Origin of the sequence: Pseudoalteromonas maricaloris (assembly GCF_024746855.1) — a bacterium.
In the GTDB taxonomy this organism is placed as follows: Bacteria; Pseudomonadota; Gammaproteobacteria; order Enterobacterales; family Alteromonadaceae; genus Pseudoalteromonas; species Pseudoalteromonas maricaloris.
On the sequence record NZ_CP024626.1, the window covers coordinates 346,028 to 576,713 of the forward strand.

202 protein-coding genes and 1 pseudogene (1 of these 203 only partly in view) are annotated in these 230,686 nt (G+C 42.6%); 117 read left to right on the top strand and 86 right to left on the bottom strand.

Annotation, left to right across the window (positions count from 1 at the left end):
- The first annotated feature begins 349 nt into the window (after positions 1–349).
- Together CTT31_RS19330 and CTT31_RS19335 are read left to right on the top strand one after the other, a co-directional pair.
- Positions 350–724, top strand: a complete 375-nt coding sequence (locus CTT31_RS19330; protein ID WP_010379229.1) for a hypothetical protein — start codon at positions 350–352, stop codon at positions 722–724.
- Positions 725–779: 55 nt separating this feature from the next.
- Positions 780–2,141, top strand: coding sequence for a leucyl aminopeptidase family protein (locus tag CTT31_RS19335; RefSeq protein ID WP_260492820.1), 1,362 nt, complete (start codon positions 780–782; stop codon positions 2,139–2,141).
- Positions 2,142–2,404: 263 nt separating this feature from the next.
- On the opposite strand, the gene CTT31_RS19340 is transcribed toward CTT31_RS19335, so the two are convergent.
- Together CTT31_RS19340 and CTT31_RS19345 are read right to left on the bottom strand one after the other, a co-directional pair.
- Positions 2,405–3,877, bottom strand: a complete 1,473-nt coding sequence (locus tag CTT31_RS19340) for an aminoacyl-histidine dipeptidase (protein WP_211857302.1) — start codon at positions 3,875–3,877, stop codon at positions 2,405–2,407.
- Positions 3,878–3,974: 97 nt separating this feature from the next.
- Positions 3,975–5,045, bottom strand: coding sequence for a ketoacyl-ACP synthase III (locus CTT31_RS19345; protein WP_211857300.1), 1,071 nt, complete (start codon positions 5,043–5,045; stop codon positions 3,975–3,977).
- Positions 5,046–5,225: 180 nt separating this feature from the next.
- Here CTT31_RS19345 and CTT31_RS19350 point away from each other — a divergent pair, with 180 nt between their 5' ends.
- From CTT31_RS19350 to CTT31_RS19375, 6 genes are all read left to right on the top strand, one after another.
- Positions 5,226–6,467, top strand: a complete 1,242-nt coding sequence (locus CTT31_RS19350) for an ATP-binding protein (protein ID WP_211857299.1) — start codon at positions 5,226–5,228, stop codon at positions 6,465–6,467.
- Positions 6,448–6,963, top strand: a complete 516-nt coding sequence (locus CTT31_RS19355; protein WP_211857298.1) for a response regulator transcription factor — start codon at positions 6,448–6,450, stop codon at positions 6,961–6,963. The genes CTT31_RS19350 and CTT31_RS19355 overlap by 20 nt, the downstream gene beginning before the upstream one ends.
- A gap of 51 nt (positions 6,964–7,014) precedes the next feature.
- On the top strand, positions 7,015–7,425 hold the full coding sequence (locus CTT31_RS19360; RefSeq protein ID WP_045987898.1) for a DUF1761 domain-containing protein: 411 nt from the start codon (positions 7,015–7,017) through the stop codon (positions 7,423–7,425).
- Between the two features lie 6 nt (positions 7,426–7,431).
- On the top strand, positions 7,432–7,683 hold the full coding sequence (locus tag CTT31_RS19365) for a hypothetical protein (protein WP_010379245.1): 252 nt from the start codon (positions 7,432–7,434) through the stop codon (positions 7,681–7,683).
- A gap of 171 nt (positions 7,684–7,854) precedes the next feature.
- Positions 7,855–8,115: a CBU_0592 family membrane protein gene (locus CTT31_RS19370; RefSeq protein WP_010379248.1), complete on the top strand. Its 261-nt coding sequence runs from the start codon at positions 7,855–7,857 to the stop codon at positions 8,113–8,115.
- 136 nt (positions 8,116–8,251) lie between these two features.
- Positions 8,252–10,267, top strand: a complete 2,016-nt coding sequence (locus tag CTT31_RS19375; protein ID WP_260492821.1) for a TonB-dependent receptor plug domain-containing protein — start codon at positions 8,252–8,254, stop codon at positions 10,265–10,267.
- Positions 10,268–10,313: 46 nt separating this feature from the next.
- On the opposite strand, the gene CTT31_RS19380 is transcribed toward CTT31_RS19375, so the two are convergent.
- Complete coding sequence (locus CTT31_RS19380; protein WP_130127318.1) at positions 10,314–10,979, bottom strand: hypothetical protein; 666 nt, start codon at positions 10,977–10,979, stop codon at positions 10,314–10,316.
- A 145-nt stretch (positions 10,980–11,124) separates the two neighbouring features.
- Between CTT31_RS19380 and CTT31_RS19385 the strand changes: the two genes are divergently transcribed.
- A complete protein-coding gene (locus CTT31_RS19385) occupies positions 11,125–11,895 on the top strand; it encodes a kinase (protein WP_260492822.1) in 771 nt (256 codons plus the stop codon).
- Positions 11,896–11,930: 35 nt separating this feature from the next.
- Here CTT31_RS19385 and CTT31_RS19390 read toward each other — a convergent pair whose 3' ends face one another.
- From CTT31_RS19390 to CTT31_RS19430, 9 genes and pseudogenes are all read right to left on the bottom strand, one after another.
- Positions 11,931–12,779, bottom strand: coding sequence for a Tim44 domain-containing protein (locus CTT31_RS19390; protein ID WP_039494867.1), 849 nt, complete (start codon positions 12,777–12,779; stop codon positions 11,931–11,933).
- Positions 12,780–12,923: 144 nt separating this feature from the next.
- Positions 12,924–13,643: a DUF3379 domain-containing protein gene (locus CTT31_RS19395; RefSeq protein ID WP_260492823.1), complete on the bottom strand. Its 720-nt coding sequence runs from the start codon at positions 13,641–13,643 to the stop codon at positions 12,924–12,926.
- A complete protein-coding gene (locus CTT31_RS19400) occupies positions 13,643–14,158 on the bottom strand; it encodes a sigma-70 family RNA polymerase sigma factor (protein WP_010605216.1) in 516 nt (171 codons plus the stop codon). Before CTT31_RS19400 ends, CTT31_RS19395 begins: the two co-directional genes overlap by 1 nt.
- 156 nt (positions 14,159–14,314) lie before the next feature.
- Positions 14,315–15,946, bottom strand: coding sequence for a BatD family protein (locus tag CTT31_RS19405; protein ID WP_211857295.1), 1,632 nt, complete (start codon positions 15,944–15,946; stop codon positions 14,315–14,317).
- Positions 15,940–17,895 (bottom strand): vWA domain-containing protein, encoded by a 1,956-nt coding sequence (locus CTT31_RS19410; RefSeq protein ID WP_260492959.1) that lies wholly within the window; start codon positions 17,893–17,895, stop codon positions 15,940–15,942. The genes CTT31_RS19405 and CTT31_RS19410 overlap by 7 nt, the downstream gene beginning before the upstream one ends.
- Positions 17,896–17,903: 8 nt before the next feature.
- Positions 17,904–18,887: a vWA domain-containing protein gene (locus CTT31_RS19415; protein ID WP_211857293.1), complete on the bottom strand. Its 984-nt coding sequence runs from the start codon at positions 18,885–18,887 to the stop codon at positions 17,904–17,906.
- Positions 18,880–19,311 (bottom strand): DUF4381 domain-containing protein, encoded by a 432-nt coding sequence (locus CTT31_RS19420; RefSeq protein ID WP_211857291.1) that lies wholly within the window; start codon positions 19,309–19,311, stop codon positions 18,880–18,882. The genes CTT31_RS19415 and CTT31_RS19420 overlap by 8 nt, the downstream gene beginning before the upstream one ends.
- A pseudogene (locus CTT31_RS19425) lies at positions 19,312–20,264 on the bottom strand (DUF58 domain-containing protein).
- Positions 20,265–20,268: 4 nt separating this feature from the next.
- Positions 20,269–21,225 (bottom strand): AAA family ATPase, encoded by a 957-nt coding sequence (locus tag CTT31_RS19430; protein WP_010377722.1) that lies wholly within the window; start codon positions 21,223–21,225, stop codon positions 20,269–20,271.
- Between the two features lie 268 nt (positions 21,226–21,493).
- Between CTT31_RS19430 and fadI the strand changes: the two genes are divergently transcribed.
- Complete coding sequence (gene fadI, locus CTT31_RS19435) at positions 21,494–22,804, top strand: acetyl-CoA C-acyltransferase FadI (protein WP_010605222.1); 1,311 nt, start codon at positions 21,494–21,496, stop codon at positions 22,802–22,804.
- Complete coding sequence (gene fadJ / locus CTT31_RS19440; RefSeq protein ID WP_211857290.1) at positions 22,804–24,906, top strand: fatty acid oxidation complex subunit alpha FadJ; 2,103 nt, start codon at positions 22,804–22,806, stop codon at positions 24,904–24,906. Before fadI ends, fadJ begins: the two co-directional genes overlap by 1 nt.
- On the opposite strand, the gene CTT31_RS23585 is transcribed toward fadJ, so the two are convergent.
- The gene (locus CTT31_RS23585) at positions 24,865–25,074 is read right to left on the bottom strand and encodes a hypothetical protein (RefSeq protein WP_312026974.1); all 210 of its coding nucleotides are present in this window, start codon (positions 25,072–25,074) and stop codon (positions 24,865–24,867) included. The genes fadJ and CTT31_RS23585 overlap by 42 nt on opposite strands.
- 307 nt (positions 25,075–25,381) lie before the next feature.
- Between CTT31_RS23585 and CTT31_RS19445 the strand changes: the two genes are divergently transcribed.
- From CTT31_RS19445 to CTT31_RS19460, 4 genes are all read left to right on the top strand, one after another.
- Complete coding sequence (locus tag CTT31_RS19445) at positions 25,382–26,914, top strand: sensor domain-containing diguanylate cyclase (protein ID WP_211857289.1); 1,533 nt, start codon at positions 25,382–25,384, stop codon at positions 26,912–26,914.
- Positions 26,915–26,990: 76 nt separating this feature from the next.
- Positions 26,991–27,557 (top strand): elongation factor P hydroxylase, encoded by a 567-nt coding sequence (locus CTT31_RS19450; RefSeq protein WP_260492824.1) that lies wholly within the window; start codon positions 26,991–26,993, stop codon positions 27,555–27,557.
- Positions 27,547–28,668 (top strand): ATP-NAD kinase family protein, encoded by a 1,122-nt coding sequence (locus CTT31_RS19455; RefSeq protein WP_193522475.1) that lies wholly within the window; start codon positions 27,547–27,549, stop codon positions 28,666–28,668. Before CTT31_RS19450 ends, CTT31_RS19455 begins: the two co-directional genes overlap by 11 nt.
- 13 nt (positions 28,669–28,681) lie before the next feature.
- Entirely contained in the window at positions 28,682–28,957 is a 276-nt protein-coding gene (locus tag CTT31_RS19460; protein WP_010377735.1) for a YfcL family protein, read from the top strand.
- A gap of 68 nt (positions 28,958–29,025) precedes the next feature.
- On the opposite strand, the gene CTT31_RS19465 is transcribed toward CTT31_RS19460, so the two are convergent.
- Together CTT31_RS19465 and CTT31_RS19470 are read right to left on the bottom strand one after the other, a co-directional pair.
- Complete coding sequence (locus tag CTT31_RS19465; RefSeq protein ID WP_211857287.1) at positions 29,026–30,258, bottom strand: NRAMP family divalent metal transporter; 1,233 nt, start codon at positions 30,256–30,258, stop codon at positions 29,026–29,028.
- Between the two features lie 124 nt (positions 30,259–30,382).
- Positions 30,383–31,237, bottom strand: a complete 855-nt coding sequence (locus CTT31_RS19470) for an HDOD domain-containing protein (protein ID WP_211857286.1) — start codon at positions 31,235–31,237, stop codon at positions 30,383–30,385.
- A 186-nt stretch (positions 31,238–31,423) separates the two neighbouring features.
- Between CTT31_RS19470 and CTT31_RS19475 the strand changes: the two genes are divergently transcribed.
- On the top strand, positions 31,424–32,980 hold the full coding sequence (locus CTT31_RS19475) for an AbgT family transporter (RefSeq protein WP_039494890.1): 1,557 nt from the start codon (positions 31,424–31,426) through the stop codon (positions 32,978–32,980).
- A gap of 129 nt (positions 32,981–33,109) precedes the next feature.
- Here the strand turns inward: CTT31_RS19475 and CTT31_RS19480 are convergent, their stop codons facing one another.
- Positions 33,110–33,820 carry a DUF4336 domain-containing protein gene (locus tag CTT31_RS19480; protein ID WP_193522477.1) on the bottom strand — a complete coding sequence of 237 codons (711 nt, stop codon included), beginning with the start codon at positions 33,818–33,820 and terminating at the stop codon, positions 33,110–33,112.
- Positions 33,821–33,940: 120 nt separating this feature from the next.
- On the bottom strand, positions 33,941–34,552 hold the full coding sequence (locus CTT31_RS19485) for a TetR/AcrR family transcriptional regulator (RefSeq protein ID WP_260492825.1): 612 nt from the start codon (positions 34,550–34,552) through the stop codon (positions 33,941–33,943).
- A gap of 197 nt (positions 34,553–34,749) precedes the next feature.
- Here CTT31_RS19485 and CTT31_RS19490 point away from each other — a divergent pair, with 197 nt between their 5' ends.
- Positions 34,750–35,784, top strand: coding sequence for an MBL fold metallo-hydrolase (locus tag CTT31_RS19490; protein ID WP_130127326.1), 1,035 nt, complete (start codon positions 34,750–34,752; stop codon positions 35,782–35,784).
- A gap of 68 nt (positions 35,785–35,852) precedes the next feature.
- Here the strand turns inward: CTT31_RS19490 and CTT31_RS19495 are convergent, their stop codons facing one another.
- Complete coding sequence (locus CTT31_RS19495) at positions 35,853–36,482, bottom strand: LysE family translocator (protein ID WP_260492826.1); 630 nt, start codon at positions 36,480–36,482, stop codon at positions 35,853–35,855.
- A 116-nt stretch (positions 36,483–36,598) separates the two neighbouring features.
- Here CTT31_RS19495 and CTT31_RS19500 point away from each other — a divergent pair, with 116 nt between their 5' ends.
- Positions 36,599–37,516 (top strand): LysR family transcriptional regulator, encoded by a 918-nt coding sequence (locus CTT31_RS19500; RefSeq protein ID WP_260492827.1) that lies wholly within the window; start codon positions 36,599–36,601, stop codon positions 37,514–37,516.
- 33 nt (positions 37,517–37,549) lie between these two features.
- Here CTT31_RS19500 and CTT31_RS19505 read toward each other — a convergent pair whose 3' ends face one another.
- On the bottom strand, positions 37,550–38,158 hold the full coding sequence (locus CTT31_RS19505; RefSeq protein ID WP_039494902.1) for an outer membrane beta-barrel protein: 609 nt from the start codon (positions 38,156–38,158) through the stop codon (positions 37,550–37,552).
- 55 nt (positions 38,159–38,213) lie between these two features.
- Here CTT31_RS19505 and CTT31_RS19510 point away from each other — a divergent pair, with 55 nt between their 5' ends.
- The 8 genes from CTT31_RS19510 (at position 38,214) to CTT31_RS19545 (ending at position 47,711) form a co-directional block, all read left to right on the top strand.
- Positions 38,214–38,693: a hypothetical protein gene (locus tag CTT31_RS19510; protein ID WP_260492828.1), complete on the top strand. Its 480-nt coding sequence runs from the start codon at positions 38,214–38,216 to the stop codon at positions 38,691–38,693.
- Between the two features lie 124 nt (positions 38,694–38,817).
- Positions 38,818–39,291, top strand: coding sequence for a DUF411 domain-containing protein (locus tag CTT31_RS19515; RefSeq protein WP_260492829.1), 474 nt, complete (start codon positions 38,818–38,820; stop codon positions 39,289–39,291).
- Positions 39,291–40,613, top strand: a complete 1,323-nt coding sequence (locus CTT31_RS19520; protein ID WP_260492830.1) for a TolC family protein — start codon at positions 39,291–39,293, stop codon at positions 40,611–40,613. Before CTT31_RS19515 ends, CTT31_RS19520 begins: the two co-directional genes overlap by 1 nt.
- The gene (locus tag CTT31_RS19525; protein ID WP_211857275.1) at positions 40,606–42,333 is read left to right on the top strand and encodes an efflux RND transporter periplasmic adaptor subunit; all 1,728 of its coding nucleotides are present in this window, start codon (positions 40,606–40,608) and stop codon (positions 42,331–42,333) included. The genes CTT31_RS19520 and CTT31_RS19525 overlap by 8 nt, the downstream gene beginning before the upstream one ends.
- A 12-nt stretch (positions 42,334–42,345) precedes the next feature.
- Positions 42,346–45,459 carry an efflux RND transporter permease subunit gene (locus CTT31_RS19530; protein WP_260492831.1) on the top strand — a complete coding sequence of 1,038 codons (3,114 nt, stop codon included), beginning with the start codon at positions 42,346–42,348 and terminating at the stop codon, positions 45,457–45,459.
- A gap of 198 nt (positions 45,460–45,657) precedes the next feature.
- Positions 45,658–46,320: a hypothetical protein gene (locus tag CTT31_RS19535; protein WP_211857271.1), complete on the top strand. Its 663-nt coding sequence runs from the start codon at positions 45,658–45,660 to the stop codon at positions 46,318–46,320.
- Positions 46,321–46,380: 60 nt separating this feature from the next.
- On the top strand, positions 46,381–46,974 hold the full coding sequence (locus CTT31_RS19540) for a sulfotransferase family 2 domain-containing protein (protein WP_211857269.1): 594 nt from the start codon (positions 46,381–46,383) through the stop codon (positions 46,972–46,974).
- A 128-nt stretch (positions 46,975–47,102) separates the two neighbouring features.
- Positions 47,103–47,711 (top strand): GNAT family N-acetyltransferase, encoded by a 609-nt coding sequence (locus CTT31_RS19545; RefSeq protein ID WP_039494918.1) that lies wholly within the window; start codon positions 47,103–47,105, stop codon positions 47,709–47,711.
- Between the two features lie 81 nt (positions 47,712–47,792).
- Here the strand turns inward: CTT31_RS19545 and CTT31_RS19550 are convergent, their stop codons facing one another.
- Positions 47,793–48,695: a phytanoyl-CoA dioxygenase family protein gene (locus CTT31_RS19550; protein ID WP_260492832.1), complete on the bottom strand. Its 903-nt coding sequence runs from the start codon at positions 48,693–48,695 to the stop codon at positions 47,793–47,795.
- Positions 48,696–48,958: 263 nt separating this feature from the next.
- On the opposite strand from CTT31_RS19550, the gene CTT31_RS19555 reads away from it, so the two are divergent.
- Positions 48,959–51,139 carry an OsmC domain/YcaO domain-containing protein gene (locus tag CTT31_RS19555; protein WP_260492833.1) on the top strand — a complete coding sequence of 727 codons (2,181 nt, stop codon included), beginning with the start codon at positions 48,959–48,961 and terminating at the stop codon, positions 51,137–51,139.
- Between the two features lie 33 nt (positions 51,140–51,172).
- Here CTT31_RS19555 and CTT31_RS19560 read toward each other — a convergent pair whose 3' ends face one another.
- From CTT31_RS19560 to CTT31_RS19575, 4 genes are read right to left on the bottom strand one after another with little or no spacing between them, the layout of a single operon-like run.
- Positions 51,173–52,177 carry a hypothetical protein gene (locus CTT31_RS19560; protein WP_260492834.1) on the bottom strand — a complete coding sequence of 335 codons (1,005 nt, stop codon included), beginning with the start codon at positions 52,175–52,177 and terminating at the stop codon, positions 51,173–51,175.
- Between the two features lie 4 nt (positions 52,178–52,181).
- The gene (locus CTT31_RS19565) at positions 52,182–52,754 is read right to left on the bottom strand and encodes a hypothetical protein (RefSeq protein WP_010377775.1); all 573 of its coding nucleotides are present in this window, start codon (positions 52,752–52,754) and stop codon (positions 52,182–52,184) included.
- A 1-nt stretch (position 52,755) separates the two neighbouring features.
- Entirely contained in the window at positions 52,756–54,084 is a 1,329-nt protein-coding gene (locus CTT31_RS19570) for a hypothetical protein (protein ID WP_260492835.1), read from the bottom strand.
- Between the two features lie 10 nt (positions 54,085–54,094).
- Complete coding sequence (locus CTT31_RS19575) at positions 54,095–58,036, bottom strand: TOMM system kinase/cyclase fusion protein (RefSeq protein ID WP_260492836.1); 3,942 nt, start codon at positions 58,034–58,036, stop codon at positions 54,095–54,097.
- Between the two features lie 261 nt (positions 58,037–58,297).
- Between CTT31_RS19575 and CTT31_RS19580 the strand changes: the two genes are divergently transcribed.
- The 6 genes from CTT31_RS19580 to CTT31_RS19605 all read left to right on the top strand — a co-directional run bounded on the left by CTT31_RS19580 (position 58,298) and on the right by CTT31_RS19605 (position 62,440).
- A complete protein-coding gene (locus CTT31_RS19580; RefSeq protein WP_211857255.1) occupies positions 58,298–58,906 on the top strand; it encodes a hypothetical protein in 609 nt (202 codons plus the stop codon).
- 191 nt (positions 58,907–59,097) lie between these two features.
- Positions 59,098–59,397: a DUF6916 family protein gene (locus CTT31_RS19585; RefSeq protein WP_211857253.1), complete on the top strand. Its 300-nt coding sequence runs from the start codon at positions 59,098–59,100 to the stop codon at positions 59,395–59,397.
- A gap of 12 nt (positions 59,398–59,409) precedes the next feature.
- Positions 59,410–59,958, top strand: coding sequence for a phage tail protein (locus CTT31_RS19590; RefSeq protein WP_211857251.1), 549 nt, complete (start codon positions 59,410–59,412; stop codon positions 59,956–59,958).
- Positions 59,959–59,971: 13 nt separating this feature from the next.
- Positions 59,972–60,490 (top strand): phage tail protein, encoded by a 519-nt coding sequence (locus CTT31_RS19595; protein ID WP_211857250.1) that lies wholly within the window; start codon positions 59,972–59,974, stop codon positions 60,488–60,490.
- 11 nt (positions 60,491–60,501) lie between these two features.
- Positions 60,502–61,032 (top strand): phage tail protein, encoded by a 531-nt coding sequence (locus CTT31_RS19600; protein ID WP_211857249.1) that lies wholly within the window; start codon positions 60,502–60,504, stop codon positions 61,030–61,032.
- A 115-nt stretch (positions 61,033–61,147) separates the two neighbouring features.
- On the top strand, positions 61,148–62,440 hold the full coding sequence (locus tag CTT31_RS19605) for a S8/S53 family peptidase (RefSeq protein WP_211857248.1): 1,293 nt from the start codon (positions 61,148–61,150) through the stop codon (positions 62,438–62,440).
- On the opposite strand, the gene CTT31_RS19610 is transcribed toward CTT31_RS19605, so the two are convergent.
- Positions 62,400–62,954 (bottom strand): aspartyl/asparaginyl beta-hydroxylase domain-containing protein, encoded by a 555-nt coding sequence (locus CTT31_RS19610; protein WP_211857247.1) that lies wholly within the window; start codon positions 62,952–62,954, stop codon positions 62,400–62,402. The genes CTT31_RS19605 and CTT31_RS19610 overlap by 41 nt on opposite strands.
- 50 nt (positions 62,955–63,004) lie before the next feature.
- Between CTT31_RS19610 and CTT31_RS19615 the strand changes: the two genes are divergently transcribed.
- Together CTT31_RS19615 and CTT31_RS19620 are read left to right on the top strand one after the other, a co-directional pair.
- Positions 63,005–63,763: a sulfotransferase domain-containing protein gene (locus CTT31_RS19615; protein ID WP_260492837.1), complete on the top strand. Its 759-nt coding sequence runs from the start codon at positions 63,005–63,007 to the stop codon at positions 63,761–63,763.
- 10 nt (positions 63,764–63,773) lie between these two features.
- Positions 63,774–64,289: a GNAT family N-acetyltransferase gene (locus CTT31_RS19620; RefSeq protein ID WP_211857245.1), complete on the top strand. Its 516-nt coding sequence runs from the start codon at positions 63,774–63,776 to the stop codon at positions 64,287–64,289.
- An 8-nt stretch (positions 64,290–64,297) separates the two neighbouring features.
- On the opposite strand, the gene CTT31_RS19625 is transcribed toward CTT31_RS19620, so the two are convergent.
- Entirely contained in the window at positions 64,298–65,590 is a 1,293-nt protein-coding gene (locus tag CTT31_RS19625) for a sulfotransferase (RefSeq protein WP_211857244.1), read from the bottom strand.
- 165 nt (positions 65,591–65,755) lie between these two features.
- On the opposite strand from CTT31_RS19625, the gene CTT31_RS19630 reads away from it, so the two are divergent.
- On the top strand, positions 65,756–66,823 hold the full coding sequence (locus tag CTT31_RS19630; protein WP_211857242.1) for a TIGR03032 family protein: 1,068 nt from the start codon (positions 65,756–65,758) through the stop codon (positions 66,821–66,823).
- Positions 66,824–67,062: 239 nt separating this feature from the next.
- Positions 67,063–78,855 carry an Ig-like domain-containing protein gene (locus tag CTT31_RS19635; RefSeq protein WP_260492838.1) on the top strand — a complete coding sequence of 3,931 codons (11,793 nt, stop codon included), beginning with the start codon at positions 67,063–67,065 and terminating at the stop codon, positions 78,853–78,855.
- Positions 78,856–79,156: 301 nt separating this feature from the next.
- On the opposite strand, the gene CTT31_RS19640 is transcribed toward CTT31_RS19635, so the two are convergent.
- The 7 genes from CTT31_RS19640 to CTT31_RS19670 form a co-directional block, all read right to left on the bottom strand.
- Positions 79,157–79,912, bottom strand: coding sequence for a hypothetical protein (locus tag CTT31_RS19640; RefSeq protein WP_260492839.1), 756 nt, complete (start codon positions 79,910–79,912; stop codon positions 79,157–79,159).
- A 198-nt stretch (positions 79,913–80,110) separates the two neighbouring features.
- Positions 80,111–81,190, bottom strand: a complete 1,080-nt coding sequence (locus tag CTT31_RS19645) for an alkaline phosphatase D family protein (RefSeq protein ID WP_260492840.1) — start codon at positions 81,188–81,190, stop codon at positions 80,111–80,113.
- Positions 81,187–82,314, bottom strand: a complete 1,128-nt coding sequence (locus CTT31_RS19650; RefSeq protein ID WP_260492841.1) for an alkaline phosphatase family protein — start codon at positions 82,312–82,314, stop codon at positions 81,187–81,189. Before CTT31_RS19650 ends, CTT31_RS19645 begins: the two co-directional genes overlap by 4 nt.
- 76 nt (positions 82,315–82,390) lie before the next feature.
- Positions 82,391–84,727 (bottom strand): TonB-dependent receptor, encoded by a 2,337-nt coding sequence (locus CTT31_RS19655; protein ID WP_260492842.1) that lies wholly within the window; start codon positions 84,725–84,727, stop codon positions 82,391–82,393.
- A gap of 245 nt (positions 84,728–84,972) precedes the next feature.
- Positions 84,973–85,326: a gamma-glutamylcyclotransferase family protein gene (locus CTT31_RS19660; protein WP_370649657.1), complete on the bottom strand. Its 354-nt coding sequence runs from the start codon at positions 85,324–85,326 to the stop codon at positions 84,973–84,975.
- A 59-nt stretch (positions 85,327–85,385) separates the two neighbouring features.
- Positions 85,386–87,536: a DUF6351 family protein gene (locus CTT31_RS19665; RefSeq protein ID WP_260492844.1), complete on the bottom strand. Its 2,151-nt coding sequence runs from the start codon at positions 87,534–87,536 to the stop codon at positions 85,386–85,388.
- 115 nt (positions 87,537–87,651) lie between these two features.
- A complete protein-coding gene (locus CTT31_RS19670) occupies positions 87,652–88,401 on the bottom strand; it encodes a substrate-binding periplasmic protein (RefSeq protein WP_260492845.1) in 750 nt (249 codons plus the stop codon).
- A 524-nt stretch (positions 88,402–88,925) separates the two neighbouring features.
- Here CTT31_RS19670 and CTT31_RS19675 point away from each other — a divergent pair.
- The 4 genes from CTT31_RS19675 (at position 88,926) to CTT31_RS19690 (ending at position 91,829) form a co-directional block, all read left to right on the top strand.
- Entirely contained in the window at positions 88,926–89,177 is a 252-nt protein-coding gene (locus CTT31_RS19675) for a hypothetical protein (protein ID WP_232288027.1), read from the top strand.
- On the top strand, positions 89,174–89,494 hold the full coding sequence (locus CTT31_RS19680) for a hypothetical protein (protein WP_010377819.1): 321 nt from the start codon (positions 89,174–89,176) through the stop codon (positions 89,492–89,494). Before CTT31_RS19675 ends, CTT31_RS19680 begins: the two co-directional genes overlap by 4 nt.
- Positions 89,491–91,104, top strand: coding sequence for a PepSY-associated TM helix domain-containing protein (locus CTT31_RS19685; protein WP_260492846.1), 1,614 nt, complete (start codon positions 89,491–89,493; stop codon positions 91,102–91,104). The genes CTT31_RS19680 and CTT31_RS19685 overlap by 4 nt, the downstream gene beginning before the upstream one ends.
- A gap of 104 nt (positions 91,105–91,208) precedes the next feature.
- Positions 91,209–91,829 carry a LysE family translocator gene (locus CTT31_RS19690; protein ID WP_039494952.1) on the top strand — a complete coding sequence of 207 codons (621 nt, stop codon included), beginning with the start codon at positions 91,209–91,211 and terminating at the stop codon, positions 91,827–91,829.
- On the opposite strand, the gene CTT31_RS19695 is transcribed toward CTT31_RS19690, so the two are convergent.
- Positions 91,791–92,717, bottom strand: coding sequence for a LysR family transcriptional regulator (locus tag CTT31_RS19695; protein WP_260492847.1), 927 nt, complete (start codon positions 92,715–92,717; stop codon positions 91,791–91,793). The two genes, CTT31_RS19690 and CTT31_RS19695, sit on opposite strands and share 39 nt — an antisense overlap.
- A 107-nt stretch (positions 92,718–92,824) precedes the next feature.
- Here CTT31_RS19695 and CTT31_RS19700 point away from each other — a divergent pair, with 107 nt between their 5' ends.
- Positions 92,825–93,631, top strand: coding sequence for an aminotransferase class IV (locus tag CTT31_RS19700; RefSeq protein WP_260492848.1), 807 nt, complete (start codon positions 92,825–92,827; stop codon positions 93,629–93,631).
- Here the strand turns inward: CTT31_RS19700 and CTT31_RS19705 are convergent, their stop codons facing one another.
- Complete coding sequence (locus CTT31_RS19705; RefSeq protein ID WP_039494960.1) at positions 93,632–94,240, bottom strand: hypothetical protein; 609 nt, start codon at positions 94,238–94,240, stop codon at positions 93,632–93,634.
- A 330-nt stretch (positions 94,241–94,570) separates the two neighbouring features.
- On the opposite strand from CTT31_RS19705, the gene CTT31_RS19710 reads away from it, so the two are divergent.
- Complete coding sequence (locus tag CTT31_RS19710; protein ID WP_260492849.1) at positions 94,571–95,269, top strand: hypothetical protein; 699 nt, start codon at positions 94,571–94,573, stop codon at positions 95,267–95,269.
- 203 nt (positions 95,270–95,472) lie between these two features.
- On the opposite strand, the gene CTT31_RS19715 is transcribed toward CTT31_RS19710, so the two are convergent.
- Positions 95,473–96,444, bottom strand: coding sequence for an integron integrase (locus CTT31_RS19715; protein ID WP_260492850.1), 972 nt, complete (start codon positions 96,442–96,444; stop codon positions 95,473–95,475).
- 253 nt (positions 96,445–96,697) lie between these two features.
- On the opposite strand from CTT31_RS19715, the gene CTT31_RS19720 reads away from it, so the two are divergent.
- The 8 genes from CTT31_RS19720 to CTT31_RS19755 all read left to right on the top strand — a co-directional run bounded on the left by CTT31_RS19720 (position 96,698) and on the right by CTT31_RS19755 (position 103,744).
- Entirely contained in the window at positions 96,698–97,288 is a 591-nt protein-coding gene (locus tag CTT31_RS19720) for a hypothetical protein (protein WP_260492851.1), read from the top strand.
- Positions 97,275–98,351, top strand: coding sequence for a DUF262 domain-containing protein (locus tag CTT31_RS19725; protein ID WP_260492852.1), 1,077 nt, complete (start codon positions 97,275–97,277; stop codon positions 98,349–98,351). Before CTT31_RS19720 ends, CTT31_RS19725 begins: the two co-directional genes overlap by 14 nt.
- 116 nt (positions 98,352–98,467) lie before the next feature.
- On the top strand, positions 98,468–98,749 hold the full coding sequence (locus CTT31_RS19730; protein ID WP_260492853.1) for a DUF7710 domain-containing protein: 282 nt from the start codon (positions 98,468–98,470) through the stop codon (positions 98,747–98,749).
- A gap of 590 nt (positions 98,750–99,339) precedes the next feature.
- On the top strand, positions 99,340–100,878 hold the full coding sequence (locus CTT31_RS19735; protein ID WP_260492854.1) for a transposase: 1,539 nt from the start codon (positions 99,340–99,342) through the stop codon (positions 100,876–100,878).
- A 199-nt stretch (positions 100,879–101,077) separates the two neighbouring features.
- The gene (locus tag CTT31_RS19740) at positions 101,078–101,560 is read left to right on the top strand and encodes a hypothetical protein (RefSeq protein ID WP_211857212.1); all 483 of its coding nucleotides are present in this window, start codon (positions 101,078–101,080) and stop codon (positions 101,558–101,560) included.
- A gap of 536 nt (positions 101,561–102,096) precedes the next feature.
- Complete coding sequence (locus tag CTT31_RS19745) at positions 102,097–102,486, top strand: glycosyltransferase family protein (protein WP_260492855.1); 390 nt, start codon at positions 102,097–102,099, stop codon at positions 102,484–102,486.
- 132 nt (positions 102,487–102,618) lie between these two features.
- The gene (locus CTT31_RS19750) at positions 102,619–103,242 is read left to right on the top strand and encodes a hypothetical protein (protein ID WP_260492856.1); all 624 of its coding nucleotides are present in this window, start codon (positions 102,619–102,621) and stop codon (positions 103,240–103,242) included.
- A 79-nt stretch (positions 103,243–103,321) separates the two neighbouring features.
- Complete coding sequence (locus CTT31_RS19755; protein ID WP_260492857.1) at positions 103,322–103,744, top strand: DUF4145 domain-containing protein; 423 nt, start codon at positions 103,322–103,324, stop codon at positions 103,742–103,744.
- Positions 103,745–104,087: 343 nt separating this feature from the next.
- Here the strand turns inward: CTT31_RS19755 and CTT31_RS19760 are convergent, their stop codons facing one another.
- Positions 104,088–105,059: a transposase gene (locus CTT31_RS19760; protein WP_260492858.1), complete on the bottom strand. Its 972-nt coding sequence runs from the start codon at positions 105,057–105,059 to the stop codon at positions 104,088–104,090.
- A 215-nt stretch (positions 105,060–105,274) separates the two neighbouring features.
- Here CTT31_RS19760 and CTT31_RS19765 point away from each other — a divergent pair, with 215 nt between their 5' ends.
- The 7 genes from CTT31_RS19765 to CTT31_RS19795 all read left to right on the top strand — a co-directional run bounded on the left by CTT31_RS19765 (position 105,275) and on the right by CTT31_RS19795 (position 111,764).
- Positions 105,275–106,027, top strand: a complete 753-nt coding sequence (locus CTT31_RS19765) for a hypothetical protein (RefSeq protein WP_260492859.1) — start codon at positions 105,275–105,277, stop codon at positions 106,025–106,027.
- A 469-nt stretch (positions 106,028–106,496) separates the two neighbouring features.
- Complete coding sequence (locus CTT31_RS19770) at positions 106,497–107,531, top strand: sensor histidine kinase (protein ID WP_260492860.1); 1,035 nt, start codon at positions 106,497–106,499, stop codon at positions 107,529–107,531.
- A complete protein-coding gene (locus CTT31_RS19775) occupies positions 107,531–108,232 on the top strand; it encodes a response regulator (protein ID WP_260492861.1) in 702 nt (233 codons plus the stop codon). The genes CTT31_RS19770 and CTT31_RS19775 overlap by 1 nt, the downstream gene beginning before the upstream one ends.
- A 20-nt stretch (positions 108,233–108,252) precedes the next feature.
- Complete coding sequence (locus tag CTT31_RS19780) at positions 108,253–108,909, top strand: potassium channel family protein (protein WP_039494977.1); 657 nt, start codon at positions 108,253–108,255, stop codon at positions 108,907–108,909.
- Positions 108,909–110,279: a TrkH family potassium uptake protein gene (locus CTT31_RS19785; RefSeq protein ID WP_260492862.1), complete on the top strand. Its 1,371-nt coding sequence runs from the start codon at positions 108,909–108,911 to the stop codon at positions 110,277–110,279. Before CTT31_RS19780 ends, CTT31_RS19785 begins: the two co-directional genes overlap by 1 nt.
- A gap of 19 nt (positions 110,280–110,298) precedes the next feature.
- Positions 110,299–111,330 carry a S66 family peptidase gene (locus CTT31_RS19790; RefSeq protein WP_260492863.1) on the top strand — a complete coding sequence of 344 codons (1,032 nt, stop codon included), beginning with the start codon at positions 110,299–110,301 and terminating at the stop codon, positions 111,328–111,330.
- On the top strand, positions 111,327–111,764 hold the full coding sequence (locus CTT31_RS19795) for a GNAT family N-acetyltransferase (protein WP_260492864.1): 438 nt from the start codon (positions 111,327–111,329) through the stop codon (positions 111,762–111,764). Before CTT31_RS19790 ends, CTT31_RS19795 begins: the two co-directional genes overlap by 4 nt.
- A 16-nt stretch (positions 111,765–111,780) precedes the next feature.
- On the opposite strand, the gene CTT31_RS19800 is transcribed toward CTT31_RS19795, so the two are convergent.
- Complete coding sequence (locus CTT31_RS19800) at positions 111,781–112,725, bottom strand: bile acid:sodium symporter family protein (protein WP_211857199.1); 945 nt, start codon at positions 112,723–112,725, stop codon at positions 111,781–111,783.
- Positions 112,726–112,982: 257 nt separating this feature from the next.
- On the opposite strand from CTT31_RS19800, the gene CTT31_RS19805 reads away from it, so the two are divergent.
- Positions 112,983–113,345: a DUF6176 family protein gene (locus tag CTT31_RS19805; protein ID WP_260492865.1), complete on the top strand. Its 363-nt coding sequence runs from the start codon at positions 112,983–112,985 to the stop codon at positions 113,343–113,345.
- An 11-nt stretch (positions 113,346–113,356) separates the two neighbouring features.
- On the opposite strand, the gene CTT31_RS19810 is transcribed toward CTT31_RS19805, so the two are convergent.
- Complete coding sequence (locus CTT31_RS19810; RefSeq protein WP_211857196.1) at positions 113,357–114,202, bottom strand: EamA family transporter; 846 nt, start codon at positions 114,200–114,202, stop codon at positions 113,357–113,359.
- Positions 114,203–114,861: 659 nt separating this feature from the next.
- Between CTT31_RS19810 and CTT31_RS19815 the strand changes: the two genes are divergently transcribed.
- Entirely contained in the window at positions 114,862–115,230 is a 369-nt protein-coding gene (locus CTT31_RS19815; protein ID WP_260492866.1) for a hypothetical protein, read from the top strand.
- 48 nt (positions 115,231–115,278) lie between these two features.
- The gene (locus CTT31_RS19820; RefSeq protein ID WP_010605294.1) at positions 115,279–115,650 is read left to right on the top strand and encodes a hypothetical protein; all 372 of its coding nucleotides are present in this window, start codon (positions 115,279–115,281) and stop codon (positions 115,648–115,650) included.
- A 51-nt stretch (positions 115,651–115,701) separates the two neighbouring features.
- Here CTT31_RS19820 and CTT31_RS19825 read toward each other — a convergent pair whose 3' ends face one another.
- The 3 genes from CTT31_RS19825 to CTT31_RS19835 form a co-directional block, all read right to left on the bottom strand.
- Entirely contained in the window at positions 115,702–116,673 is a 972-nt protein-coding gene (locus tag CTT31_RS19825; protein ID WP_260492867.1) for a carbohydrate kinase family protein, read from the bottom strand.
- 16 nt (positions 116,674–116,689) lie between these two features.
- Positions 116,690–119,080 carry a TonB-dependent receptor domain-containing protein gene (locus CTT31_RS19830; protein ID WP_260492960.1) on the bottom strand — a complete coding sequence of 797 codons (2,391 nt, stop codon included), beginning with the start codon at positions 119,078–119,080 and terminating at the stop codon, positions 116,690–116,692.
- Positions 119,081–119,263: 183 nt separating this feature from the next.
- A complete protein-coding gene (locus CTT31_RS19835; protein ID WP_211857190.1) occupies positions 119,264–120,490 on the bottom strand; it encodes an MFS transporter in 1,227 nt (408 codons plus the stop codon).
- Between the two features lie 186 nt (positions 120,491–120,676).
- Here CTT31_RS19835 and gtfA point away from each other — a divergent pair, with 186 nt between their 5' ends.
- The 4 genes from gtfA to arsJ all read left to right on the top strand — a co-directional run bounded on the left by gtfA (position 120,677) and on the right by arsJ (position 125,334).
- Complete coding sequence (gene gtfA / locus CTT31_RS19840; protein ID WP_260492868.1) at positions 120,677–122,146, top strand: sucrose phosphorylase; 1,470 nt, start codon at positions 120,677–120,679, stop codon at positions 122,144–122,146.
- Between the two features lie 185 nt (positions 122,147–122,331).
- Complete coding sequence (locus CTT31_RS19845) at positions 122,332–123,090, top strand: metalloregulator ArsR/SmtB family transcription factor (protein ID WP_039494999.1); 759 nt, start codon at positions 122,332–122,334, stop codon at positions 123,088–123,090.
- A 21-nt stretch (positions 123,091–123,111) separates the two neighbouring features.
- Positions 123,112–124,122, top strand: a complete 1,011-nt coding sequence (locus CTT31_RS19850) for an ArsJ-associated glyceraldehyde-3-phosphate dehydrogenase (protein WP_039495001.1) — start codon at positions 123,112–123,114, stop codon at positions 124,120–124,122.
- A gap of 6 nt (positions 124,123–124,128) precedes the next feature.
- The gene (gene arsJ / locus CTT31_RS19855) at positions 124,129–125,334 is read left to right on the top strand and encodes an organoarsenical effux MFS transporter ArsJ (RefSeq protein ID WP_239981343.1); all 1,206 of its coding nucleotides are present in this window, start codon (positions 124,129–124,131) and stop codon (positions 125,332–125,334) included.
- Positions 125,335–125,348: 14 nt separating this feature from the next.
- Here the strand turns inward: arsJ and CTT31_RS19860 are convergent, their stop codons facing one another.
- Complete coding sequence (locus CTT31_RS19860; RefSeq protein ID WP_260492869.1) at positions 125,349–126,380, bottom strand: LacI family DNA-binding transcriptional regulator; 1,032 nt, start codon at positions 126,378–126,380, stop codon at positions 125,349–125,351.
- A gap of 170 nt (positions 126,381–126,550) precedes the next feature.
- Here CTT31_RS19860 and CTT31_RS19865 point away from each other — a divergent pair, with 170 nt between their 5' ends.
- The 7 genes from CTT31_RS19865 (at position 126,551) to CTT31_RS19895 (ending at position 134,018) form a co-directional block, all read left to right on the top strand.
- A complete protein-coding gene (locus tag CTT31_RS19865; RefSeq protein ID WP_039495007.1) occupies positions 126,551–126,778 on the top strand; it encodes a FeoA family protein in 228 nt (75 codons plus the stop codon).
- Between the two features lie 18 nt (positions 126,779–126,796).
- The gene (gene feoB, locus CTT31_RS19870; protein ID WP_039495009.1) at positions 126,797–128,881 is read left to right on the top strand and encodes a ferrous iron transport protein B; all 2,085 of its coding nucleotides are present in this window, start codon (positions 126,797–126,799) and stop codon (positions 128,879–128,881) included.
- A 267-nt stretch (positions 128,882–129,148) separates the two neighbouring features.
- Positions 129,149–129,577 (top strand): GNAT family N-acetyltransferase, encoded by a 429-nt coding sequence (locus CTT31_RS19875; protein WP_039495011.1) that lies wholly within the window; start codon positions 129,149–129,151, stop codon positions 129,575–129,577.
- A 105-nt stretch (positions 129,578–129,682) separates the two neighbouring features.
- Entirely contained in the window at positions 129,683–131,536 is a 1,854-nt protein-coding gene (locus CTT31_RS19880) for a monovalent cation:proton antiporter-2 (CPA2) family protein (RefSeq protein ID WP_260492870.1), read from the top strand.
- A 25-nt stretch (positions 131,537–131,561) separates the two neighbouring features.
- Positions 131,562–132,461 (top strand): LysR family transcriptional regulator, encoded by a 900-nt coding sequence (locus CTT31_RS19885; protein ID WP_260492871.1) that lies wholly within the window; start codon positions 131,562–131,564, stop codon positions 132,459–132,461.
- A gap of 83 nt (positions 132,462–132,544) precedes the next feature.
- Positions 132,545–133,234, top strand: coding sequence for a pirin family protein (locus CTT31_RS19890; protein ID WP_260492872.1), 690 nt, complete (start codon positions 132,545–132,547; stop codon positions 133,232–133,234).
- A 46-nt stretch (positions 133,235–133,280) separates the two neighbouring features.
- Positions 133,281–134,018: a sulfite exporter TauE/SafE family protein gene (locus CTT31_RS19895; protein WP_260492873.1), complete on the top strand. Its 738-nt coding sequence runs from the start codon at positions 133,281–133,283 to the stop codon at positions 134,016–134,018.
- A gap of 61 nt (positions 134,019–134,079) precedes the next feature.
- Here the strand turns inward: CTT31_RS19895 and CTT31_RS19900 are convergent, their stop codons facing one another.
- Complete coding sequence (locus CTT31_RS19900; RefSeq protein WP_138580573.1) at positions 134,080–134,514, bottom strand: hemerythrin domain-containing protein; 435 nt, start codon at positions 134,512–134,514, stop codon at positions 134,080–134,082.
- A 16-nt stretch (positions 134,515–134,530) separates the two neighbouring features.
- The gene (locus CTT31_RS19905) at positions 134,531–135,058 is read right to left on the bottom strand and encodes a hypothetical protein (RefSeq protein WP_260492874.1); all 528 of its coding nucleotides are present in this window, start codon (positions 135,056–135,058) and stop codon (positions 134,531–134,533) included.
- A gap of 537 nt (positions 135,059–135,595) precedes the next feature.
- On the opposite strand from CTT31_RS19905, the gene CTT31_RS19910 reads away from it, so the two are divergent.
- The 8 genes from CTT31_RS19910 (at position 135,596) to CTT31_RS19945 (ending at position 147,663) form a co-directional block, all read left to right on the top strand.
- Entirely contained in the window at positions 135,596–137,779 is a 2,184-nt protein-coding gene (locus tag CTT31_RS19910; protein ID WP_260492875.1) for a M4 family metallopeptidase, read from the top strand.
- A 140-nt stretch (positions 137,780–137,919) separates the two neighbouring features.
- A complete protein-coding gene (locus CTT31_RS19915) occupies positions 137,920–139,749 on the top strand; it encodes a M28 family metallopeptidase (RefSeq protein WP_260492876.1) in 1,830 nt (609 codons plus the stop codon).
- 140 nt (positions 139,750–139,889) lie between these two features.
- A complete protein-coding gene (locus tag CTT31_RS19920; protein ID WP_260492877.1) occupies positions 139,890–141,611 on the top strand; it encodes a sensor histidine kinase in 1,722 nt (573 codons plus the stop codon).
- On the top strand, positions 141,604–142,962 hold the full coding sequence (locus CTT31_RS19925) for a sigma-54-dependent transcriptional regulator (RefSeq protein ID WP_211857164.1): 1,359 nt from the start codon (positions 141,604–141,606) through the stop codon (positions 142,960–142,962). Before CTT31_RS19920 ends, CTT31_RS19925 begins: the two co-directional genes overlap by 8 nt.
- 161 nt (positions 142,963–143,123) lie before the next feature.
- Complete coding sequence (locus CTT31_RS19930; RefSeq protein WP_174169303.1) at positions 143,124–144,074, top strand: porin; 951 nt, start codon at positions 143,124–143,126, stop codon at positions 144,072–144,074.
- A 12-nt stretch (positions 144,075–144,086) separates the two neighbouring features.
- Complete coding sequence (locus CTT31_RS19935) at positions 144,087–145,535, top strand: SLC13 family permease (RefSeq protein ID WP_010605318.1); 1,449 nt, start codon at positions 144,087–144,089, stop codon at positions 145,533–145,535.
- A gap of 144 nt (positions 145,536–145,679) precedes the next feature.
- Positions 145,680–147,083 carry a coniferyl aldehyde dehydrogenase gene (locus tag CTT31_RS19940; protein WP_260492878.1) on the top strand — a complete coding sequence of 468 codons (1,404 nt, stop codon included), beginning with the start codon at positions 145,680–145,682 and terminating at the stop codon, positions 147,081–147,083.
- 205 nt (positions 147,084–147,288) lie between these two features.
- Positions 147,289–147,663, top strand: a complete 375-nt coding sequence (locus CTT31_RS19945) for a VOC family protein (RefSeq protein ID WP_260492879.1) — start codon at positions 147,289–147,291, stop codon at positions 147,661–147,663.
- Between the two features lie 178 nt (positions 147,664–147,841).
- Here the strand turns inward: CTT31_RS19945 and CTT31_RS19950 are convergent, their stop codons facing one another.
- Both CTT31_RS19950 and CTT31_RS19955 read right to left on the bottom strand, forming a co-directional pair.
- On the bottom strand, positions 147,842–148,009 hold the full coding sequence (locus tag CTT31_RS19950) for a DUF2986 domain-containing protein (RefSeq protein WP_084204271.1): 168 nt from the start codon (positions 148,007–148,009) through the stop codon (positions 147,842–147,844).
- Between the two features lie 199 nt (positions 148,010–148,208).
- Complete coding sequence (locus CTT31_RS19955) at positions 148,209–148,934, bottom strand: tetratricopeptide repeat protein (protein ID WP_045989895.1); 726 nt, start codon at positions 148,932–148,934, stop codon at positions 148,209–148,211.
- A 140-nt stretch (positions 148,935–149,074) separates the two neighbouring features.
- Between CTT31_RS19955 and CTT31_RS19960 the strand changes: the two genes are divergently transcribed.
- Entirely contained in the window at positions 149,075–149,860 is a 786-nt protein-coding gene (locus tag CTT31_RS19960; protein ID WP_260492880.1) for a DUF6279 family lipoprotein, read from the top strand.
- 6 nt (positions 149,861–149,866) lie between these two features.
- Here the strand turns inward: CTT31_RS19960 and CTT31_RS19965 are convergent, their stop codons facing one another.
- From CTT31_RS19965 to CTT31_RS19975, 3 genes are read right to left on the bottom strand one after another with little or no spacing between them, the layout of a single operon-like run.
- Positions 149,867–150,508 carry a flavin reductase family protein gene (locus CTT31_RS19965; RefSeq protein WP_039495043.1) on the bottom strand — a complete coding sequence of 214 codons (642 nt, stop codon included), beginning with the start codon at positions 150,506–150,508 and terminating at the stop codon, positions 149,867–149,869.
- A gap of 7 nt (positions 150,509–150,515) precedes the next feature.
- Entirely contained in the window at positions 150,516–151,241 is a 726-nt protein-coding gene (locus CTT31_RS19970) for an SDR family NAD(P)-dependent oxidoreductase (RefSeq protein WP_211857157.1), read from the bottom strand.
- Positions 151,234–151,623 carry a thiol-disulfide oxidoreductase DCC family protein gene (locus tag CTT31_RS19975; RefSeq protein ID WP_211857155.1) on the bottom strand — a complete coding sequence of 130 codons (390 nt, stop codon included), beginning with the start codon at positions 151,621–151,623 and terminating at the stop codon, positions 151,234–151,236. The genes CTT31_RS19970 and CTT31_RS19975 overlap by 8 nt, the downstream gene beginning before the upstream one ends.
- A 125-nt stretch (positions 151,624–151,748) precedes the next feature.
- On the opposite strand from CTT31_RS19975, the gene ppc reads away from it, so the two are divergent.
- From ppc to cdd, 3 genes are all read left to right on the top strand, one after another.
- Complete coding sequence (ppc, locus tag CTT31_RS19980; protein ID WP_260492881.1) at positions 151,749–154,382, top strand: phosphoenolpyruvate carboxylase; 2,634 nt, start codon at positions 151,749–151,751, stop codon at positions 154,380–154,382.
- Between the two features lie 266 nt (positions 154,383–154,648).
- A complete protein-coding gene (locus CTT31_RS19985) occupies positions 154,649–154,966 on the top strand; it encodes a hypothetical protein (protein WP_223193523.1) in 318 nt (105 codons plus the stop codon).
- A 43-nt stretch (positions 154,967–155,009) separates the two neighbouring features.
- Positions 155,010–155,876, top strand: a complete 867-nt coding sequence (cdd, locus tag CTT31_RS19990; protein ID WP_211857153.1) for a cytidine deaminase — start codon at positions 155,010–155,012, stop codon at positions 155,874–155,876.
- 26 nt (positions 155,877–155,902) lie between these two features.
- On the opposite strand, the gene udp is transcribed toward cdd, so the two are convergent.
- Positions 155,903–156,661, bottom strand: a complete 759-nt coding sequence (gene udp, locus CTT31_RS19995) for a uridine phosphorylase (protein WP_039495050.1) — start codon at positions 156,659–156,661, stop codon at positions 155,903–155,905.
- 390 nt (positions 156,662–157,051) lie between these two features.
- Between udp and CTT31_RS20000 the strand changes: the two genes are divergently transcribed.
- The 3 genes from CTT31_RS20000 to CTT31_RS20010 all read left to right on the top strand — a co-directional run bounded on the left by CTT31_RS20000 (position 157,052) and on the right by CTT31_RS20010 (position 160,117).
- Positions 157,052–157,831: a DUF2189 domain-containing protein gene (locus CTT31_RS20000; protein ID WP_069019308.1), complete on the top strand. Its 780-nt coding sequence runs from the start codon at positions 157,052–157,054 to the stop codon at positions 157,829–157,831.
- Between the two features lie 296 nt (positions 157,832–158,127).
- Positions 158,128–159,240 (top strand): arginase family protein, encoded by a 1,113-nt coding sequence (locus CTT31_RS20005; protein WP_045990324.1) that lies wholly within the window; start codon positions 158,128–158,130, stop codon positions 159,238–159,240.
- A 166-nt stretch (positions 159,241–159,406) separates the two neighbouring features.
- Entirely contained in the window at positions 159,407–160,117 is a 711-nt protein-coding gene (locus tag CTT31_RS20010; protein ID WP_211857151.1) for a transporter substrate-binding domain-containing protein, read from the top strand.
- Between the two features lie 16 nt (positions 160,118–160,133).
- On the opposite strand, the gene CTT31_RS20015 is transcribed toward CTT31_RS20010, so the two are convergent.
- Positions 160,134–160,376 (bottom strand): VF530 family protein, encoded by a 243-nt coding sequence (locus CTT31_RS20015; RefSeq protein ID WP_017216709.1) that lies wholly within the window; start codon positions 160,374–160,376, stop codon positions 160,134–160,136.
- A 32-nt stretch (positions 160,377–160,408) separates the two neighbouring features.
- The gene (locus CTT31_RS20020) at positions 160,409–160,690 is read right to left on the bottom strand and encodes a DUF1496 domain-containing protein (RefSeq protein ID WP_211857149.1); all 282 of its coding nucleotides are present in this window, start codon (positions 160,688–160,690) and stop codon (positions 160,409–160,411) included.
- Positions 160,691–160,750: 60 nt separating this feature from the next.
- Here CTT31_RS20020 and CTT31_RS20025 point away from each other — a divergent pair, with 60 nt between their 5' ends.
- The gene (locus CTT31_RS20025; RefSeq protein WP_010373121.1) at positions 160,751–160,981 is read left to right on the top strand and encodes a TIGR02647 family protein; all 231 of its coding nucleotides are present in this window, start codon (positions 160,751–160,753) and stop codon (positions 160,979–160,981) included.
- Positions 160,982–161,055: 74 nt separating this feature from the next.
- On the opposite strand, the gene maiA is transcribed toward CTT31_RS20025, so the two are convergent.
- Together maiA and hmgA are read right to left on the bottom strand one after the other, a co-directional pair.
- Positions 161,056–161,682, bottom strand: a complete 627-nt coding sequence (gene maiA, locus CTT31_RS20030) for a maleylacetoacetate isomerase (RefSeq protein ID WP_211857458.1) — start codon at positions 161,680–161,682, stop codon at positions 161,056–161,058.
- Between the two features lie 8 nt (positions 161,683–161,690).
- The gene (hmgA, locus tag CTT31_RS20035; RefSeq protein ID WP_010373117.1) at positions 161,691–162,986 is read right to left on the bottom strand and encodes a homogentisate 1,2-dioxygenase; all 1,296 of its coding nucleotides are present in this window, start codon (positions 162,984–162,986) and stop codon (positions 161,691–161,693) included.
- Positions 162,987–163,098: 112 nt separating this feature from the next.
- Between hmgA and CTT31_RS20040 the strand changes: the two genes are divergently transcribed.
- Positions 163,099–163,584: a MarR family winged helix-turn-helix transcriptional regulator gene (locus CTT31_RS20040; protein WP_211857147.1), complete on the top strand. Its 486-nt coding sequence runs from the start codon at positions 163,099–163,101 to the stop codon at positions 163,582–163,584.
- Positions 163,585–164,185: 601 nt separating this feature from the next.
- Here the strand turns inward: CTT31_RS20040 and CTT31_RS20045 are convergent.
- Both CTT31_RS20045 and CTT31_RS20050 read right to left on the bottom strand, forming a co-directional pair.
- A complete protein-coding gene (locus CTT31_RS20045; protein WP_045990331.1) occupies positions 164,186–167,350 on the bottom strand; it encodes a TonB-dependent receptor in 3,165 nt (1,054 codons plus the stop codon).
- A gap of 34 nt (positions 167,351–167,384) precedes the next feature.
- Positions 167,385–168,245, bottom strand: coding sequence for a S1/P1 nuclease (locus CTT31_RS20050; RefSeq protein WP_039495059.1), 861 nt, complete (start codon positions 168,243–168,245; stop codon positions 167,385–167,387).
- A gap of 378 nt (positions 168,246–168,623) precedes the next feature.
- On the opposite strand from CTT31_RS20050, the gene CTT31_RS20055 reads away from it, so the two are divergent.
- Positions 168,624–169,361, top strand: coding sequence for a PhnD/SsuA/transferrin family substrate-binding protein (locus CTT31_RS20055; protein WP_239359039.1), 738 nt, complete (start codon positions 168,624–168,626; stop codon positions 169,359–169,361).
- Positions 169,351–170,277: a hypothetical protein gene (locus tag CTT31_RS20060; RefSeq protein WP_045990333.1), complete on the top strand. Its 927-nt coding sequence runs from the start codon at positions 169,351–169,353 to the stop codon at positions 170,275–170,277. Before CTT31_RS20055 ends, CTT31_RS20060 begins: the two co-directional genes overlap by 11 nt.
- Positions 170,278–170,328: 51 nt before the next feature.
- Here the strand turns inward: CTT31_RS20060 and ushA are convergent, their stop codons facing one another.
- The 3 genes from ushA to CTT31_RS20075 all read right to left on the bottom strand — a co-directional run bounded on the left by ushA (position 170,329) and on the right by CTT31_RS20075 (position 172,698).
- Positions 170,329–171,918, bottom strand: a complete 1,590-nt coding sequence (gene ushA / locus CTT31_RS20065; protein ID WP_211857145.1) for a bifunctional UDP-sugar hydrolase/5'-nucleotidase UshA — start codon at positions 171,916–171,918, stop codon at positions 170,329–170,331.
- 63 nt (positions 171,919–171,981) lie between these two features.
- Entirely contained in the window at positions 171,982–172,173 is a 192-nt protein-coding gene (locus tag CTT31_RS20070) for a hypothetical protein (RefSeq protein WP_039495063.1), read from the bottom strand.
- A 102-nt stretch (positions 172,174–172,275) separates the two neighbouring features.
- A complete protein-coding gene (locus CTT31_RS20075; protein WP_069019300.1) occupies positions 172,276–172,698 on the bottom strand; it encodes an MAPEG family protein in 423 nt (140 codons plus the stop codon).
- A 117-nt stretch (positions 172,699–172,815) separates the two neighbouring features.
- Here CTT31_RS20075 and CTT31_RS20080 point away from each other — a divergent pair, with 117 nt between their 5' ends.
- Entirely contained in the window at positions 172,816–175,701 is a 2,886-nt protein-coding gene (locus CTT31_RS20080) for an insulinase family protein (protein ID WP_260492882.1), read from the top strand.
- A 365-nt stretch (positions 175,702–176,066) separates the two neighbouring features.
- The gene (locus CTT31_RS20085; protein WP_260492883.1) at positions 176,067–176,576 is read left to right on the top strand and encodes a GNAT family N-acetyltransferase; all 510 of its coding nucleotides are present in this window, start codon (positions 176,067–176,069) and stop codon (positions 176,574–176,576) included.
- Here the strand turns inward: CTT31_RS20085 and CTT31_RS20090 are convergent.
- Genes CTT31_RS20090 through CTT31_RS20105 form a run of 4 tightly spaced genes read right to left on the bottom strand, consistent with a single transcriptional unit; the run spans position 176,571 to position 180,850 of the window.
- Entirely contained in the window at positions 176,571–177,149 is a 579-nt protein-coding gene (locus CTT31_RS20090; protein ID WP_260492884.1) for a PqiC family protein, read from the bottom strand. The genes CTT31_RS20085 and CTT31_RS20090 overlap by 6 nt on opposite strands.
- Positions 177,150–178,805: an intermembrane transport protein PqiB gene (gene pqiB / locus CTT31_RS20095; RefSeq protein WP_039495072.1), complete on the bottom strand. Its 1,656-nt coding sequence runs from the start codon at positions 178,803–178,805 to the stop codon at positions 177,150–177,152.
- Positions 178,802–179,995: a PqiA/YebS family transporter subunit gene (locus CTT31_RS20100; protein ID WP_039495075.1), complete on the bottom strand. Its 1,194-nt coding sequence runs from the start codon at positions 179,993–179,995 to the stop codon at positions 178,802–178,804. The genes pqiB and CTT31_RS20100 overlap by 4 nt, the downstream gene beginning before the upstream one ends.
- A 60-nt stretch (positions 179,996–180,055) precedes the next feature.
- Entirely contained in the window at positions 180,056–180,850 is a 795-nt protein-coding gene (locus CTT31_RS20105; protein ID WP_260492885.1) for a thioesterase family protein, read from the bottom strand.
- Between the two features lie 262 nt (positions 180,851–181,112).
- Between CTT31_RS20105 and dnaK the strand changes: the two genes are divergently transcribed.
- From dnaK to CTT31_RS20135, 6 genes are all read left to right on the top strand, one after another.
- Positions 181,113–183,035: a molecular chaperone DnaK gene (dnaK, locus tag CTT31_RS20110; RefSeq protein ID WP_102058005.1), complete on the top strand. Its 1,923-nt coding sequence runs from the start codon at positions 181,113–181,115 to the stop codon at positions 183,033–183,035.
- Positions 183,036–183,188: 153 nt separating this feature from the next.
- Positions 183,189–184,325 (top strand): molecular chaperone DnaJ, encoded by a 1,137-nt coding sequence (dnaJ, locus tag CTT31_RS20115; RefSeq protein ID WP_138580617.1) that lies wholly within the window; start codon positions 183,189–183,191, stop codon positions 184,323–184,325.
- 138 nt (positions 184,326–184,463) lie between these two features.
- Entirely contained in the window at positions 184,464–184,922 is a 459-nt protein-coding gene (gene ybaK / locus CTT31_RS20120; RefSeq protein WP_260492886.1) for a Cys-tRNA(Pro) deacylase, read from the top strand.
- Between the two features lie 278 nt (positions 184,923–185,200).
- Complete coding sequence (locus CTT31_RS20125) at positions 185,201–187,456, top strand: acyl-CoA dehydrogenase (RefSeq protein ID WP_260492887.1); 2,256 nt, start codon at positions 185,201–185,203, stop codon at positions 187,454–187,456.
- Positions 187,457–187,903: 447 nt separating this feature from the next.
- A complete protein-coding gene (locus CTT31_RS20130) occupies positions 187,904–188,842 on the top strand; it encodes an aminoglycoside phosphotransferase family protein (RefSeq protein ID WP_260492888.1) in 939 nt (312 codons plus the stop codon).
- A gap of 3 nt (positions 188,843–188,845) precedes the next feature.
- On the top strand, positions 188,846–189,676 hold the full coding sequence (locus tag CTT31_RS20135) for an EamA family transporter (protein WP_260492889.1): 831 nt from the start codon (positions 188,846–188,848) through the stop codon (positions 189,674–189,676).
- 26 nt (positions 189,677–189,702) lie between these two features.
- Here the strand turns inward: CTT31_RS20135 and CTT31_RS20140 are convergent, their stop codons facing one another.
- Together CTT31_RS20140 and CTT31_RS20145 are read right to left on the bottom strand one after the other, a co-directional pair.
- A complete protein-coding gene (locus CTT31_RS20140) occupies positions 189,703–191,346 on the bottom strand; it encodes a S8 family serine peptidase (RefSeq protein WP_260492890.1) in 1,644 nt (547 codons plus the stop codon).
- A gap of 142 nt (positions 191,347–191,488) precedes the next feature.
- A complete protein-coding gene (locus CTT31_RS20145) occupies positions 191,489–192,550 on the bottom strand; it encodes an ABC transporter substrate-binding protein (protein WP_260492891.1) in 1,062 nt (353 codons plus the stop codon).
- Positions 192,551–192,740: 190 nt separating this feature from the next.
- Between CTT31_RS20145 and CTT31_RS20150 the strand changes: the two genes are divergently transcribed.
- From CTT31_RS20150 to CTT31_RS20165, 4 genes are all read left to right on the top strand, one after another.
- Entirely contained in the window at positions 192,741–193,133 is a 393-nt protein-coding gene (locus CTT31_RS20150) for a cytochrome b562 (protein ID WP_211857128.1), read from the top strand.
- Between the two features lie 282 nt (positions 193,134–193,415).
- Entirely contained in the window at positions 193,416–194,864 is a 1,449-nt protein-coding gene (locus tag CTT31_RS20155; protein WP_211857126.1) for a basic secretory protein-like protein, read from the top strand.
- 195 nt (positions 194,865–195,059) lie between these two features.
- On the top strand, positions 195,060–197,888 hold the full coding sequence (locus CTT31_RS20160) for a TonB-dependent receptor domain-containing protein (RefSeq protein WP_211857124.1): 2,829 nt from the start codon (positions 195,060–195,062) through the stop codon (positions 197,886–197,888).
- A gap of 17 nt (positions 197,889–197,905) precedes the next feature.
- Entirely contained in the window at positions 197,906–199,981 is a 2,076-nt protein-coding gene (locus CTT31_RS20165) for a basic secretory protein-like protein (RefSeq protein ID WP_260492892.1), read from the top strand.
- Positions 199,982–200,035: 54 nt separating this feature from the next.
- Here CTT31_RS20165 and ykgO read toward each other — a convergent pair whose 3' ends face one another.
- Complete coding sequence (ykgO, locus tag CTT31_RS20170; protein WP_010373066.1) at positions 200,036–200,176, bottom strand: type B 50S ribosomal protein L36; 141 nt, start codon at positions 200,174–200,176, stop codon at positions 200,036–200,038.
- 5 nt (positions 200,177–200,181) lie between these two features.
- Positions 200,182–200,439: a type B 50S ribosomal protein L31 gene (locus CTT31_RS20175; RefSeq protein WP_010373063.1), complete on the bottom strand. Its 258-nt coding sequence runs from the start codon at positions 200,437–200,439 to the stop codon at positions 200,182–200,184.
- Positions 200,440–200,896: 457 nt separating this feature from the next.
- Between CTT31_RS20175 and CTT31_RS20180 the strand changes: the two genes are divergently transcribed.
- A complete protein-coding gene (locus tag CTT31_RS20180) occupies positions 200,897–201,151 on the top strand; it encodes a hypothetical protein (RefSeq protein ID WP_010373062.1) in 255 nt (84 codons plus the stop codon).
- Positions 201,152–201,197: 46 nt separating this feature from the next.
- On the opposite strand, the gene CTT31_RS20185 is transcribed toward CTT31_RS20180, so the two are convergent.
- Positions 201,198–201,851, bottom strand: coding sequence for a DUF6058 family natural product biosynthesis protein (locus CTT31_RS20185; RefSeq protein ID WP_260492893.1), 654 nt, complete (start codon positions 201,849–201,851; stop codon positions 201,198–201,200).
- Between the two features lie 174 nt (positions 201,852–202,025).
- Between CTT31_RS20185 and CTT31_RS20190 the strand changes: the two genes are divergently transcribed.
- From CTT31_RS20190 to CTT31_RS20215, 6 genes are all read left to right on the top strand, one after another.
- On the top strand, positions 202,026–202,940 hold the full coding sequence (locus CTT31_RS20190) for a dihydrodipicolinate synthase family protein (protein ID WP_211857120.1): 915 nt from the start codon (positions 202,026–202,028) through the stop codon (positions 202,938–202,940).
- A 57-nt stretch (positions 202,941–202,997) separates the two neighbouring features.
- Positions 202,998–204,281: a DEAD/DEAH box helicase gene (locus tag CTT31_RS20195; protein ID WP_017216738.1), complete on the top strand. Its 1,284-nt coding sequence runs from the start codon at positions 202,998–203,000 to the stop codon at positions 204,279–204,281.
- Between the two features lie 244 nt (positions 204,282–204,525).
- Entirely contained in the window at positions 204,526–205,422 is an 897-nt protein-coding gene (locus CTT31_RS20200; protein WP_211857119.1) for a helix-turn-helix domain-containing protein, read from the top strand.
- A 131-nt stretch (positions 205,423–205,553) separates the two neighbouring features.
- Positions 205,554–207,341 carry a TPR end-of-group domain-containing protein gene (locus CTT31_RS20205; RefSeq protein WP_260492894.1) on the top strand — a complete coding sequence of 596 codons (1,788 nt, stop codon included), beginning with the start codon at positions 205,554–205,556 and terminating at the stop codon, positions 207,339–207,341.
- 57 nt (positions 207,342–207,398) lie between these two features.
- Positions 207,399–207,755: a hypothetical protein gene (locus CTT31_RS20210; RefSeq protein ID WP_211857118.1), complete on the top strand. Its 357-nt coding sequence runs from the start codon at positions 207,399–207,401 to the stop codon at positions 207,753–207,755.
- A gap of 117 nt (positions 207,756–207,872) precedes the next feature.
- Entirely contained in the window at positions 207,873–209,069 is a 1,197-nt protein-coding gene (locus tag CTT31_RS20215; protein WP_260492895.1) for an alpha/beta hydrolase-fold protein, read from the top strand.
- A 68-nt stretch (positions 209,070–209,137) separates the two neighbouring features.
- On the opposite strand, the gene CTT31_RS20220 is transcribed toward CTT31_RS20215, so the two are convergent.
- From CTT31_RS20220 to zapE, 4 genes are all read right to left on the bottom strand, one after another.
- The gene (locus CTT31_RS20220; protein ID WP_222244963.1) at positions 209,138–209,569 is read right to left on the bottom strand and encodes a nuclear transport factor 2 family protein; all 432 of its coding nucleotides are present in this window, start codon (positions 209,567–209,569) and stop codon (positions 209,138–209,140) included.
- An 11-nt stretch (positions 209,570–209,580) separates the two neighbouring features.
- Positions 209,581–209,952 (bottom strand): hypothetical protein, encoded by a 372-nt coding sequence (locus CTT31_RS20225; protein WP_260492896.1) that lies wholly within the window; start codon positions 209,950–209,952, stop codon positions 209,581–209,583.
- 133 nt (positions 209,953–210,085) lie between these two features.
- On the bottom strand, positions 210,086–210,544 hold the full coding sequence (locus CTT31_RS20230) for a nuclear transport factor 2-like protein (protein ID WP_130165467.1): 459 nt from the start codon (positions 210,542–210,544) through the stop codon (positions 210,086–210,088).
- Between the two features lie 77 nt (positions 210,545–210,621).
- Positions 210,622–211,704: a cell division protein ZapE gene (gene zapE / locus CTT31_RS20235; protein WP_260492897.1), complete on the bottom strand. Its 1,083-nt coding sequence runs from the start codon at positions 211,702–211,704 to the stop codon at positions 210,622–210,624.
- 53 nt (positions 211,705–211,757) lie between these two features.
- Here zapE and CTT31_RS20240 point away from each other — a divergent pair, with 53 nt between their 5' ends.
- The 3 genes from CTT31_RS20240 to CTT31_RS20250 all read left to right on the top strand — a co-directional run bounded on the left by CTT31_RS20240 (position 211,758) and on the right by CTT31_RS20250 (position 213,506).
- The gene (locus CTT31_RS20240; protein WP_222244960.1) at positions 211,758–212,357 is read left to right on the top strand and encodes a Crp/Fnr family transcriptional regulator; all 600 of its coding nucleotides are present in this window, start codon (positions 211,758–211,760) and stop codon (positions 212,355–212,357) included.
- A gap of 61 nt (positions 212,358–212,418) precedes the next feature.
- Positions 212,419–213,054 (top strand): nitroreductase family protein, encoded by a 636-nt coding sequence (locus tag CTT31_RS20245; RefSeq protein ID WP_260492898.1) that lies wholly within the window; start codon positions 212,419–212,421, stop codon positions 213,052–213,054.
- Between the two features lie 2 nt (positions 213,055–213,056).
- Entirely contained in the window at positions 213,057–213,506 is a 450-nt protein-coding gene (locus tag CTT31_RS20250) for a DMT family transporter (RefSeq protein ID WP_017216748.1), read from the top strand.
- Here the strand turns inward: CTT31_RS20250 and CTT31_RS20255 are convergent.
- The 6 genes from CTT31_RS20255 to CTT31_RS20280 form a co-directional block, all read right to left on the bottom strand.
- Positions 213,503–214,120, bottom strand: a complete 618-nt coding sequence (locus CTT31_RS20255; protein ID WP_211857105.1) for a glutathione S-transferase family protein — start codon at positions 214,118–214,120, stop codon at positions 213,503–213,505. The two genes, CTT31_RS20250 and CTT31_RS20255, sit on opposite strands and share 4 nt — an antisense overlap.
- A gap of 222 nt (positions 214,121–214,342) precedes the next feature.
- A complete protein-coding gene (locus CTT31_RS20260; protein WP_260492899.1) occupies positions 214,343–215,947 on the bottom strand; it encodes an AbgT family transporter in 1,605 nt (534 codons plus the stop codon).
- Between the two features lie 124 nt (positions 215,948–216,071).
- Entirely contained in the window at positions 216,072–217,550 is a 1,479-nt protein-coding gene (locus CTT31_RS20265) for an FAD-binding domain-containing protein (RefSeq protein WP_260492900.1), read from the bottom strand.
- Entirely contained in the window at positions 217,543–217,872 is a 330-nt protein-coding gene (locus CTT31_RS20270) for a hypothetical protein (protein ID WP_211857100.1), read from the bottom strand. Before CTT31_RS20270 ends, CTT31_RS20265 begins: the two co-directional genes overlap by 8 nt.
- Complete coding sequence (locus tag CTT31_RS20275; protein WP_010373027.1) at positions 217,865–218,128, bottom strand: DUF3081 family protein; 264 nt, start codon at positions 218,126–218,128, stop codon at positions 217,865–217,867. The genes CTT31_RS20270 and CTT31_RS20275 overlap by 8 nt, the downstream gene beginning before the upstream one ends.
- Before the next feature lie 44 nt (positions 218,129–218,172).
- The gene (locus CTT31_RS20280; protein ID WP_226899315.1) at positions 218,173–218,712 is read right to left on the bottom strand and encodes an isochorismatase family protein; all 540 of its coding nucleotides are present in this window, start codon (positions 218,710–218,712) and stop codon (positions 218,173–218,175) included.
- A 103-nt stretch (positions 218,713–218,815) separates the two neighbouring features.
- Between CTT31_RS20280 and CTT31_RS20285 the strand changes: the two genes are divergently transcribed.
- The gene (locus CTT31_RS20285; protein WP_211857098.1) at positions 218,816–219,769 is read left to right on the top strand and encodes a ribonuclease Z; all 954 of its coding nucleotides are present in this window, start codon (positions 218,816–218,818) and stop codon (positions 219,767–219,769) included.
- On the opposite strand, the gene CTT31_RS20290 is transcribed toward CTT31_RS20285, so the two are convergent.
- Positions 219,766–221,079 (bottom strand): DUF2252 family protein, encoded by a 1,314-nt coding sequence (locus tag CTT31_RS20290; protein WP_211857096.1) that lies wholly within the window; start codon positions 221,077–221,079, stop codon positions 219,766–219,768. The genes CTT31_RS20285 and CTT31_RS20290 overlap by 4 nt on opposite strands.
- A 3-nt stretch (positions 221,080–221,082) precedes the next feature.
- Complete coding sequence (locus tag CTT31_RS20295) at positions 221,083–221,913, bottom strand: polyphosphate kinase 2 family protein (protein ID WP_211857094.1); 831 nt, start codon at positions 221,911–221,913, stop codon at positions 221,083–221,085.
- A 370-nt stretch (positions 221,914–222,283) separates the two neighbouring features.
- On the opposite strand from CTT31_RS20295, the gene CTT31_RS20300 reads away from it, so the two are divergent.
- Entirely contained in the window at positions 222,284–225,172 is a 2,889-nt protein-coding gene (locus CTT31_RS20300) for a hypothetical protein (RefSeq protein ID WP_260492901.1), read from the top strand.
- Between the two features lie 24 nt (positions 225,173–225,196).
- Here the strand turns inward: CTT31_RS20300 and CTT31_RS20305 are convergent, their stop codons facing one another.
- Both CTT31_RS20305 and CTT31_RS20310 read right to left on the bottom strand, forming a co-directional pair.
- Positions 225,197–226,138, bottom strand: coding sequence for a formylglycine-generating enzyme family protein (locus CTT31_RS20305; protein WP_211857090.1), 942 nt, complete (start codon positions 226,136–226,138; stop codon positions 225,197–225,199).
- Positions 226,139–226,283: 145 nt separating this feature from the next.
- On the bottom strand, positions 226,284–227,171 hold the full coding sequence (locus CTT31_RS20310) for a formylglycine-generating enzyme family protein (RefSeq protein WP_260492902.1): 888 nt from the start codon (positions 227,169–227,171) through the stop codon (positions 226,284–226,286).
- A gap of 228 nt (positions 227,172–227,399) precedes the next feature.
- Here CTT31_RS20310 and CTT31_RS20315 point away from each other — a divergent pair, with 228 nt between their 5' ends.
- Positions 227,400–227,942, top strand: coding sequence for a cysteine hydrolase family protein (locus CTT31_RS20315; RefSeq protein WP_260492903.1), 543 nt, complete (start codon positions 227,400–227,402; stop codon positions 227,940–227,942).
- 161 nt (positions 227,943–228,103) lie between these two features.
- Here CTT31_RS20315 and CTT31_RS20320 read toward each other — a convergent pair whose 3' ends face one another.
- The gene (locus CTT31_RS20320; protein ID WP_260492904.1) at positions 228,104–228,463 is read right to left on the bottom strand and encodes a hypothetical protein; all 360 of its coding nucleotides are present in this window, start codon (positions 228,461–228,463) and stop codon (positions 228,104–228,106) included.
- Positions 228,464–228,689: 226 nt separating this feature from the next.
- Here CTT31_RS20320 and CTT31_RS20325 point away from each other — a divergent pair, with 226 nt between their 5' ends.
- Positions 228,690–229,580, top strand: a complete 891-nt coding sequence (locus CTT31_RS20325) for a hypothetical protein (RefSeq protein ID WP_095729357.1) — start codon at positions 228,690–228,692, stop codon at positions 229,578–229,580.
- Positions 229,581–229,659: 79 nt separating this feature from the next.
- On the opposite strand, the gene CTT31_RS20330 is transcribed toward CTT31_RS20325, so the two are convergent.
- Together CTT31_RS20330 and astA are read right to left on the bottom strand one after the other, a co-directional pair.
- Complete coding sequence (locus CTT31_RS20330; protein ID WP_010373001.1) at positions 229,660–230,463, bottom strand: DUF1338 domain-containing protein; 804 nt, start codon at positions 230,461–230,463, stop codon at positions 229,660–229,662.
- A 76-nt stretch (positions 230,464–230,539) separates the two neighbouring features.
- Positions 230,540–230,686, bottom strand: the 3' end of a protein-coding gene (astA, locus tag CTT31_RS20335) for an arginine N-succinyltransferase (RefSeq protein ID WP_039495145.1). 879 nt of this gene lie beyond the right edge of the window; the window shows 147 of its 1,026 coding nt (coding positions 880–1,026); the start codon falls outside the window, past its right edge; the stop codon is at positions 230,540–230,542.

Genomic DNA, 230,686 nt, shown 5'->3' on the forward strand with positions numbered 1-230,686 from the left:
AATCCGCATGGTAAGTTATTGTTGAAAATGAACTTTTGAGTACTTTAGCTGCTTTTCTAGATAAACACCCAGCAGCTTAAAATTTGTTGTTACAAAATTTGGCGAGTTTACTGAAATTTCATTATTCAGTTTTTGTAGATTAATTGAACAGTGCTGAACGCTAGTCTTTGTGTGAGTGATTATTGTACAGTTTTGTGTGGTAATTGAGGTTGATTTTGTTCTAGTTCGTTGTTTTGCACACTTTACGTATAACTTTACTCGCTAGAATAGGTAATTTGTACCAATGGCTAATAGCTAAAGTGCTAAAAATTTTGATAGACTCTGGACAACACTATCTTTGAGTTTATTAATGAAACTGATCAAAGTTGTCCATAAAGCACCGATGCGCGTTGCTCGGATCAGTAAACGCAGACAGCAAATAAGATTGCGCAGAGCAATGATTGCGCTCAAATGCGCACTAGAACAAGAGAAACAAGAAACGAAAGAAATGCTTGAGATATACAAGCGATATACTTTGGGGCGAGCGCATAAGGCTGAACTAAAAACAGCAAACGCCCAACTTGTAGATATTCTCAAAGGGTTAGGACTGGGTGTGTTTGCAGTTTTACCTTTTGCCCCCATTACCATTCCGATAATCGTAAAGGTTGGTCAATTAGTGGGCGTGGATGTTTTGCCTAGTTCATTCAATTTGAAAAAAAAGCCAACAAAAACCAAGGAACAGTGAATTTTCTTTTTAGCCTTGGTAATCTAAGTACGAACATAATAAATTTGAGGCCTACATGAACAACCTACTCGTTCACTCTGCTATGGGTACACCCATTTCTATCTTCTCCGCTGCAGAATTAGCGTCATGGCAAGCGCAGCAGTCAAGTACGACACAGCTTTTCGTAAAAACCGCACAACTTCAGTCGCAAAAAACCATTCTTATTCCGAATGCTGATTCTGGAGAAGTGGAGCGAGTTATTGTTATTGCTGAAGACAATGATTTTTGGCTATTGGGCGATCTTGCAAAGCAGTTACCAAAAGGCACTTACTTTATTGATATCGCTTCTGAGCAAGTTGAGAGTCACGCTATTGCGTTTTTACTGGGGGCGTATCAATTTTCTGCTTATAAAGAATTGCCTGCGATTGTCGCAAAGCTTGCTATCGAAGATGCCAATATACATGCCAAAGTAAAAGCGGCTGTCGAGTCTATTTATCTTGCAAGAGATCTTGTAAACACACCAGCTGCCGATATGATGCCTCAGCACATGGCTGAAGTAATGGAAGAACTCGCAGAGCAATATGGCGCATCATTTGAGCAAATCATTGGTGATGAGTTGTTAGAGCAAAACTACCCAACGATCCACATGGTCGGCCGTGCGAGTGACAATGCTCCGCGTTTGCTTGATTTACGTTGGGGTGATGAAGACCACGCAAAACTCACTTTAGTTGGGAAAGGCGTATGTTTTGATTCTGGTGGTCTGGACTTAAAACCTGCGTCTGGGATGCGTAATATGAAAAAAGACATGGGTGGAGCGGCTCATGTTATCGCGTTGGCCAATATGATTATGGCGGCAAAACTGCCTGTTAGATTACGCGTACTTATCCCTGCAGTAGAAAATGCGGTGTCTCGCAACGCCTTTAGGCCAGGTGATGTGATCAAAACACGTAAAGGTATTACGGTTGAAATTGATAATACCGATGCCGAAGGACGCTTGGTTTTATGTGACGCATTGGCTGAAGCGCAAACAGAAGCGCCAGAGCTATTGATCGATTTTGCAACCTTGACAGGTGCGTGTCGCATCGCCCTTGGCACTGAACTGCCTGGTTTTTATTCTACAGATCAAGCGATTGCTTCTGAGCTAATGGAAATTGGTCTGGGTAATGCGGATCCTATTTGGCAACTGCCTTTGTTTGATCAGTATAAGGCGCTATTCAAGAGCGATATCGCAGACATTGCTAACTGTGGTTCGACGCCGTTTGGTGGCTCAATAACAGCAGCATTGTATCTAAAAGAATTTGTTGAGCCAGCCACGACACCTTGGCTACATTTTGACGTGATGGCATGGAACGTAAGAGCATTACCGGGTAGACCTGTTGGTGGTGAAGCATTGGGTCTTAGAACTATGTTTAGTTATCTTGAGAAAAAGTTTAGCTAATAGTAGAGATTTGAAATCTACAAAAAGCCCAGCTATGTCAGCTGGGCTTTTTGTTTACTTAAAACAACATGATTTCAGGGTAATTATACCAATTTACTTAGTTAAGTGGTCTATTTTTAAGCAAGAAAACCTTGCCGATAGCCCGGCAAAAATTTTGCTATTTAGTTGTTCTAAATGATAAATTTTTAACACAGCTAGCGTCAGATTTAATCCCTCAAATTGAGCAAGTATTAAGTCAAATTGGTATTGGTTTTGGATTAATTTTACTGCTTTTCAGGAATGTTCTCTAAGATCCCTTTCATTTGCTGCCAATATAGACCAACGCTTGAAATTTCTACTTTTTCCTCAGGAGAGTGAGGAAATTTGATGGTTGGACCAAAAGAAATCATATCCATGTTCGGGTAAGGCTCTTTGAACAAACCACATTCAAGGCCAGCATGAATAACCATTATATGCGGTTTTTCACCGTAGATTGATTCATACATATCACGGAAAATAGCTAATACTTCTGAGCTTGGATCAGGCTTCCAGCCTGGGTAAGCACCACTAAATTCAATATCAGCTTGCGTCAGCTCAGCCAGTGAACGCAACATACCCTCGACATCACTGCGACCAGAATCAATTAATGAACGGATCAAACATAGGACTTCTAGACTGTTATCTGTAGTAGAAATTACGCCCATATTAAGTGAGGTTTCAACAACACCTGGAATATCGTCGCTCATACGTATAACACCATTAGGGCAAGCATTGAGAAGCGCTAATACTTTGCTTTCGGAAGCTTGGCTCATTGGCAATGAGTTACTCGTTGAAGTGCTGAGCGCAAATGTGATCCCGGTTTCTATGGCACATAATTCTTGCTTAATGATGGTTTCATAAGCTTCAATCAGCGCTTGGAACTCGCTTATTTTCGCTTCATCAAAACTAATGACTGCGTATGCTTCGCGCGGAATTGCATTGCGTAGGGAGCCGCCTCTGACTTCGATAAGTCTTAGATCAAAGTCTGCGATATGGTGCTTTAAGAATCTTGCAAGCAATTTATTGGCGTTGGCACGGCCGGTGTGAATGTCGACACCCGAGTGTCCGCCGCGTAAGCCTTTTAGAGACAACTCAAAGATTTGATGGTGTTTAGGTAACACTTCTCGCGCGAGTTGTAGAGTTAAGGATGCATCTACACCACCTGCGCAGCCCATGTAGATCTCGCCTTCTTGCTCGGAATCGGTGTTGAGCAGGATTTCACCGTCTAACCAGCCAGATTGCAAACCAAACGCGCCACTCATACCTGCTTCTTCATCAACGGTTAGCAACACCTCAAGTGGACCGTGCTTGATATCGTCAGCGTCTAATACGGCTAAACATGAGGCCATGCCGATACCATTGTCTGCACCTAACGTCGTGCCAGTTGCAGTTACCCAGCCATTATCAACATACGGCTTGATTGGATCGGTAACGAAATCGTGAGCTGTATCATCATTTTTTTGTGGCACCATATCAATGTGCGCTTGCAATACAACAGGCTTACGATTTTCCATGCCGCTCGTCGCAGGCTTTTTGATGAATACATTACCTGTTTCATCACGACGTACGTCTAAATTTTTGCTTTTAGCCCAGTCAACAATAAAGCTTGCTAGCGCTTCTTCGTGTTTTGAAGGGTGGGGAATAGCACAAATTTGGTCAAAAAACTTCCAAATTGTTTGTGGTTCTAATTGACTGATCTCGGTATGCGCTTTGAGCACAGTAAACTCCTTGGATGAGAGATAATAATATTGCAATATTACCACCCACCCAAGGGCAAGATCGAGCAATTAACCCTAACTCGGGAGAATAGGTTAGTTATTGAGCTTGACTTGCGACCACTGCTGGTGCAATCAATTCAAGGCCTGTTTTATCGCAATCAGGTAAACGTGCATCCGACAACGCAATTGGGGTCGTTCTTTCTCCCCATTTCAAATAGCTGGCAGCCCAGGTTAATCCTGCGCCAAATGCCGCCGACATAATATTAGCGTGTGGCTTAATAAGACCATTTTCGACAGCTTCACACAGTGCTATTGCAATCGTTGCAGCTGAGGTATTACCATACTTGTCGATATTAACCATGACTTTATCATCTGCAATTTCCAAGCGATTTTGGATAGCTTGAATGATACGAAGATTAGCTTGATGCGGGATAAGCACATCTATATCGTCTAATGAAAGTTGTGCTTGGTTGAGTACATCATCACATGCTTCACTCATACCTTTTACAGCCCGCTTGAAGATTTCACGTCCCTCAAAAGAGAGATCAGAAGGTCCGGTGCCTGCACAGCGATCCATATCCGTACCATAGTTTGGAATGTGTAATATACTTCTATCTGTGCTATCACAGCCAGTTTTGGTGCCTAATAGTCCGGTTGTTTCGTCACTTGCTTCAAGCACGACAGCACCTGCACCATCGCCAAATAATACTGCGCTGTCACGCTTTGCCCAGTTTACATACCAAGTCATACGCTCAGCTGCAACAACGACTGCTCTTTTAATCATACCGGCTTGGATCTGTGCGGTAGCGTTTTGTAGTGCATACAAAAAGCCCGAACAGGCCGCATTGGTATCACATGCTGCAGCACCAACAGCGCCAATATTTTTTTGTACTAAAGAAGCTGTATTTGCCACCATAGTTGACGGTGTACAGGTGGCAAGTAGCACAAGATCGATATCTTTACCTTCAAGCCCTGCACATGCCAAAGCGTGTTGACTGGCCACCGTTGCAAGCTCAGCAGTGCTAACATGGCTAACGCGTCTGGATTTGATACCTGTTCTCGTACTTATCCATTCATCATTGGTGTCAACGATAGTGCTAATTTCATCATTACTGATGCTAGCTGGTGGAATACACTTTCCCCAGCCCGTGATTTTTGCATAAACCATAGTGTCTCTTAATCTAATCCGACCAGTTGGCCAATTTTTTATTTATACCAAATCCTTCACGGTATTGCCATAAAAGCGTCGCAGAGGTTCGTATTAGCGCGATATAACTGACCTCGATCACACCTATTTTTGTTAGATTAGGTATAATTCTTTTATCTTAGCTTAGCTTCTTACATTTTCATGAAAATTGCGTTTTCTCCCAACTCTGCATTGGGCCAACTGTTGCTGTTGCGGTCAGTGGCAATCGTTATCCAAATTGTGATGCTAGCGATAGCGGCTGTCGTTTTTGGTAAACAATTTGATTTTGTTTCTGTGGCTGCGGTGGTGGCCGCGGAGTCGGTATTTCAGCTATTAAGTATTTACGCCTACCGTAACACAAAAGAAGCAGCGCCCATTGGCATGACAATGCAATTGTTGGCGGATATTTTGTTTCTTACTATTTTGTTGGATCTGACCGGCGGAGCAACCAATGCGTTCGTGTCTTTGTTGGTACTGCCAACGGTTATTGCAGCAGTAACGATCCCAACTATCAATATGCTGATGGTGTCGGCTGGGGCGATTGGTGCTTATCTCTATCTTTATATAAAAATGTCTCATGAACATGTCCACCATATGGACATGAGCACTCACTTGCTCGGGATGTTAGTTAACTTTACTTTCACTATCATAGTCGTTGTTACTGTGGTGAGCATATTGGTAAAGCAAAATCGAAAAAAAGAGCGAGCAATTGCAATGTTACGAGAGCAGCAGCTACAGCAAGAGCAATTAATCGCATTAGGTAGTGCAGCGGCACAAGCGACCCATCAACTCGCCACGCCAATCGCACATCTGGCGCTATTACACGAAGAGCTAGAGGAGTCGTATCCAAAAGAGGCATGTGTTCAAGAAATGTCAGAACCTCTTGGAAAATGTAAGGAGCAGCTTAATGTCTTTAGAGAATTTACTGAGTATTTAAAGTCAGCGTCTAAACAAATGATAACTGTAGAGCATCTTGCTGAGCAGTTAAAAGAGTTAACGAATTTACAATATCCACAGCAGCATTTTCGATTCGATATCACGAATATTCAGGGGGCACTGTGCGATGATCCTATGTTGATCCCTTCGATTTTAAACCTGATTAGCAACGGTGTGCGAGCAAATGAGCAAGCAAAACAGACTGACATCGACCTGATATTTACCTCAGCGCCGGCTGAACATGTGATCACCATACTCGATAGAGGTGAGGGGATTGCAGAAGAAAGGCTAGCGCAGCTGGGGCACAATGTTGTGAATAGTGAATCAGGACTTGGCATGGCAGTACTGCTGAGTCATGCGACAATTGAACGGCTTGGCGGACATTTACTCATTGAACGCGATGTTAGCTATGGGACAAAATGTACGATTAAACTACCAAGGGGGAGTGATGAAGTTACTGCTTGTTGAAGATGACGTGCCTTATGCACAGACATTAATACGGCGCTTAGAAAAACAAGGTTTTAGTGTTGAACATGTTACTTCCATTGAAGATATGCAGGTGGCTTGTAAACAAGAGGTTTTCGGCTACATATTATTGGATATGAAACTTGGCGAGGCTAACTCAATAAACTTCATAACACAAATCAAGCAACTCAATGCAAATGCTCGAATTGTATTACTAACAGGTTATGCCAGCATTGCGACTGCGGTTGAGGCGATAAAGTTGGGCGCTGACGATTACTTAACTAAACCTGCAAATACCAGCTTGATAGTCCAAACACTGTTGGGTGAGAAAATTCAAGAAGTTGTAGAAGAAGTCATGTCTCCAGAGCGACTAGAATGGGAACATATTCAGCAAGTTCTAAAGGCAAACGAAGGAAATATTTCTGAAACTGCGCGACAACTTAATATGCATAGAAGAACACTGCAGCGGAAATTACAAAAGAAACCTGTTTATAAGTAGGTTTTCACTTATACTCATTATTAAATAAAATAAAATATGCTGAGTTAGTCGATGATACTCTCATTTGAAGCATTAAACCTTTGGGCAATTATTCTCGCCGCTTTGTCTTCCTTTATGTTAGGTGGTATTTGGTATTCTCCAATGCTGTTTCAAAAGGCATGGATGGAGGGGTGTGGACTGACAGAGCTTGACTTACAAACGAGCGATCCCAAGATGACTTTTGGCGTCGCATTTTTGTTGTCTTTGTTATCTGCTGTGTTTATGGCAGTAATGCTTGATCTATCGCTCTCTTTGCTAGCGGCTACCGGAGTTGGGCTTGGTGTGGGAGTTTTTTTCGTCGCCTGTTCACTAGGAATAAGCTATATATTTGAGCAGCGCCCGATGAAACTGTTTTTAGTCAACGGTGGCTATCATGTGTTACAGTTTACGCTCATTGCATTTGTACTCAGGATTATGAGTTAATTCGGTATGGCAAAACCCAATAAAAAAGGTCCTGTTAGAACTGTCGATATTTATTGTGCTGGATGCCGCCAGCAGCTATTTAAGTATCGTAAGGGAGGCAAGGGCAGCCTAGTTAAATGTTTTAAAGAACGGATCACCCAAGATTTTACCACCAACCAAATAAACTGCCCTCATTGTGAGCAAGAGTTTGCCCGCGATACATTAGTGAGAGGTGCGCCAGCACTGAAAATAATTGGTGGCAAGGTCACCTTCAAGTAGTCATTACTTAAATTTTCATTGCTCACTTTTTGTTGTTATCAGACAAATGTCCTGTCTTGAATTTTCCAATTTGTTACTATCTCGCCGTTTGGCTTTGCTGTTTCAACGAATGAAAATGACCCTTCCCATGGAACTGGGCCAGCCTATTGGGTCTTGCTAAATGGAAAAAACATGATCGATTTAATGTTCGATATCATCGGTATGACAGGCACTTTCTTGGTTGTTGGTGCATTCTTTATGCTACAACTGGAAAAGGCATCTCCCGATAGTTTAACGTATAACTTAATGAATTTAAGTGGTGCGATCCTACTACTGATTAGTCTTTGTTATAACTTTAACCTTGCAAGCTTTGTAATTGAGCTATTTTGGATCGCAGCGTCTTTAATTGGTTTATTTAAATATTTCAAAGCGAGAAAGTTGGCATCGGCTTAGAGTCTAAAAGAAAAGGCTAATCAAAAACTTGCGTAGTGGCTAGGAGCAAGTATTATTAAGTTAATCATATGCTGCTACGTAGGTTAGAGTAATCTAACACTACGAGTGAAGTGTGGGAACATAGAGCTCGTATAATATGAAAAACTTAAGCGCTTTAATTAAAGTCACACCATTATTACTTCCTTTTGCGGTAGTCGCTGAACCAGAAGCTACGGACTCCGACCTTTATCAGCTTTCGTTTGAAGAGCTGTTGAACGTAAATGTCTCTATCGCAACCAAAACCGACGAAACGAGAGCATCGGTTCCCTCTAGTATTACTGTTTTTAATTCAGAACAAATAAATAGCCTAGGTGTCGACAATGTTTATGATTTAATGAACTTTGTACCTGGTTTTCAATCTACTCGAGGCGATTGGGTCGGGGCTGTGCCAAAAGAGCATACTCGCGGTGTGTACTTGGATACTGGACATGTGTTAGTGATGATTGACGGCCAAAGGCTCAATGAGTCCTCATTTGGTAAAGCATCAGTCTACACACCTTACATTCCGATTGAGATTATCAATAAAGTTGAATTTATCCGAGGTCCCGGTTCCGCCCTGTATGGTAGTAACGCCTTTCTTGGCGTGATGAATATTATTACCAAAAAGCGTAATAATCAGCTTTCTGTTGGTTATGGTGAACACGGCAGTGCGCAAGCAGCGTTGAATCTTTCAAGGCAAGTGTCGGACGAAACACGGCTCTATGCCAATTTAGCATTTAATAAACGCTCAGGGGATAGCTATTTTGGAGGTGCTGTAAAAGACCCGTTAGAATCACTTTTTGTTGTATTTGGAGGTAGCCATCAAGCGTTAACATGGCAAGTAAGGTTTAACCGTACTCAACTTGATGAGTTTTTAAATCTTTCCCGTTATTCCCCTGAAAACGAGCATAAAAGTGAGAACTATGCAGCAACATTTGAGTATCATTGGCAAGCTACTGAGCAACTAGAGTTAACGCATAAGTTAAGCTTTATTGAGCATAATATAGAAAGTGCAGGACTCATCGTTACTGCAGCAGAAATTGGTATCACGCAAGGAGGGGACTTCTTAGTTGGTCCAGCTTGGCAATCCAGAGACTTAACTTATAACTTAGATGGTGGTTATAAACAAAACGACCGGTTACAGTGGAATTTTGGCGTTGAGCTATCAAAAGAAGAACAAAGTAAAGCAGGCGTTAGAACCTCATATTACGATCAAAGTGCCGGTGATATTATCATCTATAACCACACTTATTTAGGTGGTATTCAAACCATATCTGATTACGCCCCTTTTTATCCGTTGCGACAAGACTTTGATTCATATGCTGGATACGTTCAAGCAAAGTATCGGTTTAGCGAGCAACTGAGTATGTTCGCGGGTGCACGATATGACGAAGTGAAAGATATAGATGATAAGTTATCGCCTAGACTAGCGTTCGTTTATGGTTACGATGAGGCAAACACTTTTAAGTTGCAATATGGGGAGTCTTTTCGCACCCCTGTGAGCAACGAACTTAACTCAAATGATGATGTTACATCAGGTAATTCGGAGTTAACTTCAGAATATGTAAAAACCACAGAGCTTGTTTGGCACTATCAAGATGAGTCTAAACAGTTTGATGTAGTGTTATTTGATAATAAGCTTGAAGACTTCATTAATCTAGTACCAATAGATGATGAACAAGCGGAGTTTACATTTGATAACGTCTTTGAGACGAGCATGCAGGGTATTGAAGTTAATGCTAATTTTAATCTGAGTGGCACAACTTGGATACAAGGCGCATACACCCAGTTATTTGACGAGCCATTAAATGGCAGTTTTAAAAAGTTTGCTGCACTTGCCTTTACTCATAAAAGAGAGGCGGTAGAAGTAACTTTAAATGCAATTTGGCGAGACACAACATTTATACCTGCTCCCCCTGAGTCAATTGTCGATGATTTCGAGCAGTCAAGTTACTACCTCATCGGCGGCACCGTTTCTTTCAATTTGGATAATCACGCTAAAATTCAACTGAAAGCTGAAAATCTTTTTGATAAAAAATACACCGTATTTGATCCAAGATTGATTGACGGTCATGTGCCACAACAGGGCAGAAATATCATGATTCTGTTTGAATATCGCTTTGGATTAAAATGATAATTAAAACCACCATTTATGAACTAATGGTGGTTTTTTTGCTTTCTTAGAAAGGATCAGGACATTTTCCTTTGCAAGGGTAGCCATTCCATCTGAGGATGATATTTCGCGATGTTGAGGATGAATAACCATCGTTATCACGAACTTTAGCCATTACATTGAAAGAGTCTCCATCTTGTCCAACAAGTTCAGTGGATGAACCACTCTGTTTTACGCCATTAACCCAAAGCTCCTGAGAACCAATCGAACCATCTTTATCTCTGGCAACGATATACACATGTCTATTAGCACTACCAGCTATTGCGCTATGCCAAATTTCGACCGACGGTTTATAGTCACACACAGTTTCATAAACGGCTTCCGAATGAGAAAAAGGAACATTATGTGCTGTACAAGATACTAAGTGAGTTTCTCGTAAGCGTGCGCCAGTAACTCCGGTAACCCACTGTTCTACTAATTCTTGTAGCTGAGCGCTATTTGAAGTTTGTAATGGTATATACTTGCGAATTGTAACAAAGTTATCATCCACGACATGACAACTTCCAATTCCAGAGGGACATGTGCTGTAGGCATATTCACCTACGCACGAAGCTTCACCTTCATAAAAGTTTTTAGTACCTGTTTGCTCGCTTCTGCAGTTAACCGGTTCATACTCTACGGCATTTGAGAAGCATGAAACACACATTAGAATTGAATAGATTATTACTTTCATACGTTTTCCTTGTTGTTTTTATATTACATACAAAAGATATATTTTTATTTATTAATTGTAAATGTTTGGTGTTTTGATTTTTTGGTTTTATAAAGAGGTGATCGAAATGGCTTTGGCTTATAAGTTAAAGAATAGGATAGACAAAATGTTTTCAACTGGAGACTTCTCATACCCTCTACTAGTAGGAGTTTCTGGCGTTCAGGGCTCTGGTAAATCAACACTAAGCTATTCTCTTTGTAAACAACTTAGGGAAGTTGGCATTGCCTGTAAGTGTGTGTCTCTTGATGATTTTTATTTAGACCCAGAAGAGCGGGCAGTGCTTGCTTCAAAGTTTCATCCGCTGTTTCAACAAAGAGGCTTGCCTGGTACTCATGATCTGCAACTATTACAAGGTGTTATAGACAGGTTTAAACGCGGCGAAGCATTAACTTTACCTGTATTTGATAAATCAATTGATAGGAAGTTGCCAAAATCAAAATGGCGAGAAGTTGAGGCGGGTTTACAGGTACTTATTATCGAGGGGTGGTGTATGGGAGTGGAGCCGCAGCCTAGCTATGAGTTAGCATCTCCCGTTAATCAATTTGAGCAAGAGTTTGATAAAGACGGTTCGTTTCGCTTACAAGTGAACCACATTTTATGTGAAGAGTATCAAGCTATTTTTTCACAATTAGATAGTCTCATTTATTTAAATGGAATGAGCTTCGACAGAGTATATCAGTGGCGCCTGCAACAAGAGCATATGCTCAAAGCATCGACTGGAAAGGGAATGAGTGATGAGCAAGTTAGACAATTCATTCAGCCATTTCAACGCCTTTCGGTATGGGGGATGCAAAGCTTACCAAACATCGCAGATATTGAAGTGTGTTTGGGTGAGGATAGAGCTGTGCTGCAAATAAACACTCAACTTGGTGAATAAACAAGTTGAGTGTAATTTTTACTAAAGTTGATGAATTAGGCCGCTAGCTCTTCAACACCAACGATTAACCAGGGTGCATCCCCCGTCGTTTTACGCTCTAAGTGCCATATTTCGTGGATAGGTTCTTCTTGCATGTCGCCGAGGTCACGATATTTGCCACTAAACTTAATGCTAACTTCCCAAACGTCAGGGCGTGTATCTGCACGGACTAACTCAGCATCAACAAACATCACTTCAGTATTAACGTCGCCTTGCTGCTCTCGCTCACGTTTGAACTCTTCAACCAACTCTGGACTCAAGTATTCAGAAACCGTCGAAAAGTCGTTGTTATTCCAAGCGGTTTGAATGGTTTGATAATGCTGCCTTGCGCCTTGTAAAAAGCCGTTGATATCAAAATCTCTAGGCAGATTCATAGGCACGCTACTTGCGCCAAAACCACCGCCAATTGGTCCTTGGTTTTGAAATTGTTGTGGTGGTGGCGTATTGTTGTAGCCACCCATGTGCGGCGCACCGGCATAACTTGGCTGCTGTTTTTTTGCAAGCATGCCTTTAACCAATTTGAAGATTAAAAAGGCAGCAGCGGCAAGCAAAATCATTTCAAGGAATTGAAATCCTTCAAAATCATCGCCAAGCATTGCGGCAATTAGACCACCGGCTAGTAATCCGCCAAGTACACCGGCCATAATGCCTTTTTTACTCGACTTAGGTGTCGTAGTCGATTTTGCATTTAATGCTTGTGTATCAGTTTGCTGCTTTTGTTGGGTTGTTTGTGTTTGCTGGGTTTTTCCTGAGCTCTTACTACCAAACTTCTTTCTTGCTTCAGCATTAAAACTAGCTGTAAATAAAAAAGAAACAAGGGAAAGTAACACAATGAAATGTTTCATAAAGTTCCTATATACCAAAATAACTGCCGCCATTGTAAAGAACTAACATGGCTATTTAAATAGGTATGTACCTCAATTAAATTTGTATTTTGAGAGGTTTAGTAAGGATATTGAGACACCGCCCCAAAGAGTGGGGCGGTGGCGTTATAACCAGCGCAGTGAGCTTGTCACTTCTGATTGGAAGGTTTCAATCGGCGTACCTCGGTTTGCCACCAGTATGGTGTTGGCTTTGCCATCATGAGCAATTAAGCCTTCAAAGCGGTTATCACCAAAACTATCTTTGCCGTCAATCGTACTTTGTTGACCAGCTGGCACGACAAAAACCGTGAGTGGACCAAACTCGGATTGCATAACCAAGTGAAGGCTTTTTTGGCCTTTAAAATTACAAAATGTCGCGTAAACCACTTTACCCGGCAAGTTGTCGAACTTACCCCCAAACATCGCGAGCTTCTCGTTCACGGTTTGCAGTGACACTGTTTCTTGCTTTTGCAGTGCATTCTCTTCGTAATACACATGAGCAAGCGCATGTTCACCGGTATCGACAGGGTGTCCAAAACCACCAAAGTAAAAGACCACGGCGGCAAAAAATACACTGGCGGCAATTGCAAATGGTGCAGTAGCGCGTCTAAACCAAGACATTTTCACTACTTTGTGTTCTTCCGTTTCAAGCTCCTTTTGCTTTGCAATTATCTTATCAGCCAACCCCTCAGGCACATCAATATCGAGTGATTTTCCCAAGAAATCGTCGAAAGCTTGCATTTCTTCGACCAGTGCTTGCAACTCAGGTTGCTGTTCGGCCTGTTTCTTGACCTCTTCATCATGAGGATCAGCAACGAGGCGGCGTCGAAATTCGAGTTCATCCATCAGTTTGATGCCCCCTTTATTGGTTCATATTCAGTCGTTAAAGCGTCTTTTAGCTGGTTGCGAGCACGGTATAACCTTGTCATCACCGTGTTTTTATTCAGCTCAAGTATATCGGCGATTTCATCCCCAGAGCATCCCATCACCACTTGCAGTAGCAGTGGTTCACGATATTCTGGTGCTAAGTTGGCTATTTGTCGTTGCACAACGGTTTGCTCCATTGCATCATCCAAAGCCGAACTGGTATCGTCGACCAGCGTATCTTGTTCAACCTCCGCATAGTCAAATTGCTTGCGCTCAAAACGACGTGCATTCTCTCGTCTTAAAATAGTTAATAACCAAGGCTTTGCTGCATTTTCATCTTGTAATGAATCGAGTGCGCGCCAAGCCCGCAAAAAAGTTTCTTGTACTAAGTCTTCTGCTATTGTCGGATCGCCAGACAACCAATAAGCGAACTTATATAGCTCTTTATGGTACATCCGAACCAGTGACTCGTAGTGATGTTGTTTACTGGCCATATCTATGAGACCTATCTTTTTGCAGGTTTATTTCAACAAAAACGTATTTTATTTTAGTTGATTTTGGGAATGTATCTCACACCAAGCATAATGGATCTGTTAATTATTTACTAACAAATCTAGTTCGTCTTGCAATAAAAAAGCGCCCTGAGGCGCTTATTGATATAGATTGCCTAAATTCTGGCTTTTATTTGTGTGAACCGTGCTTTTTACACTGGTTTTAATTTCATCATATAGTTGAGACAAGTCTACTTTTGCGCTATTGCCTCCATACAGCGAGCTTTGTAGCGTTTGTACCTGTGCGCGCAATGAGCTGGGTTGAAGTGCTAGCCATTGTGTCATGGTGATATTTTGTTGTTTGGTGTAGCGCAGTAGCGCTTGATAAAAGCCCGCTGGGTTATCTTGCTTAACCGCTTCTTCAAACGAAATAAAAAGTGCTGGATTTTCATCAGTGACCGTATTTACTAGTGGGTTTGAGGCCGGTTTTGCCCTTAGGCGCCATATTAGTAATGTTATTAGCCATAATACGTATCCGAAAGCGGCGAGTCCCCACATCCACAGCGGGATAACTTGCTCTGTGATCACGTTGGTTTGCGTAGCCGTTGATGGATTTACGCTTGGACTTGAAAGCGGCTGCGTGATTGGAGCAGCCTGTGGTAAGGCAGGCTGATTTGGATCATGAATTACGCTGACAGACTTACTTGGTAATGTCGCAAACTCTCCACGTTTAGTGATGGTGTTAAACCAAGGTAGTTTTACTTCGGGCAGAGTAAAATCACCGGCAAGTTGCGGTAGGTAAGCAAAAGAAATGGTTAACTGTGAGATGACTTTTCCATCTCGGGTAATTTGCTTACGCTCTGACGCGTCTGGATAAATTCTAAAGCCATTAACGTCTTCGAGCTGAATGTCAGGAAGCTGCTCTTTAGTAACACCCACTGCAGTGAGTGTTAGTGTTCGCGTGATGGGCGTCCCAACCATAAACTCGGTATCTTTGGGCTGCCATTCTTCAGAAAAATTCAAATATTCACTGGGTAGCCAGTTATCAGCAGCGTTAGCAGGGATTGGAGATACTGAAAAGTCAATGGTATTGCCAACCGCAGAAGTCGCCATTCTACGATAGCCATCTCTGATCTGGCCGTTGAAGATCGGCGGCTCTATGCTGAAATCACCACTTTTTTGTGGTTGGATCATATATTCGCGAGTGAGCACCATGTAGCGTCGGCCGTCAATAACTTCGTATTCTTCACTGGCTTTGCCCAATTGTGTGAAATTAGCGCCATCTGATATTGGGGCACTCAGTTGACCATCTAGTAGTTCTTTTCCTACATAGAGCTTAACGGTATAAAGCGCAGCCTGTTGAACATAGAGATTTTTTGTCTTGAGTTCGGTTTTTACGAATATATCTTCACTTTGCTGCTCATCATCACGAGCGACAACTTTTATTTCGATCGGCTGGGTCGTTTCACCATCTACCTCTAACGCAGGAATGGTGTAAGTACCCGGAGTGCGAGCAACGAGCTGCATTTGCCAGGTAGTGGAGCTTGAAACACTACCATTAATGATACTGGTTCTAGAACTGGTATTCACCGGGCTGGTGATAAAGTCGTTACTAAGCACAGAAACATCAGGAATGGTGCCTTTGACTTTGCCCTCAGCGATAATCGACAACGTGAAATATTCACCTGCGAGCACTGGGTTTTTGTCTACGCTGGCTGTGAGATTTTCCAAAGCCAACGAGGCGTGGCTTAATATCAACAAAGACAGAAAAAATAGAATGCGTTTTACCATGATTTTTCAGCTCCTCTTGGTAGACGTCTTTGTTTGCGTTGTTGTGCTTCTAGTTGCATTTTATTTCTCAATAATATGGCCGGATCATCAGGTACTTTTCTAAGCAGTTGATTAAGCTGTTGCGCTTTCTCAATTTCTTCAGGGGTAAGTGGCCGACTATCTTGCATCATTGCAGCCTGTGCCTTTTCTTCATCCTGCGGTGATTGCTTGGGATCGGGCGTAGGTGCGGCTTGTGCTTGCTGTTGTTTTTGCTCTTGAGTTTGTTCGTCAGCTGCTTGCCGGTCTTGGCGGGCAGCATCTAGCTCTGGCTCGTTGTTGTTTTGTTCTGACTCACTTCCTGCTTGTGAATTCTGTTGGTCTTGCTGACTTTGTTGGTCCTGCTGACCTTGTTGGTCCTGCTGACCTTGTTGGTCCTGCTGACCTTGTTGCTCTTGCTGACCTTGTTGGTCTTGCTGACCTTGTTGGTCTTGCTGACCTTGTTGGTCTTGCTGACCTTGTTGGTCTTGCTGACTTTGTTGGTCTTGCTGACTTTGTTGGTCTTGCTGACTTTGTTGGTCTTGCTGACCTTGTTGGTCCTGCTGATTTTGCTGCTCTTGCTGATCCTTTAACGCTTCGACTAACGCTTTATTATCCTTCGCTTGCGTAAAATCAGGAGCTAGGGATAAGGCTTTTTCGTAGGCAGAAATTGCGTCGTCTAATTTACCAAGCCGTGCTAGCGCATTGCCCAAATTGTATTGGCCTTCTACTGAGCTTGTTTGTTCGAGTGTTTTTACCGCTCCTTCGTAATCTCCAGCTTTATATAGGGCTGCACCTTTTAGTACCGGATTATCGGCAAGAGCAGCTTCATCGAACGCTTCATTTTGGTAGGCCTGCAGCGCGTTTTGGTCGCTATTTTTAAACCACTGTGTCCATTCATTCGCCAGCGCTTTTTGCTGCGGCAACATCGAAAAAACAACCAAAGCACTGAGCATAACTGCGTGATTTCGAACCAATAGCAGTGCAAGTGGGATAAGTACAATCAGCAGATATATTCCCGCATCTACTCGCCACTTAGCACTTTCTTGGTCGCGTTTAAGCACCGATGTATTTGCACCCAAATTAGGTTTAAATGTTTCTATGTCACTGCTGTCAGCGGTATAGCTGGCAAATTTTCCACCTTTTACTCTAGCGAGTTTTTCAAGTCGAGTCGGGAATAACTTTGGCACGACTATCTGACCATATTGGTCTTTTAAAAAGCCGCCTTCAGGTAATTTGATTGGTGCGCCTTGCGCCGTACCTAAGGCATAGATACTTAACTTAAATGGGCTGTCAGAAAGAAGCTTTTGTACATCTTCAGCGTCTTCTTGTTCAAGTCCATCGGTTACCAAAATAATGTCACCATAGGTTGCACTTGCACCTGTTAACAAGCTAACGGCTTCTTCGATGCCTGCATATACGTTAGAGCCTTTTGAGGGCATGATCTCTGGACGAAGGCTCGGGATCAAATTCTCAAGAGTGGTGACGTCCGTTGTGAGTGGTGACACGGTAAAAGCATCGCCTGCATAGGCAACTAAACCCGTTTCGCCTTCTTTAAAGAGCTTGAGCATGTCTAAAGTCTTAAATCTCGCTTGCGTTAAGCGGTTTGGCGCGAGATCGGTCGAGTACATAGAATAAGACATATCCAGCACTAACACTCTAGGTGCCTGAGTTTTAAAAACCGGTACTTCTTGTTTTTCGATACTTGGTCCTGCAACCGCAATAATGGCCAACAAAAAAAACACAATACCAAGCCAAGAGTTACTTTGTTTTTGGTGCTTTTGACCATCGGCTCCCATCACCACCTTCATCAGGTGCGGTGCGATAAGTTGCGCTGATTTTTGATTGGACTTTTTAGACCATTGCAATGCACTGTATATCACCCAAGGAATAAGGAGCCAAAGTAGATGTGGGCGAATAAATTCAAATTCCATCATATTATTTACCCTCTTAATTTTGTTCTTAGTACGAGACTTAGCTGAACCACAAAAAGCAAGCCGAGTATCGCGAGGAGAGGAATATAAAACAGTGAAATCTTAGGACGGAAAGTCTGTGTTTCATCACTTATCGGCTCTAGCTCATCGAGCATAGCGTAGATCTGTTGTAGGCCTTCCACGTCTTTTGCGCGAAAATATTGCCCACCAGTTTCTTTGGCGATATGTTGCAACGTTTTCTCGTCGATACTACTACCAGCCATAGAATTAAAACCAAATAAACCAAAACCGCGTCTACCATCAGAGCCAACACCAACAGTATAAATCTTTATGCCCTCTTCTCGGGCTAAGATCAGTGCTTCTTCTGGTTGAAGGTTGCCCGCGGTGTTTTGACCATCGGTCAGCAAAATCAAGATTTTGTTACTTTGTTCACGTTTACCAAAACGCTTTACCGACAAACCAATAGCATCGCCAATCGCTGTGGCGCGTCCAACTAAACCAATTTGTGCCTCACTAAGCATTTGGCTAACCGTCGCTAAATCTCGGGTGAGTGGCGTTTGCAAAAACGCGGTGTCACCAAAAAGAATAAGTCCCAGACGATCTCCTTGGCGCGCTTCGATAAAGTCGCTAACAACGGCTTTGACGACAGACAATCTGTCCACTAAGCGACCTTGGTATTCCATATCTTGCTCTGTCATTGAGGCCGACAAGTCAACGGCAAGCATAATATCGCGTCCCTCGTTTGGTACAACGATTGGGTCGTCAAGCCAAGTCGGGTTTGCCGCTGCGGTTACCAGTAGTAGCCAGATGAGTGTTTCTACTAGGCTTACTTTTGCGCGCTTATTGAGTTGATTTGTGCTCGCGAGTTGTAACTTTGCGGCACTTGGCATACGAATATTGATGTTGGTCTGCGCGATACTCGGTTTAAACTTCGCAATTAGCCAAGGCAGAGGTAACAATAAAAAGGCAAGGGGCCAACTAAACTCAAACATCGAGACGCTCCTTCACTTTGAAGGTATTAATCGCACGACATAGTTTATCGCTGAGTGCGGGGTCTTGAGTCGGAGCATATAACGAGTCGAGCTCTTGCTGAGTGAGTTCAACGCGTGTGAGTCTTGCTTGTAGCGTTAACCATGCTTGGCCCGATCTACTTGCAGCGGTATCACCGTAATAGTGTTTTACTAAACGTTTGAGTATGGTGTGTAATGCTTGGGCATTACCCTGCGAATGACTCAGTTTTACGGCTTCCTTTTTTGCCTTTAAAAATTGCTGGCGACGATACAATAGCCAACATATAGCCCCAAATATTGTGAGTAGAACACAAATGGCTCCCCACATTGGATAAGAAAGTGGCCACCAGCTCACGCTTTGAGGGATGACCACATCATTAAGCTGGTCGAGTGGATTGACTTGCATTTAACCCCTCATGATTTGTAATTCGATTGGTAATGACGCGTCGTACTTTTGTAACGACATACCAGAGCGCTTAAGTAGCGCTAATCTTCGATTGAAAAAGTCAGACGCATTTTGCGAGAATTTGTCTCTAAATTGCTTGTCCATCAAGGGCAATGTCCAGTTTTGTTCACCAGCTGAGACCTCAATCGCTTGACTGTATTCAGGCAGGTGATGCTCAAAAGGATCGCTTACCATACAACCAATTACTTCGTTATGGCGGGTGGCACGCTCTAGCAATTTAAAGCTTTCATCATTCAACTCCGTAAAGTCCGAAATGAGATAAATCAGGCTGCCGGGTTTGGCTAGATGCACAAGCCGTTTTAAATTCTCATTGAAACGATCCCCCGAGGGGGAGTCTCTTTTTGAATTAATGCTTGTTCGTGTAGGGCACAAAACTGATGAGCTAGCGCAAGCACTCCACGGTCGCGAGCAATCGGTTTTAGCTCGTGGTGATTGCTGTCATTAAATACCACACCACCAACACGGTCGCCGCGTTGGCATGCAGCCCAAGACACCAAAATGCCTAAGTGCGCCGCAAGCACCGACTTAAGTAACAGCTTTGAACCAAATAGCATGCTTGAGGAAAAGTCACAAAATACAAAAACGGGGCGTTCTTTCTCTTCTTGAAAGAGTTTCGTGTGTGCTTCACCGGTACGCGCGGTAACTCGCCAGTCAATCGCACGAATATCATCACCATATTGGTATTGTCTGACTTCAGCGAACTCCATCCCCCGACCTTTATGCGGTGCAAGGTATTGTCCTGATTGAGCACTTTTCACTTTTCCTCTTGGTTTGAGCGAAAGTAAATGCGCTTTGGACTTATAAAAAAGTAGCTCTTTCAGGCCGAGTTCGACACCATTACTGTGGCTTTCATTAAACCAGCTGGCTGAATTAAACTGCTTGATGTCGTTCATAGTATTATGGAACAGCAACCAATTCTAAAATCTTACTGATCACCTGATCTTTGGTGATCCCATCCGCCTGTGCCTCATAACTCAGCACGATACGGTGGCGTAGCACGTTATGTACCACAGCTTGAATATCTTCTGGGGTGACAAAGTCTCTGCCTTGTAGCCACGCATGAGCACGAGAACATTTATCAAGCGCAATTGTAGCTCGAGGGCTCGCACCATAATCAATCCAGCTTGCAAGCGTTGCATCAAAGCGTTGTGGCTGTCTGGTCGCAATAATTAATTGTACAAGATATTGCTCCAGAGGCTCAGCAAGGTGCATGCTTAGTACGGTTTTACGGGCCTCAAATAGGGTTGCTTGACTAATAGGTGTGAAGGTTGCTTGATACTCCTCCAGCGCCTCGCCACGAGTGAGGCGCAAAATATCGACCTCGGTTTCTGCATCCGGATAATCGATATTCAGATGGAGTAAAAAGCGGTCAAGCTGCGCTTCAGGTAGCGGGTATGTACCTTCTTGTTCAAGCGGGTTTTGCGTTGCCATTACCATAAATAGCTCAGGTAACGGATACGTTGTTTTGCCAACGGTTATTTGGCGTTCGGCCATTGCTTCTAGTAGTGCTGATTGCACTTTGGCTGGCGCTCGGTTGATTTCGTCAGCCAAAATCAAATGATGAAAAAGCGGGCCTTTCTCAAATACAAATTCATTGGTTTGTTGGCGATAGATATCTGTACCAGTTACATCAGAAGGCAATAAGTCAGGGGTAAATTGGACGCGTTGGAAGCTCCCTTCAATGCCTTTAGCCAGCGCATTTACTGCACGGGTCTTAGCTAGACCTGGGGGGCCTTCAACCAATAAATGACCATCTGCTAAAAGCGCGATAAGCAAGGATTCGGTCAGTGCACTTTGTCCTAAAATTTGGGTATCTAAATATTCTTTTAGTTGAGAAAACTCGTTTACTGCCATGAGACTGCCTTTTAAGCCGACAAAAATAAAAATAGTTATATGGACGCGGAATGAATAATCAAGTTGATTAGACCCATAATTTTAGAAAAGTTCATAAATTTTAAATAACAATTTCAAATACTTTGAGATTGCTTGAAAAAGCATCTAAAGTTGGTTTTCACGGTTTAAAAAGCAGCCATTTCGTGCTTTGCTATTGGCAACTTCGATTTGGTTGTTTAGAATCGGAGGAAATTAACAGGTCAGACCTGTCAGCGGGAGAGCAAAATTCATGTCTGAACAAAACATACTAAAAACATCAAAAGGCGACCGAATCGCTATCGTGAGCGGCCTGCGTACGCCATTCGCAAAGCAAGCTACCGCTTTTCACCACGTTCCAGCCCTAGATTTAGGTAAAATCGTCGTCAACGAAATGCTTGAGCGTTTGAACTTCGATCGTAAAGAAATCGACCAACTGGTATTCGGCCAAGTTGTACAAATGCCGGAAGCACCAAACATTGCGCGTGAAATCGTGCTTGGCACTGGCATGCCCGTTTCTGTTGACGCTTACTCTGTATCACGTGCATGCGCAACCAGTTTCCAAGCGATTGCTAACGTTGCAGAGAGTATTATTTCAGGTCAAGTGAGTGTCGGTGTCGCTGGTGGTGCGGATTCTTCATCAGTGCTACCGATTGGCGTGAGCAAAAAGCTTGCAGGTAGCCTTGTTGACTTGAACAAAGCACGTACACTTAAGCAGCGTTTACAGATTTTCTCAAAGCTAAGACTCAAAGACTTACTACCAGTGCCACCGGCAGTTGCAGAATATTCGACTGGCTTATCAATGGGGCAAACCGCTGAGCAAATGGCTAAGACTCACGGGATCAGCCGTGCAGATCAAGATGCGATGGCGCACCGCTCACATACCTTAGCTGCAAAAGCGTGGTCGGAAGGCTTATTAAACAATGAAGTAATGGCTGCCCATGTTGAGCCATACAAAAGCTTTATTGATAAAGATAATAACATCCGTGAAAACTCCTCATTGGAAAGCTACGCCAAGTTAAAGCCTGTATTTGACAGACAGCACGGCTCAGTAACTGCAGCAAATGCAACGCCACTGACCGATGGTGCGGCGGCAGTATTAATGATGAGCGAAAGCAAAGCCAAAGCGCTTGGTTATGACATCTTAGGTTATGTGCGTAGTTTCGCCTTCTCTGCTATCGGCGTACACGAAGATATGTTGATGGGTCCTGCACATTCAACGCCTGTAGCACTTGACCGTGCGGGTATTACACTTGCTGATCTTGACCTGATAGAAATGCATGAAGCTTTCGCAGCGCAAGCGCTGTCCAATATGAAAATGTTTGGCTCAGACAAATTCGCGCAAGAAAAACTTGGTCGCAGTAAAGCAATTGGCGAAATCGACATGGATAAGTTTAACGTGCTTGGTGGTTCACTTGCATATGGTCACCCATTCGCAGCAACCGGCGCACGCTTGATCACGCAAAGCCTACATGAGCTTAAGCGCCGCGGCGGTGGTCTTGCATTGACAACTGCCTGTGCTGCAGGTGGTCTTGGAGCAGCATTCGTATTGGAGAGCGCATAATGTCAGTATTTTCTTATGAATTAAACGACCATAAAGTCGCCATCGTCACCATCGACGTGCCGGGCGAAAAAATGAACACCCTACGTGATACATTTGCTGATGAATTATTAGAGATCATCGCAAAGAGTAAGCAAGACGACGTAACGGGTATGGTTTTTATCAGTGGTAAAGACGATAATTTTATCGCTGGTGCAGACATTAAAATGCTAGACAGCGCGAAAACCCGCGAAGATGCGTTAGCGATTTCGGAAATGTGTCATAAAACTTTCTTTAAATTGGCTGATTTACCATTCCCGACCGTTGCCGCGATCCACGGTGTAGCACTGGGTGGTGGCTTAGAGTTTGCGCTGGCTTGTGATTACCGTGTATGTACTGAAGACAGCAAGACTAAATTGGGTCTTCCAGAAGTACAGCTTGGTCTATTGCCAGGCGGTGGCGGTACACAGCGTCTACCGAAATTAGTTGGTATTCAAAAAGCACTTGAATGGATGCTAACTGGTAAACAAGTTCGACCTAAGCAAGCGAAAAAAGCGGGCCTAGTTGACGATTCCGTGCCGCACAGTATTTTACTCGACGTAGCGGTGAAGCTTGCCAGAAAAGGTAAGCCTAAGCCTCGCAAACCGAAATTAGACAAAATTAGCCAATTGCTAGAGTCTAACCCGTTCGGACGCAATATCATTTTCAAAAAAGCACAAGAAAATGTTGAGAAGAAAACGGGTGGTCACTATCCAGCGCCGCTCGCTATCATCAAAGCGGTACGTGCATCTGTAGAGCTGGACAAGCTTAAAGGTTATAAAACCGAAGCCGAGGGTTTTGCTGATTTAGTGATGTCTGAAGTATCGCGCTCGCTACGTGGGATTTTCTTTGCGACAACGGAAATGAAAAAGGATTTCCAAGGTGAAGATCTTGCTCCTGTGAAGCGTGTTGCAGTGCTAGGTGGTGGCTTAATGGGCGCAGGTATTACCCATGTTAGTGCGGTTAAAGCAGGCACACCAGTACGTATTAAAGATGTTGCGCATCAGGGCATTAGCAACGCATTAAATTACAGCTATAAGATCCTAACTCAACGCCAAAAGCGTCGTATTATTTCAAAGGCAGAGATGCAGTCAACTTTGAATATGATCACGGGGACAACAGATTACTCTGGTTTTAAACACACAGACATGGTGATTGAAGCCGTATTTGAAGACTTAGACCTTAAACAGTCGATGGTGGCGGATATTGAACGCGAATGTAGTGAGAGTACGATATTTGCAAGTAATACGTCATCATTACCAATCGGCCAAATCGCGGCAAAAGCGACGCGTCCTGAAAACGTAATTGGTTTGCATTATTTCTCACCAGTAGAAAAAATGCCGCTGGTGGAGATCATTCCGCACGACACCACCAGTGATGAGGTTATTGCGCGCACTGTGGCTTTTGCTCGTAAGCAAGGGAAAACACCAATCGTCGTAAAAGACAAAGCTGGTTTTTACGTAAACCGTATTCTGGCACCTTATGTCAACGAAGCAGCAAATCTTTTGCTTGCCGGTGAGCCGATAGAGAAAATCGATCAAGCCTTGGTTGAGTTTGGTTTCCCAGTTGGTCCTCTTGCGCTTCTTGATGAAGTAGGTGTAGACATTGGCTCTAAGATTGCGCCAATTCTAGAAAAAGAATTAGGTGCTCGATTTAAGGCGCCGGATGCTTTTGCACGTATGATAGATAGTAAACGTCTTGGTCGCAAATCTGGTCGTGGTTTCTACACCTATGAAGGTAAAAAAGGCAAGCAAGTGGACGAGTCAGTTTATGAGTTACTCGGTGTCACGCCTTCTCCTAAATTGAATAAACAAGAAATTGCGAACCGCTGCGTTGCACAGATGCTCAATGAGGCTGCGCGCTGTCTTGATGAAGGTATTATCCGTAATGCAAGAGATGGTGATATTGGTGCTATTTTTGGCATTGGTTTCCCTCCATTCTTGGGCGGCCCATTTAGTTATATGGACAAAAAAGGCGCCAATAAGGTGTGTTCAGAGCTATCAACATACGCTGCTGATAACCCTGTATTTACACCTGCGGAGCCGCTACTTGCTATGGCCGAAGAAGGCAAAGCTTATTACGAGTAACGATACCAATTTATCTAGGGCTTGTTGACCTTCGCTGTTTGATTTTTGTTCTTCTGAGTGTGTTTTGGTAGCGACGCTCGACTTGCCGCCTAGTAATCTAGGCAAAAGTTGAGCAACAATGAACAAAGCGCACTCAGGTGAACCCAAAGGGCAGCGCTTGACTGGCATTTCTACTGTGTTATCGCCAGGCTTACATAGAATGACTATGCTACGCAGGCTTTGCCTTGTATAAATACCAGTCAAACTGCTGCAAAAACAAACTTGAAAGATCAACAGGCCCTAATACTCGCTTAAAAATATCCTATCTGTAAGCCGCTGTAATGCGGCTTTTTTCGTTCTCTGGTCTAGACTTAATAGCTGTAATGGTATGTAACTTTTGTACCATCGACATGGATTCTACAGCACCTAGACGGCCTCTAATTTCTTCTTTTGCACACTTCGCTCTAGGATTTGCTGAATTTGGACAGCAGAGTATATGAATAAACGTATCTTTTTGCAGATCAGCGGGTTAGTTATTTTTACTATTTTGGTGAGTGGTGGCCTATTTTATTGGTCCACTTTGTTAAACCACTCCATTTCTTCATTTCATCAGTCATGGCAATCAGAAACGGAAGTTGCAATTAAGCGTGCTGAACTGCTAGCTGAGCTTGAGCGTAGCTTTGGTTATAACGGCTTTATTCATCACTTCAAAAATTATGTACTACGCCAAGACGAGATTTATTACGAACAGGCTTTAGCTGATGTTGAAGCGACCAAAGCGACAATCCTAAAATTGCAAAGTACGGCGCTAAGCAGCCAAGAGACAAAGGCATTAACCGTTATTCAACACACCTTTGATGAATATACACAAATGCTTGCGCTTGCTAAGTCAAAATTCACATCGAGAAGGTTGAGCTCTGACGCTGTGGATCGTTTAGTGAAAGTAGATGACACGGACGCAGAAGCAGCATTTAATTATTTGCGTAAGTCGATTGGAAAGAAATTTGAGTTTGCAAAGCAAAACCAATCGATAAAGCTTGCTCAAACCCAAGAGTTTAGTAACACCGGTGTATTGTTGCTGCTACCAATAGTCTTGTTGTTTGCTTGCTTAAACATTTTTACGCTTATTTTTGTGGTTAAACTTATCAACGAAAAGCGAAAGTTATTCAACTCTACTCCTGATGCCATTTTATATTGTGATAAAGATGGTAGGCTTACAGAGGTCAATAAGGCCTGTACAGATTTATTTGGGTATCAGCCTCAAGAGCTATTAGGTATGCAGGTTGAAGACCTCATTCCAGAGCGGTATACCGGTAAACATGTAGTGGACAGAGAGAAGTTCCAAGGCACTTCTACCATGCGTAGGGTGACGCATGATGGTCTAAAAATTGTAGGGCGGCACCAATCAGGTGTAGAGATCCCTGTGGATATCGCGTTATCCACGGTGTCCGTCTCTAAAAATGATGTTTTTATTGCTGTGATCCGAGATTTACGTCAAGAACAAGAATTGAAGAACCGAGCTGAACTGGATTTCTTAACTCAGGTTATGAATCGCAGAAAGATTGAAGCGCTGCTGAAAGAAGAAGTGCAGCGGGCCATACGTTATCATCGAGCGCTATCGCTACTGGTAATCGACGTTGATCATTTTAAACAGCTTAATGACACCGCAGGGCATCAAGATGGTGATAATGCATTGAAGGAAGTTGGGCAGTTTCTAAGAGAGCAAGCACGCCCAAGCGATCATATTGGACGATGGGGCGGTGATGAATTTGTAATTATCTGCCCCGAGACTAGGCCGGATGCCGCGCTTAATTTTGCACAACGACTGGTACATGAATTTACCCGTTTCACCAGTTTTGGACTGACGTTCAGCATTGGTGTTGCTGGATATGAGCTTATTGGTGAAAGCTTTAATCACAAACGATGTTTTGAAGAAGCTGACTTAGCCCTCTATGAGTCGAAAAAGTCAGGTCGAGATCGTGCTTCGCTTTATATCGCGCCACGCAGCTCGTTGGACAAAAAGGCATAGTCTAAAACGAGATCTTTTACTTTAGCCGCTAAAAACCTTACAATTTGCGCCCAGTTTAGACTTGTGGCGGATGTTGATGCATAAAATAGAAGACCTCATTGCTGTTTTTAATGGATTATTTCTGCACACGCTCAACACGGAGCTGTTAGTGGGCGGCGACGAACCTATCTATCTACCTGCAAATGAATCACACCCTCATCACCGCATTATTTTTGCTCATGGCTTTTATGCTAGTGCTTTGCATGAAGTAGCGCACTGGCTTGTTGCGGGCGAAGAACGTCGGCAACTCGAAGATTACGGCTACTGGTATTGTCCTGATGGACGAGATAAAGCGCAGCAGCTCGAATTTGAAAAAGTGGAAGTGAAACCACAAGCGATTGAGTGGGCGTTAAGTGTCGCAGCTGGTTTTTCATTTAATGTTTCCGTTGATAACCTCAACGGTGAACAAACTTGCCGTTTCAGTTTTCAACAACGGGTGCATCAGCAAGTGCTAGCTTTATTAGAAAGTGAATTTAATACCAGAACGACTCAACTTCTCAACGCATTAAGCAATTTTTATAATACACCTTGGCCTTTACACCAGCAGCAATTTAACTGGGATATCCCGACAGAGCTAAGCATGGAGTTTGACGATGCAATTTAAGCTTGGACTTATCATCAATCCTTTGGCTGGGCTTGGTGGGAGCGTTGCACTAAAAGGTAGCGATGGCGCAGAAACAGCCCAACAAGCATTGGCGTTAGGCGCAGAGCCTCGCGCTAATCAGCGAGCAAAAACGGCTTTAACACAATTACTTCCACATCAACAAAACATCGAACTATTTACCGTTAACGGTGAGATGGGGGAGCGTACGGCAAAAGAGCTAGGTTTTAACACCCAAGTGATTTATCAAACTCAAAGCACGGTAACTCGTCCTGAAGATACCGAGACCGCAGCGCAAATGATGCAACAGCTCGGTGTCGATTTGATTTTGTTTGCGGGTGGCGATGGTACTGCCCGTAACATTTGCCACGCGGTGGGTGATTCATGTCCTGTACTTGGGATCCCTGCTGGGTGCAAAATTCATAGCGGCGTATACGCGATAACGCCAAAAGCAGCTGGTAGAGTCGTTGAACTTTTGGTTACCGGAGAGCTCGTCTCCATTGGCGAAGCCGATGTGATGGACATTGATGAAGCTGCATTTCGTGAAGGGACAGTGCGTGCTAAACGATTTGGTGAAATGCAAGTGCCGACCGAGCTGAGATATGTTCAAGCGGTGAAAAACGGTGGCAAAGAAAGCGATGAATTAGTGTTAGCAGATATCGCCGCCTATGTGGTTGCCGAAATGGAAGAAGACGAAACCTATATCATGGGATCTGGTTCTACCGTTGCAGCAGTGATGGAAGAGATGGGACTTGATAATACACTTCTTGGTGTTGATGTTGTAAGGGACCAAGCGCTGATCGCGCAAGATCAAACCGCGCAGCAATTGTTGTCGCTTGCTGATGACAAAACAAAGCTAGTGATCACATTAATTGGTGGGCAAGGACACATTTTTGGCCGCGGTAATCAGCAGCTAAGCCCTAACCTCATCAAAAAAATCGGTAAAGATAATATTATCCTTATCGCCACAAAATCGAAATTAAAGGCCTTAAATGGTCGTCCTTTAATTGCTGATACCGGTGACGAACAACTTGATGAGTCCTTAGCTGGATTTATTAAAGTGATCACTGGATTCAATGACCATGTAATGTACGCCATAGGCCATCAAGAATAATTTAGGAATAAATATGTCTTTAGTAGAATATGTAGAGAAAGCGCAGCAGTTTTTTGATGAGCTTGTTGATAGAGCGAGCGATGACGAACTATTTGCTGGCGGCTATTTACGCGGTCACTTTGACTTAGCGGTAGGCTATGCACAAGTAGAAGAAGCAGATCTTTCGATTGATGAGTTAAATGCCAAAGTTGAGAGCAGCTTGGTAAAAGCATACCGAAATGGAGAGCTAAATGACGATGATAAAGCGCACGTAGTTTCTATTTGGGAGCAGGTGCAAAATCTAAAATAATGCACTTCGCTCGAGTGTAGCAGATGCTAGAAGTCTAATTTGCGTCTGCTACTCAGCCTCTTTTGGCTTTACATCAAAAATCGCCAATAGATGAACAACAGTGCAAAGCCCACTAAATAAACCAGCCCCAGTCCCGTTAGAACCTTGGTATAAATTGGTTGACGGCGATAGATCTCACCTTTCACTAATCCTAAATTCATCCAAGCAAAGATAGGAGTAGTGACAAACGCTGAGCTCATGGCAAACATTAGCATGCTCTTTAAGTCGGCTTTAAAAAACAGCACCACGGCCATACCAAGCGCTGCTTGTAGCAATAGAATGAGCGTGTAACTCTTTTTCGTTGTGTTAGGTCGTAACAACTGAAGCGATTCACTAAGCACTCGGGAGTAGCCATCTAACACCGTGATGGTTGTTCCAAACATACATAAAAATGCGACGCCAGCAATTAGCCATCTGGCCCATTCGCCAATCGTATTAGCATACATATCAATGAGCTGCTGTGAGAACGCAACACCAGCGAGTTCCACAGGCTTCTCTTGACCGTATTGCATTAGCATACCGAGTAAACAAAAAACGACCGCCAGACCCAGCGTTACAAAATATCCCACCTTGAAATCCAGTAGGATCTGGCTACTTGTTAGCGGTTGTTTAGTCATCTTCGTTTTTAGCCAAGACGAATTAATGGCTGAAATCTCGATTGGTGCGGGCATCCAACCCATCAAGGCAACTAAAAAGCCCAGTAGTGCGATGTCGTAGGGGGAAACCGGATCAATAGGGGCTGGATGGGCCGGACCATTATTAGCCGCAATGGCAAGGGCCATAACCGTGGAAATGGTCAAAATTATCATTACCCATTTGCTAGTCACATCGAGTATTTTGTAATGCCCAACCAATAAGATTGCCAAGCAGCTAGCCAAAAGTAGAAAGCTTAACAATTCAATATTTATTGGAAATGGCAGCGAGTAGCTCAGAAGACTTGCGGTAAGTAATAGCACGCCTGCGGTATTTACAATGGCTGCGAAAATATTGAGTAGCACAAAAACCTTAAATCCGAAGCGGTAATGTGCGTGATAACCTTCTACGACACTATGCTTAGAATGGCTTGTGTACTCTACTGCATATTTAAAAAAGGGATATTTGAGCAAGTTAACGGCAACAATTAGCCAGATCAATTGACTACCAAATAGTGCCCCAGCCTGCGTTGACGAAACGAGATGTGAACCACCGATAGCAGCAGTTGCCATTAATATTCCAGGCCCAAAGATGGCAAATTTGCCTTTAAGAGATAGCAGCGCTGGCAATGTAAATTCCTTAAGTCTTTGTTATTTTAATTTTGCTGCCAGTCTACGAAGTTTTAAGAATTGCCGCAACACTGTCGTTGAGTCGCATTTCACAGACGGTGTTGAATGTGAGATAACTAGTCGCTTACTCATCCTGCTCTAAAAAGTATTCATCTAGGTCTTCTTTGATGTCCTGATAATCATCTTCATCTAAATTTAAAACTTTCAATACATCTGCTTTCATTAAATGCCAATCAGGTGCGGCAACAAAACGTTTATTGATATGTACAAAATTTTCAGCCATTTTTAGAGCAGCGAAAGCTAATTTCTGCTCGTCGTCTTTACAGTTTCCCAAAAACTCAGGGTCATGATGGCATAAAATCATCTGACAAATACTTTGTGGCAAATTCCAGGAAGCTGCGAGGAAGTAGCCGATAATAGCATGATTGGTCTCGTACTTTTCTTCTTCGTGCTCGACTAACAGCTTGTCATAATCTTTGTTAGCGGCAATGAGCGTTTCCATATAATCGGGGTAATTTACCGCCATAGCGGCAATCCCTGCGTCATGAAATAAGCCTAGTAAGTGCAAGTTTTCGATAGGAACACGCGATTTAAGTTTATTACCAATCACCATAATGCTATCTGCGATGTCTGAAGCGTTATCCCAAAACCGCTCCAAACTGATACAACATTTACGTTGGTCAAAGGTTTGTTTGAGCAAAAAGCCGGTCACAAGCGTACTAATAGAGTCTAGACCTAGAAAGACGACAGCCTGTTTTACATCAGTGACCGTTCTTGCCAAACCGTACAGTGGGGAATTGATGATTTTTAGCACCGCGGCTGAGGTGCTGACATCATGAGCGATGATAGAAGCGATGTCGTTCAGATCTGGATCTGGTGCAGCAAGTGCTGCTTGCAACTCGCTTATCAGCGCGGGCTTAGGCGGTAAATTAAAACCATGTTTGACGTCAGCTAACACTTTGTCGTCTAGATCTATCATCTAAAAATCCTTAATTTCAGACATATAAAAAGCATAGCGTAAATTCTTTATTGAACACTGACTTGAGACAAAAAAATACCAAGTCGACTACTAATTCGGCAAAGTGTCTCGTCAATAGGCACGTTTTCTTGCTTAACATGTAAATATTAAGTTATGGTTAAGCAATTTTTTTCTTAGGGCAATGGTATGCACGAAACACAACAAGCGAACTCGCAAAATTCTGCGATCACCCGTTTTTTAAACGGGATAGAGCGGGTGGGGAATAAACTTCCTGATCCTGCAATCATTTTCTTATCAGCAATGTTGCTGATTTGGCTGCTATCTTGGTTATTTTCAGGCGTAGAATTTAGCGCTATTGATCCAAGAACCAATCAGGCGATTGTCGTTCACAATTTATTAGACCCAAATGCGCTTGCCGGATTTATGGCAACGATGGTAAAAACCTTCACGGGATTTGCGCCATTAGGCGTGGTGCTAGTTGCTATGCTAGGTGTGGGTGTTGCTGAACATTCTGGCTATATCAATACTGGCCTTAAAATCATGCTTAAACGCACGCCTCAAGCACTACTAACTCCTTCTATTATTCTTATCGCAATTGTAAGCCACACGGCGACAGATGCTGGATACGTGTTAGTTATTCCGCTTGCCGGTGTCATCTTCTATGCGATGGGAAGACATCCTCTTGCGGGTATTGCTGCGGCATTTGCTGGCGTAAGCGGCGGATTTAGCGCGAACTTTATTCCTTCAGGTATCGATCCGTTGCTACAAAGCTTTACTCAAAGTGCAGCACAGATCATCGATCCAGAAATCGCGATTAACCCACTAAACAACTGGTTTTTCACCTCAGCATCGAGCTTATTCATTATTTTATTAGGTTGGTATATCACTGATAAAATCATAGAGCCAAGGCTAAAAGCGACAGAAATTGACGGCGATACAGAGAGCTTGCCTTCGTTTGATGAGATCACAAGCAAAGAAAAAAAGGGCTTTGTGGTGGCGTCTATGGTGATGTTAGCAGGTATTGCATTATTGGTTTATGCATCAAGCGGCGATGATTCAGCACTACGCAGCCCGTCGGGCGCTTTAACTGATTTTAGTGCGCCGTTAATGCAATCAATTGTACCACTTATCTTCCTACTGTTTTGGATCCCTGGTGCGGTTTACGGTTTCGTTGTCGGTACGTTTAAAACCTCAAAAGACATGATTGATGCCATGACTAAAGCCATGAATAGCATGTCTTACTATATTGTTATGGCGTTTTTCTGTGCACTTTTCATCAGTGCCTTCAGCCATTCAAATTTGGGTGCATTGCTTGCTATTGAAGGGGCTCAAGTATTAAAAGCATTGGCGCTGCCAAGCTATGTTACTGTAGTTGGTATTATCTTCTTGACCGCATTTGTAAACTTATTTGTAGGGTCAAGCTCTGCGAAGTGGGCATTGCTGGGGCCGATTTTTGTTCCGATGTTAATGCAATTGGGTATTTCACCTGATTTAACACAAGCGGCTTATCGTGTTGGTGATTCTGGCTCAAATATAATCACTCCGCTTATGCCTTACTTCCCACTGGTTGTGGTTTACTGCCAGAAATACGTTAAGTCGACAGGAATAGGTACATTGATAGCGATGATGTTGCCTTACTCGATCGCCTTTTTGATTGGTTGGAGCATCTTCTTATTGATCTACTGGATGCTTGGTATTCCACTAGGTCTACAAGCGAGTTATGCATATCCAGCTGGAATGTAATTTGAGGAATGTAACTTCAGGGGATCCTTAAAACAATGAACTCCTGATCCAAATTTTAGATTAAGTAACAAAAAGCGCTGTTCATTGACATGACAGCGCTTTTTATATTCTGTTATTTTGCATTGCGCCTTACGCGGCTTTATTGATACCCAACCAAGAAAATGAGCGGTTTAAAAATGCTCCAGCGCCTGTTTCAATGCATTCACCATGGGCAATCACGATATATTGAGGTTGCCAAGCAGCCATCTTTGAAAAACAGGCTCGGGCCTGCTGCTTCCCAAACACAAACGAAGTTCGCCAGTCTATGGGCGTTTTACCGTTAGGGCTAATAATCCCAGTGATTTTCGCTAATACTTTTTTAAAACCGGAGAAGTGGTTAGGGTGAAAGTTCTCGATAAGATCTGTCAAAATTAATGTACTGCTCTCTTTGTGGAAGAATACGACTTCTTCCATCACCGCGCTGCCTTTAAAAATGAGTTGCTCAATATCTTCTTGCCATTCGGGTTCTGCCATGTTGCCCAGTTGGCGCTGAAAAGTAAGATCAGGCCGTTTTTTGTCGACACCTGGAGAAGCAAACATAATCGCATGTGGGAACTTTTCCTGCCAATCTCCCATAAATAGGTGATGAAGTTTATTTGGAGAAATTAGGTAGGCCACTTGCCCAAGTTGCGTCAATTCACTCAGTAATCCTTCCGTTAATTTTCCGGGAGAGTGGACCCATAATGCGCCAGAAGAAAGCTTTACTATGGTGCTTCTGGTAGTGTATGGCATGCCAAAGAATGGTACAGCTGGGCCGTTGTGGATCCAAATGTTTTTACCAATTGCAATTAATTCGCTCATCTGATTTCCTTACTCTTGTTAGCGTGGATGACTATATCAGGGAAGTTTTTTGTTTAAAATATAGCCTTATGCAAGATTGTATGAAATTTATTTAAATCCTTGTATTTGCATACCTTATCATTAATCTTGGGCGCCTTGTCCAGTCCCATATCTCGCCATAAAAAGCGCAACGCTTTGCTCTACAATAAAGTCCGTTTCCTCCGTATTTGTGAGATCAAATCCATAAAGCCGTGGGTAAAAGATAAAAGACTTGAGTTGATATAAAAACTGTTGTGCTGCGAATGCCTGATGTTCGATATACAGTGCATTGTTAGCGACAGCATCGGCTAAAAACGTTTCTAAATAACGCATACAACCTACTTTACTGTTATTGAAATGCGCAGCCAATGTAGAGTCTTGCAACAACTCGATAAATGCCACGCGAGCCACTTTGATAAATGATTCAGAGGTGAGCAGATTGACTTCTCGTAAAGCGATTTCTTGAAGTTGTTTTGCAATCGAGACATCGGGTCGATATTGATAAATATCACCTTGGTCAACTTGAAGCATCATGTGTTCAAGTACGTTATACAGTAGCAGCTCTTTGGTCTCGAAGTGGTTATAGATCGTTCGTTTAGACACTTCAGCGTGCTTTGCGATGAGATCCATACTGGTATTTTGAGCACCGTGCTGAGCAAATAACTGTTGGGCAGCCTCTAGAATTTGCAGTCGCTTTCTTTCTGATTGTTTCATTTTATCTATTACAGGCAAGGGAATATCAACAAATGGATACTCCACATTCTAGCAAAACTAAAATAAATTACACTGCTTAGTTTACTTTCTATTCTTGATGTGTAAACTACACTGTGTAGTTTACTTTTGGTGGTTATATGAAAAAGCGAACATGGTTTGGCTTGATTGTGGTCTTACTGATAGGAGTAGGAGGAGTTATGGCTTCTAATTTAAATGCTGCGGTAAATCAAAGTGGGTATTCATCAACTCAATATAGTGATGGTAAATTTCATAATACTCATGAAACGAATAAAACGAGCCTAGGTAAGACGCTGGAAATTTTTTGGCGCTTTTTTACCGAGCAAAAAGTCAATGCGGTGCCGAAGGTTGATATGCCAGTAAAAGTGCTCACTGAGGAGAATTTAAAGGCACTTTCTGATACGCACACTCACGTTATCAAACTGGGACATTCATCAGTACTTATTAAAGCGCAAGGGAAATATCTTCTGATTGACCCCGTTTTTGCTGAACGAGCATCACCATTTTCATTTATTGGTCCAAAGCGTTTTCATCAACCACCTATTACTATTGAATCATTGCCTCAAATTGATAAGGTGCTGATTTCACATAACCATTACGACCACCTAGACAAAGAAAGCGTAAAGCGATTAGCAGACAGAGTGGGGGTATTTTATGTACCTTTGGGTGTAGAAGGTGATTTGCAAAAGTGGGGAGTTCCCGCCGAGAAAATAAAGCAGTTTGACTGGTGGCAGTTTGAAGAGACCGCTGAGTTAACACTCACCTTTACACCTACTCAGCATTTTTCTGGACGTGGACTTGGAGATGCAAATAAAACCCTTTGGGGAGCGTGGGCTATTCGCACAGCAGACAAAAATATCTTTTTTAGTGGAGACTCTGGTTATTTTGCTGGATTTAAGGAAATAGGTGAAAGGCTTGGTCCATTTGACCTAACCTTAGTAGAGACCGGCGCCTATGATAAAGATTGGTCTGATATTCACATGACGCCAGAGCAAAGCGTACAAGCTCATATAGATCTGCGAGGAACGCATATGATCCCCATTCATAATGGTACTTTTGACTTGGCTTTTCACTCTTGGTTTGATCCGCTCGCAAGAGTGAAAATCGCAGCAGAGCAAAATCAAGTGGCGCTGGTAACACCTGTTGTAGGTGAAGTTTTGACGCTATCAGAAACGCTATCAAGTAGCAGCTGGTGGGAAGCGCTGATGCCCTAATATCCATATCTTAGTGATTGAATGAGGGCTAACGCATGATGCGGAAACCCTTATTTGGCTTACATGTGTTAAGCAATCAACAGCCTTAATGAGAAGACCATAAGCAAAACAGCAAGTGCTTTTTCAACCAAGTTCATCTTGTTCAAGAACCAAGCGCGGGAAGATGGAGCTGAGAATAATAAGCTGACACAGATAAACCATAAAGCGTTAACACTGCACATCCAAGCGCCGTAAAAAAGTTGAATATGTAACGGAGTTCCTTGGCTGACGACATTGGTCACTACGGCTAAGAAAAACAGGGTTGCTTTTGGGTTGGTTGCATTAGTTAAAAAACCAAGACTAAAGGCTTTTTTGAGCGACTGTGAGCTTACATCAGCTTGGGCATTTTCTGCATCCAGTTCAATTGTTCCTGCACTTTTGAGCAATTGAATAGCGATGTAGATAAGATACGCAGCACCGATTAATTTAGCTACTTGTAAAACCCAAGGTGAGGCCTGCATCAGTGCGCCGACACCAAGTAAGGTATATAAGATATGAACACTAAGTCCAGTGCCAATCCCCAAGGCGGTCATTGCGCCATGTAGTCTGCCGTATTTTAAGCTTTGTCTGACTGTAATAACAAAGTCAGGGCCTGGCAAGATCACTGCAACAAAATGAATGATGGCTAATGACAAAAACTCTGGCCAATACTGCACCATAATAAGTTCCCAATATAATATCGAATAATTGAGCACATTGTATTTTCATTCTCCTAGGAAGATAATAATCTAAAAATAGAAATAACTTTTGCGTGGTGCGCACAAATGGGAGTGCTATGACGACCAGTAAACATATTGAACTACTGCAAGAAATGTCGATTTTTGTCTCTGTTGTCAATACTGGAAGTTTTTCTGAAAGCGCAAGGCAGTTAGGTGTCTCACCGTCATCTGTGAGCCGTGCCATAAAACTACTCGAACAGCAATTGGGTGTGTGTTTACTTCAACGTACCACACGCAGCTTAAGATTGAGCGAAACAGGAAGGGCTGTGTATGAGCGCTGTACTCAGTTGGAACAAGCCGCTAAAGACGTTATTTCGCTCTGTGAAAGCCATCATCAAACGGCACAAGGAACTGTAAAAATCGCAGCGCCAAAAGCGGTTGCACATTCACTAATTCACCCAAATGTGATGGCGTTTCTAGGCGAATTTCCAAATATTGACGTTCATTTGGTGCTAGACGACAACGCGTTGGATTTGATCCGTGATGAAATAGACATTCTATTTAAAATTACCAACGAGCCTCCACAAGGCTTAATAGGTAGAAGCGTAATGACGATAGAACATATAGTGGCGGCATCACCAAAATATCTTGCGACCCACTCAATTCCTACTCACCCTAAAGAACTAGTACAACACAGCTGTATTGCCTTGGGGGAAACGGATGCTGATGCTAAGTGGCGATTCAGAAAAGGCACACAAAAACTCACAACTCCAGTTAACGGGCGCTATAAAGCAAATCATACCCGAGTGAGGTTAGATGCTGCGCTGCAAGGACTTGGGATCACAAGCTTACCTATGTTTGTAGCTAAAGATGCGTTAGCGTCAGGGGAGTTGATACAGGTATTACCTGAATGGCAATTTGAGACTCACTATTCAGGCGAGCTGTGGATGCTATATCCAGCAACTCGCCATATTCCTGCAAAGGTGAGTATTTTTGCTGATTTTATTGTACAGCGACTTACCAGGGGTTGTTGAGTTTTACTGTATATTAAAACCCGCTCGTAATAATTACAGTGAAAAGCGATAACTTAATGTTGCGCTCGCTTGATATTGACTCATTACCTCATTGTCGAAGTGCCAGCTACAGGTATTTTGGGTTTCTGGGTCGACATCGCAAGTGACTTTAGAGTTGTTGTTTAGGATAGTTGCAATCCATCGTGCTTCAGCACCGAGATGAAAACCTGCGCCAAGGTTGTATTCAAAACCCGTGTATAACCCTGATGCAAAGAAAGTATCAGAGTCGATAAAATTAGGGTCAACAAAGGTTGCACCAAGCTGTAAGCCTAGATAAACATCTAAGTTGTCTGTGAGAGGGCGTACCACCGCACTTTGAAATAATAGATATTCCATTTCCACTTTGTTTAGCGGATAAGCGGTAAGTTGGGTCTCAGTTTTTCCGTAGTAGAAGCCATAACGGCCTTCAGGTACATATTTATCGATACTTAATCCAAAGTGCGAATCGTCTTCTAATTCATACTTCTGATGGCGAGAAGTTTTGATATCACTGCTGTAAGTTTTGCCACCATATATTGAGACACCAAAGTCTCCATAGTCTGCAGCACTGACATTGCTCGAAACAACTAACGCCAAAATAGTAGCTACTGAAGCAAATTTCATAACGTTCATATCCTTGAGTTGGAATAATTTTTTAGAATTGGGCTTTAGTATATCAATGATGAAAGAAAATAATAACGAGGTTGGTCTATTTACTTGCATTTCTTTGGTTAGATTTTTATTATTACTTCGCTTATTTGATTTGGAAAGTACCTTGCAAGTATTTTTACGTTTACTTATCACATTGTTCGTGGTGGCTACACTCAGTGGTCAAAACGCGGCTGCCTCTATGGCAGCATGTGAAATGCATGGCGCTACCAGTCATGAAACAAGTCATCAAATGCTTCAAAGTAACGTGCAATCGGCAGAGCCTCATCATCATGAAATGATGATTGAGATGGATTGTTGTGACCCTCAGAACACAGCACAATGCAGCGATTGTACTTGCCCCACACATATGTGCTCCACAAATCTTGCAGCGTTTTCGCCAAGAGAGTGGATAGCGCCTATTGTACTGAAAAACGATAAATTAAGTTTCACAAGTGGTCAGCTTAGCGACTACCCGCGCTCTCTTTATAAACCCCCAATACTTGCCTAACCTCAGGGCAGATCTGCCTTAATTTCATAGTTTTGTACAATTAATCGTCTTTTTTGGCGTAATTTTCAACGAATTGAGTGATACCAGTTGCACTAACGTAATTGGTATTACATGCGAGGTTAGCATGAAAAAGTTTTATTTAGTGATGACGCTATGGCTAATGAGTGCCATGGCATACGGTAAATCCAATATAGAATTGGAAGTCTTTAAGTCCCCATCCTGCGGCTGTTGTGAGCTGTGGTTAAACCATTTAACTGCACAAGGTATCGCGCACAAAGCCACCGATTTAAATTATCTTGGCTCACTTAAGAGTAAGTTTGGTATTAAGCAAAATTATCAATCTTGTCACTCTGGAGTTTCTAAAAATGGTTTTATTTTTGAAGGGCATGTTCCTGCCAAGTTTATTAAACAGTTTTTGCAAAACGAAACGTTAACTCAAGATAAGCAAAATATCGGCTTGAGTGTGCCGGCTATGCCACTTGGATCGCCTGGTATGGAAGTTGGCGAGCGTTTTATGCCTTATCAAGTATTGCTACTTAAAAAAGATGGGAGCTATGAGGTTTTTGCTGAAATCGACAGCTATGAGGAGCAATTCTAATGACAATTAAAGTTTCCCTGTTTATCGCAACACTGATACTGCCACAGATAGCACAGGCCAATATTGCAACGTTAGAGCAAGCGATAGATGCCGCCATCAGTAACGATCCTTGGCTTAAATCTAGCCAATACAAGCGTTCTGCGATGCAATCTATGAGCCGCGAAGCGCTAAGCTATCCTGATCCTCAGGTGTCCATCGGTATGATGAATCTGCCTGTTGATAGTTGGGAGTTTAATCAAGAGGGGATGACTCAGCTTAAAGTTGGCGTGATGCAGATGTTACCGCGAGGAGATAGCCTCGAAATTAAGAGTCAGCAATTGGCACTTGACGCTAAAAAGCAACCGATTTTACAAGCGGATAGAAGAGCGCAAGTGCGCCGGGACGTTTCTCAGGTGTGGCTTGATATTGTACAAGCCAAAAAGACGTTGGAACTGATTGAACGCGATAGTGTGCTGTTCGACCAAATGGTAGAAATAGCCAATGCTAGCTACTCCAATGCGCTGGGTGCAACACGTCAGCAAGATGTGATCCGTGCTCAGCTTGAGGTGATGCAATTAGACGACAAGCGTTCCGCGGCTTATCAGCAGCTTAACACCGCTAAGGCAAAGCTTTCGCAATGGCTATTAAATGATGCATTCACTAATTCAAATGCACTGAGTGTCCTTGAACAAAACGAAGTGACACTGCCGTTGATCCGCTCAATTGCGCCAAAGTTGATGCAGCAACGTCCAGTTGATAGCCAAGCTGTAGTACAACATTTGACTCATCATCCGTTGGTTGTTGCCGCCGACGTTGATACATACCGCGCCAATCAAGGGGTAAAGTTAGCTGAGCAGGCATATAAACCACAGTTTTCCGTCAATGCGAGTTACGCATATCGGGATGATGCGCCGGATCAGATGTCTCGCACTGACTTTTTCAGCGTTGGTGTGTCATTCGACGTTCCGTTATTCACAGATGGAAAACAAGACCAACAAAAAGCGGCAGCGACCGCACAAGTTGAGGCGAGTAAAACCGATCGGTTGCTGGTGCTAAAGCAGCTGTTTTCAAACTTAAATGGAGAAATTCAAACTATCCAACGATTGCAAGAAAGGCAATCGCTATACGCAAAATCAATTGTGGCACAAAGCGCTGAACAGGCCGAAGCTGCATTGACCGCTTATACCAATGACGATGGGGACTTTTCCGAGGTAGTGAGGGCGCGCATCGCGAAACTGAATGCGCAGTTATCAGCGCTTTCCATTGATATTGCATTGTTAAAAGCGGTAGTACGCAGTAACTATTATTTGGCTCAAATTGAAGAGGGTGCAAGCCATGAATAACAACTTAAAAATGACGCTGGTTGCGGTCACGACATTAACGGCAGGTGTGCTAGTTGGGATGAACCTCTCTTCAAGTAACGAATCTGCGGTAGCGCAAAACGCTGAGAAAGCGCCACTTTATTGGGTCGCGCCTATGGATCCGAACTATCGTCGTGATAAGCCAGGTAAGTCTCCGATGGGAATGGATCTTGTGCCTGTGTATGAAGAAGAGTCTGCGAATGCAAAATTTGGTGAGGGGGTTGTGGAGATAGCGCCTCACGTTGAAAACAACTTGGGCGTTCGCACTGCGGTGGCCATGCGTCAAGCGATGTCTCACCAAATCCGGACTGTTGGGTATGTTCAGTACAACGAAGATAGCTTAGTTCACATTCACCCTCGAGTTGAGGGATGGGTTGAAAAGCTCTACGTGAAAGCAGCAGGAGATCCGGTGAAACAAGGCGAACCTCTGTACACCTTGTATTCGCCGCAACTGGTCAATGCGCAAGAAGAATATCTTATTGCTAGAAAGCGTAATAATCAGGCGCTGATAAACGCAGCGCACGAAAGGCTCAAAGCATTGCACCTGAGTGATGACTTTATCAATACGCTTAAAAAAACGGGTGAAGTGCATCAAAGCATTACCTTTTATGCGCGTCAATCTGGGGTGTTGGATGGACTCCAGATCCGAGAAGGGTTTTACGTAAAACCAGGTACAACGCTCATGAGTATCGCGAAACTTGACGAAATTTGGGTCGAAGCTGACGTATTTGAACGTGATGCTATGTTGGTCGCTCAGGGACAAGCGGTTTCCATGAGGTTAGACTTTTTACCCGGCCGAACGTGGCGAGGGCAAGTCGATTACGTCTACCCCTCACTCAATGAAAAAACACGGACACTTAGAGTAAGGCTTAGATTTGACAACAGTGATGCACTATTAAAGCCGAATATGTTTGCGCAAGTGAACATTCATGCCGATTCTCGTGACGATGTATTACAAGTGCCGAGTGAGTCTGTGATCCGCACCGCCAAACAAAACCGTGTTGTCGTTGAAGTTGCACCCGGTAGCTTTAAATCGGTTGCCGTCGAACTGGGTCAAATTGGTGATGAAAACATTGAAATCCTCAATGGCCTTAACGAAGGAGACAAGATAGTTACGTCAGCCCAATTCCTGATTGATTCTCAATCGAGCATTACTTCTGACTTTATGCGTATGGCGCCAGTTGCAGAGGCTAAGTCAGTTTGGATTGAAGGAGAAATTCAAAGCGTGAACTATGAAAGTCGAGTGGTGAATATCGATCATCAACCCGTACCCGAGTGGGAATGGCCTGAAATGGTGATGGATTTTTCAGTGGCTGACAGTGTCGATGTTGAAGAATTAAGCCCTGGACAGACTTTGCATTTTGAAGCCACGAAACAAGATGACGGTAGCGTATTACTGACTGGCACTCACATTATGTCCGAAGGAAATACGACCGAAAATACACTGCCTACAGCAACAGTGGGCGGTGTGATAAACACCATCACCCCTGACACCCGAGTGCTTAATATTTCTCGCGGCGCCATTGAAAAATGGGACCGTCCCGCAACAACGATGGACTTTGTTGCAGCTGAGCACATTGATTTAAGCCAGCTTATGACAGGAATGAAGGTGACTTTCACCTTTGAAGTGGGTGAGGAATTTGTGGTGACTGATATCAAACCTGCAGGTGAGATGTCGATGAATATGCACTCAGGCCACTAAGGAGCGTTTACAATGATCCAAGCAATAATTCGTTGGTCAGTATACAACCGCTTTTTTGTGGTACTGCTGACACTTATGCTGGTGGGGGCTGGGCTATTTACCCTTAAAAACACGCCTGTCGATGCCATTCCGGATTTGTCTGATGTACAAGTCATTGTCAAAACACCTTATCCAGGACAGGCACCACAAGTGGTGCAAGATCAGGTGACATTTCCACTGACCACGGCAATGCTCTCCGTCCCGGGCGCAAAAACCGTACGTGGTTATTCCTTCTTTGGGGATTCCTATGTTTACGTTATTTTTGACGATAAAACGGATCTTTACTGGGCGCGCAGTCGTGTGCTCGAGTATCTAAGTCAAGTCGCACCACAATTACCTGATGCGGCAAAACCGCAGTTGGGCCCTGATGCCACTGGGGTGGGTTGGGTGTATCTTTATGCATTAGTCGATAAAACCGGCAAACACGATATTAGCCAACTACGCAGCCTACAAGATTGGTTTTTAAAGTTTGAGTTGCAATCGGTTGCCGGTGTGTCAGAAGTCGCGCCGATTGGCGGTATGGTGAAACAGTATCAAGTACAGGTTGATCCCAATAAACTGCGCGCTTACGGTATTCCGCTTACGCATGTGCAGCAGGCGTTGCAACGCGGTAACCAAGAATCGGGTGCTTCTGTGATTGAGATGGCTGAAGCCGAATATATGGTGACAAGTACGGGATATATTCAAAGCGTTAAAGATATTGAAGCTATCCCACTTGGGCAAGCTGTCAAAGGCACGCCATTAACGATAGCAGATGTTGCGTCTGTCAATATTGGACCGCAAATGCGTCGTGGCATTGCTGAGCTTAACGGCGAAGGAGAAGTTGTTGGCGGTGTTGTAGTCATGCGCTTTGGAGAAAACGCGCAAAAAACCATCGATGGGGTAAAACAAAAGCTCGCGGAGCTACAACACGGCTTACCTGAAGGGGTGGAAGTGGTGACGGTTTACGATCGCTCCGAGCTTATCACCAAAGCCATTGATAATCTTTGGTCTAAACTGCTCGAAGAGCTGGTGGTTGTGGCCTTAGTGTGTGTGGTGTTCTTATTTCATATTCGCTCTTCCGTGGTTGCCGTGATCACTTTGCCACTTGGCATTCTGGTTGCTTTTATCGTGATGTATTTTCAAGGGGTGAACGCAAATATCATGTCCCTTGGTGGCATAGCCATAGCTATTGGGGCGATGACCGACGGTGCAATCGTGATGATTGAAAACATGCACAAACACATGGAAAAAACGCCACTCAATGATGAAAACCGCTGGGAAATCGTTGCTAAGTCGGCTTCTGAGGTGGGTCCTGCACTGTTCTTTAGTTTGTTGATTATTACCGTAAGCTTCTTACCTGTGTTTATTCTTGAGGCGCAGGAAGGACGTATGTTTGCACCACTGGCATACACTAAAACGTATGCGATGGCCGCATCGGCAGGGCTTGCCATTACGCTTATTCCTGTGCTGATGGGGTACTTTATTCGCGGTAAAGTTGTGCCCGAGCATAAAAACCCAATCAATCGAATGTTGGTTGGCGCGTATACGCCCTTGTTGAAACAAGTATTACGCTTTCCCAAGCTGACGTTGTTAGCCGCTGCAGTTATTACTGTCGTTGGCTTTTATCCAGTGGATAAAATCGGCAGTGAGTTTATTCCGCCTTTGGATGAAGGGGATTTAATGTACATGCCGACTACATATCCAAGTATTTCGATTGGTAAAGCCAGAGAGATCTTACAGCAAACCGACAAGTTGATAGCGACGGTGCCCGAGGTAAAAAATGTCTTTGGTAAAATCGGTCGCGCGGAAACCGCAACCGATCCTGCCCCGTTGACGATGATTGAGACCTTTATTCAATTAAAACCTAAAGATCAGTGGCGTGAGGGAATGACCACTGAAAAGCTCAAAGCAGAGCTCGATAAGCTAGTGCAGTTTCCGGGCTTAACCAATGCTTGGGTGATGCCCATCAAAACGCGTATTGATATGCTCGCGACGGGGATTAAAACGCCTGTTGGAATTAAAGTCGCAGGTCCAGATTTAGATACTATCCAAAATATTGGTCAAGATCTTGAACGTATTCTGAGTCAGGTAAAGGGCACCGCTTCGGTCTATTCAGAGCGAGTAGCAGGGGGACGCTATATTAAGGTCGATATTCAACGTGATAAAGCCGCGCGATTTGGGCTCAATATTGCTGATGTCCAGCAAGTGGTCGCAACTGCAATTGGTGGAATGGATGTCACGCAAACCATTGAAGGACAAGAGCGCTATCCGGTTAGTTTGCGTTACCCGCAAGACTTACGCGATTCTCCCGAAGCGCTGCGGAAGCTTCCTATAGTCACCGCCGAGGGATTAAATATTGCCCTAGGTGATGTGGCAACTATCTATATTGAAAACGGGCCACCGGGCATTAAAAGCGAGAACGCTCGCATTAATGGTTGGACGTTTATTGATTTAGATGGTGTCGATGTTGGCAGCTATGTGGCAGCAGCTAAACAAGTACTGAGCGAGCAGTTGGAGTTACCTGCAGGTTACTCCATCAGTTGGGCTGGTCAATACGAGTATATGGAGCGTGCTAAAGCTAAATTGACTTATGTGGTGCCGCTCACGCTTGGGATCATTATCGTTTTACTCTATTTGAACTTTAGAAGCTTTAGCGAAGTGGCAATCATCATGGCGACGTTACCTATGGCGATGATTGGTGGGCTGTGGTTACTATACCTTGAGGGGTTTAACTTTTCGGTCGCGGTAGGCGTTGGTTTTATAGCGCTTGCAGGTGTTGCGGTTGAAATAGGCGTGATCATGCTCGTGTATCTCAACCAAGCCATAAGGGAGCTTAAAGATAAACCGCAAGCATTGACAGTTGAGGCCATTAACAATGCCATTTTAGAAGGCGCGGGCAAGCGTATTCGTCCAGTCATGATGACGGTGGCAACGATTATTATCGGGTTATTGCCAATCCTTTACGGTTCGGGCACAGGTTCTGAGGTAATGAGCCGCATCGCCGCGCCTATGGTGGGCGGCATGGCAAGCGCGCTATTACTTACCTTAGTGGTGTTACCCGTAGTATATATGTTGATGATCCGTTGGCGTGAGAAAGTTAATTAATCGATAGCGGAAAAAGTTTGCCTCAAGTGCAGTAATATTAAGCGCTTGAACGGCAAACTTTGGTTTGGCAAAACCCGATTACATCGAAAAAGTGGTTAAAAGACTCTTAGGACCCTAACTAACCCGAGATCAGGTTAATAACGCTTCCTTGGCGCACTTATTGCTGTACTAGAACAGTCAATGCACCAAGGAGCGAGTATGTACATTCAAAATTCACCCTATTCACAAATGTATGGTTCGAGCGATCTTTATAGTCGAAAGAACAATAATGTTGTGAGTGATCAAGACATTTCTAATTCGGCGGCAAAAAACTCGGGAACACCTTCGTTTATGGAAGCCGCAAAGGCTGTACGAGAAAAAGCGCCGAACAACACCCAATCGACTTACCTTACCAAACATTTTGAGCAAGCTGAAAAGCTAGCCCATGAATCTTTGGTGAGTTCAAGTCACAAAATAGGCAGCCGTGAATATAACATCGAGATGTATCGTGAAATGATGACGAACATTGTAGAGATGCCGATTGAAGTAGAAATTGCACCAGAAGAGATGAACCAAGCGTTGTTATTTAATCATCTGGGATTGGACTTTAAAGAGTATAAAACCATTTCAGTGCGTTCAGAGTTGTTAACTATGCTTGAGCAAAAAGTTGAGCAGGACAGTACGCTAATTAGATCAGATAAAGCAAAACTCACCGCAATTATTACCGATACGCAAGATAGGCTAGAGGCCGCGCAAGCCGCGTTACTTGAAGGTGAAGATATTACTCAGCGACTGCAAGATAGCAAAAAAGCTATTTATCACTCTTACGAGCAGCTTAAACTTGGTAAGGTGAGTCAGCGAGACCTGATTTCGACTTTGTAGTTATGGAGGCTTTAACAAAGCGAAGAAAATGCATTTTGCAGTCTGAAATGATTGAGGATTATGTTTTATTCTAAAAAGTACAATTTTTTGTTCTGCCACATTAGTCGCACTGGTGGTACGTCGTTATGTAGTGTCCTCAGGAAAACGGCGCCAGACCTAAGGATGATAGGCAGCCAGCATGCGTCGCTTCTAGAGGCTAGAGCGGCATTGCCGGATGAGTTTGAGAGTACGTTTAAATTTGCTTTTGTACGTAACCCATGGGAAAGACTTGTTTCTTGGTATTCACTATTAGAGAAAGGTAAAAGTCTACACTCAGAAGTGGTATCTGAGAAACGTCATTATGATGAGAAAGAGAAGTTTGAACTATTTGTACAAGAAATGGTTACAGAGCAGCACGGCGGAATAGGGTGGAGTCAATGGTCCCAGTTATCTGACCATTTGGGAAATTCACTCGTCAATGAAATTTGCCGCTTTGAAAACTATCAAAAAGACAGTAAGCGAATTTTAAGAAAGTTGGGGAGCAAAGATTATTATTTGCCTTATTATAATCAAGCATCAAGTAGTCACTACTGTCATTACTACTCAGATTTAGCGTTAAAATTGGCTGAGGAGCTTTTCCTAGATGATATTTATCAATTTGGGTATAAATTTTGATAGTGGCCAGCCTTGTGAAAAACGGTAAATATCAAAGCAAGAAGGAAGTTGGAATAAATATTTGTATAAATCACAGATTGTAACAATAATGTGTTAATTGTTACCTAAAAGAGCTTTTGAGTGTTTATATGGATATCACTGAGTTAGATGAAAAGGCATTTGTTGACGTATTTAACCTGCCAGAAAAAATCACCATAAAGACTGCTAGCACCGCAGATATAGAAGAAATGGCGGTTGTGACTAAAGTGAGCTGGCAAGCGGCCTTTAGCGGGTTTTTACCAGAGCAAGTGCTAGCTGGGGGAACCGTCGAATTTTTCGCAACTATTTGGTCGGAGATCATTAAGAATTCTGCAAGCCAAACGGCTTTGCTCGTGACTGATGGTCGGAAAATATTAGGCTGCGGTGCGGCGGGTAATTACCGTCGAATGTATAATCCGGTTAGCCAAAAAGTATCGAGAATAAATGCGGGTGAACTATATCGCGGTTATATTTTGCCAAGCCATCAGAACTGTGGATTAGGTCAAGCGCTGTTGAAGGCGCGTCTATTGAAGCTTTATGAGCAAGGCTGCCAAAGCGCGTATACCTGGATTTATGAGCAGAACAAACAAGCGAGACGCTTTTACGAAAAGCATGGGGCGGTAAATCTCGACCAAGCCCAAGGGATAACAATGAAACGATTTAGGTTTGAAGAAGTGTGCTATGGCATTGAAGTAAATCGTGTTTTTGATTTTAGCTAAGATGGAGTGAGAGAAAATTTCAAACACGGCATGGTCAGAGGTAATTGTCATCGATAAGCGATGACAATTACTTCATGCAGACTAACGTAGGTCGGCGGGTGTAGGGTAGTCTGGATGCTCAACAATTTTCGGTGCCCAAGCAGCTGGGATCACGGCCTCTCGCTTCTGTTTGATACGCTCTACTAGCGTATTTAAATCAGAATTGGGTTCACCATAAACGGCTAGCCAATTCTCAGGTACGTCTTCTGGGTCTGCAGCCTGAATAACGTGTGCCATCCACTGTTTTCTAAGCTCAGCCCATTCACTACTTTGATTCTCATTGACACCTGCAAGTGGTCGAAGCTCTACATATATTGTTCTTCTAGGACCTTCACTGCGTTTAGGCTCAGAGCCATGTAAAACCATCATGTCTTGAACTAAAATATCTCCGGCTTTAGCTGGTTGCTGTACAACCCCAGGAATATTCCAGCCATATTCGCTCGAGAGAGAATAGATATCCAAAATTTGGTGTTGGGAATCTGGCAAATAGCGTAAGCACCCGTCATCTATATTCGCATCATCAAGATAGATACCGACATTTAAATATGCAAAATGACGAGAATGAGGAGCATCTTGATGCCAGGCTATGTGAGGGTGGGGATGTGGATATTTGCAGACTAAGTCACATTGCAATGGAACACAGCCTGCACCACAAAGGTGTTCACTGATCGCTAACATTGCTGGTGTTGCGAGTAGTTCGATAATTAACTCGGGCGCTTCAAAAAGCAAATCATTATAACGAAAAAGTTTTGGCTCACCTGATTCATTTGATAAATGGTATTGAGTCGCGACTTTTCCGTCTTGCTGTGCTTGTTTTGCTTTATTCTCAAGCGCATTAGATAGTTGTTTCAGTTTTTCCAGCAGCGTGTCGGGTAAAGGTTGTTCAAATAAAACGAAGCCGTTGTTTTTGTAAAAATCGAGTTTGTTTTTGCTCACAATCGTCATGCATGTACTTCCTAGTTATTTTGTTGCTTGCCAGACTTAAGTATTGTTTGTCGAGTATATTCACTCGCCTGCCAAATAGAATCTGTCTCAGCTACAGCACTGACCATAGTGTCTTAAAATGCCTGTTAGAGCAATTACGGTAGGTTACATTGTGGATTTTGTTTATATTAACTCAACTCGAATAAACAGAAACTTCCATTGGCACCGCTTTGCTTCCTCAAGTACAATTAGCGTTTTCGTTTGCAACACACCGGAACCTTCCAATGGAAATCAAAGTAAATTACCTCGACAATCTCAGAATTGATGCCAAATTTGACGACTTTTCTGTGATTGCGGATCAGCCAATTCGCTATAAAGGCGATGGTTCAGCACCAAGTCCATTTGACTATTTTTTAGCTTCTTCAGCGCTTTGTGCTGCTTACTTTGTGAAGGTATATTGTAATGCGCGTGACATTCCAACGGATGGAATTCGTGTGGCGCAAAACAACATTGTTGATCCTGAAAACCGTTATAACCAAATTTTTAAAATTCAGGTGGAGCTACCAGAAAGTATTTCTGAAAAAGACCGCCAAGGCATCTTGCGTTCAATTGACCGCTGTACCGTTAAAAAAGTGATCCAAACAGGACCTGAATTCCAAGTGGAAGCGGTTGAAAGCCTTGAAGATGATTCTCAGGCTATGCTGATGGTTGATACCAGCGAAAGCGACAGCACTTTTATCCTAGGTAAAGATCTTCCGCTTGAACAGACTATTGCAAATATGACCAAGATCCTCTCGGATTTAGGCATGAAGATTGAAGTCGCGTCATGGCGTAATATCGTGCCACACGTCTGGTCTTTGCATATTCGTGATGCTGCTTCACCAATGTGTTTCACTAATGGTAAAGGGGCAACCAAAGAAAGCGCGCTGTGCTCAGCACTAGGTGAGTTTATTGAGCGTTTAAACTGTAACTTCTTTTATAATGATCAGTTTTTTGGTGAAGAAATCGCAAATGCTGAATTTGTTCACTATCCGAACGAAAAGTGGTTTAAGCCTGAAGCTGATGATGCGCTTCCTACTGAGATTTTAGACGACTACACTCGTGAAATTTACGACCCAGAAGGTGAACTACGCGGTTCACATCTAATCGACACAAATTCAGGTAATGTAGCGCGCGGCATTTGTTCTATTCCGTATACTCGCCATTCTGATGGTGAAACCGTGTATTTTCCGTCAAATCTAATAGAAAACTTATTCCTAAGTAACGGTATGAGTGCCGGTAATAACCTGTTTGAAGCGAAGGTTCAGTGTTTATCTGAGATCTTTGAACGCGCGGTGAAAAAGCAAATCATCGAGCAGGAAATCGTGCTCCCTGACGTGCCAGAGTCTGTACTTGCTAAATATCCAGGTATTGTTGAAGGGATCAAAGGGCTTGAAGAGCAGGGGTTCCCTGTGGTGGTGAAAGATGCATCTCTTGGCGGTCAATTCCCCGTAATGTGCGTAACCCTGATGAATCCTAAAACAGGCGGTGTGTTTGCTTCTTTTGGGGCGCATCCTAGCTTCGAAGTGGCACTTGAGCGCAGTTTAACCGAGTTGTTACAAGGGCGTAGCTTTGAAGGCTTAAACGATGTACCAAAACCTACGTTTAACAGTATGGCGGTATCTGAGCCGGAGAACTTTGTTGAACACTTTATCGATTCAACGGGGGTGATCTCTTGGCGCTTCTTTAGTGCGAAGCATGACTACGATTTTATTGAGTGGGATTTTACAGGCACGAATGAAGAAGAATGCGATAAGTTATTTGGCATTTTGGAAGGGTTAGGTAAAGAAGCCTATATTGCGGAGTTCACAGACTTAGGGATCGCTTGTCGTATTTTGGTTCCTGGCTTTTCTGAAGTGTACCCTGCTGAAGATCTGATTTGGGACAACACCAATAAAGCACTGCAATATCGCGAAGATATTCTCAACATCCATTCTCTAGATGACGAAGCATTAGCTAACTTGGTTGAGCGCTTAGAAGACAGCCAGCTTGATAACTATATCGATATTATCACCCTAATTGGTGTTGAGTTTGACGAAAATACGGTGTGGGGTCAGCTTACAATTCTTGAGCTTAAGATTTTAATCTATCTAGCGCTTGGCGATATCGAAGCGGCCATTGAACTAGTTGAAACCTTCTTGCAGTTTAATGACAACACGGTTGAGCGAGGCTTATTCTACCAAGCAATGCATGCCACGCTTGAAATTGCGTTGGATGAAGAGCTAGAAATAGAAGATTACATCCACAACTTCACCCGCATGTTCTCTAAAGACGTGATGGATGCGGTTATTGGCTCAATTAATGGTGATGTGAAATTCTATGGTTTAACGCCCACTAACATGAAGTTGGAAGGTTTAGATAAGCACCTGCGTCTTATTGAAAGCTATAAGAAGCTTCATGCAGCAAGAGGGAAATTCGCTTTATAATTGAATGTTGTAAATTAGGGCGCAAAGCGCGCTCTAATTTACACATGATTGCAAGCCTAAGTAAGCTTTTGAGTAAACAGCTCTATTCGGTTCTTTAACCAGCTTAAAATCTACCCAAGTCCAAGCTAATTCAAATTTTGACGATGACCATTGTTGTATTAGTGACGATTTCTGTTGAGTAATTAGTCCAGATGATGCGAGCTTCTTACATAGGTTATTCGATAATTCGGCCTTATTCTCTAGGAATGAAAACTTGTTGTTGAGCTCATCAAAATATACGGGGGAGCTGACCAATGCGAAATGGTCAAACAGTGTATCTCCAATAGCTAAGTCAAAAAATAAGTAGGGGCTATCATTTATATCACGCCAAAACAGTAGCATCTTCTCGACTTCCTTTACATCTCCGGGAAAATGCACTTTTTCCAAGTATTTTATGACCTCATCCTGATGCATAGAAATATATAGTTTTGTTGTGGCGGGCTTACGTTGCTGCATAAATGAGATATGTATTATGTGACCCGAAAGCGGTAAGTGTTTGAATAGTCTAGATAGCGTTAAACTTGCTTTTGAGTGATATTGTTGGCACAGACCCATAGAAAAAACATATGGTTTATAGTGGCTAAGCTGTGCATTTTTCTCTGCGAGTTGTTCCGGATAGCCAGATTCTAGACAGTAATGCACACCGGGAGCTGCGATGGTTTCTGGTTTGTTTACCAGAATCTTATCAAATTCAAGCCATAAAAACGGAGTAAATTCGTCAAGGGATTTCAATTTAGCATAGGTGCTTCGTAAATTTTCTATTAAAGGAAGCCAACGATTATCGATAAAGTTTGTACGTTTTTTAGGGGATTGGTGATCGATAGCGCAGAGTAAATCCAATCGACTTAATTCATGGCTAGCTAGATCTCTTATTTCTAAATAGTAGGATGAAAACAGCTGAGGAAAAAGGCTTGCAATTTCTTGCAAGCCTTCAGTTGTTTTTTTACCTAACAATTCGTGGAGAGATTCATCTAACACTCTGTTAAGTATAGTATTCACCGTATTACCAAATAATATTTGCGTTATCAGCTAAATTTTGCGAGATAATTTTAAGAGAGAATAATTCACGTACAAATTTCTCCTCATTACCTTTTATATCTCCAAACTGAGAGACCAACGAAAGTAGTTCATCTTTTACGTCTGCAGAAAGCTCCGCTTTGGTGTTGTTATACTCTACGCTGAAGTTTGATATATAGTCACTTGGAGATTGAATAAATTCACTGTGAGACGTTTCTTCATATGCTATCGAACGTAAGAAATTAAGTAATGCTACGACTTCAACTCCCTCGGTAATAGAAGCTTTACTGCTTGTTTTCTCACCCTCGAAGTGAGAAAGGTAGTCACTGATAAAATCTTCATTGTTTAGTGCAGCAGAAAAGTTGCTTTTGATAAGTTGATTTTCTTCAGGTTGTTTGCAAAGTTTACTATTACCACCAATAGTTAAGCACTCTTCGGTGATATCTTTGTTGTCTACATAACCATTCAATGATTTTATTGGGTTGTCCTGACTATTTAATCTGAAGTCTAAATCAATATTTAATCTGTTTAGATAGTCTATGAATGCATTGTTAGCCATTTTACTTTTCCTTAGGGTTTAATGTTATTTCTTTCATTGGTATACCAGGTATTCCACTGTTTATTAAAGTGAAATCTTTGAATCTTTCTGTCCATTTTATTTTATTTTCATTGTAATAATAATTTAGATTGTTATGGCAGCTCGCGCAATCAGACCCTTTATTTCTGATACTTTCAGAGACGGTCCACTGTGACTTAGGAATTTCACATTTGCTATTCACCTGAGCTAGAAAAGGCTCAAAAACCACACTTCTAACATTTTTGTCAAAGCGCTGGTATGACCCCGCGTTATCAATATGTGGATATTGTGAGCCAATAAGCTGGTAATGTTGTAATACTGAGTTTTGTTTTTTGAGCTTAGAGCGATACTGATCATTATATGTTGCAGCTAGAGTGGGGATCGGCTCATCTCGAATAAGAGGTGTCGGTCTATTGGCTGTATATATATTGGAACAGCTATATTCATCCTGAGCAATGAAGCTATATTGAATCGTTTTTGGGGTTTCACTTTCAAGCGTATCAACCTGCTCAAATGTCAACCAAGTCCAAGTCGGTTTATCACCTACTAATAGGTTTGAACTGGTACCGACACCGATGTGCATGGCAACGAGACCGAGTGTTTGTGTTACTGCAAAACCATGTAACTTAATGTTTTCCATGGTGATGTATCTCAGTTTATCATCTTTGTTTGTGAGTATGCGCCAACCCAGTTTTAACGCAATCTGAGGTTGTTTAGCGGATGTGTTACCTTGCCCACAACTGCCCCACCTAAATGCGAAACCCGCGAGGTCTTTGAGAGCAGGGTTGTTATCAATTTCGTTTAGGTTTTCTTTGGTATCCCATAGTGCTTCCATCCATTTATCATTTACACGCTTTTCAAAAAATACAGGGTTGTTATTTTTATCTCTTAGGCCTAGCATTTTGATTTCGTCGCCATCTAGCTTTAACGACATATCTAAGTCTAAACAACCAGAGTCACATTGCCAGCTATCTGCTGTGGTAATATTTTTTCGAGTATCTTTGCCTTCAACAGAAACGGGCGTGTTGAACTCCTTTAAATAGCCATTTGTGTAGTTGACTTCAGCAAGTGTTGCGGTATTAATCCAGTCAGCCCAAGCGGGTAGTGAAAGCTTGCCGAATTGTTTTTGTTGGTTAATCGCAATAAAAGTTTGCCATGAGTATTCGTATAAATGCTCAGGTGTAAGCGTAAAATTGGCAATCGCATTGTTCGTGCTCAAATCACATGAAACGTCCGCAGGAAGCAAAGTTGTTGATGCACTCGCAACCCCTGAACAGCCCAATGCTAACAGTAAGCATGTTCTAGTTATCATTCTTAATTTCCTATTTTAAATACTTGTTGATATATCCAAGTGCCCCTTGCAATTCAGCGACTTCTTTAGCACTTTGTAATTGTTCTTTACGAGCAGATTCTGTAGTACACAGCATACTTTTAAGTCGATAAGCTTCTGGTAAGTAAAACGTATCAAGTTTTTCATTTGCAATATTGATAGCAATATCTAACTGTTCTAAAGCCTCTTGAGTATCTTCTGCAAGCAGTAAGCATTCACCATACATTGTTCGTAGCCAAGCAACATGACCGATAGAGTCCGTTAACAGGTAAGCATCTAAACCAGAACGAACGAGGGGAAGACCTTCAGATACATTGTGATCAAGACACATCAGCCAGCCTTTTATTACGTTACCAATGGATAACCAAAGCGCGAATCCATGCTTCTCAGAAAGTGAAAGGACCTTTTCAGCGTAATACTCGGCTAGGTCGCGTCTTCTGGATATTACTCCAATGTAGGCATGACGGGCGTAAACGTGAACTTGATATGCGGGAATATCATCTAATTCTGTCAGTCTATCAGCTTTAATTCGCTGTTGATCAGAACGTTCGTAATCACCCATGAGCCAAGAAACACCGGCATGAATTGGCAGTGAAGATATTGCACAGTCAAATGGAAATGGGTAGCTTTTGAAGTATTCGTGGTGCTCATCATAGTTATAAAGTGCCAATGCCTGAGTAAAGGTCTTGTCAGCCAATAGCAGATCACCTTTAGCCCATTCGATCCCGCCTTTTAAATGAAGAGCTGCTATTTCCAATGCTGCAGAATTTTGCTGTTTAGCCATTTCAAGTAGTTGTTGTATCGTGTTCAATCCTTCGATATGCTCGGCTTTAACGACTTGAATTAATGCAATACTCCAAAAAGCTGAATACAGCTCAGGGGGGTTGTTGAGCTCGCTACACAGTGCTCGGGAACGGTCAATATGTGGTGTGATACTGCTGTTTGCATATCCCAATGTGGTAGCCAAGTGCAGTGCTAGCGCATTTCTTATTAGAATTTCTGTGAGCTTGTTTTCGTAACTGCCTGTACATTGCGTGAGAGTATTAAGTGCGCAGGTATAATGTTGTATTGCAGAATTTATATCTGCTAACTGTGTACTTTTTTCTGCAGCGAGTTTCCAAAGCACTGTTGCATCAGTGTATTCAAGCGCCTTTTCATGATGAGTTGCTCTTAATGTGTAATCCTCACTTTTGTATGAGTTTAGTGTTTGAGCAACCACTGAATGTAACAAACGTATGCTGGTTTGATTAACACTTTCATAAGCAGCATCCCTCACCAGCGCATGCTTAAAGATATAGCTATCGTTATCAACGCGGCGTTGGTGCACGATAAGGTCGTTTGCTATCAGCTCATTTAAGTCGTTTTGGATCTGGTTTTCGCTTAAAGAAGATGCCGCAACGAGTAAATCATATTCAAACTCTCGGCCTATCGTTGCCGCAAGTTGCGCTGTTTCTTTGGCATGACTAAGACTATCTAGTTTTTGTTGTAATGACTCTCTTAAACTCGTAGGTACTTGGTCAAGTTTATCTGGTGCGAGAAAGTCAATTTCTCCCCCTTTATCTCCAACTAATGCCTTTTGTTTAAGCATGTTGACGAGTTCTTCAATAAATAGCGGGATCCCGTCTGTGCGACTGGTAAGTAATTTGAGAACTCGCTCTGACACTCGGCGGCCATCAAACAAGTTAATGATAAAATCTTCGGTGGACTTCTCGGTTAGTTTTCTCAGGCAAACATCCACTAAGGTAAGGTCTTTCAACTGAGTTGGCACCGCTTGTCTTGAAGTGCTTAGTAAAACATCACCTGAAGCGAGCGCACCGACAAAGTGATGTAAAAACTCTAAGGTGGTGCTATCTGCCCAATGAATGTCTTCAATAATGTAAAGTTTAAACTTACTGAGCCCGTGACGGTTTGACAGTAACAATGCGCAAAGCCCTTTAAACAACACTTGCTTCTGCTCATCGGGAGAAAGTGTAGAAGGCGTAATTTCATCATCAAGTGAGATATTGAGCCAAACTAGCAACACAGGGATAGCTTGCACTAAATCGAGCTTACTATCCACGTTTGATAATACATAACTAAACACGGTATTGGCTGAATGAGCGTCAAGCTGTTCGGTGTTAAAGAGGTATTTGACCAACGTTAAAATTGGATACAAAGCATTATTTTGGTGCTCTGGTAAACACTGGGCGACTAAATGCTGATATTGCGGTGCATTAGCACGAATTTCTTGCAGTAGCCGAGATTTACCTATGCCAGCTTCACCATGAATGTGGGCGATGCGTGTTGCACCTTCGACTTCGTTATTAATGAGTGAAAGTGTCTGTTCAAGCTCAAGGTGACGACCTACAAGTTCATGATGGTTCTTTGTACCACGCATAAAGCCAAATGCTTCGATGCGACGTTCTCCTTGCAAGTTATAAACCGGCGTTAGTTCAAATAACGGGCCTATTTGAACTTGGCCGTACAGATTGAATTCTGAAAAAGCATCAAGGAGTGAGCGTGACTCTGCACTACATAAGACTTGGCGCTCGCCGGCTTCACGGGAGAGTGCTGCTGCAATATTTGCGTGATGACCTTCAGGTACGGCATTGGCGTAGGTAATAAATACACCAGTATGAATACCAATGTGAGCATTAAGGGCGACTCTGTGGGCTTCTTGCATTAGTGCGTTACGTTTGCCAAGTTCGCTTATCATTTCAAGTGCGGTACGAGCAGATAACCGCGCATCGTTATCGCTGCTAACAGGGTAGCCAAAATAAAACAAGCTGGTATCGGCGAGGTTACCCACGTGATAAGCGCCGTAACGAGTCGCGATATCAATAAAGTGATTGCGTTGAGATTTATAAACGGTGTCGATGACATCGAAGTCTTTATCTTGATTGTCGAGTGCTTTAACACTTAACCTTACCGCAAGAACGGTGAGCTGTTTGCGCTCAGTAAGCGCCGTATATTCTTGAATGGCACGATGGTTAGGATCGTCATCACGGATCATTACTGTGGTTTCGTCGTAACCATGTTGAGCTTTAACATCATTTAGTACACCAACAAGGTTTGATACGTTCATTCGTGCCAGTTCAGAGAATGCCTCGGTTGCGGTGATCACGCGCTCCAACGCGCTTTTATTGAGTACGCGTCTGAGAAGCCCTGCAAGAGGGTGGCCAAGTAGTGCGCTTGGAATTGGAATATGTACATCGCTTAATTGCTTGTGATAAATCGATGCGACGCTAGTACCCGTGACCGCAGGCACGCCAGTTAAACATTCTAAAAATACCAAACCCCAGACATAGAGATCCGATTTGGCCGAGGCTGGCTCACCACGTAATTGTTCTGGTGCGCTGTAAGAAGGTGTGCCTAATGTTTCTTGCGTAAGTGTGATTGTTTCAAAGTCATGCTGGCGGGTTTCTTGTGCCAGTGTACCAATACCAAAATCAAGTATTTTGGCATAAGTTTTTGCACCAGACTGGCTAAGCATGATATTGGTTGGCTTTATGTCTCTGTGGATAATGCCCTGTTGATGAGCGTGAATGAGCGCGTCTAACACCTGCAACATGATGTCGGTTGCATACACTGAATCAATTGCACCATTTTGACTTAGATAGTCCCGTAGTGTTTGCCCTTCCACATACTCGAATACCCCGAACATTAAATTTTCATTTAATTGTCCTTTATCTAATAATCGTACGATATTTGGGTGATTTAATTGACTACAAAGTAAGGTTTCGCGATTGAAACGTTCCGCATATCTGTGTTTTTTCGTCGCTTCCAGTTGTGGTTCTAACGCCAAAAATTTTAGTGCAACGATTTGCCCAGTGTTTATTTGGCGTGCTTTGAAAACTTTACCGAATCCACCTTCTCCAATTTTTTCAAGTAGTTGGTATTTGTCAGACTGGAAAACATCGACAATATGGCTATCCGAAAACTGTGTCAGAGACATATGATTACTAATTCTTATTTTTTGTTAATGGTATAGGGTAATTGGAATGTAAATACTTGTCTAGCATGAGAATTTTAATTGTTTTTAAAAATTGAACAGTGTTGGTTTTGTTTTTATTCTAAATTTCTATAAGTTATTGATAATTAGGTTTTTTATTTTTTAAGGTTTTGTGTAATAAGGTGTAATTGTCAGACTCTTTGTAACTATGTAGAGTGTGAACTGGTGGCAGTACATAATAATTTTAGATAAGGAGCTGCAATAGTGGATAGAAGAAGATTTGTTAAAGTGGGTGTGGCAGGTGTGCTTGGTGTAGCGTTCGCGCCAGCTTTCACCTTTGCTGCTGACCAAGGAAGTAGCACTGTCATTCCAAAAGTCCCTTTAGCGCAATTTGATGGTTTAGGTATCTCTTTACCCAAAATTTCAATCCATAACCCGCAGGGGGAGTTGGTAACCTTCGAAACCCAGCCTCTTATCATTCGGCGCTCAGACAATTACTTATATATCTATTTTGAATTGTCAAAGCAAATAGACATCTACACACTTGATGGTCATCGTGTAGAACACATCTCGTTGCCAAGTAATATCAATAGGGTTGTTGATTTTACTGTCGATGTCGAAAAACAACTAATTTATGTTGTGGGTAGGCAGTTATCAACCATAGATCAATTAAGTTTCGACGGCACGTACTTGATGACAATTGGTGAGCTCGCGTATGACGCTCCAAACAGAGTTAATGGGATTAAATCGTTGGAGTTGAATTCTAGTGGCAATGTTATTGTACTCTGCGGTATGCGACAGCAGCAGTTCGAATATACTTCGAGTGGCGTGTTGGTTAATGTGAATCGTGTCGCCACCAATGTATTTTTATAAAAATAAGAGCTTAATTTAGGTATTTAGTAAATCTATCAATCACTGGGATAAAGAATAAAAGTTTGTAGACTTGTAAAATATGTACTAAACCCTAGTAGCGAAACAAACTGAGCAAGAGCCAAGTATCAGCAACACTAAAGGCTCTGCTAACGCTCTGATACTCTCCATACGTCACCGCCTAGGAGCTTAATATGGAAAAATATACGTTTGAAAATTTAAAAGCGATAGAAGGGCAAACGCTAGAAATAAAATCACCTGATTATCATGCTAATTTGCAGGTTTCAGAAGTTGTCCATTCTCCCACAAAGAATGAACATTGGGAGGGGTATATAGTGTATTTAAGAAATACAGATACCAGTAATATACCACAACAGGGAAATTATATGGTTACCCATCCTGAACTGGGTTCTGTAGAGTTATTTATGTGTCCCAATTCACCCAGTGAAATTGAGATTATTTTTTCACGTAAAAAAATGATTAACGAATCTTAGAGTGGAGAGCTTATGACACCTTTTTATGGAATGATTCAGCAATTTGCATGTAATTTTGCTCCTACCGATTATGCCTTCTGTGATGGCGAGATAATGCAAATACAACAGCACCAGGCATTGTACTCTTTGTTAGGGAGTCAATTTGGCGGTGATGCACGAACGACTTTTGCTTTACCCGATCTACGAGGGAGGGTACCTATGCATCCAAATTTAGGCGCAAGAGAGGTTCAAGGGGCGCAAGGTGGTAGTGAAACCGTTGCTATTACCCTTGCGACAATGCCTCCTCATTATCACAAAGTGAATGTCTCAAGTGCGAGCGGGATATTTCGTAAACCAAATAATAACAAACAAGAAAGACCTACTGTATTTGCTTCTGTAAATCCTGATATTGCCGAAGCGTACACTACAGCACCTTCAAACCCATCTAGTTTGCAAGATACCAGCTTGCAAACATTGACAGCTAGTCCTGCATCGGGTGGGCAAGCCCATAATAATATGCAGCCTAGTTGCGTTATCAACTTTTGTATAGCGTTGGACGGGTTATACCCTCAGCGAAGCTAATAAGGAATAGTTTATGTCTAGTAGGTATTTATCAGAAATTATTATGTTTGCAGGCACGTTTGCTCCAATGCATTGGTCCTTTTGTGACGGCCAGCAGCTTGCAATTTCGACAAATCAAGCTTTATATTCTTTATTGGGGACTACATTTGGCGGAGATGGGAGAGTTAGCTTTGCTCTACCAGAGATGAGGGGAAGAGTACCTGTAGGGCAAGGCTCAGGACATGGGTTGACGCCTCGAGCTTTGGGTCAAAAGTTTGGTACAGAGTTCGAAACATTAACTGAATCCCAGATCCCATCCCATACCCACTCATTTAGGGCTAGTTCCGAACCTGCAAATTTAGGAGACCCATCTGGTGCTGTACTTGGAACAGCAGAGCAATTTGCGCCTGAAACGGAAAGTGGTTCGATAGTGCCCATGAGTGCTGCTGCTGTATCTTCAGCTGGTCAAAGTGATCGACATTTGAATGTCGCGCCGATCTTAGCTGTCAATTTTGTTATTTGTATGGCCGGTGTATATCCCCCTAGAAGCTAAAAGGAAACGTTATGAGCGACTCGTTTTACGGTGAAATTTCAATGATGCCTTATACTTTCACGCCTGAAGGTTGGGCTGCTTGTGAGGGGCAACTAATGCCAATTGGCCAAAATAGTGCGCTATTTTCACTTATTGGGACCATGTACGGGGGAGACGGTCGTGTCTCTTTCGCGATACCAAACTTGATAGGGCGCACGCCAATACATTCTGGACAAGGTCCAGGCTTAATTAATTGGGGGTTGTCTCAATTTGGAGGAGATAGCAGTGTGTACTTAACAACAGAGCAGATACCTCCACATACTCATCAAATGATGGGGAGCACGAGTAATAATGTGGCGGCTACTATTCCGGGTAATTTACCTGCTGCGTTAATTAGCAATGATACCATATTAGATCATTTCGATTTAAACAGTGACGGTAGCGAGCTAGATTATGAGAGTGTTGCATTTACCGGAGGTGAGGAAGCCCATGAAAATAGGCAACCTTGGCTTGCGATAAAGTTTTTCATTTGCCTTGATGGAATTTATCCGTCTCGTAGTTAACTCTTTTCCCAAAAGGTATCTATATAGATACAATGTACTGTATAGATATCTATTTTTTGTTGGGAGTTAATTATGTATTCGATTTTATTACTAGTGTTTTATATGGTTGAAAGTGATGAGATCCTACCTTTTTTTACTTTTATTTTATTTTCTCCATATTTCTGCTTCTTATGCATTGAATTCTGGTGAGTGGCCAAGGGTTTTAAATGTTAAATATGGTAATAGCTCTATTTCTTTAGATTACCACTCTGAGTTCAAAGAAGCTCCCGTTTACCATCACCCAAACTTAAATAATTTTGGATTGCTTATTGGTGCGCGTATTTTAATAAAGCACAGTATTGATTTAGATAAAATAAAAGAAACTTCTCCACTGCCTCACTTTAAGGTTTATAACTTTTTGGGTGAAGCTTGGAGCGTAGTATTTACAGATGGTGTAAATCACACATTTGAGCTGTTGGAAAGTTTAGCTCATGTAGAAGGAATAATAGACTTTGAGCCAGACTTTTTGCAAGTTCGACTAGAACGAAAAAATAATGAGACTCCTGATATATGGAAAATTTACACTCATACACCAGTTCGAGAATCACTTTCAGTTAAGCGTTGGTTTGACAGAGCAGGAGAGGGGACTGTCGTTGCAATAATAGATAAGGCATTTACATTAGAAGACCCATTTCTGAGACGTACCCCTATTAAACTCCATTATAGTGTTGATGAGTTAAAGGCTCGATCCGATAATCCCCAGCAGCTAAAAAATCTAAAACAAGATGGCTTTCATGGTAATTCAGGTAGTGCTTTAATTTGGTCAACACATGAGCAATATCAAGGTTTAGCGCCTAAAGCGGATGCAGTATTAATCGCTAGAGAGTATAACTGGACATCCGATATTATCTTATCGTTTTTTTTGGCAAAAATGTCTGGGGCGGATGTGATCTCTTGCCCTTGGACATTAATGTTTGTACCGGCCTCACTACAGCAGGTTTTGACTGATCTAGCACAAGACGGTCGGCAAGGAAGAGGGACATTGGTGATTGTAGCAGCTGGTAACACACCTATGCAGTTAGATGGCGGTTTTATGTTAGCAAATCAAAGTCAAGTGATCGCCATTAATGCGATGCATGGCGAAAATTATGGGCCAGTAAAAGGGGAAAATATACTTATAGCATTGCCTGTTCCTTATACGGTTTATAATGAAAATCAGGCGGACTACAGCGCATTTTATACAGGGACATCTGCTGCTAGTGTTGCATTCACAGGAGTCTCCGCAGCGATTTTAAGTGCGTATCCTGAGTTAACAAGAGAGCAATTTATTAACTTTGTTAAGCGTAATAATAGTAAAAACCTAAATGTAAACGAGCTAATTAAGGTGATTATGGAGAGTCAAAAAAGTCGAATATTAAATGGATTCTAGCTTGATCTGACTTATTGATTACACCATGCATTATCTTGTTGTTTACTTCATATGCTATTTTTGGTGATAAATGGAAGCCTTTATCTTCCTCAATAAAAAGAACCTCTTTGTTTGTTATTATAGGGATATGAATTTTATGGGGGATATCAGCTGAAACATGTTGATCAATATGTAAATCTATATGGCTGTGTGGTAGTAGCTTTGCTAGCATAATTCGAGCAGTCCTGCCATTGTGATAATTGTAAACTTTAGTTACATGATCAATTAATGGTTGTATAGTCATTTTCCAGTTTTCCCACTGATGGGTGTAATATGACTCTAGGTGGTTGTCTAGACTTTTTGGGAATTGGAATATAATGTGCTCAGTGCTATGAAAACATTGAAAGTTGTTAGGTTTAGCGCTATTTGTGCTATCCCAAGTTGCACTACTAAGTTGTACTTGTTTATAAAGTGGTTCAAAGATAGTGTCTGGAATAGTTGTTAATTGACGTATTTTTCCATCGAAATAACACATGGGCATCCTGAATAAATAGTTAAAGTATCATAATTGAGAGAGAATGTGTTTTGAAAACTAATTTAGTATGCTCTTTCCCCAAATGCGGTAGAACCTGGGTCAGGTTCATACTTGCTAATTATATTAATCAGTATGTAAAAGTACATAAGTCAATAGATTTTTTTAGCGTGTTCACCTTGTGCCCCAATTATAACTTAGATCCCGAGAGAGGGCTCCCTGCATATGCTTTATCACAGCAAGACCCTTTCGTTACTTTTAGTCATGCAGTATCTCATAGCAAAGAAGCTGATAAGTTGCTTATTATCAAGCGCTGTCCATTAGATACTTTGGTTTCATATTACTTCCAGTCGTCTAGCCGTCACGGTAGAGATTTACCACCACTATCAGAGTTCACTGTAAACCAAAGTATTTTCACACTTATTGAGTTTTATAATGAACTTGCAGCAGCACTCAGCAATAACGACCCTAAACAGCTTAAGACGATAAGCTATGAAGGTCTACATAGAAATACAATGGAAGTGATGATCTCAGTGATTGAGTTTTTTGAACTTTCACTGGAAGTTGATAAGTTGACGCAAGCGATAGCCCACTCTGCGTTTGATTCACTGAGGCGCTTAGAAATAGAAAAAGGATTTCCCAACCGACAAATTGTCATTGACCCTACTAATCCAAATTCCTTGCGAGCAAGGGAAGGTAAGGTTAATGGGCACACTCAACATTTTTCGAAACAACAAATTGATAAGATAAAAAATATACTAGAAAGTCGCCTAACATTGCCAGCAAAAATATTGTTAAGCGAATACTTTTAAGGGGAAGATTATGAATTTTAGCGAACTCGTATTACCAAAAGGGCTACATGTAAGAATGTCGAAGCCAAGCGATAGTGGGTTTTTACAAAGAGTGCATAATGAAAAACGTGACGATTTGCGTATGGTAGAGGGGGAACCGGACTTCATAGAGTCCTTAATCGAATTACAGTTCAGAGCAATGAACCAAGGGTACGGCGAGCAATTTCCGAATGCAATGTATTTTATCATTGAAAAGCAGAATGAACCGATTGGTCGGGCGGTAGTCGATTTTTCTGAGAATCAAGTGCATTTAGTAGACTTAGCCATTATTAAAAAGGCTAGAGGAAATGGGGTTGGGGAGGCAGTATTACGCTCATTTATGCACATAGCAGGTAAAATCGGTGCTTCAATGAGTCTGTGTGTGCTTTCCCATAATTTCACAGCAAAACGTTTATACTTAAGGCTGGGCTTCAGAGTGACGAGCATAGAAGGCCCGTCGGAAGTCATGATTTGGTATCCACAGGCGGCATCTAAAATTTACGTTTGATTGGATAATTATATTAAAGGGCCATACCCGAAGTAGGTAAATAGTGGAGCATAAGGAGTGAACGCTTCGATAGCAAAAGCTAGCTGTGCTTCACTCAGGTTTTCCATTTGCTGATTGTTAAAGTTGACTAATGGAGATGTCCGACCCTTGACGTTATGTATTTTTGAGAAATCCACAGAGTCAAGAGTTGGCTCAAACTCCGCCAACTGCTTCGAAATTATTGTGGGGTTATCACAAATAGCTTCATAGTGAATAAGCAAATATGGAGCAGCGCAAGACTCTATATTTTGTTTTTGTTGCATAAAACACCAAATAATGTGGTCAACAGCGAGTTGCTCAATATTGTAAAGGTCAGCTCGACCACGAATTATCGACTCAAAGGTTGCGATCGGGTTTCGAACTAAAAAAATGAACTTGGCGTTATCAAATTCTTCCATAAGCATATTCATGCGAGCGATATTGCATGGTGACTTTTCGATAAACAAGTTAGCGCTATTTTGTGTCTGTTTAACACAATTACTCCACCCTTTTCTGATAGCTGGCCAGTTGTAACTTCGAGGATCAGTTAGGCGATTTAGTGTATTGAATTGGCTCCACACGTACATGCTAGCATCATGAGCAGGGTTTGGTCCGATAAACTCAGGCAGATATTGGCCCTCGGTTGGTAGGCTAAGTACATTTTTTCCTGCTGCTAATGTGTTAGACAATAGGGTTGAGCCTGAATTATTTGGACTTAAAATAAATAAGTGTGTAGTTGCCTGAGCAATGCGTTTTATCGGCCGAGCGTCAAAGATAAGGTGAATACGATCTTCTTGTGAACTATTTGAAACTCCATGTAAAGCAAGATTATTAAGCTCATAAATAATGCCTGCTTTAAGGGAATACGTATTATCTTCTATGTAAAAGTCGACAAGGGAATTGGTTTTAAGTGGTACATGTACGCGGTGGTACTTGGCAAACATTGGATCTGAATCATAATGCTTTGAAATGCTGTTTCCCGCAGGTAAGCGCGCAAACATTATTTTCGATATATCCAACTTATGATAGCCATAGTACTGAGCAAATCTCGCAAAAATCGGTGCGAGTAGTGGCTGAAATACTTTAAGTAATGGCTCATTTACCTCTGTATAAGAGCCTGACTTAAAGAGTAAAACAATGCTATTTGTTTGCTTATGTACCTCATACGAAGTTTGTCGATAAGTGTTTTCTTGCCAATTAGACTCTGCCAAAGCATCGATCGCTGAACAAAGATTGCTGATATCTACATGCCCTATTGTGAGCAAGGGTTTTGTTAATCGCACATTGGCTCCTTAGACACTTACCAAAACTTAACTTTTGATTCTTTAATGAGTTAAATACATTACCACCACAAAAATATGTTGCGAAAAGGAAGAAATCAGTAGCGGTAACTGTAACTATATTATACATTTTCATCTATCTTATTGATAAATATTAATGATCTAGATATGACGGCAGAGACTAAACTATCATTTGGCATCGAATATTGCGAACGTTTTCCTGCCTTATTACACGCAATGCGTTCTACTATTCTCGTATCAAGTCATAACTTAGATGGATTGCTGATTATCAGTTCGAACGATGGTTGTGAAATTCAGTTACAAGTGGTGAGAATGCCACGAGTGCTGGGCGTTGCTGTTAATGCTTCACAAACTAAAATGGCTTTTGCAGCCTATGCACAATTATTGCGATATGACAGAGTAATAAAGCCACATGAACACCCAGTTTTGCAGTCTTTAGAGACTAAGCATGACTCATTTTATTATCCAGTACAAACACATGTCACGGGCTTTTTAGATACTCATGATGTTGCATTTGGAGGTTCCAATGATGGCGAATCCATATACCTAGTTAATACGCGTTTCAACTGTATCGCAACAATAGAAACTGGCAAACAGTTTAAGTCTGTTTGGCGACCCCCTTTTATTAGTGAATTAGTTGCGCAAGACCACTGCCACTTAAACGGTATGGCGATGAAAGGTGGCAAGCCTGAGTTTGTTTCATATTTTAGCGATTTAGATAGTCAGCTTAGTTGGCAGGGTGAAAGCAGTTTTACTGGGGGAATTATGCGTATTAGTGATGAGAAGGTAATTGCAAACGAGCTCAGTTTGCCACATAGCCCAAAATGGCATAATGATTCGTTGTATTTTTGTGAGTCAGGTACCGGAAGCGTTTGGTGTTGGGATGTACGCGGGCTCAAAAAAGTGATTGAAGTAAACGGATTTACAAGAGGACTTACTTTGACTGGTAAGCTCGGTTTTGTTGGTCTCTCGAAAATACGCGGTGCACGAGACGGTAGTAAGCGTTTTAGTGATATGCCGTTACTGTCGATCACTGATGAGCTATCAAGCGGTATTGTGGCTTTTGATCTTAGAAGTGGAGAAGAAATCGCCACACTAAACTTTTCTGGAGTATTAGATCAAATTTACGATGTTACGATAATAAAAGGCGAACGGTTCCCTAAAATATTTGAGATGGATGAGAATGAAGTAAGTGAGATAATCGTCTATAGTTAAGTCAAAATTCAGTGCAACTCGTAAGGTTGCACCTTCTTCTTAATTTCGATACAAAATAAGAAATTCAGTGTAATTGCATGTAATTGAATAATTATATTGATCGGATTACAATTTTTAGTTGGTTATTTGAAAATATTTGGCATTTAGAAGCAAAACTGGAATGACGGCTTTGCTTTTCTTTCTGCGTGTTAGTTTATTTTTCAGTACTGCATTAATGCAGGGAGTTTTAGGGAACCAGTATGAATCGTTCGAGTTTTAATTTTTCGCAGATCACAACCGCGACTAGCCAAGTTTTACATTCTGATGATAAAAAAACTTGGAGAGAGAACAATCAACGCATCCTTCATTTAAATGGTTGTAAGGTACTTACATTTGCTTTAATGGGGTTTTCCGCGGGTTATAGTGTGACTAGCTCAGCGCAAACGTCTAGTTATCAACATCCTGAAAAAGCTTCCAGTGCGCAGATAGGTGAGCCTTTAGAGCCTTCGGTTGAGTTTGATCTCGATGATTTTTTGGCGGGCTCAAAAGCTAGAAACCGTCATAGCCCTGTATTAAAACAAGTGATGAAAGAGCTTGAGCTGTTTTCAAATAATCATAAGTCTTTTATCGGGGATAACGATACTAAAGGAAAAATCAATACCGCGGCTGACGGTGTATGTTATAGCGGTTTTTGCTATGGTGGTCCAAATGATAGACAAGCCTGCTCAACTGATGAAGACTGTGCTTCAACACCTCTGACGCCTGAGGTAAACGTAACAGGCAATAGCCAGACTATAGACGACGGAGATACGACACCCTCAACAGCAGATCATACCGATTTCGGCACACATACCTCAGATGATGCTAACTTAGCCCGAACCTTCACTATTAGTAATTCAGGAGCTGGGAATCTGACGCTGAGCGGCTCACCTTTGGTCTCGATTTCTGGTTCTTCTGATTTTAGTGTGACTACTCAACCCTCCAGCAGTATTTCACCAAGTGGTAGTACAACGTTTGTAGTAACATTAGATCCGTCGAGTGTCGGTGAACAGATAGCAACAGTCTCTTTTAATAATAACGATTCAGACGAAAACCCCTATAGCTTTCAAGTCAAGGCGACAGTCGAGGCAACAAACGCTGCTCCAGTTGTTGATTTAGATTCAACGAGTGGTAGTGACGATAGCAGTGCATCATTTTCTGAAGGTGGTGGTGCGGTTAGCATAGCTCCAAATGCGAGTGTAACTGAGCCTGATGGCGACACAATCACCACCATAACAGTAAGTCTTACCAACGATCAAGACGGTGCATCTGAAGGTTTGAATGTTAGTGCATCCGCTCAAGATGCATTGACGGGAATTTCGAGTTCTTCTGATATTTCGCTACAAGATACAATTTCTATCACTGGCGCAACGGCAACCGCAGCAGAAGTACAAACCTTCTTACAGGCAGTCACTTACAACAATACCTCCAGTAGTCCCAATGAAACCGCAAGAACTGTCACTGTTGTTATAAATGATGGTACAGTTAATAGTGCTTCTCGCACAGCGACTATTTCCGTGAGTAATGTCACTGCAGCAAGCAGTACCGCAGCCAGTTTTAATACAACAAACGGCGCAAACTTATCTCCAGCAATTACCTTTACGAGTGACGATGAAACACTGACTATTGCTGATACTAGCCATATTGCTGGTTCAACTGCTGATGGGGACGCGGGAACTGATACCTTATCTGTAGTAACTGGCTCTAATCTAGCTAACTTTACGTTACTAGCTAATTTCGAAACATTAACTCCTGATAATGACGGTGCTTTAACGCTTACCGAAACACAGCATGACGCATTTACTACCATTAATGGCCCAGGTACAAACCAATTTACAATATCTAGTGCGGATGGAGATCAAACCCTAACCGGTGATAGCGATATCGAAACCTATGTGTTAGGCGCTGCAATGAACTTTACCATGGGAGCGGCGGCACAAAACGTGACGGGTAGCAGCGGGGATGACACGGTTAATGTGACCGGGTTTACGCCGTCAGGTACGCTCGTAGCTGGCGCAGGCACAGATACTCTACAAGCAGATAATGGTGCAAATATCAGTGGTGCTACACTCAGTGGTTTCGAATCACTGACCTTAAGCGATAATGCATCGGTCACTATGACGGAAGCGCAGCATGACAGCTTCTCAACAATCACAGCAGCGGCAACAGAAACCATCACTATCAGTGATGTGAGTGATGGTTTAACGGGTAACAGTGCAATTGAAACTTACATACTTTCAGCGGCTAACACCTTTACGCTTGGCGCTGCAGGGCAAAGCGTAACAGGCAGTAGTGGTGATGACACCGTAAATGTCGGTACATTCACAGCTACTGGTACGCTAGCTGGAGGCAGTGGTACCGATACGCTTTCAATCAGTAATGGCGGAAGTATCGCAGGCGCGTCAGTAAGCGGTTTTGAAAACCTTTCTGTAGCAACTGGTGGCTCTGCAACAGTTTCAGTATCTCAGTTATCATCGTTTACTGGTACGGTTTCAGGCGATGGCACTAATTCTCTAACTGTCTCTGGTGATGGCGATATTACAACGGTTTCTGCGCTTGAAAATTATACTTTATCTGATGATTCAACCAATTCAAGAACCGTGACCGTGAGCAGTGCAGGTCATTCTGTTACCGGTACCTCAACTTCAGATGCAATCACCTTCGATTTAGGTTCGCTTACCTATACTGGAACAATTACGGGCGAAAATACCACTGCCGATACTTTGTCTTTAAGTTCTGGTGCTGATATTACGGCAGCAAGTATAAACGCGGTCAGTAATTTAACGATAGCCTCCGGCGCGTCTGTTTCCATGACAGTAGCTCAACATGAAAGTTTTACTGGTAATATTTCAGCAGCTGGATCAGAAACTATCAATATTTCTGGTGATGGGGATATCACCACTTTCTCTTCAGTTGAAGTTTATAGTGTTGGTGACGATTCTAGCAATACTAGGACTATTACCATCAGTAACGGTACCACTGATGTTTCAGCAACGTCGAACGATGATGCAATTACCTTCAATATCGGTGGTAGCACCTATACTGGCGATTTAACTGGCGACACGAACGTAGCAGATCTTGTTTTAGCGTCAGATGGTGCGGATGTAACTGGAGGTAGATTCTTCAATATAGGAAACCTCAGTCTATCTAGTGGTGCAACTGTTGCGATTGATACGGCCAATCTGAGTGATTTTGCAACAGCGATTTCAGGGGCGGCGGGTAGTGAGACATTAAAACTCATGGATGGTGGGGAATTTGACTTCTCGACCACCTCGGTTTCAGCTATTGAAGGCATTTCAATTGGCACCAATAGCGCAGCAACGATCACCCTTACTGATAACTTTAATGCCGACGGTCAAACGGTGTCGGTTACAAATGCCAGCGGCAGTGCAATCACGTCTGACCTAGTCATAGACGCTTCTGCCTTTTCTAGTGATGTGCTAGAAATAACAGCAACAGATTTGGATGGGTCTGATACTATCACAGGTGGTAGTGGCGCAGACACTATACGTCCTGGCGGCGGTACAGATACCATGACAGGTAACGATGGTAATGATAATTTTGTCGGTGCTCAAAGTGACTTAAATGGTGACACAATAGCCGATCTTAGCATCGGAGATAAGATAACAATTACAGGCGTAACAGGATTATCAACCAGCAATATTCGCTTTAATGGTACTAGTACGCTGGAGGTGGACACCAACGCTACTACTTTTGTTAACCCAGAAATAAGTATTTCGCTCTCGAATGCCGCAGGGAACGATCTTGCGTTTACGGTCGCTGACTCTGGCAGTGATACAGTGATCACCTTTGAAGCTGCGAATGATGAGCCTATCTTTAGTAATTTAAATGGTGGTAATACCTTTACTGAAAATGGCACTTCGATTGCGATAGACAGCGATGTAACCATTGCAGATACTGAGCTTGACGCACTGAGTGGCGGAAATGGTAACTATGATGGTGCGTCGCTAACAATCTCACGTTCAGGTGGTGCTAATAGTGAAGATGTATTTAGTAACACTGGGCTACTAGGTACGCTGACTCAGGGGGGCACGTTAAGTTACGATAGCACTGAGATAGGTACAGTCACCACTAACTCTGCAGGCACACTCGTACTCACTTTCAACAGCAGTGCTACTTCCGCGCTAGTGGATAATGTGCTGCAATCAATTGGTTACGGTAACAGCTCTGAGGATCCAAGCTCATCTGTAACACTTAACTATACCTTTAATGATGGTACGGCAGACAGTACTGGTACAAATCAGGCCGCAGTTACTATTACTCCTGTAAATGATGCCCCTACCGATATTGCATTGACAGCAACAAGCATAGACCAATCGAATACCGGAACTGCTGCGGACGTGGCGACAGCCAGCACCACAGATGTGGAAAGTGGCGACAGTCATACCTATAGCTTGGTTACGGCTGGCAGTAGCGATGGTGGTACATGTAGCGCAAATTCGGGTAACGGCAGTTTCCAATTTTCAGGAGATACGTTACAAACGCAAGCATCAACATCTCCAGGTGACTATGTTATTTGTATTCAAACGAGTGATGGAACCGCAAGTTACCAAGAGTCATTCACGATAACAGTCAACGATGACGTGGCCCCAAATGCGCCATCGACACCAGACTTGGATGCAGCTTCAGACTCCGGGGCTTCAAGCTCAGACAACATTACCAATGACACCACACCAACCTTCAGTGGTACTGCTGAGAGCGGGGCGACGGTTAAATTATATAGTGATCAGGTAGGCGGAGGTACCACGGTCATTGGTACTGGCACAGCAACTGGTGGTAATTGGCAAATTACAACGGATCCGTTGACTGCTGGGTTATCACATTCGATTTTTGCGACCGCCACGGATGCGAGCACGAACGTAAGTAGTAGCTCTAGTTCTTTAAGCGTAACGATCGATAATACAGCCCCTACCGCACCAAGCACGCCAGATCTGACCGCTGGTAGTGATACCGGCTCCTCAAATGCAGATAACATTACTAATGATACAACGCCCACATTCACAGGAAGTGCATCTACGGGCGACACAGTGACACTAATTTCTGATCTTGATGGCGTTGTTGGTTCAGCCACAGCTGCGGGAGGTGCATGGACTATTACTCCTAGTTCGGCGATGACCAGTGGTACGCACGCAATCACAGCGCGCTCAACGGATACCGCCGGTAATATTACCAATAGCAATAGCTTATCAATGGTCATTGATACGAGTGTTTCAGTGCCTAGTATTACGACTCCAATTGAGGGAGATGGTCAAATTAATGCCGCTGAAGACAATGATGTCTTGATTGCTGGCTCTGGTGCCGATGCTAACGTGACTGTTAGCGTGAGTATTACTGACGGTTCAGCAACGCTGAATCAAAATGTAACTTCCGATGGTAGCGGAAACTGGACTATCAGTGGCAGTGAGTTCAATGTTAGTGGATTTAGTAATGGCGAATTAACTGTATCGGCGACGCAAACAGATTCAGCAGGAAATATCTCTGGTGCAGCAAGTACGACTGTTACACTCGATAATACAGCACCTTCTGCACCGACAATTACGACACCAATTGAAGGTGATGGCCGAGTCAATGCGGCGGAAGATAATGATGTGTTGATTGTAGGAACGGGCGCTGAGGCGGGTAATAGTGTAACTGTTACTATTCATGACGGTGCAAATAGTTTTAGTCGAACGGTCACTGCGAACAGCTCAGGGGATTGGACTATAAGTGGCTCGGAATTTGATGTCAGTACGTTTAACAATGGCACATTGACGGTCTCAGCTACTCAAAGTGACGCAGCAGGTAATACCTCAAGTGCAGCAAGCACCACGATCACATTGGATAACTCAGCACCGTCAGCGCCTGCGATCACAACGCCTATAGAAGGCGATGGTTTAATAAATGCATCAGAAGATGATGATGTTTTGATAGTAGGAACGGGAGCGGAAGCTGGAAATAGTGTAGTTGTCACTATCAATGACGGTGCAAATAGTTTGGATCGTACTGTCACTGCTGATAGTTCCGGCGAATGGACAATAAGTGGCTCAGAATTTGATGTTAGCACGTTTAACAATGGCACATTGACGGTAACAGCATCGCAAAGTGATGCTGCTGGCAATACCTCAAGCGCAGCGAGCACGACAGTCACGCTAGATAACTCAGCACCAAGTGGGATTTCAGCTGCGATTGACCAAGATTTGATCAATGCAGGTAATGAAACTGCATTTAGCTTCACATTAACGGGTTTGGAATCAGCGGGTAGTTTTACCTATGAAATCTCAGACGGTAGCAGTTCTGTAACGAGCTCAAGTGCAATATCTATAACGGGTACCACCCACCAAGAGACCGGAATTAATGTCACTTCATTAAACGAAGGAACGTTGACGTTATCTGTTACTGTAACTGATAACGCTGGGAATGAATCGAGTGCAGTAACTGACACCGTCACTAAAAAGTATAATGTTGCCCCTGTGCTCACAGGCACACCGGCAACGAGCGTCAATGAAGACAGTGAATACGATTTTACGCCGACCTTGACTGATTCTGACACAGCCGATACCCATACCTTTAGTATTACGAATAAACCAAGTTGGGCAACATTTGATACGCAAACGGGTAAACTTTCAGGTACTCCGGATGACTCTCATGTTGGCACGACTTCTAATATTGAAATTTCGGTGAGCGACGGAACGGATAGCGATACACTCACAGCATTTAATATTGAAGTAGTTAATACCAATGATGCGCCAACGGGGCAAAGCACTAGCTTCACTATAGATGAAGGCGCAACATTAACGCGGGACTTCAACAATGGCTTACTGTCGCTTGCGAGTGACGATGATCTTGATTCCAACGACAGTCTAACGATAGTGAAAGACACAGATCCGCAATACGGTACGTTAACCCTCAACACCGACGGTAGCTTTAGCTATGTTCATGGGGGGAGTGAGAATCATACCGATAGCTTTACCTATCATGTTGAAGACAGCGCTAATGCCAGCTCGCCGGTGTACACCGTAACAATCAATATGAATGCAATTGAAGATGCACCAACGGCTGTGAACGATACGCTGACTACGCTTGAAGATGCTTCTAACTCGGTGAATGTGCTGACCAATGATAGTGACCCTGAAAACAATATGGTTGCTTCATCGGTTACGATTAAAACTCAGCCGACTAAGGGGCAGTTAAGCGTTAATAATGGAGTAGTAACCTTTACACCTACTGCCAATGCCAATGGTTCGGATTCATTTACCTATACGGTTAAAGATTCGACTCAGGCTGAATCAAACGAGGCAACGGTTAGTATTACTATAACGCCGGTAAATGACCTACCAGTCGCGGCTAACTTTACACCGAATATCGATGAAGACACGCCAACTTCAGCATTAGCGATTAGAGCAAGTGCAACGGATGTCGAAGATACCAACCCAACTGGTACTATTGCGCTTGAGTCGCAGCCAAGTAAAGGCCAAGCGGCAATAGACTTGAATAATGGCACCATTACTTATACGCCAAATGCTAATGAGACGGGGAGTGATAGCTTTACTTACTCGATTCTTGACAGTGAAGGTGGTAAGTCAAATATTGCCACGATTTCCGTTAATATTGGTGCTGTAAACGACCGACCTGTGGCAGGAAATGACACGGTAACAACAAACGAAGATACTGCAACAACATTGGCAATTCTTGCAAATGACTCTGATGTTGAAGATCAAGGTTTTGATGGTTCGGATGTGGCGCTTGAAGATAAAGGCGATGGTGCAGGAAACTACGACCTTGCTACTGTTACGGTTGGTTCGGATGGGGTGCTCGCGATCACACCGAAACAAGACCAAAATGGTACATTGACTTTCACTTACACCATCGAAGATAGTGAAGGGCTGCGCTCTGATCCTGCAACAGTTACAGTCAATATCACAGCCGTTAATGATGCGCCAGTTGCTGTTAACAACACCGCTCAATTACTTGAGGATGGCAACATTGAAATCAACGTATTGGGTAATGACACGGACGTAGATAGTCAGCTCAATGCCGCAAGTGTTGCAATTGTTAGTCAGCCTCAAGGCGGTTCACTGCAAATACTAACGACAGGTAATATTGTTTATACGCCGAATGCTAATTTCTTCGGAAATGACAGCTTTACTTATACGGTACAAGATGCCGAAGGTTTAGTGTCGAATGCAGCAACAGTCAATATTACAGTGACATCAGTAAATGATGCGCCGTTTATTTCTGGAGTTCCAGCGACGTCTGTCAATGAAGATGTTGCATACAGCTTTACACCGACGGCATTGGATACAGATGGTGATAGTTTAACATTCAGTGTGGCGAACCTGCCAGGTTGGGCGAATTTCAACGATTTAACAGGCGCGATTACTGGCACGCCAAGTGAAGGGCAAGACGGTACTTATAGCGGCATTGTGATTACGGTGTCGGATGGTCAAGCTGACGCATCCTTGCCTGCGTTTAGCATAGTGGTGAATGCTGTGAATGACGCACCAGTTATCTCAGGTACGCCATCAACAACTGTGAAACAAGACGAAGCATACAGCTTTACGCCAACAGCATCCGATGTGGACTCTCAAGCATTGACGTTCTCTGTAACCAATTTACCAGCTTGGGCAAGCTTCGATACGGCCTCAGGTAATTTGGCGGGGACACCGACTAGAGATGATGTGGGCACTTACAGTAATATCATCGTGAGTGTTAGTGATGGAGCATTACAAGCAAGCTTACCGGCATTTGAAATCAATGTTGAGCCGGTTAATGCTGCGCCGGTAGCAAACAACATGCAAAGAACGGTGCTTGAAGATGGTACTACGAGCTTCTCGGCAGAGGTTAGTGATGCCGACGGTGATGCATTAACAATGGAATTAGTGTCGCAGCCACAAAATGGTGTAGTTCAAATTCAAGGTACTGTGTTTAGCTATACACCATTACCGAACTTTAATGGTTCTGATGTATTTACTTACACAGTGTCAGACGGTGAGTTTAAGTCAAATACGGCTTCAGTCGCGATGACAGTAACTTCCGTAAATGATGCACCTATTGCCGTTGATGACAGCTTCACCTTCGATGCTGTGGCTTCCAATCAGTATGTGCTTCCTGTCTTAAATAATGATACTGACCCAGATGGCGGAACGCTCAGAATTATCGGCGCTAAAGCCTCAATTGGTTCTGCGTTCATAGCCAATAACACCTTGACTTACCAAGCTGTGCAAAACTCACAAGTACCAATAGTCGTTACTTATTTGATTGAAGATGATAGTAAAGCGAGGGCAAAGGCAAATGCTAGTATCACGATTAATGGTACGGGCACGGGCAATGCGCCATCAATTACTGCTCCGAGTGACTTAACCGTGAACGCAACAGGTTTATTCACCAAAGTGGATCTTGGTACTGCGGTCGCATCAGATAGCTCAGGGAATCCGCTACCGGTATCTTTAGTCAGAGGAATTCCTATCTTTGCGCCTGGTAAACACATTGTTTATTGGCAGGCAACGGATAATCAAGGACAACAAGCCACTGCGAGCCAGAATCTTAACGTCAACCCTCTGGTGTCACTGCAAAAAGATAGTAGAGTTGCAGAAGATCGCAGTCACTCGATTAAGGTGTATCTAAATGGCCCTGCACCAAGTTACCCTGTAACCGTACCTTATACCGTTTCGGGTTCAGCGGATAGCAGTGATCATGACTTACAGTCGGGTGAAGTGGTAATAAGCTCAGGCACTAGTGCTAGCATCAGCTTTAATATATTTGCTGATGGTATAAGTGAAGATAACGAAACCATTGTGATCTCCCTGAGTGACTCAGTAAACAGAGGGGCTAAATCTACTTCAACAGTAACCATTGTTGAGCAAAATGTGGCGCCAAGTTTATCAGCAGTTGTGCAGCAAAATGGTGAAGAGCGTAGCTTAATTACCGCTTCTAATGAAGTGGTTACCATAGAGGCTATAGTTGCTGATCCTAACCCGAATGATCTTGTGAGTGTCAGCTGGCAGCCGGATGCGGCGCTAGTCAATACATCCAATGATCCATTTATCTTTGAGTTTAACCCTGCCAATGTCGCTGCGGGTATTTATAAAGTAAGGGTTACGGCTGAAGATAATGCGACGCCAAGTCTGTCAACATCTCGCAATGTCTTTGTAGAAATTGTTGATTCTCTAGCACCGTTGACCGGAGAGGATAGTGACGGTGATTTAATTCCGGATGATCAAGAAGGCTATGCCGATGAGGACGAAGACGGTATTCCTGATTTCATGGATGCGATCACTGATTGTAATGTGGTGCAAGAACAAGCGTTAGAATCTAGCCAGTTCTTGGTTGAAGGTGACCCAGGTGTATGTTTACGTAAAGGCGCTACTGTGCCACAAAATAATACGGGTGGTCTACAGTTGTTGGAGTCAGAGCTGCCTGCAGATCCCAATGCCAATAATGCAGGTGGTTTGTTCGACTTTATTGCGACGGGGTTACCACAACCCGGTGATGTATATAGTATCGTTTTACCACAACGCAAACCTATCCCACTTAATGCGGTTTATCGCAAATTAATTGGCGGTGAGTGGCAAGACTTTGTGATTGGAGAAGGTAACGAGTTACTCTCAACTCAAGGTGAGCCAGGTTTCTGTCCTCCTCCAGGAAGCAACGAATGGACCGCAGGCCTTAGCGATGGTGATTGGTGTGTGCAACTACGTATTGTTGATGGGGGTCCAAATGATGATGATGGTATTGCCAATGGCAGTATTGTCGACCCAGGTGGCATTGCAGTACCAATCTCAAATAACGCACAACCTGTCGCTAATGCTGATAGTGTGACAATTGTCTCTGGTCAAACAATTATAATTGATGTGCTCGAAAACGATACGGATGGTGACAATGATACACTTTCCATAACGGGTGCGAGTGTCGATTTCGGTGTTGTTAGTATCGAAAATAATCAATTGAACTATACGCCACCAGCGGCATTTATAGGCAATGCGACTATTCAGTATAGTGTGACCGATGGACAGGGCGGGTCGAGTAATAGTACGGCGACTGTTTCCATTATTGCTAATCAACCACCGCAAGTTGCGAACGATACGGCAACCTCAAATGGTGCGCAAATCATTATCGATGTACTTGCAAATGATAGCGACCCTGAAGGCGGAGTGTTAAGCATTGTTTCAGCAACAGCAAGCCAAGGTGCTGTGGCCATTAATATTGACGGCACGCTGAGTTACACACCAAAGGCAGGGTTTGAAGGTGTTGATACAATTAACTATGCTGTTAAAGATGAATTTGGCGCTATGGCTGAGGGCCAGGTAAGCGTTACGGTATCAGTCAAACAAGTTACCTCTATAACTAACAAGTCCTCAGGGACTATGGGAGGCATGTTGTTGTTATTAATTAGTGCGCTGGTACTGCGCCGTAAAAAATCACTTTTACCCGCTTTTGCATTGGTGAGTACGAGTTGTTTATTAAGTACACAGGCACAGGCGAGTAATTGGCAAGTGGAGGCTACACTCGGACAATCTACAGCAGATAGTGAAATTAACACTTCAGACTTAAACATCGTCAATTTAGATGAAGACAGCAGTAGTTGGTCAATAGGAGCGTTTTATGAATTAGTCCCTAATTGGCAGGTAGGACTTCGCTATATTGACCTTGGTCAAGGAAGCGTGGAGTTTACTGGCTTGAGTGCGGATCCTGAGCAAAGCCAAATGGCTTTGGCGCGAGTTGCCCCGGTTTTGCCTGAAGGTCTTGCATTACAATTCAACTACTCAAAATCATTTGCAGATAAGTTTGTTGGTAAAATGTTCTTGGGTGCGTTTAATTGGGATTACAAGATTAACAGCGTTCGGGATGGTCGATTTTCCACTCGTTACGAAGACAGCGGTACCAGCGGTTACATAGGCGGTGGTGTTCATTATCAACTCAGTGAAGCTTTGACATTAGGAGTAGATTTTAGCCACTATTTCATTTCTGCAAATGATGTAAACGACTTAGCACTGAATTTGAGCTATCGTTTTTAAGTTTAACTACAAGTTTTAGCATTAAAAAGGCCTCAACTACATGTTGAGGCCTTTTTATATTGGACGCCACCCAGTGCCAGTGTGTTTCATGATGGAGACATTTTGATGCGAGGCAAGCTTCTTCAATAACTTATTGGAAATCTTCATCTGCTTTTAATCGGAAAGTACAATTGGAAAGTACATATGAGGGATGGGATAAACATTAAAGAAAAAGCCCTCTTGCGAGAGCTTTGGGCTATGTTTACTCTTAATTAGTTTTTTAAAATAACTTTTAGAAGAGGGGGAAAGTTATTGAAATTAACTAGTTAAGAGTAATTTGGAACTTTTCAGATTGTTTTTCCTGAATGGCATTTATTCGACTGCCGGATTTAAATTTGGTATCGATAGCGCCTTTTCGGGTACGGAACAATGTTACAGTCGTGTCGCATGGCTTTGTTTTATCCAGTGTGTCATCATCAAAGCTTGTTAATTCACTCAATAGAATTTTATATTGCCCACCAGACTCTAATATTTCAGATTCGAAGCTTATAAGGCTTGAGTCGCCAGTCGTCTTAGTACAAAACGATTTAAATTCGAGAAAAAGTTTGGTATTGATGTCGCTTTCCTCTCTCCACTCGACCAAAATGTCATCATTACGGTTAAATTGCTCAGAAACTGGAGCGTAAAGTTTTATTGGTGCAGGAAGTTTCACTCTAGAGGTTAATTTTTCATTCTCTTTATCACGAATGAACTCAAGTGTTAGCTCAGAATTTTTTGCAGTTGCTGTAAAGTAACCTTGATAATCGACATCGAATAGGTCGTGATCTTTTACCAATATCTTCCTTTCATTACCGAGTGTTGCTCTAACACTATCACCATCAGAAAGAATGACGTTCGCACCAGAACTACTATTTAAATTGAACTCAGTAACAACTCGGGAGCCTTCACTATTTGAAGTAACACGAATATCCGCCCAAATCCCTTCTGTTTTTACTACATCTGATTGTGTTGATTCAGTTGAACAACCAATTAGTGATGCTAAAGCAATGCAGCTCGATAAAACGCTGGCTCGTTTCACGAATATTTCCTTTTCTTCAATATGTGCAAAAAGAGTGTAGCGCTATTTTAATGTTTCTAGAATAGGGTTTAACAATTTATAACAATTTGTGGTGATGCAAAGTAGAAAGGGAACCTCCATGTTCCTAGATAAAAACGCTGTCATATTATTGCGTAAATATGAAGAAACAATGGAGGTATACGACTTAACTGGCGGCATTTATTGAATATCGGATAGCTTAAGGATATTTGACATCACTTCTTTACCTTCCACATCTTTTAAGCCGATTGTGATTGTGGGATCTGATTGAGACCAATCAATGTCGATGAACCCATAGTTCACATCATGAGTAAACCCAGATACTCGGTGTTGATTTGGGCTGACTTGTTTCCACTCTTCTGTAAGCCCCGAGCTGGTGACTTCCCAAAAAGGGTAGCCTTGATGTACTACCTTCGAAATTTCACCCCAGTGTGTATCACCGCTAATCATGATAACACCACCAAGTTTTTCGCGCGTGATGAAGTTCATAAGGCGTGCTCTATCAGCAGGGTAGTTGGCCCAAGCTTCCCAGCCCGTAAACTCGGGTAATAATTGCAAACTAGAGGCGATAATTCGAATGGCGGCAGGTTTTTTTAACTCAGACTCAAGCCATTGCCACTGCTGCTCACCGAGCATACTCGCGTTTAGAACTGGGCTATATGGTCCTCTATTTTCTGGCTTACGTTTGTTGTCGTACTCTGATTTTGATACTGACGTTAACGCCGGACGGTTCCATCTCAAGTCGGGCATAATGACACGAATGAGCTGATTTCCTTGGCCATATTCATACGAAGTATAAATTCCTGAGTCTCTAGTGCGTCGCAAAGAGTTTGCAGGCTCATGCCAAAAGTCTAACATGATCTTTCGTGAGGCTTCTTTTTGAGAATATTCCAAACCTGCGTCATTTTCACCGTAGTCATGGTCATCCCAAATGGCGATAACTTGAGATTGTTGCCGTAATTCCTGTATACCTGCGTTTGCGTCAAGCTTTTCATATTTCTTCTTAAGCACATCCATATCCGTGGTGTCACCATAGATGTTGTCTCCGAGAAAGATAAATAGTTCAGGGTTCTCTTTATTAATTGCCGCTAATATAGGCATAGGTTTATCTTGATGAGAACATGAACCAAAGCGAATAGTTGACAAAGAAGATTGCTCATTGGCATACACATTCATTGCAACAAACGCCATTAAAGGAAATAGCATGAGGTAAGTGAAACGCTTGCGCTCAGAGAGTTTAGGTCGTTTTAATTTGATCATTGCGTTATACCTTCAAGCGGCGGTGCTATCTTGGGGTTAAAGGTAGAAGGGTTTTGTCCGAGTAATTGAAGCGCAGTCGCGGTAACTTGCGACAAGGTTTGCTCTTGCTTTGGGATCACTAATCCTTTAGCTTTTATTTTGGGTCCGATTGCTGCAAACCAAACTTGCTCAGAACCTACGATCCCCTCAGGCTGCTTCTCAAGCATGCTTGGGTAGTTCTTTTCAATCGCTGCTTTTGATGAGTGGTGTCTCCAATCCTCACGATCCATACCTCGGCCGTGATCGGTAGTAATGAGTAGGTAGGTGTTGTTTTTGTATTGCGGAATTGCTTGTAAGGTTTGCCATAAGTCGGCCAATATTTTATCAGCACGGTGAATACCTTTGATGTACTCGTCGTAGTTTCCACCATGCGCATAATCATCTGGCTCGCCAAGTGCTAGCATCATCACTCTTGGTTTTTGGGTGTGAAGATAGGCTTTTGCATATTGATACGTAAAGGCATCTAAGCGCACTGAGGACCAGGGGCTCGGAACTTGCTCTTGTAATTCATTTAAAAATTGCAGCTTGGGATTAGTTGTGTGTTTTGCAATTTCAAATCCAGCGTTTATGTGCAATTTGCTCCTTTCACGATTAAAAATCGCAGGGAACACGTCCCAGCTACCAAACACGGCAAGGTTTGGCTCGAAACTAGGCTGAGATTGCAGCCATTCTAAAAACGATATATTTGGGTTCGGGTTTTTGTCATTAGAGTCAATATTGGGATCGGCAATACCAGTAATTACCTCGTTGTAACCCGGGTATGAAAAATACCATGGATTGGAAACTCGCATTGTTGAGTTTTGTTTTCTATCGCCGAGAATGACGCCGTTTTCGACCACGTATTGCCATAAGAATGGCATTAGCTTTTCACGGCTTTGTTGAGCGTTGTGTCCTTGAAAAAGTGTATTTAGCGCTTTTGGATCGCTTGTTGATTCTTTATCGGAAACTAACTGATTATCCAATCCGTAGAACACTTCTTGCCATCTAACACCATCTATTGTAACCAGAATAAGGTTCGGATCACTTTGCTTTGCTTGAGTAAATACACTAAAAGTGAGTATGAATAACCACATTGGACGCTTCATTTTATCTCCTAATCCACATTAGGGCGTATCGGTGTAAAAAGGGCACCGAAGTGCCCTTATTTACTTGGTTTTATTATTAAAAAGTGAGCTTAAAGTTCACAGCCGCGGTGCGTGGAGCACCTATCCATGCAGATTGACCAGCAATACCACCCAAATAACTTTCATCGGTTAGGTTATTGATAGTTAATCTTAGCTCCATATTTTCAACACCAGATAGCGGTGAATCAATCGCAACACCGGCATAAAAATCTGAAGTCATATAGCTATCGACTCTTTGAGTATTCTTCGCATCCATGTAACGTTCGCCCACCCATTTCGTTGAAAGACCTGCGAAATATGGTCCCTCAGCCCAATCAATAGAAATAACGGCTAAATCTTCTGCGGAGCCAAATACTGTGTTACCCGCCGGGAAGTCATTCAAACCACCCGTGTAGGTGGAGTCGTTATATGTATATGATGCATAAATCCCCCAGCTGTTGGTTACATACCAAGTTGCAGAAGCTTCAAAACCGCTCGACTCGATACCGCCAACATTCACATATGAACCATTAGTGCCAATCAGATAATCAATACCATCTGGTGAATCTGGAGCAATAAAACTAATTCGGTTATCAAACGTTACATCATAATAGGTCAGGCTGGCATTAAATTCGGTAGATGAATACCTAAAACCTAAATCAATGTTTTCAGCAGTTTCAGGCTCGATTTGTTCAAGTGCAGAGGCTTCGCGTTCTAATACGTTGTCTTTTATAGCTGCAAAGTTTTCGGCATAGCCTGCAAATAATTCTAGACCTTCGATTGGCATGGGGGCGACGATCCCAGCGCTTAGTAATGTGTCAGAGTCTGAGTCTAGCGCCACTTTTTGACCGCTAAACTTGTCGACACCTTCTAACTCGACCAAGAATTTTTTGGCGCCAACACGCAGTCGAGCTAGGCCAAAGTCTAATTCATCCTCAATGTAGAGCATGGTTGTATCGACATTAAACTCACGGCTATATTGGATCCAATATGGCGTATGATCAAAATTAGCAGAGACTCGAGCATCAATACGCTTGTGCCAATCTCGCCATTCTTCACGTTGGTAGTCTTCATACCAAAACCCTGCGCGAATGGTGTTATCCATATCGGCAATTTTACCGTAGAAAGTAAAATCAGCATTGATCCCGAGACGGTCTTTACCGTAGTGCGTATGTCGATAAGAGCCTACCGGAATCGCGCCTGCACTATAACATGCCGGATCATACTCTTCGTCAGCACCACCGTATGGGAAAGTCAGGCTTGAGGTACATTTTGCATTTGGTTTTAGTGCTTTACCTTCGCTATCAACGAAGTAAATGCGTCCGATAGGACTACCGCCAGTATAAGGCGCAGTACCTGTTACTTCTGAATGAGGCTGATTTAATCCGTCGTTGTTGATATCAACTAAATAGGGAGGAACCCAATCACCACGACCTTCATTGGTGTGATAGTAGACATTACTCGTTAGTGCCCAATTAGTTTGTTCATAGGTTGCTTCTATGTAGCCGAAAATGTTTTCGCGGTGCGTACGCCAGCCATTGCGGTATACTTGGTCTATGTGTGGAATGCCGGTGATAGTATCTGTTAGTCTATCCCATGCTGGATCTGCTTCAAATTGTTCTTGGCTTACACGTTGGTAGTTTGCCTCAACCACATCGTCATAAGATGCATAAGCTTTTACCGTTAGCGGGCCTTTTTGGTGTTTTATTTTAGCGGCTAAATGGTCGCGTTCATTATTCGCGACTTGTTGGATCCAGTCTGAATTACTTGAGCTAGAAACGCTGATCCAAGCATAGGTATTCTCAATTATTTCACCGGTTTCATAACGAGCGAAGTACTTTTGCGCTTCAAAGTCACCACTGGTGATAGAGAGCGTTAAGCCTTGTTTTTCAGTGGGGTCGATGGTTGTGAAGTTAAGTGTACCACCCAATGCCTCATTGGAGCGTGAGGCAATATCAGCGGTACCTTGAGATACTTGCACTGCACCCAAGTTTTCAGTATCAATGTAACGGTTTGCTTTCGCACCACCACCATAGTTTGAATTACCATTGGCAATGCCATCAACCGTAATACCGATTTGCTGCTCGTCTAAACTCAGCTGAAAGCCACGAATAGAAACGGTGGTTGACCAGTCGTCAGAACCAAATGTATCCCCTTCGTTGATGAGTACACCAGGTAAATTATCGATAACAGCCAAAGCCGATGTCATAGCAGACTGCTGCTTGCTCATTTCGTCACTTGTTGCGTTATTTGCAAAGGAAACACTTTGTCCAACAACCGTAACCTCTTCAATGACTTTATCGTCTTTAGTCTTGTCATCGTTAGCGTAGGCGTTAATTGCTAGGGTGGATAATAGTGCGGTAGTGATCAGGTTTAGCTTGCGTTGCGTTTTCATAATTGTTCCAACTTCTAGGTTAATTGTGATCGCTGAAAGAGTCGGCGCAAGTATGGGGAGCTTTTATGACAATTCAGGCCATTTTTATTGAACGTTCAATTAATAAAAGTTTAAAGAATTAAGACACAGGACATACTTGTATTTTATTCGTGAGACGTAAGATCTACATTTGAGAGTGACTCTGAATAGCAATCAAAGGAAAAGCGGAGTTATTCACAACGAATATCTCGAGGATTAGTTGGGCACTAAATTAATTGGGCATTGGGAGCTGCCGAGTAAATCCAGCAGATTTTTCCCGAGCTTAGTGTTGCTGAAATTCGTTGATAGTCATCCACTTCGTACTCATCTGCATGAGCTAATTCAGCTTCAGTGATTAAAAATACAGTGCCCTCGACTTCATCCTCTACATTACCTGTCGCGATTAGAATGGGATGAATATCCTTTTGACTACTGATGATAACAGCAGGATCCGTTATTTTAACCTGGCCTACTTTAAATCCACAAAGTACCGCTTTCTCGCCTTCTAAGCGTCTGCCGAACGTATCTAGTTGCACTTGCTCCTGTTGCAATGTGCCGTATGAAAATAATGCTTGCATCACTTAATTCTAATCCGTTGCTCTCCCGTTAGGTCTAAGTCTAAGCTGCGACATTTTCACGGTCAATCAAGATCTTGCGGTCTACCCATATCGGACTGACTATAATCGCATACGCCTTTTGGATAAATTTGTTTAAGTGTGGTGAGTTGTGTTGAGATATCTACATCCCCGTAAACCCCTTTGGCAAGCGCCTCTTCAATCGATATTTTATGACACTTAAATATATCACCAGCCCAGTTTGCACCGGCTTGAATTCTGCTGGTAGAAAACATCGGATATCTGGCGGTACAGGTTCCTTGCGGCTGGTTATTCCAGATACCATTAAACACCGCTTTGCCGCTGTCGATGACTTGACCTTGTTCGTCGAAACACGTATCAGCAAGTGTCTTCGGTTTTGCTTCTGCAACAGATAAATTTGGCTGTGCTTTGAGGTTGAGTAACCATTCATCCATTTTTTCAAATGCGAGTTGAGTTGGATTAAATGCTTGATGTGCAACCCAAATCACTTGATTCTCTGGGTTTGAATCTGCGGCGGACATTCGCAATCGAGTATAAAATGAAGCCGACATATGATGCATATCTAGCTCATTCTCAAGATAATGTCTGGCGTCAATGATGGGAATATCAACTTTACCAATAAATACCTGTCCAGAGCGATATGCTTTTTCCATCGCCGCAAGGCTACCGCTGTGCCTCGGTGCGACACCATTATCATCTGGCGTGGTGATATTATGATTGCCCCAAAGAGTGAGCCAAATAGGTACTTTGTGGCCAAATGGTAATACAATTTCTTCTTGTTGCATTTGGTTTTGGGGCTTCCATCCGCCTATTTTTTTGTTGAGATCAATAAATTCAGCCATCGTGATCTGCTGAGCCTTTAATGCTTCTAGTCCGTATTGAACGCCTTCGTTATCCCAAGTGCTTAATCCTAAGCCTGATTGGTCTGTGCCAAATACGTTGGCCATGTCCTGCCAGTAACTCCAGTTTGTTCTCTCTACTACCTCATCCTCAAAAAAGGCTCTTAAAAACCCTTGCCTCGGATTATTAATAAAAGTAGATAATCCAAAGTAGCCATTAATACATTCACTATTGCCATCAGGAAAGGAGGGCACAAATCCTGACATTAATTGGTTGAGTGGTTGCAAAAAACCAGCCCTTTGCGGAAAGTCGTTAATTGCATTCATGCCTTCAATATGACGGCGGCGGGTCCAATCACGCCATGCTTTTCTGTCATTAGCTCTAAAAGTAAAGTAGTTATTTAGTAAATCACAATCTAACGCGTAAGTGGTTTGGGTGATCATATCAGGGTAACTATAAAGTGGAATAAGGCCATCTAAGATCCCTTGGCTATTTTGTGCAATCAAATATTGTGCGAGTCCACCGCCAGAGCCGCCAATTCCGACCGTATAGAGCGGATCTCCGTACAAACTCGTGAATTGCTTTTTCACCCGTCTTGCGGTGTCTTCGGCCAGTAACATGTTGTAGGTGTAGCTAGTTTTATTGCCACTAGAGCTTATAACAGCGTAGCCAAGCTTTAACTGCTCAAGCTGTCTATCTATCACACGCTCTGGTTTTTGCCTGCCTTGTCTAAAGCCAATCCCAGAACCACCATTAAATTGGTAGATAAGTCGGTTATTCCATTGAGACTTAGCCTGTCTATCACCCATTTCGTCAACTGTGATTGGCATTACTATGGTGTAAATGAAGCGATTTATGGTGCCTTGCTCAACGCGTAACAGTAAGTTTGTGTCTATCGTTTTATTTCCCTTGTCTAACGGCTTGATTTGATTGTCAGAGGTTATCGCAAAGTAGCGTAACCGCGTTTTTGCCATGCAATCCTTACTAAAACCAAGTATCTGGTTTGATTGCTCATCCATCACCGGCACACCGAACCCCGCGTGGTTGTCTATCTCTGGTTGACCAAGGTCTGAGTCTAGGGTCATACAGTAAAAAGGATATTGGTTAGGGCCAGAGTATAGGTTGGTATTAGGACCAATATCTCCTATCGCAATCGGAAATACGAAGGTATCGACGGGCCTTGTAACTTTTGAAATATGCGGATAAAACTCAAGAATAGGATTGATTTCGCTGTTTGCTATTTTTTCTACACTGTGTATTTCTTCTTGCTCACTCGTTAGCCAAAACCAATAACCACAAGCGCCAAGAACAATCAAAGATAATAATGCGGTGAGCCAAGAAAATAAGGATTTCATATGAGCTCCTTCGAGTGCGAGGCAAATGGATAAACGGATATTATAAGTGTAGAACTAGATCATCCTAGTGTGGTTATTTGTTTGTTATTTGAACATGAAATTATTGCGTTAGGAATTAAAAATCATCGCCTAAGTATTTAATCTCAATAGTCTTAATTGTTTTATCCGGAACCTTTTCTAAGAGCGATTCGATACGCTTCGCCATCGCTTGGTTAGCGATGTTGTATCCCATAAATTGCTGCTCAGCATGAAAAGGACGCGGTAGAAAAGTGACTTCGAGTTGATGGCGGCGGATCATCTCTAAAGCCCACACTTTATCGACTAAAATTGCATCAACTCTGTTGTTATTGAGTACGCTAAAAAACTTTTTGCCGTCATCATGATTTTGCTCATAAAAGGAACGTCTTACAATGGCTGCGTTGATTTTTTTCAGCCCTTGTACTGCCGCTTCCGGGTAGCTGTAATCCTCTGAGATCATGACTCTTGGGGCGGCAAGTTGATAAAAGTCATCAGGGCTGCTGAAGCGACCTTGTTTTACCGCAAGAGAAAGCAGCCAGGTGGTGAATGACACATCAATAATTGGAAAACCATCGGCCTCATCTACATGTAAGGTAAAATCAAATGTACCATCGGCAACGCCTGCTAAACAGCGACGATAAGGAAGTTCATGAAATGTCACTCGATAGGAAGTGCCAATAAGTGCTGATTTAATTATATCAACCTCTATGCCTCGAACTTGTTTTTGCTCGTTAACAAAGCTATAAGGCCACCACCGTTCAAAGCAAATATGTACCGCACGACTATCCGTTTTTGCCAGCGCGTTGGTACCAAGTAGGGCGAGTAGCAATAAGAGAACAATGTGCATCGGTGCGTTTATCCTAAATTACCTTCTCTAAGCGTAATGATAGATTGGAAAAAGCGCAACAAAAGAACATATTATGGGCGTTTCTAAGATAATTAGGCGCTTAATTTAGTGAGCTATTTTGAGGCGAGAAAATCTTGTCGATTACACCGCTACCACATGCTCACGCCAAGGTATCGACGTCCATGTCGGTAAGGCGAAGAATTTTTCTATTTAGTTGTTATAAAAGAAATTTCTAATGCCGCTAGTGTCAGATTTGTACTTTCAAAATTGAGCTGGTATTAAGACAAATTGTTATTAATACTTGTATATTTTTATGTAACCGTAACTCCGAAGTTCAGAAGCATCAATGATTGGCTTGCCAGATCATTGTCATTACCTAAGAAAGCAATTCAAATAATCTTTCTAATAGAAATGATTATCATATGAGTTATTTTTTGTGTTGCTGAAATTTCAACGTTCGTTATAATCTTAACCAGCCCTTAATTTTATATTTTTATGTGAAACGGAGTTTTACTTTGCTAAGTGTGTCTTTTGTTGTTCTTTTAAGTGTTGCAATTATTCTGATTTATAGCACCAATAAAAATCAGCGCTTGCTGAAGCAACGTTTGCCGAATAGTGCCAGAATCGGCGGATATGTTTTATTAGCGAGCGGCGTGATTTTAGCATTGCAGCTTTTTTCAGGTGCAGCGGTCGTATTTAGTTGGCTTATCGGTGTCATGGTGCTTACCGCGCTTATTCCCTTCACCATTTTAATACTTTTTAGGAAATCACAATGAGTCGGTTGTCACAAGCCGAAAAGGTTCAACCCGATTGGTTAGGTAAAACGCTAGCAGGCATTATTTTAGGCCTAGCGTTGAGTTTTGGTCTAGTTGGCCTTTTCGCTTGGCTTGGTAGCGACGGCCTAACTCAAACTATAAGTGTCGAGAAGCACAGTTGGCGCACCCAGTTCAATATGTGGATGGTTTCACCTATTTGGTTGTTAATTTTAAGCTTTGTATTTATGTTTAAAAATTATAAACAAGCAGTACTTTGGTTGGGTGGGGCGAATATCGTTGTGTATGTATTATTGTATTTTGTAAGAGGGATGGCATGAAGATCCGCGCTGATATTTTAAGGATTTACCAGAGCGTTCATACTTGGACGGGGATCACCACAGGATTGCTGCTGTTTATCGGATTCTTTGCCGGTGCTATTACGATGTTTGCAAGCAGTATCGATAAATGGGCGACTCCCCCATCTCATCAATTGTCGCAAGTAGAAACCACCCAGTACGATGAGTTGCTCCGACGTGCTTTCGTACAATATCCAGAGTCACAAAACGGGATTAGAGTCAGTTTTGAGGAAGGACAATCTCCCATTACGTGGTACCAACAAGGTAATGCGAGAGGGTTAAGCTTAGATAAGCAGCTATGGCATGGCACCTTGAATGAGTCCGGTGAGCTTGAAGCCCATACCAGCTATATCAATGAGCTGTCGTCATTGGTTGATTACCTTCACCGCAGCGCAGGTATTGCGGGTGAAATCGGTCATGACCAAGCTGGAGTTTATGTACTTGGAGTAGCTGCAATCTTGTATTTCGTAGCATTGGTATCAGGGGTGATCTTCTTATTGCCAACCCTAGTGAAGAGCTTCTTTGCGTTAAGAGACAAAAAAGGGGCTAGCCGTTTTTGGTTAGACACGCATAACTTAATTGGGATCACCAGCCTACCGTTTCATATTATTATCGCGATTACAGTGATCGTATTCGCATTTCATGATTTCTTATACGATGGTCTAGGCAAACTTTACGGTGATAAACCACTATTTGGGCGTGAAGCGCCGTCAGCGGTTGAGTTTAAAGTTGAGAACTTACCCAGCATTGAAGAAATCATGGAAAAGGCACGTGCTTATGCACCTGAACATCAAATTAAAGAAATTACCCTCAGTCGCTTAAATAGCAAAGGACCTTCAGCTTCTATACAACTCGTAAGCGATGAGCACTTAATGCGCGGACCTAAAACTGACTTCTTGTTTATGAATCCTTATACGTTTGAGATTTCTACAAGCAGTGTCATGAATGGCGATCAAGGTATCTGGGGTGCGGTAGTGACTACATTATTCGGTCTTCACTTTGGGAGTTACGGCGGTGAGTTTGGTCGTTGGGCTTATTTTATTATGGGTATTTTAGGCGCTGTGTTGTTTTATACGGGTAACTTATTGTGGCTTGAGAAGCGCCGTAAGCAAAAACAACCAGAGCAATCAAAATCAAGCCGAGTGATGGGTAAATTAACTATTGGCGTGGCAATGGGCTCATTATTGGGTGTAGCCGCGGCGTTTGCCCTAACAAAATGGGCCGCCTTGACCACAATAAACATTAATGTTGTGTATATGTGGGTCTATTATCTGTGTTTTGGGTGTACCTTGATTGCGGCATTTGTTATCGGTATGAGTAAAACAGCAATTTGGTCACAAAGGGCGATTGCCATTTTGTGCTTCTCGTTGCCACTGACTTCAGTCATTGCGTTTGCAATCCCAAGTCTTGGCATTTGGCCAGCGACAGCTTGGTCTTCTATTGGTTTGGAGTTAACTGCTATGATCCTAGGTGTTATTTTTTGGCAAATGGCAGATAAGACAAAACATAGGGCTTACTATGGCGAAGCCAATAGCATTTGGTTTATTGGTCAGCATAAAACCGAATGTGAATTACAAACGCAGTCTGTATAAAAAACACGTAGAAAGGGGCAGGTAGCTCCTTTTTACTTACAAAGTGTCATCTATTTTTTCAAATCTGTTATCCTACTCGTTTTGCAATTCTCTACGGAAAAATTATGGAGCTTACAGCCTGGTTAAGTCTTGCTGCTATTTGTGCTTTTGGTGCGATGTCACCAGGCCCAAGTTTAGCGGTTGTCTTGCGTTATAGCCTATTTCATAGTGCCAAACACGGTATTGTCGCAAGCCTTGCGCATGGTTTGGGAGTTGGAATTTATGCCAGCCTAGCAATTTTAGGGTTGTCAGGGCTTATTCATCAATTTCCGATTGTATACCAATTTTTGGTTTACGGTGGTGCAGCCTACTTGGCATGGATGGGGATAAAAATCTTAATGAGTAAGAGCCAAGGGTTGGCGGTATCACAGTCTCAAGCAGCAACGTCGTATGCCAAAGCTGCGCAGGATGGTTTTGCAATTGCATTTTTGAATCCGAAGTTAGCTATTTTCTTCGTTGCGCTCTTTTCGCAGTTTATCGACCCAGAAAAGATGACATTAACGGTAGGTTTTATCATGTGTATCACCGTGCTAACGATAGATGCGTTGTGGTATTTTATTGTCTCAATTTTGAGTGCTTCAGCAAGAGATAAATTCGATTTAACGGCCAAGCGTGCTGTAATTGATAAAATACTGGGCTGTGCCTTTTTACTGCTCGCCATGCGAGTGATTTACCAATCCTTGTAGCCATTGTAAGCACTTCTTGGTCGGCGCTCTATCTTTGCGCCCATCAGGGATGATCGCATAATATGCATAGGGAGCGGGGATCGCCAGTTCGCGCTTATCAAGCTGAACTAATCGACCACTAGAAATTTCTCTAGTAGCCAGTTTAGGCTCAACTAGGCCAATTGCATTCTCATCTTGTATATACTGGATAACTTGTGTCATTTCATCGAACGAAATTTGTTCAAAACTGCTGAGCTCGTTGTTGGTGATGCTTTCGTACCAAATTGACCAACTAGGCCACTCTAAAGAACCGACGCGACACTTAACTGAACACAACAAAAATTGAGAAAATGTTTTAGGATTTTCCAACAAGGCTTGATGCTGTTGCCAAAAAGCCTTGCTGCAGACGGCGATAAGGCTGGTACTCATCAATTTTTTTATTTCAACAGCTCCTTCCAACACACCATCACAAAAGCGTATCGCAATATCAAAGTCGCTCTGTACCAATGGTCGTATTTTATCCGAAATATCGATTTCAATGTCGATATCAGGGTTTGATGATTTAAAACGAGCTAAATTAGGTAACAGTAGTTGAGTGGCAAAGCGCGTACTGGCGGTAATGCGTAATGTTTTATTACCTTGGTTGAGCTGCTTTGCTTGCGCTATTGCCGAGTGCATTTGTGTAAGCGACTTAGAAGCTTGTTGGCAAATGAGTTGCCCTTCTTTGGTCACTTCAAGACCTCCACTTTGTCGTGTAAATAACAAAAAACCAAGTCGACTTTCAAGTTGTCTAACTTGGTAGCTCACGGCTGCAGGTGTAAGTCCAAGTTCTTCTGCTACTTTTGAAAAGTTGTTAAGCCGCAAGCTTGCATCTAAGATTTGTAAGAGAGAACCACTTAAGTACTTCATTTAATACCCTGCAAATTAAATTTGTAGTGTTTGAAAAAACTATTCGTTTTTCAAAACCCCCTAGTTTCGAGAGAATAATACCACACAGAGGTATTTGGACTAGTGAAATGAAAGATAAGTTTTCTACTTTTATCAATGGTAATGTAGCGAAAATAGAGGAGTTAGAAAATCTGGCATTTGCAGGGCATGCACATTTTACTGCAATGCAAATGCGAGAATATGGAGTAAAAGGATTTGAGTTTCATATTGCAAGGTTACGGCAAGCTTCACAAAAAATATTTTCAATGGAGTTGAAAGAGACTGATGTGGTAGAGCAGCTACAAGCTGCGGTAAAGGAAGCCCCAAAGGATGGCTCAATCTTAATCACGGTATTTAGTTCAGATGGTGAATTTACGCAAAAATCAAAAGATGCGGATCTCAATATTATGATTAAAACAAGTGCTGCATATGATGGTCCAGCGGGGACGATGAGCCTTAAATCTTATGATTATCAGCGCCCACTTGCTGACATTAAACATGTAGGTGAAATCGCAAAAACTTATTTTTTGCGTGAAGCAAACAAAGCCGGGTTTGACGACGCACTTTTCGTTCATGATAATCGAGTATTGGAAGGCAGTATTTGGAATCTTGTTGGCTGGGATGGCGAAGGGTTAGTATGGCCAAAAGGGGCCAAATTACACGGTACTATGATGCAAACAATAGAAGCAATGGCGCATCAAACCGGTATAAAGCAAAGAAGTGTTGATATTTCAATCAGTGAAATAGCTCAGCTAGAGGGGCTTGCACTGCTCAACTCTTGGACACCCTGTGTTCCGGTTGCTGCGCTTGATGGTATACAGCTAAACCTAAATCAAGACTTTTATACATTACTACGAACGTTACACGATAAGGCGCCTGTGACTAGCTTGGTCTAACTAATCTAACCCTTTGCGCTGTATGTAGTTATGAAGAATAAATGCTTTGAGTTTTTCGTTATCGGTTTTATTCATTGCAAAGGATACGGCGAGCTCCAATGGGCTTGCCACTTTTATTGAGTGGACGTTTGCAAACAGTGGAATAGGGTCGGCAAGATATAATTTAGCGATCCGACTGATCACATTAATTTGGATTGCATTTGCTTGGTAGGGAAAAGTATTAATCAGTCCACCGGATTGGGATATGGAGACCATGTTAAACGGCATCATTTGAGGGGACAATCTAAACCTGACCGGCGTTGATGGGCAGGTACGCCAGCTTCGCGGTGCACTAGAGTTAGCGGCTTCCACGATATTAGGTGCTTCTAAGTTGTTGTCTAAAATCTCCATCAATGCCGATAGGTCGCTAAGTGGAAACTCGACCTGCTCGTTGGCATTTTTGGCAACGAGACTAAACTGAGAACTATTTGAAATACTCGCAAGTAACTTTTTAATCTCACTGTGCGTTTGCTGTTTTTGATCCCTAGCTTCCGGCAATAGCGAGCCTGTAACGCGATTACCGGCTAGGGTTCGGTTAATGAATTGTAATTCTTCCTTCGTTAATTTCATGATTAAGCACATCCATTGGGTGGTTAATATTTATACAGCAAGGTTTATACCAAATTCCGCTTTTGTTGCTATTGCGGCGTTTCTTTTTTAAGTACGGCTTTGCAATTTGTTCAGCAGTAGACTTGTTGCCATTTAGCCTTCAAATAGGGCAACCTAACGTACCTAAGCGGCAATGAATTGCCCATGAAGCTGTACGAGTTATTTAAGAAAATGAAATATTTCCGTGTTCAGTGGCTATTGATATCAATTCATCGGCTGATTGTTGAAAATATTTATTTGGAATAATGCTTGCAAAGGTCTAGCACCGAGATTGTTTTTTAGACTTGCCCAATGCCAACGCTTTTAACTGGACATCAAGTATCGCTGATTGAGCCTACTTCACTGAACTTTTCACCTGTAGAGCGAGAGAAATTAGTGATCCCGAGCGCTCATAATCAGCTTACAGCAAATGACAATCACCTTGCTGCTGGTGGGGGACGTGCTCACACCTTTAAACAAAACTTTATGAATGCCATGAGCAATGGCTCGGCTAGCGAAACGTCGCAACATGACAAAAGTGAAGCGTTACTTCAGTTCCAATTTGCGGATCACGAAGTTCTATTCGACCTTACAAGCATCGCCTCTCATGATGAGGCTGCTTACGAAAAGCTCCGAGCGTTGTTGGCTGATATGATGACAAGGCCTGTAAAGGTTGATATCAGCAGTAAAGATCAAGCGCAGCAATTACTGTTTAAAAATTTAGAGTTAGATTTTTTAGCGTACAAGGAGCTCTCTGAGCGGCTGGAAATGTTAGCAAAGCTTGACCATGAAACTGAAAGTCAAAAAGCATTGGCGCAGCAAGATAGAGATCGCATTCGTGCAGTAATTGCAAGTTTACATGCACGCCTAGAGAAGGGCCAAGAGGCGTTACTTGGTGGAACAACATTAAAAGCGTTGGATGTAAATCGCAAAGATTTTGAGCTTGAATTAGATAGCCTGTTTACCAGTGTTGGCTTTGATTCGGATATGCCAGTAACTGGCGCGACTTGATTGCCGTGATCATTATTGTTTGCTGGGATTTGCACTTTTTACTAGGTATAAAATGTAGTAGCCCATACCCGAATCTAACCGTTTAAAAAGAATGGGGCTAGACTTTACCTGACATGCGCTTTGTGGAACAAAAGACGGTCGTCAACGTTACTTTTGTTCTACAAAGCGCACGTTCCACTAACTCATTTATGCCCCAAAATAAGCTAGAAAATTTTGCTCAAAGGGCTTACAACACCGTTTGCGCCTTGCTGTAAAACATGGGTATAAATCTGAGTGGTTTTAACGTCTGAATGGCCTAACTGAGCTTGTACTGTTCTAATATCTGCACCACTTTGTAGTAAATGAGTAGCAAATGAATGTCTAAAAGTGTGGGGCGTTATAGGTTTTGTTATTTGTGCTTTTTTGGCTGCCTCTTTAACCGCTTTTCTTACTCCTGTTTGATGAAAATGATGTCGGCGGATCTCGCCAGTTTCAGGATCAGCACTTAACTTATATGAGGGAAATAGATACTGCCAAGCAATTGACTTATTGGCGCTAGGATATTTTCTTGCTAGTGCGTTTGGCATCCAAACACCAGCATAATATTCGTTCTGGGAATCTAATTTTAAGTATTCATTAACCTGAGCAATTTGATTTCTTAGCAAAGGTATAAGTTCAGTGGCAAGTGTAACTACCCGATGTTTATTCCCTTTTCCATTCCAGATCCGAATGCACTTGTAGTCAAAGTCAATGTCCTGAACTCGTAGTTGAACAGCTTCCATTACACGTAAGCCGCTACCATACATTAAGCCTGAAATTAAATAATATCGTTTACTTAAAAAAGACATGAGACGTTTAACCTCCTCGGGGGTCATAACAATTGGCAACTTAGATTGGCGCTTGCTTCTGACAAACGTTAAATTAGGACACAAATCCTGTTTAATTATTTGCTTATACAGAAAAGATAATGCATTTAACGCTGTCGCTTGTGTTTTAGGCGACACATTACGTTTAAGTACAAGGTAGTCGAGATATTCGACAACCTCGTTATCGCCCATTGAAGCTGGGTGACGCTTATCATGAAAATGAATATAGGAAGAAATCCACTTAAGATATGTATCAACGGTTCTGAGCGAATATTGCTTAGTCAGCATAAACTCTGCGACGTGGTTTAAAAATGGTGAACGAGTTCTCATTGAGCTAGCTCTAAAAAGAAACTGTGTTTATATACAGTATTGGCGTATTTCTCCTATAGTCAAGAAAACGACCCTCTGGGTCGTTTTCATCCTTTTCATAATGATGAAAAATATATCTGTAGCAACAAGTTAGTTATTGTGATAAAACTGGTACAATGAGAATAATGACCCATGACTCGGTAGATAAACGACCCATTGGGTCGATATTAAATTGTTATGGGGCTTTAGCTGCATTCAAAAAGTTTAGGTGTTTATGGAAAAACAAGAAGTAGTAAACTTTATTTTAGAAAATACTGAACTTGATATTTATTACCAATATTTAATTGGGCAAAACGTTTGGTACTTTCAAAACTTTAGTGATGACTCTGAAACTAGCTATGATGAATTTAAGAAGTTCATTTCAAGAAAGCTAGATGTTCCTTTCAACAACATTTCTATTGTAGGAAGTGCAAAAACAAAATTCAGTTTTTCGCCAACAAAAAATTTCAAAGTATTCGGTGATGACTCTGATTTTGATTTAATCATCGTATCAAACAAAATGTTCCACAATATATGGAATGCATATCGTGAAGTCGCTTTAGAGCGACATCTAGCTGGCTATCAATATAAATGTTCAAACGTTTTTAATGGATTTGTCAGTTTAAAAGATACTGACCCTACTTACGGTAAAAGCGTATTAGAAGAATGGCAAAGAAAAGTTTTGACTTTTAAAGCTGAATTGCAATTGAAGTTCAAAATTCAGCATGAAGTTAACTATAGAATTTACTCTGATTGGGAATCAGTTCAAGATTACCACATGAGAGGGATATCAAAATTGAAAGGTGGTTTAAATGAAACTAATTGAATCTATAGACATACAGCCTCAAACGGCTAAGTGGTTGTCTGATCTTGATCAAAAAGGGTTACTTGAAGTAGATAATTCATTCCAAAGAAATTATGTATGGACATTAAATAATCAAATAAAATTAATAGAATCTATTCTCATAGGCTACCCAGTTCCTGAAATATACCTATGGAATACTGGAACAGATGAAAATACCGGTGACACAAAATACTCAATAATTGACGGGCAGCAACGGTGTGGAGCAATATTTCAATATATATCTAATACTTATAAACTTAAAGCTAGTTCGTTAGATAGCCAAGGAAGTAAATTTTCCGATATCCAAGACAGATTTTTTAAAGATTTAGATGTAGAAGATAAGAAGGCTATTTGGTCATACGTCTTCTCTGTACGTATTGTAAGAAACAACGTTCATAGAAATGACATTGTTAATATGTTCTTGCGACTAAATAGCAATAACATGACCCTAAACCCCCAAGAGCTAAGAAATGCTGAATTTGAGGGGGAATTTATGAATGTCTCATCTCAATTATCTGAGTTACCTTTCTGGGATCAAAATTTAATATTTGGTATTGCTGATAGAAGAAGAATGAGAGATGTTGCTTTCATTAGTACATTACTAGTATTCATGAAAGAAGGTATTCAAGAAGACATCGGCAATACAAATTTAAATAAAATATATGATTTATATAACAATGAATATCCATCAAAAGAAGAAGATATTTCAAAGTTCCAAATGATAATATCTAACGTAGATGAGCTTATTGATGGCAATAGTGAAAGAAGAAAAATACTCAAACGGCAAGTTCACTTTTATACCCTTTTTACAACCATTTTTGAGTTAACACTTGATGGTGGAACTTTAACGGATAAACAAATGCATAATTATCGTAGCTTTATCGATAATTACGAAAATGATGAACTTTTAGAGCGTTATTTCCCTAACATTATTAGTGAAATATATAAATATAAATCACTTTCTAAAGAAGGTACTCGCCAGAAAAGTAATAGAATGGAACGCCATAACTGTCTTAAAAAAGTGTTTAATTACTCAGCCCCATAACAAGCCAATTAAGCGGGACTAAAATCAATTGGTTTATAACGCAAACACCGCTAAAGTATAACCAATTAATTGTTAGCCTCTTATTGAGGCGTTATATACCCTCAGGAGTATAGTGAATGGAATCGGTCTGGATATTCAATAAAAACAATGCCGCTTTTTCTGGTGGTGTTTTTAGCAAACTCGATTTAGCTGAAAACTGGATCAAAGATAATTCATTAACTGGCATACTTACAAAATATCCACTCGATCAAGGTGTATTCGACTGGGCAGTTGAAAACGAAATGCATAATATAAAGGCTGAAAAAATAGCAGAGAAAAGTAAACAACCTAATTTCATTGGTGGTTTTACATCTGCTAGCCAAGAGCACTACCATTACGAAAAAGGGATTCGTGCATAGGGTATATAACAAGGCAATTATGGATGGGACGTCTAAAGCTTGGCTGGCGCTCATTCTTCGCTAATTTTAGCCAAGCTTAATACGCCCCATATTGCGGCGTTAACTGTCTCCATAATATTTGCCAACTTTCAAAGGGAGGAGTTGTGGGTCAATTCTTAAGAACGAAGCGCTATGAACTTTTATGGGCTTTGGTTAGCATTTTGTTCACAAGTTCAGTAATTGTTTGGGCAAAAGACTTAAAAGCAGGTCTGTTTTTTGGGTCCAGTATTTATATTTTTTACTTGGTTGTCGAGCTGTATTTATTTTACAAATATAAGCCAAAGTATGGTAAAAACCCTTTTAAGTAAGTAACACTAAATCGCCAACAGCCAGTTAACAAAGCAAATTAAAAGGGCGGACAAAAACTAGTTGGCTTTGTTCGTTCCTCACAAGTTTAGCCAACTAATTTTTGCCGTTTATTTGCGGCGTTGAGGCTGTAGAATTACTCTTTTCAGGTACTGGATTGTTGGTTTTGGATTGACTATTTCTTAACCTTGAATCGAGTTGGTTACTGTGATCTAATAGCTATTATTCACCCACGGTAATCTGTTATGGCCAACTATAAGCCAGACTTATCCCGCCAAAATAAATTCATTCCAATCAATTTCGCTGAGCAAATTTTGCCGGGAACCTTTGAATATGCGCTTTGTTATATAGTCGAAAATAAGCTTGACTTGTCGGGCTTTGACGCTTGGTATAACAACGACAAAACAGGCGCTGCGGCGTATCCGCCCGCGGTGATGTTAAAGGTTATTTTACTGGGCTATGCACATGGTTTAATCAGTAGTCGGCGAATTGCTAAAGCGTGTGAAACAAACATTTTATTTATGAGTGTGTCGGGTGATATTCAGCCGCATTACACATCAATAGCGGGTTTTGTGGCTAAAATGCACGAACAGATTGAACCGCTATTTACGCAAGTGCTGATGATATGTGATGAAGAAGGCTTGATAGGACGCAACATGTTTGCCATTGATGGGTGCAAATTGAAGTCCAACGCAAGTAAAGAGTGGAGCGGTACATTCGATGAGCTAGGCCGTAAAAAAGCCAAATTAGAACGCGCAAGCAAACGCATAATTGAGCGCCATCAAGCGCAAGATGGCTTAAGTGAAGAGCTGGTCACTCAAGACTTAAAGCAAAAAGAAAAGCTAGATAAAAGTGCAGATAAAATCACCGCGTTCTTAGCTACTCACGAAGAGAAAACAGGCAGTAAAGGTAAGCCGGTTAAAAGTAATATTACCGACCCAGACAGCGCGAAAATGACCACGTCAAAAGACACAATTCAAGGCTATAACGGGATAGCGATAAACGATGAGAAACATCAAATTATACTACAAGCACAGGCATGGGGCTCGGTGGGCGAGCAACAAACACTGCAGCCAGCCGTTGAGCAATTAAAACGACAACTTGAAAAACTGAACAGTGATAAATTCTCTCACAAACAGGCCATTAAATTTACCGCAGACAGTGGATTTAATAGTGAAGCGAACCTTGAATTCATGGCGCAAAGTGGCTTTGATACTTACATAGCTGATAACCAATTTAGAAAACGCAACCCACTGTTTAAAGAGAGCGAAACCTACGAAACAGAGCAAGAAAAGCGCCGATTAAAACGCAGTAAATGCAAGCCACGCTTATTTACCTCAGACGACTTCCATTATGATGAAGCAACACAAACCTGCCACTGCCCCGCAGGGAACGAGATGTGGCGAAGCGGTATCAATGTAAAAAGCTACAACCAAGAATACACGCGATTCTGTGGTTACTTAAAAGATTGCAAAGTATGCCCACTACAACAGCAGTGCATGCGAAAGCCACCGATAAAAACAGGCCGACAAGTACAGTTTAAGAGTGATGAGTCTCGCAAAAAAATCAGTTACATCGACAAAATGAAAGTAAAAATAGACAGCCCAATAGGACGACGACAATACAGCAAACGACTTGGTTGTATCGAACCAGTATTCGGCAACATCACGGTGAATAAAGGGATGAATAAGCTCACATTACGCGGCCAAGTAAAAGTCAATGCTCAATGGCAGCTATACTGCCTTGTTCACAATATCGAAAAGTTACGAGAAAGGGTGTCGTAAGCTAAGAACAACCTGACCTAACAGCTCCGAAACGCCTCTCAAACCACAACAAACCAGCTTAAAAAAACGCCCTAAAATAACAACTCACACCCAACTAAACGATTGAATCAAAATAGGAACTCAGTTATCGTTTGTTGATTACAAAAGCAAATTTGAAACGAGTTATTCTACAGGCTCGTTATACGGCAAGGTGAACATATTGAGATTTCTGTTATTACTAATAATGTTGATAAGTCCCTGTGTTGAAGCTAATCAAGAGGATTGTGCTACAGATAAACTATTTGATGGGAAGCTATTTGAGCTTGAATTAAGTTGGGGCAGATATGGTATATATAAGGCTGTATATAAGTTTTGCTACTCTGAACAAAGCCACTTGTTTTACGAACTATATGAGCCAGTGGCTATAGATTCTATATCAGAGACTTTTATGAAATATAGTAAATCTGCAATATTACCGGATAGCTTGGCAAATAAAATTAAGACGCAGTATGAGCTGGCGGTTCTTAGACTAAACAATGATACAGTGATTGGCTTTCATGGCTCAAAATGGTGTTTTAAACCTAAGAGCGGTCTAAATTACGGTCAATATTGTTACTGGACTCCGACTTATAACAGTAAACAACGAGGCTTAGACCACTTGGTGGAATTAAAAAAACTAGTCAGTAACATTTTTGAAGAGTAGCCGTATAACAAACTAATTAAACAGTGGACGCAAAACAGCAGGCTTGCGCTCATTCTTCGCTTAGTCTAGCCTGCTATTTTTCGCCGTTTATTAAGGCGTTATATTTCTCTATGCATTTGAGTAAATCGGACAAACTGTTCTACGAATTGATAATTTGGCCTTACATTGGTGTTTTTGTAGGTATCGCCTCAATTATGTTTGCTGGCCTGCATGGGCTGGAACTTTACCTTCCGTATACTTTAAGCTTAGGTGCTTTAGTTGGTGTTGTCAGAGCTCTCGGAATTGGTATTGGCTTCATAAAATTTGAGTTTAAAGAAGTTAGTCGTATTAAAGTTTACTCATACAGAACTGCACTAATTTTTATGTACGGCTTAGCTATCTATAGTGTTGCCTTGCCAAGGTATATATATTAGAAATATAACAAGGCCATTATGGCAGTTGGACGCAAAACGCTTGGCTTGCCCTCCTTCGTCGCTAAGTTTAGCCAAGCATTTGTGCGCCCCATATGGCGGCGTTAGGTGATATCGGACCTTCGAATGAACTATTTTAAGAAATCTATTTTACTTGCACTATTTATCTCGCCTATTGCACTATCCGAAGTCAGTCATTTTGAGAGAGTGTCGGGATATTTAAACTTCTTCATCGGCCCAAGCGGTGAAGATGACCAAAGTATTCAAGACTCCATTCAAGTATCTGAGTGTGTAGCTAAGAAGGCAAAAGACTCATGGTCTGAAAGGCACTTTAATGATTTTGATGTAGAGCTTTCAGGCTTTATAGATAAGATCGAGTCTGAAATGGCAGACCCTCAGGCGCTTATGCTGAAAGGGCCATCGCGACCAAGCGAGAAACTACAAAAAGAGTTGAAGTCACTACTGCCCTTCGTAGAGTATTGTGAATCTAAAGTTGGGGCAGAAGTAGAATTCTAGCACCTAACAAAGCTATGCACCGGAACAGCAGTCCTTCGTTGTAATTTATGCACTACGCTGCCGCTCCGTTAACATAAATTACAACTACAGCCCGCTGTCCAGTGATAGCGGCGTTAGACATTCAATTGAGTAATGATGTTAAAAACTGGAACTTATATTTTATTCTACGTTCTTTTTGCTGACTATGTTGGTGGAGTTTTCTTAGTAGGTCGTAACAATAGTACGATTTTAATGGATAGTACGGCTATGGGATTTACTGTTGTGCAAGTAGTAATATTTCTTGCTGCAATATTTACTCTTTATAAGGTTCAAGATATTGAAGCCGGTTATTGTAAGCAAATTAACTATTCTGATAAATTCAAAGCTAGGCTTTTAATAAAATATGTAGGTATTTGGCTCGCAGTAGCGCTATTTATAGATTTATTATTCGCCATACTTTTTGGTTCTGAATTTTGGGCTGACATTAACCCTTTTGATAGTTGGCTTGTTTTTTGTTTCGTATATATAGTTTATAAATTTTCCAGTTCCTTGCAGGTAAGTTTTAATTACCAAGACGAAAGCATGAAGTGCCATAGGTTAGGTCTATTAACCTCTTCAATCATGAAGTTTAAGAAAGTAGATTTAACTGATAATCAATTAGTCATCACCTCCGGTGATGAAGGGAAATACTTTTTTCATTTAGATAGATTTACATTAACAAATCGAGAGCGGCTGGTTAGCAATTGTTTAAAAATGTCTAACAAGGCGCCAAACTAGGACAAAGTTAAATAAGCTCTTCGCTTCGCTCGATTTTAGCTTATTTAATTTTTCCTGTTAGCTATACAGGGAGAGTTATTTGAAATCTGATTATTTGCTTCGAGTAGGGGAAGAAATCGGTATCGTTAAAGATAATCATCGATTGCTTATAATTGTTGCACATTCATTCGTTGAAATGATGGTGAAAACTCTAATCGATCACCATAACCCGGGATTAAAATTACCAAACCATCATAAACGATTGGAAAAATTGAGAAAAGAAAAAGTTATCGATGAATTTCAATTTAAACTATATGACTGGTTTCGTGAGCTGCGTAACGAGGCTGTGCATACGCCAATTTTTCGCCTACAAGATTCATGCTTTAATGGCTTAATAGGTCTTGTTAGAAAAGAGCAATTAGGTTTAAACAATTTTCATAATTTTTCTATTAAATTAATAGCAGAGCTTTGGAATAAAAATTTAGATGTACTTGGTAGTAAATATCTGAGCAAGTATAGCTAATCGGGTAGCCGAGGGTATCTAGCCCTCAGCCCGCACAACACCCTGCATGCGGGGCCGCACAGGGCGTTTCATCTAACAGAACACCCGTTTGGGTAATGCACTTTTATCCATCCTCTTTGAGTGAAAGCAAAAATAAGCGACACCCATCACTATTAACATCAAAGCTGGGGAGGTGAAGTAAAAAAAGTATGAAAGCACAGCAGTCACTTTGTCCAAAAACGTTTATCGATTGGTTGTTTTTTAGCACTCAAGCGTATCTCTACACTAAAACAGGGTTATCGTGCACGACAACGCGCTGCAAATACAGCAGTAAGAAATTCTAGAGTTGAGAATGTGAGTTTTGCTAAGCCAACAAGCGCTCGCAGTTTGTTAGGTTTGTCCGTCGTCGTTTTTGCAGTGTTTCACAGTAAGCGGTTAGTGTCCGCTCTCGGCCAACTGCACCGTGAAATATCCGAGAAAATTGCGTGGTGAGTTTTGTCCAGTTCTCTGATTCTATATTGAGTCGAGTAAGAATGGGTTGTGCTTCATTGATATACCCGCGTTTATCGATTCGAATGCATTTTCCCGTGAGCTCAACTAATTCAATATAGGACTTGAGTTCAAAGGGCAGGCCTTTAGGCATATATTTTCGTGGGCTACCAGCAAAGCGTAGTAGGCTTTTTGGTTGTTTGCCCAGCTTAGCGTGGTCGATGCGCTTTTTTATGCTGGTGTAGTCTGAGGTTTCAGGCGTTGCGGCGATGTTGGCTCTAATGGGGTTTAAGTCTACGTAAGCGAGACAAGCTGCCAATGCTGCCTCGTCCAGTAATGCTTGGGATTTGAATCGTCCTTCCCAAAACCGACCTGTACAATTATCTTCTTTATTTGCTCGACGGGCGATGTCTTCGTTAAGTACCCGCATAAACCAGCTAATATCTGCGAGCCTTTCCCTGCACTTGGAGACATGCTCGTTGAGTATCAATTGCTCCGACTCATTGAGTGGCTCACCTTCTGTAAATTTACGGCTTATCCAATTACCTTTAAACAACTTGTGCCACCGTATCAAAATCGCTTCATCCGACAGACGCTTAGCCTTTGTATCATCAACATATAAAACAATATGAGTGTGATTACTCATCACGGCATAAGCACAAATATCAATACAAAACACGGAACCCAACATCAGGAGCTTTTCTTCAACCCAACCCCGGCGGTGTTCGTATGATTTTCCGGTAAATCTATCTTCACCGCACAGAAACGCGCGCCTTACGCAGCGGGAGATACAGTGGTAGTATTTGGTGTCGGTTAAACTGATTTGTTTTTTACGGGCAGTAGCCATAGTTTGTTTTCCTCAATCCTTTGAGTGCAGAGTTAAAGCTTAGGCGGTATCTTAGGAAGGTGCAAATTAGTGGTGGGTGTCAGCGATTTAAGCGATTTAAGCGCAACTAAACGATTGAATCAAAATAGGAACTCAGTTATCGTTTGTTGATTACAAAAACAAATTTGAAACGAGTTATTCTACAGGCTCGTTAGCTGTTTCACTGGAATGAGAATATGGCGAGAGATTTAAAGGTCGGAGACACAGTTTTTGTGCCTTGCTCTAAATTTTCAGAGCTCGAAGGACATCCGACGGCATTTTACGAAACGAAAGTTGTAGAGAGCGAGAAGAAGTCTTTGAAAGTTAACCTTCCTGGTCAGGTGGTTTCTAACTTTTTTGGGATGTCGCTCGCTCACCAAAATCTTGGCCTAATCATTGTGAGTATCGGAGATTTTGAAACAGAAGAAACACTTATCAATCCGCTCTCGAAATCAGTGCTGCAGTACGCCAGATTATTAATTCCAGATGATACTCTTCGTCATGTTCGTGTAAGGTCAATTGCAGAATTAAAAACCATTTGGAACCAAAATCAGGCTGCATACACTCATGTAATCTTTATTGGTCACGGCAGCCCTGAGGGAATTAAGTTTGGCGTCGATGGCTGGGTGTCTTCGAATACACTTAATCAAGAGGTTATTCGCATTTGGGGCGGGAGCAAAAAAACAATTATTTCCCTTTGCTGCAAGACAGGTTACAAATCATTTGGTGGTTCTGTATCGTCATACGCGCAGTGCTCATATTTCATTGGTCCATACCACAGTGTGCATGGGGCAGTAGCATCCCAATTTTGCCAAACATTTCTAGCCCACCACTTGCTTGAAGGTAAAACTGTGGTTGTTGCATTCAAAAAGGCCAGAGAATCAGTTGCTGGTAGTGCTAGCTTCAGGTTATGGGCGTCTAATAAACTCAAAGCTGGCCCGAAGACATAATGCAGCTACAGGCGTTGGTATGAATCCCACTGTCAAGTTAAACACACTGATCCCTGCCTAACTTTTTAAGCCATAATTTTAAAGTCGAATTAGAGCGAGTTAATACATAGGATGAAGCAAGTAATGTCGTCGGTTTTCATGCTGATATTCGTTGGTTATTACTATTTCTAGTAACAGAGCAGACCTTACTTAGTTCGTCGTGGCACCTGTCATCAGTCTATGTTCGTGGTTCAATGTCGCGTTAACTGCATTGCCATCCTAACGCCGTCGGAGATTGTGCCACACCCGATGCTTGCTCCAATGCATTAACTCTAATTCGTTCATCATGCAGGTACTCTTGCTAATCTTAGTTTTGGATCAACAGGTTCTTGTGCTAAATAGCCTAAAGCTAAGTAAATTTTACGCAAATTATACGGCAACGAAATTTCGACAAGGATAGAATAAAGACATAGCGCAAGTTGGAGTCACTATGTTTTCCGAGAATGGATTTATTGCCAAGAACGAGTATCTCGTTAGTTTTCTGGTTTTGCTGTTAACCAGCGCCTTTGCCGTTGCCTTAGACTCGCTGTTACATTCGGCGATCAGTGTACTGTTGGTCTTACAGTTGGGCGTTGTTGTTGTTTCTCTCATCGCAAAACGTTGGATGGCACTGGGGGTGGCGGTTGTTAGCAGTCTAGTGTTCAACTTCTTCATCACAGAGCCCAGATACACGCTTCATATGAATAACACCGAAGACGTGGTCAATTTAGTGGTATTTATCGCGGTGGCATTAGCTACCAGCTATTTATCGAGCTATATCAAAGAGCAAAAGCAGCAGCTTTTAGTTGCGAATGTGCGCTCTAATATCTTGTTGTCGGTTTCTCATGATCTACGCACACCGCTCGCTGCGGTGATGGGAGCGCTCGAAACGCTAGAAACCTATCGTGATAAGTTAGACCAAGATGAGCAAAATGAGCTGTTGGGGTCGGCACGATCAGAAAGCCACCGTTTGTTTCGCTATATCGAAAATATCTTGCAAGCAACCAAGTTACAGCATCAAGGGGATGAGCTTTCGCTGTTGAAGCAACCTACGCCTATTGATGTCTTGATCGATAACGTGATTTTGCGGCTAGGCGCGCCATGCGTCTCGAGAATGCCACAGAATATGAGTCCAATTCTCACGATACAAGCTGCACTCATTGAACAAGCCCTGTTTAACTTAATTGAAAATGCAGTCACCTTTAGTCCCGATGGAGAGCGGGTTGAGATTTCCTTAGGAGAAACGCAGCAAGCGTTGTTGATATTTATTCAGGATAACGGTCCTGGGATCCCCGTTGCTCGGCAAAAAGAAGTCTTTACCGCCTTTAGCTCGTTTCGACAAAGCGCCAGCAAAGACGGTGGCAGTGGCTTAGGACTGAGTGTGGCGAGAGGTATTATTCGTGCGCACGGCGGTGATATTCGCATTTTGCCGACGACGCAAGGCTGCACAATGGAAGTTAGTTTGCCAAAAGAGGAGGCGCTTTGATGACTCACACCATTTTATTGATTGACGATGAAGAAGAGATCCGTCGTTTTATCCGCTTAGCATTAAAAGCTGAAGGGCTGAATTATGTGGAAGCCAGCACCGGAAAGGAAGCCATGTCGGTGCTAAAAGGTGAGCTGCCAGACTTGGTGATCTTAGATCTTGGGCTGCCAGATTTTGATGGATATAGCATTTTGAAGAAGATCCGAGAAACCAGCAAGCTACCTGTATTGATCTTAACTGCACGAGATCAAGAGGCTGAGAAGATTAAACTGCTGGAGGGCGGCGCAAACGACTACCTGACGAAGCCTTTTAGCATCAAAGAGCTGGTGGTGCGCGTCAAAGTGCTATTACGAGATTTAGTACCGAACAAACGCTTGCTTGCCATTGACTATGGCAAGTTGATGATAGATCTACAAAAGCATCAAGTCATTATGGATAACGCACCATTAGCACTATCGAAAAAGGAATTTGCACTACTTAGTATGCTTGCACAAAGAGCACAAGAATTAGTCAGTCAGCAAACCTTATTAAAGCAAATTTGGGGCGAAAGCCATGTGGAAGATAGTCACTATTTACGGATTGTGGTCAGCCAGTTACGTAAGAAACTCAGTGATGATGCTGCTACACCAAAAATCATAGAAACTGAGCCCGGGGTTGGTTATCGGTTTTTACTTTTACCGCTCAATAGGCATTTCTCATAACGGAGTATATAGAGGTTGTTATGGCACAATTTGTAGTAATTGGTTTAGGTCGATTTGGTTTTGCGGCTTGTTTGGAATTAAAGCGGCTTGGAAACAAAGTGATAGGGGTAGATAGTCGCGAACGTGTGGTGAACCAAGTTGTTGAGCATATTGATTATGCCACCTCTTTGGATGCGACCGATGAAACGGCATTACGCCAACTAGATATTACGAGAAGCAAAGCGGTGCTGGTCGCCATTGGTGAAAACCTAGAAGCGAGCATTTTATGTGTACTGTCGCTAAAGAACTTGGGCGTTGAGCAAATTTGGGTTAAGGCCAGCTCAGAAGCGCATCATACAATTTTATCTCGTTTAGGCGTAACACGTGTGATCCACCCTGAAGAAGAAATGGGGATCAAGGTTGCACAAACACTGAATTACCCTATGGTGAATCAATATATGCAGTTGGGGCATGGCTTTTACATGGTGGAAGTCATCGTGAATAAATTAAGCTGCGGACAGTCTTTGGCAACCCTATTAAAGCGTGCAAAGGGCGAAATCAAGGCTGTGTTAGTGCAGCGCGGCAAAGCGTGTTATACCAATCCGGCTGAGTCATTCTTGATCAACGAAGATGATAAAGTGATCCTCAACGGTCAGTTAAAAGCGTTAAATTCTATCGCTCTAAAACTGGGGGCGTAATGAAAACATGGAGTCCCCACTATTACCCCTATCCAAATAGCAAGCCCAAAGCCCACAAAAAGCCGCTGAGGTTAAGCCCTCCAGCAGTTCTGTTTATTGGGTTTTGCGGGCTGATAGCTTTAGGTACTATTTTGTTGTTGCTACCGATAGCACACACCCAAGACATCAAAGTGATGCAAGCGTTATTTACTGCAACTTCCGCGGTAACGGTGACAGGACTTGCGGTATTGAGTACGCCAAATGATTTCACGACCTTTGGCCATCTCGTTATTGCCAGTCTTATTCAAATCGGTGGACTGGGTTTTATGACCATTACGGTTGTGGTGCTGCGGGGGATGGGGCAGCAAATGGACATTAGCAAACAACTGATCGCAAAAGAAAGCTTTGGCATAGCTCGATTTGATCAGTTGGTTGATACAGCCAAATGCGTGTTAGTTTATGCACTGATCATCGAATCGATTGGGTTTACCATTTTGCTTGCCCATTGGTATCAAACGTTACCACTTGGTGATGCGATAATGCAAAGCTTCTTCTACACCATTTCGGCTTTTAACAATGCGGGATTTGCATTGCATGATGACAGCCTAACCAGTTTTCGTGGTGATTGGGTCGTTAATCTTGTGATATCAGGGTTATTTGTGATTGGCGGACTTGGATTTGTGGTGTTAATGGATATAGTAAAACGACGCCGTTGGAGCCGGTTTGGATCTGCCACTAAGTTAGTCTTGATAGCAACAGTGGTGTTGAATGTGCTGGCATTTAGCTTATTTTGGCTTTTTGAAGCAAATAACCCAGAGACCCTTGGAAATTTGCCGTTGTCTGAGCAAGTGATCACTGCATGGATGCAAGCCGTGACGCCACGTACAGCGGGCTTTAACAGTATCGATTTTGCGCTGGTGAATGATGAAAGTACCGTACTGACCATTTGGTTAATGATAATAGGCGGCGGCTCTATGAGTACGGCCAGTGGTCTTAAAATAACCACGGTTGTGGTGCTATTAATGGCAACTTATGCTTATTTGAGACGCAGAGATCAAGTCGCTATCGGACACAGACAGATCTCGCCTGAAACGGTATTTAAGGCGCTTAGTCTCACCGTGGTTTACTTTTTTACCGTGATGCTCGCAACCCTTATTTTGACGATCACCGAGCAGGCAAATTTAACGGATATCACGTTTGAAGCCGTGTCGGCATTAGGCACGGTTGGCTTATCTCGAGGGATCACCGGCTCATTGTCTGAACCCGGTGAAGCGGTAATCATATTTTTAATGCTGATTGGACGCTTGGGGCCGTTAACCTTTCTATATTTGATCGCGCGCCCGAAACGGGAGAATTTGAAGTATGCAAAAGCGGAAATTCAGGTAGGATAAGCAAAAAATAACGGAAATCATGATGAAGTATCCCAAACCGTTGAAAGCGGGCAGTAAAATTGCGATCACTGCATTCTCAGCGGGCGTACCTGCTGCTATGCACGCGAGATTAGACAACGCTTTGGATTATCTCGCGCAACAAGGTTTTGAACTCGAGGTTGGTGAATGCCTGCGAGATAACCACAACTACGTTAGCGCGGATGTCAAAATCCGTGCTAATGAGCTTATGGGATACTTACTCGATGACACAATAGACGCGATTATGCCGCCATGGGGCGGTGCAATTGCAATGGATTTACTGACATTGCTTGATTGGGAAAAGTTGGCGCATGCTCCGCCAAAATGGCTCATCGGTTTCTCTGATGTCAGTACTTTGCTGAGCGCAGTGACTTGCAAACTAGGCTGGGCAAGTGTGCATGCAACTAACCTTATGCAATTAAATGTCCATCAACAAGACGCATTAACGGTTGGACTTTTTAACCATTTGAGGCGTGCGCCTAATGACTATTTTACGCAGTTTCCCTCGACACATTTTGAAGCTGAGCCACTCAATTTTGTTGATTTTCCCGATGCTGGATTTAACTTGTCCGCGAGCACTCAATGGCGTATTTTGGCCAATGGCAATCATCGTCAGCAGTTTGCTGGTCGATTATTAGGCGGCTGTTTGGATATTCACATGTTATTGGCTGGTACGGAATATTTTGATCTGGACGCTTTTTCACAGGCGCACCCTGATGAGTCGATTATCTTATATTTTGAAAATGGTGAAATGCCGCCAGCGGCATACTATCGTGCGCTGCAAAGTATTAATTTACGAGGTTGGTTTTCGAAAGTCGCTGGAGTTTTGATTGGTCGAAATCCAGAGCCACTAGCAAAAGATAGCGACTGGACGCACCTAGATGCATTGCAAAAAGTCCTTACTGGTTGCGATTTCCCCGTGCTATACGATGTGGATATAGGCCATCAAGCGCCGAATTTAACGCTGATTAACGGCGCTTATGCCGAAGTGACTGTTGGCGATACCTTTACTATTACACAGACATTAATATGAATCTAGAATATAAAGTCGGCTCGATAGATGACCTCTTAGCGATAGAAAACCAAATTCCTGAATTTGCCACGCCAAGAAAGGGTGAGGAAGTCGTAGACAAACTGCGAGATAAACAGCACTTGTTGCTGGTGGCGTACGCTCAAGGTATGCCTGTTGGATATAAGCTGGGCCACGAACTGCCAAATAACGAGTTTTATAGCTGGTTAGGCGCGGTCATCCCCGAATATCGTGGCAAAGGTATTGCCAAGCAGTTGTTGGTGATGCAAGAAACTTGGTGCAAAGCGCAAGGCTATAGCGCCATTAGAGTAAAGTCGAGAAACCTATTCAAAAACATGCTATTGATGTTAATAAGCCGCGATTACCAGATTGTAAAATGTGAACAAATCAACGGCTCATCGGATTGCAAAATTCACTTTTATAAGCAATTACAATAAAGCCTAACCTTTGATATTAGGCTTTATTGTTATCAGATGAGCTGGTGGCGCTTCGTCGCCATATTCCTGCTAATATCGAGCCGCTGACATTATGCCAAATAGAAAATAGGGTACCTGCTACGGCCGCTGCAGGAGTGAAGAACTTCATAGCAAGTGCGACGGCAAGCCCCGAGTTTTGCATACCCACCTCAAAGGCCATGGTGCGACATACCTTCTCGTCAAAACCGAGCCGTTTCGGAATGAAATAGCCCAAAAGTAGCCCTGTAGTATTGTGCAGGATCACTGCAACCAGCATAACGAGCCCGATGCTTTGAAGTTTTGGTTGATTAAGAGCAACGATCACCGCAATGATAAAAATGATTGAAAGCATTGAAAGTAAAGGCAGTATCGGAGTTGTTTTGATAACAGAATGCGCCAGTGGCTTGGCAAGCAAGGTATTGAAAGCAACGCCCACAGCCACAGGAAATAGCACAATTTTTAGCAGGCTCGCCAACATATCAGAAAACTGAATATCAACCACCTGGCCTATCATCAATGTGGTTAGTAGTGGCGTTAAGAACACGCCGAGTAAAGTACTAATCGCGGTCATAGAAATCGATAACGCGACATCTCCTTTGGCGAGATAACACAAAACGTTACTTGCCGTGCCGCCAGCAACCGTGCCTACTAAAATCATTCCAATTAATAGGTCAGTTTCTAAGCTCATGGTGGTTGCAATTAAGTAGGCAACACTCGGCATCACAGTAAATTGAAGCAGCACGCTAACGCAAATGGCTTTTTTATTGTCGAGCACGCGTAAAAAGTCTTTTGTAGTGAGGGTTAACCCCATTGTCAGCATGATCAACATTAATAACGGAATAATACTGCCTTTAAACGCGCTAAATAGAGTTGGAAAAAGATAAGCGGTTACTGAGCAAATAATGGCCCAAAGAGGGAATAGTTGTACGATTCTTGTCATCATTTTTTTACTTTATTTTTCTCTAGATATTAACGAAATTTTCGTCAAACACCTAACTCCAGAGATCTGGCTCGTGGGCGTTAATGGTTATCTTAGGTAAAACAATTTGTTACATTTTACGAATTTATAGTTGGGCCCGTTTGAGGGAATTAGGTATAGTCGTTACTACGAAAATGATAAGTAGAAAATAGGAATAAAAAATGAAGGAAAGTATGCTCAGTAGCAAAATGGTTAAAGGTTGGAGGGGGTAATCTTATTTCATGGAAACAAAACTGCTAAAGGTAAAATTAAATTTGAATACTCGCCCTCAAGTGGATGAATTACTTGCTTATATGCAGGATAATATCGCGTTTCCAAGGGAAGAAATGCGACAGAAAGGCTACTTTTGGGATTCCGTATTTTTTGCTGAAGAAGGCGGAAGAGAGTATCTTTATATTGTAATAAAGTCCGAAGACTTTAGCTGTATTATGATGGATGAATCTGAGCTAATTTGTACACCTTTTCGTGAAGTGTATGAGCGTTTTAGAAAAGCATGTTGGTCAACAGAGCCATATCAAGATATCGAAGCGTTGGCGTGTTTCAATTCACACATGGAGTTTGACTCTGTCGAACCCGGTAAATAAGTAAAAAAGGGTTATACTTTTGCACCGCTTTTACTATAGAGCAACGCCGCAAAAATAATGACACTGCCAATACCAAGGCGAACGAGGTCAGCTTCTCGGTTCCAAATCAGCAAATTGACAATTATCCCAGCTGGGATCAGCACATTGTTCATTACCGCGAGTTCACCCACCGAGACGCGGGTCAGTCCTAAGTTCCAGACGTAATATCCTACGCCTGAAGCAATCAAGCCTAAATAAATCAGTATTCCCCATTGTAGATTAGTACTTGGGAGTTGCTGGGTATTGCCGAATAACATAAATCCAACGGCGAGCACGAGGGACGCACCAATAAAGAAAAAACCGAAACTTTGATGGTGTACCAGCTGGTAATGGTTACTTAAGCGTTTGTAACTTACTTGGCCTATCGCAAAGCAAAGGTTTGCGCCTTGTACTAGTAGCAAGCCAAAAAGGTAGTCGCTAGTAAGCTCAGTAAATCTAATGGTGATTGCACCAACGATAGCTATGAGCGCAGACAGCAAGAAGGTGGCATTGAACGAGCGGTTTAGTAAGTCATTGAGTGCAGTAATATAGATGGGTGTCATCACAGTGAATAGCAACACTTCAGGGACGCTTAGGTATAAAAAAGAATGATAGTAAAAGCCATACATCAGACCAATCTGTATTGCACCGATTGCCATCAGCTTGATTATCAACTCTTTATTCACTGAACTCAATCTCAAAAATGGAATAAACACAATTGCTGCAAGTAAGGTTCTAGATAAAGCGCTAAACCAAGCATCGACTTGGCCTGCCAAATAAACACCAATCAAAGAGAATGAGAACGCCCAAAGTAAAGTAACAATCCAAAGTAATGGCATAGACAATTCATTGTAGTTTTTAATTTCGCGATTGTATCACGAGCGTAGCAGAAATAGACCATTCGAAAAAAGCGATGATAACAATCATTATAATGTGATTTTAATTTATGATTATTCACATAGAATGACTCGTGTATTCACACTTACATCCCTTCATTGTTTTACCCATGATGTGTTTGGCCGCCGCTGCGGCCTTTTTTTATTTAACCTGAGGTTTGGATAAGGAATGTTCCAACTCATTGTTGCTAAAGCACAACTTAGTTTTCTCCTTGTCTAGCCAGAGAGTTTTAGGGAAACACCGCTTCCGCGTCCTGCTCTCGCTAAGGTACCTACATCCTGTAGGCAAGGCGAATTTACGCACCAATAGCTGGCTATTGGAAGTGAATTCAACGCAGTTAGCGCTAAAACTGGCTGCTAGAAAGGCATTAATTATCCGCAGCTCAGGTTATTTAGTCTATTATTTCGATACTCTCTATAGCTTGTCTCTTCACCGTTTATATCACTTCTCATGAACTTGCTCGATTTAATGCATTCTGAACCTCTTGTGAATTTTATGTTTTTTATGAGTTAAAATAATTGAATTTTTTATTTTTATTGTGTAGTTTGATTTTTAACCAAGGTTTCTTGGTTGTTAACATAATAAATATAAGGAGATCAAGGTGAAACAAAAAATAACTAAGATACTTGCAGCTACTGCATTAGTTGGCACCTGCAGCGTTGGTGCAACAGAGTTGAATTGCGACCTACAAGTGAAAAGAGGTGGCAACGTCATCGGTAACGGACAAACCTGCTTTGGTATGGACTTCTCATTTGGCAACTCAACTACAGGTAAGTTCTACTTAACGAATATCAGCAAACCGATTAATAAAGTGATTTGGAATGGTGATGCTAGCTGCTCTGGTGGTGTTGAATGTGCACTCACGGTTTATGCGTATCAAACACATACAGCAACGGCGACTATTTTATACAAAGATGGCACATACGAAGAAACGAATGTATCACGTATCTCGTATGAAACTGGTCACTAACTGGTCACTAAAAGTTACTTAACTTATTCTTAATTAAAGGAAATAATAATGAAATCAACATTAATTGCTTCAGTATTGGTTGTACTAGGTGGTCTGTCTTTTAGTTCACAAGCGGCAGATTTAAAATGCTCTTTGAACGTGAAATCAGGCGGTAATGTGTGGGGTAACAATACTAGCTATTGTTCTGGAATTGATTTTTCTTTCGGTAATTCAACTTCTGGTAAATTCTATATCGCAAATGCCACTAAAGCGATTAGTAAAGTAATTTGGAATGGTGATGCGAGCTGCAGCGGTGGTACTACGTGTAACATGACCATTCGTGCTTATCGTCAGTACAATGCGACTGCAACTATTCTTTATACTGATGGTACATACGAGACGACAAACTCTGCTCATATTGACTATGAAACAGGGTTTTAAGCCTCGACTTTTATAATAAAATAGCGGGAAAGCCTTTTCCCGCTTTAGGTATTAACCTAACAAAGCCTCAGGGTTGAAGGAAGAAAACCGTTCAGACACATCTATAAACGTTGGCATAAAGGGCATGACACCTTTGTGTTCACAAGTAAACGCACCACATTTCACAGCAAAGCTAAGTGCCTTTTTTACGGTTGGGAAGTTTTGCACTAGTGTATCTTTTGAGATCCCATGTTGGCTGAGTTGAAATAGAAACCCTGCCATTAAGCTATCCCCAGCGCCGGTTGTATCAACCGCATCAATAGTAGGAGAGGCGACGGAATAAAAGTCTTTAGCTGTTAATACACTGCAAGGGTTTGGCCCATCGCTTGAGATCACCGCTTGTACGCCGACACTAAGTAACCAATCTAAATAGCTAGCCTCTCTCATGTTCTTTTCTTCAGCAAGATATCTCAGCTCATCTTTACTCACTTTTAATATGTCGACATAGGGGTAGCAAGCCTCTATACGTTCGGATAAGCAAGATAAGTCCTGCCATAGATTCAAGCGCAGGTTAACATCAAATGAAATTAATTGATTATGAGCCGCAGCAGACTTTAATAACGCCATGGTGGTACTTGTCACTTCTGCATCGGTAAGCGTGTTGGAGCAAAAATGAAATATCCCGTGATCTGGCCATTGCAAATGCTCAAAGTCTTTTGGGCGGATTGCAATATCAGCGGTACTGTTGCGGTAAAACGAAAAGCTTCGTTCTCCTTGAGCGTCTAGGTGGACGATAGCCAAAGCGGTTTGCGCTCCTTTTATGGATACACAATATTCGGTTCCAACAGCATATAGCGCCAAGGTTGATTTTAATTGCAGCGAAAAGGGATCTTCAGCAAAACCTCCCACAAACCGAGCACTGCCACCAAGTTTAGCAAAGCCTACCGCCACATTCGCTGGAGCGCCGCCAGCAATAGGGTTAAGGCTACCGTCGCCGGTAGGTAACAAATCAATAAGCATCTCGCCAAAACATGTTAATTGCATAACTACTACCCCTAATTTAGAAACGGTATTTTAAAGTGATAGACGTAGTTCTGCCGTTAATACTGCGAGCGCGAATAATATTGTTAGTTGGAATTACACCTTCCTCGGCTTCTGTTAATCCTGTGGTATCAAAGAGATTGTTTACGTTTAACGCGATATTGAAGCGTTCAGTCAGATCATAACTTACAAACGCGTTGACCTGAGTGTAACCGTCAAATTTTAACTCGTTGTTGTCTTGTGCGTACGCGTCAGTGGTGCCGATGAGGCTTAAACCGATAGCACCTTGATCGAAGTTATATTTACCCAATAAGGAATAAACAAAGTCAGCTTGCCGTCTTGGCGTGTTACCCTCGACTTCGGGAGTGAGTGCATCTTTTGCGATTTCAGCATCGGTCCAAGTTAAGCTACCTCGTAAGTCGAAGGAGCCAATAAAATAGACACCTTCAAGTTCAATACCCTGTGCTTCGTATTGCCTGTCAAAGAACTTTTGGCTGGTTGCCTCAAAGTTTTGCTCTTCTGTTTCGGCGTAAAATAAAGTTGCAAATAGACGACCTTGTTCAAACTTTTGTTTGATACCAAATTCATATTGTGTCACTTCATCCACAGCATCTTCATCAGCAACACTGCCATCAATATTCACTTTACCGAACAATAGTCTGTCTGCATTTGCACGACCGCCCTCACTGAATCTGCCGAATATGGCGCTGCTTGAGGTCATTTGGTAGTTTGCGCCGACAGAGTAACTTGTGTAGCTCCAATCGTAATTAACCACATTGGGGTTAGCGAGATCGATGGCTGCAACTTGCTCCTCTGGCTTTGATATAGTGCCATCACGGTTGATATCTACACGAGATGTTACAGCACCTGCAAATGTACCTGTCGCTTTACCTGAATCATGACGCACACTCGCATCAACTGAAATATCGCCGAGCTTTGTTGAAAAGGCGATATATGGGGCACGAGTATCGTATTCAGTGTTGTAGTTGCGCTGACAGCAATTTCCCCAATAGGGCGTACCGTAGGCATATAATCCGTTTTCAGAATATGCTGTGCCATCCGCAGCGGCCACGTTGACAAGCGCTGCGTTATCTCCTTTAAGCTCGAGCAAGTATGAATTCCATAACCAAGACATATTGATATTTTGCGATGACATGAAATAGCCGAAGGTGAGTGACGTGTCAGTACCAAATGATTTGGTGAGCTTTAGGTCGTTCATGATGTTGTCGAAATCATTCATTTCCACTTCGAAGGTATGAACGCGCATTAGCAGTGCTTGATTGAACGCTTGAGCCGCTTTTGGTCCGTTGGCAAAGGTGAGTGTTGCACCTGTACCGGCTATGCTCTCGGCAATTGCTTGGCTATTAGCGACCTCGGCAGGGAAAGGCGACATAAATGTGCCTGAGATACTCGACTTTCTGGACCTGTTTTCGATTTGCCAGTTATTACCTAGTTCGAAATTTGCTTCAAAGCCGATACTATCAACAACAGGGTGCATTCCGTCTCGCATATCCCCTTGACGAATTTGATTGTTACCACCTAAGCCTTGCGTGGCGGTGAAATAAACAGAGTGAGGTGTATCTGACAGGACATCAAAGCCGCTGATGGAGTCACCATTAGAATACATAGGCATAGGAAGGTAGCCTGCTGTTTTATCATCAAGGTGTTTTATATACAAACGAACGTAGCCACTTTCAAATTCCTTGGTGATATTGGCTTTGAGTTGGCCGCCTTTATTTGCGGTATAGCCGGTGTCACGTGGGCCTTCACCTTGTCGCACAAAGCCACCAATATGAAATTTTATGTCGTCACTTAAATAACTCCCATACTCAAAATCAGTTCTAAACTCGTCATAATCTAAACCAAACGTGGTGGCAACACTGCCTGACTCATTTTCACCCGTTTTTGAAATCAAGTTAATAATGCCTCCGGGAGCGTCGCTGGCGGCAGTCGAAGCCGAGCCACCACGAATAGACTCAATTGACTCCACGGTATTATCAAGGCGCATGAAAATATCGGCGTTACCAAAAGCAATGTCACCAAACTGCAAAATAGGCAAGCCATCTTCTTGTAGCTGCAAAAATTTAGCGCCACCGGATGCGACAGGAAGACCACGTACAGCGATATTTGCATTACCTTCACCACCGGTTGATTCTGATCTTACACCAGGAATTAGTTTGAATGCTTCAGCGGTAGTTCTGGGGGTTGCAACAGAGATTTGCTCCAGCCCTATGCTGCTAACAGAAACACTCGATTCCATAATGGTTGTTCGCTTTGGAACACCCGTTACGACTATTTTCTCGAAGCCATCGGCAGGTTTTGTGTGTGCTTTTTCTTCAGCGGCCGCCGAGTGAGAGATTGCAAGCGTGAGTGCGCTGAGTGTAAATAGGGTGGTTTTGATTGTTGTCATCATTTGCCTCTTGTTATCGTTGTCAAACTCGTGCGGTCTATTAAAAATAAGCTTAATCGATTAAGTTTATTTTTAGCACAATTTAATTTGGTTGTAATTAAAAATTAATCAATAATTCAAACAAAATTTTAATGCTTTGGTTTTTATGAATTTTAACCCGCGAAAAATTTGTGGTCGGAAGGGTTACACTCGCTGCAACTTAGCGTTTTTGCTCAATGGTAAGCGGGCAGGGTCCTTTAACCAGTTGTACAACATGGCCGCAAAGAGTAAAAATGCAAACCCAGTCGCAAGTATAAAGCCATAGCTAACATGGCCAAAGTAATCGCTTACCATGCCCATCAGAAGTGGTGCTAGCGCAGCAGAAAGCGCGGTGAAGAACAACATCACACCAGCAACAGAGCCATGCTGAGCTTTGTCAAAACAAGAGATCCCTTTTGAGTTTAATGTTGGGTAAATCATAGACATAAATAAACCGCTTAGCGGGAGCGTATAGATAGCGGCATTAACACCATAAAGATAAGTTAAAAAATAGCATACAAATATAGCAAAGCTCAGCGTTAGCATTACGCTTTGCCAACGATACTTAGCGAGTAACCATACAGCCATAAAGCGACCTATTGCACGCAAAATAAAAAAGATGGTGAGCGCATAAGTTGCAAGCCAAGTTAAATCACCTTGGTAATCCTGTAATAAAGTGGGCATCCAGACATAAATTGCGACTTCAGTTGCAACGTAGAGTGCTATGGCGAGGGAAAAGCCAAGTGCATATTTGTTCTTGAGCATCGCTGCCGTGTGAGATAGGCCTGCATTGTTTTGTGCATTTGCGGTATTAAACTTGGGAAAGTCAGTGCTTAAAGTCACGATACTGAGTATTAAGCACAGCCCACCAGCAAGCACATAAAGATAGGTCCAACTCACCCCCTGTATCAATAGATAACTGACAATTGCAGGACCAATTATCGCGCCGATGGCAAAGAAGCCTTCGACTTTATTCATGGTTTGAGTATGTTCTTGTGCGCCGTCAGAAATGTCACCTAGAAGGGCGAGGGCCCCTGTTTTAAATAGGCCAATGGCTAATCCAATAACACATAAAAGCATTAAAAACATGGTGAAAGTTTCACCCAGTGCGAACAGAAAACATGCGGATGAAAATAGTATGAGGCCAATTAACACCGTGAGCTTACGGCCTATTTTATCTGCCAAAAACCCTAAACATAAGCCGCTAAAGGCAATTAAAATCATTGGCGCATAGTGAAAGGCGCTGGCCTGGGTCATGCTAAGTTGATATTCGCTGATCAGTGTTGGAATGATCACGCCAACGGCGTCTGATGTCATCGCAAACATCAAAAACATCATATAAGTTAACCAGCGCAACGTGTTGAGCTGAGTGTGATTCGACTTGCTGCTCATTGTTCACCTCTTGAAGGGCTTTGTTATGTAGCTGGTCTACTTCTTTACATAAGACTGAGTGTAATACTAATCTGCAGTAAGCGAATTATTTTTAGTAGAACGCTACGATAAAACTTGATTATTGTTTGTTCATGATTAAAGATATAACTTAATCGATTAAGTCTCAACTTTTTTAATGAGTAAATTATGAAAAACCAAGTTCAGTTGATCACGTATGCTGATCGCCTGTCTGGCGGCGGCCTTGCACAATTAAATACGTTACTAACGGGCCCGTTAGCTGGACTATTTGGTGGTGTCCACATTTTGCCTTTTTACTATCCAATTGATGGTAGTGACGCAGGTTTTGACCCGATTGACCATGCTAAAGTCGACGAACGATTGGGTGATTGGCAACATATTAAGTTGATTGCCGAGCACTGTGAGGTAATGGCAGATCTTATTGTTAACCATGTATCAGGAGAGTCAGCAGAATTTGCAGACGTGCTGGCTCATGGCCAAAAGTCACCGTTTTGGTCGATGTTTTTAAAAGAGAAAGATGTCTTTCCTAATGGGATTACGCAAGCACAAGCGCAAGCAATTTATCGTCCGAGGCCGGGAAGTTGCTTTTCTAAAAAGGCGTTAGCGAGTGGCGAAATTGTGGATTTTTGGACCACTTTTACTGATAACCAAATTGATATTAATGTTGAGTCAGAAGCGGGACGCGCTTATTTAGAAAAAGTCTTAACATTGTTTGCAGACAGTGGAGTGAAAATTATTCGACTAGATGCCGCAGGATATGCAATCAAACGCGCAAATACCAGCTGTTTTATGACTGATGAGGCCTTTGCTTTTATCAATCAATTATCTAAGCGCGCCAATGAGCTTGGTATGGAAACCATTGCCGAAATTCACAGTTATTACAAAACTCAAGTAGAGGTTGCCAGCAAAGTCGACCGTGTTTATGACTTTGCGCTCCCTCCGCTTATTTTACACAGTTTATTCAATAAAGATTTCTCGGCTTTAGCCAAGTGGTTGGACATTGCGCCACGTAATTGTCTAACCGTGCTGGATACTCATGACGGAATCGGCATTATTGACGCGGGGCCTGAAGGGGATAAACCAGGGTTACTCGATGCCAATCAAATTGATGCTTTGGTTGAGCAGATCCATAGCAACAGTAAAGGCCAAAGTCGCAAGGCAACCGGCGCTGCAGCGAGCAATGTCGACTTGTATCAAGTCAATTGCAGTTATTATGAAGCCTTAGGGAAGCATGATTTTTATTATTTGGTAGCAAGAGCAGTTCAGTTCTTTTGCCCTGGAGTACCACAAGTTTATTACGGTGGTCTATTGGCGATGGAAAATGACATGGTGCTCCTAGAAAAAAGTAATGTTGGACGCGATATCAACCGCCCTTATTTGGATGTAGCGATGGTGGAAGCCGCACTCGATAAACCTGTGGTGAAGGGTCTGCAAACACTAATTAAACTGCGTAATACTTGCTGCGCATTTGATGGCAATTTTGCATTAACATGCCAAGGCTCAAATCTGGTTATAACTTGGGAGGGCAATAATGCAAAGGCGGAGTTGCGAGTTGATCTCGCAAAAGATGAAGCCATGATTAAAACTTCTGAAAACGCCACAGAGCAGAGCTATAACATTCAATCGCTGCTTTCCTAACCATAGCTAGGAGCCAAAGTTGCGCGTAGAAAGCTCGCTTTAAGTACCTCAACATCGATTATCCTTGGTAGCGGCTCGCAATCTTAGGCGAGCTGCTATGTATAGATAAATATCAACAAAGCGTAATTGACATAGTGGATTAGCTATATAATAATAAAGTTATATAATTAATTTGTTATGCGATAATGAAGATACTTTTTCTTTGTTCTGGAAACTCAACGCGGTCAATTTTAGCACAGGCGCTAGCTAACTTTCATGGCGGTTCGGATGTTCATGCCTATAGTGCAGGCACTAAGCCAAGCACTGTGAATGCGACTACGCTTTCAATGCTACGCCGTTTAGGGATTAATACGGACAATCTGTACAGTAAACACCTCAATGAGTATAAGGACGAACACTTTGATGTGGTGGTAACTTTATGCTCTGAAGTGCAATCTGAATGCGAAGGTAAACTGCAAGGAGAACATGTCCTTGCGTGGGATATTGCGAGTCCAGCTGAGCGAAGTCGCAATAACGCTTATGAGCAAACCTTGTTCGACATCAATGAACAAGTTATTTCCCTACTACGCGAAGGTAAGCCACAACATACGCTACTTACACCCTTGCAATTTTATAAATCCCTAGCGGATGAGATCCGCTTAAAAACGCTTGCCATGTTGATGGTGGAAGGTGAGCTATGTGTTTGCGAGCTAATGGCTGCGCTTGAACAAGATAGCCAACCCAAGGTTTCACGGCATTTAGCGCAACTGAAGAAGGCTGGAATTCTATGTGATCGCAAGCAAAAACAATGGGTATTTTATTCTATAAACCCAACGCTACCGCTATGGATGAAGGCGGTGATAAACGCCACGGTTATGCATCAACCAGATTATATAAAAGCTGAGTTAGTGAGGCTAAATGCGATGGGCGAACGGCCAACACGCATGGCAACTTGCTGTAACTAATAATTAGATTTTGGAGTTCTTATGACGATTAAAGTAGGGATAAATGGTTTTGGTCGAATGGGGCGTTTGGCGCTTCGCGCTAGCTTTGACTGGCCTGAAATCGAGTTTGTACAAATTAACGATCCTGCGGGCAATGCAGAAACCCTAGCACACTTGCTAGAGTTTGATTCTGTCCATGGTAAATGGCATCACAGTGTGTCTTTTCAAGATGAACAGATCCAAATAGGTGAAACTGTGTTGTCGGTGACTCAAAACAAAGAGATTGCGCAAACCGACTGGTCTCAATGTGACGTCGTGATCGAAGCATCCGGAAAAATGAAAACCAAAGCTTTGCTGCAACAGTATTTAGATCAAGGCGTTAAGCGTGTTGTTGTTACGGCACCGGTAAAAGAAGAAGGAGTATTGAATATCGTGATGGGAGTGAATGACCATCTATACGACGACATGCCCCACCAAATTGTTACGGCCGCTTCTTGTACTACGAACTGTTTAGCACCAGTCGTAAAAGTATTGCAACAAAATATCGGCATAAAGCATGGTTCGATGACAACTATTCATGACATCACCAACACGCAAACCATTTTGGATGCGCCACATAAGGATCTACGCCGTGCGCGGGCCTGTGGTATGAGTTTAATTCCGACAACAACGGGCTCAGCGACTGCTATTACCCATATCTTTCCAGAATTAAAAGGTAAGCTAAATGGTCATGCTGTTCGTGTTCCGTTGGCGAATGCTTCATTAACAGACTGCGTGTTCGAGGTCGAGCGGCCAACTACAGTGGAAGAGATTAATCACTGGATGGCGCAAGCTGCTGCTAATGAGCTTAACGGAATTTTAGGTTATGAATCAAGACCATTAGTTTCTATTGACTATAAAACGGATCCTCGCTCTAGCATCGTCGATGCGTTATCTACAATGGTAGTTAATGGTACTCAGGTTAAGCTGTACGTGTGGTATGACAACGAGTGGGGTTATGCAAATCGTACCGCGGAATTAGTACGTAAAGTCGGATTGTCGTTAGGCGAATAAGACATTATGCAGCTGCGCAATATACCTCAAGATATCAAGCAGTACCTCATTGTGACAGGCAACTATTGGGCGTTTACCTTAACGGATGGTGCGCTCAGAATGTTGGTGGTGCTTTACTTTCATCAATTGGGTTATAACCCGCTTGAAATTGCCATGCTATTTCTCTTTTATGAAATTTTTGGTGTTGTCACCAATTTAATTGGAGGATGGCTTGGCGCACGCATTGGCTTAAACCGCACCATGAATATTGGGTTAGGCATACAAATAGTGGCATTATTGATGTTGGTAGCACCAACGCACTGGCTCACCGTGCCTTATGTTATGGCAGCACAGGCGCTCTCAGGTATTGCCAAAGATCTCAATAAAATGAGTGCCAAAAGTGCGATAAAGGCCATCGTAAAATCGGGTGAAGAAGGGACCTTGTTTAAGTGGGTGGCAATACTTACCGGCTCAAAGAATGCGCTAAAAGGCGTCGGATTTTTTCTTGGCGGGTTGTTGCTTACCTTACTTGGCTTTACTGGTGCGATGTGGTTGATGGCAATCATGTTGCTATTAGTGTGGTTGTTTAGCCTTATTAGCTTAAAAAGCGATTTAGGCAAGGCTAAAAGCAAACCCAAATTTAGCGATGTATTTTCAAAAAGCCGAGCAATTAATATGCTGTCAGCCGCGCGATTGTTTTTATTTGCCGCACGGGATGTTTGGTTTGTGGTTGCGCTTCCTGTCTTTTTATCGCAGCAGTTCGGTTGGGATCATTGGTGGGTTGGTGGTTTTATGGCTACTTGGGTTATCGGTTATGGCATCGTGCAATCAACAACACCTAGATTTATTAGTCGTGATACGTTTGCATCAACACCAAGTAAAGTCAGCGGATGGGCGTTGTATTTAGCGGTTATTCCGCTGTTGATTGCAATCTCACTTCAAGCGCAGCTCTGGACAAGCTTAGCCGTAGTAGGTGGACTTTTGCTCTTTGGTTTTGTGTTTGCTATCAATTCATCTCTTCACAGCTATCTTATTGTGAGTTTGGCCGATAGTGATGGAGTGTCACTTGATGTGGGCTTCTATTATATGGCGAACGCTATCGGGCGATTACTCGGTACTGTGCTATCAGGTTGGATCTTTTTGGAGTATGGTTTGGTGGCTTGTTTAGTGGTATCAAGTGTGATGTTGTTGTTGGCAGGGATCATTTCCTGCCGATTACCCAGGCGAGTCTAATTGATAGGGGGCAATTAACAGCTCTGCCCCATTTTTAAGGTATAGCCAAGCATTACTTTATCATCGCTTTTATCTAAGAAGAGTTTGGCTGCTTCTCGGCCTTTTTCTTCACTATTTTGATGAATGGTAGTTAGGCTAGGGCTAAAGCGTAGCGCTTCATCAACGCCATCAAAACCAACGACTTTAAGCTCCTGTGGTATCTTTACACCAAGTTTTTTGGCTTCTCTTAACAGCGGTAGTGCAATTAAGTCACTCATACACAGTACGGTATTAGGCCTTGGTGAGAGGTTAAGTAGTTCTTTTGCGGCGATATTTGCAAACCTTTCGCTGCTTTCAGGAATATTCCACACTCTGTCTTCACCAAGTGTTAATCCACGCTCTCCAATGGCTTTGAGATATCCGCTATAACGCTGATGTGCAATAGAGGTCTGTATGTCTGTTAGGTTTTGCTCGTATACACGGCATAGCAAATCGGTGTCTAATAATCTCAAACCAAAAATAGCAACATCACTATCGTCGTTCAGTGCTTTACTCGCTACATCAAAGGCGGCTTGTTGGTTGTCGATATTAATACTGGCATGTGAGGGCAAATCAAAGTCAACCGTCACAACCTGTTTGCTAACATTCGCAAGATGCTCGATTAACTTGGGATTACGCGGGCGGCCATAACAAATTAAGCCGTCGACGAAATCGACAATGTCTCCGACATTATCTGCGGTGCCTGAGAACAGTAGTAGGTTAATATGCTGAGCTTCTAAAACGCTTGCAACTCCTCGCATAAAGCTACTCGCAACGGGATCTGATACCATATATTCAACGCTATCGGGTAGTACCAGCGCGACAATGTTAAACGAGCCCTTACGCAGCGATTGGGCTGCCTTGTTAGGCCCAAAATAACCCAATTCTTTACAGGCTTTTAAAATTTCTTCTCGTTTGGATTTAGAGAGTTGATCTGGTCTGTTAAAAGCATTCGATACAGTTGCATTTGACACGCCTAATTCCGCCGCAATGCTTTTGAGCGTCCATTTTTTTTTGTCGTTACTCATTGGCAGGACCCCTTAATACAGTCAGGCATATGGCAATGGTTTAGTCCATCTTAACTAGTAAACACCTTAAATAACAAGCAATAATAGATTATTGTCGCAATCTAGTTTAAAGAAAATAGTCAATGAGGTATGATGCGCCATACTTTTATTGCAAATTGTTCTCATAATCAATGACATTAGATAAACTTTCCAAAAATAACGCAGCGACCATCACTTCTCTTACCCATCCAGATACTGCGTTACTGAGTCGAATAATGGCACTTGGAATTATTCCTGGTGAGCAAATAGAAGTCATTAACGTCGCCCCACTTGGATGCCCGATGCAAGTGAAAATTGGTGACACCTTTGTGAGTGTGCGTAAGGCCGACGCACAGTTCGTTGAAATTGAAGTTTTATAAGTTATTAAGGGCTCACGTATGAAAATTGCGTTAGTGGGCAACCCGAACTGCGGGAAAACCACATTATTTAACCGCCTGACCGGCTCTAAACAAAAAGTAGGGAATTGGCCAGGGGTAACTGTCGAGAAAAAATTCGGCTATTTTGCTTTAGAAAACACAAACGTAGAATTGGTAGATTTGCCCGGGCTCTATAGCATGGAACAAATTGAGCCAAGCCAAGATGAGCAAATCGCGTGTGACTTCCTAAAGCAAAATGAAGCCGATGTCATCATTAACATCGTGGATGCCGCTAACTTACAGCGAAACCTCGTATTAACTTCCCAGCTGAAAGAATTAGGTAAGCCTATTCTTGTTGTTGCAAATATGGTTGATGTCGCAACACAGCGTGGGAGAACGTTAGATTTAAAAAGACTCTCTGAACAGTTAGGGTTACCTGTAGTGCCATTCCACGGTGCTAAAGGTACAGGGCAAGAAGCGTTGTTGGAACAACTCGCACAGATCACTCGTTTTCCAAAAGCACCTGTGACGGCAAACACCGAAAGTGCCGGCAGCGATCCCCTCGAAAAAGCGGTTGCTCGTCACCAAGCAGTGAAAAAATTGGCTGATGGCGTAAGTATCATTACGCCAAAACGTGCAGATACAACAGAAACGCTTGATAAAATCGTGCTCAACCGCTGGCTTGGCGTGCCTATTTTCTTAGCCATGATGTATTTAATGTTTACCATTGCGGTGAATGTTGGTGCTGTATTTATCGACTTTTTTGACATCGCCGTGGGCGCCTTACTCATCGATGGTGTAAAAATCTTGCTAGCAGATATTGGCGCACCTCAATGGCTGGGTGTGTTATTGGCTGATGGTTTTGGTGCGGGTATTCAATTAGTGGCGACCTTCATCCCTGTTATTGCGGTGCTGTATCTGTGCTTATCCATTTTGGAAGATAGTGGTTATCTTTCTCGGGCCGCGTTTGTTATTGACCGTTTGATGTCATCCATTGGTCTACCGGGCAATGCTTTTGTACCTTTGATCGTTGGATTCGGCTGTAATGTGCCTGCGGTTATGGCGTCAAGAACGATGGGTCGAGAGTCCGATAGATTACTGACGATTATTATGGCGCCATTTATGTCCTGCGGTGCACGTTTGACGGTATATGCGTTATTTGCAGCGGCTTTCTTTCCAACGAACGGAGCCAATGTTGTTTTTGGTCTGTATTTGCTTGGCATATTGGTTGCGGTAGGTTCTGGCTTTTTATTTAGAAAGCAAGTATTCAAAACGCAAAAATTACCCTCATTTACCGAGATGCCAGCGTATCATATGCCAATTTGGCGCAATATACTCATTACCACTTGGCAGCGTCTGAGCGGCTTTATCAAACGTGCTGGCAAAACAATTGTTATGGTAGTTATTTTACTCAGTGCATTAAACTCGATTGGTACCGACGGTTCGTTTGGCAATGAGAATACAGATAAGTCACTTTTGGCGAAGGCTGCACAAGTGGTCACGCCAATCTTTGAGCCAATAGGGTTAAAAGAGGAAAACTGGCCTGCTACGGTTGGTGTTGTGACTGGTATGTTTGCCAAAGAAGCCATCGTCGGTACTTTAGATGCGCTTTATACCGGTGCCGAAGAAGAAGGTGGAGAGTTTTCATTGTTGGCTTCGTTAAAAGAAGCGTTGATGACCATAGTAGACAATAGTAAAGATCTTATCGCAAACCTTGGTGATCCATTAGGACTTAATGAATTAGAGTCAGGCGCTGAAAGTGGCACTGTGCTACTTACTGCAATGGCCGCGAAATTTAATGGTCAAATCGGTGCATTTAGTTATCTTGTCTTTATCTTACTTTACACACCTTGTGTAGCGGTATTAGGTGCAATTAAACGTGAATCTGGCGGTAAGTGGATGTGGCTTGTTATTGGCTGGACGACCTCAATTGCTTATATCATGGCGACTTTAGTTTACCAAGCTAGTCAGTTAAGCACCTCGCCAACGAGTGCTTCGCTTTGGATTATAGCGATGTTGTTGTTTGGATTTGCATGGTGGAAAGGATTATCCAGACTGGGTAATAAACTTAACCAACCACCAACCTATCAGATAAATTTAGGTTAGTTATTCAAAAGCTTGGTTAATTGAGCGGCGCTTAGAGCGCCGTTTTTTATGTTTTGGTATCAAGCAAAAAAAAGCAGTGTTAACTGAGTCAACACTGCCAACAACTCTAAATCAATCAAGGGGAGTCTTCGTAAAGGAGGTTACACCGCTTTGTTGACGGAAGGGTGACGCAATAATGAAAGATTTATGACTGTGAAAATTTCACTTTGCTTCTTGCTAAAAATCGCTTAATTTTTAGCTCTATTCTTGCCGTTAACTGGGACAATAATGATAACCACTGATACTCCTCTAATTTTACGCCACCTTGATACTATCCATGCGCTGATCTCTAATTCTTATTGGGCAAAACAAATGCCTAAAGTATTGCTGGAAAAGGCCATTCAAAATAGCCTGAGCTTCATGTATTTGGACGATGAAGGTGAGTTTCAGGGTTTTTGTCGCGTGATAACTGACTATGCCACCTTTGCCTATCTTGCCGACGTGATAGTTGAGGAAAGTGCCAGAGGTAAAGGGGTAGGCAAAGCGATTGTTCAAGCCGTGGTTGAACATCCAGAGCTACAAGGCTTAAGGCGCTTTATGCTGGCAACTTTTGATGCGCATACTCTATATGAAAAATTCGGCTTTGCAGCGGTGCCAGATCCAAGTATTTTGATGCAGATCTGCCATCCTACAATATATTCGGATTTACAAGATTAATTGCTGGATTTTAGTCACTTATATTTTGTTTTTTAGAACGAAGACTGGATAAATGCACTTACCCTGAACATAATAAAGACGATAACAACAACAGGTGTCTTTATTATGTTACTGCTTGCGACTATCTATTTGGCTGCTGCGATATTGGCGGTGCCAATCGCTAAACGGCTAGGGCTTGGCTCTGTGCTTGGATATTTATTGGCAGGGATCCTAATTGGTCCTCATCTTCTTCATCTTGTGGGGGAGCAAACTGACGTCATGCACTTTGCTGAGTTTGGTGTGGTGATGATGCTATTCTTAGTCGGGCTTGAGTTACAACCCAAAAGGCTCTGGACGATGCGCCGCTCTATAGTTGGTCTCGGTGGCTTACAAGTGGTTATAACAACGGCTGTACTCTATTTCGCGATTGATTTAGCGCTTGGCTTTTTGTGGCAGCAATCATTAGCCATTGCGTTAATGTTGGCACTGTCTTCTACCGCCATTGCACTGCAAACCTTAAATGAAAAAGGCTTGATTAAACAATCTGGCGGTCAAAATGCGTTTTCAGTGTTGTTATTTCAAGATATAGCCGTGATCCCCATTCTCGCGATTATGCCGTTGTTAGCATTTAGTGATTTGGCTGTGAGTGATGGTCACGGCAATTTGTTACATGCTTTTCCGACTTATCTCCAAGTGATTATCTCTGTTTTTGTGATTTTGGCTATTATCGCTGCTGGGCATTATGTTGCCGCGCCGTTATTTAGGTATATTGCCAGCACTCGAATGCGCGAACTATTTACCGTAGTGGCGCTATTTATCGTTATCGCAACCGCGTTATTGATGCAAAGCATTGGTTTATCCCCAGCGCTTGGAACATTTCTCGCGGGTGTTGTTCTCGCGGAAAGTGAATTTCGCCATGAATTAGAAGCCGATATTGAACCGTTTAAAGGGTTACTTCTTGGCCTCTTTTTCATGACAGTCGGCGCATCAATCGACTTTTCCTTATTGGCACAAAAATGGTTATTTATTTTAGCGTCAGTGGTGCTATTAATGGGGTTAAAGGCGGTTATTTTATATTTGTTGGCAACGGCGTTTTCACTGCATAAGCGAGCGACATGGTTATTTACCGCAGCCCTGTGTCAAGGCGGAGAGTTCGCGTTTGTACTACTTTCTGTTACTGGCAGTTTAGCAATCTTAACTCCAGATCAAGTCGCGTTAGTCACACTGGTTGTTGCGGTATCTATGCTCGGATCGCCCCTTATTTTTATTCTTTACGAAAAAATAGTTGAACGTCAGGCCAATACTCCTCAAGAACAAGATAGCTTAGAGACGATGGAAGCGACACAAAACGTTATTGTGGTCGGCTACGGGCGTTTTGGCCAAGTGATAGGGCGTTTGCTTCATGCGCAGGGTTATCATTTATCGATTTTGGATCACAGCCCAAGCCAAATTGAATTACTCCGTCGCTTTGGCAATCAAGTGTTTTATGGCGATGGTGCTCGATTAGATTTACTCGAAGCCGCAGGGGCTCACGAAGCGCAAATGCTGGTCGTGGCGATTGATGAGCCAGATAAAACCCTCGAAATCGTCAGGTTGGCGCAGCAACATTTCCCTAACCTAAAACTTGTAGTTCGTGCGACCGACCGTCGCCATGCCTACCAACTGATAAAATTGGGTGTCACTGCGTTTGAGCGAGAAACCTTTGTCTCTGCTGTGAAGCTAGGTGAGCAGGCGCTTAAGTTATTGGGCCATAGTGAAGAAGATGTCGCACGAGCGGGCTACCTCTTTACCAAACACGATGTTGAATCTATGCACATGCTTGCCGATGTGTGGGGAGACGATGAAAGCTATGGTGTTGCGATTCGTCAGCGTATGGCTGACCTCAAACAGGTACTTCAGGCGGACGAAAATGCGCAAGAAGATCTTAATACCTGCCATGGTGAAAATTGTGAAGATAAACCACCAGCCATTGAACAATAACGTATAAATATTAGGTTAAATCAGTATGTTGAGAGTGACATTAGAGCAATGGCGAATGTTTAGAGCCGTTGTTGAATATGGTGGCTTTAATCAAGCTGCTAAAGAAGTACATAAAAGCCAGTCAAGTATCCACACTGCGGTCCATAAAATTGAGGAAGGCCTTGGTGTTAAGCTTTTTAGAGTCGAAGGGCGAAGAACCCTGTTAACCGAAGCGGGTGAAATGATGCTGCGCCGTGCCAATTATCTCTTGGAAGAAGCGGCAAAAGTGGAAGCGGTAGGGCAGACGCTGGGTGAGGGAGTTGAGAGTCAACTGCGCATAGCGGTCGATGAAATTTTCCCACAGCAGGTACTCTATAAGGTGCTAGAAAATACATCTGCGCAATACCCTTTATTGCGTGTCGAGTTGGTTGAGTCAGTATTAACAGGCGCATCTGAACTTTTGCAAAATACCGACGTAGATATCGCTATTTCTCCGGTTACTTTACAAGACGGGTTCAGTGAAGAGTTGTGCCAAATCGAGTTTGTTGCAGTGGCAAATCCCAATCACGCATTACATCAATTTGGTCGCGCGCTTACATTCGAGGACTTAAAGTCCCATCGTCAAATCGTAGTAAGAGACTCTGCAATCTCGCGTAAAAAAGATGAAGGTTGGTTGGGGGCGCATCAACGTTGGACGGTGAGCCATATGACAACCTCGATAGATATGATAGCGCAAGGCTTAGGATTTGCTTGGTTACCTATTCCGGCTATCAAAACGCAACTAGACTCTGGCGTCTTGAAACCACTACCACTATCGCAACATAGTCAGCGTAAAGCACAGCTTCATCTTATTTTTAAAGATGGTGACAGGCTTGGGCCCGCCGCGCGCGCTTTTATTGGTGAGTTAAGATATCAGTGCATGCAGCTGGAAGATTCTGTTGAATAGAATGATTGATGTTAAATTATCAAATTTTATTCGTTTCAAACAGGCAATAGACTAAGGTCATCAACATGCGTTTGGAGCGAAACATGCGATATATTCGAAAAGCACAAGATAGAGGTAAAGCAGATTTTGGTTGGTTGCAAAGCCAACATAGTTTCTCATTTGGTCGATATTATGATCCCGCCCACATGGGATTTGGTAATCTTAGGGTGATCAATGATGATACCGTACTAGGTGGTCATGGCTTTGATACTCATGGTCACCGAGATATGGAAATTATTTCCTATGTTATTGACGGTGAATTAGCACATCAAGATAGTATGGGTAATCAGTTTACTGTGGCAGCAGGTGAAATTCAGAGAATGAGCGCAGGCAGTGGCATTCTTCATTCAGAATATAATGCTTCAAAGACAGCGCCTGCCCATTTTTTACAAATTTGGATAGAGCCAAAGCTTAAGGGCATAACGCCGAGTTATGAACAAATTCAAATTAAACAAAGTAGTGCACTTACGCCGATTGTTACGCCTACAGGCGAGAAGGGCACTTTGAGTATCAATGCAGAAGCTGAAATACACCGCTTGCAGCTACATCAAGGTCAACAGATTGAGCTGAATGCGCGCGCGCGAAAAGCCTATTTGCACATTGTTGGCGGCGAAGCGACGCTTGATGGTGAGGCATTTCAGCAAGGCGATGGCATCGGTCTGATTGCTGGTGACAACATGCAGGTTACGGCAGTAACAGATGTTGAAGCGCTGTGGTTTTTATTACTTAACTAAGCAAATTGGTATTAAATTCAGCGCCTAAAATTAAAGGAATTGAAGAATGACAGAACCAATTCAACTTGCAGTAATTGCCCTTGTCGTTCTGCTAAGTGGTATTTCAAAGTCTGGCTTTGCAGGCGCGTTAGGGGCGTTTTCTGTTCCAATTTTGATGATGGTGTTGAATCCAAGGGACGCCATTGCGTTGATGCTTCCGCTACTTATCGTCGCGGATGTTTTTAGCCTGAAGAGCTATTGGCGCTTATGGAATGTGTCGGAATTAAAGCGGTTATTGCCAGGTACACTAGTCGGGATAGCCTTAGCAACGCTTTTTCTTCAAGGTGTCAGTGAGTTTTGGCTGACGGTTGTGATTGCAGCGATGAGTATAGTATTTGCGCTTAAAAGCTTACTGATTAAAAATACACCTGAAAGTGTTGGGCACTTAAGGTTACTGGCCGCGAGCACCTCTACCGCTGCTGGTATCTCCACGACCTTAATTCATGCTGGCGGCCCACCACTCATGGTGTATTTTAACGCTCGAAAATTGGAGCCAACGGCTTATATCGCGACGGTTGCGGTACTATTTGCGCTGATGAATGTGATTAAGTTGGCGACCTTCTCTGCAACCGGGTTGTTACAGTGGCAACATGTGCTGCTTGCTATTTGTTTTACACCTTTAGCGTTGCTAGGTAATAGACTCGGTGTGCACCTTGCGAAACGCTTACCTAAAAAGCAATTTTTACTGGTGATGAACGGACTACTGCTCATACTTGGAGTGGTATTAATTGGTAAATTGCTGTGATGGTGTCGGTTACCAAAATCTAGCAAAGTAAATGCCCACAAGATGTTGTGGGCATAGAAAGCTATAACTGCTCTTCCATCTCTTTTTGATACTCATCTGCAAGTTGCGACTTTTCACTTTTATCAAGTACCTTACCCGCTCGCTGGAAAAACGCTTGCTCTTCGTCGGCCAAGTGATGCTCAACTTTGTCTTTGAGTTTTTTCAATTTAGTTAGCCAACTAGGGTCGGAAAACTCCGTATTATCCAGTGCCTCAATTAGCTCATCAATTTCATGATGCTCCGCGATACCGTGGCGAGAGTCTTCGATCGTCATGTCGCTTTCCATTAACGGGGCGTAAAAGTACCTTTCTTCTGCGATGGCATGCGCCTCCAACGCATCTTTCAATTCTTTATAGTACTTCTCGCGAACCTTTGAATCACCAGACGTGTCTGCCAACATATTCAATAGGGCGCGTTGATGATCGTGATCTTGCTTTATTGCATTAAAAATTTCCATGTAGATTACCTCTTATCTAGCTTAAAACGTCTGCTTTACTGTTGTTTTTAAAAAACGACATGAGTTTGCCACGATGCGCCTCATTATTCGTTTTAATGATAAGCAGCCACTTGCCCTCTGCGATTTTATTCATCACCGCCTGATTAAACGCATCTTTGTCTGGACGCAAAGAAATAAGGCCTGAAGCAAATAGCCCTAAAAATAAGCCTGGGCTTAATAAAGCGATAAACGTTAAATAAGGATTAGCTTGAGTGAAAGCCGGTCCATAACTTACCAATAGCCCCGCGATGAGAAAGCCTAATATCACCCCCATGCTGCCAAGGTACAAATGCCAATTAAGCATGTTCTTGGCAAGGCGACTTTCGCTTTTAGGCTCAAGTTTTTTGTCAGCATCTTTGTCATACGGATTAACCAGTTGTAGATGCTCATGTTGAACAAGGTGGCTATTTAACAATTCATTTTGCAATTCTTCTGCGGCTGCTTTCCCTGTTAGAACGGCCCCAACTCTATGATCTGCGTAGGATAATATTTCAAAAGTATCCATTACTCCTCCTAATTTCGTTGCAGCTTGTAATTATTCAAACTGCAAGTGTTATACCGAGAGTGTAAGATTTCTAATATATTGAATTTTATTAATAATTTTAGACTCTAGGTGTTGTGGGGTTGAACAAATGAAGCACAAACAAGAAAGAATTACCGAGTAGTTACTACATGTTTTGATACAACATAATGATTGTAAAGTTAGTTTAGGGAAGAAATTGGCATATTTACTCATATCGTATCAAAAAATTTACAAAGATGTGTTTTGTTACTTAATTCAAGATATTAAGTCTGGGTCTGTTTTTTAAACAAATGCATGAAAGCATTGCATAAATATTTAAAGTAAATTAAATATTATTAAAATGTTAACTTTGGGGTTTATTTATTTGATTTGCTGCCTAGTCTAATAAGGCGTGGTAAGTGCTAATAGGCTTGCCATGTCTTCTGCAGTTGAAGGAGAAAACAGTCACATTTCATCCAATACTTCTCGCGAAGCAATGATGAAAAGGACAATAAAACAACAATACTAGGAGTGTAATTCGTGAAATTATCTACAGTAACTATGGCTACGGCGTGTGCGATTGCGTTTACTTCGCTCAGTGCTCAAGCTGCGACAAAACAATACCTAAACCAGCAAGCTGACATTAATACTATGCTTAAATCTGCTTCTCAAACTGTGTTGAGTACACAGCCAGAAGTGCTGATTGGCTTAGAAAATGCGAGCCAACTAAAGGAACTTAAAAGCTTCAATAGTAAAAAAGGTGAAGTAACTAAGCGTTTTCAACAAATGTACCAAGGATTACCAGTGATTGGCGATTCGGTCATTTTAACGTTTGACGATGCCGGTGCGCTTAAAAAGGCTCACGGTGCGGCGGTTTATAACATCGCGGCTGACATCGGATCGGTAAAACCTAAGCTAAATGCCAAAATGGCATTGAGTCTGTTTGAAAAACAGTCGCTTAGTGCAGGCAAAAAGCTTAAAAAACATAACGAGAAATCTCGCCTTGCGATCTGGCTTGATGGCAATTCAACGGCACGTTTAGTGTACGAAGTCACTTTTGTTACCTATGGTGATGAGCCTAAACGTCCATATTTGATCATTGATGCAAACACAGGCGAAGTATTGGAAAGCTTCAACAATTTGCAGCATGCAAATGCGACGGGCCCTGGCGGTAACCAAAAAACGGGTCGTTACCAGTATGGTACTGATTATGGTCATCTAGACGTGGCGCAGTCAGGCAGTACTTGTACCATGACGAACGCGAATGTTAAGACAATCAACTTAAATCACAGTAGCAGTGGCTCGACTGCACATAGCTTTACGTGCCCAGAGAATACCGTTAAAGAAATTAACGGTGCGTATTCACCGCTCAACGACGCGCATTATTTTGGTAATGTTGTATTTAATATGTACAACGATTGGTTAGGTACTGCGCCATTGTCGTTCCAGCTTAAAATGCGTGTGCACTATAGTAGCAACTATGAAAATGCGTTTTGGGATGGCAGTGCGATGACATTTGGTGATGGTGCAAATACATTCTATCCGTTGGTAAGTCTTGATGTATCTGCTCACGAAGTAAGTCATGGTTTTACAGAACAAAACTCAGGTTTGGTATACCGTTATAAGTCAGGTGGCTTGAACGAAGCGTTTTCTGATATGGCAGGTGAAGCTGCTGAATTCTTTATGAAAGGCAGCAATGACTGGTTAGTTGGCCAAGACATCTTCAAAGGCAGTGGCGCATTGCGTTATATGAATGATCCAACACAAGACGGTCGCTCAATCGATCATCAGTCTAACTATACGTCTAGCATGGACGTTCACCACACTTCAGGGGTGTTCAACAAAGCCTTCTACAATCTGGCAACTACGGCAGGTTGGGATACGAAAAAAGCCTTTATTGTAATGGCAAAAGCTAACCAAATGTATTGGACCGCGAATACTGACTGGGACTTAGCTGGTAATGGCGTGATGGATGCGGCATGTGACCTAGGTTATGAACCAGGTGATGTACAAGCTGCGTTAGCAGCCGTTGGCGTTAACTCTAACTTAAGCACAGGTAGTAGCTGTGACACTAACCCACCACCTCCTCCTGGTGGCGATGAAGAGTTAACGAACGGTCAGCCTCGTACTGGGATCAGTGGCGCGGCAAAAGAGCAAATGTTTTTTACCCTTGATGTGCCAGCTGATGCGACTAGCCTAAACTTCACCACTTCTGGTGGTAGTGGTGATGCGGACCTTTATGTCAAGTATGGCTCACGTCCGACGTTAAACACTTATGACTGTAATAGCACAACGTCTACAAGCAACGAAAGCTGCGATATTAGTAACATTCAAGCTGGTAAGTACTACGTGATGGTCGAAGCGTGGAATCAGATTTCGGGCGTAACTTTGACCGGTACATACAGCTCAACAGGTGGAACTCAACCAATTGACCGCACTGAGTCAAATGTTAGTGTTGCATCTGGCAGCTGGACACGTTTCACGCAAGATCTAAATGCTAGCTACAGCAGCCTTGAAGTGAGTATTTCAGGTGGTTCAGGTGATGCGGATCTATACGTAAACTTTGGTTCTCAATCAACAACGTCGAGTTATCAGTGTCGCCCTTATAAAAACGGTAACAACGAGACTTGTACGATTGCAAACCCGCAGCAAGGTACTTGGTATATTGATTTACGTGGCTATAGCGCAGCAAGCGGTGTAACACTGAATATTAAGGCGAACTAAGTAACAGTTTATAGGGAGCGCAAGCTCCCTTTCTTTATTCGGGCCTAAATAAGGTCATAAATTTACCTCATTTGAATAATCCTTTTATTTTGCTCAGCGCTTAAATCATGTTGTTATTCAAATGAGTTGAGGATACAACAATGAAATTAACTACACCTATGCTACTGAGCATTGCCTGTTTGAGTGGCTTTTCTGAAGCGTCTGAAGAGGTTTGGGTGACGATGGATGCGAAGTCTAGTCAGCATTTCCAAGTCCATAATTCTATTCGCGGTACTCACTTCGAACAGCTTTCTTTACCAAACAGCGAAGTCAAAGCGTTAAAAGTACCTGCAAACTTACATTCACACCTTAGTGCATTTATGCACGACGAATATCACCGCTGTGGTGGTTTTGTCGCCCATGACTCCTTAGAGCAGGCGCAAAGCTATCTTGCACAGTTAGAAAGCATAAACCCAAGTGCGACGCTGGTTAACTACAGCATTGATAACCCCACACGGGTTAACAGCTTAATCTCAAAAGTCAGTACAGTGAACTTGGACAGCAGCGTCAACTCGCTAACTAGTTTTTATAACCGCTATTATACCTCGCAAACAGGCATTGATGCAGCTGCATGGGTCAAGCAAACATGGAGTGATATTGCAGCAAGTCGCTCAGATATTAGTGTTGAATATTTTAACCATTCTTGGGCTCAGCCTTCAGTGATTGTCACCATTCCTGGTAGTGAACTGAGCGATGAAATCGTTATTATCGGCGGACACCTTGATTCAATTAACCAATCTAACTCGAGTGGGCTTGCGCCGGGGGCGGATGATAATGCCTCTGGGATAGCTGTGCTTACCGAAGCGCTAAGCGCTATTGTTGAAGATGGTTATCAGCCTCAGCGGACAATCCAAATCATGGGCTTTGCGGCAGAAGAAGTTGGGCTTCGAGGTTCTAAAGCTATCGCGCAGTCGTACAGCTCTCAGGGAAAAAACGTAGTCGGTATGACACAATTTGATATGACTGGCCGCAATGGTAGTAGTGCGGATATTGTGATGATGACAGACTATACAAACAGCGCACAGAATCAGTTCTTAGGCCAATTAATTGAAACTTATTTGCCAAACCTAAGCTATGCCTTCGACCAATGCGGTTATGGTTGCTCCGATCATGCATCTTGGTATCAACAAGGGTTCCCAGCTTCTATGCCATTTGAATCAAGAATGTCAGAGATCAACAGAAAAATTCATACCACCAACGATACTGAATTTGATTCAACACATGCACAAAAATTTGCAAAACTCGCGCTGGCATTTGTTGCTGAGCTCGGTAAAAATGCGGGTGATACACCTCCGCCACAGCCAAACAATGAGCTTGAAAATGGCGTGGCTAAAACGGGCATTTCTGGCGCTTCTAAAAGCCAACAGTTTTTCACCATGGAAGTACCACAAGGTGCGACTAACTTAAGTTTTACCACGTCAGGTGGCACTGGTGACGCCGATCTCTACGTTCGCTATGGCTCCAAACCTACTTTGGATACTCATGACTGCAAGAGCACTAACTCGTCTAGTAACGAGCAATGCAATATTTCCGCTGTGCAAACTGGTACGTATTACGTGATGGTAGAGGCATGGAACGCGATTTCGGGAGTCAGTTTGGTAGGACAATACGATACCTCAAGTGGCAATACGCCTATTGACGAAACTATCAATAATATTTCTGTCGCCAGCGGACAGTGGCAGTATTTTAGTCAAGCACTAGCTGCGGGATATCAAACCCTGACAATTACGACGTCGGGAGGCACGGGAGATGCGGATCTTTATGTTAATTTTGGCACGCAACCAAATACCAGTACCTACCAATGTCGGCCATACAAAAATGGCAATAATGAGGTATGTACAATCTCCAATCCTCAGGCAGGCACTTGGCATATCGGCCTGCAAGGTTACCAAGCAGCGAGCAATGTAACATTAAATATTAGCGCGAATTAATACGCGTTTAAAATTAAGACCAGAGATAAAACCTTGTTTATCTCTGGTCTTGGCGCTTAGTGATACATTGATTTAAAGAGATTTGATTTAATTGATATTCTGCTTCTGATAGACTCAAAGAGTTCAATTAGGAGTTGCGTGTGTCACATAAGTTCTCAGTTAAGATATTAATTTATCTTTTATTATTATTTTGTGGGCTGTGGGCAAGCTACTTGTTCAATGTGGCACAGGATGAGGAAAATGTCCTTGGTCAGACTAAAACCAATCTAGAAAAGCTCAATAGTTATATCCAGACTGAATTTACTCGTTATCAAGCTATCCAAACGCAATTGAGCTTAAGCAATTTGGTGCAATCAGGCTTACAGCAAGCAACCGCTATAAACTCCAATGAACTGGACAGATATCTACAGGACATTCAAATATCCAGTGGTGCGTCAGACGTTTACCTGCTAGACCTCAGTGGAACTGTGATTGCGAGTAGCAACTGGTATTTGCCGCATAGCTATAAAGGCAGCAATTTTGCCTTTCGCCCCTATTTTTACGAAACAATCGAGGGCAATGAGCATGTCTCTTTTGCGCTCGGTTTACGTTCCAAAACCCGTGGCTTCTATTTTGCTAAGTCTGTCTACAAAGACGGCTCGCTTGTGGGCGTGGTGGTGATGAAGGTTAACGCCAGTAAATTTGAATCAGATAAAGCCCAGCTTGATACGGGAACGGATAGCCATTTCTTAATCGTGGACGATAATCATATTGTACTGGCATCTGATGTTGAGCAGTGGCGGTTAGCCTCGTTAGGGGAACTGTCCCCAACAAAGCGCAAAGAAATTGAATCCTCAAGGCAGTTTGAAAACGAATCTTTGTTTCCGATTGATTGGCGCGTGCTTTCACCAACCAGAGTGAAAACTTCATCACATGGCAGCGATGCGCTGATGCAAAAGAGGCCGCTTAACAAGCAATACACGCTTTATTTGCTACATGAAGTTGCGCCTATCAAAGCGGCACAGTGGCCGCGGCTTGGGGTAACCGCACTGGTATTGATTTTACTCTTTGTTGTTGTTGAGTACACATTGAGTAAACTGACAGGATACAGACAACTGCTTTTCAGCCAGCGGAGTCTCGAGGCTGAGGTTGCCAGCCGTAAGCAAGCGCTCGAGCAGGCGCAAGATGCACTGATTCGCGCTGCCAAGTTGGCAACCATAGGGCAGCTCAGCGCCAGCATTAATCATGAAATCAATCAACCGCTTAGTGCCATGAGTGCGTATGTTGCCAGCGCCAAACGACTGGCTCAAAAGGGAGACGTGAGCAAAGTAGTCGAAAACATGGTCCTGATCCAATCTTTGATCACTCGAGTGCATAAAATTGTGGCGCAGCTAAAATCATTTAGTCAGCATCATGATAATAAAATGCTGGTGGCCAACCTTAAACACTCAGTAGATAACGCCTTAGTTATAGTTGGGCCTGAACTCAAACGCTACGGTGTAGCAATTCAAAGTGATGGGCTTGCGTGCAATATCTGGGTCGATCCATTTAAGTTTGAGCAAGTACTGGTGAATATTATTAGCAATGCATGCCAAGCCATTGTTGAGCAAGATAATAAATGTATTTATATTCGCGCTGTGGAGCATGAAGGCAAGATCCAGCTGTCTATTATTGACTCGGGCGAAGGGATAAAACAGCACGCTTTATCTAACATATTTGAACCGTTTTACACCACTAAGTCAGGTAATGGCTTGGGCTTAGGGTTATCCATTTCAAAGCAGATCATTGAATCGTTTCATGGCAAACTCAGTGCCCATAATCATCCGCAAGGTGGTGCCGAGTTTTTAATTAGTTTACACACAAAGAATCCGCAACATGACTGAAGAGAAAACACTATTAATCATTGATGATGAACAAAGTATACGAGATGCACTAAAGCAACTATTTGAAATAGAAGGGTACTCAGTGCAGTGTTTTTCCAGTGCAATGCCTGCATTAAAAAAGCTTTCTCGTCAGTTTAGCGGTGTTGTGCTTTGTGATATCAATATGCCCGAGGTCAATGGCATTCAATTTTTAGAGCAGGTAATGCAGTTTGATTCTGAGTTACCTGTGGTATTTCTAACCGGCTTTGCGGATGTTGAAGTGGCGGTAAAAGCCATCCAAAAAGGAGCTTACGACTTTTTTGAAAAGCCAGTGTCAGAGCCGCTACTTGACTGTATAGAAAGGGCGCTTGATAAACGCCGGTTGGTGATGGAAAACCGAGAGCTAAAAGCGCAAGTTAAGAAAAAGTCTGCGCCGGGCGTGCGGATCTTAGGTGAGACAAAACAGATGCAGCAAATGCTGCATTTGCTTGATGCTGTGATTGATACCCCAGCTGACGTATTGATTGAAGGTGAAACCGGTACAGGAAAGGAATTGGTGGCACGATACTTACACGACCATAGCGAGCGCTCAAACCATAACTTCGTCGCTATCAATTGCGGTGCAATTCCTGAAGAGCTGATTGAAAGTGAATTATTTGGTGCCAAAAGTGGTGCATTTACGGGTGCTAAAGAGTCTCGCGAGGGAAAATTTTCTTTTGCCCAAGGCGGCACGGTTTTTTTGGATGAAATCGAAGCCATGTCTGCGGCTTTACAAGTGAAGCTGCTGCGCGTTTTAGAAGAAAGAAGTGTGACGCCTGTGGGTAGCAACACTGCGATAGCACTGGACATTAGAGTGGTTGCGGCGACAAAAGTGGATTTACAAACCTTAGTCGCGCAAGGTAAATTCCGCTCGGATTTATTTTATCGACTTAATCTCGTCAAAGTGATGATCCCATCACTTCGTTCCAGAAAAGCTGATATTCCGCTGCTATATAAACACTTTAGCTCCATTGCTGCTACTCGCTTTCATAAACCTATGCAGCCAATTAGCCCTGAATTAGAGGCGCAGCTACTGGCACAAGACTGGCCAGGGAACGTGCGAGAGCTGAGAAACCACGCCGAGCGCCATATTTTACTCGGTGGTGCGATGACTGCGAGTAACAACATGCAAAGCAATTTGTCTGATGAAACGTTGAGTTTGGCAGAGAAGGTGAGCTACTACGAGCAATCGTTAATTGAAGAAGCGCTGGCACAAAGCCAAGGTAGCATAAAAGATGCGATGAATTTATTAAAAGTGCCGAGAAAAACCTTGTACGACAAGATGAGCAAGTATGGTTTAAATCGCACTATGTTCACCAATGATGATGGGTGAATTTAGTGACACATTATAGATTTAAGTGTGTGGAAATCCGCACATTTTAGCTGGTGTTAATCTTAGATTTATATTTATCCATATGATTTATATTAAAAAATAAACTCTGGTCTCAGAATTGCGTTGTCTTAAGCGACAATAATCAAAAAATGAGACAAGTTATGACAGCAAGTAAATCTTTAGTGGCGTTGGCAGTTGCCAGTGCAATGTTATCAGCCTCTGCGTTAGCCGCAGACTACAGCATTTATGGTAAAGCAGAAGTTCAAATTGCTAACACAGACAAAGGTGTGATGCGTTATACCAAAGAGGGCACACAAATTGACGCACCATTTTCAAGAATTGGTGTAAAAGGCACTCACGGCTTATCAAGCGATCTAAAACTCGTCTACAAATATGAAGTACAAGTTAAAGGTTTTGAACACGACGATACCACCGAGCCATTTTCAGCAAGAAACACCTATGTTGGCCTTGAAGGTAAATTTGGTACGGTTTTAGTGGGCAGAAACGACACGCGTTTTAAGTTTAGTGAAGGGAAAATCGATCAATTTAACGAAACCCAAAGTGATATTGCCCAAGTGCTAGCAGGCCAAGACAGAGTTGGTGATTCAATTACCTATTCTTCACCTAAATGGAACGACTTTTCTTTTTCTCTGACCTACACACCGAAAGACGACGCGAGCAACGACGAAACTGGGTTTGCAGCTACCGCAATTTATGGTGACCGAGCATTAAAAAATAAAGATTACTATGTTGCTCTGAGTCATACCGACAGTATTGGTAATTTGGTTGCTACGCGTATCGCGTTGGCTTACAAGTGGCAAAAGCTACAACTTGGTGCCATCATCCAAGACAGTGAAAATCTAGCGAAAGACAAATCAGGTAATGGCTATGTGCTAAGCGCAAGTTACCAACTCGACGATAATTGGCGTCCGAAGCTACAGTTTGCCAAAGACTCAAGCGGATTACGCCACAGTGAAGATGCGACTCAGTGGACGCTAGGTACAGACTATATTTTTGATAAACAAACTAACTTGTATGTAATGGCAACGCAGCTCGACCTTGAAACACAAGACGATACTAGCATCGCTGTTGGTTTAAAATATAAGTTTTAAAGGTTCAAGATAATGACAGAAGAGAATAAAAAAACGATAAAAACGCAGCTGTTTCTGTGGCTTGGTCCCTTGGTAATGTTACTGATCTGTTTGGTTGAACCACCATCTGGCATGTCGGTTGAGGCATGGAGAACCGCAGGCCTAGCGTTTTGGCTAGCCTCTTGGTGGATAACCGAAGCTGTGCCTATTCCAGCGGCTTCGTTATTACCTTTGGTTATTTCGCCTTTAGTCGGGATTGCATCTATTAAAGCAGTCGCTGCACCGTTTGCGCATCCTTTGATTTATCTATTTCTGGGTGGATTTTTGCTCTCAATCGCCATGGAAAGGTGGGGGCTGCATAAACGCATCGCGCTGAATACCATGTTGTTCGCAGGCACTAAACCGAGTATACAGATCTTAGCGATGATGGGCGTGACAGCATTTTTATCTATGTGGATGTCAAACACGGCAACGGCAGTAATGATGTTACCGATTGCACTTTCGGTTATTCACTTGGTAAAAGAGCAGGGTGGAGATAGCCAAAGCTTTGCTAAAGCGCTATTACTTTCTATCGCTTATGGAGCCAGCATTGGAGGTATTGCAACTTTAATTGGCACGCCACCAAATGCGTTAATGGCTGCATACTTATCCGACAGTTATCAAATTGAGATTGGTTTTGCCACTTGGATGATGATTGGTGTGCCTTTGTCTTTGGTGATGCTGGCATTTGCTTGGTTCTGGTTGACCAAAGTGACGTACAAGGTCGATAAAGAAGAAATTAATGTTGATACTAAGTCGTTATTTACTTCCCAATTAAAAGCACTCGGTGAAATGTCTCGTGCGGAGAAAGGGGTTTTTGCGGTATTTATTTTAGCGGCAGTATGCTGGATCTTTAGACCGCTAATTGGCGATGTTACGGGTCTTAAATTGTCAGATACTGGCATTGCAATTGCCGCTGCACTGTTACTATTTGTTCTTCCAGCCAAGTCGGGAAGTGACGAACGTATTTTAGATTGGGAAAGCGCAGCTAAGGTGCCTTGGGGGATCTTACTTCTATTTGGCGGCGGTTTATCGCTCGCGGCACAGATCAAATCTTCAGGACTTGCCGATTACATCGCTAACTTACTTGCGGGGGCGGATGCCATGGGTTTAGTGCTTGGAGTACTAGTTGTTGCTGCGCTTATTACGTTCTTAACGGAAATTACCAGCAATACCGCAACGGCTGCAGGCTTTTTACCTTTACTTGGTCCTGTCGCTGAATCAATCACGGGTTCTCCTTTAGCTTGGGTTATTCCTGCTGCAATCGCGGCCAGTTGCGCCTTTATGATGCCTGTTGCAACACCACCAAATGCCATCGTATTTGGCTCGGGTGAGATTAAAATTAAAGACATGATCCGAGCAGGGTTTGTTTTGAACTTAGTCGCGATAGGGTTAATTACAATTGTTACCTTGACTTTGGCAAGGAGCATACTAGGGTTTTAAAGTTGCCATTCTCCACAGGCTGTGTCCATCGAAAGGCAACTCGGTCATACGCAGCCTGCCTCAATAGTAATACCTAGTTTTTTGAAGATAGACCCGTTGTTTTTTCCTTGCTATATTCAAATTAGACATTAGCAGGACCTGATAATGATTGAAGATAATACCAGCACCCTCATAGCTACGTTTACTCAGTTAAAAAGTCGCTTTAACCAAGAATCTTACCCCGCGCTTGAAAAGCGTTTACGTCTATTAACTGAAATAAAATCACGTATGTTGCAGCGGCAAGATCAATTAGTTGAGGCGGCAAATCAGGATTTTGGTACTCGGAGTCGATTCGATACCGTGATTGCAGACATCATGCCTTGCATCAATTCAATTGATTATATCGCGAAGCACCTGCGCAAATGGAGCAAAGTGCAGCATCGTTCACCCGGTGCGCAGTGGCTACCGTCTAAGGCAAAAATTGAGATTGTGCCAAAAGGAGTCGTGGGCGTGATAGCCCCATGGAATTATCCTATTCAGCTAGCGATTGTTCCCGTGATTACCGCCCTCGCCGCTGGAAACAAAGTCATGCTCAAGTTGAGCGAGTTCACTCCCAAGGTGAATGCGGTGATAAGAGCCATTTTTAAAGGATTGGACAATGAAGTGTGCGTCATTGAAGGTGGACCTGATATTGCCGCGACTTTTACTGAGCAGCCATTTGATCACTTGCTATTTACAGGTTCAACAGCAGTTGGCAAAAAGGTGATGGCGGCTGCGGCTAAAAATCTCACACCGGTAACCTTAGAGTTAGGGGGGAAGTCACCTGTTATAGTACTTGATGACGCTGATATCAGCGCCGCTGCGATGAGCGTGTTAATGGGTAAGCTCTCTAATTCAGGTCAAATCTGTGTTGCACCAGATTATGTGTTAGTGCACGAAGAAAAATACGACGCATTTATTGCTGAGCTGAAACAGCACTACGAAAAAACATATAAAACAAAAGTAGGTGTAAAAAACCAAACTTCAATTATTAACGACAGACAGTTTCAGCGCTTAAACGACATTATTATTGATGCCAAAAGTAAAGGTGCGAGTGTATGGCAAGCTGAGCCAGCACGCGACAATCGTCAGCTACCTCTGCATATCATCACTCAGGTCAACAAAAGCATGAGGGTGATGCAAGAGGAGTTATTTGGAACGATTTTGCCCATCCTAAAAATATCCAACGTAAATGATGCGATTAGCTATATTAGGGAGGACACCACACCACTTGCGAGTTATTTATTTACACAGTCTCAGGTTGCCATGAATAAAGTGTCAAAGGAGCTCGCAACGGGGACTCTAGCGATCAACGAAACCATAGTGCACGTGGTTGTTGAGTCTTTACCCTTTGGTGGCCTAGGTCACTCTGGTATGGGTCAATATCATGGCGAAGAGGGCTTTTATACCTTTAGCCATAAAAAGCCCATTCTCCAATCCAATAATACTAAATGGCGTAATAAAATGCTGCTTAGCCATTCGAAGCTGCTTACAAAGCCTTTAGAGTGGCTCTTTTTGAGGAAAAAGTAGCGTTAATGTGTTGAGCAAAGCGCCATTACATATTGAGATCCAATATACTTAAAGATAAGACTTAGCTTGAAATATCAGTGGTTATTTTTATGGGACTTCACTATATCAGCAGATAAAAAAGCTGATGCTAGAGAGAGTGCTGGCTCAGCCCAATATTCAGGCTAACACGATACAGGATTACAGTTTCAGTCAGGAAGGAGTTCACATGAATACTAAGGTTAAGTTCACAGCTGGTCGTAATATCGCCATGAAGCTGCCGCCTCATCAGTACGAGGCAACTCTTCAGTTTTACCGCGATGTCATCGGCCTTAAAGAAATAACAGAGCATGCTCCATCAGTTGGTTTTGAGTTTGGCTCCAATAATCTCTGGCTCGACCGCGTGCCAGGTATCAGCCAAGCCGAAACATGGCTCGAGATTGTTACCAATGATATTGCGGCAGCGTCAGAGCACCTCAAAGCTGCTGGCGTCGTACGCTGTGATGAAATCGAGCCGTTACCTGAAGGATTTCAGGCATTCTGGGTGTCAAGCCCTGCATCGATTATCCACCTTGTTTGCAAAGACTCGGAGTCATGGCGGTAGTAACACCTAACACGTGTGAATTTTCACTGTTCAAACCAGCAAATCAATTTTAATTTGAGAGCAGAGATCCTCATCTAACGTTGGAAGATTGATTGAAGTCGGCAGCAATGCAGAATCATAGTTAAAAAGTGATTGAAATTAAAGCGGTTAATGACGAGCAGACACAAAACTCGGGCAATTAATGTTCATTGTTTTCGCTATTTAACTCCTCACTGTCTTGCTGGGCTGCGATTTTTTCACGCTCTGCTTTTGAGATGTAGCGCGGTTTGTTGCTTTTGTGGAGTTTAGCATTAGCACGCTTGTCTTTTTTCTTTAAGGTTTCGTAAATTTTCTTTTTGCGGTTCATTTTCACAGCTCATTATGGATGAAGTGCTAGTTTACCTTAGTGTTAGCGAGTTCAACAATGTAAAAAGATTGCCGCAGTTAACAATGAGCATGACTGTTACCTAGGTGTGACGATACTGACCCAATCTTAATAAGGAAAAATAATAAAGGCCTCGCAGGAGACCTCTATTGTTTAACACTTTTCTTAATCTAAGCTTAGATTATTTAGTACGTGTTTCTGCTACGTATTTACCGGCTTGAATTCGCTCGTAAATACTATTAGCGAGTTCTTTTGCTTGTTCGATTTGTGAAGGAGAAAGCTGTTTCTCGTCGAGCACTCGGCTCTTTGTGGCTTCAGCATAACCATTAAACTCCGCTAACGTATTCCATACGTACGAGCGTTCAATACTTTTCTCGACTCCTAAGCCCTGAAAATACATGAGTGCTAAATTAAACATGGCTAAGGTGTAGTTGTTTGCGGCGGCTTTTTCATACCAGTTAAGTGCGTGGCGGTAACTTTGTGGTACACCGTCACCGTTTGCATACATCAGCGCTACGTTAAATTGCGCAGCTGGCATGTTTTTGTTTGCCGCTCTGGTCATTAGCTCAACATATTTAGAGCGGTCCTTTTTAACGCCGCGACCTTCGTCATACATGACTGCTAGCGCAAACATTGCGTCGGCTTCACCAAGTTTAACGGCTTGTTGAAATAACTCTGCCGCTTTACGTGGATTTTTGACGACACCATAGCCGCCTTCATACATTACACCGAGTTGATAAATGCCCGGGGCGTAGTTCATTTCAGCTAAATAATTGAATTCTTGTAGTGCTTCTTCGAACCTGCCAGCATTGAGTGCATCTATGCCTTCTTCCAATCCAGCTGTTGCCAAAGGTGCTTGGCTTAATAGTGCAATGGCGATACATGCTTTCGAAATCCTGCCTAACATCATAGACCTCCTTAAGGTAGCTATGCTAACTATGTTGTTATTTATTCTAATGCCAGAAACACAGATTTACAAAATACAAATCTAAAATGGCAGATACTGCGTTAATATAAGGTAATAAAAACAAAAATTGAGGCAATGGGATGAAGAAATTAATAGCACTGGCGCTATGTTTACTGTGTTTGGCTGGATGTAGTCAAAGATTGGCCTATAACAACTTAGGATGGCTAGCGAGTTATTATATTTCCGATTATGTTGAGCTGACGGATGAGCAAGAGGAAAAGCTGGAGGCTGATGTAGAATCTTTGGTTGCGTGGCATCGACAGTCAGAGCTACCAAAATACAAATCTCATATCCAATCACTGTTGAAGCACTGGCAAACCATGACAGAGAGTGACATGGTGCATATGGTGTATACCACACGAAACTATTGGTATTCCGTCGTTGAAGCCGTATATCCCAAGTTAGAAACACACCTAAATTCGCTTAACCGTGAACAGCGAGAAATGCTGATAGCCAACATAGAAAAAGAAATGTTGGATGATGACTGGGAGGAAGGAGACCAATTTAACCGCTATGAGCGTTGGCTTGGTGATTTGAGTGATAAACAAAAGGAGCTTATTAACGAATATTATGAGCAAGGCGAGTTTGCGCGTCAGGTTTGGCGTGCACATGAACAAAGGCGATTTAGCCAGTTTAAACAAGCTATGTTACTGAGCGGCACTGAGCAAGTTTCACGTGAGCTGTTGCAGCAAGCGATAGTGACTACGCCCACAGCGCTGCCTGAGCGCATCCTAGATATTCAAGCAAGGCGAATAAAAGAGTATGCAAGTCTCGCAGTTAAACTTAAAGACACCATGAGCGACAAACAAAAGAAGCACTTTAAAGAAGAGCTCGAAGAATTACTTGAGCTCTTGGAATCCTTGTAAAGGGGCTCAGCCAAGTAGCTTAATTCTGGTTGGTTTGTTTGGTTTAGCATACTCCAAACGATTAATACGTTTGGTGCTGTGGTAACCATCTAAACTGGAAATTGCAATACTATCGAGTGCCTCGATATCAATATAGCCGTCTTCGAGCAAAGCACTTTCTTCAACGTGAAGCGTCTCAATTTCGCCTATTACCAGCTCGGTATCGTTGAGCTTGATGGTTTGGTGATCTTTGAGTGTAAGTCCGTATTTTAGTCTGCTTTCCTTGACGAAAGGAGCTGGAAAAGCATGTAAATACTCGGCGGTTAACCCTGTTTCCTCAAATTCTGATTGGTGCTTTTCATATCTGGCTGAGGTTTGATGGGCTGCCATATAAATTTGAACATTGACTTGATTAATGGTGTATTTTTCAGTCGCTAAGATGTTTTCCAGTGTGTGTCTAGGTACGCTATGAGGCCTAAAAATCACACCTACGAGTGCCGGGTTGGCACCGAGGTGGAAAACGGAGCTGACGATAGACAAGTTTTCTTGACCTGTTTCATCAACTGTTCCAATTAAGTTAGCGCTTTTGAAACCCGACAGTGAATTTATCATCAATGCGCGATAACGCTCGTCTAAGGTTTTAATATCGTCACTTGAGAAGTATTTCATGATGTGTTCACCATTCTATTAATTTATTTTGCCAGTCAACATAGCTCACCGTGCCATCTGGGTGGCTATTTGCGATGATGCCGCTAAGTTGATGTGCCACAAATTCCGGCGTAAAAAGTTTTTCATCCGGGACATTGGCTTGAAAGGGTTTTGAAAGTGGCGTGTCAGTCGTGCCTGGATGGAACAAAATGAGCTTAATATTTTTTGCCCGACGCGCAAGCTCGACAGCCGCGGATTTAAACATCATATTAAGTGCAGCCTTTGAACTGCGATAGCTGTACCAGCCGCCCATCCGGTTGTCACTGATACTTCCAATCCGAGCAGAGAGAGCCGTAACTACGCATGGCTGCTTACCTTTTAAGGCTGGCAGTAAAGCTTGCAACCAAAGCATGGGGATCATGGTATTGATATTAAACAGCGCCATGCTGTATTTAAGATCAATGTCCTCAAGCTTTTTCTCTGGGAATGCATCAAACTCGTCATGGAGTATGCCATTAAAAATGGTGACGCTTTTAATCGTTAACTCTTGCTCGAGAATACGGCTCGCAACTTGTTGAATTTGTTCTTTAGAATAATCACACTGAAAATGCAGGTTATTGGCATGTAGAGCCGTTTTAGCTTGCCTAGACACCGTGATGATTTTTACGTCGGGGTTTTGTTCGGTTTGCGCTTGTATAAAGGCATCAGCGATCGCTGAACTTGCACCAATCACTATGATGGCGACGTTAGTCACGATTGCAATCTCCACTATTTTGTATACTGCACTGATTTGGGGCCATAAGTTTAGAAATTTTCATTCTGTGCCTTGCAAAAAACAAGTAAACGCCGTCTGCAATTGTTCGGATGATGGGTAATCTCAGTAATTTTATCCAGCGATGTTTGCCAACTTGACCCCAAGCCGCTGCGGTAACATCTAGTCCTACAATGAGTTTGCCTTGGCTATCATAACCGTGGAGTTTAGCCATAGCCGCTTCATGCTCTATCTCAGGAAACTCGGTAGAGAAGCGGTTATCGTGAATGTTCACTAAATCAATTTTATTGTGTTGATCGAAACGTTTAAGTTCATTCATTTCCCCTACACACAGCGGACAGTTACCATCGTAAAATACAATCATTCGTTCACTCGAATAATACTTATCTTTGTCATGTTATTACGTTAACGTCTTGAAAATAGATCGTTCGCAAATCAATTTATTCTCGGTATAGTGGAGTTCGAGTATCTTTTCATCAAGGAGATTGTATGACTGAGCAATACGCAAGCCTACGTAGTAATGTGAGCCTTTTGGGGCAAATGTTGGGGCAAATTATTCAACAAGCGCAGGGTCAAGAGACGCTAGACAAAGTTGAAGAAATTAGACACCTAGCAAAATCCTCGCGGAGCGGTAATGATTCAGATAGGCAAGCGCTGATTGACACCTTACGTAGCCTAAGCGATGAAGCGCTACTTCCCGTTGCTCGCTCATTTAATCATTTCTTAAACCTGGCGAATGTCGCAGAACAATTCCACACCATTTCAAAATCAGGTTCTCCAGACGGCGTGATGATCGAAGTCGATAAGGCGCTTGATGAATTGCAAAGTAAAGTCGATGCTGGCGCGCTGACACTCAATGAAGTTGCAGATGTAATAAGCAAACTAAAAATCGATTTGGTGCTAACCGCTCACCCGACGGAAGTAACACGCAGAACCATCATCAATAAACACGTTGAGCTGAGCGAATGTTTAAAAGTGCTTGAGGTGACCTCAGGTGAGGATCCTGTCTACGATGAGGTCATTGACCGCATTGAGCAGTTGATCTCACAAGCGTGGCACACAAGCGATATTAGAGAAAAGCGACCTACGCCACTGGATGAAGCAAAGTGGGGGTTCGCGGTTATCGAAAATAGTCTTTGGGAAGCCGTGCCTAAGTTTGTTCGGTATTTCAATGCCCAAGTGAAAACGCGATTAAACTTACAACTACCCGCCAACTTTAGTCCTATCCAGCTGACTTCTTGGATGGGTGGCGACAGAGACGGCAACCCGTTTGTTACTTCCCATGTGACGCAATCTGTGCTTGATCACGGCCGCTGGATGGCGCTTGACTTATATCGTCGCGATCTAGAAATCTTAGGCGCAGAGCTTTCGATGAGCAATGCATCCGCAAGCTTTATAGCGCGAGCGGACGGCAGTAATGAACCTTATCGTCATGTGCTAAAGCAAGTACGTGCTGAGGTAGAAGAAACCATTGCAGCATTGGAATATAAAATCAAAGGCACGCCTTCTCATTATCAGGACAAGATTAAACAGGTCTCACAGATAAGAGAGCCACTAGAGGCGTGTTATCGCTCGTTGGTTGATTGTCGCATGGCTAATATTGCCGATGGTTTATTGTTGGATGTATTAAGACGAATTGACTGCTTTGGCGTGTCTTTATGTAAGTTAGATATTCGTCAAGATTCCGCCAGACATACCGAAGTGTTTTCTGAATTAACACGCTATTTGGGTCTTGGCGATTATGCCCAGTGGCAAGAAGCAGACAAGCAAGCTTTCTTATTAACCGAACTAAGCTCGAGACGACCGTTACTGCCGCGTCATTGGCAACCTTCGTCCAATGTTCAAGAGGTGCTAGAGACATTTGCAACGATTGCGGATCAAGACCAAAATGCACTTGGCATCTACATTATCTCAATGGCGCAAAGTGCCTCAGATATTCTCGCCGTGCATTTATTACTCCAAGAAAGCGGGTGTAAATTCAACTTACCGGTAGCCCCGCTATTTGAAACGCTGGATGATTTAAATAACGCACAATCAGTGATCAGTGGGTTATTTGAGAACACTTGGTATAAAGGCACGATTGGTGCCAAGCAATATGTCATGATCGGCTATTCCGACTCTGCAAAAGACGCAGGAATGATGGCGGCAGGATGGGCGCAGTATGATGCAATGGAAAAGCTGGTTAACCTTGCTGAAGCGAAGGGCATCGAGCTGGTGCTTTTCCATGGCCGCGGAGGCACGATTGGTCGTGGAGGTGCGCCTGCAGCACAAGCGCTGAGATCTCAGCCTCCTGGGTCGCTAAAAAGTGGCTTGCGAGTAACCGAGCAAGGCGAAATGATCCGCTTTAAATTTGGTTTACCCAAAGTCGCGATGCAAAGTCTATCTATTTATACCAGTGCGATTTTACAAAGTAATTTGTTGCCGCCCCCTCGACCCGAACCGAAATGGGTAGAGGTAATGGAGACGATTAGTGAAGCTTCCTGTAAAAAGTATCGCAGTATTGTTCGAGAGAATCCTGAGTTTGTTCCTTACTTTAGAATGGCAACGCCAGAACAAGAGCTGTCTAAATTACCGCTAGGCTCGAGGCCTTCTAAACGTAATCCAAACGGCGGAGTAGAGAGTTTGAGGGCTATTCCATGGATTTTCGCATGGAGTCAAAATCGCTTGATGTTGCCTGCTTGGCTGGGGGCAAAAGAAGGTCTTGAAGCTGCCGTAGAAACGTTTGGTAAAGACATGCTGCAAGAAATGAGCGCAAAGTGGCCATTTTTTAGAACCCGTTTAGAAATGCTCGAAATGGTATTCTGTAAAGCCGACCTTTGGCTCAGTGAGATGTATGATGCAAGTTTAGTTAGTGACGAGTATATACGCCTAGGGGATGAGTTAAGAGACAACTTGCAACAGGCCATCGAGCTTATTCGCGGCCTTGCGCCAGAGTCATCGTTGTTGTCACAGCAACCTTGGATCAAAGAATCAATTGGGCTGAGAAACCCGTATACCGATCCTCTAAACTTGTTACAAATAGAACTGTTAAAGCGTGTGCGTGAAGAAACCAATCACGATTTGGAACTGGCACTTATGATCACGATGACAGGGATCGCGGCGGGAATGCGCAACACGGGTTAGTGCAACAATTTGAATAATCTATTTTTGTAAAATTTTACATTTATAAGCATAACAGCTACAAAACCAATCCCAATGGATTGGTTTTTTTATTTTGATTGGTTTTTTATTAGTATATTTATTGACAGTAATTCTCATTGATTTAAAATGCGCGGCTGGTTTAACCAGTCGTTTTATTTGTTTTATTCAAGAATTGTCGGTTGATGGGTCTACGATACATGCACAAAATTTCTACTAGCGTCACATTTGATGAGTGTAATGATCTGATTATGATGAAGATCAGAGGCATTGCGAATGCAAACGATGTGGTCTCGACATACGAGAAAGCCAATCTATATGCAAAAAAGCATAATAGTAGCAAAGTATTAGTGGATGTGAGTGAACTTGAACACCGCTTTGCGGCGATTGATATTGTGAACATAATGCCAAAAGTTGCGCATAATATTGGCAATCTACACATCGCGCGCGTCGTTGGTTTTGAAGGTTATATGCATGACCTTTTTCTACAAAAAATTAAGCGTTTTAATATCAGCGCTGAAAACTTTGAGTGTTTTAAATCTGCAAGAGAATGGTTGAGTCGGCTGTAACTCTTGCGTAAACTATCCTGCCATAGATAAACATGACAACAATATGGCAAAGATAGAACCATCAATAAAAAGTGCGTTAACGCAATACGCCATTGCCCATCGTGGAATATTTAGTTATTCCCAGCTAGTACAATATCAAAACCGCTTTCACTTATCTCGATCTGAGCTTGAGGCTGCTTTACTTGAAGTTGCGGCTGAGTTTGCAACGCCTCCGATTTCACAATTTTATGTTGGTGCCATTGCTTGGGATGATAAATCTCAACAAGCGTTTTTAGGCGCTAATTTAGAATTTTCGCATCAAGCGCTTTCTTTGGTTGTTCATGCCGAGCAAGCGGCTATTAACAATGCGTGGTTAAATGGTGCAACTGAAATCTCTAAAATGACGATCAATGCCGCGCCTTGCGGATTTTGTCGCCAATTTATGAATGAGCTAAGCACGGCAAAGGAGCTTGAAATTTTATTGCCGACAGGCAAAACCTCGTTGTGTGATTTGCTGCCGACTTCGTTTGGTCCGGACGATCTGGGCAACAGTGAAAAACTCTTTTCTCAAGTGCAACATCTTGCTGCGAATGAAACATCGCCTGCATCAATCAGTGCGGCGCTTTATCAGCATTATCTGCACGCTTATTGCCCCTACACACACAATCAAAGTGCGGTGGAAATTAAACTAGACACTGGCGAGTGCTTTTATGGGCGTTATGCTGAAAATGCGGCTTATAACCCAAGCTTATCGCCATTACAAAGTGCACTAAGTCAATTAGCGATGTCGGGTAAAGTATTATCTGGGGTAAATGTAGTAGGGATCACTTTGCTGGAAAAGCAGGGCAGTGCTAACCAGTTGCAAGTAAGCTTAGCAGTTTTAAAGGCATACAATGCCGAGCATTTGCTTACACATATAGAGATTGAGTAGTCACTCAATCTCTACGCTTAGCGCTATTATTTCGAAAGTAACAGTTCAGCTGCTTTTAATACTGCAGTGACGGCTTTCTTTTCAACAGCTTGATGGTCGACATTGGGGATTTCTTGGCGTGTTCTATTCACCAAAACGCCGGCAAGACAAGCTGCTTTCAATCCAAGTGCTGCACACATGGTAAACAACGTCGCAGACTCCATCTCATAGTTCATCACATTAAGCTTTTGCCATTCTGCACACGAACCTTGATACGCCTTTCTTACGTAGCCTGAATATGTGTCGTAGCGTTCTTGCCCTGGGTAGAAAGTATCGCTAGACGCAGTGATCCCAACGTGATGAGTAATGCCCAACGATTCACAAGCTTGTACCATTGCCGAAGTGGTGTGGAAATCAGAAACCGCAGGAAACTCGATAGGCGCAAAGTGCTGGCTTGCGCCATCTAAACGCACTGATGCCGTGCTCACCAAAATATCACCTTCATTGATATGTGGTTGAATAGCGCCAGTTGTACCTATGCGTAAAAAGGTAGTGATACCAAGCTGTGCTAGTTCTTCAACTGCGATTGACGTTGATGGGCCGCCTATACCTGTTGAACAAATTACCACAGGACTTTCATTTAAAAAGCCAAGGTAAATATGAAATTCGCGAGTTTGTGCTAAGCAGACAGGAGAATCGAGATATTCGGAGATGCGTTTTGAGCGCTCGGGATCACCCGGAACAATTGCCAGTGAAGCGCCTTGTAGGTCGGCTTTCGTAAGACCTAAGTGAAATACCTTTTCCATAGTAAACCTTAGTTATAATTAAAGCGTAATGTTTATAGTTAATGCCTATCAAGTACAGGACAGATGTCCTATTTAAGCGTGACGTGTTTAAATTATAGCAACCGAAGTAAGTAAATTATTTTTAAGTGGGGAAGTTGCATTTGTAGTACCGCTCTTGCGTGCTGCTACCGCTAATCAATCACAACATAAGGTACCTAAATCCATATAGGCAAGGCAAAAATTTTGCTATTTAGTTGTTCTTAATGAGAAATTTTTAACGAAGCTTATATGATATTTTGCCCTTCAAATTGGTTAGAGAATTAATGTAGTTGCTATTATAGCTCGGGATAGCTTGCAGGATTGTCGATGTTCCACTAAACCTTAACATGAGAGCAACAATGAGGAATGGTTATGCCTGCTACACATTCTATAAATAAAGATAACGAATTTGCGCGTTGCTTTGAGTGCAACAAAGTCCCAACCATGGCGCCGTTTCACTGGCTCGCATTAGCGTTTAAAGATATTGCGAATGCGCCATTACTTAGCCTAGTGTATGGACTTATTTTTACCCTTATACCTGCTTTTATCATGTGGTTGGTGTACCAATCAGGTACTCACTTGGTAATTCTGCCTGCCGCTGTCGCCTTTGCGCTTATTGGGCCTGCTTTCGCTGCTGGCTTGTATGATGTCGCTTGGGAGTTGGAAAAGGGCCATAAACCAACATTATCTCACAGCCTTAAGTCAATGTTCCGTAATCCGGCTGGCGAGTGGGGGTTTGCGGTGTTACTGATGGTCATTATGATTGTTTGGATGCGCCTAGCTGCACTTATCCATGCATTATATCCAAATGTTCCGAATCCAACGTTTGAACAACTTTCGGCATTTTTAGCACTCGGCTCTATAGTGGGGGGCATTTTATTGGTGTGTGTATTTGCGATCTCAGCGTTTACCCCGCAAATAATGATGGAGCGCCGAGTGGATATTATGACTGCTGTAATAAGCTCAATGCATGCGGTGAAGGAAAATGTCGGCGCTATGGTGGTGTGGTGTGGGATCTTAGTGTTCATGGTGATACTTGGGTTTGCAACTGGAACGGCTGGCTTTATCGTTATCATGCCGCTACTTGCGTACGCAAGTTGGCATGGCTATATCGCTGTAATTAAAACAAAAGTGCCACGTCACTACGAATAACTAAACACCCTCTATGAATAAACAACCGCAGCTCCAACGCGCATAGTTGGTACTGCGGTTGACTTCCTATTTGAACCTGTTATATGTGCTGCAACAACGACCTAACGAACAGTCAATGTCTTCCGAAAACGAAGTTAGAAATCGAGAAAACCTTTTGATTTATAAGTTTTTTTATTTCTAATTTATCGTTTTTACTCATTTCAAGCGAATCGTATTTTGAGCGTGACGCAAAATATAAAGCGTAATAGGGAAGATTTTTCTGGGTCGCATGATTATGCATATAAGAGGGGATAGCGATGTCTGAGAGCAAAAAACAATTCCATAAAAAACTTGAGCACTGTTTATGCCCACCGGGTGATGGTGTGTTTACTGTAAACACAGCGAAAGAAAGAAAAGACGCGCTAAGACAAAAGCTATATGGACAAACAGAAGGTGTTGATACTTTATGGAAAGCGTCACTGGAAAAATTGGGCGAAAGTGAACATAAAGCGGCAATTCTTGGGATCAGTTCGGATTGTGGCGGTGGTATTTTACGCGGCGCTAACTGGGGTCCACTCTTTTTGCGTTCGACATTAATAGAGCAACAGCCGCAAACGAGCGCGTTTGACCTTGGCGATGTGCGTGTTATTCCACATTTACTACACGACAAATATTTAAACGAGAGCACGATCAGTAATTGTCAAAAGGCACTTTATGCTGACCCTGAGAGTGAGTATTACGTCTCACCATTATCTATTACAGAAGATGTGTGTGATGGCTTTTACGAAAATTACCCAGACAAAGGCGTGTTTGGCATTGGTGGTGATCACTCAATCAGCTACCCGTTAACAAAAGCGTATCTTAAAGCAAAGCGTGCTCGTGGTGTAAAAACAGCGATTATCCATTTTGATGCTCACACGGATTTACTTGTTGAGCGCTTAGGTATCGATTTATGCTTTGGCTCTTGGTGTACGCATATCCTAGAGTTTTTACCTGCACCCCATCACTTAGTACAATTTGGGATCCGCTCGAGTGGCAAACCTAAGTCTCATTGGGAGTCTACATTCGGTGTTAAGCAGCATTGGGCTCATGAGATCAGAGAGCGTGGTGCACAAGCGATTGTAGATGAAGTTATTGCACAGCTAAAGGCTGACGGTGTTGAAGAGCTTTATGTTAGCTTTGACATTGACGCACTTGATGAAGAGTTTGCTTCTGCAACGGGTACTCCAGAGGCAGGCGGTATGACTCCAGACGAAGCGATGTTAATTCTACAAGCGCTGCGTGGTGAATTTAAAATCACAGGTGCAGACATGATGGAAATTGCCCCATTTACCGATAGCTCTCTTGTTGGACAAACGAGCTCAGAAACCACGCTTAAAGAAGGTGCTAAGCTGAGTGCATTTTTGATTGATGCTATCAACAATAGCTAAAGTAATTATGTAGCTCTGTGATAGGCAGGGGCATCCTTGCCTATCACTCATTCACTTCGATAAATTACCCATAATTCCCATCTACAAGAAGCCATTCTATCTCTTTAAAAATTGCTCAACCTTTAAGTTAAGACTATATTATTCAAGTAGCTAAGGGGAGAGTTTCATGAAGGGTGCGCGCTCTTTTGGTCTTTGTATTTTGCTGATGAGTTTCAGTGCGCTTGCCTATACGCTAAATATAGTCACTGAGAACTTTCCTGACTTCCAATACCTTAATGAAAAAGGAGAACTAATTGGGCGTTCAGCGGATAAAGTCAGGGCGGTGCTTGATGACTCTGGCATTGATTACACCATCAACGTACTTTCATGGCCTGCAGCCTATAATGCTGCATTAAGAAAAGAAGATACCTGTGTGTTTTCAACAGCCAGAAATACCATCCGCGAAAATGAGTTTACTTGGGTATTTCCCATTGACACTTTTACCACCTCTTTTTATGCGCTACGTGAAAGCAAAATCAAGCTGAATAAACTAGAAGATGCGCAAGCTTATCGAACAGCGGTGATCCGAGATAATTTTAGCCACCAATTTTTAATGGAACATGGTTTTCAAGAAGGGAAGCAGCTGATCCTGATTAATTCTTTTGATAAGGTTTTTGAGCTACTCAAGACGCGCAAAGACTTTGTTGATTTGGTGATATTAAGTGATGCCCAGTTTAGGTTTCGAAGTGCAAAAGAGCAAACGGCTCAATTACTTGAGCCGGTATATACATTAAATCAGTTTAATACGTCTCTTTATCTAGCCTGTAATAAAAATGTTCCCAAGCACATTCTTGATAAGCTTCAGGAAACTTACAACGTGCTTTATGTAGCCAAATAAACTTAGAGAAAACGGGTTATTTTTTTATATCTGGCCACTGAAAGCCGTGGAAGGTATCTAGATACAGTTGCTCCACTTTGGTTCTTGCCCAAGGTGTGCGACGCAAAAACTTGAGGCTAGATTTAACGCTTGGATTATCTTTGAAGCAGTTGATATCTACGGCGGCTGCCATTTCTTTCCAGCCTAGCTGCTGTTCAAGTTTTACAATAATTTCTTCTAACTTGATACCGTGAAGGGGGTTATTTGCTTGGGTCGTCATCTTCTACTTCTATATAACTTTAGATATTACGCTTAGTTTACCCTAATTTTATCCGAAATTTCAGGTCTAATTGGTGCACCAGACGCGTCAGCCTTTACCCACACAAGTTTGCCATTGTCTTCGTTGTACTTTTTCGTTGCACAGACAAACAGCATGTCAAACTGTAGCAATAGTGCGCCTTCGCTATAAGACTGTCCTTCATACCAACAGACTTGCTTTGGTATTTCTCCATATAACCTCAAATCAGCGGGCGTTGTCGCCAAAACAGGCAGTGAGATCAAATTAACAGTGATTAAACAAATTAAAAACTTCATCAAATTTGGTTTTTTGAACTAGAGTGTTAAATGACTATAGAAGAATAAGGAAAAATGACAATGGCATTAGACCAAAAATTGTTGGATGAGTTGACCTTACTAGCTAGATTTCCAAGACATAGTTTGCATCAGGGGATAAAAATTCATAGCAGTGCGCCTGAAGGTATACAAGGTGCCGCGATGCGGCTATTTGAAAAAGGGGTCATCGACAGCCCCGATGGGGGTTATTTGACTGATCTTGGTCACGACCTTATTGGCCATTTTGATCATGTCTATAGCGCGTTGAAATAACAAACGTTCGTTTGATTGAAAGAGTGATATGCTTAGCATGTCACTCTTTTTAGTTGGCTTATCGTTTACTAGCCTTATTGTGCGTCTAATTGATTTTCAGGCGCTGCATCAGAAAACGCATCAAGCGTATTACAATATTCGTACACTCGACTGATCTTAGGAAATGCAGTCATATCTACTTTAAAGCGCAGGGCATTAAACACTTGTGGTACTAAACAAACATCCGCAAGTGTGGGCTCCGTGCCAAAGCAAAATTGACCGTCGCCTATCATAGGCTCGAGCTTTTTAAAGCCTTCGATAACCCAGTGGCGATACCACTCATTTTTTTGCTCATCAGATGCACCTAGCTCACTTGAGAGATATTTAAGCACACGCAGGTTATCAATAGGGTGGATATCACAGGCTATGGCGTAGCAAAAGTTTCTTACCTGCGCTTTTTGCCAAGGATCTTGTGGTAGCAATGCTTGGCCTGTTTGGGTTTCTTCTAGCCACTCCAATATTGCTAAAGATTGTGCAAGAACGCCATGCTCAGTTTCAAGAGCCGGTAGTAACCCTTGACCGTTTTTACTTAAATATGCCTCGCCGCTTTGCTCCGATTTAAGCAGGTTTACTGGGACTAACTCGTGGTCTAATCCTTTAAGATTTAAAGCAATACGCACACGATAGGCTGCAGATGAGCGAAAATAAGTATAGAGTTTCAACATAATCTTTATGCTCCTTTAAAGTACTTTTTAATGCCTTTCCAGCAATCAGCATAGTTAGGCTGACGCGCTTTGCCTTCTAAAGCATACTTAGTTGGAGAGATAATGTAACGTGACTCAAACATAAACGCGAGTGTGTTTTCATAGCGCTGTGGTGCAAGCTCAGCATTACTCGCCTTTTCAAATACATCCGCTTCTGGTCCATGTGGAGACATACAGTTGTGTAGACTCATGCCACCGGGCACAAAACCATGTTCTTTGGCGTCGTATACCCCTTCTATTAAGCCCATAAACTCACTCATGATATTACGGTGATAATAAGGCGGACGGAATGTATTTTCTGCCACCATCCAGCGCGGTGGGAAGATCACAAAGTCTACGTTTGCAACACCAGGTGTGCCTGATGGAGAAGTCAGTACAGTAAAGATTGACGGATCTGGATGATCAAAGCTTACGGTGTTCATTACGTTAAATCGTGCTAAATCATATTTGTATGGGGCGCTATTACCTGTCCATGCAACCACATCAAGCGGTGAGTGGCCAATCTCAGAGCGGAACAGATTACCATTAAACTTTGCAACGAGTTCAAAATCGCCTTCTTTGTCTTCAAAGGCGGCAACGGGGTATTGAAAGTCACGTTCGTTGGTATAGCCATTCGCACCAACGGGGCCTCGTTCAGGCAATATGTAAGGGTGTCCGTAGTTTTCACAAATATAACCACGCACCGTATCGCTTAAAAGCTCTACACTGAATTTGATACCACGAGGGATAACGGCAATCTCACCTGGTTTAATTGCGAGTTTTCCACACTCAGTGTGTAAAATGAGTTCACCTTGCTGCGGGACGAACAGCAACTCGCCATCCGCATTATAGAAATAACGACCTTCCATTGATGCGTTAGCAACGTAAACATGAATACCAATCCCGCTTTGGCCATTGGCACTGCCGTTAGCTGCCATCGTCACTAAGCCATCGATAAAATCTGTTTTTTCTTGTGGTATATCGATAGGGTTCCAGCGCAACATGGAAGGGGGAGTAACGGCTTCAGTTATTGGTGCCGTGCGCAATAGGCCATTATCCATCGCTTCATATTCACCTTGTAAAACAGAAGGGCGAATACGGTAGAACCAATTTCGACGATTATCAGCACGAGGCGCTGTAAAAGCGGTGGTGTTATATTGCTCTGCATAAAGATCGTATTTTACTTTTTGCGGTGAAAATTGACCAATAGGTAAAGCGCCCGGCAGCGCTTCACTTTCAAATTGATTACCAAATCCAGTTAAATATTGAAGTTCTTGGCTCATGTGTCTCGACTCCTTTGTGTTTTATAGTAAGATACTCTCATGTGAGAGTATTTTCAATATTTGTCATCTAGTCGCTCTGTAAAGTTATAGTGACAGTTGGGAGTGTGAAATAATGTCTAAAGATAATGAAAAGCTGCTGAATATAAACGAATTTTTGCCGTATCAACTCGTTTCACTGTCAACAAAAGTGAGCAACGACTTTGCGCACGTCTATGAACAAAAGGGAGAATTAACGCAGCCACAATGGCGTGTGTTATCTCATGCAATACAGAAGGAGGGGAGTACCGCAAAGCACATTTGCGAACTGGCAAGCATGGATAAATCAACCGTTTCAAGAGCAATTAAGCAGTTACAAGACCGAGAATTGATAGAGATGTTAGTGAGTCCAAGTGATAAACGTGCAAAAACTATTGCAGTGACAGAACAAGGGAGAGCGCTTTATCAAATGTTAACGCCGCTTGCATTGGCATGGGAAACTGAGCTACTTAGTTGTTTTAGTGATGAGCAGAAAGAAAAGTTCGTACAACTACTGAAATTACTACAGTCCGCAGTAGATGAAAAAGAGCTTGAACACTCGCTTAGAACAAGCTCTATATAGTAAAGTACCGCCGAATGTTATCTCGTACGGTCTTCTGTACATGATATTATAGTCATATAGATCATGTAGAGCATGGATATTTCAAATGCGCTGCTTTTTAGTGAATGATTGGATAGAGAGATGATTAAAAAATCAATAGCTATGCATAACATCGTGACTACAAAGCCGATAAAAGCTTTACGTTTTAACATAATTTATCCCTTATCATATTGATAATCCTTTCATTTTAACATTTAGTATGGTTGCTTCTTCAGAAGCAATGACTTGTCCTGTTTCTATTATATTTAATATCAGGAATTTATAAAGGTTAATTAATTAGAAAATAATATTAAGCTGGATTAAATAACCTGAGCTGCGGATAATTAATGCCTTTCTAGCAGCTAGTTTTAGCGCTAACTGCGTTGAATTCACTTCCAATAGCCAGCTATTGGTGCGTAAATTTGCCTTGTTTTCCCTAAAACTCTCTGGCTAGGCAAGGAAAAAACTAAGTTGTACTTTAGCAACAATGAGTTGGAACATTTCTTATCCAAACCTCAGGTTAAATATAAAAAAGGCCAACTTTCGCTGGCCTTTGGGAGATTATCTAATTACGTGGTAGATATTAGAAGTTGTAGCGTACGCCGATCTTGATGCGGTAAGTTGAGTCTTCTGCTTCAAACTTATAGTCGCTAGTAATCGGTGCGCCGATGATGTACTTACCAGTCGCAGGGTCGATATCCATATTTAGCGTATTACGAGTGCCAAAGTCTTGCGTATAAACTTTACCAGCTGAAGAATCAATCAGGTTTAGTAAGTTGTTCACTACGAAGTAAACTTCACCTTTATGATCTTTGGTGAAACCTGGAAGTTCCTGAGAAACATACAGATCCATAGTCGTTGTCCAAGGTGATGTAGCCGCGCTACGGTCAACGAAGCCACCCGCATAGCCAGACAGACCTAAGCTCTCATAATGAGCAAGTACTTCTGCTTCAGTTGTACCTTCGTAACGAAGTACGTTTGCATCGTTTGCCGTTGGAACATAAGCTAGGTAGTTACCGCCGAACGTTGAGCCAAAGCCTGAAGGCTGAATTAAGTCTTGATTGAAGAAGCGACCACCAGTTAGGTTTTGCCATCTTGTTAGGTGGCTGTATGCTGAACCTGAACGGCGTTCAAAGAATAGGTTGAAATTCGTTTTATAGTTTTCAATGAACTCTGTTGAATAGCCAAGGTTTAGGACAAAACGGTGCTCAGTTTCATAAGAAGAAGTACCGATTTGTGTTTCTTGGTGATCCAAGAAGTGACCGTAGCGGTAGTTACTACGACCAGTTGAAGAGCCGCCTGGGTTACCTTCAGTGATATCTTGGTGAGTATAAGACATATCAAACTTGAAGCCATTATCCCACGTTTTAGAAAGACCAGTACTTAGGATAATTGAACGACCGTTTTTATCTGCGTTCGTTAGCATAATCTCAAGTTCACGGGTGTCGTAGAATGGTAATGCACCATCAGCAGTAGAACCTACTACATCGCCTTCCTGAAGAAGTGCAGCATTTACCCATTCAGCGGTATTTTCTTTATCTGTGAAGATTGCAGTTGTAGTCCATGCGAATCCGTCACCAAGGCCTGGGATGTCAAGTGTTACATCCGCATTTAGCATATAAGTCCATTGTGATGGAATGTCGAAGTTAGGATCGATAAAGTTCGAAACTGAACCACGATTCGCATTGTTAATACCTTCGATAGCTTCTGGCGGAATAGTATTTAGGATATTTGCTGGAGCAGTAACATCACTAGCAGAGAAGTTTTGACGACTGAAGCCATCGTTTGAGTAAGAGTTTGAGATCCAAACGTTAGGGTTACCACCTGCATAACGACCTACGCTACCACGGATAGTTACGTCTTCGTTCATGTAGTAAGTGAAACCTGCACGAGGCAACCAAATGTCAGCGCCATCTAGGTTATAAGTGTTATCAAAACCCGTTCTGTCCAATACGTCTTGGTTGAACGCTGGTTTGTCGTCAGAGCCTAAACGCTCGTAACGAAGACCAAAGCTAAACGCTAGTTCATCGCTGAAGTCCCAACGGTCGTTCACGTATAGTGCAAGGTCTTTACGTTTGAATGCCGCTGCAACTGCATCAGGGTTATTGCCGATACCGTTGCTATATGTGTATCTTGAAATTTGGCGTGCAGCAAAGTCTTCTAGGCTGTTAAATGTGATAACACCCTTAGAACCATCTAGATAAAGGTTTTCAACGTCTAGAATGTCATACTTGATACCGAACTCTAGTGTATGTTCGTCAAGTAGGTAAGTACCGTCAAACTTGAATGTTGTTAGGTCGTTTTCTAGTGAGTTTGAGTGGCGGCTAGCATCTGAACCAAAGCTGATGTCACCTGTAACACCATCACCATCTACGTCGATGTTGCTGATGCTGATATCACCTAAACCAAGTGCGCTATCAAGTGAAATCTGACCAGTTTCAACAGATTTGCTTGTGATACTGATTTGCGTTGAGAAATCATCTGTCCAGTCAGAGTATAGTGTTGAGCTAAAGTTATTTAGTTTCTCAGATTTATTGTACCAATAAGTGCTTAGGTGTAGATCATCAGCATCATCAGTCATGTTGTTTGTGCGGTTACCTTCATTGAACATGTAGATAAAGTTTGCACGATGATAGTCGTTGATGTTCCAATCTAGTTTGATGATGTATTTTTCATCTTCTAGTTGTGGTTGAGTGTCTGCACCACCGATGTTATCAACACCATATACTTCAGAAGCAATTTTGCGTACTTCTGCTAAGTCGTTTTGTGTGATTTTTGTCTCGTTAGCGCCAATACCAGAACCTGCAGGGCCCCACTCAATTGACTGAGGAGATTCATACTTTTCGTAAGCACCGAAGAAGAATAGTTTGTTTTCGATAAGAGGCGCACCGATTGAGAAGCCATAGTTCTCTTCTTCAAACTCTAGTGGAACTTCTTTACCATTGTTTTTTGGAGTACCTGCCCAGCTGTCAGTCATTTTCTCATAGAAAACGCTACCAGTGATTTCGTTAGTACCAGACTTAAATACCGCGTCAACGTTACCACCAGTAAAGCCGCTTGATTTAGCATTTGTTGGTGCTACTTGAACGGTTACTTGGTCAAGTGCGTCTAGAGGGAATGGGTTACGCTGTGTTGGGTAACCACCAGAGTTAAGACCGAAGTCATCGTTTAGCGGAATACCATCAACAGTAATAGAGTTTGTACGCGGGTTTGAGCCTGCGATTGTCATTGAGCTGTCGCTACCAGGTTGGATAACAACTAGCGGGTTATTTCTTACTACGTCTTTAATATCTCGGTTGATACTAGGCGTGCTCTTGATTGCATCTGCACCGTAATAAGTGTCGTTTGCAGAGGAGTTAAATAGTACTGGAGTACCAGTAACTACGATAGACTCCATTTGCAATTCGCTTAGCTGCTGGTCGATCTTTTGTGCTTCACCTAGTGATAGGTAAACGTTACGCAGCTCAGCGTCACGGAATTTGTTTGAGTCGATAGTGATGGTATATGGACCACCAACGCGAAGACCTGATGCGTTGTACGTACCAGTGTCATTCGTTGTAACAACGCGGCGTGTACCTGTCGGTTCGTGAACGATGATAATCTTAGTGTCTGCAGCTGGATTACCTTGAGGTCCTACAATCTGTCCTTTGATAGACGAAGATGTATCTGCCGCAACCGCCATGCCACTCATGCCTAAACTTGCAGCGATAGCAAGCGTAAGTGCATTTTTGCGAAGTTGGATTTTCATTATGTTGTTTCCCGTGTTAGTAGGTTATTTTAAACTAATGGTTAACTGTTATTTTATTTGCTGACTTCAATGATGAAACCAGCGGTTTAGAATTAGGATCATAAATTTGGTTTAATAGGCCTGCTAATCTAATGCCACCTTGTTGCAGCCTAAATTTAATTGTTGGCATATATTTATAAATGTAACCGTAACTTATTTCAGTTTCATTGCTGTTATAAACTTTTTCAGCAATATTATTTGACTCAAGCAACCAATCCGCTGGCGAGCTGTCTAAGTATTCAGCAATTATTTCATTATTTGTGGTTTGAATAAAACGTGTAAACTCGGTAAATGAAAGATTCTCATTTTCGATTAATTTGGTGTCCCAAGTGCTGTGTAAGTTTGAATCACTGCCAAAAAATTTTACTTTAATCATGTTACCGCCACGGTCTTTGCCGCGACCTGCGTGAAACGGTTGATGACTGTCACCTACAAGGTGAACCAGGAAACGGAATGCAAAACGCTTTTCATCAATTGATTTGGATTCTGATTTTAGCGTATTGATGGAATAGTAGATGCCATCTAAGATGTGTTTTACTTTTTCTTTGTCATTCAAATCGGCATGAACGTGCTCATGCATTGCTTTTGGGTTGTCGATGTTGATGTAATGCCACTTCGAAGATTGTTTACGCCAAAACGTGCCTGGATCCGAACGCATCTCATCAGCCCAAGTTGAAATTTCAGCCAGAGAGTCACCTTCTAATAAAGGTTGAATCGCAACGCGAGTCTGCTCGGTTAAATGTGCCTCAGCCAATTCGCCAATGATCCTATGACCATTTTGACCCCAGGCGTGTGCACTTGACGTCGTTATAGTCATCCCTACAGCGAAAAGTAATGACAAGCTTTTACGTAACATTTGTATCTCTTGTAGAAAAGGGAACAATCTTCCCAACCGAAAAGTGAGGCCAATTGTCCGTATTTTTCAACAAAATAAAAGGACTCAATAAGATTCATAATTTCTTGTCAATAAAGCAATGAATTCAACTGGTTACGAGTTATTGGTAAAATTACCTATTGCAATGAGTAAAGAAAATTGATCTAATAGCGGTCAAGAAAGGATAGGTTATTCCAATTAGTGATATATAGTAACATTTTGACTGGTAAATCAACAATTGTATCTTTGTTGTTTATAAGCGCATTATTGTGCTGGATTTTAGGGGCTCGGTTAATATCGGCAAAGCCTCTAACTCTTGATCCCGTCGTCCAGTATTCAAATACCTGCAAAACACGTTCAGTGTCTAATATCAACACGTTAAAAATACATGTTCCGATTAAAAGTCTCGCGTTAGACGTATTAGTTAGAGCGTGTGAAGATGAAGTGGTCACTAGGCAATATGGGCAAGTGAAAGTGTATTGGGGCGGAAGTCTCGCTGAGCAAATAGAGTTTCTTGCGAAGGGGATCGCCGATCTTATTTTAACGAAAGACAACATCATGTCGGCTTTGATGGCCGAATCAACGCATAGTTATAAGCCTGTTATCGGTTATCCGGCTTATTCCGCCTTTTTTATCTCAAATACAGAAAAACCTAAACTATCTAAATCGTATTTCTTAGATAAAAAAATAGGTTTGCTTGACTATCCAACAAGTCGCTCTGGCCACATATTACCAAAAAGTGCGTTTAAAGAGTTAGATATCGATATTAATGCGCTCGATATTACCTATTTAAGCTCGCATCAAGCGCTCCGCGATCGGTTAGCTGCTGGCGAAGTTGATATTATAGCTTCTTATTGGTCCGAAGAAGATGAGCAGCGGTTTTCAAAGAATTACATTACGCCAATTGCAAATAATGTTAGTGGCAGTAAATGGTATTTAAAAATGAACAACAATAACACTGACTTAGCTTGTGCAATGCAGGGAATTATTAACCAGGTGGCTCAATTAAGAACATCTAGTTACTTTGATAAGGTAGATAGATACTGGCAATGTGAAGCCTTACCTTATGGCTTTATCGGAGAAGAAGATGGAAGTTAGCCAGCGTAATATATCCGTTTTTATTGCTTTGGCACTGTTATTTAGCGGCATTTTCTACATTTCTCAAAGTATTGAAACTAAGCGGGTTTTGAAGCAACAAAAAGAAGCGGTTGCGCTTCGTGTTGCTATTGATATGAATCGTTTACCTGTCGCAGATCCTTTTTTACATTATGCAGGTAATGAAACTGAGTTAAGAGAATATATAAACTCACTCAATACAGTGTTAGACGCCCAAGATGCCCGTTTAACTGTTCTTGACATTAATACGTCTGGAGCAGGTCAGGGTGAAAAAAGTGAAGTACTAACATTATCTGCGCCGCACAGAAACTTCTATGTCGCGGTCTCATTAGATGATACTAAACCTAAATCAGCCTATATTTTTCCACTGATTATGGCATTTATCGGCGTAGCAGTGTTCAACTGGGTGAGAAGAAAAGGTATTGAGGCGAAGGTAAGTTCAAACCAAGCGCTAGAAAAGTTACCGGAATTTAAGCTTGTTATTGATTTGTATTCAAAAACAGTAACGACGAATAGAGACAAACTAGTAAGTGTCCAGCTTGCCAACAAACCATTATGCTTCTATTTAGCGCTTGTTGAGTTTTGCGATGTAAATCCCGATACTGTTCTCAATCAAAACAAAGAGATGCCAAAGGAGTTGTTGGATCTCGCTGATAAATACTTTTACCGTTTAGTTGAGCTTGGGCATACCATTAGAAAACGACCGAACTTTACTAATAGTTTAGAAAAAACATTAAGTGAAATTAGAGCTGCACTAGATGAGGTATTAGACGCATGCCCAGAGAAAAAGGTGCTGTTTTATCCGCCGAAGGCGCATGGAGAAGGGTCTCGTTCTAAATTACATAGCTACGGACTGAGTGGAGTGAAAAAGTCAGATATTGATATTATTGGTAAATAGAATGAATGCATATAAAGCGGTGCATCACACCGCTTTATATGAGGTGCCTTTTTATAAATCCACGGCCTTTATAGGGCTATTCTTTTGGAAGTAATCTTTGAGGACCTGTGCATCAGTTAGGTCGGTAGCGGTATATTCTGGAAGATGATTAATCTTTGGATAACCGTCACCACCAGATGCATTATAACTATTCACACTCATGCGGTAGGTCTTGCCGTCAGTCAATGGCTCGCCCGCTATACGAACATTGGTTACCTTATCGTTCTTGATATCAAACGTAATATGGTGGAACTGTAAGTAAGCACCAGAGTCAGGTGGGAACTTGGCGACAATGTTTAAGTAGTTAATTAGGTCGTTGGCCTTCCAGTCTATATAAGTAATGCGATTTTTAAATGGATGAACTTTCAGCACATCTTTGTAGCTGACATCACCTTGCTCTATGCTATCTCTGATCCCGCCGCCGCTGATAATGCCAAAGTCTGCTTCGACAGCTGCCATTTGCGCGTTAATGATAAGATCTGCGAGGTTGCTTTGCTTGAATCTCACTGTACTGCGACGGCCATCTAAGAAACTATCAACGTATCCCACAGCACCAGCTATTTGCGCTTGCCCTTTTTCTTGGAAAGGTGTTAAAAAAGCGAGCATTTGAGGATCTTCTTGAATAGTTTCACCAATCACAGAACCAGCTTTATTTTTTAAGTTTACTGGGATTAAGTTATAGCTAATCAAGGTTTTTGTATCACCATCAACCCTAAATACGGCTTTACCCACATACTTACCCCACTCATGTGCTTGCATAATCCAAACACCATTTTGATTATCAGGCTTACATGTTTTGCCAGGAGCAAAAGCTGTGTCCTCGTTACCATTGTCGTCAACACAGACCGGTTCTTGAGAATGTCCACCGACTATCAAATCAAGCATACCTTTAGGAAGTCGGCGCGCAAGCGTTACATCACCGGGTGCATTGATACCATGATTAGCACCGTGATAGTGGCCCATATGTGTAACAGCAATCATTACATCTGGGTGGTATTTGGCTTTGATCTTAGGAACCCAGTTTTCTGTGGCTGCTAAAGGCTCAATAAAAGTAAGGCCATGAACATGCTTTGGGTTGGCAATTTTAACAGTATCAATTGTCGTAAGTCCAAGGACAGCAATGGTTAATCCTGCACGCTCAATAATTGTGTAAGGCTCGTATGCTGGCATTTGATTTGTATTATCAAGAATATTTGCTGACAGTACTGGGAAGCTTGCCCACTCAATTTGTTTGGCTAGTACATCTCGAGTGTTGTCAAATTCATGGTTACCAATCGCCATGGCATCGTAACCGAGTTTACGCATTCCCTTAAAATCAGGTTCGGCAAACTGTAAATCAGATTCTGGTACACCCGTGTTTATATCGCCTCCAGAAAGCAATATAACGGCATGTCCCGCTTTTTCGGCATCACTCTTTAATTGATCAATTAAGGTTTTTCTGGCAGCCATACCATATTCACCTTTTTCATTTTGCCAAAAACGACCATGATTATCGTTGGTGTGTAATACGGTTAGGTATTCTGCTTGTTGCGACTGCTTAGGAGAAGAAAAGTGGCATGCTGATAATAGCAAAGCCGTTGAAAGAATAAGTAAGTTGCGCATAATTTAGAAGCTATTTGATAAATTATGCGCGTATTCTAGATCATTATAATTATTTTAATAGTGCTAACACTCAAAATTGCTATATTTTCTGGTGTTTTGTGCCACCGCAGATACTCTTCTGTCCAGTTCAAACTTAGCTAACTCACATTTTGCATGGTCTGTTTCTATCATCCAGTTTAAAAAGCTCGCTGGCAGCGTGGAGTATGGCTCTCCAGCATGAAGTCCAAAATCGCAGATATCATTATCCTGTTTCATCTATGTGCCCCTGTTGTTCTTTTTGCCATCGCCATGCTAACAAATTGGCTCAGAGATTAAAGAACAATTAGCTAAAACGGATGGCATTTTTATTATTTTTAGTTATATAAGTGTTAAAAGTAATGTGATCCACTGCAACACAATGAAGGCACATCCTGCAAGGTAGAGGCGAAAACGCGTTCGAATATGGTTACTACCGATATGAACATAGGCATGCGCAATACGACTAATTACAAACAGTAGGGCGAAGATGCTGAACCACAACGTAACAAGTTTCATTGCGAGTGCGGCAAGAGAAACCACAAAAAACAACACGGGAATTTCGAACTGATTAGTAAAATTTCTGGATGCCAGAATGACTTCTTCGGGCGCGTTGTCGAGCGCCATGGTTTTGAATTGATCAAACTGGATCTGTTTTTCTCGTGCAGCTTTAAATCGACGTTTCCCCATAATGACCATGATGACTAAGGTCAGTAGAGTTTGTAAAAATAGCGCGGCGAGCAGTAAATAAATGGATGTCGGCATAGATTCCTCAGTTTACGAAGTGTTACAAAACAAAAAATTTCTATATTGCAAAAGCTTAGTCGAATGACGATGATAGTCTGGTTCCAAAAAGTAATTATCACAATAATGGATTGTTTTATGAAAAAGCTATTCGCAATTAGCACACTTACCTTAGCAGTTTTGACTGGATGTGGTACAACTTCTTCACTTAATCATTCAGACACGACTGAGCATCTTCTTTCAGAGCAACTGGTTGTAAGTCCTAATGATGATAGACAATATCAAACGTTAACCTTGGAAAATGGCATTGAAGTCATTTTGGTATCAGATCCATCTGTATCGAAGTCAGCGGCAGCGCTGAGTGTTGGCGTTGGTCTACTACACGATCCTATGTCTCAGCAAGGGATGGCGCACTATCTTGAACATATGCTATTCCTTGGTACAGAAAAGTATCCAGATAGCAAAGGTTATTCTGAGTTCATGACCAAAAACGGTGGTGCACACAATGCTTACACTTGGTTGGATATTACTAATTATATGTTCAAAGTGAACAACGATGCCTATGATGAGGCGTTAGACAGGTTCTCCGACTTCTTTAAATCTCCAAAGCTTTACCCTGAGTACACAGAAAAAGAAAAAAATGCAGTAAACGCAGAGTGGTCTATGCGTCGTGAAATGGACTTTTTTGGTCAATTTAAACTTGCACGAAACATGATGGGAGAGCATTCAGCTAATCGCTTTCTTATTGGTAACCTAGAAACGTTAGGTGATAAAGAAGGTAGCAAACTACATCAAGAGACCGTTGCTTTTTATGATAAGTACTACTCTGCGAATATCATGAAGTTAGCCATGATTTCTAACGAGCCGATTGAGCGGATGGTGGCAAAAGCGAAAAAGCATTTCACGACAATCAAGAATAAAAACATCGAGAAGCCAGGGGTTAAGCAATCGCTTAACTTCGATAACGTTGGGCAGAAGTTGGTCCACTACAAACCAAATGAAGACGTAAAGACGCTACAACTTGATTTCACTATCAAAAACAACGCAAGCGCGTTTGCGGTTAAACCGAACTATTTCATTACATACCTTCTAAGTAATGAAATGGCGGGTAGCCCAGCTCAAGTACTAAAAGATAAAGGCTTAATCTCATCGTTAAGCGCATTCGCGACACCAAATAGTTATGGCAACTATGGAACATTGCAGATTGATATTCAGTTAACCGATGAGGGCTTAAAGCAACGCGAGTTAATTACAGGTACGGTACTTGATTATATCGATATGATCCGTGATAAAGGCGTCGATAGCCGTTACTTCAAGGAAATCCAAACGTCGCTAAATAATCAATTTAGGTTTTTAGAAAAAGGCGATGAGTTTGGTTACGTCAGTAACCTCGCGGATAGCATGCAGCATTACCCAATGAACCACGCTATCAATGCGAGCTACTACTATGCGCAGTTTGATGCTGATGCTGTTAATGCTGTCTTGAAGCAATTAACGCCTGAGCAAATGCGGGTATGGTATATCAGTAAAGATGAACCTACTGATGCAAAACTACACTTCTATGATGGTGAATATCAGATTGTAGACTTAAAGCGTAGCGATTTTGATAAATGGAAAGAAGAGGCAAATTTCGATTTAGCACTACCTAGTGTAAATACCTTGCTACCAGAAAACTTCGCACTGAAAACATCTGCGGATGATGCGAAAAAGGGCGTTCAGAAGGTTATTGATGCTGATGGCGTAACGGTTTGGCATGCTGCGAGTGAGCGTTTCTACCAACAGCCTAAAGGTAGTCTGAAAATCTACGTCAATAACCCTAGTACATTAAAAGACATCAAAACTGAGGTTGCACTGTCGATTTGGGCTGATTTATACCGTTTGGATAAAGCAAAGTTAATGACAGAAGCGAGCATAGCGGGTATGCATCTTGGGCTGACTCCTGCAAATGGGATAATGCTAGATATTTCAGGTTTTACTGATAAGCAAGCTTTATTAATAAAGGATGCGCTCTCTGGTGTTCGTGTAGAAACGAATAAGCGAGCATTTGACCAAGCCATTGATCGTTACGTACGCGGCATTAAAAACCAAGAAAAAGAATTCCCATTCAGACAAGCTTTCGGTGTTTATCAAAAACTTATCCGTTCAGGAAGTTATGATGACTCCGCATTGATATCAGCAGCTAAATCTTTGACTCTGGCAGACTTAGATAAAGTGCAGAATCAAATTCTGACGAATAACCAAGTTCGTGTTTTTGCCTATGGCAACTACGACAAAGCCGATTTGCAAACAGTAAAAGAGACGCTTGATAATGCGCTGCCTAAACGCCAAAAAGTGACCGAGTACGCACGTGCTAAATATTGGCAACCAGAGCAAAAGCAGACACTGGTATGGCAACAAGACATTGATGTTGCCGATGTTGCTGTGATCGATTTTGCAGTGCACCCAATCAAAGGCTATGCGCAAAAGGCGGCGGCGATGGTGCTTCAAGGGCACTTAAGGACGGCGGCGTTTGAACGTCTGAGAACCGAAGAGCAGCTAGCGTATGCGGTTGGCGCAACGAGTGTCGCTATTGACGAATATTCAGCGCTAGGCTTCTATATTCAAACACCGGTAAAAGATGCTAAAAGCATGCAAGCTCGCTTTGACGCGTATAAAGATGAATACGCTAAAGACTTAGCCACGTTAGATGGGGCAACGTTTGAGCAGTTAAAAAATGCAGTGTTAGTCTCATTAACCGAAGAGCCAAAAAACCTTTCTGAAGAACTACAACCATTAATAGGCGATTGGTTCAAAGAAAATATGGCGTTTGATTCCGAAGCTAAGTTAATCGCTGCAGTTAAAGCGGTCACATTAGAAGATATTAAAGCGTACTATCAGCAAACTGTAATGAACACCGATGCTGCTAGATTAAATATTCAATTACGCGGTGCTAAGTTCCAAGCTGAGCCGTTTGCAGATTTACCGAAGCAAACTAAACTAGACTCAGTTGAGCAAATGTATAAAAACGTGAAATTCCAACAGTAACCAGTCGGTATTTCAGTAGTAATGAAAAGCTGGGCAAATTCGTTTCCCAGCTTTTTTATTCGCTTATGTAAATGCTAAAGTTCCCATGGAAGTTAATTAACCTGAGCTGCGGATAATTAATGCCTTTCTAGCAGCCAGTTTTAGCGCTAACTGCGTTGAATTCACTTCCAATAGCCAGCTATTGGTGCGTAAATTCGCCTTGCCTACAGGATGTAGGTACCTTAGCGAGAGCAGGACGCGGAAGCGGTGTTTTCCCTAAAACTCTCTGGCTAGACAAGGAAAAAACTAAGTTGTGCTTTAGAAACAATGAGTTGGAGCATTCCTTATCCAAACCTCAGGTTAATTATGATATTTTTGGAGGCAGAATGACGATAGCGATGGGAGAACGGATCTTTTTAAGGAAAGCAACTTTAAATGATGCCGGCTTCTTACTCAGGCTTTTGAATCAAAAAAGCTTTATCGATAACATCCGTAATAAAGGCATAAAAACGCAACAACAAGCTGAGGAGCATATCGAGCAAGCTTACCTTATTCCCTATCAAATTGGTAAGCCTGCAGCTTACATCGTTGTAGAAGCAAGCAGCAATACTAGTATTGGGTTGTGTGGCTTATATCAAAGACCTTTTTTTAATATTCCAGACTTAGGTTATGCGCTTTTAGATGAGTTTACCGGAAAAGGCTATGCGTCTGAGGCCGTTAGGTTACTTATGGAACATGCTAAATTAGAACAAAGCTACATCAAGTTAGGTGCTATTACATTAGAAAGTAACCGCAACAGCATTAACCTACTTAGCAAAGTGGGATTTAGTCGTATTGGTAAAATAATAATTGATAATGACTTAACACCTGTAGTGGTGTTTGAGTGTCAACTATAAATGCAGACTTATTTGTGCAGTTAGTTGGTTAAAGTTTTTTTGATGTGCAGATACAAGAGCACTAAAGCCATCCTGCTCAAGCGTTGCTTCAAATTGGAATGGCTGCACTTGGGTTAGCTGATAGCTCCCTTCTTTGTACTGATAAAGATACCAAGTTCCACTCATCACAGCGCCTTTTTCAAAGTGCCCTGCAAACTCGTTAATTTCTACAACGAGGCGTTGATGTTCTTGCGTGTTGCGATAAAACTTATCGCTTTTAATTGCAGTGGTTTTATTGGTTGCATTTAACGCGTTTACTAAACTCCAAGTCAGCATATCGGAAGGTGGCTGAGCCCAAAAATGAAAATTAGCGATATTTACTTTGTTCTCTGGTTGATATTGCACTAAAGCTTGCTGATCAAACAATTCAATCAACTGCACTTTATCAACCAAGAGAACGTGATTGAGCTCAACTTGCTTTTCGTCAGCGACACTCTTTGCTTCTAACTGATAATAACTAACCGGCTGCGATGGATTCGTTATACAGCCCGTTAAACAAAATAAAAGCAAAAATGTCGCTAAGCCAGTCTTCATCTATTTTTTCCTTGGGAGTGGATCTGTACCGCTCTCTTTATTGAAAATAAGCATATTCGGTTGCTCATTCAACCCTTTAGAAATAGGCTTTAAGCGATTTGACAAACTTTCAAGTTCTTCAAGGGTATTACTAAGTTGATCCATAACACCTGAACCTTTTTGGTACTGAGTCATGGTTTGCTCAAATTGCTTCAAGCTTGATGTGAGCTGGCTTAACGTATCTTTTAAGCTCGTTAAATTACCGCCAACCTTGTCTGTTATATTGTTATTATTGATAGACTCTACGAGTTGATTCATTTCCATTGCTAGTAACCTGTGTTGCTGAAGGGCACCTTCTAGTTCCTTAACAGTTGTTTCAAGAGGTAACCCATTTAACTTGTTCAGTAAGCTTGTGACCTGTTCAGAAAGTGCTGTAATACCGCTCGGAACGCTAGGTAATACTGGATAAATAGTCGTTTTGTTTGAACTAACGACTTCTGCACTTGGATAAAAGTCTAACTCTATATATACCGCACCTGTTAACAAATTGCCACTTTTTAGTGACGCTCTAAGGCCGCTGCTAATCCATTTGTCTATATTTTCTGACCAATATGTTTGTGCAAGCTGTGCATCTTCGTAAATGCGGCCGTACTCAATTTTAACCAATACAGGCACAGAAGTGTTATTTTGTTGAAAGTATAAAGGTCTATCGTCGCTAACACCAGTCGCAGGAACTTGCTCTATCGTACCAATTCGCATACCTCTATATTCAATTGGTGCGCCAGCTCGAAGTCCTCGAATTGATTGCTCAAACTCAATGAGATAGTAATCAAAGTGATCAAAACGTTGCTCTAAAGCCATTGCAAAGTTTTTGTGTAAGGCGTAGGTTTTGTTTTCGAGCGCCGCAGTGCCGCTTGGCATAGTTGGTGGATAGTCAACAGAAATCCCGCCCTTGATCATCTTTGCTAGCGATCCTGTCGACACTTCAACGCCTTCCGTTGATAGTTTAAAATCAATGCCGGAACTAATCCAGAAAATAGCGTTGTCTGTGATAAGGGTATCGTATGGCGAATAGATGAAAATACCATATTCCATTTTTAAGCTTTCGACACTAAAGTGCGCAGACTCAACCTGACCCACTTTATAATTGCGGAAAAAAATACTGGAGCCAACGTCTAATACTTCAGCATCTGAAGCCACGAGTTGGTAGCGCTTTCCTTGCACCTCTGAGCCAATTAATGCAGGTTCATCCATTAAGGTGAATATGCTCGAACGTGTTTTTGCATCACCAGGGGAGAGCTCTATATATACTCCAGAGAGTAGCGTATTCATGCCTGAGATGCCGGATTCATCAATTCTAGGTTTTACTACCCAAAAAGAGGAATCTTCAGCCAATAAATCACGGTAGGGCTGTAAAATCCTAACTTTTGCAATCACTGCATTTTGCGCTAACTCAAGCTTTAATGACTCGACTAACCCGACCTTAACGCTTTTTACTCTCACCTCAGTTTTGCCTGCAATTATGCCATCTGCGTCAGTCATTTTTATAAAAATAGTATGGCCTTTATTTGCCTGATGTTGATATAACATCCAGCCTGTGATGAGCAACGCGATAATTGGAATAATCCATATCACTGAAAACTTTGGTTTGTCTTCTATATCAGCTTGAGTAGTCATTGATTATTTTTATCCCACAATAATCTTGGATCAAAACTATTAACGGCTGCAATTTGGCAAAGCACCATCAAAGTAAAAAACACGATACCAATTTCCGGCTCGACATTTAGCACCGTACCAAGTTGTACCAAAGACACTAAGATTATCACCACAAACACATCTATCATCGACCAGCGACCAATAAATTCGAGCAAGCGGTACACTTTTGTTGCTGTGATTGGGTCTTTGGGTTTTTTAACTCGTACAAGTAAGTAACTCAATAGTAACGCTTTTGCGATAGGAATACATATACTTGCGAGAAAAATAAGTGTTGCTACGGGATAAGAGCCGGCTTCCCAAAGCACTTGAACGCCGGAAAAAATCGTTGCAGGAGTATGAAGCCCAAGACTGATGGTATCCATGATGGGCAGAAAATTAGCAGGTACAAGTAGCACGACGCTGGTGAGCATCCAAGCTAAGCTTTTTTGCGTTGATTGAGATTTGCGGTATTTTAGTTTGGCGTAGCAACGCTGACATTTTTCACCTTCACCCAAAAAGCCACAAACCTTGCAACGTTTTAGCGTGGAAGATAAATTCTGTGGCTCCATTAGGTGACGATTACATTGAGTCTGATTACGCCACATGTACTCGTGATCGAAAAGTGAGAGCGCTTCAATAAAACACAAAACGAACAGAATATAGGCCCAAAACCCAAGGCCCATCTCCAATTCAGCGAAAGACATTAATTTAAAAGCGCTCACGAGCACGGCGACTAAAAATATATCTGTGAGATTAAGCGGTTTTAGTGCTGAAAGTAATTTGGCTAAATGCCGGGCATTGTGCGCATTGATGATTTGCCAATACTCGGTGTGTGCAAGTAGTAGCAACGAGCATACGGCAACAGGCATAACTAAAATAGTGAAGGCAAATAACCCAGCTAGAAAATAGCTGTAATGTTCAGCTAACAATATGAGCGCTTGCCAGAGGCTTACAACTTGAGTGATACCGTGTTGCGTGTAGGAGATAAAGTCTGGAAATAAGCTTGCGAATAAAAATAGTAACGCAGAAAAGCTGAAGGCTTGTACTAATTGGTTTTGGTGTCCTTGTACATGACACAACACGCATCGACAGTTTGGGCACACCGCACGCTTTTGGGACTCGATAGCGTCTATTTCAACAAGCGTATCGCATTCAGGGCAAGCTGTAATCACACAAAAATCCGTTGATTTCCTTTTATGCTAGTTTGCTTGATGCGCCCAAATTTATCAATGTTAATCAAATACCGCGACGGTTTGGCGGCTTAGGGCGAGCAGCTTGCCATCTTGTGACCAAATTTTAGCATCTTCAATACCATAACCATTTTGGCTATGGTGGGTCACGGCTTCAAAGCCCAGCCAAGAGTCTGAGTCGAGTGAAATATCACACAAAAATTCTATGTACCAAGACATACTGCTGGCGGGGCTTGGCGCTTTACACATCTGGAGTAAGGTTGGCGGCCATGAATCAGCAAGAGCTAGTGTATGTAGTTCATTTACCGATGTAGTTTGTGCTTTAAATCGCATCCAACCACCTAGATTTGAAGATGGTGCACCTGTAAATGGTAAAGCCCCTTGCTGGGCATTGAGCGCGACATGCTGGAAAAATGCAGGCATCACACCTTCTTGGTATGGAAGCACTGCCTTTGGATTAACATCTGAAAGAGTGGGGCTATCGACATTTGTAACTTGGATAGCGGATGCTCTATCTTTACCAAAGCACCCGATAGCAATAAGACAAACCTCGCCTGATTGGATCAGTTGAGTTTGCATTTGGGTTGCATTTTTTCCGCTACGCAAAATCGTTGTTGCAACGGTAAATGGTGCGCCTTCTAGCAGTGGTCCGACAAAGTTTACGCTCACAGAGAGCAGTCGACGAGGCTCTTTCAGTTGATGCTTCATGCTTTGCACTGCTATTGCTGCAGACAATCCGCCAAACGCAGTGCGGCCTTGACACCAACTTGCAGGAAACGTCATTTGTGCTTGCGCTTGCTGTAAATGCTCCGACTGAATAATTTCATCAAATGTCATGTTGTCATTTCTCATTATTTATTGTGTTGCATTTAGCATAACTGGTCTAACCAGGTAATCAAGCGTCAAATACATCGTATTTTCTTCTTCACTTGTTTCAAAATAAGCAATTAAGGGTGTTTTTTTGACCGAAACGTTCGAAAAGCAAAAAAATTTCAATTTTTTTCATTTTTTTTTAGTTGTGACGCTTGAATTACAAATTGGTGACCTTATTTATCAAATCAACTAACTGAACAACGAATTTTGAAGTCGGAGATGATTCATGGGTAAAATTATTGGAATCGATTTAGGTACTACTAACTCTTGCGTAGCGGTACTTGATGGTGACAAGCCGCGCGTTATTGAAAATGCTGAGGGCGACCGCACAACTCCTTCTGTTATTGCATTTACAGATGATGGTGAAACACTAGTAGGTCAGCCAGCAAAACGTCAGGCAGTGACTAACCCTAAAAATACACTTTACGCGATCAAGCGTCTAATTGGTCGTCGTTTTGAAGATGAAGAAGTACAGCGTGACCTTAGCATCATGCCTTTCAACATCGTAAAAGCGGACAACGGCGACGCTTGGGTTGAAGTACGTGGTGAGAAAAGAGCTGCACCTCAGATCTCAGCTGAAGTTCTTAAGAAAATGAAGAAAACAGCTGAAGATTTCCTTGGTGAACCAGTAACTGAAGCAGTTATTACAGTTCCTGCATATTTCAACGATTCACAGCGTCAAGCAACAAAAGATGCTGGTCGTATCGCAGGTCTTGAAGTTAAGCGCATTATCAATGAGCCGACAGCAGCAGCACTTGCCTACGGCATGGATAAGAAGCAAGGCGACAACGTTGTTGCAGTATACGACTTAGGTGGTGGTACATTCGATATCTCAATCATCGAGATTGATGAAGTTGAAGGCGAGCACACCTTTGAAGTACTAGCAACTAACGGTGACACTCACCTAGGTGGTGAAGACTTTGATAACCGCGTTATCAACTACCTAGTTGCAGAATTTAAGAAAGACCAAGGCATCGACCTAAAAACCGACCCGCTAGCGATGCAGCGTGTTAAGGAAGCGGCTGAGAAAGCGAAGATCGAGTTGTCTTCAGCACAGCAAACTGAGGTAAATCTACCTTACGTTACTGCTGATGCAACAGGTCCTAAACACATGAACGTTAAGCTAACTCGTGCAAAACTTGAGTCACTAGTTGAAGACTTAGTTGCGCAATCAATCGAGCCACTAAAACGTGCACTTGCTGATGCAGACCTTTCTGTAAACGACGTAAATGACATCATCCTAGTTGGTGGTCAAACACGTATGCCACTGGTACAGAAAACAGTAGCTGAATTCTTTGGCAAAGAGCCACGTAAAGACGTTAACCCTGATGAAGCGGTAGCAGTTGGTGCGGCGGTTCAAGGTGGTGTACTTGCGGGTGACGTGAAAGACGTACTACTACTTGACGTTTGTCCTCTGTCTCTAGGTATTGAGACTATGGGTCAGGTAATGACTGCGTTAATTGAGAAAAACACGACTATTCCAACCAAGAAGTCGCAAACTTTCTCGACAGCAGAAGACAATCAGTCTGCAGTAACAATTCACGTACTACAGGGTGAGCGTAAGCGTTCAAGCGATAACAAGTCTCTAGGTCAATTCAACCTAGAAGGTATTCGCCCAGCGCAGCGCGGTGTGCCACAAATCGAAGTTACTTTTGATGTGGATGCTGATGGTATCTTACATGTGTCTGCGAAAGACAAGGACACAGGTAAAGAGCAGAAGATCACAATCCAAGCTTCTTCAGGTCTAAGCGACGATGAAGTTGAAAAAATGGTACGTGATGCAGAAGCAAACGCAGAAGAAGATAAAAAGTTTGAAGAACTAGTTGGCGCTCGTAACCAAGCTGATGCACTTGTTCATGCTACACGCAAGCAAGTTGAAGAAGCGGGTGACGACCTTCCAGCTGATGACAAGACAGCAATTGAAGCTGCACTTGGCGAGCTAGAAGCAGCAATCAAGAGTGATAGCAAAGACGAAATTGATGCTAAGACACAAGCACTAGCAGAGAAATCGCAAAAGCTTATGGAAATCGCTCAAGCAAAAGCGCAAGCTCAACAAGCTGGCGGTGACGCAGGTGCCCAACAAGGTTCAGCGAAAAAAGACGACGACGTAGTTGACGCTGAATTTGAAGAAGTTAAAGACGACAAGTAATTGTAGGTCTTGAGTGAGGGCGCGCTGGCTGTATGGCTTGTCGCGCCCTACGTGTTTATAAATTAGACTGTTGTCTGGCATTAATTTGCAAGCAACAGAACTCAGCAGAGTTTGCAACGACATAAGTTGCCAAGAAAGAGTAGTGTGATAAAAATGTCTAAACCTGACTATTATGAAGTATTAGGTGTTGCGAGAGACGCCAGTGAACGTGACATTAAAAAGGCGTATAAACGCCTTGCAATGAAATATCACCCTGATCGTACTGCTGGTAACGCTGAACTCGAAGCGAAATTCAAAGAAGTAAAAGAAGCTTACGAGATATTGACTGATAGTCAAAAACGCCAGATGTATGATCAATACGGCCATGCAGCTTTCGAACAAGGTGGTGGTGCTGGTCATGGTGGATTTGGCGGCGCTGGCGACTTCGGCGATATTTTTGGGGACGTATTTGGTGATATTTTTGGTGGTGGCGGTGGTCGTCGTCAATCAAGACAACAGCGTGGTGCAGATTTAAGATATAACTTAGAGTTAAGTCTTGAAGAGGCAGTACGTGGGAAGGAAGTGGATATCCAAGTACCAACTTGGGTGAGTTGTAAACCATGTGACGGCAGTGGTGCGAAAGCTGGTTCTAAGCCTAAAACTTGTACAACCTGTCATGGTGCAGGTCAAGTACAAATGCGCCAAGGCTTCTTTGCGGTACAGCAAACTTGTCCAACTTGTCAGGGCACAGGTCAGATCATTTCGGACCCGTGTAACAGCTGTCACGGCCAAGGCCGTGTGGAGAAAACGAAGACACTTAACGTTAAGATCCCAGCAGGGGTTGATACGGGTGATAGAGTGCGTTTGTCTGGCGAAGGTGAAGCGGGGGCACATGGTGCTCCAGCCGGCGACTTGTACGTACAAGTGAGTGTAAAAGAGCACCCAATCTTTGTACGTGACGGCAATAATTTGTACTGTGAAGTGCCAATTAGCTTCACTACGGCAGCACTCGGTGGTGAGATTGAAGTGCCGACCCTAGATGGTCGCGCAAAACTGAAGATCCCATCGGAAAGTCAAACAGGCAAAATGTTCCGTATGCGTGGTAAAGGCGTGAAGTCTGTGCGTAGCGGTGCGGTAGGCGACTTAATTTGTAAAGTTGTCCTTGAGACGCCAGTAAACTTAAACGAGCGCCAAAAAGAGCTTCTGCAAGAGTTTGAAGAGTCTATGGGTGAAAACAACGGTAAGAACCGTCCTAAGGCACAAGGTTTTTTTGACGGCGTTAAGAAGTTCTTTGATGACTTAACTAAGTAACTTAAGCTTATTGAAAATGCCCGCTGCGATAGCGGGCATTTTTGTTTTGATGGATGATGGGCCTCATCGTAAGGCGATAGCATAAGTGTTTGTTTCTTGGTATAACAGAAATCAACATCTGCTTAAAAGGAGTTTGTAATGACACCGGCAATTAACCTACTTAAAAAGGCGAAAGTGGCGTTCCAAGTGCTGCAATTTGAGCACGACCCTAACGATCACGACTTTGCTAATGAAGCAGCGAAAAAGCTCAACCTAGACCGAGAAAAAGTATTTAAAACCCTGCTGATTGACGTTGATGGTAAATTGTATGTAGCTGTTTCTCCTGCCACGCAACAAGTGGATTTAAAAGCCTTTGCTAAAGCGTGTAAGGGGAAAAAAGCACAGCTTGCAGATCAACACAACGCGCAAAAGGTAACTGGTTATTTAATTGGCGGTATAAGCCCGTTTGCGCAGAAAAAGCAGCTGCCCACGTTACTTCACGAGAGTGCTTTAGCATTTGAGCAAATTTATGTTAGTGCGGGCAAGCGGGGAGTTGAAGTCGTTGTTTCACCTGCTACGGTAGAGCAGCTATGCAAAGCAAAAATTGCACTGTTCTAACGGCAGGCTCAGCGTAAAAAACCATCTTGATTATAGATAAAATGCCATTTTATGGCGGCTAAGACCGTCAAAACTCCTCGTTCATTCCTATTTTTCCCACTAAGAACAGTAATTTACTTTTCTCAACTTACAGATGTAAGCCATTAATTTAGCAGTCATTTATATTAATCACTCGATAACTCAGTAAAAAAGCCGTTAAAAAATTAAGTAGAGTAATTGATCTAAACGAATTTTTATGCCGTAATGTAGGTATATCTATCTGGTCGGATGAGTTAATTATGAGCCTAAGAACGAATTTAAGAAAGATCCTCCCAAGCATTTCAATCACAGAACAAGAAGCATTAGATGCCGGTGATGTTTGGTTAGAAGGGTCAATTTATCAAGGTAAGCCTGACTTTTCGGCGCTTCGTGCTGTACCTGAAGCTAAGCTAAGTGCAGAAGAACAAGCTTTTTTAGAAGGTCCAGTTAAAGAATTAATGGGTATGATCGATGACTCGGAAATTCAAAATGGCAAACACCTGCCAGAGCACGTGCTTGAATTTTTGAAAAAAGAGAGATTTTTCTCTTTGATCATTCCAAAAGAATACGGCGGTCTAGAGTTTAGCCCTTACGCAAACTCAACGATTGTAGGTACGATTGCGACTAAATCCTCTGCGGTAGCGGTAACGGTGATGGTTCCTAATTCACTAGGTCCGGGTGAGTTATTGCTTCATTATGGTACTAAAGAGCAGCAAGCGCACTACCTTCCTCGCTTAGCAAATGGTCGTGATATTCCGTGTTTCGCGCTAACAAGCCCTGAAGCTGGTTCCGATGCCGGTGGCATTCCGGACCAAGGTATTGTTAAAAAAGGCATGCATAACGGTGAAGAAGTACTTGGTCTTGAAGTAACATGGGACAAACGCTATATCACACTTGCGCCGATTGCGACGGTACTCGGTTTAGCCTTTAAAGTATTGGATCCTGAGGGATTACTAGGCGGTAAAAAAGAACTAGGGATCACCTGTGCGTTAATTCCACATGACCATCCGGGTGTACAACTAGGTAACCGTCATGACCCGATGGGGATACGCTTCTACAATGGCACGACACGTGGTGAAAAAGTCTTTATTCCAATGGACTTTATTATTGGTGGCCAGAAGAATATCGGTCGCGGTTGGCAGATGTTGGTAAGTTGTTTAGGTGCTGGACGTGGTATTTCTTTACCAGCGCTAGGAGTTTCAACTAGCCAAGTCGCACTGAAATCGGCATCTGAATACGCTGCGGTACGTGAGCAATTTGGCCTTTCGATCGGCCAGTTTGAAGGTATTCAAGAAAAGCTTGCGGATATCGCTGGCAAAGCATACATGCAAGAGGCGATGCGGGTATTAACAACAGAAGGTTTAGGTATGGGTCTTAAGCCATCAGTAGTAACAGCAATTGCAAAATACCACATGACTGAAACTGGTCGTGACGTATTGGACTCTGCAATGGATATCCTTGCAGGTAAGGCTATTCAAAATGGTCCTCAGAATACCCTTGCAAGCGGCTATGTTGCCCAGCCAATAGCGATTACCGTAGAAGGTGCAAACATTCTAACGCGTAACTTGATGATCTTTGGTCAAGGTGTAATGCGCTGTCACCCCTATTTGCAGTCGATGGTTGAATCTATTCACAGCGAAGAGAAAGACGCCGACAGTAAATTCCGTGGTATTTTGACAAAAACAGTTAGCTATAGTGTTGTCAACAGCTTACGTGCTTTCAAATATGGTCTTATGCCATTTACTGCTGATGCAAAATCACCATTACCTGAAGTGCGTGCGTATGAAAAAGCCGCGCATAGATTAGCAGCTAAGCTTGCGGTATACGCAGACTTTTCATTGCTCGTACTAGGTGGAAAACTGAAACAAGCAGAAATGCTGTCAGCACGCCTTGGTGATGTAATGAGTCACTTGTATGCAGCGATGGCTTCAATCAAATACTATGAGCAAAAAGTAGCAGTAGCAGAGCGTGAGCAAGCAGCACCTTATTTCCATTATGCGACAAGGCATGCACTTATCAGTGCAGAAGAAGCGCTACATAAATTCTTAGATAACTTCCCGGCAAGTGGTACTCGTAAATTTATGCGTGTGATCACGATGCAGTTTGGTGGCAAACAAATGCCTAAAATTAATGATGATATGATCAGAGAATTGGCCGCCGCGGCGCAAATGGATACGCCAATCAAAGCGCAGCTTACTCATCTTGTGAAGCCTACCGCAGGTGATGGTCATGATATCAATGAGCAAGCATATAAAGCTAAGATGGGTTGCCTTGACCTGCTTGCCAAAGTTAAAAAGGCAGTTCGCAAGCGCGAGATCCAACCAGGTGTTCGTTTCGAGCAAACATTAGATAATGCGCTCGTTGGTAACCTTATCAACGAAGAAGAGTACGCAAAACTGGTTGATTACAATCGCAAGCGTGAAAAAGCAATCCGAGTGGATGAGTTTGACTTCGATTTAAACTTGTTAGATGAACAAAGTGCGAAAGAAACAGTCAAGCAAGCCGTGAATGAGTAAGTTAAACAAATAACTTTTTTGTAAAAGTAAAAGCCCTTAACCAATTGGTTAAGGGCTTTTTCATGTTGGGTAAAGATAATAACACCAGCTATAATTATCAAGCACTGTAAAACGGTTTGCTTATTATACCAATTTGTCTTAATACAGGCTCAATTTGAAGGAACATATCTGATGCTAACAGCGTTAAAAATTTCTTATTTAGAACAACTAAATAACAAAATTTTTGACTTGCCTACATGGATGTAGGTACCTTGGCGTGAGCAGGATGCGGAAGCGGTGTTATCGGCAAGATTTCTTCGCCTCAAAATAGGTCGCTTAATTAAGAGAATTGGCATTCGTAATAGTAAGTAAAGGGTTGTACTGTGTTTAAGTAACCTGAGTTGTACAATAAAAAGTTTGGCTGTTTATTGAACTGCTCTCAGGTTAAATAACAAAAGGTGTAACACAGTGAAAATAAGTATTCCGAACGATGTAATTTCTGCGCCTATGTCAACACAGCAAGAGCAACAATTATGGAGCGGTTGTGGTGATATGTTATTTATCAATCATGATGCTGGGAAGCTTGCAATTAAGCGCACTAAAGTGCTTAGTGACATTGCACATCGGCGAATTGAACAATCTTCAGTAGCGCTTGCGCGTAAAGCTAAGTCTTATCAAGTAGAACGTCACTTTTACAAGCATCATGCATGCGAGTTACTCTCACCCTGCAATACGCCTAGTTATTTAGGTGAAGGGGTAAGTGAAGGGATGGACTACATCGTCTTTAGAGACTTCTCAACTCAAGGTTTTTCGCAAACTACTAAGCCGTCCGAGTCACAAATATTAGCAGTGATAGGGTGGTTAGCTAAATTCCATGCTCACTTTTTACAAAGCCCTGCAGAGCATGTGTGGGAACAAGGAAACTATTGGCACCTAGATACACGACCGGATGAGCTTGAGCGAATGCAGCACAGTAGTATTAAACAAGCGGCACCACGATTACGAGATCGTATCAAAAATAGCCATTGGCATACTTGGATCCATGGCGACGCCAAGCTTGCTAACTTTGCCTTTAATGGTGACCAAGCACTTGGATTCGATTTTCAGTATGTCGGAAAGGGTATTGGTGTGTCAGACTTAATGCTGTTTATTACGTCGGTATTAGACGAAAAGGAACAGCTCCTGCATGCTGATGAGTATCTCAAGTTGTATTTAGATATGTTGAGAATAGAATTATTAGGCAAAGCAGCCTCTATTGATATCGCTCAGATCCTTTCTGAGTGGGAGTCGTTGTGGCCTGTGGTGTGGGCTGACTTTTATCGCTTTCTATTGGGTTGGCAACCGGACCATGTAAAAATCAATGATTACATGAAATTTCAAACGGAAATTGCATTACAACAGGGATAATAAATGGTCATAGCCTTATTCAGTGCGTTAAATTGGGCTGTATTTGATTTTTTACGAAAAAGGCTAGCGAGCCATTATTCAGCCGCGCAAATGTCGGTGGTATTTAGTCTGCTAGTCTTACCTGCATACATAGGCTATTGGTTGGTTGTTGACAAGCAGTTCCCAAGCTCTGCTTATATAGCGCCTGCGATAGCTAGCGGAATTTTGGCGGCAATTGGTAGCGTAAACTTTATTCAGGCGCTTTCGCTTGGGCGAATGGCGGTTATCCTGCCTCTGTTATCCATCACTCCAGCACTTGCAGGTGTGTTTGCTTGGTTGCTACTTGGAGAACCTTTAACCACACTGCAGTCAATACTAATCGCTGCGATTGTTCTCGCTTCGTTTTTATTGCAAGGAGGCAGATTCTCTTTTCAAGAGCCTGGTGCAAAACAAGTTGCGATCACCTCTTTTTGCTGGGGGCTTTGCATCGTGTTCGATAAACAGGCTTTGCAATACAGCTCGCTCTCTTTTCATGCTGGGTTTCTAACCTTTATGGTATTTTTTGTTAATCTAATCTTGTTACGACCACAGTTTAAAAATCAAAATTTCCGCGCACATTGGTTGCTCTGGAGTATTTCTTCAGTGGTATTCGCTGTCGCTGTTATCTTTCAAATGCAGGCGTTAACCGAAATTCAGCCGGGGCTTGTTGAAGGATTGAAAAGAGCCATTGGCATAGTCAGCGCGAGTATGCTTGGAATGTGGTTTTTTAAAGAGGCAATTTCAACAAAAGAATGGCTTATGATCTCTGTTATTCTGTGTTGTAGTGCAATGTTAGCATTCAACAGTGGCGCTTAAGCGCCACTTAAAATTACTAATTGGTATTACTTACACTGCGCGACTTTAGTCCAAACGTTTGAGTAGATCTCTGGGCTTGCGCCTTGTGACCAGTACGTAGCACGGTATTCAAAGCCTTTGAATGAAACTCGGTCGCCCGTATTGTAGAACTTAGTTGCATTCCATTCTTGGATACCATTACACCCAGCTGGTGCATCATTAACGGTAACCGCTAGTGTCTTAGAAGCAGTTCTGTTATTTGAAGCTGTCACAGTGAGTGTCACTTGATATGTACCAGCACTCGCGTAGGTGTGTGATGGGTTAGTTTGTGAGCTTGTTGCACCGTCACCAAATTCCCACTGATAACTACCTGCTGTTGATTGGTTGTTAAATGTCGCAGTGAGGCCGGACACGCTGAAGTTAAAGTTTGCATTGACTGCACCTGAAGTATCACAACCATTATTTGTTAGATAATCAACCGCAGCTTTTGCTTGCACAATACCATAGCCGTAAGAAGTATCACGACCTGCTTGGCCTTTGTCTTTTGCAGTTGTATTAAGCACTTGGCGAATTTGCTGAGCAGTACATTGCGGGAAGTGGCTCCACACTAATGCTGCGACACCAGAAACATGCGGTGTTGCCATTGAAGTCCCACTAATACTGCGATACGCGCCATTATTCCATGTTGAGTTTACACCAACCCCCGGGCCTGCAATTTCTACTTGGCTGTTGTATTGAGAGAAAGAGGCTTTTGACTCAGAGCTATCGACCGCAGCCACAGACACAACTGCATTATACGATGCTGGGTAGCTCAACGAGCTATTACCCGCGTTGCCAGCGGCTGCGATATGTAGCATGCCACGCTGATAACTCTGCTCAAATGCGCTTCGTTCTGCCGTAGAGCTGCCGCTGCCACCTAAGCTCATGCTGGTTACATTGGCGCCAGCCTGCTCACACTGCTCAATTGCTTTAATGAGATCGGAACCATATGCCCAGCGGCCTTGGTCGTTAAACACTTTTACAATATGAAGACCTAGTTGCCCTGATGGATTTACCCCGACCACACCTGTGCCATTACCACCTAAAGCGGCGATTGTGCCGGCAACGTGTGTTCCGTGGCCGTTACCATCGTTACTCCACACACCTGTGTCGTAGTTACCGTAGCCGTCATTACCAGTAATGCCTGTGCTAGGTAAATCTTGGTGACCTAGCGTATAACCAGTATCCATAATACAGACTTTACGGTTGCCGCTGTAGCCGTCAGATACTTGGTTAGCCTGCACCATATTAATGCCGTAAGGTGTTGTTTCAGCGAGTAAATCAATTGCTGAAGTTTTTACACTTGGCAAATAGCGTTTAGGGTCAACTTCTACATGTGCAATATTACCGCTTGCTTGTAGTTGTTGCATTTGCGCTGAAGAAACTTCAGCGACATATGCATTAATGCTTGGCAATGTGTTGACTGCAGCAGTACCCAAGGTGGAGTAGGCAGCTTCAGACAAAGCCTGCGCTTTAAACTGCGCCGTTTCTGCTTGATTTAAGCGCACAGGCAGAACATTTGGTGTTGCGCTGTCTTTTAACGTGACAATAACGCGCTGTGTATCTGCGTGAGCGACTGAAAGGCTTGCACAAACGCAGGCACTAAGGGTCGAAAGCTTAAGAAGTTTTACTACTGTATTACTGTTTTTCATATTTCACCTGTTTTACATGTTGTTTACGTTTGTTACTAAAACAGGTGTTGACATCGCTGTCAATGCGTAAATATTAGACAGGTTTAAATTGCATTATCTTTCTGGATTTTGTTTAATGCATTAATTAATCGTTCTTAAATTCTCAATTCTTCACATTATTATTGTGGTTATTTTTATTAAGTGAGTGAGTTAGTTCTGTAATGTTAAATTGCGCAGGATCGTTAATGTAACGTAAAAAGTCCAGGTGTTCAGGAAAGTTTCCATGTATGGCATGATACAAAGGTAAGTGAGCGTCATCCAGCGATTCGAAAATAGATAAGGTTACGCTGTCTATCGGTGTGAAGTCTCTATGATATTGTGCTAGTCGAGCTAAGGTATAGGCCCCAAGCAACACATGCCCTCCAATCGAAACATCTAACTTAGGCGCAATATCTTCATCCCAATTAATCCCACCTATGACGATCTTACGGTTTAACTCTTTAGCAGCGAGTAATGCGCCATAAGCAATAGGATCATTGGCAGCCCAAACGGTTGTAATTGCGGAGTCTCGCTGTAACCACGCTTTAGTGAGGCGATAAGCTTCATTCTGAGACCATTGACAATTTGCCTCTGCGATTAATTCTAGCTCCGTATGGTGCTCAAGATAAGCGCGCATGCCTTTTTGTCGGTCTAATGCCGCAGTCGTCGCCACGTCACCTAGTAAAGCTAATACATGTTGCGATGGATTTGAGGACCTAAGCGCTTTTCGCGCAAGTTGATGCATTAATTTAAAACCGGCTTGGAAATTGTCTGGCTCAACGGTGCCAATAATTTGGTGTCCTGCCTTTAACAAAGCCACTTCCTCTGTTTTGGTCGGTCCGTTGAGCAAGAAAATAATCTTAATGTTGTTGGCTTTGGTGTTTAACAAGTAGGGAACGACACTCGACTTTTCGTTAACCAGCACAAGGTAATCAGCGTCACTTTTCAAGGCTTGCTCTACGAGCGATTTCATCAAAATATGGTTGCGCTGCGCATAACTAATTTTGAGGGAAATATTCATGTTAGTAGCGGCCGCAGTCATCACGTTGCTGACGTTATACCAAAAATCCCCTGTAGGATTTTTTGTTGCAAAGCCAGGGTTTACAAATTGAACGTTGAATCGTTGTGCAGATAGCACGGCCATCGGCGATAAGAGTAAAAAGATGAACAACAATTTTCGGATCATAAGTCTCTACATTTTTGATATTCAAAAAGTGTGCTGCTAAATACGCTACAAGTATAGCTTACGCTAGAATCGTTGCGCTATCTGCCTGTTTTTTGCATGCTATTCGGAACCAGCTTTTTTTTTCATAGCATTGAATTTAGCTCATACGTTAATTGCTTTATACTAGCGGGCAAAGAGTAAGGGGACTTTGATGAGAAAAATCGTATTTACATTCGTGTTGTTGTTTTCGATGTCTGGAGTTGCGCATGAGTCAAGCGAACTGAATAAAACCATGAAGGAAATGGGTCATATTTATAAGCAGGCTATGAAAGCGCAATCTGCTCAAGAAATGCAGGCGCACTTAACCGAGCTGACTACACTCGTTAATGAAAGTAAGCAATTTCAGTTTAAGCAAGAGGTGTCTGCCGAGTCAGTTGCGGGCTTGAATAAAGTACTCGAAACCATTACTAAAGCGAGTCATGAAATAGACTCGGGAAAAGTTGAGAAAGCTCGTGAAATGCTTTTAAAAATTGATGAGCTGAGAAAGCAATACCACAAACTACACGAGCCACCGAGCTTTTGGGAATTACTGTTTGGTAGTTAAGCTGAGATTCGAACAGTTAACTTATCTAAGCGCTGTGGTTATTTCTTGTTTTATCGCAGCGGCTTTGCTCATCTGTCTTGGCTTTAGTTGAGCATGACAAAATACTAGCGAGTGGTAGTTTGATTTTTCAGGGTCGCTCGTGAGTTCTCCATAAAATCCAAAAAGCGGTGAAATAGCGAAATCCTTATCTGCATTTAGAAATTACGTAAAAATCTACTCAAAATAAGTTGCATTATTAATTGGAACGATCCAGTATGTTTGTTTTTAATCTGGGAAATTTCAATGAAAACCTCCTCATTAGCCAGTCTAATTTTACTTTCATTTTGTGGCTCCTCATTAGCAAATGCCAATGCGCTCTACGACATCACCGAACGCGATGCATTCTCTGTAACGAGTGACGTACAGGAGCAAATCCAAGGTGAGGGGATAGAGCAGTTAGTTGATAGGTCACTAAAAAGCAAATTCTTATCTAAGCAATCTAGCGCAGAGATTGTATTTGATCTGAAAGACGTAAAAGCGCTTAGACAATATAGTCTCACCTCAGCCCAAGATGCCCCCGCTCGAGACCCAAAGCATTGGACTGTAGCCGTATCTAAAGATGGTAAGGCATGGCAAGAGGCTGATAAACGCAACAATATGGTATTTTCAAGGCGGGGTGAAACGCTCGCTTTTGACCTACCCAAAACAACGGATGCGAGGTACGTGCGTTTTACGATAGCACAAGAAGGCAAAACGCAGTGGGGCGACCGCTTTTTGCAAATCGCTGATCTGGCACTCTATGCAGAAACAAACTTACCACTGGCAAACTTTATTGCAGATAAAACCGTTGCCAAGCTTAATGAGCCAATTTCTCTGCAGTCGATATCTGCAAACTCACCAACAGAGCTGAGTTGGAAGGTTGAGGGCAAAACGACGTTACCAACCACAAAAAGTGTTGAAGTAGTTTATGACAAGCCAGGTAACTACGATGTTACTCTAATGACTAAAAATGCGCATGGCTCCGACCTTAAAACCCGTGCGAACTATTTAAAAATATACGATCCAAATCAACCATGGAAAGGTTTTGAGCCGCCAAAGGTCAAAGTGGTTATCGAAGATACTGATTCGGCAGGGTCGAAACGCCTGCAAGCACTATTTCCTGATATAGCCAGTACGGTGGATGACGTAACTCGCCAACTGGCCCCAAGGTTGTACAAACACTTTGCAGAGCTGCCAGAGTTTGAGCAAGTTACATTTAGGCTAAAGTGGATGGACACAATAGCGTATCGCTCTGGAGACGAAACAAATATGGAAATCGTGTTTAGTTCAAAGTACATCACCGAAAAACTGGCTGAACAACCAGATGAGCAAGTGGAATACGAACTCCTTGGTGTGCTCTGGCACGAACTTACCCATGGATATCAGCTATTTCCAAAAGAGAGAAGTTATTCTGAGCCCGATGTACATGCATTTATTGAAGGAATGGCGGATCTCATTCGCATTCAAGCGGGATACCATAAAACCCGTTCGCCTAAGCCGTCAGATTCTTGGGTTGGTGGATACACAAACACTGGGTTCTTTCTCGCATGGCTCGCTGAGTCTCATCCTGATTTTGCCTATCGTTTTAATCAAACTGCGGTAGAAATAGAAAATTGGTCATTTGAAGATGCAATAAAATCAGTTACTGGAGAGTCCCTTGATAAGCTTTGGTCTCGTTATCAAAGTGGGCTAAATACCAAGAAATTGCAATGAACTAGCAAGAACTAGGTGATTACAATTTGTCGGTGTTGTGCTGTAAATGTACATAATTTGTTGACAGGTTTGTTTTATTGCTCATAATTGGAACGTTCCCTTTTTGATTTCTGCCTAATGCTTTGTTGGTTTTGCTAAGGGAGAAATAAAATTTTAATAAGAAATTGGAACGTTCCTTTAAATTGTGGGGGTCTTATGACAACAATAATGTATAAACATAGCCTGATCGCCGCTGCTGTTCTTGCAGCGGTAGCAACTAACTCAGTAACAGCCGCAACAGATGAACAAGCAGAAGAAATAGAACGTGTTGAGGTGACAGGATCTCGTATTAAACGTATCGCCATTGAAGGTGTGACCAATGTTCAAAGTCTCTCTTCCGCTGATATGGTCAGAAGTGGTTTTAACACAGTTTATGACGCACTGAGTAGTATTTCCGCTGCTAGTGGTGCCGTTCTCGGTGAAGTAGAAACTGGCTCCTATACGCCTGGCGCCAAGGAGTTAAACCTGTTAGGCGTTGGACCTGAGTACACACTTATTCTCGTTAATGGCAAGCGCTTGGCTTATTACCCAATGCCTTACGGTGGCCAAACCAATTTTGTTAATCTAGATATGTTGCCAACGGCGATGGTTGAGCGCATCGATATTCAATCCGGCGGTGGCTCTGCAATCTATGGTTCAGACGCAATGGCTGGAGTAGTCAATATTATTACCAAAAAAGGTATGGACGAGCATGTCGTTGAAGCATTCTACGGCCAGGATACCTATGGTACGGGTGATAAAAAAGGCTTGTCGTTTGTTGGTGGTTTTGAGCAAGACGACTTTACGTTTGACTACTCGCTAGAATATAAAACGGAAGAGGCGCTGACTGGTGCCGACAGACCTTTTCATGACAGTGTTTGGGATAATCCAGACCCAACAAACAAACGAGAACTCAATCGTTCCATTACCGTATGGGCTGAGAACACTGAGTTCAAAAATCAATATTCAGCGCAGTACTGCAACACAGATGACAATCCACACCCGACTGCAGTTCAGCACTTTATTAGCCGCAATGATTATGGCCTAAGCTGTGGGTGGGATGAAACCGGTAACAATTTGCTCCGTAACCAAGTTGAAACCATGAGTTTGTATATCAACTCGGTGTACAGCATCAACGACGAACACAGTTTTTTTGTTAACGGATTTTATATCGATCAAGAAAAGAAAGGGGCACGAAATCCATTCTTCTTTGCTCATGCAGAGTCAATTCACGGATCCATGTTTTGGGACCCTGATATCAAAAATAAAGCTGGTGGCTACGGCGCTCCAGTTAAGTATATGTGGCGGATAGTGAATGATTCAGAATACACAAATGATGGCTTAGGTCGGGTATACGATGATAAATCTTATTCATTTAGTTTTGGTCTTGAAGGGGAGATAGCAGATTACTATTACTCCGTTGGCTTCAGCCGTTCACAATACGATTTCTCTGATAGGTACTTGCACCACACGGTTGAAGGAAATAACTGGCTAAAAGGACCAAAGTTGGGTGAGGTTGATGGCATGCCAATCTACCGTCCAAATTACCAAGCTTTTTTTGCGCCTCTGACCCAAGACAATATGTATAACATGGCTGATTGGGCAACCTACGATGGCTTGTCGTTTAATGAAACTCTAACTGCAGATCTGTCCGGGGATTTATTTGAATTGCCAGCAGGATTTGTGTCTTTTGCCGCATATATTGAGCTGATGAAAGAAGGGACGAGAGCGACGCCCGATAGCAGAATACTAAATAAAGAGTTTGTTGGTCTGACTGGTGTTATCACCGATGGTGAACGTAACCGTTATGCTGCGGCGACAGAATTTATGATCCCAATTACTGAACAGATCTCTAGTGAAATAGCGCTGCGTTATGACCACTATGATGATATTTCTGATGTTGGTGGGGCATTCACTTATCAAGTCGGTTTTAAGTATTCTCCTACTGACGCGCTGATGCTAAGAAGTGCGTATGGCACAACGTTCCGTGGTCCTAGCATGAGCTCAGTATATCAAGGGTTTGCTGGTAACTTTGGACGAGGCTCGGACAGAGTGATTGCAGATGCATGTCTACGTTTTCAAACCACAGGGGATCCCGCTCAATATAATGCTGATGCATTAACTATCAGCTGTGCAGACTTAGACACAACAAATAGCAATGAGCCAAAGCTAGATGCTGACTTTGAGACAATCTCGGCAGGCGATCCAACTTTAAAAGAAGAGTCTGGTCATTCATTAACGTTCGGTCTGGTGTATGAGTACTCCCCTGAGCTGTCATTCAATGTTGATGTTTATGACATTGTCCTTAAAGACAAAATTACTCGACTTGGGTCTGGCGAAATTCTTGATAATGTCTGGAAGTGTGAAAACGACCTAATTGATTCGTCTTCTGCTAAATGCGCGAACATGCAAGACAGAGTACAGCGTTTTGACCAAGATGGTCTGGCAACCGACTGGTTAGGGAACACGAAAAAAGGATTACCGTACACCGCAGCAATTATCAGAGAAGGTTATATAAACGCCGCAGAAAGGCAGCATGGCGGCGTCAATTTTGGTGTGAAAGGCACGTTTGAGTCAGAGCTTGGCGAGTTTATTTATAAGCTTGATTACAGCCATGTTTTAAAGAAAAAAGAAAAGCTCCGTCCCGAAGATCCGCTTGAAGATGTGTTAGACAGTCAAGATAACTATAACTTCAAAGATATGGCATCGTTTAACCTGACTTGGCAGTTGGAAAAGACCGCAATTTCATGGCAGGTAAATTATAAAGGAAAAAATTGGAACGGTGCTGATTTTGGTCAAAGAGAAAAGTTACCTGCATGGATAAAGCATAACCTAACCATTGGTCATTACATCAATGACAACACGCGAGTGATGTTTACAGTTCAAAACTTATTAAATGCGATGCCGCCTCAGGACGACTCGTTTAGAAGTTACCCATTCTATAAAGCGGGTAATTATGACACGAATGGGCGCGAGTTCTTACTAAAAGTTAACTACCAATTTTAATAATAAAGGGTAACGAAATGAGAAAATTAATGCTATCAGCGGTGGCAATGGCCGTCGCTGCGACACTAATAGGCTGTAATGATGGTTCTGAATTTGTTGAACGTGACAAGCCTGAACAAACTCAATCATCCGGGCAGCCAGACTCTGGCGCATTGCGTAATATCACCTCAGATACTGGAGTTGAGATTGAGGCTGTTTTAGCGGATGGTGTACAAGCCTCGCCCGCAGGTGAAAGTGTCGACAAACTTATCGACGCTAACACAAGCACAAAATTCCTGGCCTTTGCGCCAAACGTCACTGTAGTGTTTAAAGCCGCGACAGAGATTGAACTTAGGGAATATAGCTTTACGTCAGCAAACGACGAAGCGAACCGAGATCCAAAACAGTGGGTCGTATATGGCTCAAATGATAAAGCTGAGTGGATTGAGCTGGATTCAAGAGTGGGAGAAGTATTCTCTGCTCGAGGACTGACTCGCAATTTTGAATTGGCCGAAAGCGGCGAAAAGTATCGCTACTTCAAATTTGATTTAGTGCATGGTGGTACAGATAGCTATGGTGCTGATATTACGCAACTAGCGGAACTCGAAATCAAAACGGTATCGGATATTCCTATCGTCGCATTTAATGCGACAAACACGACTCCTGAAGTCTCTGAGTATATTGTTTTTAGAGATGAGTCGCTAGTTAACCCGACTCACTGGCAGTGGACATTTGAAGGTGGCACCCCTGCGACAAGTACAGAGCAAAGCCCATTGGTTAAGTTTGAAGCATTAGGGCCAAAAACCATTACGCTGGTTGCGAGTAACGACAAAGGGGAAGCGACATTAGTTCAGCAAGACTTTATCCGTGTGTGGGATCCAGCCTCGCCATGGGCAGGGTTTCCAGAGCCTGCAATTGAAGTGAAAAAGGAACTACCAGAGCACCCAGGACAGCTGGCGCTTGAACGTGCGGTACCAGATCTAAATGCCCTTATTCATGAGATCTCTTTGAAGATTGCCAAGCGCTTATTTAATAATGTAACCGAAATAAACGTTTTTGAGCACGTTACTTTTATCACTGGAGACTTTGACGCGCCTGCTTCAAAGGCTGGTGAAGGCAAATTTATGGAGCTTAGGTTTGATGTTAAGCACATCGCCAATCTAGAGGGTCTTGGAGATGAGGCTATCCGTAACGAAGTCATTGGCGTACTGTGGCATGAGCTGACTCATGGCTACAATAATGTTCCGGCTGAAGGTGAATATCGTCCGGGCACGGATTATCATACCTACTTAGAAGCGATGGCTAACTTTATTCGAATAGATGCTGGTTACTTAGAGCATAGACGCGGTGGAGTTCGCTGGATGGAACACTACAATGTTGATGCTTACGATCAAACAGCATTCTTCTTTGAGTGGGTAGAAAACAGTCACCGTAACACCGATTTTATCCGCAAGTTTAATGCGGCAGCAAAAACGCTTGATGCGTGGAGTTTAGACACAGCTTTTAAATCTATATTTGGTGAACAAAGTGGGATTGATGCGGTATTTGAAGAGTATCAAGTCTACCTTGCAAGCGTCGGTAAGTTACCACCAGTACCACTTGGCTATCATAACTTTGCACCCACTAGCACTCAGGTAACAACAAACGGTACTGCACTTGTGCCTTTTAATGAGGGAGCAGATAAGCTAAATGATAGAAATATTACCTCTAAATTTAATGTGGTGTTGGAAACCCCTGCTTGGCTTGCACAATATGCGCCTGACTTGTTGCCGATAAAACAGGTTGATAAGGCCCAAGTTAACTATGTGTTTGACAGCGCTAAAACAGCAAAATACTACTCATTAGCGACAGCAGGAGACAACCCTCATCGCTTCCCTAATGCGTGGCAGCTAAAGGGCTCAAATGACGGTACGAATTGGATTACGCTAGATACTCAACAGTTCAACGAACTACCTAATACGATGGAATACTATAGCTTTGCTATCGAGAGTCCAAATGCGTATACCCAGTATCGTTTGGAACTTGAGCATACCCGCGAGGGCGGTGGAATTGGCGGTGCTAGCGGACGCCTAATTCAACTAGGCGAATTCTCATTGTGGGAAGCAAAAGAATAGCTTTTTAGTTAAAAGGTGGGCAATGCCCACCTTTAAAAGTGCTTATTTTGACTTTTAACGTTTCTTCTTCTTTTTACCTTGAACCGCTTTAAATCGCGGATTAGATTTACAAATTACGTAAACCCGACCGCGTCTTTTTACGACTTGGCACCCCGGTCTATTTTTAGCGCTTTTGAGTGAGCTCAGTACTTTCATCTGGTTTATCCTTTTTTAGTCGCAAGGTTTTTAAAGCGGCGGTTAAATTGCGCAACTCGACCATCACTTGCCACCAACTTCTGTTTACCAGTGTAGAAAGGGTGAGACGCACTAGAGACGTCAATTGGGAAGTAAGGGTAAGTCTTACCATCTAGTTCAACGGTTCTGTCTGATTTAATGGTTGAACCGACAATAAAGTACTTATCAACCGATGTATCATGGAAGGCAACAAGTTGATAATCAGGGTGGATATTGGGTTTCACGACAACGACTCCTAAATAATGTGTTGTTATATTGTATCAATATAAATCAAATAAAAACTATTCTCAACAACTAATTTGTCGTTGCCGCTATTTAGTGCGATACGCTTAATTTGTCGACGCATGCGGAACTAAACTGAATGCATCTTGAGCAGTTGATTAAAAGGGGCTTACTTTCCTTAAAATTGCCTGATATAACTAGTTCTAGATTGTTTCTCAAGTAGTCATATTGGTGTTGACACCTAACCGGAATAGTAGCGAATAGACTTTTTTGGAATATAGCTATCGATGTAAGCCTGTTGGTTTGATAGATATGAGATAAAAGAGTGAGATCCAATTGAGGCTGGCTTAACGGTTAATAACCTTCACTAAATGAGAGAGGCCTAGCAAATAATTAAAACCTAGTACGTTCGCGAAGGTACTTTATTCGCCAACGCAATACAGATATAGAGCATTTATTATGGATAAACATGCTGAGTTAGATAACTCAATTTTAGCTAAGCTTCACAGCAGCGATGACAGCGCGTTACAGCAAGAATTAGATACACTTTCTTGTACACATAGTGACATAGTGACACTACTGGCACAGTATCAAACGCTCAGTGAGCAAGATGATGAACTGTTCGATGCTTGGTACGACAGCTTATGTAAAGATCAGTTAAAGGTCTTAAAAGCATTTGAAATAATTCGTGCGCACATAGAGCAGCAAATATAAATACGCATAGATTGTCTGGCGGAACGGTTGTGCGCCAGACGGCAGATTATTTGATTGATAAGTCGTACTTACTAATCAATTGGTCAATGTATCGAGTGCGTAGCGATTCTGTTTGCTCAGCTTGAGTATTGGCTGCCAATGCTTTGTTTAGTAGCTTCATGGCGCTGTGTACTTGACTACGCTGCTCTGGAGCAATACTACTGGCGGTTCTTGCTTCTGTGATGTCGTCGATAATTGCGCGCCCTAGGTCAATATAAAGCGCTTCCTCTACGAGACCATTTTGGCTGATCACCCCATACTTGCCACATAAAAACTGTTGCCAAACTTGCTGTACATGCTCTGTAAGGTCATCATTAAAGCTTGGATCTTCGGTGTAAAAGCCTTTTTCAATACATTTCGCAAGTGCTTCACAGTAACGCTGTTGAAATAACTCAAATGCACTACTTGATTGATCTACTTTATGTTTAAGTAAAAGTTGCCCCCAATTGAGTAGGCCTCGGGCATAAAAATCAGTATATTCTTCACATTCGTACAGGCCAAAGTACGAACTACACTTAATTTGATTTTGAATACTATAACTCGGGTTTGGGAATAGGCTCATTTGTTGCCATTCTAAGAGCTGTTCTTCAGCTATCTTTAAGCTGCTGCTCAGCTCCAAAGTGGTATAAAAGTGTGTATTTAGAAAATGTGTCAGTCCCATAAAATTAAACTGGATAAATATACAGTGGTTTTGATTTTGCTGGATCTTTACGCAAATAACAAGCACTAAAGTTAAATTTCGTTAGATTTAACCGATTTACTCAGGTTTATGGGTCGGATCTCAGTCAGATTTATGGTAAAAATGGCTGTCAACTGGAAGAGTAATAGAAAGACCATGCATCAGATCCAATCAATAAAAAAAGCAAGCTTAATTACCGCTATTAAAACCCCTTACACAATGGCGGGTGAAATTGACTTAGATACTTACGACAAGCTAGTCGAAGCGCAAATTGCAGGCGGTGTCGATGGTATTGTTGTCGGTGGCACTACAGGTGAAGGCCAACTGATGAATTGGGAAGAGCACTTAATGCTCATTGCCCATTCTGCGAATAAGTTTGGCGATAAACTTCTGATTGTTGGTAATACCGGCAGCAATAACACCAGAGAAGCAAAAAAAGCGACTGAATATGGGTTTGCATCAGGTATGCACTGTGCACTACAAATAAACCCGTATTATGGCAAAACCTCAATTACGGGTGTGAAGGCACACTTGAAAGAAGTCTTGGAAATCGGTCCTGGCTTTATTTACAACGTGCCTGGCAGAACGGGACAAGATATTACGCCTGATATTATAGAGCCGCTGGCCAGCCACAAGCATTTTGTTGGTATGAAAGAATGTGCGGGTGATGAGCGTATCGCACACTATGAAGCGAAAGGCATTGCGTGTTGGTCAGGTAACGATGATCAAGCCCACGATAGCCGTCATAACAGCCAATCTCACGGCGTTATTTCTGTTGCATCAAACATCATTCCAGGCTTATTCAGACAATTGATGGACACGCCTAACCAAGCGCTTAATCAGTCATTGCAACCGTTAATGAACTGGCTCTTCTGTGAACCAAATCCAATTGCTATCAATTCGGCTTTGATTATGACTGGCGCAGTCAAACCGGTATTTAGATTACCTTATGTGCCACTGTCGCAAGCACAGCAAAAAGAGGGGATTGAACTCCTTTCGCAGTTAAAGGAAAGTGACTTTGTCGGCTCGACACCAAAATTAATTGACGAAACCTTGCTTAAGTTTTGTTAAAAGTCGGTTTGTCATTTATAATCTGCGACCGTTTTTGTGACTCGGTCGTAGGTTATTATGGCAACGTTTTCTTCATTTAGTTTCGCACAGCCTCTTTTAGATGCGCTGCAAGACATCAATTTTCATACATTAACGCCAATTCAACAGGCGGCTATCCCAGCTGTCCGTCAAGGTAGTGATGTGCTCGCAACAGCGCAAACTGGAACAGGGAAAACCGCAGCTTTTGCATTACCTATCATCCAAAAATTGCTTGAGGCTGAAGCGCAGTCGACGCCAAGAGCGTTGATTTTGGCGCCAACGCGTGAGCTTGCCGAGCAGATCGCTAATAACTGTGCGACATTTGCAAAGTACACAGACTTAAAAGTGCAGGCACTGTTTGGTGGGGTTAATGCCAATGGCCAAGCTGAGCGCTTAAAGCAGGGCGTGGATATTTTAGTGGCGACTCCTGGACGCTTGTTAGATCATATCCGCTTAGGTAATGTCACGTTAAGTAACGTTAAACACTTAGTGTTAGACGAAGCCGACCGCATGTTAGATATGGGCTTTATCACCGACATGCAAAAAATCATTGAGCTGGTGGATAAGCAAAAGCAGCTATTGTTGTTTTCTGCAACTTTCCCGTCGGCAATGAAGCAGTTCGCGAAACAAGTGTTGGATCACCCTAAGTTAATCCAAGCGACGCCAGAAAATAGTACAGCCGACACAGTTCGCCACGTTGTTTATCCAGTTAAAGAAGAACGTAAGCGCGAGTTACTATCAGAGCTTATTGGTACCAAAAACTGGCAACAAGTGCTAGTGTTCGTCAATATGAAAGAAACCGCGGACAAGCTAGTTGAAGAGTTAAAGCTTGATGGCATAGATGCGAATGTATGTCATGGCGACAAAACTCAAGGCGCTCGTCGTCGCGCTTTAAGAGAGTTCACTGAAGGCAAAGTACGCGTTATGGTTGCAACCGAAGTTGCGGCTCGCGGATTGGATATCGTTGGCCTACCACGCGTGGTTAACTACGATGTGCCTTATCTTGCCGAAGATTATGTTCACCGCATCGGAAGGACTGGTCGTGCAGGTCAGTTTGGTTATGCGATCACCTTTGTAAGCCGTGAAGAAGAGTCAGATCTAATTCATATTGAACAGTTAATCGAGCAGCAAATTTCACGCTATTATCTGCCTGGCTACGAAGTGGCAAATCGTGAAAGACTGGTTGAAACTATCCAGAAGAAACCAGCGCATCAACGTCGTAAGGCGCGGGTGAATAAGCCTTCGAATCAAGCAAGTGCAGAAGCAAGATTAAAAAACCGCTCTCGTATTGCAAATGTACGTAAGCAGCAAAAGAAGAAGTAAAATTGTTTTTTGCTATATTTACAACGCCAGCTAGCACGCTGGCGTTGTTGTTTTTAGCCAATGTGGCGTACAATAGCGAAAAATAATTATAAAAATACGGCTTGTGCTTCAGTCATTTCACATTGTTCCAGTTAATCTAATCCAACTCGTCTCTCTTGGGGCTTATCTCCTCGCAATGTTAATTTTTGCCAATCAACCACGCGCACGAATGCTCGTCATTTATTTGTTATTTCAATGTGTGCTGATGGCAACCAACTTTGCTGAAGAAGCGTTAGGGGTTAGAAGTTATTTACTTATCACGCCTGTATTTACCCTAGCTACAGGGCCTTTAGTCTATTTTCTGTTTAAAAATTTACTGCATGCCAATCAACATAAGCAAGAGCGAAGGTTAGTCCATTTCTTACCTGTTTTGCTGGCGTTTCCATTTACTGAATACACCCAGCTTATGATTGCGTTTGGTACTGTCAGTCAGTTGATTTATTTTGCTTTTACGGTGCAACTTGTTGGTCTTTACCAGCGAGCATCCGCGGAGATCAGGGCGGACGTCAATAAGCGCGATTTACAGTGGATCAGAACAACGGTTGTCATGTTTGTGATCTTTGCTCTGGTGGATTTGGTTAGACTCAATATGCAAACATACAACGACATCAGCACTAAAGCATTCTGGTATTTTATTGACTTAGTTTGGTTACTTGCAATTAATCTTTACCTAGTTGTCAAAGTACACAATCAACCACACCTCGAAGATTCTATAACGCAAGCTCAAGAAATAACGTTCAATGAGGTGGATAAACAGTCAGAAGATCCAACCGAGATATTCAATGCAATTCATAACACGATTATGCAGCACTATTTATATCGCCAGCCACGCCTGACTATTCACGATGTTGCTGAGGTTATTGGACTTGGGGTAAAGGATATCTCTTGGGCCATCAATACTTGTGGTGGTTACAACTTTAATGAGTATATCAATAGCCTGCGGGTCGATGAGGTAAAACAGCAACTACAGTGCGAAAAGCAAACAACGCCCAACTTGTTAGCGCTCGCAATGAATGCTGGGTTTAACTCAAAATCCTCGTTTAACAGTGTTTTTAAAAAGCAAACGGGTTACACTCCAAGTCAATTTTCAAAATTAATATAAGTATATTAAACAATTACTTATATTTCATTTCGAGTGTCTTTTAAAAGTCGTAGAAGTACAAAATCCTGATGTTGCACGCCATATAAAGTCGTTATAGGTAATCTGGAGTTAAATCGATAACAAGGATAAAGATGATGTATTCAAGTTTTCTCACTCATGTGGCCACTTGCCTGACTTTTAGTAGTTTGTTTATCGCGCAGCCTGCAAAGGCTGAACCTATTCGGGCGCTGACATCAACGAGCGAACAAGCGCATGTTGCACAGCAACTAAATGTTAAATCCCCAGTGGATTACCTAAATACACGGATCAACGCACTAGCGTTAGTACGTAGCAAAAATTGGCAACAGGCGTTACTACAACTGCAAAAGCTTACTAAGTCGTATCAAGATGACGGAGACACTTGGTATCTATTGGGATTAACGCAAATACAATTAGCGCAGTATGAGCAAGCTATCATTTCACTAAAAAAGGCGTTGTCACTGGGCGTAAACCTAACCAATGTACCTACCGGTTCGCGCCCCTCAAATGACATTATGATAAAGATTGCAGGCGCGTATGCCGCGCTAGGTAAAGTGGATGAAGCTAATGAGTGGCTGAGTAAGTCTTTGTCTGCGCGGTACGACGAACGCAGTAGCTTAGCAACTAAAAGTGTTTTCGACTCCATCAAAGATAATCTGAAATTTCAGCGTCTTACAGGTAACTATAAAGACACTTCGCTCACCCGAGATCAACAGTGGAATGCGGATTTAGATTTCTTGCTCTCGGAAATTAAGCGGTTGCATGTTAACGAGCAGGCAAGTAACAACCCCGATTTAATTACGTTAGCAAATAATTTGCGCTCAGATATACCCAAGTTAACTGATCAGCAAATTGTCTTCGGTATGATGCGAATAATAGGCACGCTTGGTAACGGGCATAACTTTATCGTACCGACCTTCGGAGAAAAGGGGAATTTCACTCGTTTGCCCGTGCAGTTTTATGCCTTTACTGATGGCCTTTACATTGTTGATGCTGAAGCTGAGTTTAGTGATTTAATCGGCCATAAAGTCACAGCCTTTGGACAAACATCAACCGCAGATGCAATGGCGAAAGTTGCCGAGATTAATCCGCGAGATAATGAAATGCAGCAGCTTTGGCTTGCGCCTTATTATCTCGCCATGCCTGAAGTACTTGCTGGACTTGAGTTGAGCGATGCGTCAAATGAAGTGTCTATCACGGTAGAAAATGCACAGAGCATGCAAAAGACCATTCGTCTTAGTGGCCAATCATTTGAATTTCGCGGTTTTCCGACTTTGCCGGATAATCATCAAAAAAGCCCACAATATCTGCAAAACGTCACTAAACCTTATTGGTACGAAGTGGATAAAAGCAATAGGATTTTGTACGTACAATTTAATGCCGTTGCACAGATGAAAACGCAGTCGCTAGCGCAATTTAGTGCGGAGTTAATAGAGACAATAAAACATAGTGAAGTAAATCACTTGGTGCTGGATTTAAGACACAATAGTGGTGGCAACGGATCCATCTTACCACCATTACTAAAGGCACTTGTTTATTTTGAAGCGGCAAAGCCAGCAGGCAAGTTATTTGTAGTGATGGGACGTAATACCTTTTCAGCAGCGCAAAACCTCTTAACCAATATTGATAGCTTTACAAATGCCATATTGGTTGGAGAGCCAAGTGGTTCTCGGCCAAATCATATTGGTGAAGCTGGTAGGTTCCGTTTACCGTTCAGTGGGGTGTTTGGGCTCGTTTCGTCACAGTTTCATCAAACTTCTCGCGCAGAAGACCACCGTATTTGGATTGCACCACATATGCCGGTATTGCCAGAATCTACAAGCTACTTCAATGGTGTCGATCCCGCCATGAAAGCCATTTATAGTGTATTGGATAACAACGTCGATGGTTTAGTTAAGTAACCATCGCGTTAGTTGAGCGCATTTTTTAGGTAAAATCATAAAAAGGAAGTGGCATAAATGATAATTGCAGCAGCGTTATTGTTGTTTTTGATTGGGCTAGTTCATTCTGTACTGGGTGAAAAATACATATTGATCCGCCTTTTTAAAAGAGACAACCTGCCTCATCTGTTTGGTAGTGATTGGTTTACCAAGCGCACGTTGCGATTTGCATGGCATCTCACCACCATTGCGTGGTGGGGAATAGCTGCGATGTTAATAATGTTCTATCGGCAAATGGACGGAGAACAGGTGTTATATGTCATGTCTGGTACGTTTCTTATTAGCGGTTTGATTGCACTTATTGCTTCACGCGCTAAACACCTTTCTTGGGTGGTTTTCTTTGCGATTGCCGCTTTGCTGTATTTCTCTGTTTAAGAGTATGTGCTGACTATCTTAAAAGTAAGCTAGCAAAAAGAGGGACATGTGGTGCTATCAATTCCTGAACCATTATGCTAGCTTTGTTAGTGAAATCAACTAAATGGAATAATAATAATGAGAATTGGTAAGGCTGTTCAGTGCTTGTTCGCTGTGACGTTAGCGGCTTTCTTTTCGGGATCAGCAATGGCAGAGTCCGAAGAAAAGACAAAACAAGAATATGAACAACAAACAAAAACCTTGATGTCAAAAGTGCTTGATGAAAAGAGAACTTTTACCATTCAACTACCCAAAAGTTATCACACCAACCCCAATAAAAAATACCCTGTTATTTATCGCCTTGATGGTAAAGGCAACCTTCCGTTGATGACCGCTGTACTTGAGCGTTTGCAAGGAGCAAACGTTTCTGCGGCACCTGAAGTTATTATTGTTGCGATTGAAAATACAGACAGGTTAAGAGACCTTTATCCAACTAAGAATAAAGAGCCGGCAGGGCCTATGGATATTGGCGGAGGGGCTCCCAAGTTTTTAGAATTTATCGAGACTGAGCTTATTCCTTATGTGAACCAGACCTATCGCACTCATGATTTTAAAGTTATTGCAGGTGCTTCTGCAGCGGGGACTTTTGCTCTTTATGCTTTGCAGGCAAAGCCCGAGCTATTTCAAGCGCATATTGCTTATAGTCCAGCGGTATGGTGGAACTTTGGCGCGACAGCAAAGAGTACTAAAGCGTTTATTTCCAAAACGAAGCAGTTAGATAACTTTCTATATATCACAATTGGTGAGGAAGGCGGCGTGATGCGCGAAAGATACGACGATATGGCGAACTTTCTAGCAGCAAATCAACCACATGATTTGCGCTTTTTCAGTGAGGCCTACAACAATGTTCCTCATGGACTTGTGTCTGCTGCTGGTATTTTTAGCGCGTATCAAAAGCTGTTTTTGCCAACCCGAATGCCTGCGCGCGCTTATACTGGTGAATTGAGCTCTATTACTAAGTATTATCAACAACTGTCTGCTCAATATGGCGAGGCTTTTGAGCCACAGGAAGCCGTGATCAGAGAGCTTGGCTATTACCACGTAAGCATGGGTAACGTGAAAGAAGCAATTAAGTTGTTTAAGTTTGGCGTTTCACGCTATCCAAATAATGCAGATGCCTACAACGGCTTAGCATATGGCTATGAAACCGACAAACAATACCAAGCATCTTTAGAGCAAGTAAACAAAGCGCTGGCATTGTCATCAAAGGGTGATGGTGGCTACGATGTCTTTGTTGCTCGTAAAGAGCGGTTAACTAAATTACTTGGTGAGTGATAATCAAAATGCGTAAATAGGCCACTTAGGTAATCGATGTGGTCTATTTTTTGAGTATTTATTGCCACTTAAAAATAGTGGCGAATACGCTTTATTTTTTCGCCGCTAAACTCAAACAGTGTCATAAGCTTTTGCTTATTTTCTTTTTCATCCGTGTTACCTTGCTGATCAACGCAAGGATGTAGATACTCAACGGTCACCGCATTAAGTCCTTCAATGATGTTTGTGACTTCGATATCGCATTTTCCGTATTGGCCTAGATAGCTGAGTAAGCCTTTTTTGTATTCTTCTTTTGATAATACGGCATTAAAGCGAGGGTGCTCGAATGAGGCGTCTGGCGTCAAAAGCGTAAGTAGGTGGGTAACATCAGACTCTTTTGAATATTGGTGTTCAACGGCTTTTTGTGCCTCGAAGTAAGCGTTGACCTTGTCGCTCAGTGTATCTGCGGAGCAAAGACTTGAAACCAGCATGAGTGGCTGCAGTGCATATCGAACTTTCATTATGATTTTCCTTAATTTATTGTTTTTTGCTCTGCATTGAATGCAACGTTTCGACCAGGAAATGCAAGTTTAGAAAATGGCCATGCCGTTTTTAACCATTGAGTAATTGTTTGATAGAGTAGGTTATCCAATGTGATATCTTCTGCTCCTATCCAAAGATAGACATCACAATCAAAATCTGAAGATTGCGGCGGATCGATATAGACACAACCGATATACTTTTCACTGTGTCTGGTGTAAACCGCATAAGCAAATGCCGCTCGCGACATAAATTCTTCCTTGTGGATGGCTAAACTCGCAATGTTTTCCTCAAAAGTCATAGAAGCTTTCAGCCAGTCTGAATTCGGACCAAATATGCCTTGCAAACGTGCTTGATTATCCATCACCAGCGCATAATCTACTGTCGCAATTTGTCATTGAGTACGGTAAAAGAAAAATGCGCTGTGGTAACCCTTGTTGGTGGCATAAAAGAGTCAGGAATAAAGAGCTGAGCTTGTTTTTGTTGATTAGTCACTGTCACCAGTACTCTCTGACAAGGGAGACTTTTTTATCCGTGAATTCAAATAGAGCAAACTTTACATGGCCCTTAGTCCAGTTGCCGGCTTGATCTGTTTTACCGTATGAGTATTCTACGGCGGCATGGCGCTTGCCGTAGATGATGTTCAGGATTTTTGCCTGCGTATTAGGTGTATCGTCAAAAGAACCCAGCTCTAATTGTTTGATGAATGCTTTACGCCATTTAGTTTTATCGAAGTCTGCATCATATTCTTCATGTTCATATTTTACGTTGTCATGTAATTGAGACAGTAGCGCGTCGATATCTTTGACTGTTGAACCTTTAATAAAAACCGTAACAAGACTGTCGAGATAATTCTGTGTTTGAGTTTGCATGCACGTGTTGTTGCACAGTGCTTCTGTTGTTAGTGAAGGGAATGAGATAAAAAGAAAAAGAGCAATGATTGTGGCTTTTTTCATGAAAACATCCTTTTTTATTATTATTTGCAACAGGTTAGCACTCGGTTGTAATTTATACAATGACAAAAATTGTAAGCTCAGCAGGCGCTAAGAGACCAACTTTGCATTTCTGTCACTCGACTAATGCAGCGAGCGAATGCAAATGCCAGTTGCTCTCCTTGGTAAATTTGCTCAATCGGCGCATCTGCCAAAAAAACAACCAGTACTTTGGCTTCGTAACACTCATCGATAAGCGCAATCAGTCGTCTGGCCTCATCGTCGCCAATCCTAGGTTGCATTGAGTTATTTGGGCGGATATAGCCTTCCTCAGTTCCTTGTGCTACATCTTTATTCTCTGGAGTAACACCCAGTAGCGGTAACTCAGAGATAAAAATACAGCTAAATTGCTGTGCAAGCTCAATATAGTCATTGGTAGCGCGAGGGCTTGAGCAGATCTCCATAAAATCAAAACATACGACGCTTTCATTTGCGCCAAGCACGTTAATTAGACGATGATTAATCTTCAGGACGCCCGATTTGAATATGCCACCGGCATTAGTAAAGGCGTCCCAAAATGCTTGTTTATCGTTGACGAAGTAGTGGTTTGCCGTTGTGCCTTTGCTAAATCGATGATCAGTCTCACCACACACTGATATGACATCGCAGTGACTTATAAGCAGTGCTATCGTTGGCTCAAAGCGGTCTCTATGTAATCCATCTTTGTATAACTCGGTTGGGTGACAATTAGAGGTTGCAACTAAGGTCACGCCAGCTTCAAAAAGGGCTTCAAACAATCTCGCCATGATGATTGCATCACCGATATCAGTGACAAAAAATTCGTCAAAGCACAGCACAGAAGTGTGCTCTGCCCAATTTTGGGCGATCCGCTGTAAAGGATCTCTCACACCTTGTATTTGATTGAGTTCTTTATGCACCTGTTGCATAAAGTGATGAAAGTGTAGGCGAGTTTTGTCTGTGACGTCAGTGAATTCATAAAACCAATCCATCAGCATTGTCTTGCCACGCCCGACAGGGCCATAAAAATAGATGCCTTTATTCGAGTGACCACTAGCGAGTGAACGAGAAAGGGCATCTAAAGCTGAAATTGCAGCTTGCTGCGCTGCATCAGGAGTAAGATTTCCACATTCAATTTGTGCTTGGTAATGGCTAGAGATTGACATAGACACTGCAAATAGGAATAGTTAATCCGAATAATATCATAAAGCTATAAATCATGGATGCACTAACAAGATTAAAACAAGCGGTAGACGCCTATTATCCACTTTCTCAAGAAACCTGGTCCGCTATTGCTGCGATCACCAGCATCAAACTACTCGCGAAAGATGAGTGGCTTTACAAAGAAGGAGCGTATCTGACTACTTTTGCATTTTTACATCAAGGGTTAGTTAGATTAGTAAATACCAATGCTGCTGGACAGGAATACAATAAGCGTTTTTTTGTTGCGGGGGAATTTCCTGGTGTAATGCGTGCGCTACATCGCCAAGAGCCTGCCAATCAAGGGATCCAAGCCTTAGAACCGACTGAGGTTGTGCTAATTAATTTTAAGAAATTTAGAGCACTGCTGATGGATAATCCGGAATTAATGCGATTTCAAATACTGTATCTTGAGAAAAACTGGTTGTTAGAAAAGGATAAGCGAGAGCTTTATATGGTGCAGTTAGATGCCACGGAGCGCTATCTTGCATTTTTAAAAGAGCAGCCAGAACTTGCTGAGCGTGTACCGCAATACCATTTAGCGTCCCACCTTGGGATCACTCCTACACAGTTAAGCCGAATAAGAAAATCGTTAAAAAATTCTGGCTCGTTTACATAGGTAAATGAGCCGAACTCTTCACCTTGTTAAAGTTGCCTCAACACATAATGGAGAGCAACTTATGAATACATCACAACTAGAATCGTTATTGAATTGGCGTTACGCCGTCCGCAAATTTTCTGAGCAAACTATTGATCAGGACAAAGTCGATAAGTTAATCGAACTAACGGGGTTGAGCGCTTCAGCATTTGGCTTACAGCCGTATAAGATTATTCAAATATCCAAGCAATCGATAAAAAAAGCATTACTACCGCATTCGTATGGACAACAAAAAGTGCTTGATAATAGTCATCTACTAGTTTTTGCTGCGGATATGTCACCTATTGATAGCCAAGTAGAGCGCTACATTCAAGACTTTAAGGCGAATCGAAACCTTGATGAACTTATCTATGCGCAGATGGAATCGGGTATGAAAGACGCGCTACACACCATGGACTGTGCGTCTCAATATAGCTGGTGTTCTGAGCAGGCTCACTTGGCCCTCGGTACATTACTGCTGGTAGCCGCCAGTATGGAAATTGATGTTTGCCCAATGACCGGTATCGATAAGGTTGCCTACGATGACGTATTGGGTCTTTCATCCTTAAACTTACGCACGGTACTAATTGCGCCAATTGGCATTCGTGACAGTACGGATGTGAACGCGAATACAAGCAAAGTAAGGAAATCGAGAGACTTGCTGCATATTGAGGTGTGACGATGATTTTTGCCATATTAGCTGTTTTTGCAGGCGGTGCAATCGCGGTGCAAGCAAGCATGAATGCACAGCTTGGCGGTTTATTAAAAAGTCCGATATTGGCAGCTGGAGTGGCGTTTACTGTCAGCGCATTCTATGCCTTTATTGCCTTTCGGGTATCTGATAACGTGCTGCCAGCAACCTCAGAGCTAAAAGCCGTGCCTTGGTACTTGTGGTGTTTAGGTGGGGTGCTAAGTGCAACAGGGGTGGGACTCTGTTATTTTTTAATTCCTAAAATGGGTATAGGTAATTTAATGGCTTATTACTTGTGTGGTCAAATGGTGGTAGCTATGGTGATCGGTCAGCTTGGTCTCTTTGGCGTACCTTATACGCCTATTAACCTGCAAAAAGTCGTGGGCGTGATTGCTGTGCTGACCGGTATTGTACTTATTAACGTTAATCGTTCAGGCTAAAACTCAGCCATTTCTAAGGCTTTGCTAATAGCTGGTGTTGCCGCAATTTGGCGATAATAGCGGCGTAAATTCTTAAGCGAAGGCGTTTTTTCTAAAAATGTCTTCGCACGCTCACAAAGCATAAATAAATAGCTGTCGCACAGCGTAAATTGATTTGCAAACAGGTAATGATTGTCTGCAAGTAAGGTATCAATAATACCAAACCCTTCTTCTAGTCGACCTTGCTGCGAGCGAATAAGGTCGTCATACATCAAAGCACTTTGGGTGTGTCGTTCTGGGTAGGTATACATCAATAAGTCGCTGTGAATAGAAGCGCTCATAAAATGCATCCATTGCAGGCACTGTGATTTTTGTTTTAGCTCAGTTGGGATAAGCTGCTTGTCGATGTGCTTTTCAGCAAGGTACTGAGAAATTGCAGCGCTTTCAAATAAGGTAAAGTCGTCATCAACGAGGGCTGGTACTTGTCCGGCTGGGCTTAGTGTTAAGTATTGTGCACTACGGTTGGCGTTTTTTTTGATATCCACCAGTTCAAGTTGATAAGGCTCACCAATGAGTTCTAATAAAATATGAGGCGCAAGGCTCGCACTTTGTGGATAGTAAAAGAGTGTATACATAATTCACCTAATGTTAGGTCACGTGTATCACTCAGGAACAGGGCATAAAATAACAGTGATCACGTGAAGTTAGTTTAATACCAATGTAATAATTGCAATGTTATTGGTATCCAAAATCGGCTCCTTCTTCGCTGTCTCCTATTCAACCTTAGGTGAGGGTTGAGGTTTTCACAAATAAAAATGCCAGCAAATGCTGGCATTTAGATAATTTTAAAGTATTAGCTACGGATTGTAGTAGATAGGAGAGTTAGGTCCAACTGGTAGACCAAAGCCAAACACCCACACGTAGAATAGTGCTACCCAGCCGATAAAGAAGAACATACTGTACGGCAACATCGTTGCCACTAGTGTACCTATACCCATATCTTTTTTGTATTTCGTCGCAACCGCTAATATTAAACCAAAGTAACTCATCATCGGAGTGATAAGGTTAGTAACTGAATCTCCAATACGGTACGCTGCTTGAATGGTTTCTGGTGCATAGCCGATAAGCATTAGCATTGGAACAAATATCGGTGCAGTGACAGCCCATTGAGCTGATGATGAACCAAGGCTTAGGTTAACGAGTGCACACATGAATATAAACAGTACGAATACTTCAGGGCCAGTTAGGTTTAGCGCCTGTAACAGTGCTGCACCATTTATCGCAAGGATAGTACCTAGGTTTGTCCACTTAAAGAATGCAACAAACTGAGCGGCAAAGAATACCAACACGATATACATGCCCATCGAGCTCATGCTTTTACTCATTGCATCAATAATATCGCGATCATTTTTCATGGTACCAACCACACGGCCGTACACAAAACCCGGAATAGCAAAGGTTACAAAGATAAATACCACGATCCCTTTTAAAAATGGTGAGCCTGCCACTTCGCCTGTTACCGGATGACGTAAAATACCATCTTCAGGCACTATGGTTAAGGCAAGTAGAATACTTACTACGAGTAGTGATACGCCCGCCCATTTGAGGCCTGATTTTTCTGTTGCCGAAAGTTTCTCAATATTGTTTTCACTTAAATCAACGCTGGCTTCTTTAGGGTCGTATTTCCCTAAACGTGGCTCTACGATTTTCTCGGTGACTAAGGTTCCCACGATAGCAATTAGGAATACTGAAATCATCATGAAGTACCAGTTCGCTTCAGGGCCCACTTGATAATTTGGGTCAATCATTTGCGCAGCAGGCGTCGTAATACCAGCTAATAGCGGATCTATGGTGCCAAGCAATAAGTTTGCGCTGTAGCCACCAGATACGCCAGCAAATGCGGCGGCTAAGCCGGCAAGTGGGTGTCTACCAAGGCTATGGAAAATCATTGCGGCAAGCGGAATAAGTACAACGTAGCCAAGTTCTGATGCGGTATTAGACAAGATAGCTGCAAATACAATCATAAAGGTAACAAGGCGTTTTGAAGCCCCCATTACCATGCCGCGCATTGCAGCTGATAGCATGCCAGAGTGTTCTGCAACACTAACCCCTAGTAATGCAACAAGTACAGTGCCAAGTGGTGCAAAGCCAGTAAAGTTAGTCACAAGACCTGTCACAATGCGTTGCAAACCTTCAGCACTCATTAAGCTTACGACTTCAATGACACCGTCGGGGTCGCGACCTGCGGAGCCTTCTGGGCGAGGATCGATGGCAGATAGTCCCATCCAATCGGCAATACCACTAAATAACACGATGGCGATACAAAACATTGCAAACAAAGTAATAGGGTGGGGAAGCATATTCCCCAAGAACTCAACAGTTGCCAAGAAGCGATTAAATAATCCCCCTTTTTGCCCCTGTTGGTCCTGACTATCAGCTTGCGTCTCTACAGCATTTGACATAGCTAAATTCTCAGTTCCAAAAAATGGCGCAACCTTAGCATTTTTTTTACATGAGGTCATGCTTAAGCGGCTATTTGTCCTCTTTTTAGGGTGAAAGGCGGAACATTGTGCAAAAACGGATCAGTTAGAATAGCTTAAGCTGATTTTTATCAGAACTTGCTTGTTTTTTGCGCCCACGACTTGAGCGACGCCTTGAAGCGTGAGTGTGAAGCACTCTGCCTGTTTCATCTTTATCTAGATGTTGCTTATAAAATGCGGAGATTTTTTCACGGGCAATTTTTGCGGCGTGATCGGGTAATATGGCTGGGCGTTGATATTGGTCTTCTTTTAAGCCAGTATAAAGCCAAGGCGTATGTAAGTAATGCGTTGGAACGTGATTAAGCTCAGGAATGTAGCGGCGAATGAATTGACCTTCTGGATCATATTTTTGCCCCTGGGTTATGGGGTTATAGATGCGAAACGGATTTATCCCAGTAGTGCCTGACTGCATTTGTACCTGAGGATAGTGGATCCCAGGTTCATAATCTATAAATAGAGTGGCAAGTCTTGCTGCTGGTTGTTGCCAATCAAGCCACAGATGATAGCTTGAAAACGCCATCAACATGGCACGGATGCGAAAGTTTATCCAACCTGTGGTGATCAGCATTCGCATACAGGCATCAATAAAGGGGACGCCCGTGTTACCGTGAGCCCAAAGTTCAAAGCGTTGCGGATTAAATTCACTCGCACGCATATCAATTAAGGATGCATGCACAGCACGCTCTGCATAAAACGGCTCTGATTCGAGCTTTTGCACAAAATGGCTATGCCAGTAAAGCCGTGATAAAAAACCACTCTTATTGCGTTTTGAGTCGACATTTAATGCAAGAGTTTGTTGTAAAACATCCCTGAGGCTTAGCACGCCATAGGCCAAATACGGACTGAGTCTGGAGCTACTGTTTACAGCTTTTACTGGGCTTGAGATACCAAATAAATAGTTGTCTATCCTATGATTAAAAAAGCTATTCAAGGTTTGCTGCGCAGCTTTGAGTCCACCTAATTGGGGCTCTGGGGCTGAGTTGCTGTCATTTCCAGGGTAGTCATTTAAAAGTGCAATACCACTATGCTGTTGCAGCAGAGGATTAATTTTTGAAGGGGCTGGTAGACAGTCGCTTTGCAGCCAGTCTTCGGCTTGCTGTTGCCACTTATCACGATTCACTTTTCCCCTGAATACGGCTTGTTGGCGATATTCTTCATACGATACGTGTCTTTCTTTACACCAGGCAATAACACGCAAATCGCGCTCAAATGTCCATGTATTCCCCGTTTCTTGATGGCAATAAAGGGTTGCGATCGCGATGTTTTGATGGATCTTTTCAAGTATTTCAATGATATCGCCCTGGCGAATCGTCAGCGTGCCACCTAAAAGCTGCAGCTGATCAGCAAGGCTTAGAAGCGACTCTTTTACAAATTGAAATTGTCTTTCGCTGGTATCGGGGAGTTTCCAATATTCGGGCTCAACAACATACAAGATCAGGGTTGGTCTGCCATTATTACACGCTTCGTAAAGTGGTCTATGGTCGAACACTCTTAAGTCACGTTTGAGCCAAACGAGATTAATCATCTAACACCCCCTTAAACAATAAAGGGTAACGGCGTAGGCGTTTGCCTATGTAGTCGTCGGCGAGGATCTGCTGGCATATTCGCTCTACGTCATCGTCCACTGCAAACACCCAATCAAAGCGTTCGATGGCGAGCAAAAAGCCACGTTTTAAATAGCGTTGCTGGCGAAATTCATCGCAGTTCTGTTTGATTATCTTGAGTTTATTTGGATTTTCCCTGAGCGCTTCGACGACATTACTTACATATGCGCGGGTTTGTTTGCCTTCAGGGCGGGGACGTCTAACGCGACGTCCTCGGTTGGTATTTGGATATAAGCTACTCATTCGCCTCTTTAAAAATGTAATCTAGCTTCTTAATAAAATCGTCTTTGTGCTTATCTTGTTCATAATCCAAGTGATAAGTATTATGAAACCCAGAGCGCAGTAACACGCCACTGCCTTGCAGGTATATGGTGTAACCATCTGGATCTGAATAGGCCACTATGCCCTCATAGCGTTTACCTTCCTCGGTTACTTCACCGTGCTTTTGAATATGCTCGAACACCGTTAACAAGAACTTGCTATCTAATTCATTTTTCATTGTTCACCTCGATACTTGGAATACGCTTTCACTGTGATAGCCGATCACTTAACTAACGCTGAAATTGCCTTAAATTGCTCATTTTTGGCCGATTTTAGCCACTGAAATAAAATAGACTCTAAAGCCAAAAAGCGTGCGCCATCGGCTTGCATCTGCATTAGCGCCCAATCTGTGTGTTTTGGATTGCGTGAGCAAATACCATCGGCAACTATTACAACGTTGAAATTGTCCGCCAGCAGGTCATTAACGGTTTGTTGTACACAGATATGACTTTCGAGGCCAACCACGACGATGGTGTCGCGTTTATATTCTTGAATAGCTTGTTTGCATGATTCAACGTGGTAAGCACTAAACGCGGTTTTTTCGATAACCGGGAGATTAAATTCAAGTAAACTCGGTGCTGTATGGCCAAGCCCTTTGGGATATTGCTCAAAAATCAGTGCGGGAACAGTCAAATGTTCTGCAGCTTGTAGTAGGGTGGTTACTTGGCGCTCGATATCGCCAAACACCTCAATATGAGGACGAAATTTTTCTTGAATATCGATCACTAAGATCATGCTGTCCGAAGGTATCAAATTCATCATCTTCTCCTTAGAGATTACGTTGCAAGGCGAGCACGCGCGCTTCGCTAATACGTTATTTATTCGTTACAATGGTATACCCACTTAAAAAGTAAACGGTTTTGGCGTGAAAGTACATTTTCTTGGCACTTCTTCAGGTAGCCCATCTAAACAACGTAATATGTCGGCAGCGGCAGTAAGCTTTGAAAATACCAAAGCCTGGGTACTAATTGACTGCGCCGAAGCGACCCAGCATGCGCTGCTGCACAGTGAGTTAACCCTATATTATCTCGAAGCAATTTGTATTACCCATCTTCATGGGGATCATTGCTATGGATTACCCGGACTCATTTCATCCATGGCTTTAAACTCTCGCAAAGCGCCGCTAAAATTAATTGCGCCGAGGGCCGTTATTCAGTTTGTGCAAAGCTGTTTTACACTGACAGAGGTGAGGCTAAGTTTTGACTTAATCACCATCGCTCTTGAAGAAATAAACGATAAGCTACCGCTTGAATGTTGCGATATCGAAATCATAGCGCTACAACACAGAGTGCCCAGTGTTGGCTATAAACTCACGGAAAAGTGCATTCCTCGTAAGTTAAAAATAGACAAACTTCAGCAAGATGGCATTGCGTCTGGTGGCCACTACAACCTGTTGCAAAAGGGTCAAGACGTAGAATACCAAGGCCGACTTTTAACCTCAGATGACTACAGTTTTTATAGTTGGCAACCTCGAGTTGCAATAATTTGTGGTGATAACGAAAAGCCCGGCTTGCTATCGCAGATGATAAAAGGGGTCGATTTGCTTGTTCATGAAGCTACCTTTACCGCTGCTGATCTTCATAAAGTGGGATTTCATACAGGGCATAGCGATGCTAGGCGCATCGCTCAATTTGCACAATTACATCAAGTGCCCATGCTCGCGCTCACTCATTTTAGCGTGCGTTATCATGGTGAGGGCATGCTGCAGCCTCTTATTGAAGAGGCCAAGTTGCACTTTAGCAATGCACTCATCATCGCAGAGGATGGCCTGATTGTAGACATTCCAAAGCAAAAGCAAGTTGAGTGCGCAACTGCTTAGCTCTGGGATTGCTCGCAAAACCAACGCCAATCGGCTACGACTTGCTCGCTGTAATGACTGGCCGATTTGACCAATTCATCGATGAGACTAGGCAAAATGGCGACGGCATCTTCTTGAAATTGTAAGGATCGTCTATCTGCTCGCATATGTGAAAGGGCAAGGGCTTCACCGCACGCTTCTGCATATTGGCTAAAGCCCGACTTATTCGCTGCACGCTTACCAATAGTGATGTCTTCTGGGTCTATACCAACGCGAGCATGATGGCGCGAGCGTACCAGCCAATGGCTGCCTTGCCACAATGCATTATCTAAAATGAGATCGGTACGGCGCTGCATTTTTCTTTGACTGTTGACGGTTAAGTGTGCGGGATCTAAGCGATTCACTGGGCTTAAATTTGCAAAGTAAGCAAGAGGCGAAGCGAGTTGCTGTTGTTTTACCTCCACAATGTGGCATAGCGGCAAAATATCTTTAGTGGGCTTTTGTACGTTTGGGCCAACCAACAAATAATATCTGCTCAGATGCAATGAGCCTGTGCCTTGGTCGATACGCTCAACACAATCTAAAATTTCGTCATCAACATAGGGCGCAAAGTGATGAATAAGGTTTTCTTTTAAATCGGGGTCAAGTTGCTTAAACTTCAGTTTGTCTTCGCGAAAACTTAGCGGCTTAATGCTGAGGTCGATTTCCTTTGCGAGCGTGCTTTTTATCGTAAACGCGGCGCCCCCCGCCATTCTTTGTAACCCTTTTTGCCATCGTTTATGCAGTATATGATTATTATCAAATTCGGTTAAGCCTGTGTTGCTATCGACCTTATGTTCCAGCGACAACTGACAGGCTTTTAGGTAGCTGTGTAAAAAGTCCAATTGTGCTTGGGCAACCAGCTCTTTACTGACCAAAGGTTTACTTCGGTCTTTAATATCCTGAGCTTGCTCTTGAATACGCCCTCCTTCTAGTTGGGTAAGCGGTAAACTCACTAAAAAGCGAAACAGGTCCCACACAGCGTGTCCGACGCAGGCATCATCGAAGTCATTAGGTTCAAAAATTAGGGTATCGCCGTGGCTGCCTTCTTCACTATGAAAGCCAAAATTGCCCGTATGACAATCGCCCATTACGTAGGTGAGTGGCAGGCTGGTGGCCGCTTCAGGTAACTGCAGTTGTTGCTCCAGTAAGTCCTTATACATAAGCGCGGCACTACCACGGAAGAACCGAAATGGACTGAGTCTCATTTTGTCGAATTTACTGCACTCATTGCTTACGTGAATGCCTTCACGCTCATTAAAGTAAGATGCAAGATAGTCGTGACGATTCATGGATTAGTCCTCCCTTTGAACAATACCCAATTGAGATTTTGCCAGTTTTACAACGGCTTTATCGATAGGTGGGGGACTAATATCAACCCCCTTGCTTAACGCTTCGACAATGGTTTTCATCACTTGTACGCGGGCATACCATTTATGTTCCGCGAGGATCAAATGCCATCCCGCTAAATTCGTATCGGTTTTAGCAAACATATCATCAATTGCTTGCTCATAATCTTGTCGCTTTTGGCGGTTGCGAATATCTTCTTCCGTTAGTTTCCAGCGCTTATACGGATTATTTAAACGCTCTGTAAAGCGCTTGAGCTGTTCATCTTCGCTAATGTGTAAAAATAGCTTAACAATGCGGACGTTATCATCTGTTAGCAGACGCTCAAATTCGTTGATTTCTTGATAGGCACGACGCCACTCGTGCTCACTAGCAAACGCTTCAACCCGTTCTACCAACACTCGGCCGTAATATGAACGGTCAAAAATAGTCATAGTACCCCGAGGAGGTAACTTTGTTTGAAACCGATACAGGTAATGCCGGCCTTGTTCCTCGGGTGTTGGTTGTGCTATTGGGTAGACCTTAACGCCGCGCGGATCGAGTTTTTCTGTCATGCGGCGAATCGCGCCTCCTTTACCAGCCGCATCCCAGCCTTCAAACACTAAAATAGCGCGCTTTCCTTGATGAAAATAGGCTTGTTGCACATGTAATAGTTGGGTTTGCCAGTACTTTAACTCGCTTTTGTAGTGTTTTTTTGAATCAATAGCAGGATGTGTCATGGGTGGCTTAACACTTAGCCCGCGATTTAGCGCCTTTATTTCTGATACATAACTGGTCATGCTAACTCCTTTAATCGCCTTTGGTTAAGTTGGCCCTGTTGTTGTCAAAGCGCTGTTCAACGCGAAAATATTACCGCACCAACTAACTTTTGAGCGTGTTAGAGTAACCTAGATTAAACTCTACAGGGACTTTTTGACAATGATATGTCATGCCATTTTGTCTTACACTTCCTTAATTTGAGGGAGCTAATCAGGCGCTAACGGCGTTAAAAATTTCTCATCATTTAGAACAGGTAAATAGCAAAATTTTCCTTGATTGAATAACTGACTCCATCAGTATAAAATCTACCCCGAATACTATCTCGCGCTCATTGATGAGTAGCAAATTGCATTGATGAGGAACAACCGGAATAAACAAGGAAGGATTGGCATGAAGCCTTTTGACAAGTGGCCTGCGCTTGTGCAAGACGCACAGCAAGGTACATTCGATGATTCACTTTTTCAGTCAGATTCAGACGTAAAAAATTCGGCACAACCAACCAGATTGCCGATGGCTAAAGTGCCCACCATCATTCTTAAAGCACTTAACCCCCATCACACTGACTATATTCGTATTGACCCAAAAGAAGCTCGTTACTGGCATGGTGGACTTCATCACCATGACGATAGACAACTACTTGTTATTTCAAATAACCAAGCACAACGTCTCAAAACGGTTTCTCAAGGCAATATAAAGGAGATCTTTGCGTTTATTAAAAAGTCAGCGCTTGAGGCTAAAGTGGAAGGTCAGTTCGGTTCTGGTGGCAGTAAAGGCTTCTCGAGTGGGGCGGGAGAGTTAAGCCAAAACAGTGCACATTTAGGTGCTGCTACAAGCGATTACTCAAAAAATGATGGTGTGGGCTTCAATAGTAGCCAAGGAGCAGGTACAACGCGCCCGTCAATGGGTAAGAGTAACGCAGGCATTCAAAAAACACCCACTAAGCTAGAAAGTACAGCACAACCCATAGATACTATTGCGCCATCTGTCATTATTGGTCAACCTAATCTAAAGCAAATCGTAAAACTAGAGCAAAACCAAGCCACTAAAAGACGTTTTGCAAATCATGTATTAGGGCCGGGAGAAACTGCCGCGAGTGTTGTCGAGCAGTATACTGGCACACCAAATGAAAGCCGTATATATGGCTTCAACCATCCTCAGTTTACTATAAAAAATCCTCCCAAAGCGGGTGATAAAGTCAGGGTGAATACCGGCTTTGACGTACTAGTTAAAGGACAATTCTATAACAGCAACAGCGTTAACCTAATCTGGAAAGGGCCAACGTCGGGTTCAAAATCAGCCATATTGGAGCAAGTGAATGGCAACTACATACCAGACAGAGGTTATGATTGGGAGTTGGCGCTACCGCTTGTGGCGGGGGAATACACATTAACCGCTGAAGCCGGAGGTGCGACGCACTCCGTGAGTTTTTCAGTTGAAGAGTCCGAAGACCAACTGGAAATTATTGATTTTATATATATTCCAGAAGATAACAGCTTTATAGCGGTCACCCAGTCACTTGCCGATATTTTAGAGCAAGAAATGGAAGTACTTAACCCTCCCATGGAGCAGTTAAAGCAAGCGCTGGCTGGACAACAAGACCTCTCGAAACAAGATGATAAAGTAACTGACGCAAAAAAGGCGTTAAACGAGACCCTAAAACCACTTGTTTCAGGCCCTACCGCTAATAAAATTACCGAAGTCATTGGCTTTAAAGGCCGAAAATATACCTATGTGCGTAGTGATAATATGGCCAACCACTTTAGACGCTATAAAATTGATACGGACATTCGAAACGGTCGTCGTTTTAGCGATGCGAATGGCAACTTAGACCGTAACAAACTGAACAAAGCGCTTAAAAATGATTTGAGCAAGCTAAAGGTCAATTTTAAGTATGATAAGAAGCTCGTCGACACGTATACAACCATATGGGGCGAATGGGCTAGGGAGCTTAATAAAGATCTAAATATAAAAAGGTTTGAAAAAAGCGACTATTTTGATGCCAGTGCAGAGGCACGATTAATGCGCTACACCCATGGTGCGGGCATTGCGGCAACCTTTAGCCCAAAGGATGGTGTCTTTTCATTTCAAGCTGATGCCAAAGTCGATTTTGCAGTTGGTGAAGCAAAAGCTGCAATGAGTGGTTACTACCCTAATAAAAATGGGTATGAATTTAAGTTTATGATGCCACTTAAAAATACGACCAAAGAGCGTGAGATAAACTTAGGCGCGATCCGATTAAATGCGACCATTGCCCTTTTTGGCTATGCAGGAGCGAAATTACAAGCGGCGGCAAATGTAGGCTGTACAGTAAAGCAAGGTAAAATGATACTTGAGGGATTAACCCCTGAACAAGTAAAGGCACTTAGCCGCGCCGATCGCAAGTTTGAACCTGTAAAAGGCGAGCTCAGCGCATTCGCTGGGGTATCCGCAGGCTGTGAGTTAACTGGTGCTTTGCAGTGGGATAATCCAGAAAAATCTGGTAAATCTAGTTTTTGTGATTTAGCTAAACTAGGTGGAAAGGCAGAAGGCGCATTTGGCGCTGGTGCACATGCCGGATGTTATATTGGTTATGAAGACGGAAGGTTTATGCTTCGCGCGAAATTGGGACTTATCTGGGGCGTAGGTGCTGGCGGAGAGTTGGTCTGTGAGATAGGTGTCGATGAAATCGTCACGCTTGCCCAATTTGTTTATCACCAGCTTAAAAATAATGATTATGATTATCTCGAGTTTATACAGCCATTGGCATTTAACGTGCTTTATAAAGCAGTAGCCATGCATATAGCAACAGGTAAAGATATTACTGAGTTTGTTGGTGGAACTGCTAAAGACATAGATGAATGGTGGCGAACTAAAGTAATAATTCATGAACAAGCCAAGGCTATCATGCAAAGAGTTGAACAAACACCAGAAATGCTGAAGTTTACGGTACCTGAGTCCAAGGGGGCATTTCTAAACTTATTAGCGAACCCTAACCTCGCTAGCCTTATCGACTCAGATACCTACAGCTGGCAGGGCTTAAATGAGCAGCGCGAAAATACGATTATTATCATACTCAAGCATATACTTTGTACAGAGGAATTAGACGAGGTGTTGCAGCATATGGGTAAAGGAGGAACTAAGTGTAGCCAAGAAGAGGGCTTATCTCAGCTTAATAGTATTTTAGAAGGTGCTCAGCAGCGAGAGTTTGATGCATGGCGACGCAAACTACCAAGCCGAGCTCGCTCCGGTTCGGTTGCTGTCGCGATGCTTAATATCAGTCCATTTGTAGCACTGGCATAACAGCGTATTAGCAACCAAAGTTAGCTACTTTGGTTGCTCATTTAAAGGCATAGACTGATTGAGCACGCAGCGAAATCCAGTTGCCCTGTATGCCTTTTTTAGTTTCTCAGATTCTTGCCGTGTATATACATTACTGCCACGGGGAGACTCTAAAAACATCCCGCCACGCATGACCTTTTTTGTGCCTTCTTTTGGCCCTTTAGGATCCTGTTCTGGGGAGTGTTGATAGTAATCCTCAGCCCACCAGTCATTGACCCATTCAATCATATTGCCGCTTAAGTCATAAAACCCCAATGGGTTAGGTGGATAGGTGCCACTAATATGCGGTTCAGGCTCTTCGGCGAGAGAGTAATTTACACCGAGTTCAAGCATACCAGTATTGGTGGCAAACAAAATGTTTTCACCACGGTTTCGTGCTGCAAATTCCCACTGTGCTTCGGTTGGTAAATCAATTGGGAGTTGTGTGAGTTTTGCCAGCCATAAGCAATAGTTCTTGGCATCATACCAGTTCACCCCCGCAGAGAATTCAGGTGCACGCCAAATTTCATCTTTATCCCATTTTGTCCACATGGTTTTTGGCAGGTTGTTTACCGCGGTATATAAATCAAAATCGCCATAGCTTACCTCATAAGCGCCCATCGAATAGCTGGTAAGGGTCACCTTATGAGCGGGTTTATTATCGCGGGCTATGGTCCAAGGCAAGTTATTAGGACCACCACCATCGCCCATCATAAAGCTGCCGCCTTCAACAAACACCATTTGGGCTTTAGTGCGCTCAATCAGTGCTTGCACTTGTTTGTCTTGTTCGCCAGTAAGCGCGTCTATTTGTTGGCCAAGGTCGTCACACCCGGTCATTACCAAACACAGTACTGCGAGGCTGGGAACGGTTGTGTATTGATTGGCGAGAATATTGCGCCGGTTAATGTTGGCAAAGTGGGGGAGTGAATGTATCCGTTTATTTTCCATATGGTGACTTTCCGTATGTTACTTATTTATCCTTAGTGCAGCTCAAGCATACCAAGCGTACAGGCGAAATCAAAATTGCTACAGCATAAAGTTAGTAGTTTGAATAAACGCTGACTTTTACGGTGATAAATGCGATGGCAATGAGCTAGTTAATTGATTGAACAGGAATTGGCTTCGCTTGGTTTAGCGCACAGCGAAAACCTTTAGCACGATACGTTTCATCAAGCTCATCTGACTCTTGCCGTGTATATACATTACTACCGCGAGGAGACTCTAAAAATCTTCCTCCTCGCATGACCTTTTTTGTGCCTTCTTTTGGCCCTTTAGGATCCTGCTCAGGGGAGTGTTGATAGTAATCCTCAGCCCACCAGTCATTAACCCATTCAATCATATTGCCACTTAAATCATAAAATCCCAATGGGTTAGGGGGATAGGTGCCAGGAGGTTCCGCATAATCAGTATTTAGCTCATAATTACGACCTTCTTCTATCCACCCACTATCAGTGGCAAACAAAATATTTTCGCCACGGTTTCGTGCTGCAAATTCCCATTGTGCTTCTGTTGGTAAATCAAAGGGGAGTTGGGTAAGCTCAGCCAGCCATAAACAATAGTTTTTTGCGCCATACCAACTCACTCCAGCAGGGAATTCAGGTGCGCGCCAAATTTCGTCTTTATCCCATTTTGTCCACATGGTTCTTGGTAGGTCGTTTACCGCGGTATATAAATCAAAATCGCCATAGCTTACCTCATAAGCGCCCATCGAATAGCTTGTAAGGGTCACCTTATGAGCGGGTTTATTGTCGCGGGCTATGGTCCAAGGCAAGTTATTAGGACCTCCACCATCACCCATCATAAAGCTGCCGCCTTCAACAAACACCATTTGGGCTTTTGTGCGCTCAATAAGTGCTTGCACTTGTTTGTCTTGCTCGCCAGTAAGCGCGTCTATTTGTTGGCCTAGGTCGTCACACCCGCTTATGACCAAGCATAGTAATGTCGTTAAAGGGGGTAATATCTGGTGATCAATCTTGTCCATAAGTGTGCTATCCATAAGGTATTTGCATACACATTTATCATAACTTGTTTAGCTGTATTGAGACATAGCTAATGTGGCAGTAAGACCAATGTATAAATATTAAAATGACAATATAACGCTTGTAATTTATATTGCTTGGGCACTACAACCCTTGAAAGAATGAATGCTGTTCAAGGTGTTGGCGGCTTTTGAATTTATAAGCAAGATTATGCCCAAAAAGAGTATGCTATGAAATCTGCAATATTGGTAATTGATGTACAGAACCTTTTATTCGACCCAGAGCCCAAACCGTATGCAAGTGAAGAGGTGTTAAGCCGAATTAACTTAGTGACAGATTGGGCTCGAAAGCAAGGCATGGCAGTTATCTATATTCAACATGAGCAAAACGGTACTGCGATTGAGTATGGTAGTGAAGGTTGGCAATTACAATCAGTACTTCAAGTTGACGCCAATGATCAGTTCGTGCGTAAAACCACCCCAGACTCATTTTTAAACACAAATCTGTCTAACATACTTGAAGAACATGGAGCTCAACATATTTATGTTTGTGGTTATGCTACAGAATTTTGTGTTGATACAACGAGTCGGCGAGCCGCGGGTTTGGGTTATGCAGTTACATTAGTGGCGGATGCCCATACCACACATTGCAAAAAGCACATGTCAGGTGAACAAATAAGAATACATCATAATGCCACACTGCCAAGTATCTCCAGTTTTGGAGTGAAAATATCCGCGGTGTCTACTGCCAAAATTATTGCTTTAGGTGACTGATACAGTCTAGTTTTGTTGAGGGATTACCATTTCCTGTCACTGTTTTCACTTACTCGTCCTAATGACCGGCTGTTAAGGGTTATACATGTTATTACACAAGTGTGAAGCAAACCGGAAACGGTCCTTCTATAAGTTTTAATCTAAGCCTTTGAACCAAAGGACTATTCAATCCACATCCATGCAATTAAAGGCGGGGTAGTCGCGTTTTTAAATGTGATATTGATTATGATATCGTCTTGCGTGTTCTCGTATTTCGCTGCAAATATCAGCATTGGATCCTGACCTCTTCGAAGAGACGCTAACAAGGTTTTAGATTTTAAGCGGCCAAGCTGCGGCGCGATTTCGCGGTATGCCCGCAAAAATCCCTCCTCAGAAACCTTTTTGGCTAAGTCGGTGGTTATTACAGATAAATATGCTTGATAGTTTCCTCTCTCATGCGCTTTCAAAGCATTGTCGACAACAGGCATGAGAAGGTTAAGCGCCTCTTCTTCCGTTGAACCAAACGTTCCAAAATAATTCATAACTATTATCCTTGTCTAATCCTACTGATTTTTCACCTACAGGTAATGAATATAAACGATAGTTTTAAGTGTCTCAAACACTGTAAAAGTCTAAGTACCTATTTCAATTGTGGGGTTAATACTTTTATACTAGGGTCTGTTGTTCTTTGCTGCTGCAAAAACAAACTTGAAAGATAAACATGCCCTAACTTACGAGAAAGCAACGTTATTTAATAAGGAGATAGTAATGAATGCTTATAATATCGAGATATTGAAACAATCCATTGATGATAAAGCGCGCTTTGATGGTTGGGTATTTGGTTTGCCCCCCGGAATTAAAGCCAATCAATGGCCGCTTGACCCACATACCGGCTACCCGCTAAAACACAGCTTTACACTAAGATTGCCAGAGGGCTATCGCACTGATGAGAATGCATTTGCGGTGAGCTTTTTTGCAATCGCGGTTGATCACAATGATGGCGGGCCTGAATATATTGAAGGGTTAGAAGAGGCGTTATTTGCTGAGCAGTCGCCAGATGAACCGCTATTCAAACCCTTTTGGCAGGCGATGCAAACGGTTCATCCTAGCTGTAAGTTTGCAGCGGATACGCTAGATTGTTATTACGCAACGCTCCTGCTTAGTGAAGCTGAGTTTTACGGCGAGCTCTGTTCACCGCCAACTATTATTGAACGACATTTTGAAGATGATGTTTGCGTCCCTGAATGGTTAGTCGAGGGTGGGGCGAGTTGCTTCTGGAAAATGAACTATTCCCAGTACCTCAGTTTGCCAGCTGAAGAGTACCAAATATATCGCGAGCTTGGTGGAATTCCCCCAGAAGCAGTGAGTTTTAACCGTGCAATTGCGCTTGTTGCCAACCCTAGTGATCCTAATGCGGGTAAGACGCCCAGCGAATATGAAGATACAGGTTATATTGATCCGTACGAAGGCGACCCTGAGTGGTTAGAGAGTGTTTTGCCAAACCATTTAGGCGGGACGAGTTTAAACGGTCAAGGGATCCCTGATTTTCTTACACCTTACTACATCGAATTCGAAGAGATCTTAGGTGGGCATAACTTTGGCGGAGGGATAGGTATGCTTGATTTGGTAAACCGCGAGTTTGATTGGAGTTGTGGCTAATATTAACTAAAAAAGCAGCCATAAAGGCTGCTTTACAATTTGGGCAGAGTGCTTAGGCAAGCACTGATTTTAAACGCGATTATCTTGCGTTAGTACTTTCAAAGATTTTGTCAGCAGAAGCTGCAACAAAACCAGTATAGATCTCGCCGTCAGGCTTGGCATAACGCAGAGCAAACTCATAGAAGCAGCTTGGAATGCTAAATTCACCATCGTTAAACTGTACGTTTTGATGATCAGCAAGCGTCGAAGATTGCTCTAGTAACACTTCCGGAGAGCCTTTGATTTCGCCGCCAGAGGTGTTTAGTTCAAAACCGTTGTCTTTGAGCGCTTGGTTTACAGCTTCAATTGTGGTGAAGTTCTTCAGGTAGTTGATGCTTACCGTGAAATGGTTTGCACGGTAGCCCCATGCAGACATCCATGCGGCATACTCGCTCTCAGCGAGTAGCTTTTTGTATGTCTCATGAGAAACACGCCAGTGGGTGCCAGAATACAGGAAGTTTTCAGCTGTTACTGCTGACTCGTCGATTTGCTCAACCATGTCTTTAACGATAGCTTGTAGTTCTTCTGAACATTTTTCAACGAGCAGCTCAGAGATAAACACCTTTGGTTTAGTTGGATCTTGGTGTTCATAGTGTTTAGCATATAGCTTTTTCGCTTCAAAGTGGTATTCGCCACACTCTGTATAACCCACAGCTTTAAAATGTGCAGCGAGCTTTTCTAGGCCTACTTTTTCAATATTAAAGGTACGCAATGCGATGTGGTCATTGATCACGTCGTCTTTTTGCGTTGAGCCGAGAAGTTCATGAACTTTAACTGCAGAAGGTGTTACTTCTAGGTAGTTGTCCCACAGGTGTTCAAATAGTGTATCTACGTTGTTGTGCATAATGGTTTCCTAATTTTTTGTCTTGGTGACAGCTTGTTAAACTTTATACCAATTGGTATCAGCACGACATTGAAATCTATAGTTTAAATGCGTTTATCAGTTCACCTTGAGTGACATCAAGCGCATTGGCTACCTCTGCGGTCAGCTGAATTTTTTCTTCTGCTTCGCACAGATAAGCCTGATCGGTAAACGTGGCTTTAAACGCGTCTAATCGACCATTTGA

Excerpts from the sequence above, each read along its gene's own strand:
- CTT31_RS19905 (WP_260492874.1), bottom strand. The coding sequence starts at position 135,058 with ATGGATACTTTTGAAATATTATCCTACGCAGATCATAGAGTTGGGGCC.
- CTT31_RS20245 (WP_260492898.1), top strand. The coding sequence starts at position 212,419 with ATGAATACATCACAACTAGAATCGTTATTGAATTGGCGTTACGCCGTC.
- CTT31_RS19405 (WP_211857295.1), bottom strand. The coding sequence starts at position 15,946 with ATGGTAAAACGCATTCTATTTTTTCTGTCTTTGTTGATATTAAGCCAC.
- CTT31_RS19565 (WP_010377775.1), bottom strand. The coding sequence starts at position 52,754 with ATGGCTAACAATGCATTCATAGACTATCTAAACAGATTAAATATTGAT.
- CTT31_RS19750 (WP_260492856.1), top strand. The coding sequence starts at position 102,619 with ATGATGTTAAAAACTGGAACTTATATTTTATTCTACGTTCTTTTTGCT.
- CTT31_RS20135 (WP_260492889.1), top strand. The coding sequence starts at position 188,846 with ATGGTCATAGCCTTATTCAGTGCGTTAAATTGGGCTGTATTTGATTTT.
- CTT31_RS20060 (WP_045990333.1), top strand. The coding sequence starts at position 169,351 with ATGGAAGTTAGCCAGCGTAATATATCCGTTTTTATTGCTTTGGCACTG.
- CTT31_RS19335 (WP_260492820.1), top strand. The coding sequence starts at position 780 with ATGAACAACCTACTCGTTCACTCTGCTATGGGTACACCCATTTCTATC.
- CTT31_RS19505 (WP_039494902.1), bottom strand. The coding sequence starts at position 38,158 with ATGAAATTTGCTTCAGTAGCTACTATTTTGGCGTTAGTTGTTTCGAGC.
- CTT31_RS19955 (WP_045989895.1), bottom strand. The coding sequence starts at position 148,934 with ATGTTAGGCAGGATTTCGAAAGCATGTATCGCCATTGCACTATTAAGC.
- CTT31_RS19415 (WP_211857293.1), bottom strand. The coding sequence starts at position 18,887 with ATGTTTGAGTTTAGTTGGCCCCTTGCCTTTTTATTGTTACCTCTGCCT.
- CTT31_RS20025 (WP_010373121.1), top strand. The coding sequence starts at position 160,751 with ATGGCATTAGACCAAAAATTGTTGGATGAGTTGACCTTACTAGCTAGA.
- cdd (WP_211857153.1), top strand. The coding sequence starts at position 155,010 with ATGGCAAAGATAGAACCATCAATAAAAAGTGCGTTAACGCAATACGCC.
- CTT31_RS20250 (WP_017216748.1), top strand. The coding sequence starts at position 213,057 with ATGATTTTTGCCATATTAGCTGTTTTTGCAGGCGGTGCAATCGCGGTG.
- CTT31_RS19960 (WP_260492880.1), top strand. The coding sequence starts at position 149,075 with ATGAAGAAATTAATAGCACTGGCGCTATGTTTACTGTGTTTGGCTGGA.
- CTT31_RS19950 (WP_084204271.1), bottom strand. The coding sequence starts at position 148,009 with ATGAACCGCAAAAAGAAAATTTACGAAACCTTAAAGAAAAAAGACAAG.
- CTT31_RS19550 (WP_260492832.1), bottom strand. The coding sequence starts at position 48,695 with ATGACGATTGTGAGCAAAAACAAACTCGATTTTTACAAAAACAACGGC.
- CTT31_RS19710 (WP_260492849.1), top strand. The coding sequence starts at position 94,571 with ATGCCAACGCTTTTAACTGGACATCAAGTATCGCTGATTGAGCCTACT.
- CTT31_RS19605 (WP_211857248.1), top strand. The coding sequence starts at position 61,148 with ATGAGATCCTACCTTTTTTTACTTTTATTTTATTTTCTCCATATTTCT.
- CTT31_RS20160 (WP_211857124.1), top strand. The coding sequence starts at position 195,060 with ATGACAACAATAATGTATAAACATAGCCTGATCGCCGCTGCTGTTCTT.
- CTT31_RS20005 (WP_045990324.1), top strand. The coding sequence starts at position 158,128 with ATGTCTGAGAGCAAAAAACAATTCCATAAAAAACTTGAGCACTGTTTA.
- CTT31_RS19825 (WP_260492867.1), bottom strand. The coding sequence starts at position 116,673 with ATGCAATTAACATGTTTTGGCGAGATGCTTATTGATTTGTTACCTACC.
- CTT31_RS19890 (WP_260492872.1), top strand. The coding sequence starts at position 132,545 with ATGCGATATATTCGAAAAGCACAAGATAGAGGTAAAGCAGATTTTGGT.
- CTT31_RS19985 (WP_223193523.1), top strand. The coding sequence starts at position 154,649 with ATGATGAAGATCAGAGGCATTGCGAATGCAAACGATGTGGTCTCGACA.
- CTT31_RS20085 (WP_260492883.1), top strand. The coding sequence starts at position 176,067 with ATGACGATAGCGATGGGAGAACGGATCTTTTTAAGGAAAGCAACTTTA.
- CTT31_RS19635 (WP_260492838.1), top strand. The coding sequence starts at position 67,063 with ATGAATCGTTCGAGTTTTAATTTTTCGCAGATCACAACCGCGACTAGC.
- CTT31_RS19455 (WP_193522475.1), top strand. The coding sequence starts at position 27,547 with ATGCAATTTAAGCTTGGACTTATCATCAATCCTTTGGCTGGGCTTGGT.
- CTT31_RS19390 (WP_039494867.1), bottom strand. The coding sequence starts at position 12,779 with ATGAAACATTTCATTGTGTTACTTTCCCTTGTTTCTTTTTTATTTACA.
- CTT31_RS20225 (WP_260492896.1), bottom strand. The coding sequence starts at position 209,952 with ATGGATAATCAAGCACGTTTGCAAGGCATATTTGGTCCGAATTCAGAC.
- CTT31_RS19345 (WP_211857300.1), bottom strand. The coding sequence starts at position 5,045 with ATGGTTTATGCAAAAATCACGGGCTGGGGAAAGTGTATTCCACCAGCT.
- CTT31_RS19450 (WP_260492824.1), top strand. The coding sequence starts at position 26,991 with ATGCATAAAATAGAAGACCTCATTGCTGTTTTTAATGGATTATTTCTG.
- CTT31_RS19600 (WP_211857249.1), top strand. The coding sequence starts at position 60,502 with ATGAGCGACTCGTTTTACGGTGAAATTTCAATGATGCCTTATACTTTC.
- CTT31_RS20070 (WP_039495063.1), bottom strand. The coding sequence starts at position 172,173 with ATGAAACAGGATAATGATATCTGCGATTTTGGACTTCATGCTGGAGAG.
- CTT31_RS19385 (WP_260492822.1), top strand. The coding sequence starts at position 11,125 with ATGTTTTCAACTGGAGACTTCTCATACCCTCTACTAGTAGGAGTTTCT.
- CTT31_RS19930 (WP_174169303.1), top strand. The coding sequence starts at position 143,124 with ATGACAGCAAGTAAATCTTTAGTGGCGTTGGCAGTTGCCAGTGCAATG.
- ykgO (WP_010373066.1), bottom strand. The coding sequence starts at position 200,176 with ATGAAAGTACTGAGCTCACTCAAAAGCGCTAAAAATAGACCGGGGTGC.
- CTT31_RS19800 (WP_211857199.1), bottom strand. The coding sequence starts at position 112,725 with ATGATGACAAGAATCGTACAACTATTCCCTCTTTGGGCCATTATTTGC.
- CTT31_RS20040 (WP_211857147.1), top strand. The coding sequence starts at position 163,099 with ATGTCTAAAGATAATGAAAAGCTGCTGAATATAAACGAATTTTTGCCG.
- CTT31_RS20210 (WP_211857118.1), top strand. The coding sequence starts at position 207,399 with ATGATAATTGCAGCAGCGTTATTGTTGTTTTTGATTGGGCTAGTTCAT.
- CTT31_RS20240 (WP_222244960.1), top strand. The coding sequence starts at position 211,758 with ATGGATGCACTAACAAGATTAAAACAAGCGGTAGACGCCTATTATCCA.
- CTT31_RS20150 (WP_211857128.1), top strand. The coding sequence starts at position 192,741 with ATGAGAAAAATCGTATTTACATTCGTGTTGTTGTTTTCGATGTCTGGA.
- CTT31_RS19570 (WP_260492835.1), bottom strand. The coding sequence starts at position 54,084 with ATGATAACTAGAACATGCTTACTGTTAGCATTGGGCTGTTCAGGGGTT.
- CTT31_RS20140 (WP_260492890.1), bottom strand. The coding sequence starts at position 191,346 with ATGAAAAACAGTAATACAGTAGTAAAACTTCTTAAGCTTTCGACCCTT.
- CTT31_RS19650 (WP_260492841.1), bottom strand. The coding sequence starts at position 82,314 with ATGAAGCGTCCAATGTGGTTATTCATACTCACTTTTAGTGTATTTACT.
- CTT31_RS20000 (WP_069019308.1), top strand. The coding sequence starts at position 157,052 with ATGCCTGCTACACATTCTATAAATAAAGATAACGAATTTGCGCGTTGC.
- CTT31_RS19430 (WP_010377722.1), bottom strand. The coding sequence starts at position 21,225 with ATGGCAGTAAACGAGTTTTCTCAACTAAAAGAATATTTAGATACCCAA.
- CTT31_RS19490 (WP_130127326.1), top strand. The coding sequence starts at position 34,750 with ATGGCTTCTAATTTAAATGCTGCGGTAAATCAAAGTGGGTATTCATCA.
- CTT31_RS20290 (WP_211857096.1), bottom strand. The coding sequence starts at position 221,079 with ATGAATCGTCACGACTATCTTGCATCTTACTTTAATGAGCGTGAAGGC.
- CTT31_RS19715 (WP_260492850.1), bottom strand. The coding sequence starts at position 96,444 with ATGAGAACTCGTTCACCATTTTTAAACCACGTCGCAGAGTTTATGCTG.
- feoB (WP_039495009.1), top strand. The coding sequence starts at position 126,797 with ATGAAAATTGCGTTAGTGGGCAACCCGAACTGCGGGAAAACCACATTA.
- CTT31_RS20020 (WP_211857149.1), bottom strand. The coding sequence starts at position 160,690 with ATGAAGTTTTTAATTTGTTTAATCACTGTTAATTTGATCTCACTGCCT.
- ppc (WP_260492881.1), top strand. The coding sequence starts at position 151,749 with ATGACTGAGCAATACGCAAGCCTACGTAGTAATGTGAGCCTTTTGGGG.
- CTT31_RS19790 (WP_260492863.1), top strand. The coding sequence starts at position 110,299 with ATGATGAAGTATCCCAAACCGTTGAAAGCGGGCAGTAAAATTGCGATC.
- CTT31_RS19665 (WP_260492844.1), bottom strand. The coding sequence starts at position 87,536 with ATGAAATCCTTATTTTCTTGGCTCACCGCATTATTATCTTTGATTGTT.
- CTT31_RS19480 (WP_193522477.1), bottom strand. The coding sequence starts at position 33,820 with ATGAGCGAATTAATTGCAATTGGTAAAAACATTTGGATCCACAACGGC.
- CTT31_RS19865 (WP_039495007.1), top strand. The coding sequence starts at position 126,551 with ATGACATTAGATAAACTTTCCAAAAATAACGCAGCGACCATCACTTCT.
- CTT31_RS19810 (WP_211857196.1), bottom strand. The coding sequence starts at position 114,202 with ATGCCATTACTTTGGATTGTTACTTTACTTTGGGCGTTCTCATTCTCT.
- CTT31_RS19575 (WP_260492836.1), bottom strand. The coding sequence starts at position 58,036 with ATGTCTCTGACACAGTTTTCGGATAGCCATATTGTCGATGTTTTCCAG.
- CTT31_RS20155 (WP_211857126.1), top strand. The coding sequence starts at position 193,416 with ATGAAAACCTCCTCATTAGCCAGTCTAATTTTACTTTCATTTTGTGGC.
- ybaK (WP_260492886.1), top strand. The coding sequence starts at position 184,464 with ATGACACCGGCAATTAACCTACTTAAAAAGGCGAAAGTGGCGTTCCAA.
- CTT31_RS19485 (WP_260492825.1), bottom strand. The coding sequence starts at position 34,552 with ATGAAACAATCAGAAAGAAAGCGACTGCAAATTCTAGAGGCTGCCCAA.
- CTT31_RS20315 (WP_260492903.1), top strand. The coding sequence starts at position 227,400 with ATGAAATCTGCAATATTGGTAATTGATGTACAGAACCTTTTATTCGAC.
- ushA (WP_211857145.1), bottom strand. The coding sequence starts at position 171,918 with ATGCGCAACTTACTTATTCTTTCAACGGCTTTGCTATTATCAGCATGC.
- pqiB (WP_039495072.1), bottom strand. The coding sequence starts at position 178,805 with ATGACTACTCAAGCTGATATAGAAGACAAACCAAAGTTTTCAGTGATA.
- CTT31_RS19880 (WP_260492870.1), top strand. The coding sequence starts at position 129,683 with ATGTTACTGCTTGCGACTATCTATTTGGCTGCTGCGATATTGGCGGTG.
- CTT31_RS19410 (WP_260492959.1), bottom strand. The coding sequence starts at position 17,895 with ATGGAATTTGAATTTATTCGCCCACATCTACTTTGGCTCCTTATTCCT.
- CTT31_RS20190 (WP_211857120.1), top strand. The coding sequence starts at position 202,026 with ATGCATCAGATCCAATCAATAAAAAAAGCAAGCTTAATTACCGCTATT.
- CTT31_RS19520 (WP_260492830.1), top strand. The coding sequence starts at position 39,291 with ATGACAATTAAAGTTTCCCTGTTTATCGCAACACTGATACTGCCACAG.
- fadJ (WP_211857290.1), top strand. The coding sequence starts at position 22,804 with ATGTCAGTATTTTCTTATGAATTAAACGACCATAAAGTCGCCATCGTC.
- CTT31_RS20010 (WP_211857151.1), top strand. The coding sequence starts at position 159,407 with ATGAAGGGTGCGCGCTCTTTTGGTCTTTGTATTTTGCTGATGAGTTTC.
- CTT31_RS20045 (WP_045990331.1), bottom strand. The coding sequence starts at position 167,350 with ATGAAAATCCAACTTCGCAAAAATGCACTTACGCTTGCTATCGCTGCA.
- CTT31_RS19470 (WP_211857286.1), bottom strand. The coding sequence starts at position 31,237 with ATGATAGATCTAGACGACAAAGTGTTAGCTGACGTCAAACATGGTTTT.
- CTT31_RS19975 (WP_211857155.1), bottom strand. The coding sequence starts at position 151,623 with ATGATTGTATTTTACGATGGTAACTGTCCGCTGTGTGTAGGGGAAATG.
- CTT31_RS19515 (WP_260492829.1), top strand. The coding sequence starts at position 38,818 with ATGAAAAAGTTTTATTTAGTGATGACGCTATGGCTAATGAGTGCCATG.
- CTT31_RS19770 (WP_260492860.1), top strand. The coding sequence starts at position 106,497 with ATGTTTTCCGAGAATGGATTTATTGCCAAGAACGAGTATCTCGTTAGT.
- fadI (WP_010605222.1), top strand. The coding sequence starts at position 21,494 with ATGTCTGAACAAAACATACTAAAAACATCAAAAGGCGACCGAATCGCT.
- CTT31_RS19620 (WP_211857245.1), top strand. The coding sequence starts at position 63,774 with ATGAATTTTAGCGAACTCGTATTACCAAAAGGGCTACATGTAAGAATG.
- CTT31_RS19730 (WP_260492853.1), top strand. The coding sequence starts at position 98,468 with ATGGAATCGGTCTGGATATTCAATAAAAACAATGCCGCTTTTTCTGGT.
- CTT31_RS19630 (WP_211857242.1), top strand. The coding sequence starts at position 65,756 with ATGACGGCAGAGACTAAACTATCATTTGGCATCGAATATTGCGAACGT.
- CTT31_RS19445 (WP_211857289.1), top strand. The coding sequence starts at position 25,382 with ATGAATAAACGTATCTTTTTGCAGATCAGCGGGTTAGTTATTTTTACT.
- CTT31_RS19690 (WP_039494952.1), top strand. The coding sequence starts at position 91,209 with ATGGAGCTTACAGCCTGGTTAAGTCTTGCTGCTATTTGTGCTTTTGGT.
- CTT31_RS20275 (WP_010373027.1), bottom strand. The coding sequence starts at position 218,128 with ATGAAAAATGAATTAGATAGCAAGTTCTTGTTAACGGTGTTCGAGCAT.
- CTT31_RS19555 (WP_260492833.1), top strand. The coding sequence starts at position 48,959 with ATGGAAATCAAAGTAAATTACCTCGACAATCTCAGAATTGATGCCAAA.
- CTT31_RS19400 (WP_010605216.1), bottom strand. The coding sequence starts at position 14,158 with ATGGCCAGTAAACAACATCACTACGAGTCACTGGTTCGGATGTACCAT.
- CTT31_RS19595 (WP_211857250.1), top strand. The coding sequence starts at position 59,972 with ATGTCTAGTAGGTATTTATCAGAAATTATTATGTTTGCAGGCACGTTT.
- CTT31_RS19495 (WP_260492826.1), bottom strand. The coding sequence starts at position 36,482 with ATGGTGCAGTATTGGCCAGAGTTTTTGTCATTAGCCATCATTCATTTT.
- CTT31_RS19655 (WP_260492842.1), bottom strand. The coding sequence starts at position 84,727 with ATGAAAACGCAACGCAAGCTAAACCTGATCACTACCGCACTATTATCC.
- CTT31_RS19685 (WP_260492846.1), top strand. The coding sequence starts at position 89,491 with ATGAAGATCCGCGCTGATATTTTAAGGATTTACCAGAGCGTTCATACT.
- CTT31_RS19835 (WP_211857190.1), bottom strand. The coding sequence starts at position 120,490 with ATGAGCAGCAAGTCGAATCACACTCAGCTCAACACGTTGCGCTGGTTA.
- CTT31_RS19820 (WP_010605294.1), top strand. The coding sequence starts at position 115,279 with ATGAAATCAACATTAATTGCTTCAGTATTGGTTGTACTAGGTGGTCTG.
- CTT31_RS19370 (WP_010379248.1), top strand. The coding sequence starts at position 7,855 with ATGATCGATTTAATGTTCGATATCATCGGTATGACAGGCACTTTCTTG.
- CTT31_RS19610 (WP_211857247.1), bottom strand. The coding sequence starts at position 62,954 with ATGTGTTATTTCGATGGAAAAATACGTCAATTAACAACTATTCCAGAC.
- CTT31_RS20300 (WP_260492901.1), top strand. The coding sequence starts at position 222,284 with ATGAAGCCTTTTGACAAGTGGCCTGCGCTTGTGCAAGACGCACAGCAA.
- CTT31_RS19935 (WP_010605318.1), top strand. The coding sequence starts at position 144,087 with ATGACAGAAGAGAATAAAAAAACGATAAAAACGCAGCTGTTTCTGTGG.
- CTT31_RS19760 (WP_260492858.1), bottom strand. The coding sequence starts at position 105,059 with ATGGCTACTGCCCGTAAAAAACAAATCAGTTTAACCGACACCAAATAC.
- CTT31_RS19475 (WP_039494890.1), top strand. The coding sequence starts at position 31,424 with ATGCACGAAACACAACAAGCGAACTCGCAAAATTCTGCGATCACCCGT.
- CTT31_RS19785 (WP_260492862.1), top strand. The coding sequence starts at position 108,909 with ATGAAAACATGGAGTCCCCACTATTACCCCTATCCAAATAGCAAGCCC.
- CTT31_RS20330 (WP_010373001.1), bottom strand. The coding sequence starts at position 230,463 with ATGCACAACAACGTAGATACACTATTTGAACACCTGTGGGACAACTAC.
- CTT31_RS19510 (WP_260492828.1), top strand. The coding sequence starts at position 38,214 with ATGATGAAAGAAAATAATAACGAGGTTGGTCTATTTACTTGCATTTCT.
- CTT31_RS19355 (WP_211857298.1), top strand. The coding sequence starts at position 6,448 with ATGAAGTTACTGCTTGTTGAAGATGACGTGCCTTATGCACAGACATTA.
- CTT31_RS19940 (WP_260492878.1), top strand. The coding sequence starts at position 145,680 with ATGATTGAAGATAATACCAGCACCCTCATAGCTACGTTTACTCAGTTA.
- CTT31_RS19705 (WP_039494960.1), bottom strand. The coding sequence starts at position 94,240 with ATGAAATTAACGAAGGAAGAATTACAATTCATTAACCGAACCCTAGCC.
- CTT31_RS20050 (WP_039495059.1), bottom strand. The coding sequence starts at position 168,245 with ATGTTACGTAAAAGCTTGTCATTACTTTTCGCTGTAGGGATGACTATA.
- CTT31_RS20230 (WP_130165467.1), bottom strand. The coding sequence starts at position 210,544 with ATGAAAAAAGCCACAATCATTGCTCTTTTTCTTTTTATCTCATTCCCT.
- CTT31_RS20090 (WP_260492884.1), bottom strand. The coding sequence starts at position 177,149 with ATGAAGACTGGCTTAGCGACATTTTTGCTTTTATTTTGTTTAACGGGC.
- dnaK (WP_102058005.1), top strand. The coding sequence starts at position 181,113 with ATGGGTAAAATTATTGGAATCGATTTAGGTACTACTAACTCTTGCGTA.
- CTT31_RS19535 (WP_211857271.1), top strand. The coding sequence starts at position 45,658 with ATGTACATTCAAAATTCACCCTATTCACAAATGTATGGTTCGAGCGAT.
- CTT31_RS19830 (WP_260492960.1), bottom strand. The coding sequence starts at position 119,080 with ATGACAACAATCAAAACCACCCTATTTACACTCAGCGCACTCACGCTT.
- CTT31_RS19375 (WP_260492821.1), top strand. The coding sequence starts at position 8,252 with ATGAAAAACTTAAGCGCTTTAATTAAAGTCACACCATTATTACTTCCT.
- hmgA (WP_010373117.1), bottom strand. The coding sequence starts at position 162,986 with ATGAGCCAAGAACTTCAATATTTAACTGGATTTGGTAATCAATTTGAA.
- CTT31_RS20195 (WP_017216738.1), top strand. The coding sequence starts at position 202,998 with ATGGCAACGTTTTCTTCATTTAGTTTCGCACAGCCTCTTTTAGATGCG.
- CTT31_RS20270 (WP_211857100.1), bottom strand. The coding sequence starts at position 217,872 with ATGAGTAGCTTATATCCAAATACCAACCGAGGACGTCGCGTTAGACGT.
- CTT31_RS20220 (WP_222244963.1), bottom strand. The coding sequence starts at position 209,569 with ATGAAAGTTCGATATGCACTGCAGCCACTCATGCTGGTTTCAAGTCTT.
- CTT31_RS19860 (WP_260492869.1), bottom strand. The coding sequence starts at position 126,380 with ATGAGTAACGACAAAAAAAAATGGACGCTCAAAAGCATTGCGGCGGAA.
- CTT31_RS19360 (WP_045987898.1), top strand. The coding sequence starts at position 7,015 with ATGATACTCTCATTTGAAGCATTAAACCTTTGGGCAATTATTCTCGCC.
- CTT31_RS19735 (WP_260492854.1), top strand. The coding sequence starts at position 99,340 with ATGGCCAACTATAAGCCAGACTTATCCCGCCAAAATAAATTCATTCCA.
- CTT31_RS20295 (WP_211857094.1), bottom strand. The coding sequence starts at position 221,913 with ATGACCAGTTATGTATCAGAAATAAAGGCGCTAAATCGCGGGCTAAGT.
- CTT31_RS19545 (WP_039494918.1), top strand. The coding sequence starts at position 47,103 with ATGGATATCACTGAGTTAGATGAAAAGGCATTTGTTGACGTATTTAAC.
- CTT31_RS19945 (WP_260492879.1), top strand. The coding sequence starts at position 147,289 with ATGAATACTAAGGTTAAGTTCACAGCTGGTCGTAATATCGCCATGAAG.
- CTT31_RS23585 (WP_312026974.1), bottom strand. The coding sequence starts at position 25,074 with ATGCCAGTCAAGCGCTGCCCTTTGGGTTCACCTGAGTGCGCTTTGTTC.
- CTT31_RS19525 (WP_211857275.1), top strand. The coding sequence starts at position 40,606 with ATGAATAACAACTTAAAAATGACGCTGGTTGCGGTCACGACATTAACG.
- CTT31_RS20200 (WP_211857119.1), top strand. The coding sequence starts at position 204,526 with ATGGCAACCAACTTTGCTGAAGAAGCGTTAGGGGTTAGAAGTTATTTA.
- CTT31_RS20265 (WP_260492900.1), bottom strand. The coding sequence starts at position 217,550 with ATGATTAATCTCGTTTGGCTCAAACGTGACTTAAGAGTGTTCGACCAT.
- CTT31_RS19795 (WP_260492864.1), top strand. The coding sequence starts at position 111,327 with ATGAATCTAGAATATAAAGTCGGCTCGATAGATGACCTCTTAGCGATA.
- CTT31_RS19765 (WP_260492859.1), top strand. The coding sequence starts at position 105,275 with ATGGCGAGAGATTTAAAGGTCGGAGACACAGTTTTTGTGCCTTGCTCT.
- CTT31_RS19540 (WP_211857269.1), top strand. The coding sequence starts at position 46,381 with ATGTTTTATTCTAAAAAGTACAATTTTTTGTTCTGCCACATTAGTCGC.
- CTT31_RS19915 (WP_260492876.1), top strand. The coding sequence starts at position 137,920 with ATGAAATTAACTACACCTATGCTACTGAGCATTGCCTGTTTGAGTGGC.
- CTT31_RS19965 (WP_039495043.1), bottom strand. The coding sequence starts at position 150,508 with ATGAAATACTTCTCAAGTGACGATATTAAAACCTTAGACGAGCGTTAT.
- CTT31_RS19775 (WP_260492861.1), top strand. The coding sequence starts at position 107,531 with ATGACTCACACCATTTTATTGATTGACGATGAAGAAGAGATCCGTCGT.
- CTT31_RS20075 (WP_069019300.1), bottom strand. The coding sequence starts at position 172,698 with ATGCCGACATCCATTTATTTACTGCTCGCCGCGCTATTTTTACAAACT.
- CTT31_RS19780 (WP_039494977.1), top strand. The coding sequence starts at position 108,253 with ATGGCACAATTTGTAGTAATTGGTTTAGGTCGATTTGGTTTTGCGGCT.
- CTT31_RS19380 (WP_130127318.1), bottom strand. The coding sequence starts at position 10,979 with ATGAAAGTAATAATCTATTCAATTCTAATGTGTGTTTCATGCTTCTCA.
- CTT31_RS20260 (WP_260492899.1), bottom strand. The coding sequence starts at position 215,947 with ATGTCAAATGCTGTAGAGACGCAAGCTGATAGTCAGGACCAACAGGGG.
- CTT31_RS19420 (WP_211857291.1), bottom strand. The coding sequence starts at position 19,311 with ATGCAAGTCAATCCACTCGACCAGCTTAATGATGTGGTCATCCCTCAA.
- CTT31_RS19695 (WP_260492847.1), bottom strand. The coding sequence starts at position 92,717 with ATGAAGTACTTAAGTGGTTCTCTCTTACAAATCTTAGATGCAAGCTTG.
- CTT31_RS19875 (WP_039495011.1), top strand. The coding sequence starts at position 129,149 with ATGATAACCACTGATACTCCTCTAATTTTACGCCACCTTGATACTATC.
- CTT31_RS19585 (WP_211857253.1), top strand. The coding sequence starts at position 59,098 with ATGGAAAAATATACGTTTGAAAATTTAAAAGCGATAGAAGGGCAAACG.
- CTT31_RS19365 (WP_010379245.1), top strand. The coding sequence starts at position 7,432 with ATGGCAAAACCCAATAAAAAAGGTCCTGTTAGAACTGTCGATATTTAT.
- CTT31_RS20145 (WP_260492891.1), bottom strand. The coding sequence starts at position 192,550 with ATGATCCGAAAATTGTTGTTCATCTTTTTACTCTTATCGCCGATGGCC.
- CTT31_RS20080 (WP_260492882.1), top strand. The coding sequence starts at position 172,816 with ATGAAAAAGCTATTCGCAATTAGCACACTTACCTTAGCAGTTTTGACT.
- CTT31_RS19530 (WP_260492831.1), top strand. The coding sequence starts at position 42,346 with ATGATCCAAGCAATAATTCGTTGGTCAGTATACAACCGCTTTTTTGTG.
- CTT31_RS20105 (WP_260492885.1), bottom strand. The coding sequence starts at position 180,850 with ATGACATTTGATGAAATTATTCAGTCGGAGCATTTACAGCAAGCGCAA.
- CTT31_RS19590 (WP_211857251.1), top strand. The coding sequence starts at position 59,410 with ATGACACCTTTTTATGGAATGATTCAGCAATTTGCATGTAATTTTGCT.
- CTT31_RS19330 (WP_010379229.1), top strand. The coding sequence starts at position 350 with ATGAAACTGATCAAAGTTGTCCATAAAGCACCGATGCGCGTTGCTCGG.
- CTT31_RS19700 (WP_260492848.1), top strand. The coding sequence starts at position 92,825 with ATGAAAGATAAGTTTTCTACTTTTATCAATGGTAATGTAGCGAAAATA.
- CTT31_RS19895 (WP_260492873.1), top strand. The coding sequence starts at position 133,281 with ATGACAGAACCAATTCAACTTGCAGTAATTGCCCTTGTCGTTCTGCTA.
- dnaJ (WP_138580617.1), top strand. The coding sequence starts at position 183,189 with ATGTCTAAACCTGACTATTATGAAGTATTAGGTGTTGCGAGAGACGCC.
- CTT31_RS19885 (WP_260492871.1), top strand. The coding sequence starts at position 131,562 with ATGTTGAGAGTGACATTAGAGCAATGGCGAATGTTTAGAGCCGTTGTT.
- CTT31_RS20310 (WP_260492902.1), bottom strand. The coding sequence starts at position 227,171 with ATGGACAAGATTGATCACCAGATATTACCCCCTTTAACGACATTACTA.
- CTT31_RS19460 (WP_010377735.1), top strand. The coding sequence starts at position 28,682 with ATGTCTTTAGTAGAATATGTAGAGAAAGCGCAGCAGTTTTTTGATGAG.
- CTT31_RS20305 (WP_211857090.1), bottom strand. The coding sequence starts at position 226,138 with ATGGAAAATAAACGGATACATTCACTCCCCCACTTTGCCAACATTAAC.
- CTT31_RS20215 (WP_260492895.1), top strand. The coding sequence starts at position 207,873 with ATGAGAATTGGTAAGGCTGTTCAGTGCTTGTTCGCTGTGACGTTAGCG.
- udp (WP_039495050.1), bottom strand. The coding sequence starts at position 156,661 with ATGGAAAAGGTATTTCACTTAGGTCTTACGAAAGCCGACCTACAAGGC.
- CTT31_RS19395 (WP_260492823.1), bottom strand. The coding sequence starts at position 13,643 with ATGGATGAACTCGAATTTCGACGCCGCCTCGTTGCTGATCCTCATGAT.
- zapE (WP_260492897.1), bottom strand. The coding sequence starts at position 211,704 with ATGTCAATCTCTAGCCATTACCAAGCACAAATTGAATGTGGAAATCTT.
- CTT31_RS20015 (WP_017216709.1), bottom strand. The coding sequence starts at position 160,376 with ATGACGACCCAAGCAAATAACCCCCTTCACGGTATCAAGTTAGAAGAA.
- CTT31_RS19850 (WP_039495001.1), top strand. The coding sequence starts at position 123,112 with ATGACGATTAAAGTAGGGATAAATGGTTTTGGTCGAATGGGGCGTTTG.
- CTT31_RS19350 (WP_211857299.1), top strand. The coding sequence starts at position 5,226 with ATGAAAATTGCGTTTTCTCCCAACTCTGCATTGGGCCAACTGTTGCTG.
- CTT31_RS19670 (WP_260492845.1), bottom strand. The coding sequence starts at position 88,401 with ATGCACATTGTTCTCTTATTGCTACTCGCCCTACTTGGTACCAACGCG.
- CTT31_RS20325 (WP_095729357.1), top strand. The coding sequence starts at position 228,690 with ATGAATGCTTATAATATCGAGATATTGAAACAATCCATTGATGATAAA.
- CTT31_RS20280 (WP_226899315.1), bottom strand. The coding sequence starts at position 218,712 with ATGATGAATTTGATACCTTCGGACAGCATGATCTTAGTGATCGATATT.
- CTT31_RS19845 (WP_039494999.1), top strand. The coding sequence starts at position 122,332 with ATGAAGATACTTTTTCTTTGTTCTGGAAACTCAACGCGGTCAATTTTA.
- CTT31_RS19500 (WP_260492827.1), top strand. The coding sequence starts at position 36,599 with ATGACGACCAGTAAACATATTGAACTACTGCAAGAAATGTCGATTTTT.
- CTT31_RS20165 (WP_260492892.1), top strand. The coding sequence starts at position 197,906 with ATGAGAAAATTAATGCTATCAGCGGTGGCAATGGCCGTCGCTGCGACA.
- CTT31_RS19725 (WP_260492852.1), top strand. The coding sequence starts at position 97,275 with ATGAAACTAATTGAATCTATAGACATACAGCCTCAAACGGCTAAGTGG.
- CTT31_RS19805 (WP_260492865.1), top strand. The coding sequence starts at position 112,983 with ATGGAAACAAAACTGCTAAAGGTAAAATTAAATTTGAATACTCGCCCT.
- CTT31_RS20320 (WP_260492904.1), bottom strand. The coding sequence starts at position 228,463 with ATGAATTATTTTGGAACGTTTGGTTCAACGGAAGAAGAGGCGCTTAAC.
- CTT31_RS19720 (WP_260492851.1), top strand. The coding sequence starts at position 96,698 with ATGGAAAAACAAGAAGTAGTAAACTTTATTTTAGAAAATACTGAACTT.
- CTT31_RS19645 (WP_260492840.1), bottom strand. The coding sequence starts at position 81,190 with ATGATCAAATTAAAACGACCTAAACTCTCTGAGCGCAAGCGTTTCACT.
- CTT31_RS20205 (WP_260492894.1), top strand. The coding sequence starts at position 205,554 with ATGATGTATTCAAGTTTTCTCACTCATGTGGCCACTTGCCTGACTTTT.
- CTT31_RS19925 (WP_211857164.1), top strand. The coding sequence starts at position 141,604 with ATGACTGAAGAGAAAACACTATTAATCATTGATGATGAACAAAGTATA.
- gtfA (WP_260492868.1), top strand. The coding sequence starts at position 120,677 with ATGAAAAACCAAGTTCAGTTGATCACGTATGCTGATCGCCTGTCTGGC.
- CTT31_RS19900 (WP_138580573.1), bottom strand. The coding sequence starts at position 134,514 with ATGGAAATTTTTAATGCAATAAAGCAAGATCACGATCATCAACGCGCC.
- CTT31_RS20185 (WP_260492893.1), bottom strand. The coding sequence starts at position 201,851 with ATGGGACTGACACATTTTCTAAATACACACTTTTATACCACTTTGGAG.
- CTT31_RS19680 (WP_010377819.1), top strand. The coding sequence starts at position 89,174 with ATGAGTCGGTTGTCACAAGCCGAAAAGGTTCAACCCGATTGGTTAGGT.
- CTT31_RS20180 (WP_010373062.1), top strand. The coding sequence starts at position 200,897 with ATGGATAAACATGCTGAGTTAGATAACTCAATTTTAGCTAAGCTTCAC.
- arsJ (WP_239981343.1), top strand. The coding sequence starts at position 124,129 with ATGCAGCTGCGCAATATACCTCAAGATATCAAGCAGTACCTCATTGTG.
- CTT31_RS20125 (WP_260492887.1), top strand. The coding sequence starts at position 185,201 with ATGAGCCTAAGAACGAATTTAAGAAAGATCCTCCCAAGCATTTCAATC.
- CTT31_RS20255 (WP_211857105.1), bottom strand. The coding sequence starts at position 214,120 with ATGTATACACTCTTTTACTATCCACAAAGTGCGAGCCTTGCGCCTCAT.
- CTT31_RS19745 (WP_260492855.1), top strand. The coding sequence starts at position 102,097 with ATGAACTATTTTAAGAAATCTATTTTACTTGCACTATTTATCTCGCCT.